Genomic DNA, 230686 nt, shown 5'->3' with positions numbered 1-230686 from the left:
TGCCGCCCCGCTCAATGGCGGTTTGTATAGAATAACCGGTACCGACCAGCTAACGCCCGTTTTAACCAAAATAGACAAGAATTCCTTTCCACCGGGAAGTACTATCAGCGGTATTGATGTGGGCGCAACCGACAACGAACTGGTGGTCACGCTCTCGAACTACGGAGTTCAGTCGGTTTGGTACACGGCCAATGCCGGGGAAACCTGGGTGAGCAAAGACCTGCCCGCCCACGGCCTGCCCGACATGCCGGTGCACGCCGTTTTGATGAACCCCACCAACCGAAAGCAGGTGATGCTGGCTACTGAACTGGGCGTTTGGTCGACCACCGACATTACGGCCACCAACCCCGGCTGGGCACTAACCAACAGCCCTGCTCCGCTGATTCGGGGGAAACAACTTGTTTACCGCGCGGCCGACGAACGGGTAGCTGTGGTCACCAACGGTCGGGGCGTGTGGGAAACCGACGCCTGGGCGCTGGATACACCCACTTTATTAGCAGGTCCGTTCTCAACCACCGCTTTTTGCGCGGGCAGCACATTTCCCGTCAGTTTCACGCTTACCAACGTACCTCCCAGCCGGGTTGTGGTGCGGCTATCTGATGCGTCGGGCGATTTCAGCAAAGGCACCGATTTGGCAGCCGGCACATCGAGTCCCCTTTCGGCCACGGTTCCAGCTAGCGCAGCATCGGGGACGGGCTATCGCATTCGCCTCGAAGCCCCGGCCTTCAGTTTGACAACCGCCCTCAGCAGTTCAGCCATCACCATTGGTAACTTCACCCTCGATCAGGCGCGCATTGTTGATGGGCGGAAACTGCCGGGTACGCAAACGACTACCCCCAACTTCACGAGTGGGTACGTATGTCCCGGCGATTCGGCACTGTTACGGGCCTATGTGCCTAACCTTCCCGAAAGCCTCACGGCTACCTATCGGTGGGCTATTGATGGACAGCCGCTTCCCGAAAAAACAACCGCCACATTGCTGACCGGCCAAACAGGTACGTACAGCTTTACGGCATCGGTGGGTACGTGCGTCACCAACAGTACTGATGGGTTTCTGCTGATTGCGGTAGATGCCCCCACCGCGAGTGTACTCAACGCGACCAACGTTGCCGATGGGCCTCTTTGTCCGGGTACGGCTGTTTCGCTGGGAAGTTCGTATCTGGGGCAGAACGCTACCTACCATTGGCAGCGCAACGGAATTGATCTGCCCGGCACTAACTCACCCGTATTGTCGGCAACGGCCACCGGAGGTTACTCGTACAGCATTAGCTTTACCGCAGCCGGAACGGGCACCTGCATGAGCACAGCACCCGCCACGTACCTGACGTTTAACAAAGCCATTCTTCCACCGGTAATTGCCGTGGCAGGCGATCTGACCCCAACCCTTTGCGGCACCGAAACGCTCAGCCTCTACGCCACCACCCAACCAGACGGCACGACGTATCAATGGCTAAAAAATGGCCAGACGGTAGCGGGTCAGGCAGGTTCCATCATCACCGTTGGGCAGGCGGGCGATTACCGGCTACAGGTTCAGCGGGGTACATGTGCGGCCATAAGTGATCCGATCGGTGTGACCGCCAACAGCCAGTTGAGCAACGGCTTTTATTTTTACGGAAGCACCTCGCTCTGCTCGGGCGAATCGCTGGTGTTGTACGCCAAAAACACCAGTCATACCCTGCAATGGACCAAAAACAACGTACCTATCGCCGGTGCTACCGGATTCAGCTATTTAGTCGATACGCCGGGTAACTACGGTCTTCGCTACACATCGGGCAGTTGCTCAGGCACCGCCGTATCGGTTTCAGTAACGTTCAGCCAATCGCTGACACCAGTGCTGACCCTCAACGAACGTTGCAACGATGTTGAGCTATCGACCCGTGATTTTCCCCGAACGGGCACCGTTTCCTTTAGCTGGCTTCGGAACGGGCAACCTATTAGTGAGGGATTGCAAACGTACCACACCGTTTCGGAATCGGGTCTGTACAGTGTTTCGGTCACGAATGGCGTTTGTGGAGGCGTTTCCAGGCCGGTCAGCGTTACCATTGGTCAACCAGCCAGACCAACCATTGCGGCCGTAGGAAATCGACTTCGCTGCCCTGATTCCGCCATTGAGCTGCGGCGGGTAACCGGCTCTTATAGTTACTGGAAACGAAACGGCGTTCGCCTGCCCGGTACCGAGACAGATCGGCTTATAGCCACTGAAACGGGCGTTTACAGCCTGGTGTACGAGCAGGGCAGTTGCCTGACCGAATCGGCGGCAATGTCGGTAGTAATTGGTCAACCGGCTACGGCTAGTATTGTGGGGCGGCCATTTATTCGGTCGGGGCAGCGGGCGGTGGTACCTGTGCAGTTGAGTGGCGTGGCTCCGTGGTCTTTCAGCGTAGCCGGTGCGGCATTGGTGGTCAATACATCGCAAAATCCGTATTCGCTTACGCTGACGCCCTCCCAAACCACGAGTTATTCGCTGACGAACCTCACAGACGGCTGCGGAATTGGCTCAGGAACCACCATCCAGGTGTTTGTCGACGGGGCCGACGTGTCGCTGGAAAGCTGGGTCGATAAGCGGTTTTGCCAGTTGGGCGATTCAGTCACGTATTCGGTTCGCGTTACCAATGCCGGACCTGATCTGGCCGAAAACCTAACCGTTCTGAATCGGTTACCCGCTGGCCTTAGTTATGTGGGCAGCCAATCGGCCGTAAGCGGCGACAGCCTACGCTATTCGGTTGGCAACGTACCTGCGGGCGAAACGCGCACATTCAGTTTCAGAACATGGGTGAACAAGCGTGGAACGTACCTGAACGCCGTAGAAGTTGTCCGCTGCGACACCCCCGATCCCGATAGTCAACCTGGTACAGGCACCCGCGACGGTGAAGATGACGTGGCTATGGCGGACTGGCGCACGGACGATACGACCCGCGTGGTGTCGGTATCACCCAATCCGAACGGGCGTGTGCTACCGGCGGTGGCGGGCAATCAGCCCCTACCCGTGTCCAATCAGGCTGATTTAAGCGTGCTACTGAGCCTAAGCAAACGAGTGGCGACACTGCGCGACACCATTCAACTGGCCATCCGGGTTCATAACCGGGGCGGGACCGCTGCCACCCTGGTACAGACCGGACTCACCATTCCAAACGGCACCTACAGTCTGGACAGAATCACCTGGAAACCAGCTGGAACACTAGTCACGGTGGATATTGGTTCGGTAGGCATCAATGCCACGGTGAACAAAACGGTATACTGGCTACCAGCAACTACTGATTCGTGCCGGGTTGAAATCACCCGTTCGTCGGTAACCGATCCGGATTCGACGCCCAACAACCGTGCCGTCAGGCCGGGGGAAGACGACGAAGCCAGCGTTGATATTCGGGTGGTGCGGTGAGTGCTTGTTGTTGTGAGTGTTAATTTTCGCGAGTTAGGCTTCGCGCGAAGCCTAACTCGCGAAAATTAACACTCGAATTAACCGACAGGATAAATGTGGATAACTCACAAAGTATGTGGATAACTTTTATCGACCACGTACCCAGACTATTGACTGTTAACATGAATTGTTCAACATATTTAGTGTCTGGGTTTTAAGAAGTTAGTATTCATGTTGATTCAGGGTGTAACTTACAGGCTTACTTCTGCTGGTACCCAACATGAAAAAAGCAACCGTTTACCTGTCGGTGCTGGTGAGTTGTCTGATAGCAGGCACTTCATCGGCACAGACGAAATTAGTGGAGAAGGTAACCCGACAAGGGAAAGAACTCCTGATCCCGTACGAAAAGTACGTACTCCCCAACGGCCTAACGCTGGTGGTACACGAAGACCATTCTGACCCCGTTGTGCACGTCGACGTGACCTACCACGTTGGATCAGCGCGGGAAGAAATTGGCAAGTCGGGCTTTGCGCACTTCTTCGAGCACATGATGTTTCAGGGATCTGACCACGTGGCCGACGATGAACACTTCAAGATCGTGACCGAATCGGGCGGAACGCTGAACGGCTCGACCAATACCGACCGGACCAACTACTACGAAACGCTTCCCAGCAATCAGCTGGAGCGCGCACTCTGGCTCGAAGCCGACCGGATGGGCTTTTTGCTCGATGCCGTATCGCAGAAGAAATTCGAAAATCAACGGGCAACGGTGAAAAACGAACGCGGTCAGAACTACGATAACCGCCCTTACGGTCTGGCTAGCGAATATGTGGCGAAGAACCTCTTCCCGTACGGTCACCCCTATTCGTGGCTCACAATTGGGTATATCGAAGACCTGAACCGGGTAAACGTTAACGACCTAAAAAACTTCTTCCTGCGCTGGTACGGCCCCAATAATGCCGTACTGACGATTGGTGGCGATGTAACGCCTAAGCAGGTGGTAGCCATGGTTGAAAAATACTTCGGTGGTATTCCGCGAGGGCCGGAGGTGACCAAGACGGTGGTGCCTGCGGTTGTGCTCGACAAAGACCGGCGCGTATCGTACGAAGACAACGTTCGGTTCCCAATGCTTCAGATTGTGTTCCCCACGGTGCCTAATTACCACCCCGACGAGGCTCCGCTCGATGCGCTGGCCGAAATTCTGGGCGGCGGCAAAAACTCGCTCTTTTACAAGAATCTGGTAAAGACGCAGTTAGCCGTTCAGGCCAATGCGGGCCACCCCACGTCGGAACTGGCCGGTCAGATGGCCATGCGCATTCTGCCGTTCCCGAATAAAAGTCTGGATAGCACCGAAATGGTTGTTCGCAAAACACTGGCCGAGTTTGAAAGTCGGGGCGTTACTGACGACGATCTGGCGCAGTTCAAGGCCTCGCGCGAGGCGCAACTCATTTCTGGACTGGCCAGCGTTGCCGGTAAAGTATCGCAACTGGCGGCGTATCAGACGTACCTGGGCAACCCCAACTACATTCCGCAGGAGATCAAGCGCTACAACGCCGTGACCAAAGCCGATGTGATGCGGGTGTACAACCAGTATATTAAAGGCAAAAACGCCGTTTTGCTGACCGTGTACCCAAAAGGCAAAGCCGAGATCGTGGCAAAACCAGACAATTACACCATTGTGACGGCTGGTTATCAGGCGCCCGATTATGGCTATAACGGTCTGAAATATGCCAAAGCGAAAGACAGCTTCGACCGCAAGGTGAAACCCGGTCCCGGCCCGAACCCCGCGCTGAAAGTACCGCCTTTCTGGACCGACAAAATGGCGAACGGCCTGAAAGTTATTGGCACCCGCAACGATGAGATTCCAACCGTGACCATGCTCTTCAGCATCAAAGGTGGTCACTTGCTGTCGGCTAAAGATCCTTCGAAGGCGGGCATAGCCCAACTGACGGCCTCGTTGATGAACGAAGACACGCAGGGCTTTTCAAGCGAAGAAATGAATACGAAACTGGAGAAACTGGGCGCTGACATCAGCATTCAGGCGTCTACGGAAGAAATCAGCGTCTCGGTTGAATCGCCGGTCAAAAACATCGACGCTACGCTGGCCTTGCTGGAAGAAAAGTTGTTCCGGCCCAAATTTGCCGCTGATGATTTCACGCGCCGCAAGAATCAGCAACTGGAGAATATCGCCAGCCAAAGCACACAGCCGGTTGTGATTGCCAACAAAGCGTATAGCAAACTGCTGTATGGCGAAGGCAATATCCGCGCTATTCCGCTGAGCGGCACGACCAAAACGGTGGAGTCGATTACGCTGGACGATGTGAAGGCATTTTATCAGAGCTCACTCTCGCCATCGGTGACGAATCTGGTCATCGTGGGCGACATTGAGCAATCGGCGGTGATGCCTAAACTGGCTTTCCTGACCAAGTGGGCCGCCAAACCCGTTGATCTGCCTAAACCAGCCGTTGCCCGCAAAATCGACAAAACGCGGATCTACCTGATCGATAAAGAAAAAGCGGCACAGTCAGAAATCAGAATCGGTTACCTGACCGACTTGCCCTACGACGCCACCGGCGAATACTACAAAACCACGCTGACCAACTATATGCTGGGCGGTGCCTTCAGCAGCCGGATCAACCTGAACCTGCGCGAAGACAAAGGCTGGACATATGGCGCCCGGTCGGGTTTCGGCAGTACCAAAACGCCTGGTCCGTTTACGGCCAGTGCCGGGGTGAAAGCCGCCGCTACCGACAGTTCGGTGGTTGAGTTTCTCAAGGAAATGAAGAACTACAGCCAGGCAGGCATTACCGATCAGGAGCTGACGTTTGTGAAGAGTTCGCTGGGCCAGACCGATGCACTTCGGTACGAAACATCGTTCCAGAAAGCGATCTTCCTGAGCCGGATCATCGACTACGATCTACCGAAAAACTACGTGGAGCAGCAAGCCCAGATTCTGCGCACGATTACCAAAGCACAGGTCGACGCTATTGCCAAAAAACGCCTGCCCGTCGACAAGATGGTGATTGCGGTGGTTGGTGATAAAACGCTGATTAAGCCGGGCCTCTCGAAGTTGGGTTACGAAGTGGTTGAACTCGACAAGGAAGGCGAGCCTATGACAGCCACTGCTACCCCAGCCGCGGCACCCGCCCGCATGGGTTCTTCGGCCGATAAGAAGAACTAAGAATCACGCGATTTCCGTTGTCGCTTGCCTGTGGCGAGTGACAACGGAGTATTGCTTCGCGAGCTAGGCCCTTCGACTAGGCCGGTCCGCCGGTGCGGTCCCCGACAGGCTCAGGGTGACAGGACACTCAGGTACGTTAGCCTAAATATGGTGATGACTGATGTCACCCTGAGCCTGTCGGGGACCGCACCGGCGGACCGGCCTAGTCGAAGGGCCTAGCTCGCGAAGCAATACAGCATTACAATATTGATTTTCCTTCCATTCGCAAAAAAGCCGCCCGTTCACGTAGAACAGGCGGCTTTTTCTATGAATAGCACAGAAGCTTTTATTCGCTCAGGATCACTTTCCAGGTACGTTGCTGATCGCCCTGAACGAGTTTCAGGATGTAGAAACCGCGCGTCAGTGAACCAACGGGGAGTTTCATCAGGTTTTCACCCACCGTTACTGCGTGGTCGGCCTGAAGCATGGGAATACCGGCGGCACTGATCATCTGCACACTGGCGGTACCGGCCTGTTCAGTGAAATACCGGATCGATAACTCGTCGCGAACGGGTACCGGGAAAATAACCGACTGTTGCAGGATCGTGCGCTCTTCCGACGAAGCTAACCGGGCATTGCCCGACGCGGGATATAACCACATTTGTGGAATAATCTGCTGCGCCTGACCTGGGTACGTCCAGCGTAAACGGGCTATAGCGCCAACGATGTTCTCATAGTATTCCAGCCGAATGGCGTATTTCTGGCCAGCCACCAGCGGAATATTGGTACTGTTTGTCGTGGTCAGCGGGTGATCGCGCCAATCGTTGATGACCTGCACATTGTTGATCCAAAGCCGGATACCGTCATCAGCGTTGGTCGTGAACACGTAGTTGCCCGTTGCGGGTGCTTCTATCTGACCTGTCCAGCGAACCGAGAAATTATCGACCGTTACTCCGGCACCCGGTGCGCCATTCCCCCAATCGAAATCAATCAGAGCATCGGTGCGGCTGAGTACAACAGGGGCGGTCAGGCTTTTGTTGTTGAAATACTGACCCAGCAAGCCCGTTCCCGTTCCCGACGGAACAGGCGTAGGAGGAGGCGTGCCGCTACCAACGCGGTAAAAGGCAGAAGCCGGAATAACCTGCTTACTGATGCCCGGCCCACTATAACTCACGCTCAATGCCTGACCACCAGCTCCTTCAAAATAGGGAATGGTGATAGCATGGCGACCGGCTTTCAAACCAATTGTGCCTGAGCGTTCCTGCTCGGCATGCCCCCCATCGTTGTTGACTACTTCGGTCGTACCGATGAACAGCTTGCTGCCATCATCTGAGTAGGTAAAGAAGGTGTACACCCCGTCGGTAGGTACGTTCACGAAGCCCCGGAAACGAAGTCCAAACTGATCGCTTCTACGAGTCAGGTTCAAGTCGGGTAAACTCGCGGTTGCGGTACGAACAGGCGTCAGCGCGTCGAAATTGGGCAGCACACTCCAGTTCCCTTCGTAGTAACCATAATCCAGACCAGCTACGGCGTTCTCCGGATTTTCAGGATCACGCAGGTTAGCCGTTGGTGGTGGCGGCGGTGGTGTGGCGGTACCGATACGGAAGTAGGCCGATGCCGGAATAACCCGCTTGCTGAGGCCCGGACCACTGTAGCTGACGCTCAACGTCTGTCCGCCGCCACCTTCAAAATAAGGAATGGTGATGGCGTGGCGACCAGCTTTCAAGCCAATCGTGCCTGACCGTTCCTGCTCAGGGTGGCCACCGTCGTTATTCACCACCTCGGTAGTCCCGATAAACAGTTTGCTACCATCGTCGGAATTGGTGAAGAATGTGTAGACTCCGTCAGTAGGTACGTTCACGAAACCCCGGAACTGCAACCCAAAGTCATCTTCCCGGCTGCGTGGGCTTACGTCGGGAACAGCTACGGTAGCAGAACGTACAGGCGTCAGTGCACCGAAATTAGGCACCATCCCCCAGCTTCCTTCGTAATAACTGTAATCGAGACCCGCTACGGCATTGGCTGGGTTTTCCGGGTCGCGCAAGGTGACCTGCGTAGGCGGAGGCGTATCCGAACCAACCCGGAAATAAGCCGATGTTGGAATAACCTGTTTGCCAATACCCGGTCCGCTATAACTCACACTCAGAGCCTGTCCGCCGCCGCCTTCGAAATAAGGAATAGTAATGGCGTGGCGACCGGCTTTCAGACCAATCGTGCCCGACCGTTCCTGTTCGGGGTGACCGCCGTCGTTATTCACTACTTCATTGGTACCAATAAACAGCTTGCTGCCATCATCAGAATTGGTATAGAACGTGTAGACTCCGTCGGTAGGTACGTTCACAAAGCCCCGGAATTGCAGCGCGAAGCTGTCGTCCCGGTTACGCTGAGTAAGATCGACCTGACTGGTCGTTCCCGATTTTATCGGCGTGAGGGCGTTGAAATCGGGGAGGGATGTCCAATCGCCTTCGTAGTAGCTAAAATCCAGACCAGCCACGGCATTGGCCGGGTTGTCAGGGTCACGCAGCGGCACCTCTACGGGTGGCGGCGGGGTTTCGCCAGTGGTTTTAAACAAGACAACCGACGTAAACGGCGCTAAGGTGATCTGGTTGGTATAAAGCGTGTTACGTCCGTCGCGATACGAGCCGCCCAGCGAAATTGTTTTATCCTGATTGGTATCGTTGTATTCGAGCCGGATAAAATCGTCGGGGTTCTGTGGGGTACGGGTCGCTTCCTGCACCTGCACATTATCAATCCAGAGCGTTTTACCGTCTTCGGTTACCTGAAACACCACAATGGCCGATCCTTCGTTGGCATTGGCGACATACGAGAGTTCAAACCGTTCCCGACCGGTGCCAGCCAAAATAAGCGAGCGCGTATCCAAATCGCGGTACGACCCGGTTTTCTGCCGAATAAACACTTCAATCCGTTTACCGGGGGCCGACGCTACGGCATCGAACGTAAGCAGATACACCCGGTTTTGCGTCACCGAGCCAATGTCTTTCGACGCCAAGACATACGAGTTCGATTGACCCGACGAGGTTGGGAATGAAATGTTCAGACTACCCCCGTCGAGGCGATTGCTGTTATCCCAGGTGGCCCGACCGTTGCCGTAGGGGCTGTAAGTATCCCAGCCTTCGTTATTGCTGCTGAATGAGTTGTTGAGTTTAAAAACACCATTTCCTGTGGTTGCAAACGGTTTATAGGTCACCGGACTATTCAGCGAACCGGCATCTTTGCCGTAGCGGCTTTGCCATTCGGCCAATGACAAATCGGCCCCGGTAACGCCCGATCCAGGATTCAGAACCGCCCTAATCTTGAATTCATCGTTGAAAGGCCGCGCATACACGTTATTATCGAACTGCCCGAAACTGGTCAGGTCGTTCAGGTGCGATTCATATTTAGTGACCAACTGCCCCGCCAATCGGCTGACGAACACGTTGTTTTGGATGGTATTGCTCCGCGGCGAACACCCACCGTTTCGACTGGTAAGGGCAAACTGTGCCTCCCCGTTATTGAACGACGTGTTGTTGATCAGTTGTGCCGATTGCGAACCGTGCAGGAAAAAACCCAGTCCGTGGTTGTTAAACACCGTGTTATCGCGCACTTCCACGTTAGTAGTGCAGTCGTCGAGGAAGATGCCGTTCGCACCCGAGTAAGCGCCGCCGGGTGTTCCTTCAGGCGCTCCGATTCCGTTGAAAACAATGTTGCTCAGAATGCGTACATTGTTCATTGTCTGCCGGTTACCGTTCCAGATATACAACCCTCCCCCATCGCTTTTGGTGAGGCAGTAGTTCGATACCCGGTTACGCTGCACCGTGGTACTGCTTGAGAAGTTGATGCCGTTATAACCGATCTGGTCTACCACGTTGTTTTCAATCGTGACCCGATCACACAAAACAGAATTGAAGCCAACGTAGGTCCCATCACCATCTTTACCACGGCCGGGCAGCAAACCAACACGGCGCAGGGTGTTGCCCCGAAATGTGAAGTTCTGATAGCCCGTCACCGATACGCCGTTGTTGTTGGCCTCTTCGATCAGGTTATTTTCGAGTAGCACCGTATTGCCGCTTCCCCGCGCCACGAGTCCATCTTCCCCCGAGTCGATAATGTCGTTCCCCAACAGGGTGATGCCAGTTCCGTTTTCGATCAGGATACCCGTATTGATTGTTTCAATAACGGCCAGGTTACGCACCACTACGTTGCTCACGAACGCAATATTTATACCCGTTGAGAAGGCAGTGGCCGTAATGGTTTGATTACCGGGGTTTTCTGACGAAAACACACGCAACGTTTTATTGCCGGGGTTGTAATACCATTCGCCGTTTTGGTCGAGCGTGGCGGGGTGATTTTGTATGAAATAGCCCCAGGTATCGCTGAAATCGTACGAGTTGGGGTGATTTACGGTCAGCGTATTCCCGTTTTGCTGGGTAATCGTGCTTCGGTTAATGATCCACTGAACGGGCCGGTCAACTACTTCTCCGCCTACGAAATTGGCAGGCAGTTGCTCTTTACCCGTCAGCTGCGATTTGCCACTATGCGACTGAATGGTGAGATAGCCCCGGTTGGCAGCGTCGAGGTTAGGGTAACGCCCCAATGGTAGCGGTGACCCGTTTCGATACACACCCGTTACCTGACTGCCGAGCGCCGATGCATCGGCCTGCCACACGTTTCCGCCAATGTTGCTCCAGTTACTGATGGGAACCGATCCGCTGATCACCGGCTTGTTCCCTGAACCGAACGCATCGATCACGATTGGTTGCGCCGACGTACCTGAGCGGCGAATCTGCAACGTACCCCGGAAGGTATCGCCCCGTCGGAATAACACCTGATCGCCAGCCTGTAGCGCCAATGAATTGACTTTACCGAGCGATTGAAAGGCCGACCCGGCTGATCGACCGTCGTTGCTGTCGCTGCCCGAACTGGCTACGTAATAGGTAGTTTGGGCAAAGGCCGTGGCCGATAGGCTAAGCAGCCCGGCACCATACAGCACTTTGTGGATAGAAGCGGATAAACCTGTTTTCACTCGCGGAGTAGTTGTTGAGTTGATTTAATCAAAGAGAAAGACCAATATGTTTACATCGGTCTTTCTATCATGTAAACTTACTGTAACACAACCACTTTACAAATCCTATCGATTTAATTCCTACTTAGTTGAGGCTACGGCTTTTCTGAAGTCCAACGTCTAATGTTCAAAGTCAAAAGTCGCGCTGCTATACCACAAAATGGTTGATGAGCAACGCGACCTTGGACTTTGAACTTTTAGACGTTGGACTTTACTTGATCTTCGCCGCCTTCCCCGTCCGGTTCGATTCGTAGATGGCCTGGAACAGTTCTACTACCCGGCGACCGTCGTGGGCCGTAATGGCGGGTTGGGTCTGGGTACGTATCGCCTGACAGAAATCGGCGAGTTGTTGCGCGAAATAGTAGGTGAGGGCATCGGTTTGACCGAAAAAGGCGTGGTCTTCGGCCTGGAATGTAGCTAGCTGATCGGATTCGCCTTCAATAGTCCATAGGTCATTGATGGGCGGGTCCTGAATGCCCGACCGACCGGCAATAAACATGCTGCCGCCATCGGTCTGAACGCCAACCGTAGCGCCATTTTGGCCGTGAATATGCACCTTCCCGTAGAGGCCCGGTTTCTGACTATTACTGGCGACGATGTTGCCAATACCCCCGTTTTTGAATTGAATGATGGCCGCCGCCGTATCTTCTACCTCGATATAGGGGTGATTCACGTTGCGCCAAACGCCGTATACTGAATCGACCTCGCCCATGTACCAAAGCAACAGATCGAGCTGATGCGGGGCCTGGTTCACGAGTACGCCACCGCCTTCATGCGCCCACGAGCCGCGCCACGGATCGCTACCGTAGTAGGCCTCGTCGCGCCAGCCAAGCATTTGCACCATGCCCAGGGCCGGAACCCCGATCTTACCGGCGTCGATCGCCTGCCGAATCCGCTGACAGGGCGCGTAGAACCGACGCTGACTGACCACACTCAGGAGTTTCTGGGTACGTTCGGCCGTAGCAATCATGGCGTCGCAATCGTCGAGCGACGCGGCCAATGGCTTTTCAACCAGCACGTTGGCACCTGCTTCCAGCGCGGCAATGGTTGGCTCGCGGTGATTGGGGTGCGGGGTCAGCACCACGCAAACGTCGATGCCTTCGCCAGTAACCATCTCATTTACATTAGTATAGGGCTTGATGCCATAGACACCAGCAAAATCGGCGGTTTTTTGTTCGTTCCGGCCACAAACGGCTACCAGTTGCACATCGGGCGTTTGCTGCGTAGCGCGGGCGTGAAGGTGCGCTACCTTTCCGGGGCCAATTAGCGCAATGCGAAGGGGTGTTGACATAAGGGGGTAAAAACGTTGGTCGATGTTCCTTCAGCAAAAATCAACATCTTGCATGAACAATGGTACACGGATCTCGCAGATTAAAAAGGATTGACACAGATTTTTGGATTTAAGCGGAATAGATGGGTACGCGGATTAAAGGGATTTAAAACGATTCACGCAGCGGCGGACCGCACAGATTGTAGATTTAAGCGGATTCGTAGCCTGAGCAGAGCCAATCTGTTTTAATCAAAAAATCCGCGCAAATCCCTTTTAATCTGTAAAATCCGTGTACCCATTATCATCCGCGCAAATCCCTTTTAATCCGTGAGATCCGCGTACCCATATTAATCCGCGTTGATCGTTTTAAATCCCATTATCATCCGCGTACCAATCACACACTATGCGCCTTCGCTCTCTCGATGCTTTTCGCGGCCTTACCGTGGCAGCCATGATTATGGTCAATAATCCAGGCGACTGGGGCAACCTGTACGCTCCGCTCCGTCACGCCGCATGGCATGGCTGGACACCCACCGATCTGATTTTCCCCTTTTTCCTGTTCATCGTCGGCGTCTCTATCACCTTCGCCCTAAAACCAGCCTATGGCCTTTATGGGCAGGTCGACGCTACGCCGGGTGTGGTGGCCAAAATCATCAAACGCGGACTGATGCTGTTTGCGCTTGGGCTTTTCCTGAACCTGTTTCCCCGGTTCGACTTCGGCAATGTACGTATCATGGGCGTTTTGCAGCGTATTGGGCTGGTCTACATTGCCTGTGCGTTAATTTACCGACGCACCACGCCGCCGCAGCAACTCATCATTGCCGTGTTAATCATGGTCAGCTACTACCTGATGATGACCGGCATACCCGTACCGGGCATCGGCTACGCGAATCTGGAACCCGAAACCAACCTCGCCGCCTGGGTTGATTTTACGGTACTGACCCCCGACCATGTGTACCGCCCGGCCAAAGTGTGGGACCCCGAGGGGTTGCTGAGTACGTTTCCGGCGATAGCTACGGCCCTGTTGGGCGTGCTGGCCGGTCACTGGCTACGGACTCATCACTACGGATCGGCGGTTCGCGAGAGTCAGAAAGCGCTTTTTCTGTTTCTGGCCGGGGTAGCACTCGCCGTGCTAGGTACGTTACTCGATCCGCTCTTCCCAATCAACAAAGCGTTATGGACAAGCACCTACGTGCTATTGGCGGGCGGACTGGCGATGTGCGGACTGGCCATTTTCTACTACCTGATCGACGTTCGAAAAGGGTTTCGCTGGAATGGCGTGCTGGTGGCGTTTGGCGTGAACCCTATCACCGTTTTCTTCTTGTCGGGCCTGATTCCGCGCATCATGACCCTGATACGACTGCCAAATCCTGAAGACAGTACGGCAACAGTTAGCCTGACCCAATACCTCTACAACGGGTTTATTGCCCCTCCTTTCAGCGACCCTAAAATGGCCTCGCTAGCCGGGGCGCTTACGCTGGTCGCCATCTGGGCTGGCATTTTATGGGTGATGTATAAACGTCGAATTATCATTAAAGTATAAACCAACTTACCTTTCGATAAACAGTAAGTATATTTTGTAAGCTTATTTGTGAAACGGAACAAAGTTGGAGGTATGTTTGAGCTTCACTATACACCGTCAAATTTTGAAAAATCGCACATTCTCTACGCGCCAACTATCCTGGGCACTTTTGTTGGCTATTCCATTCTGGCTGGGTGCTTGTAGCAAAAAAGACACCGATATTACCCCCAGCGCGAGTGCCATTCAGGGCTCCTGGAAAGTATCGGCCTACACCATCGATCCGGCCTTCGACCTGATTGGATCAGGCACAAAGACAAATGATTTGCTGGACTTTTATAAAGCGTTTTTGGGGCAGCCGTTTGTCGATTGTTTCAAAGCCGTAACGGTGACTTTTAACGCTAATGGCAAGATAACGTCGACAACAACCTCGGCCTGTAGCAGCGTCGATGCCAGCTTTGTGGCCAATGAGTCGACATGGGTGTTGGCAGGCAACAAACTAACCGTAACAGAAGGCACCGACGTAAACGTGTTCGACGTAACCATCAGTGGAAACACCTTGAAATTAGCGCAGTCTATCACTGAAGATTTTGATGGCGACAACAAGAACGATACGGCTACTGTAACGCTGAGTTTAACCAAAGTGTAGGTACGTCTCCATTACCCAAAAACGGGCAACGGCGGGCTGTGCAGGATTTTCCTGTGCAGCCCGCCGTTGCCCGTTTTACGTCCGGTAAGGCACAATGTCAATCTATCCGGTCGCGGTTTTGTTATATGTTGGCTGACTATTTCCGTGTCCCAACAACCACTACGTTATGAACCATACAAGCGACGATCTGCACGGCAATGCCCCCGATTCGTCTCCCGTAGCCTTATTGATCATCGACATGATCAATGACCTGGAATTTCCTGAAGGGCCCGCTTTCTTTGAGCCCACCCTGGCAGCAGCCCATCAGATTGCGGCCTTAAAACAGCGGGCCAAAGCGGCGGGGGTTCCCGTTGTGTACATCAACGATAATTTTGGCAAATGGCGCTCCAACTTCGACGACCTGCTAGCGCACTGCCTCACCAGCGATGTGCGAGGCAGACCCATTGCCGAACGTCTCCGTCCCGCCGACGATGATTATGTAGTTTTGAAACCCAAGCACTCCATTTTTTACGCCACCACGTTTGAAACGCTACTTGCCTATTTGCAATCAAAAACGCTGATTATGACGGGCATCGCCGCCGACGTATGCATCCTGTTCTCGGCCATCGACGCCTACATGCGCGACCTGAAGCTAATCATTCCCCCCGATTGTGTAGCATCGGGTTCAGCCGCCAACACGCAGGAACCCCTCGCCTACATGCAACGCGTCCTCAGCGCCGACATTACCCCTTCAGAAGAGATCGATTTGGAAGGATTGTTGGCGTAAAAACCGTGTGGCCGTGGCCATTCGGGTCCGTAGAGACCGGTCCGCCGGTGCGGCAAGATTTTGCCGCACCGGCGGACCGGTCTCTACACGCGCGTCAGCAATTCACCCGCGTCAGCAATCATTACGCGTCAGCAACGTACCTGACCACAGCCGCATCTACCGCTGGAAATTCGGTTTGAAATAAAACGTTTCTCGCGTAAGCTGAGCCAAGCAGACAGATTGAAATAAGATCGCGGTAACAATCACCGTAATAATTACTACATCAATAGAATAGGGTAGGCTGAAGTCGTATGCATTCGAAGCCAAGCAGTATCCGTTAAGTACGTTGATCGGCCAATGCCCATTTTCGGTAATAAACTCCCATGTAAGTCTGTGTCGACTATCTTTCTTCCGTAGATAGGGTATCCAGGCAGCCGCAATGACGATAACTGGCGAAATGGACATTGCCATACGGAGTATTTTTGACAGATTTGCCGGTAAGGCAAAAAGCTGAATATAAAGTAGCAACGTACCTACTATTAAGGTGGTCACCACTGTTGGCCAGTGAAAATGCCCTCTCACAATTTCCCTATAGCGTGCTTTCACCTGCTCACGCGTCGCCTCTTCATAATCGTCTTGAATCTGTTGAATGCCGCCACCGTTTCCCATCGCCAGAAATGCGGCTGTGCTGGCTTCGTAGAAAGACAGGCCGGTAGCCATGTTTTCTTCTGTCAGCGTGGCGTAATGATCAAGCAGTTCGTCGGTCAGATGATCGTATTTGATGTCGGCCAGCGAGGTGATGTCATGACGTAGCTCGGCAAGTTGTTTCGTGGATAGAGACATGGTCTTGAAGGACGAAAATGCTTTTTATAAGTGTGTTGGATAGACGTATAATATGCAGCTTGTTATCACCGCTGAAAATTCGGCTTGTAATACACCGTTTCGCGGGTAAGCTGGACGAGGCTGATTGTTAAGGCTAGTGTAATTAATGCAAAGCAGAACTGAATACCCTGGCCAGTCAGAGAATTCATAAACGACTTATCATCTGACATACTGTTAGTTAAATTCAAGCACTGGAGTGTGAGATTGGGTAATTGAATCCATTCAGTCAAATACTCCCAGGCAATCTTATCGCGACTGTTCTTTCTTTGACAATAGAAAACATAAGCCCCCAACACGAAAATAATGGGTGATGCCAGTACAAATACAGATAGTCCTCTGGCATAGTTAGTTGGTAGGTTGACGTACAAGCTTATAAATAGCGTACCTACCAACAAGGTAGTTACCACCGTTGGCCAGCGCAGAAAACTTTTCAGGATAGCCAAATGACGTTTTTTCACCTGCCTCTTTGTTTCTATCTCGTATTTAACCTGAATTCGTCGGATACCCTCACCGTTTCCCATCGCCAGAAATGCGGCTGTGCTGGCTTCGTAGAAAGACAGGCCGGTTGCCATGTTTTCCTCTGTCAGTGTGGCGTAATGGTCCAGCAGTTCGTCGGTCAGATGATCGTACTTGATGTCGGCCAGCGAGGTAATGTCGTGGCGCAGTTCAGCGAGTTGTTTCGTGGAAAGGGACATGGTCGGTGGATAATTAGCTGATCGTAGTTAGCAGTTTGTCTAGCTCGTCAGTAAGGTGTCTGTTCGTTTGAGATAGGGTGACCGCTTTTGTGTAAAATTGGCCCAGAGTACGAGTAGCAACAGGGTCTGAAACGCCGACCAACCAGCCATAGGCACCCAGCTACCAGTGGCCTGTAGGTACGTTATAATGCGCCCTTTATTCAATAGGTAAACTGTTTCTGTGCCGAGGCAAGCGGCGGTTAATAGCCAATTCCAGTTAGCCCGAACTATGGTTTGTTCGGTGTGATACGATAAGCAATGAATAGCCAACAGCAATACACCTAGTATGGCCACATCGGCTAGAAAAAATGACGATGAATAGGTGCTGTTTTTCCAGAGGATGTACAGGAATAAGCCCAGCGCTATCAATAGCTTTTTACCTCTCAGGAACGTACCCAGTGTTTGCTCTACCCCATCCCGATGACGGATGACCAGACTTTTCTGGAAGGGGGCCTCCAGCGCCAGAATACCATCTGCCCGGCCAAAAGCCTCGTGCGTATCGGTCAGGGCTTTGTCGAACGAACTGCCGTTGGTCATGGCGGTGACGATGGCCGCGTGGTAGTGGTCACCTACCTCGTCCAGAACAGGTTTGCTGACCCGTTTTTCGTAAGCCGCCAGAAATTGGCTCAGGTATGATTCCTGCGCGTCTGTCATCGTCAGAGAGCCGGTTTCAGGTTCAGAATGGTGTTCAGGTTCTCCATAAACGTGCGTAGTTCCGACACCCGACTAACGGTTTGCTGATGGCCGGTTTTGGTGAGCGAATAATATTTACGCGCCCGCCCGTCGACCACCTCGGTTTCGGCGGTGAGCAGGCCCTCGGCTTCCAGCTTGTGTAGCGACGGATAGAGGGCTCCTTCCGTAATGACCATTTCACCGGCTGTCAGGGCTTTTACCTGTTGCGTAATTTCGTAGCCGTACATCCGGTCGCGGTCTTCGAGCAGTTTGAGAATAATCACCGAGAGGCTTCCTTTCAATACGTGTTGAGTGGTATTTGTCATAGCGCCAAATGTACAATTCTATTACATACTATAGCATCTTAGGTATTGAAAAATTTAACCCTTCCGTAACTTCGTGGCATAACCCCACCCCCAGCCCCTCCCCTCCCCTTGTTTTAAGGGGAGGGGCCGGGGGTGGGGTCCCGATTTTCACTTTTTAATTCTTCACAAATACAATGGGTTCAGCGCAGTATCTGGGTATCGACGTGGGCGGCACGAACGTTAAAATGGGCGTGGTCGACGCTAAAACGGGTAAAATCACCAATTTCTACAGCCACGACACCGATAGCTGGCGGCAATCGGGACACTTCATGGATCAGTTTGCCGACGCCATTGCCGTGCAACTGTATGCCAATAAAGAGGTGACCAAAGTGGGTATCGGATTACCGGGCATGATTAACCGCGACCGAACAACACCGCTCGAAATCACGGCTATTCCCGAGTTGAATGGCGTTCCGATGGTCGACATTCTGAACAGACGCTTTCCTGATGTGGAGTTTTTTCTGGAAAATGATGCCAATGCGGCAGCCCTCGGCGAATTCTATTTTGTGGAAGACATGAACGATGAGAATTATATTTTCATCACGCTGGGCACGGGCGTAGGCGGAGCGGCCATTATTAACAAAAAAGTATTTGTTGGCGGTGATGGCAATGCCATGGAGCCGGGCCACATTCCGTCGCGGAACGGGAAGGTGCTGGAGCGCAACATCGGCAAAAAAGAATTGCTCGATCTGGCCAACGAACGCCGGGCTAGCTTCAAAGGACAAACCACGCTACCCGGCGACGGCAGTATCTCAACAACGGGTCTGGTAGCCGCGGCGGCCGAAGGCGACAAGCTGGCGCTGGCCGTTTGGGGCGAAGTGGGCGAAATGCTGGGTGAAGGCCTGGTATCGCTGATTCGTATTCTCGACATCAAACAGATTCTGATTGGTGGTGGTCTGTCGGCATCGTTCGACTACATCATGCCCGCCGTTCAAAAAGAACTCGACTACTGGCTTACCCCCTACTACAAAGACGGCCTGACGGTAACGAAAGCCACCCTCGGCAACGACGCCGGCCTGCTGGGGGCTGCATCGCTTTGTTTTTAAGTTCAAAGTCTAAGGGTCCAAAGTTCAAAGTCGCGCTGCTACATTTACACAAAGGTGATATAGCAGCGCGACTTTGAACTTTGGACCCTTAGACTTTGGACTTTCAGATCACATTCACCTCCGGATTGATCGTGATGCCAAATTTTTCCTGTACAGAGGCTTGCACCTGATGGGCGAGGGCCAGAATCTCGTGACCGGTGGCACGGCCGTAGTTGACTAGTACAAGCGCCTGTTTGGCATGAACGCCCGCGTCGCCCGTTCGGTAACCTTTCCAGCCCGCTTGCTCAATAAGCCAGCCAGCCGGTACTTTCACGGTGCCGGAAGCCATAGGGTAACCGGGCAGGGCTGGGTACGTTGTTTTTAACTGATCGAACTGGTCGGCTGAAATTTCCGGGTTTTTGAAGAAGCTGCCCGCGTTGCCAATCTCGGCCGGGTCGGGCAGTTTGCTACGCCGAATATGAATCACCGCGTCGCTGATGGCTTTGATGCTCATGGTTTCGTCGGTGATGCCCATTTCGGTCAGCGTTTCGCTGATGGCTCCATATCGCGTATGAAAAGTAGGCGTTTTGTTGAGCCGGAACGTGACCGAGGTAATGATGTACTGGCCTTTCAGATCGTGTTTGAACACACTTTCGCGATAACCGAACTGGCAATCGGCATGCTCGAACCGGCGTTTTTCGCCTGTTTCGATGTGAACGGCCTCCAGATGATCAAAAATCTGTTCGATTTCTACACCGTAGGCACCAATGTTTTGCATGGGCGCCGCCCCTACCGTACCCGGAATGAGCGAGAGGTTTTCCATGCCGGCGAAGTTATTGTCTACGCAATACATCACCAGTGTGTGCCAACCAACGCCCGCCCCTGCCTGTACATACAGGTGTAATTCGTCTTCCCGAACAACGCTGATTCCGCCCAGCGACAGGCGAATAACCAGGCCGGGAAAATCCTGCGTCAGCAACAGATTACTGCCCCCACCCAGAATCAATTTGGGCAACTCGTTGAATTCAGTGAGTTGAAAAAGAGTTTCGAGGTCAGTTTCAGAGATAATATCGGCGAAATAGTTAGCCTGGGCCTCGATGCCGAAGGTGGTATAGGGGCGCAGCGATACGCTACGTTGTACAGTCAGCATAGGTAATATAATGGTCGCCCCAAAAGTAGTAGTTTTGTAGCAAGACCCTCTTCAAGGTCGGCTAATCTCTTTTATCCGCCAACTATGATGCGTTTGGTAAAACAATGGTTTTTGATCGGTGCTACCGTTATGGGAGCCTGGTCTTGTGCGCGTACACCGGCTACCACGGCTACTACTACCGGAAGCCGAACCACAACGGGGAGTTATAACGATTATTCCGAAGACCTGTCTACGGCTCGTCCCGTTTTTGTACCGCCGGTTACTAAGCCCGCTTCCCCTGTTCCCGCTCCGGCACCATCGGTCCGGGTAGCCGAGAATCAAAAGCGTTCAGGTCAGGTAATGCCTATTGAAGCCTTGCATGCCAACAAACGCCTTGATGCCATTTTGGATACCATTGCCGTGCAAAATCGCCGGGTACGCTATGCGCCGGGTTACCGGGTGCAGGTATATGTGGGCAATGAACGGGCTGCGGCCGATGCCGCCAAGCTTCAGCTCTACCAGTTGTTTCCTGAACTGAGCGCCTACATGAGCTATCAACAGCCTACATACCGGCTAAAGGTGGGCGACTTTATGAAGAAAATGGATGCCGAACGATATTTTAGTAAATTGAAGTCTGTCTTCACTACAGCACAACTACAACCCGATAGAGTAGATGTAAAAAGAGGCCTGTTAATAAAATAAGTGCAAGAGAATGACCGTCTTAATGTAAATTTACAGGCTGATACACGAAATTTTACAAATTCTTAGAATAATTACAATCGCATGAAAAAAGCGTTGATTACCGGCATAACGGGGCAGGATGGAGCTTATCTGGCTGAATTGCTGCTCGAAAAAGGGTATGAAGTGCACGGCATTAAGCGCCGTAGTTCGCTCTTCAACACGCAGAGGATCGACCATATGTACGAAGATCCGCACGAGACGCATGTTCGGTTTAAACTCCATTACGGCGACCTATCGGACTCAACGAACATTATTCGGATCATTCAGGAAATTCAGCCCGACGAGATTTATAACCTCGGTGCCATGTCGCACGTTCGGGTAAGTTTCGATGAACCCGAGTACACGGCACAAGTCGACGGTATCGGTACACTTCGTATTCTCGAAGCTGTACGCCTGTTGGGATTGACCGAAAAAACGCGCATTTATCAGGCGTCTACGTCTGAATTGTATGGTGGTGTTCAGGGCCACGCCCAGTCAGAAACCACGCCGTTCTACCCACGGTCGCCCTATGCGGTTGCTAAACTGTACGGTTACTGGATTACAGTAAACTACCGTGAGGCCTACAACATGTATGCCTGTAACGGTATTCTGTTCAATCACGAATCGCCGCTGCGTGGCGAAACGTTTGTAACGCGCAAAATTACCCGGGCGGTAGCCCGTATCGGTCTTGGCTTGCAAGACAAGGTGTTCATGGGTAACATCGACTCTCTGCGCGACTGGGGCCACGCCAAAGACTACGTTGAGGCGATGTACCTGATTCTGCAACAGGATACCCCTGAAGATTTCGTTATCGCTACGGGTGTAACCACAACCGTACGTGATTTCATCAAGATGGCTTTCCAGGAAATCGGCGTTGAGCTGGAGTTCCGTGGTGAAGGTATCGAGGAGAAGGCATTCGTTCTGAGCGCCAATAACCCGGAATTCCCGGTTGAAGTAGGCAAGGAAGTGATGACGATCGATCCGCGTTATTTCCGCCCTACCGAAGTTGACCTGCTGTTGGGTGATCCAACCAAGGCGATGACCAAACTGAACTGGACGCCTAAATACGATCTGGCTGGTTTGGTGAAAGACATGATGCAGTCGGATATCGCTCTCTTCCAGCGTGACCAACTGCTGGCCAAGAGTGGCCATCAGGTGCTGAACTATTACGAGTAGTCGTTTTTAGTCTGGATAGTCTTTTTTTAGAGTCTTGAAAGTCGTATAAAGTAAGAGTCCCGAGTCTGGAAAGTCGTTTTAAGGTGTTGCTTACGCAGGCCAATAAACGACTTTCCAGATTCGGGACTTTTCCGTTGATACTTGCTCTAGCAAATGCTCGGATAGCGCTGGCGCGAGGATTTCCTCGTGCCTTTTATGTCGCAAGCATCCGCTTGCATAGCGCGAAAGCGCAACGGAGTAGAGAAACAATACAGTAGCGAACAAAGAAACAGCTACCGTATTGCGCATTCACACTGTGCAAGCAAACGCTTGCGACATAAAAGGCACGAGCACATGCTCGCGCCAGCGCTTGCGTACACAACAACGGCCAATTGTCAGTCTTGAAAGTCGTATAAAGTAAGAGTCCCGAGTCTGGAAAGTCGTTTTGGTGATCTGCGTAAGCAACACCTCAAAACGACTTTCCAAACTCGGGACTTCTTATTTATACGACTGTCCAAACTGACTGGCCGTAGGCCATTACATCGGCACCGCGTAGTAGATCATGCGTGAGCTGTTGGGGTACATACCGATCAGCAGTAAGCCTTCACCTTCTTTTACGCCACCAACAATCGTTTCGAGGTCTTTCACCGTCTTCACGTTTTTACCATTGGCTTTCACAATGATAAAGCCCTCTTCGATCTCGGTTTCGGCCAGTTTGCCATCCAGAATCTTGTTGACCCGAATGCCAAGACCGGCACTGATGCCTAACGCCTGACGTTCTTTGTCGCTGAGGTTGGCAAACTCACCGCCCAATGCTTTCATAGTCGATGAAGCCAGCTCCTCTTTCTTGATCACATCACGACCCCCATTGCGGTTACGCAGTTCAAGCTTCACCTCGCGTTCGGTCCCCCCCCGGTTGATGGTTACATTAAGCACATCGCCCGGACGACGACGACCTACGATCTCACGCATCTGCGCGTCTGAATCGAGAGGCTGACCTTCCATTTTCACGATGACATCGCCTTTCTGGATACCTGCCACTTTAGCAGCACCATTCTCGGTTACGCTTTCTACGTAGATACCACGGCCCACTTTGGCGCCCACTTCCTGCGCAATTTTGCTATCCAGTTCGCGAGGCAGAATACCAATGTATCCGCGTTGTACATTACCAAACTTCACCAGATCGGCCGTTACTTTCTTCACCAGCGATACAGGAACAGCAAAGCCATAACCGCTGTAGTAACCTGTTGCTGAGGCAATGGCTGAGTTGATACCCACCAGTTCGCCACGCAGGTTTACCAACGCACCGCCCGAGTTACCAGGGTTGATGGCGGCATCTGTCTGAATGAATGACTCAATAGGCGTATCAACAGGCTTGGCACCCGGCTCCTGTGGACGTTGATTACGGCTCAGAATACCGATACCACGACCTTTTGCGCTTACGATACCAGCCGTTACGGTCGACTCCAGATCAAGGGGATAACCAACGGCTAATACCCATTCGCCCAGTTTCAGGCCGTCTGAATCGCCCAACACAATGCTGGGTAGGTTATTGGCTTCTACTTTCACCACAGCTAGATCGGTCAGTGGGTCGGTACCAATTACTTTCGCCTTGAAGCTACGCTTGTCGGTCATTACTACCTCAACCTCGTCGGCGTCCTGCACTACGTGGTTGTTGGTAACGATGTAGCCATCTTTCGAGATAATTACGCCGGACCCCGAGGCCTGTCCTTGCTCACGCCGTGAGCGACCACCGCCCTGTCCCTGTCCACCGAACTCTTCACCAAAGAACTCACGGAAGATGTCAGGCATTTGTTGTTGACGAACCGTACGCGTCATGGTTGTGCGAATATGCACTACGGTAGGCGATGCCGTTTCTGCGGCTGTAGCGAAATCGCCGGGGGCAGTTGTTGGTGCGTTGCCTGCCAGCGAAGCCAGCCGGTTAAGGGGCGAACCCGCTGATGATTCGGCAAATACAACGTCCCGCTTGTTAAACCCAAGCAGGTTGTACGCGCCCAGTGTTACGGCGCTCGAGAGGAGGGCAATCAACACTAAAACTTTCCAGTTGCTTTTCATGGTATTGGGGTACTAAACAGTTGTTTTATGTAGGAATTGTCGGCGACGAAAAAGGCTTCGGTTTAGTCTGTTAAGAGAGGTCCTGACCTGTCGCTTCTGCTGATATAACGAGCAGCGGGCGGCGAAAAATTCGATTCCCGACACCCCCTTAACGATTTTTAACAGCGGATGTTTGGGGGAGGTTAATGTTCAAAGTCTAATGTCTAAAGTTGCTTTGCCTAATAGCCTACGATTGTTGAACCTTAAACATTAGACGTTGAACATTAGACCTACTTCCCCATATACAACCCCCAATACTGCTTCGCGGTGTTTTCCCAGCGGAAGCGGTTGGCTTGCCATTGCAGGCGTTGGGCTTTCAGGGGATCGTCGTAATAGTCACGCATACCTGCCCTGAGGGTTTCCACCACAGCTTCCGGCTCAAAAGAATCGAAGTAGAAAGCTTCCCGGCCACCAATCTCGGGCAGGCTGGTCAACCGCGACAGGAAGACCGGCTTTCCAAGGCTCATAGCTTCCACAACCGGCAGACCAAATCCCTCGCTGAGCGACGGGAACAGAAACGATTCGCAGTGCGTGTAGAGCCACGATTTGGTCGATTCGTCGACGGGGCCGGTTTGAAGTACGTTATCAACACCGAGCCGATTGGCCTGCTCACTCAGATGTCGAGCGTAGGAATGATCGTTGCGTCCTGCCAATACCAGCATATAGTCTGGAAAGGCCTGCGCAATGGCCAGCAATACGTGAATATTCTTTTTGGGGTGCAATACACCCAGAAACAGAAAGAAGGGCTTATCGAGGCTGGCTAATACGGCTGGTCGTTCGGTAGGTGCAGCCGGTAACTCCGATACGCCGATATAAACGGTTTGCAAAGGCGTGCGGTCAGGTACGTTCAGGTGCTTGCGCACAATGGTACCGGTGTAATCAGAAATAGTTGTCAACACCTGCGCCCGGTCTATGCGGCGTTGAATAGCCGCTAGTTTGCGCCGTTTTTTGGTCTCTGAATAATCGGTCCGTTCCAGGAAGTTCAGATCGTTGATCGTTAAAATCAGTTTTCCAGGCCGGTTTGCGGGCCAATAAGATCCATCCTGATGGAGGTTATGCCACACATCGAACTGGCCGGGACCATATAGTTTATGCCGCCAACTGGCTTCGCGGTAATGCAATGTTTCTGAGGGCTCGCCAAAGACACCGCTCTGTTTTGGAGGCACCAAAAAAGTCAGCGACGTACCGGCGGGCTGCTGCCGAACTAACTCCTGCCCTACATGCAGACAGGTTTGCCCCAACCCGCTGTTCAGGTCACGAATGCGCTCGGTATCGACGAAAATGGTTCTCATAAATACAGTTTAACGTTTAAAGTCCAAGGTCCAAGACGGTCCGCCGCTGCGGTTTAACGTTGAGCCGCTTACTGCGCAGCCTGACGTTAGACCGCAGCGGCGGACCGTCTTGGACCTTAAACTTTGAACGCATTACGTACGCTATTCTACGAAGCGCTTAAACAGTACCGTAGCATTGTGTCCACCGAAGCCAAACGTGTTACTCAGCACCACGTCGACCTGCTTCGCCTGTGCTACATTGGGTGTCAGGTTCAGTCCGGCAGGTACGTTCTCGTCGCGATTGTCGAGGTTGATCGTAGGCGGAATCAGGTTGTGTTGCATGGCCAGAATACCGGCCACGCCTTCAATGGCCCCGGCGGCACCCAGCAAGTGACCGGTCATCGACTTGGTGGCGCTGATGTTCAGATTCGTAGGATTTTCGCCAAATACCTTCACAATGGCTTTTGTTTCCGACACATCACCAATGGGTGTCGACGTAGCGTGAACGTTCAGGTAATCCACATCTTCGGGCTGTAGGCCAGCCTCACGCAGTGCTTCGCGCATGGCGTTGGCGGCACCCAGACCTTCCGGGTGTGTGCCGGTCATGTGGTAGGCATCGGCGGTAGCGCCCGACCCAACGAGTTCGCAGTAAATTTTGGCACCCCGTGCTTTGGCATGTTCGTATTCTTCCAAAATAATGCCGCCGCCGCCTTCTCCCAGCACAAAACCATCGCGGTTGGCGTCGAAAGGGCGTGAGGCACGCTGAGGATCATCGTTGCGCTCCGAAAGGGCTTTCATGTTACTGAATCCACCCAGGGCCGAATCGGTGATAACGTATTCGGAACCGCCCGTCACAATGGCGTCGGCTTTGCCCAACCGAATGTAGTTGAAGGCATCGATCATGGCGTGTGTACTCGACGCGCAGGCTGATACCGGGGCAAAATTGACGCCCATAAAGCCGTGCCGAATCGAGATCATACCGGCACCCATGTCGGCAATCATTTTCGGAATAAAGAACGGGCTGAAACGTGGGATTTTTCCACCTGCCCCATAAGCCAGTACTTCTTCCTGAAAACTATGCAGCCCGCCAATACCCGATGCCCAGATCACACCAACGCGTTCCTTATTAATTCCGTCGTTGAGTAAACCGGCATCTTCAATAGCCTGATCGGCCGTGACGATGGCATAGTGAACGTACCCATCCATTTTCCGGGCCTCTTTCCGATCAAAATAGTTGAGTGGATCGAATCCTTTCACTTCGCAGGCGAAGCGGGTTTTGAACAGGGACGCGTCGAATTTAGTGATGGGCGCGGCTCCGCTGGTGCCTGTACTCAGGCCCTGCCAGAAGGCTTCGACAGTATTTCCTATGGGGGTTAGGGCACCCAGGCCCGTCACAACAACTCGTTTCAACTCCATAAACAGGGGTATGCTTTAATATATCGCAAAGATGGGTGGATTCGGGGAATTAGAAAAATAGTTCGTGGTAAAGGAAAAGCAATAATCCCCAACAAGCAATTACTGTTACTGATTATTGACAGACTAGAAGCCTCGTTTCCAAGTAAAAAAATTTAGTTTATTATAATTCAAATGAGTAAACTTTAAATTAAAAATATAAGTATAAAAGTCATAGTACCAACTAGATTTGTCTACGTATTTTTGTACATATGAATATCAGAGCAATTGTTACCGGTGCAACAGGAATGGTTGGTGAAGGCGTTCTACACGAATGTCTTCAAGATAGTAGGGTTAAGCAAGTATTGAGCGTGAGCCGAAAACCATCCGGTTTGACGCATCCTAAATTACAGGAACTTATTGTGCCCGATTTCTACGACCTCTCAGCAGTAGCCAGCCAATTGAAGGGGTATAACGCTTGCTTTTTTTGCCTTGGTGTCTCATCTGTCAACCTTAAAGAACCTGATTATTACAGGCTTACCCATACACTAACCATGAACATGGCTACACTGTTGAGCCGGCAAAACCCCGACATGACGTTCTGCTATGTGTCGGGAATGGGTACCGACAGCACCGAACAGGGAATTACCATGTGGGCCAGAGTGAAAGGGAAAACCGAAAATAATTTGATGGCACTTCCTTTTAAGCAGGTATTCAATTTCCGTCCGGGTTATATCCATCCCACACCGGACATGAAGCATACGAAAAGTTACTACAAGTACATTAATTGGCTATACCCCATCCTAAGTAGAATTGTACCATCCTATGTGGTTACGCTACAGCAGTTAAGTCGGGCTATGATAAACACCGTTGGCCAGGGCAAACAACGCCGCATTTTGGAAGTAAACGATATTAAAGCCTTGGGGAGGGGTGAAGGGGTGAGGAGTGAAGGGCGAAGGGTGAGGAGTGAGGAGTGAGGGGCGAAGGGTGAGGAGTGAATTGGTGAAGAGGGCTCTGCTTAGGTACGTTACCAAGCGAAGCCCCCTTCACCCTTCACCCTTTGCCCTTCACTCCTCACCCTTCGCCCTTCACTCCTCACCTATTAACTCTTAATTCCTTCCGATATTTGCAGCATGAAGTTACAGAACGATTTAGTGCTCCGGGCTGCGCGGGGCGAGGCCGTTGAGCGCACACCTATATGGCTGATGCGTCAGGCGGGCCGGATTTTGGCCGAATACCGGGCAGTTCGCGAAAAAGCGGGCAGCTTTATCAAACTGGCTACCACGCCCGAATTAGCGGCTGAGGTAACAGTTCAACCCGTTGATTTGCTGGGTGTTGATGCGGCGATTATTTTCTCCGATATTCTGGTTGTTCCCGAAGCAATGGGTCTACCGTATGAAATGGTTGAACAACGCGGGCCCGTTTTTCCGCGTACCGTTCGCACCATGGCCGACCTCGATAGTCTGCATATTGCCGATGCCGAGCAAGACCTTGGGTACGTGCTGGAAGCGCTGCGCATCACTAAACAGATGCTGAATGGCCGGGTGCCATTGCTGGGTTTTGCCGGGGCGCCGTTCACTATTTTCTGCTATATGACAGAAGGTAAAGGGTCGAAGACGTTCTCTGTAGCCAAGAAGCTACTCTATACCGACCCCCTCTTTGCGCATACCCTGTTGCAGCAAATTACCGACAGCACCATTGCTTACCTGAAAGCGCAGGTACGTGCCGGGGCCGATCTTGTTCAACTCTTCGATTCGTGGGCCGGTATTCTGTCGCCCGAACAGTACAATACGTTTTCGTTGCCCTACATCAAGCAAATTTGCGACGCTATCAAGGCCGATGCTGAAGTGGGCCACACACCGATCACCGTCTTTGCCAAAGGGGCATTCTTCGCCCGGCAGGCTATCGGGCAGCTCAACTGCGATGTGGTGGGTCTTGACTGGAACATGGACATTGCTGAATCGCGGGCGCTGATTCCGGGAAAAACACTGCAAGGCAATCTGGATCCCTGCGTGCTCTACGCTAATCCCGATCAGATTCGGGCGGAGGTTCGGCAAATGCTTACGGCCTTTGGTCCACAGCGCCATATCGCCAATCTTGGCCACGGCGTTTATCCCGACACTAACCCCGATCATGTGCGGGTATTTATCAATGCAGTAAAGGAGTTTTCGGCATAATCGACGGGGCGTCTATACACCATGATAACCTACCGGTTTGCTGTCTTATCAGATGCAAAGGCAATTGCGGCGCTTCACACCCAAAGCTGGCGACAGACCTACCGGGGCATTCTGACAGATGACTACCTCGACCGTAACATCGAGCAGGATCGTTACTCGGTATGGTCTGATCGGTTAGCTAACCCGGCCGACAATCAGCGTATTCTGGTTGCGGAAAAGGAAGGTCTGCTCTGCGGGTTCATCTGCCTGTATCTCGACGAAGACCCGGAGTTGGGTACGCTGATCGACAACTTGCACGTAGCGGCGGGGCAGAAAGGGAAAGGTATTGGGCTGGGCCTGATGCGTGAGGCAGCCTGGCAGGTAATACCGCAGGCTACGCATCCCGGTTTTCATCTGGTAGTGTACGAAGCCAACCGGTCGGCTATCCAGTTTTATGATCGGGTGGGCGGGCAGAACATACGTACCGAGCAATACGAGACACCGGGCGGCGGTCAGGCAACCATTTTTCGGTATGTCTGGAAAACGGCCGATTCGCTCCTGTAGAGCCGCAACATCTTGCGGCTCACTCGCGTCAGCAATACGCTTAATACATTTCCAAAATTGCTGACGCGAGTGAGCCGCAAGATATTGCGACTCTACAGGAATAGATTCGAAAAACCCGCTAGCAAAACAGCGAGCAGGATTTTTTTGCGTTGCTCTGGCATAAACGCGTTCCGTCGTTCAGCAACTACCCAAGCGACATCCAGGCTACGAACAGCATTATTTGGCAATCGAAAAGTGGTTAACGAGTCATGAACAAAACCGAGCTTTGTCTGTAATCATGGCAAATTGGTTAGCGTTCTCTTCAGTAGTGGAAATACACGAAATGCGCGTGGCTAAACGCCTAGCCGAACAGCTTCCTCGAACAACCGGATTTTATCAATCGGTACTACGCCGACGCTTTCGCAGACGAGCCCACCGCCCAGATTTGAGAGGCCTGCAATACGCCGGGGAGACTGCCCAAGCGCCACGCAGCAGGCCGCAATACTGATCACGGTATCGCCCGCCCCCGATACGTCAGAAATTGTGCGAACGTGCGCCGGCAGTTTGGTTTGTTCGCCGTTGAGGTCTATGTATACACCCCGCTCGGAGAGAGTGATCAACGTACCCAGCAGGTTCATTCGGGTCTTTAGTGTTGTTACCACACTGGCTAGTTCATCGAGATTATCGACGTTGAAATCGACTTTCAATCCCTCTTTCAGTTCTTTCAGGTTTGGCTTGAAGAGCGTGGTGTGTTGATAGTCGAGGAAGTGTCGTTTCTTGGGATCGACTACCGTTGGTACGTGCTGCTCGTTGGCAAAAGCAGTGATCTCGGCAATGGCTTCGCGGCTCAGCACACCCTTGTCATAATCTTCAAAAATAACGACCTGACAACCCGGAATCAGTGATTTGGCGGTAGCAATAAGCTGTGTGCGTTCGGCATCGGTGATGTATTTGTCCGTCTCGGTATCGACTCGAACAACCTGCTGCGACCCGGCAATAATGCGCTCTTTGATGGTTGTAATCCGCGAATCCGAGCGAATCAGTCCGTTGCAGGTGAGTCCGCGTTCGGTGAGTTGGTGCTGAAGCTGATCGCCGGCCATATCGGTGCCGATGACCGAGCAAATAATCGCTTCGGCCCCAAGAGCCTGTACGTTCAGCAGCACATTACCCGCCCCGCCCAGCCTCACTTCGCGCCGGTTTACCGTAACGACCGGAACAGGAGCTTCGGGCGAAATACGATCAACCCGACCCCACACATAGGCATCGAGCATAACGTCGCCAATAACCAGCACGCGGAGATTGTTGAACTGAGCAAATAAATCAGGAAGTGGGGTGTTCATGGGGCAAAAATAGGTTCAAAGTTCAAAGTCTAACGTCCAAAGTCGCTTCGCTTACCTACAGACTGGTAGAAAGCAGAGCGACTTTAGACCTTAAACGTTAGACTTTAAACGTTGAACCTATTTTCAAATTCGCTGCACCAGTTCGTTTACCTTATGAATCTCGCGGCCCATCATGTGGTCGATGATGGCTTGCGCGTGTTCGCGGCCGTTTTCGATGAATACCTTCTCGGTGTAAATGCCCGCCAGAACGGTGCCACAGACGTACAGGCCAGGTACGTTGGTTTCGAAAGTGGTGCGGTTATATTGGGGAATCTGCGTTTCGGGGTCGAGTTCAACACCGCAACGTTGCAGCAATTCGGCATCGGGTGTGTAGCCGGTCAGCACCAGCACGAAATCGGCGGGAATTTTGGTTATTTCACCGCTTTGTAAGTTATGCACCCGTACCGAATCCGGCCCTATCCGGGTAACACAACTGCCAAAAACAGTTTTGATTTTGCCTTCCTTTACACGGTTTTTCACGTCGGGGATTAGCCAGTATTTCACCGTCGACCGAAAATCCTCACCCCGGTGAACCACCGTTACATCCACGTCGTGGCGATACAGTTCCAGAGCTGCTTCAACCGCTGAGTTGGAGGCCCCGATAATAACGACCTTCGTAAACGAGTATTTAAACGGTTCGTCATAATAGTGCGACACCTGAGGTCCGTCTTCGCCGGGTATACCCAGCCAACGGGGTCTGTCGAAATAGCCGGTGGCTAAAATCACTTTATAGGCGTAGAAAACGTCGCCCTTTGTGGTTAACACCCGGAACAGATCGCCCTGTTTCTGAACGCTTTTCACTTCGGTAAAGACCTTGGTTTTCAGGTGAAAATAGGCCGCTACTTTTCGGTAATACTGCAGCGCTTCGTTCCGGTTAGCTTTCACACTCGACACCGGGAAGGGAATTCCCCCGATCTCGATATTTTCGGCCGTTGAAAAGAATCGCATCATTTTCGGATACCGTCGAATGGATTCGGTAACGCTGCCTTTCTCCAAAATCAGATGGCTCAGCCCACTTTTACTGGCTTCAATAGCGGCCGCTAGTCCGCAGGGGCCAGCACCCACAATGATTACGTCGACAGGCTGCGAGTTTGTTGTCATATTGGCTGATGTGTAATCTTACGTTCAAGCAAGTAACGCAAAAAACGCCCCCAAAGGTTTGTCCATTGGGGGCGTTTGCCTGTTGAAATTGGATGTTGGATATTGTATGCTGGACATTGGATACTGGATGTTAGACTAAAACAAAGTCTTTCGTCCAATGTCTAATATTCAACATCCAGTATCCAACGTCCAATATTCTAGCGAATACGAGTTGCTTCGATGCGAATGCATTCTTTGGCCGAAACGGAAACGGTCAGCAATACAGCCGGGAGGCAAACAGGCTCTCCAACAACCGGAGCCGGGGCCGGACTAAGGATCGCGTAGATATATGCTGTTTCTGACGTACCTGAGCTTAGTTGCGGCGACAACACCGCCGACGTCAACACGGCCTCTCCTGCGGCGTTGGGGGTAACTGTGCTTAGCACGGTGCCGCCCGAATACATGGCTGTACCCGACTGTGGTGCGCTGAATTTCACAAATCGAACCTGCTGACCCACTGCAAACTGAGTACCGGTAACAGTGATATTCGGGGTCTGCTCACCAGAGCAAATAGTGAGCGAAGCCGGATTGATGCTTAGTACCGGGCACGGATCATTTGTTGCCTCTTCCACCACCACTTCCATAAAGTCGGAGCAGCCGGTTTGCAAATCAGTGACCGTCACTTTGTAAAGGCCTACATCCTGCACAACCGGGTTTTGCTCGGTACTGGTAAAGTTATTGGGGCCAGTCCAGAAGAACGAAACGCCGCTCGCATCGGCCATCAGCGTTACCGAGCAGGTCGGGCACGTTTTTGCGCCGCCTACCGCATCGATAAATGGAGGGGTAAGATCACCCTGCGTTACGCTACCTGTGTTGGGGCCTGAAACCACCGTACAGCCGTTGGGGAAGGTGACGTAAGCTGTGTAGGTCCCCGCCAACGACACGCTGACCGGATTGCTCTGGCTGGCGAAACCGGCGGGTCCGATCCAGCTAACAGGATAAGGTGAATTAGCGCCATTCACGCTGGCGGTAAGAGTAACAGCCGTAGTGCTACAAGTGAGCGTTGCATCGTTGACTGTTACGGTACCAATGCCTTTATCTTCCAGAATGGTGACCGATACAGGATCGCTTGCACAACCGCTCAACGAACCGGTCAGTATATAGACGCCGGGTGCATTGACCACCAGGCTGTTGGCCGTGGTGCTGTTGGGAGCAACCGGGCTCAGCCATACATATATGGCACCGGGTGTTGGGTTATTCACCGAAAGCGTTACCGACGGCTTGGCGCAGGTCAGCGTGGCTGACGAAATGCCGGAATTACCATCAATATTGATTGCGACAAATGGTGGAGTACTCGCCCCTTGTTTTACCTCTACCGTGGCCGACACTGCTGTGCAGCCATTGGGGAAAGTGACGGTAGCGGTGTAATTGCCGGCAATACTCGTTGAAAGCGGATTGGCTGTACTGGTGAAGTTGGCCGGTCCACTCCAAAGAACGGGGTACGGCGAAGCAACCTGATCGACCAGGGCGGTAAGCGATGCTACCGGAGTTGTGCAGGAAACCTCTGCGCCGAGGGCCGTAACATTGGCAACTACTTTGTTTTCGCCCACAGTGGCCGTAACGGCGTCACCGGCGCAACCATCCAGCATACTGGTCAGCGTGTAAACGCCCGGCGAACTAACCGATACCGTTGTGCTGGCGATACTGGTGCTGGCGGTTGGGCCATACCACACATACTGAGCGCGTGGCGTTGGGTCCTGAGCCGCTAAAACAGCAGTAGGTACGGCGCAGGTCAGCGTGGCCGATGCAGTCGCTGAACTGATCACCGGTTTGGGCAGCACCGTCAGCTTCGAAAGCGTAGCTACACGGCAACGAGGGTCTGATGGCGTGGGATAGACAATGCCATAAATGTAGTATTCGATGGGTGCGCCCGAGGCGTTGGCCGTAGGAATAGCCGGTGCCGTAAGCGACGTAACGGCTGACGCCGGATCAGCAGGCGTAAAGGTGCCTAGTACCAGTCCTCCCTCATACATGGCTGTGCCACTCTGAGGGCTACTGAAGTACACAAACCGAAGATCGTCAACAAGCGAGAAGTTGAGGCTACTGACCGGAATTTCAGGAATCGTACCTACATCGGCACAAACCGAAAAGGTTTCAATGTCGCCGATTACGGTTGGACATGAATACACAGAGAGGTCATAGTCATAATTATTTTCGCCGAAGCTGCCGGTTTTTAGGCTAATAACGGCATCGGAGCCAACCACGCTGGCGTCGCTATCACGGGTGCTGCTGCCTACGGCCGTTCCCTGCGTTTGAGGCGAGATAAAGTACTCACGAGTTGTGGCCGCCTTCCGGGCATTTCGTCTGGGGCCACCTTGCGGGTTTGCCGCCGATAGGTCGAGGCTCGGAAGCTGGGCCATATCCATCCGAATCTGGTAGTTCTGGTTGAACTTCATCCCGGTGGGTACGTTGCCATTATTGAAAACATATAAACCGCCACCAGCGGTAGTAGTGCTGGCTACTTCTGTACCTGTACCGCCGCCGCTCATGTCGAACAGGCGAAGCACAATGCCGTCGACGCCCGGCTCATAGGCATCCTGAATACCATCGCGGTTATCATCGAACCAAACCCGATTACCAATTTCGATCGGCGCCGGATCGCAAAGAATTTTTCCATCGCCGAGACCCGATACTTTACCAAACGTACCTGGACTGTTGAAGCCGAAGAGCGCATAATTCCGACGAATAGTACCATCCAGGTTACTCATCACCCGTAATCCGCCCGATTGATATACATCGGTGATGGGATCAAAGGCAGACGTCATCACTTCGTTACTACCGGGCCGGATCATCAGCGAACCGTTGGTCACTTCATTGTGGCCCGGTTTGTTGGCGGCATTGAAAAACCACTGGTCGTTGAAATAGAACTCACCCCCGCCGGGGCCCTCATTATTGCCAACCCCCGACACTACATACGTACCTGCCGTTTGGTTGTACGGGGCAGTCATGGTTTGGCCTGAACCCGGAATGGGGTTCGAGCCTGCCGTGCGGCCACCTACCGACCCATTCGATTCTAATTTGTATACCGACCGATCGGGCGTCATTACGCTGGCGCGCAACATATCACCACCCGTAAAACCATTGTAAACACCCTGACCAGCCGGATTTTGGTTCTGCACGCCGGCTAAGTGGCCAAACCGATCGAGCATCCCGATAACCATATCACCGTTATCATCGAAAGCTAGATCGGTAACCATAGGTTGTGGCCAGATAACAAACTGACCGGTACTGTTGCAACCCATCGGAAACTCATTCGTCCAGGGAAGCCAGTATTTAAAATCAGCACAATTCTCCGTTAAATCGGCCGAACCGCGCTCAAACGTCAGCGGGAAGCTCAACACCGTCTGGAATGCGGCCGATGCTCCCTGACGCGGGTCGATGCGCATAATAATTGCTTTCAGACCAGCCGTATCGGGCAGGGTTGCCGCCAATGCTGCTGAGGCCGACGTGAACTGCGAGATCTTCGACGTACGATTCTCGCCCGAACAAACACCACCTACATAGATGTAATTGCGGTAATTGTAAACCGCCCACGGACGAAAATCACCGTTGGGGCAACCCGAGCCGTCTATAACCCATGATTTTACATCGGCCGGACCAGGCTTACGCGCTGGCGAATCGATGAAGACACCGTACAGTTTGCGGTCAAACATATTTACAGCATACAGCGTCTTGCTATCGTCCGACAGATCAATGCCTCCAATCCCAAGCTTACCAAGCACAGTCATTGGGCCGGGGTCGCTACTGGGCTGCGTTTTATCGGCGTTCAGGCCTGAGTGCGGATCAGCACCGGTCGGAACACTTAAATCGGTTTGAAAGTCAAAGAAAGGGATGGTGGTTGCCGAGGCAATATCAGTCATATAAACGCCGCCTGTACCCAGCGAACCAAGACCTGCATGGCGTTTGATGGTGGCGCTGCTTAATACCTTTTTCTCGGCGCGTAAATAGGCCACGCCCCAAACGGCACCTATCTCGCTGGCAAACGCCAGGTGAGTTGGCGGGAAGTTAGTGGCATCGGCCAGGCCAGTTGCATTGATCGAGAACGACACCAGCACATCGCCTTTTGCCGCCTGTTTATCGGGGTCTACGGATCCATTGGCATTAACCGTAGTCATAGGATCACCATTCACGAAACAGGGAATGATGATCTGAACATCCCCGTTTTGACAGTATTCAGTAGGGAAATTAATACCACAATCAACGCTGGTGGCGGGGGCGGTAACAAAACGCAGATTACTCTGACTGTTTGCCCCAATTGGGCCAAAGAAGAAGCCCTCTTCGATGTTGGCGAATTCTATGCGTACCTTCGCTAAAGGAGGAATTTGGCTACTCGTGAATGCGTAACTGCCATTTGCGTTAGTTGTTACGCTAATGGGAGTTGTACTGAAGTTGACGTACGCATTTACCGTGACCAGTGGAACACCCGGCTCGGCTGGTGAGTTAAATGTCTGCGTACTGCTGGCATCGAAATCCCGATAAACCGTACCGCTTATCTGGGCATTAGCCGCCGAAAAACACAGTGTTAACACTATGCCCATCAGTAACCGGCCAAGTTGAATTGAGTAAAATTGTTTCATTGAATTGAGGCTGTTTCACTAGTAAACTAATGCATGCTATCTCATACGTATGGACATGCTTATAGCCGGGCAACTCACACCCACTCAATGGGCAGACTTACCGGACAATAGTGCACGCTTTATAGCTAGATAAGGGTAACGTTCAGGTATGTGTCAATTTCCTTGCCAGTTACTTAATTGTTTTATCCTTATATTCATTACTTCTTAGTATTAGTAACTAATTATTTTGTCAGACACCTTATTTTCACATACTGACGGGGAAGAAGTCACATTGTTTGTCGACTTGGTGTTACCTATTCCCGTTCCCCGATTGTTTACTTACAGGGTAAAAAGGGAAATGGCGAGCCTTATCAAAATTGGGGCCAGAGTGATTGTTCCCTTCGGAAAAAGTAGAGTAATAACTGCAGTCGTGGCCAGTCTGCACAACCATCCACCCCAGAATTATCAGGCCAGGTATGTGCTCGAACTGCTCGATGAGTACCCACTCGTGAGCGGCTATCAGCTACAGCTATTTGCCTGGATGGCGGAGTATTACATGTGCTGTATTGGCGAGGTGATGAACGTGGCTCTGCCCTCTGGCCTGAAAATCACCAGTCAGTCGAAAGTGCAGTACAACCCTGACTTCGACCACCCCGACTTGCTAACGGAGCAGGAAGTTGGCCTGCTCGAAGACCTCAAAAAACATCCTTCACTTTCTTACGAAGAACTGGGCCGGCTGGTGGGCGAGGTGAACGTACCCACGCTGATTAAGTCGCTGGTGGGTAAACGGGCAGTCATTGTTTTTGATGAGGTGAAAGAGAAATACGTACCCAAAATGGTACGTAAAGTGCGTTTACACCGTAATTACGAGCAGCCAGAGCAACTACTGGCCTTGTTACAGCGGCTGGATAAACTACCTAAGCAACAAGAAGTGGTGATGCGTTACCTGCGGCACGTACCCATGCAACGCAACCCTGCCCTGAACGAACAGGGCCTTGAAAAAGGGATTCTGAATCAGGATGATGAACTATCGCAGTCGTCGTTGGGTACATTGGTGAAGAACGGCGTTTTTGAAACCTTTGAACTCATCCAGCCCCGCTTTCCCGACGACGTCTCTAACCACTTTGCCCCCCAGAAAGAGATCATTCTGACAACTGCCCAGCGCACGGCGTCAGACCAGATCATGGCCGAATTTGCGCAGAAGAACATCGTGCTTTTTCATGGTATTACGGGCAGTGGTAAAACCGAAGTCTATATCGATCTGATTCAGAAAGTGCTGGCGGGCGGGTCGCAGGTGATGTATCTGCTACCCGAAATTGCGCTGACAACGCAGATCGTGGTACGCCTGCAAAAAGTGTTTGGCGATAAAATGGGCATTTATCATTCCAAATTTTCTGATAATGAGCGCGTTGAAGTTTGGAAAGGTGTGGTGTCCGGGCAATTCCAATTTGTGATTGGCGTGCGATCGGCGGTGTTTTTACCCTTCGATAACCTTGGCCTGATTATTGTCGACGAGGAGCACGAAACCTCGTACAAGCAACACGACCCCGCCCCGCGCTATCATGCCCGCGATGTAGCCATGATGATGGCTCACTGGCAACAGGCCAAAGTGCTGCTGGGCTCGGCTACACCCAGTATCGAGACCTATTACCAGGCCAAACAGGGACGCTATGGATTGGTCGAGTTGTTTCAGCGATATGGCGACGCCAACCTGCCGTTTATTTCGCTCATCAATACCAAGCTGGAGAAGAAGCAGAAAACGATGAAAAACGAATTTTCATCGGCCCTCTTCAACGCCTTGTCCGACAACTTGGAGCGCGGCGAACAGAGCATTCTGTTCCAGAACCGGCGCGGTTATTCGCCCTACCTGCAATGCGAAGACTGCGAATGGACAAGCCAATGCCTGAACTGCGCCGTTAGCTTGACCTACCATCAGAGGGCCGCCGAACTGCGTTGCCACTACTGCGGCCATAAAGAAGACGTACCCAAAGTTTGCCCCACCTGCGGATCAACAAAGGTCAGAACCGTAGGCTACGGTACCGAAAAACTCGAAGATCAACTTCAGATTCTGTTCCCCGCCGCCCGTATTCAACGGATGGATCTCGATACAACGCGCGCCAAAAATGCGTATCAGCAGATTATCAGCGAATTCGAGGCCGGAAACGTCGATATTCTGGTGGGTACGCAAATGATCACCAAAGGGCTCGACTTCGACAATGTCAGCCTGGTGGGTATCTTCGATGCCGACCGCATCATTCGCTGGCCGGAGTTCAGGGCTACCGAACGCGCTTTTCAGATGATGACTCAGGTAAGCGGACGTGCCGGGCGAAGGGCCGACCGACAAGGGCGCGTGCTTATTCAAACGAGTGACCCCTCGCAGGTGGTGTTGCAAAAGATCATCGACAACGACTATCTGGGTTTGTACGATGAAGAGATCATGGAACGCCGCGATTTCAATTACCCGCCTTTTTCGCGGCTGATAAAGCTTACTGTGCGCCACACCGATCAGCGCGTGAGCCGGAAAGCCGCTGAGGTGCTGCGCGCCAGTTTGGCCGCTCAACTGGGCGACGAGCGCGTACTTGGCCCGGAAGAGCCGTTAGTAGCCCGCATTCGGAACCAGTTTCTCTACGATATTCTGATCAAGCTGGAACGCGAGAAGATCAATTTCAAAGCCGTAAAAGCCTTCATCCAAAGCTGCATCACCGATATCCTCACCGACAAAGGCCTCCGCGCCGTCAGCGTTATCATTGATGTAGATTGCTTGTGAGAGTTGCAACCTGACACGTTTCACGTTACATTCGTGTTATGATTGTCAGTTATCGTCATAAAGGCTTGGAACGATATGCTACTCAAGGTGACCGTTCTAAATTGCAGCAAGCGCATCTGGTAAAAATCAGATTAATCCTAACCCGCCTGGAGGCAGCTACTGGACCCGAACAGATGAATCAACCAGGTTATAGTTTTCATCCGCTGAAAGGAAATTTGGAAGGATACTACGCAGTGAAAGTGTCTGGAAATTGGCGAATTATCTTTCGGTTTGAGGGTGAAAACGCTGCAGATGTCGATTACGTAGATTATCACTAAACAAAAACGAACATGGCACTTTTCGACCCTGCCCATCCGGGCGAATTAATTCGTGAGACAATTGACGGATTGCGCGAAGAAACTGGGCAGCTATTTACTATTGCAGAAGTAGCTGCTGGATTAGGAACGACGCGCAAAACATTGTCGGCGATCATAAACACAAAACAGCGTGTTACACCAGAAATGGCCATTCGGCTGGCAACTGCCTTCCCAAATACGACAGCAGAATTTTGGTTGACCGTACAGGAAAACTACGATTTGGCCCAAGCGAGACGTCAGGTTGACACTAGTCACATCCGTGTGTTTTGGCAGCCCAAGTCAAAGGTCTACAGCCAATCTGCTTAAAAGTTTTTATCGCAAAAGTGCCTTGATCTGCGCGTCGATGTCGGCGGCTTTTGCCTTGGCTTCGTCGAGGGGTAATCCGGCTTTCATGGGGCGTTTATGGCCGGTGGCAGTTAGCCAGGCATCTTTCATGATCATCTGCCGGTCTGAAACCAGTTTCAGAAGCTGCGTCGCATTGGGAACAGTTGTCATGGCGGCCTGAATGGTTGGCGCGGGAGCAACTGCTTTTTCGCCAATGCCCAGCAGAATACGTTTCGCCATCAGCCAATGACCAACCTCACCCGGGTGGACGCCGTCGTCGGCCAGCGCAAAACCGGCCACGGCAAACGTGGAGTCGACCTTGCGGTGGGCTTCCAGAAACTCCTTCATGGGGTAATGCACATCGATTACCGACCAGTTCTGCGCCTTTTTCTGATCAATGAGCCAATCTGAATACCGATCCAGCACGGCGGCGTATCCCGGTTTTCGGCCTTTCAGTTCATCGAAAACCGGCGGTGTCAAATGAATGATCTGCGCTCCCGACTTTACCACTTCGGCGTGTAGCCAGTTGATTCCGTCTTTAAATCGTTGAAATCGGCTCTCGTCGAACGGGAGGTAAATGCCGTCATTCATGCCGTAGCTGGCAAACACGAGGTCGGGCTTGGTGAGTGCCAGCACCCTTACCAACCGCTCGTGCAGGTCGGGCCGGGGAAACTGACCGCCCGCATGCCCTTCTTCCGAAAGCCCCGACACCGTTTCGCTTGGTAAGCCAACATTGATGAACTCGAATCCCTGTTGCGGGTAGCGCGCGCTCAGGTACGCATCAATGTAGCTGACATACGTACCTGCATAGGTGATGCTGTTGCCCAAAAATACGACCCGCCGCACATTGGCCGGGAACGGCGATTGCGCACAACTGACACAAGCCATCAAAAAAGAGAGAAGCGCCATGAACGAGCGCAAACAAGTGAGCATGGGCAGAACGGGCTTTTGTTGTAGAGGGCCTATTCTGTATTTTTTACCCGTTTCTAAGCTATTTCCGCGGCAGCAATTTCCTTTCCAGCATTTTTATATAATAACCACCCACCACCGAGCGGGCCTGAAAACCAACCTGTTTGGCATCGGTGGTTTCATGCCAGTCGGTCAGCGGAACGCGGGAAGACGTTTCGTTGGCAAATTTCCAGACGGGCTTAATAAACGCCTGAAAATCGGTGGTCGATTCAGCCAGGGTTGCCGTCCAGATAATCCAGTCTGATTTGGTATAGGTTTTTCGGCTGTCGAGAGGAAGGCCGTAAGGTTTCTGTTTTGTCAGGTAGAAGGCAATTTCGGTCTGCGCTACCGCTTTCGGGAATACGTTCAGGCCTAATAACTTATCCCAGACCAGGTTGTATTTCTGGCTCCAGGTGTTATCGTCGTTTTCAAACGTAAGGTCATAATGGCCTTTATCGGCCGCGAGTTGTTGCCACCTTGCAGCCATGTCACGCGCGATTTTCAGGTACGTTGCCGCCGTTCGCTGATCGCCCAGTTTAGCCGCCATTTGCCCGTAGGCGGCAAGGCCCAGAATGGCCTTCACCGACAGGTTTGCGTTACGTGCAATGTGCCCCGCAAAATCATCGGTGCAAAGTTGATTAGTGGGATCAAAGCCGTCTTTGCGCAGATATTCGGCCCAGGTGGTCAGCGTTTTCCAGTGTTTTTTGGCGTAATTGGCGTTTCCTTCAGCGCCGGTGATCGCCCCCGCCAGCAACAGCATATTCCCGCTCTCTTCAACCGGCATATCTTCGCCGTAGGTCTGTCCGTTGGCAAGTGGGTACGTACCTACATCGTGGGCCGCAAACGGCTTTTTCCATCGTCCACTTTCTGAATACTGAAAAATGGGCTCCATCATGCCTTTCAGCAAATCGGTATTATACAGCAGAAACAGCGGGGCCGACGGGTAAGTAATATCCACGGTGCCAATCGAGCCGTTAGAGAAGTTCTCTTTCGAGAAGAAGAACAGTTCGCCTTTAGGGCCAGCCACAATTTTATGCGCCGAAATGGCCTGTCGATAGGCCAGCGCACATAAATCGGCGTACTGTTTACCACCGGCTTTCTGAGCATCGTCGTACAGCCGAATGTCAAACAAGGTGCTTTTCTGTTTCAGGCGGGTGTAGTCTTTTTCGGCTGTCTGCAACAGCGCGGGCATCGTCATTTGTTCATTTCGCCGCCACCAGGCCCGCAGGTTCTTCCCGAAATACTGCACCGAATACAGGTCATCGTAGGCCAGCATAACATGTTTCTGCACCGGCGACGCCCCCACCGACCCCACCGGAATACTGACGGCCAGCCCATTATCGCGGGCCGCGCCGGCTACCTGTTTGGCCACCGGTAACGTACCCTGATTGATAAACGCCGTTTTCAGACTGGTTAATGAACCGGGAGTTAGCCGGGCTTTGATTTGCTGCGGCACAGCCAGATAAGCATAGCCCCAGTCGATACGGACGTTATCGCCTTTCCGGGCCAGCAGTGGCTGCTTTTGCGTACCCAGATTCAGCCAGTTTACCCCACCTTTGGTGCCCGAGCTGGTCATCACATCCTGATGGGCCGAGTGCGTGGCCAACGTACCCGCCGCGCCCACGTACAACTGCACGGTATGGGGTTTGCCATCCGTCGACCGGGTTACGAAGCTCAGGTACGTTACCGGACGGGCCGCCACCTCCAGTTCATCGAGCAGCAACGGCGACAGAAAATTGACGGTCAACGCCACCGGCCCCGCCGTGAAACTGTAGTCTGTTTGCGTAGCCGATACCTTGGCGCCGGTTTGAGTCGCCGTTGTTATGCCAGCCGGTACAACGGGATTTACAAGGCCAACATCAATAAACGAGCCTCCGTACGGGCTTACACAATGAAAGGCCAGCAAATTCTTACCGGGCCGCAACGCTTTTTTCCCCAGTGCTGACAAAGGCAAATAAACATACTCGTCGACGTGGCTCGATTTAGAGAGAATGCGGATACCGTTCAGGTAAATCGTCACCTCGTCGTCGTGGTAAAGCGAGAGCATCAGCTTGTTCACGTCTGACTTTCCGTCGTAATTAAATTCGCGCCGGACGTAAATACCATTTTTGTGCGTATCGCGGTTGGCCCAGCGGGTCTTAGCGTCGGGCGTATCGCCGAAGGGGCCGGGCCCCGTCAGCCAGTCGGTCGCGTTGTAGTCAGGCTCGTTCCAGTTCGAGCTGGGTCGATCGAACGTGTATTTGGTTGTGTATGGTTTTGATTCACCGGTGGGCAGAATAGGCTGATAATTGGTGGGAGCAGCGCCCATGAACTGATACGATTTCCCGTCGACCCGAACAATTCCTTCCAGCGACTGCGGTTTACCGGTCCAGTGGCGGGTAGGGGAATCGGTCAGTTTATCGGTTGTGCTCCAGACGCTGAAATAGGGGTCGTGGGTAATCAGTGGATAAGCAGGTGCCCGAAGGGCTTGCGTATAACCCGTTCCGGTGAGGACAAAGAAGGCGAATAGGAAAAACTTGATGCACATCAAAACGTTGATTTATTCAAAGGAAAAACAGTACTATAAACTGCATAAAGACTAAAATGTACCGTACCTATTTATTTAACGAACCATCGGAAGCCCTACAGCGCCAGTAGCGTTTTCGATGGTACGTCAGTACTTTTTCGGAAATGATCAGGTACGTCTCATTCAACAAAGAGGCAATTTCACTCAAATTACCCTTTCATCATATTTACGTCAAAAGACGTACCATAAAGAGTCAGAATTGCTCGTGAATCGTTTTCAGAAGGTCGCCTGTTCGGCGGCGCAGTTCGCTGACAGGCTGGGTGAAATTGTTGTGCATTATGCTGAAATACAGCAGTTTGCCGCGCCGGGTTACCACATAACCACTCAGATTATACACGCCCGTCATTGATCCCGACTTGGCAAAAATGTACGGCTCCCCCCCCGTTTTAATCGACTGCAACGTACCTGACTGACCGGCGGCGGGCAGCAACTTAAACAGGCGCTCCTGCGGCACAACAGCAATTATTTTCTTCAGTAACTCGATCAACACATTGGGCGTGAACACGTTGTATCGCGATAAGCCCGACCCATCGACCCACCGAACGCTGTTCATTGGATGGTGCAGACTATCGGCCACCCGCCGTAGTTCCACCGTTGGAGCCAGGGCAGTGGCGCTTCGTTCGGCCGATACCATAAACAGCACCTGCTCGGCAAACTGATTGTCGCTCACCTGTAGCATTCGTTTGTAGAGCGAATCGGTTGGGTACCCACGTACCAATTGGGCATCGGTAGGCACCGGCATCTGCAGCAGGCCAACCGGCCGATGAAGCGTGTCGGATAGCAACTGAGCGGCGAGGGGCGGCGACCAGCGAAAGGGCACATCCTGCCGCCCCGCCCGACCCGCCGCAGGCCGCGTAAACTGATTGCTGAACTCGTTACGGCGTATGCTGCTCCCCGCACCCGCTACCCGAACACTGTCGGCAAGCCGGCGGGGGCTACCCGTGGAGCCCGATGGGGTTGTGATGAACCGGACCACATTGCCAAAAAGGGGCAGCGGGGCCAGTTCGGGCGAGTAGTCATCGTTATAATCGTCCCAGGCCCAGCCTGCGCCAAAACGGGGGCCATTATAGTTTGCAGTGGAGAAGAAAAGTTGCTCGGAGTGCTGACGTAGAAAGGCCAGCAGCGTGGTATCGGGCAAATCGGGGTGCAGTGCCAGCGGATTACCCGTACCCCAGAAAATCAGCGAATCGGCCTGACCAACGCCCCGCCTGACAACGTACCTGAACGCAGGTAGTGAATCACGGAGGGTTAGCAGACCCGCATAGAAGCTAAACAGCTTTGTGTTCGATGCGGGCGTAAACGGCTTGTCGGCGTTGTGGGCTATCAGCGTTTTCTGACCCACCGGATCATAAAGCGCCACGCCCGTAAAATGGTCGGTATAAATCGCGTTTGTCTGTAAATCACGGCTAATACGCCGCGCGGGCGAACAGCCGGTGCCAAGTACAGCAAGCATTACCAACCACAGAAGTTTCTTCATAGCAACTCAAAGCTATGAACCGATTTCGGTAATCGAATACTTAACCAAAATGTTAGTTATTGTCTGGGTACGTTGCTTCCACGAGCATGTACATCGCTTCTCGCTCCAAGCCCTTCGAGCGGGCCGATCCGCCGGTGTAGTTTCTCGAAAAACAACACCTTATCATACCATGCTAGGACTCGCTGGCTAGTCTGCGAACGAACTCTTCACTCACGCTAACTGTCTGCGCTATTTGATTTACCGTTAAAACGCCTAAGCCCAGTAAGTTTTTGACCGTCTCTATCTCTTTCTGCTCTACAGCTTCTTTTATTTTCTGCTTCTCCGCCTTGACTGCTTCCGCGTTAGCAGCTGTCACACGGGCAAAGTAAGCGCGCTCTTCCGGGCTCATCTTCCGCGTGTCTAACTCGTCGATAGCCCGCTTAAGCCATTCCTCATTCCAGAAAGCTGGGTACTGGGTGGGTTCGTTTGTGTGGAGCGTCTTCATCGTATAAACCAGTTTCTCTAAATCGGTTTCTATCTCAGCTATCTGCTTGCTAAACTTAGCCAATTCTACAGTTATAAACGACAATTGGCTATCAATGATTTCACCCGTTTCGCTTCGCAGATTGGCAATCGTATGAAAGTGAGTTGTTGGCAAGATGTTCTTCGCTAAGATGGCGATTGTATAGATCTTAGGCAGGTTGGCGTAGTCAAACCGACCACGTTCCACTACGGTGTTGAACTTGTGCAAGGCGTAGAATTTCATTCGCTGCACGAAATGCGGGGACAGACCTAACTGCATTTCGACTATGAACTGACTGCCGTTCTCATCAGTGCAGGATAAATCAAAAATGCCGCTACGGCTGTCAAGGGTTAAAGCGTCAAACGTATTCTTATCAAAATGCACTTCCCTAGTGGGCGTATCTGATTTGATTAGTGCCTGCAAAGCAGTGCGAAGGAATAAACTATCTGCCTCATTGCCGAAGGTTGCTTTGAAACCATAATCTGAAATAATGGGAATATAAACGACTGTTCCCATGCCGTAAAACTACTCAAATACCGTAATAGTAGTTTTGTGCTGAACAGTAGCCAAAGTAGACGATTTCTTCTTAAATACTTCCTCAAAACCGAATCTCCCATTTGGTCGGCAACTATGTCAGGTACAGACGCGGTTGGAATGGAAAAATAGGCATCGGATAAGGCTAAGTCACACGTAACGGCTCAACTTACTACGATCTGGCACTGATCTCAGCCCTGACAGTCGTTAAGGCTTTGGCCATTCCGATAGCTAAACTACCCAATGCCAATAAGCCGAGACCACAATAAAGTAACGGGTTAAAAGGCTCTGTAGTAGTGAACGAAAAATCCTGCTTAACCCAGAAAATGATTGTACTAATCAATAGAATAATCAAAAGGCCGCTCGCCACCCGTACGCCCATTTTTTGAGTGCGTTCTTGCTTTTTAAGTTCGTCCAAACTGAATTCAGAGAAGTCCTGAACAATGATTCGTTTATTCATTGATGGTAACTGTTTAGGTAATGTGTTGTCAGGTCCCCGACCTGACAGTTATAGGGGTCCCCGGCCCTGCTACAGTAAACTCAACCACCGCAGGTGGATCATTATTTACTTGCTTTCCGAGCGTTGAGTAGCCTCTGATCGGGTCGGGGACCCAAAAAATCGTCAGGTCGGGGATCTGACGACACACCCTACCTAACCAGTTACCATTGATGAAAGAAGTTAGATAGCGAAAACAGAATTTCAATTCACTGTCTTTTTTCTGGAATCGAGTTCTTTTTGTATTTCTTTTACACTATTCCAGTTTATAAAGAGTATAGGCATCAGAGCAAAGGGAATTACGCCCAAAGACATATTTACAGCGTTAAACCCTTGTTGTATTGTCAAAAACACAACGGCCGCAAGCAGTAATGTGAGCATACCACCAAGGGCGCCTGTCACTGTTTGTGTAAGTTTTTTTTGCTCGAGTAATTTCTCATTACTCATCTCTCTGAATTTGGTGTTTTCCATTTGCCTGAATGTAAATTTTATAGAAATATGTTCTATCACTGCCTGACGAAACGCAGTACATTGATGCTACTCAACATCAGTGTTCCTGCGGCTTATTTCGGCCTCTATCTCTTTCTGTTTTTTTGTATAAGTGGAGCCGATCAGATAGGAGAGAAAGAGTAAAGCCACAGTACCGGCAAAGCTCCCTTTATGTGTAGCCGACCAAACAGCTACGCCAACGAAAAAGCCAGCTAATAAAGCAAATGGAATCTTCTGTGATTTTAACTTTTTCTCTTCCGACACTAGTTCATCGAGTGTCATTGTAGCGTAATCCTTAGTCGAAAACATAGTAGTGGCTGTTGAGAAAGTTTTATCCAGGTTCACCCAACGCGAAAGCTACTTGTTTGCTTCCCGGGCGCTTATTTCGGCTTTCACTTTTTTCAAGGCAGCTGAGCCTAGCAGTAAAGATGCCGCGAAGCCACCCATCGAGAAAAGGTTGCCTCCTGCCAACTCGCTTACCGAATCGACTTTGTGTGAAACCAGACGAAAAATGGCATACCCGATATTGGCCACGATGAAAAAAGCCGCCACGTAGGTAATAGCTTTTAGTTGTTGTCCCTGTGCTTTGAGATCGTTTGTGCTTACCTCTGGCAAAGACTTGCTAGAAAAGGGGTTACGCATGGTTGTGAAGGGATAGATTATTGAACGATGTAGCCGTATCACAAGTATAAGTAAGTTTACGTACTTATACCAGCGTAGCTAAATCAATTTAAATGAGTGTGGCTGACTAGCTTAGAGGCAACCTTATTCTCTTTCCCGTTCAATCGATCAAGTGCCCATGTAAACACACCCGACCATCGACTCGGTTAAGGGCGCATTGGTGGTGAATTAGGTGGCATATACTAACCAGAAACTGCTATTAGACGGGCAAAGTAGGTACGTTCCTCCGGGCTCGTCCTGCTTTTATTCAATTCATCAATGGCCCGCTTGAGCCATTTCTATTTTCAAAAAGCAAGGTACTGATTAGGTTTAGTTGTGTGGAGCGTCTTCATCGTATAAACCAGTTCCTCTAAATCCGTCTCTATGTCAGCTACTTGCTTTTTAAACTTAGCCACATTATACACCCAATAAACGGTCTCGGGCTTTTCATTCGGGAGGGTTTCCGAGCATAAAGTTTCAATTTACCACCAAATGTCGCTAAGTACGATTCTTTAAGTTTTCACATCAGACTGCTTAGAAACCCGTGTTAGCAGTCGTATTTTCATCAAAGCTTTCTGTCTCTATTTACGATTTCAGTGCGAAGATTTTCAGGAATATTTAACTCGTAAAATTCCTTTATTTTTTTTGGCTGACTAATGAGCATCTCGCAAATGATATGTATAAATCCAAAAATTTTATAAGCTGCTTCAACATCATCTTTAAAATCTATTTGTCCTGGATGAACTGCGTTATTACCTACAACCCTTACACTATCCAATGCTTGCTGCATAGTTTCAGGCAATCCCTTTTGAACAAGCCTTTTGATGTCTCCACTAATGTTTTTACCTTTCTCTCCTAAATGAATACAAAGCTTTTGTACGGCTAAACGTAGCAATGCAGCAGCTCCTCTCGGAGAAAGATTTACTATGTTCCTTGCCTCAAGATAATCTTCTTTGACATCCTGTGGTAAGTCATTGTCTGGATTAGGTACGGTTCCAACTAAAGGATATATCAACTTATCTTGTGTCCAAAATGAAGGCTCAGAACAATGAGTACATTTTGCCACTTTAAATTTTTTAAGTCCAAATGTCCTGTCAATTACTCTTCCATCAGGTTCTTGACTTTTGTACCCAACTTATATGTATATTGACCAAGATTGCGGAGAAGTAACTCCACAATTTGGACAAGTAAATGACTTATCATCAATAATTGGATTAATAAATTTCATATTGTCTGCTTTGTATATTTGCTAAAGGTTTACCGCTTTGTAAATGCGGAATTTTTTAGCACTAATAATTCACTAAATGCAAAAAGCTTAAATTTGACACTTCACTGTCATATAAGCACAAAGTCCGGCTTTTGCAATACGGCTTTAGGCACAATCATTTTTTCTTTAAGTATCTCTTAACTAGCGCATTAATATTAATACCCATACCAAAAAAATTAGGTTGCATTTGAATTATTTCATTTGCTTTTTCTGCAATAGTATCATTGCTATCCGCTTTAGATACTAGTTTATCTAACAATGTAAATATTTCTTCCTCGAAAGATTTTTCAGATTGTATAGAACCTAACATTTCCTTTACATTTATCTCGTAATCTAATCCTTCTGGAATATAGTTTACAATACCTTTTGATTCTAGTGTCAATAAATGCGCGTGCGAAACCATTACATATGGTGCTCCTTTTACAGGTATATTTATTTTATTTTGAAGCCCTTTAAAGCTTGAGTTTATTCTGCGAATTATAAATAATATTATTGACAAGTAATCTCTTTTTTTATCTCCGTAAACCTCAATGTTTATTGATTTTGATTCATAGTCAACGGTTATTTTTGAATATGCATTTAATCCTTCGTCATGGACTATTAGGCCTGTTCTCCATCTAAGTTGGTTATAAATGTCGTTATGAAGGTTCACAATAAGTCTAGGCATTATTGACCTTGGAAGGAAACCATAAGATATGACAACTTTCAATGGATTTTTATCATCTGATCTAAATGATGGCTCTTGAACTTCTAACAGATCGGGAACTAAAATTTCCAAATCCGACACTTTGTAACAAAGTTCAAATTTTATCATTAATTCTATAATATAGTTCAGTGAAGTTGAAGGATACTTAAATCTTTGATCTTCACCATTAAAATTAAGTATGGTTCTTATTTCTGACAATTTAAGCAATCCGTTATTGTCAGCAAGTTTCTTTGAGTTAATAATTTTATAAACTGCATGTGTTACCCATTCGGGGTCTAGAACGTGAGTATCGCTTAATGAAAAATCTTTGAAATGAAGAATAATACCAAGGTCATTTAAATATTCCACTAATGTGTTTTGGCTTGAAGAGTCATAAACTCCATTTTCATAACAAAGATTGGTAAATTCATCAAAGCTAATAAAACTTGTAGTCATATCTTCTAAAATCGTCTTAACTTTAAACCAAGATACTGCCCATTGACTATTCAAATCTTTGATTTCCAATACTGCTTTTTTTAAGGCTGACTTGACATTTTCAACCCCTATACCATGAGAACAGGAAATTTTTATAAAATCAATAATATTTTGATATTTTTCTTTCAAAAACAGTCTATTAATATCAAAAGATGGATTTTCATCAGTTTTGTTTATAACAATAATAACAGGAGAGTTCCCTCCGAAGCTCTTAATATGATTAAGCCAATATTCTGGATTTGGTTCTTCACGAGCATTTAACAATATTATATAAATACTTCTTCTGGAAAGAAAAAATTGATGTGTTGCATGCATTATTTCTTGACCACCAAAGTCCCATAATCTATATTTTACATTTTTCTTGTTCGGTCTCAATGTTAAATGCTTAATATTAATTCCATGAGTCTGAGATTCGTGTGGATTAAAATCTTCGTTTGTTAGAAGTTTTTGTAAAGAAGTTTTTCCTGCTCCACCGTCTCCTACAATGATTACTTTGATTTCATTTAAATTTTTCGTTCCAGCTTTTAATGAATTTAAATAATTCCGAATGGCTTCTAGGTTGTTTTTTCTATCAGATCCTTCAAACAATTCAGGAGGTATTGACTCAATAGGATTGTTATGAACTTCAAGTCGTTTTAAAGATTTATGAAATATTACTTCATCGGGAATCTCGATAATTTTATTAGAGAATAAGTATAAGGTGTGAAGCTCTTCTAATTCGGAAAACCTTAACGATATCTCTTTTAATTCGTTGTTTACGCAATCAAATCTCGTTAAATATCTTAATTCGAAAACTTCTTCAGGTATCTCCTGAAGATTTACACCATTAAGATAAATCTCAGTTACTTTACCCCTATTGTCTGTTGTTACTAATTGTTTATTTTCCAAACGGTCCTTATTATCAAACCTTTCAGATGGCAAAATCTTTTCTGACTTCGATTGAATTCTTTTATCTGATTCAGCTTTTCTGAATTTCTCCCATTCTCCAAAATCAGCAAATTTGATTTGAAGTTTTTCTTCGATTTTTTTTATTATTTCTAAATCTGTCATATTGTATTGTTTTTATAATTACCTCCAACTTGGTAATATACGAACTTCTGCGCACTATAATCAGTCGAAAAACTCCTGATTGTAGTGTTTCGGTCTACGTGTGTTGTTTATTCTTAATAACCTGAAAGTCAAACAATTACCCTCTAATTTCTTTTTTTCAATACAAGATGTAGCCACTAATTTTTAGCCGATAATACGAAATACGTAGTCCGCATTGTTGGGTTACAGTAAAAGCGAGTAGAGTGCTGACGAAGGATAGCTAAATAGTAACTATCAATTACGCAATCATAGATGAATTAGTCAACTATTGCAAGTGCATCGTTGAAATAGAAGAACTGTATTGACTAAGCGGTTCATGGTAAGCGTATGAATATGCCTTTGGCTAATTCATCAGGCGAAGCCCCCGCTTCGCTAACGTACCCAACAAAAAACCGGGCCGCTTTCAGCTTGAACTGAGAACGGCCCGGTCAGGTACGTGAGACGATGTTTGTTAGCCGACTACCTTTTTGAAGCTGTCGACGAACATGCCCATTTCTTCCATGGTGCCAATACTGACGCGGCAGTAGGGTTGGCCGTCGATGTCGCGGGTTTGTATGCCGATGCCCTGCGCCATCATCTGCTCGCTGAAGGCTTTGCCCTTCATCCGGATTGGGAACAGCATGAAGTTGGCAAACGACGGAATAACCTCGTAACCCATCTCGGTCAGGGCCTTCACCGTGAAATCGCGCGCTTTGGCGTTTTCGGTGCGGCAGTGGTTCTGCCAGGCAATGTCCTGATAACTAGCGGTACCGGCCATCAGGGTTGTCACGCTGATGTTGTGTTCGGCACCAATGTACTGGTGCATGGCTTCGAGCATGGCGGGCTGTGCAATGGCATAACCCAGCCGAAGCCCCGCAAATCCGTGAATTTTAGAGAAGGTACGCGCCAGAATAACGTTCAGACCTTCGGCAACCAGTTTACCCAGCATTGGCCGGTCAGTTGGCGACAGGAAATCGATATACGCTTCGTCGATGAAGACGGGCACTTTCGGGGCAACGGCCCGGCAAAACGCTTCGAGTTCGGCGGGGGGCAGAATGGTGCCGGTCGGGTTGTTCGGGTTCACAATGTACACCAGTTTCACGTCGGGCGTTAGCGCGGCCTGAATGGCGGGCAAATCGTACTTGAATTCTTTGGTGAGCGGAAGCGCCTTCACCGTGCCGCCAAAAAACGTCGATTTTTTGAGCAGGTCTTCGTAGGTAGGGCGGCAGGTCAGAATAGTGCCGCCGCCTTTGGTGAACAGTTCGGCCGCCGCCAACAGCATATCCGACGAACCGGGCGACATCATTACGTGCTCGGGTTTGATGCCTTCGTTATCGGCAATAAGTTTTTTCAACGGGCCAAACTCCGACCAAGCGTACCGGTTTCCCGAACTGGCCGAGTCGATAATGGCTTGTTTGGCGCTTGGTGCAATGCCCAGCGGATTTTCATTTGCCAGCAACCGGGCCCGTAGTTTGGGACCGCCCGGTGGCACAACCATGTGTTCCTTTGTGAACGCTTCGGCAGCCAGCGAAGCGGCCGGCTTGGTGGTAGCCTGCGACGAGTTCCAGCGGCTTAAGCCGAGGCTGGCGGTGAAAATACTGCTGGCTTTTAACCAGTTGCGACGTGATAAACCCATTGATCTAGTTTGTTTGCTTGGGAGAAGTTGAGCAGGACGAATTCAGTAGAATAGTGCCGTTACTGACCAAATTTTCAAACTATAATTCTTATTTCAAACAGATCATACAAATTATATTTTGCATAATTGATATAGTACAAAATAGTATTCGATTCAACCAATTCCATACCGTTTTTTGACAGCAAACAGCCCACACGAGGTGCTGTAACCAATTAGTTACCAGACAACTAGTGGCCAAGAAAAAGCGCTTTTGTTGTATAAATTAGCACTCGTGCTTGCCGGTAAAAGCAGGGTTCTACCAATCAAACTGGTCGGCAATTGCGTATGTATGTGGAAATGCCCTACTTGCGACCTACTTAATGTATAGTAACCACGCGCTTTATGAACCCCGTAACGATCATCCCTTTTTCACCGCATCACCAAGCCGCTTTCAAGCAAATAAACATCGAGTGGATCAGCGATTTGTTCACCGTTGAACCGCACGACCTGGAACAACTCGACCATCCCGAAACGCATATTCTGATTGACGGAGGCGAGATCTTATTAGCCCAACACGGGGAAGCCATCGTAGGCACCGTAGCCATCATCCGCACAGGTCCCGACGAATTTGAACTGGCCAAAATGGGCATTACCAAAGCCGCTCGTGGCCTCGGCATTGGCCGCCTGCTGTGCGAAGCCGCCGTTGACTACGCCCGCAACATGGGGGCAAAACGGGTCTGGCTCGAGTCGAATAAGAAGGCAGTGGTGGCTGTTAAGTTATACGAACGAATCGGATTTGTCCATATTCCGCTTCGGAATAGCCCCTACGCCCGGGCCGATGTACACATGGAACTGTTGTTGGAAACAGCAACTACTCGACCGCAAAGGCAAGCAACCAACGCGCCACAGTTGAGTTTGTGAGATCGAAAATCAGGTTGGGAAACAGGCCTAACCCCAGCGCCATCAGCGCCAGCGGTATGAGCATGAGTTGTTCGCGGGCAGTCAGATCGGCCAAGGGCTCCGGCGAAGACGGATTGGTGGTGGCGCTCTGAGAACGTACCCAGGTGGTTCCGAAAAACATGCGCTGCAGGGTCCAGAGAAAGTAAGCGGCGGCCAGAATAATGCCCAACGTCGACACGGCCGTGATCCAGCCGGGGAGGTACACCGACTGATAGCTACCCATCAGCGTAAACAGTTCGCCAATGAATCCCGGAAAACCGGGTAACCCCAGCGACGCAAAGAAGGCCACGGCCGTCAGCGTGGCGTACTGTGGCATGGGCGTCATCAGCCCCCGGTACGAGTCAATGCGACGGTCATGTGTGCGGTCGTACAGTACGCCGGTAAGCAGAAACAGCATGGCCGACAAAATGCCGTGGCTCACCATCTGATACACCGCCCCATTGACGCCCTCGGCCGTGATTGACGCTACGCCAAGCAGCACAAAACCCATGTGCGATACCGACGAATAGGCAATCATTTTCTTGAGATCATACTGCGCCAGGGCATTCAGGCCACCGTAAACAATGGTCAACGTACCTAGCGTGGCGAGCGTGGTGGCGTATTCGGCCCCCGCATCGGGAAACAAACCCCAGGCAACCCGGATAAAGCCGTAGCCACCAATTTTCAGCAACACCCCCGCCAGCACCACCGATACGGGTGTGGGTGCTTCTACGTGGGCATCGGGCAGCCAGGTGTGAAAGGGTACGATGGGCAACTTGATGGCAAATCCCAGAAAAACAGCCCAGAAAGCCAGCATCCGACTGGGCATTCCGCCAATGAGCACTTCGCCCGCACCACTCAGAAACGAGCCGGGCAGGTAGTTGCCTCCATCGGTCATGTGCCGCCAGTCGAACGTATGCACGATGAGCGCGGGGTCGAGCTGACCACTAGCCAGTTGTGCCTGAAGCAGTTGCCGCATATCAGTCGTGAAATCACCAGCGCTATCGATCAGGCCCGCGTTGATTGCCGTGCTGATGGGATCCATGACCGAGAGGTACAGGCCAATCATAACCAGCAGAATCAAGACCGAACCCGCCAGCGTATACAGGAAAAACTTGATCGATGCGTATTCGCGCCGGGGTCCGCCCCATAGCCCGATGAGGAAATACATGGGCAGCAGCATGAATTCGAAAAAGAGGAAGAACAGGAAGAAATCGAGGGCCAGAAAACAGCCCATGATGGTTCCGGTCAGGAGCAGGTACAGCGAGAAATACGCTTTTGGCCCCGCCCCGCCCTGCCGTGGTTGGGTGAGAGTCCAAGACGAGATAACGCCAACCAGCATCACTACCGCCGACAGCATCACAAGCGGTAAGCTAACCCCATCGATACCAACCAGATAGTCGATAGAGGCCACGCCGAGGCTACCCAGCGGTAACGTGATCCAGTCGACCTGTTCGAGCAGTTGATAATCGGGATTGCCGGGTACGTAGTACAGGTAAGCCAGCCCACTCAGCACCACTTCGGCCAGAGTAACGGCCAACGCAATCCACCGGAACGTGTCAGTGCGTTCGCCCGGTAACAGAGCCACCAGTAAAGCCCCGGCAAGGGGAAGAAAAATCAGGAGCGAAAGTAGGTTCAAAACGGCGTAGAGGTTATCATAAAATTAACCAAAGAACTAAAACGACCACAGCCAGTGCCGTAGCAATGTAGGTCTGTATGCGGCCACCCTGCACTGAGCGGGTCAGTTGCCCCAGTCCCATAGCCATACTCCCCGCCCCGTTAACCAGCCCGTCGACACCAAAACGATCGAAGAACCGGATGAGGTGAGCCAGCATCACCGTACCCAATCCCACGCCGTCGACCAACCCATCGACCACCCGCTGATCGGTGCGGTTCACGAGCGAAGCCAGCCAAAGCGCAGGGCCTGTTATCAGGCGTTGATACACCTGATCGAGGTAGCCGTAATGCAGCGAAGCCTGCGCCAGTTGACTGTTGGCGGCCGGTTCGCTAAGGCGGAAGCCCAGCCAGCCGCCTAACCCCACCAGCAACACCGACGCTGGAGCCAGCCAAATGGGACCACCTTCAACCAATGGCCCCACAAATTGGGCCACCCAGCTATGATGTGCTGATAGTGGATTCAACGAAAACCAGAACCCAATCGACAACACCGTAAGCACCAGCACCGGACCGCGCATGAGCCAGTCGGGTTCGTGCGGAGCAGCTACGTTACTGGTTGTGGCTTCGCCGAAAAAGATGAGCCGGATTTGGCGGGCCATGTACACAGCCGTTAAGGCCGACGATAGTAGCAGGGTAAACGGAAGCAACGAAGCGGCACCACCCCGCCCATCGGCCCAGATAAAGGCCCCGGCCAGTATGGTTTCTTTCGATAGAAAACCCGACAGCAACGGAACACCCGACAAGGCCGCCGCACAAATCAGGTACGTCAGGTACGTATGCGGCAGCGCTTTCCGAAGACCGCCCATCTGATGCATATCCTGCGTGTGAACGGCGTGAATGACACTCCCCGCCGCCAGGAAAAGACCCGCTTTAAAGAAAGCGTGCGTCAGCAGATGAAACAGGGCCCCGCTCATGTTGCCGGTACCCATAGCGGCCACCATCAGCCCCAGTTGCGACACCGTGGAAAAAGCCAGCACACGCTTGATGTCAGATTGAAAAAGAGCCGAGAAGCCACCCCAGAGTGTGGTTAACGTACCCACCAACGCCACTACCAACAGGGCGTCGGGCGAGAGCATAGGGTGAATGCGGGCGAGCAGATAAATGCCGGCGGCCACCATGGTTGCGGCGTGGAGCAGGGCAGAAACCGGCGTTGGCCCTTCCATGGCATCGGGCAACCAGGTCAGCAGCGGAAACTGTGCCGACTTGGCCACACAACCCATAAACAGACAAATACCCGCCAGCGTGGGCAGCGGTCCAGTACCAAAATCAAACGAGCCGTTGTGCAGGTACGTCATCAGAATACCCAGCAGAAAGGCAGCATCGCCAATCCGGTTCATCAGAAAGGCTTTTTTGGCGGCGGCGGCGGCGGCGGGTCGATCGTACCAGAAGCCGATCAACAGCAGCGATGCCAGACCAACCAACTCCCAGAAAGCGTACAGAATGACCAGATTACCCGCCAGCACAATGCCCAGCATGGCGCCGATAAAGAGTTGCAGATAAGCGAAATAACGTCCCTTTCGGGCGTCGTCGCGCATGTAGCTGATCGAGTATAGTTGCACCAGCAACGCTACGCCATGCACCACTACCAGCATCATCTTACCAACTGCATCGAGCCGAAATTCGAGCAAAACAGTAAGTTGCTGGAAGTGAATCCAGTCGGTAGCCCAAATCTGGGTGTGGGGCGGAGTGGGGAACGTGTGGAGGCTGACGCCTAATCCGAGCAAGGTGGCGAAAACGCCGATCCAGCCCGCTGCGTTGCGGTTTCCAGCCCCGAACAGCAGCCCGAACGCCAGGAACGGCAGGCCCAGAAGGACAATCAGCAACTCAATCGGGAGTGAATGGGGCACAGCAGGCAACAGATGATAAAGAATTGGGTGCAAATATCCGGCCCGTGGCAACGGGAAACAAACGGATCTCCGCCTATCGCTTTATTGACATTAGGTATGCCTAGCTGCAAACAGGTTATAAATCAGAGCCTTAGAGCCCATTAGTCGGTTTAGCTAGCTTTCGAGCACAAAGTGCATAAAAAAAGCTTCAGACCTATTTCTCTCTGCAGATAAACAGGTCTGAAGCCAGCATGCAATAGTGTTCATATCATCTCTGCACGGCACAGGCTGATATGGTCTTTTTATTGATGACTGACAGAACAGTACCCAAGAGAGGTCAATCGGCTACTAACTCTTTAGTGTTAACAATAAGCCGTTGAATATCTGCTTTCTCCTGATTATACAATTTTCGATAGTGATCAGAGAGGGTTAGTCGTTGCGAATCGGTTATTGATCGAGATACGCTTACTGTTTTTTTAGCACGTAGGTGGCTAATCAACTCTTTCGACGACTTGACCCGTTTGTTCAAGTTTACCTTATTCATACCTGCGTAAAAAGATTAGCTGGGTTGTTCTGGTCGCTGTCCAGACATTCCGGTTTTGCGTTATGAGTAGAAACGGCTCCAAAACTGGAGAACAGCTTCTTTTTATTTACTTGTAGAGTTTGATACGAGTGTATTGGCTCATTGCCAAAACTATCAAAAATCACGCCTAGAGGCACATACCTCTTAGTTCTTTTAAAACGTTCGATAGCCCGAATAGTTGCTAATCTACGGTCTAACTTCGTCAATGTCAAATGAACTGAGTAACCGTGCACATCTACCAACAGTTTAGCTAATTGGCTGATACTCTCCGCGTCACTACCAAATGATCAGCTACTTTGTTGGCAATGCCTGACTTTCCCGACGCGGGAGGGCCTATGATGATGAAAGCCTGTTTATCGCAGGATATATCACTTGCAGGCAAAGCACCGCCTGCACCCAATTTCAGAGATTCATCCCGATCAGGCCGCTTCAATGAAAATAACTCACTTGTAATCTGACGACGAAGATGCCATCGGGTCGAATCATCTTTGTATCGTCGATCACGGTAATGGTGGCTTTGCAGTGTGGGATATCCAAAATCAAAGTTGGCCATACTGAGTTCTGCCTGAACAATTTTCGATAAGATAGAGGGGTTTTTATAATCGTATTTGAGCACGCGTTTAAAAAAGTCTTCTACTAAATCTTCGTTGGTTAGCAGACGAGCATCTGTATAAGCCATGTAAGGATGGTGATGGATTGAAGTAGCCGGTAAGTTATTAACAAATAGTTTACACGGCGATATGCCTGTATTACTGGCATTTAAAAAAAGGTAAAGACAAAACCGTTGTGCCTTTTACCGACAAACCCTTAAACAATGCGTACCACCTTACTCCTGCTTTGGCTGCTGGTTTCTGTGTCGCCTGGTATGGCTCAGCAACGGCCGCAAAGCACCTATTGCAACCCGATGGATATTAGCTATCGGTATAATTTTGAACAGTTAAACGAGAAGATTTCGTACCGCTCGGGGGCCGACCCGGTCATTATCAATCATAAGAAAGAATACTACCTCTTCGTGACCATTCAGGGTGGCTGGTGGCACTCGAAAAACCTCATCGACTGGAACTACATTGTGCCCGATAAATGGCCGATGGAAGATATGTGTGCCCCGGCAGCGCTATCGGTGCGCGACACGATGTACCTCTTTCAGAGCACGTTTGAACAGCGCCCCATTTTTTATTCGACCGAACCGGAGAAGGGAAAGCTGAAATTTCTGAACCGCTGGATGCCGCGCCTGCCGAAAGATATTGGCCCGTGGGACCCCGCGCTTTTCCACGACGACGATACCGACAAATGGTACATGTACTGGGGCTCATCGAATGTGTACCCGATTTTTGGAGCCGAACTCGACAAAAGCCGCAACCTGACTTACGCAGGCAACAATCCGGCCGCGGCGTACAAGGCCATGTTCTGGCTCGATCCGTATAATCACGGCTGGGAACGCTTCGGCCCTAACCATTCTGATCCGTTCAAACCGTTTACCGAAGGAGCCTGGATGACCAAACACAACGGCACCTACTACCTGCAATACGGGGCGCCGGGCACCGAATACAACGTGTATGGGAACGGTACCTACGTGGGCAAAAGTCCGCTGGGGCCCTGGGAATATGCGCCTTATAACCCCATTGCCTACAAACCGGGCGGGTTTGCTACCGGCTGCGGGCACGGCAACACTTTTCAGGACAATTTTGGTAATTACTGGAACACAGGTACTACCTGGATTGGCTATAACTGGGGCATGGAACGTCGTATTGTGATGAACCCGGCCGGTTTTGATAAAGATGGACACATGAACGTCAATACCCGCTTTGGCGATTACCCGCATTACCTGCCCACCAAATCAATGCAAAACCGCGATGAGCTGTTTACAGGCTGGATGCTGCTGAATTACAAAAAGCCCATTACGGCCTCATCAACCCTCGCCACGGCCCCCACCGATACCGTTACCGCCGATCGGGTGGCCGACGAAAATCCGCGCACATTTTGGGTAGCGGGCCAAAACAAACCCGGCGAAACGCTGACGACCGATCTGGGCAGCCTACACACGATTCGGGCCGTGCAGGTCGATTACATCGATTACAAGCAGACCATCTTCGATTCTGATTCAACGGTATACACCCAGTTTAAAATTCTGACGTCGGAGGATGGCAAGAAGTTCGAAGTGGTTGCTGACCTGACAAGAGAGCCCAGAAAAGACCACGCCTGCGCTTACGTTGAGATTCCGGCCCGTGCCGATGGGAAACTCGTCCGGGCCAGGTACGTTCGGTATGAACACGTGTATGTGGCGGGGCCAACGCTGGCTATCAACGCATTCAGGGTATTTGGCAACGGAGCAGGGAACGTACCCACCACGCCCACCATGACGGCTATTCGCCAGAAAGACCAGCGCAACGCCGACCTGACCTGGGCCAACGTACCCGGACGGGCAGGAGATCGCGCAACGGGGTACAACATTCGCTGGGGCATTGCGCCCGACAAACTGTATCAGACCTACCAGTTCTGGAGCGACGAACCAAACCGGTTCGAGCTGAGAGCCCTTAACGTGGGGGTACCTTATTACTTTGCCATTGAAGCCTTTAACGAAAACGGCGTGTCGGGCTTAAGCAAAGTTGTGGGCGTGAAGTAAGTAGCACCGAAACGGTCCGCCGCTGCGGCTCCAGCTTCGGTAGTTGAACTAGCTAACTTACGACTACCGAAGCTGGAGCTTCGGCGCTACAGATTATTCAATCATCCGGTTATCAGCGGCCTGAGCAATGACTGAGCGGCTGTTTTCTGGCAAGATGATGCGCGATTGCGGCAGACTTTCGGGGTGTTCGTCGCGAAGAAACGCAATGATGGCTTCGCGGATGTGGCAGCGTAAATCAAAAGCCGAAGGTGCATCATTAGATGACACCAAAATGCGTACTTCAATGCTACTGGCCATGGCATTGGTCACCTGCACCGCAAACACCTGCTCATTCCAGAGCGGGTCGGCCTCGGCCAGCGCTTTTGCTTTCTCGCGGATAGCCTCGATAGGCGCGTTATAATCCAGATAAAGCAGAACAGCCCCGGTAATGCTGGCGTCTGAGCGGGTCCAGTTCTGAAAAGGCGTTTCCACGAAATAAGTGATGGGTAAAATCAGCCGCCGCCGGTCCCAGAGGCGAACCACTACGTTGGTCAGGTTAATTTCTTCGATACGTCCCCACTCGTTTTCCACCACCACGGCATCGTCGAGGCGAATTTGTTGCGAAAAGGCGATCTGAATGCCAGCCAGTAGGTTACCCAGCGATTTCTGCGCGGCAAACCCCACCAGTACCGACACAATACCGGCCGAGGTGAGCACACTGACGCCCACTTTCCGGCTTCCCTGAAAGTTGAGTAACAACAGCGAGAAGCTAACCAGCAAAATAAGCGTAGACAGAATACGACGGAAAAACTGGACCTGCGTTACGAACTTCCGACCCGACAGGTTGGCGTCACTCGTAATGTCGTAGCGTCGCACCAGCAACAGTTCAGCCACTTTCAGCAAGCGAAGCGCCAGCCACGTACTCGTCAGCAAAAACAGAATCTCGGCCGTTTTATCGGCCACCGGATGTCGTCTTAGGAACCGCTCGTTTTGGAGGTTGGTGCCTACCAGAAAGAACAGGGAGGGAAGCCAGAAATAAAACGCCGCCCGCAGGTAGCTCCGCATCATAGCCAGTGCCGGTTCATAGCGTCGCCGAAGAATTAACCGGGTAATCTGCACCAGCATAAACGTGATGACTACGCCCAATATGATGGAGATAGTTAGTAAAACCCAGCCGGAAATATCCCGATTTGGCACATAGCCAAACCACCGGATGAGGGCGCGAATCCAGGAATCGAGTTGTTGCTGCATAGGGCAAAAGTAGGTGCTATTGGTGCCTAATCGCAGACATCGCCCATTTTCTTAGCCTCTGACCCATTCATCGTATCTGAGTAAAAAGGCTTACCAATAGATGAGAAAAAGGGGGCTAAAGAATCAGTAAGTAATCTCTTTGGGGAATGTGTACCTTTTTTTGCTAAATTTCTGAAAATGCATCGGCTATGAGCGCAACTATACCAACTGAATTTACCGTTAACCTGCCCTGGACAGAGTCGCCTTTTTTTGAGGCCGACCTGCGCAAGGCCAACCTCGACGAAGCCACAACCGTACAGGTAAGGCAATTTTCTGAACAGGGTTTTTTAATCTTCGATCCTCAGATTCCCATGTCGATCATCGACGAAGCGCGCCAACAGGCCGAACCGCTGATTCCAACTACGCATGCCAATTCACGCGTACAGGATGCCTGGAAAACGGTGCCTGCCGTACAGCAAATTGCCGCCGCCCCCCGCGTTCTCGACATGTTGCGTGTGCTTTACCGCCGCGAGCCCATTCCGTTTCAGACCCTGAATTTTGCCGTTGGTACACAGCAACGTACCCACAGCGACTCTATCCATTTTAACTCTATTCCGCAGCGGTTTATGTGCGGTGTTTGGGTAGCGCTCGAAGATGTTCGTGACGATAACGGTCCACTCCATTACTTCCCGGGAAGCCACAAACTACCGTTCTACGACCTGGTTGATATGGGCATGAAAGGAACCGTGGCTAAAACCGCCGAGGAAGTATACGGCAAGCTGTACCCGCGCTACGAAGATTTTATTGCTGCCATGACCGAAGCGCATCAACTCAAAAAAGCGGTCTTGAACATGAAAAAAGGGCAGGCCATTATCTGGTCGGCCAACTTGTTACATGGCGGCGAACCCATTCAAACACCCGGTTCAACGCGGCACAGTCAGGTGACGCACTATTATTTCAACGATTGTATTTACTATACACCGCTCCGTTCCGATGCCGCCCCCGACCGGCTTTACATTCGGCAGATTACCAATATTGTCAATGGAGCGGTGATCAAGAATAAATACTTCGACGAAGAACTGACGCAGACCAACGAAGGCTACTCGGCACGCATGAATATTCCGCCTATTCTGTTGAAAATCGGTGGCCTCATTCCCTCATCGTTACGAGCTAAACTAAAGAAGTTTCGGGGGTAATTGAGCGCAGAAGCCTAAGATCGGTTTCCAGCAACGTACCTGCAAATTTTATTAGTACAGTTACTTATTCAACGGTTCAGCCTAATTGATGTCGATACACGTTATTCTATAAGTGAGCTCGTCAGACTGGCGGGCTTATTTTTTGCCCATCGTTACACTTTCTGTACATGTTCAAGAATCCACGAGTGGGCCTGATCTACGCCATAACCCTGATTGACAGTGTTGTGGCGGGAGGAATGGGGCCGTTGTTTAATAAGTATACGCAGGCCCTGCCAGCCAAGCAGGTATGGGTAATGGCAGGCTCGGCCCTGTTGCTTGGACTGCAATTAGTCGTCTCGCCCGTATTAGGTGCCTTGTCCGATAAAATTGGCCGCCGGCCGGTGCTGATAGGGACTGCTATTGGCTCTTTCTTCGCTTCGTTCCTCCTATTTCCCGTTAACGCCTGGGGGTATCTGAGCAACCGGGCGCTGGAGGGTACTACCAATGGTATGAGTTCAGTGCTGCGATCGGCGGTGGTCGACACGGCCGAAGACAACGACGTGACACAACAAACCAGCGTTCAGGGCAACCTGACGGCGCTGGGAGCGATTTTTGGGCCGGCCATTGGCGGTCTGCTCATCATTGCCCTGCCTCAGGCTCGTTTCGACCCCATTCCGCTGGTGATCATGGGCATTATCCTGGCGCTGATCAATGTAGGGTTGACGCTTATTTTCAAGGAAACCAACGAAAAAGAAAAACAGCCGGTCGATATTCAGGAGCTAAAGAAAAAGTCGCTAAGCGCGCTAAAAGTCAGCGCTTTATGGAAGCAACTAGATGTGGTCGACGAGAAGCTGAAAGGCTTTAAATCACTGTATATTTTGCAACTCCTGTCGTTGTTGGCACTGGGTTACTACAATTACTTTATCGCCTACCTGATTGTGGGGGATCTGGGCTTAACACCCCGACAGGCCGTTTATTTCTTTATGTATTACGGCGTTATTACGTTTGTTGTCAACCTCGTCTTCTTCCAACTGATCACCAAACGCATCAACCAGAAGAAGATGCTGATCTGGGTCGCCATCGCGGGCATTGGTGTGATGGCCCTGTATGCGTTTAGCGGTGGCAGTGTGCTGATGCTCTATATCGCGGCCACTGTTGATTCGGTAACGGTTGGTTTGCTGGCCGGCCTGATTGCGGGCATTACCTCGCAACTAGCTGCCAAAGGCGAAGGGCAAGGAAGTATTTTCGGCGATACACAGGCGCTGGGCGGCGTAGCTAGTTTTGCGGCGGCGGTAGCCACTACCCTACTCACCGCCGTAGACCCGCGTGCGCCGTTTGCGTTCTACGCCCTGGCCCTCGCCGTACTGGCCTACCGCGCGGCCACGCTCCCCGAAGAAGCCAGTAAAGAAACCGATGTAGCGAATCAGAAGTAACATGTTCAAAGACCGTCACCTGCTGCACATCTATGCCATTATCTTCATTGATGTAGTAGTTGGGTCTATTTTGGGGCCAGTGTTGCCTCAGTTTGTGCGGGGCCACGCGCAACCGCAATTGTGGTTGGCGTTGGGTACGGCGTTGTTTCTGGGTGTGCAACTCATTTCGGCTCCGCTCCTGGGTAAACTCTCTGACGGATACGGCCGCAAGCCCATTTTTCGGATATCATCCATAGGTACGTTCATCGCCAATTGCATGCTGTTACCTATTCGTATGGGCTGGCAATTGGCCAATCGGTTCAGCGACGGACTCACCAACGGACTGTATGCCACTGTACGTTCGGCCATTACCGATATTTCGCCCCGCGAATCGCTGTTCCGAAATCTGGGTATCGAAGGCGCTATCATTTCACTCGGCTTCGTGATTGGTCCGGCCATTGCCGGTTTGCTCATCACCATCCTCGATCTCACCGACCCGCTCGAACAGGCCAGGTACGTTGTTATCATGGCCGTTGGACTGTCGGCGTTGAATGTGTTGCTGAGTTTTTTGCTTCGCGAAACCCACGTCACGGCCAAAGGCGTGTCGCGGCAGGAACTGACAACCGAGCTGGTTCGCTCCCTAAACGTGAGCAGTATACTGGCCCGGCTTAAGCAAAAAGAGCGTGAGCATCCGGGTTTATTGACACTTGTACTGATGCAGGTAGCCCTTACAGGTGCCCTCGGCTATTATAACTACTTTGTGGCGTATGTCAGTTTAGGCGAGCTGAAGATGAACGCCAAAGACATTTCGTATTTTTTCATGTATTTCGGCGGACTCAGCGTGGCTATCAGCTACGGGTTCTACGGCTATCTGGCCGACCGCATCAATCAGCGGCGGGCCATTTTCTGGTTTGCCCTTTTGGGTATCCCCGTGCTGGCCTCCTACGGATTGGTCGGTACGTCGAAACTATGGCTCTACATCATTATCACAATCGACTGCCTCACCTACTCGCTCATTCAGGGACTGATTGAAGGGCTGATGGCGCAGAAAACCACCGATACCGACCGGGGCGAAGTCTTTGGCCTCAATCAGGCTATGCAGGGTCTGGCCAGTTTCGGCACAACGGTTGTTTTCGGCGCCTTATCCATCATCGATCTACGCCTGCCTTTCGCCTGGTTTGGCGCCTGTTTGGCCATGGTGGCATGGCTGTCTAGAAAAACATAACAATTCGTGATAATGAAGGCCAGAACCCGTTCTATCGTTCTTTCCTTACACATACGTTACCTGCTTAGCTAAGACAGTCAGCCATCAGATCATTTTTAGCGTTATATAGGAAGATGGAAGGCAAACAGACTTCTCAAATTAAACTACACAAAACACAATGATTGCAGCGAAAGGATACGCAGCTCAGGATGCCGAATCAGATCTGGCACCTTTTCAGTTTGAACGGCGGGATCTGAAACCGACCGATGTACAGTTCGATATTCACTATTGCGGCGTTTGCCACTCCGATCTGCATCAGGTTCGGGGCGAATGGGGCAATTCGGTGTTCCCCATGGTTCCGGGTCATGAAGTGGTGGGTCGGGTAACGGCTGTCGGCGATCAGGTAACCAAATTCAAAGCGGGCGACCTGGCCGCCGTTGGTTGCTTTGTTGATTCATGCCGACACTGCGAAAATTGCGAAGAAGGTCTGGAACAGTACTGCCTGAACGGAAATTCGCAGACGTACAACGGCTACGAACAGGATAAGAAAACTCCCACCTACGGCGGCTATTCAAACGTAATGGTAGCCCATCAGGACTTTGTGCTAAAGGTCAGCGAATCGCTCGATCTGCCCGCGGTGGCTCCGTTGCTTTGCGCGGGTATCACCACCTATTCTCCGTTGCGCTACTGGAAAGTGGGCGAGGGCCATAAGGTGGCCGTGTTAGGTTTGGGAGGTCTGGGCCACATGGCCGTTAAGTTTGCCGTAGCGTTTGGTGCCGAAGTCACCCTGCTGAGCACGTCGCCTTCGAAAGAAGAAGATGCGCATCGGTTAGGTGCCCACAAGTTTGTGCTGACCAGTGATGCTGAGCAGGTAAAAGCCGTACAGAATACATTCGACTTCATTGTCGATACCGTTTCGGCACCGCACGATTACAACATGTATCTGGGCCTGTTGAAAACCAACGGCGTTCAGATTTGCGTTGGCGCGCCGCCAAAACCAGCCGAAATTGGCGTTTTTGGCCTACTCGGTGGCCGGAAAAGCATTGTGGGTTCAAATACAGGTGGGATGCCCGAATCCCAGGAAATGCTGGACTTTTGCGCTGAACACAACATTGTATCCGACGTAGAAGTAATTCCGATGAATTATATTCAGACCGCCTACGAGCGCATGCTGAAAGGCGATGTTCGTTACCGCTTCGTGATCGATATGAGCACTCTGTAGAAACGAATTAACCATTTTTTCATTGATTCAGGTACACGTTGACAACGTACCTGAATCAATGAAAAAAGAAGTAGCCCAGTGCAATACCGGCGATCACGCCAATCAGATCGGCGAAGAGGCAGAGCGGAATGGTATACCGGCTGTTTTTGATACCTACTGAGCCAAAATACAAAGCCACGATATAAAACGTGGTATCGGCCGACCCCTGGAAAATACACACCAGCCGCCCTACAAATGAGTCGGCCCCGAACTCCTTCATGGCATCGATCATGAGAGCACGGGCACCAGAGCCACTGAGCGGCTTCATTAAAGCCACGGGAAGAGCATCTGTAAAATCAGTATTGACTCCCGTCAGGCCAATTATGTATTTGAGGCCATCGACCAGGAAGGTCATAGCCCCTGCGTTACGAAAAGCGCCAATAGCCACGAGCATGCCCACCAGATAGGGAATAATGCGCACCGACGTCTCGAAACCACCTTTGGCTCCTTCGACAAAGGTCTCGAAAAGAGGCACCTTCTTATACAGGCCACCCAGCAGGAACCCCAGAATAATGACCATCAGAATGAGGTTGCCCACCACTTTCGAGATCATCTCTACCTCCTCTTTTGGCCGTCCCGACAGGCTCCATAAGGCCAGCGCAATAAGCCCGGTAATGGCCCCCAGCCAGCCCAGTACGGTCGGATTCAGCAGGTTAATTCGCTGTCGAAGGGCTACAGCAATCAGGGCAACCACCGTAGTAACATACGTACCAATGACGCAGGGAATAAAAATATCGGCGGGATTTTGCGCGCCCAGGATAGCCCGTTGCGCCATGATACTCAGCGGAATAATAGTAAGTCCGGATGTATGCAACACGGCAAACATAATCTGCGCATTGGAAGCAACATCTTTATTTGAATTCAAATCCTGCAGACTCTGCATGGCTTTCAGACCAAAGGGCGTAGCAGCATTATCGAGACCGAGCAGGTTGGCCGAGAAGTTCATAATCATCTGCCCGTTGGCCGGGTGATTGCGGGGGACTTCGGGAAACAGCTTATGAAAAAACGGCCCGATCAGCCGCGCAATGACGTTGATGACGCCCGCTTTTTCGGCAATGTTGAGTAGCCCCAGAAAAAACGTCATTACGCCGGCCAAGGGCAGGGCAATATCCATCACCGCCACTTTCGACGAGTCAAAAAGGCCCTCGACCAGGAGTTTAAAGATTTCGGTGTCGCCCAGAAAAATAAGTTTGGCCAGCGCCACGAGAAAAGCAATCAGGAAAAAAGCTACCCAGATGTAGTTAAGGGCCATGTGGTGAAGAGTGAAAAGTGAAAGGGTGAAAGAGCGACTACGCCGTAGGTCGTTACCTTTCGCCGTAAGTTTACGACCCCAAATGCCAACAAACAATCCAAATTTATGTCCTTTCGCTTTGCCGTTCTTTTAGTTGCCTATTCGCTCATTCACGCATTTACGCATCATGCAAGTGCCCAAACCGACGCTTCCATGCAAAAGCAGGGCCTTGTAAACGTGCAAACGGTTGACCCCAGCCTGTTGGTTGAGCTGAAGTATTCGACTACCGATAATTTCGTGAAGCAGGATGTGTATGGCGATCTGACGCAAGCCTACCTGCAACCAATGACCACCCGGAAATTGAGCGCGGCCAGTAAATGGCTACAGGTACGTAGGCCCGATCTGCGGTTGCTGATCTACGATGCCGCCCGGCCACAATCTGCACAATGGAAACTCTGGAATGCACTACCTCAATATTCGGAAAGGCAGCGACGCACCTACGTGGCCGACCCGCGCGAAGGCTCTATTCACAGTTACGGATGCGCCGTTGACCTCACCCTCGCTACCGCCGACGGACGCGCCCTGGACATGGGTACCCCCTACGATTTTTTCGGCCCGAAAGCGTATCCGAAGCAGGAAGTGCAATTGCTCAAAACAGGTCAGTTAACGAAGCAGCAGGTAGAGAACCGGCGTTTGTTGCGTCAGGCCATGCAGGCGGGCGGGTTTATGCCAATCGAATACGAGTGGTGGCATTTCAACGCCCTTTCGCGCAAACAGGCGAAGCAGCAATTTAAACGGGTAGAGTAGCGATTGGCCCGCGCCGCAATTGCCGAACAGCCAGCCAGACGCACCACGCAAAACCGGCAATGATTACCCATTCCATTACGTATTCGGCCAGATACAGCGGGTTGCTAAGCGAGTCAAAAGTGTAGTAAGGTTGTTTCATCCGCCACCAAATTGAGGGGTGATTAGCCGCCAGCAGATTAAAAATCAGCAGAATGGCTACTTCAGTCTTGTTGCGCCAATCGGTCAGGCAAAAAACCAGCGGTAGCATGAACGCAAAGGCATATACGGTGATCGAGTTTTGCTGTAACACACTCATGGCCGCAAAAATGGTGATGTAAAGCATCGGGAGATAGCCAACTAATTCGTCGCGCTTACGTACCCAGAGCGTAGCCAGTCCTATAACAATGAGCAGCAACGTTAGGGTGATCCACTTGCCCAGGTTCCCATTCAGGGTCATACCCGTCAGAACGGGATTGAGTACCGATCGCCAGTTGGGGGCTTTCAGGTAATCGCCTTCGTGCAGGGGTTGTTCCAGAAACAGCATCCCCGTGGTCAGGTAGAGCCACACCAGCACGGGCAGGCCCACCACGGCCGCACCGGCCACGAACGACACCTTGCGGCGGGTCAGCAGAAAAAGCGGAATCATCAGCAGCACAAACGTGGCTTTGGTTAGCAGCAGGCCAATGCCCAGGGCCAAACCGCCCAGAAATGCGTTCTGCCGCGTTTGCCAGAGCCAGACACCGGCCAGCGCCGCGCCCCAGACCAGAATGTCTTCCTGCCCGCTGAAGACGGCAAATACAAACGAAACGGGCAGCAGGTAATAGATCAGGCACCGGAACAGGCGTTCACCCTGCGTGAGTTGCGGCAGGTAGGTACGTTGCGTAAACCAGACCGTTGCCGTTTCCAGCAACAGCAACGTAAGCACAATGACCCGGATGTTATCGTAAAGGGCCAGTGGCAGCGCCAGCAGATAGCCGAAAAAGGGACTGTAGGCGTTATACGCGCCTATGTAAGGTACTTCCAGACGCGTGGCCGACGACACAATCGGATAAAAACACTGCACGTCGGATTGCGGCTCGAAGCCCAGAATGACATAAACTCCCAGAAAAGGCAACAGCCTAAGGAAAACAAAAAATAGGGTAAGCCAAGGAGCTTTTGTTGTAGTCAACCATTGCTCAACACGCGGACGTTGCCAGAGCAACAAACCAATAGCCAGCGTTAACAGCAGCGACGTAACGCCTTTAACAAGAAGAATAAGCATGGTGTAAAGTTACGGAACCAGTGACGAAGAAGTCGGCGGTGTTGATGGTTCGGCAGGACGACGACTGGATGCCACTACTGCAAAACGGTCTTTCAGGGACAAAAATGGTTTCTCAAAATACGTGTACGACAACCAGGCCACCAGTGTTGTTAACGTAAAGCTGCTCAGATACAGCAACGTCATGAAAACAGGGTCAGCCGAATTATCGTGGGTGGGGCGACCGGGCCATAGCAACAGCAGGCTGTTCATACACAACGTAATCAGGAGTGGATGATACATATACAGGCCGTACGAAATATCGCCCATAAAGCGCGTTACCGGGTTGTCGAGTTTTACCAGCGAGGTTGAATTACCCGCCAGATTCAGCAGCATAAAGCAGAAAAAGACGGCGTAGAACTCGTAGTTGAAGCCCGGCACGCGAACACTAAACGCGATGCAAAGCAGCAACACGCCGTAAACAGCAAGCTGCACGTTTCGCTGGAATAGTTTTGGCAATATCCAATGGCGCGAGAAAAGAAGCCACGCTCCTACCCCGCCAATAGCCATACACCCAATGCGGAACTGAGCCATAAAAAAGGCCAGAATAACAAACGGAGACCGGTCATGATCGTCGCCCAGATAAGCCGGACGGGCCACAAAGCGTTCGTAGAGAAACCATACAGCCAACAGACCAACCACGGTCAAAACGATCTTCAGCGTTCGTTTGGGATTGTTGCTCATCACCAGCCACGGCCACATCAGGTAAAACTGTTCTTCTACACCAATCGACCAGGCGTGCGATACCATGGGTACGTTTCCGAAAAAGGCCAGCGCTACATTGGGAAGAACCAACCCATATACCAGGAGCTTCAACCCAAACTGATCGTAAACATCGCCCAGCAAGGCGGGCGTTTGCAGAATCGGAATGAGCGGCCAGACCAGCAGCCCAAGCCCGACTACCAGAAAATAGAGCGGCCAAATGCGCAGCACCCGCCGGATGTAGAACTTACGAATGGCTATCCGGCCCGTCTTCTGCTTCTCGGCGAGCAACAGGTACGTGATCAGAAACCCGCTCAATACAAAGAACAGGGAGACGCCCAACCGGCCCAACTGATACGCAAAGGGTCTGGCCCAGAGGTCTTCCCGACCAAACAAAAAGACTGACTTGTACTCTTCGATGTGATGAATTATCACCGCTGAGGCAGCGATAAACCGCACTCCATTAAAGCCCTTGAAATAAATAGGATTAGACGCTTGAGCCATAGGTACCGAATACAACGGGCAGTTTGGAAAGCCACAAAATTACGCTAACGTACCCAGACCGGTGTGCATTAGACTGACTTTTCGGCCCGTGGTTACTCAAACGGCCCTATGGCAGTGCAAACGCAACGTACTGATTCCCTTTTTTCGTGCCCAGCTTACCGCCGCCACAGGCAATGACAACATACTGTTTCCCACCCACCTGATACACACTGGGCGTAGCATGGCCAGCTGCGGGAAGCGTAGTTTGCCAAACGATTTTACCCGTCTTCGTATCAAACGCCCGAAACTGCTCGTCTTTCGTGGCCGCAATGAAAAGCAGCCCGCTTGCGGTAACCACGGGGCCGCCGTAGTTCTCGGTTCCGGTGGGCGTTCCCCCGTTTTTGTCCGAAATGGCTTTCACATCACCCAGCGGTACTTGCCAGCGATGCTTACCCGTGTTTAGATCAATGGCCGTGAGCGTACCCCAGGGTGGCGCAATGGCGGGTAGACCTCGACTATCGACAAAGCGGTTATACCCCGTAATTTTATACGGTTGCTCGGGTGCTTTGGTACCAGCCTTGGCCGAAGTCGGCTTCGCGCTCACTTCTTTCTTCTCTTCATCGAACAGAAAAGCCAGCAAGGCTTGTTTCTCTTCGCCCGACAGTTGCGGGAAGCCCGGCATCATGCCTTTTCCGCCGCTCACGATCTGCGATACATAGGCCCGGTCGCGGCGGGTGCCCAGATCGACCAGCGACGGGTAGCCACTTTTGGGATTCCCTTTTCGTTCGGGTCCGTGGCAGGTCTGACAACTTATCGTGTACACGCGCTGACCAGGGCTCAGGTGCGCCAGTTCGTCTTGTTTGGGTGTCGGCTTCAGCTTAAAGATCCAGGCCATTTCGTTGGCATTCACATAAAGCGTACCGTTAGGGTCAGCCGCCGAGCCGCCCCACTCAGCCCCGCCATCACAACCCGGAAACAACAACGCACCTGTAGTTTGGTTGAGGGGCGCATACGGACGCGTATCGATCGTATTGAACAAGGTTCGGATTGAATCTTTATCGACCGAATAGGGATTCAGCTCATTGACGGTCAGCGATTGTCGGGCAAAGGGCGCGGGCAGTTCAGGAACCGGCTGGGTGGGCCAGGGTGATTCACCGGGCATTGGCGACGGCAGCATCGGCACCTCCCGAATCGGAAACATAGACTTGCCCGTGGCGCGGTCGAACACGTACACGAACCCGGACTTGGTGGTTTGGGCCACCACATCGATCAGTTGCCCGTTTTTACGAATGGTCATCAACGTGGGTGGGGCGGGCAAATCGCGGTCCCAGATGTCGTGGTGTACGAACTGGAAGTGCCACAGCCGTTTACCCGTGCGGGCGTCGAGCGCCAGCAGGCAATTGGCGTAGAGGTTCGCCCCTTTTCGATTACCGCCGTAGAAGTCGAACGAGGCCGAGCCAGTTGGCACAAAAACGATCTGTCGTTTGGCGTCGTATGCCATACCCGCCCAGCAGTTGGCCCCGCCAATATTTGGGTTCTTATACGCGTCTTTCGGCCAGGTGTCATAGCCCGCTTCGCCCGGATGCGGAATCGTGCGGAATGTCCAGACTAGCTTGCCTGTCTCTACATTAAATGCCCGGACGTGCCCCGGTGCTGCCCCCGCTTCTTCCGAAACCCGGACAGGCATAATGATCAGGTTACCGGCTATGGTACCGGGCGTGTTGGAGATAATGAACTTCTCGCTGTGTTCTTGCCCCAGACCCGTATGCAAGTCTACGTGACCGCCTTCGCCAAATGTTAAAATTGGCTTACCCGTTTTAGCATCCAACGCATAGAGATTGCTACCAAGCGTATACAGAATCCGCTGACCGGTTTTGTCGGGTTTCTGCCAGAACGCCACACCCCGGCTCGTACTGTGCCAGGCTTTCAGGGCGTCGCCAAACCGCCAAAGTTCACGCCCCGTGGCGGCATCGAGCGCAAAGGCCTGTACCGACGCCGTAACACCGTATAACACTCCGTCGACTACTAATGCGTTACACTGCATCTGTCCACTGTCGGGCGCGTTATAAGTCCAGGCAACTTGCAACTGCTTCACATTTTCGGGCGTGATCTGCGTCAGCGGCGAATAATGCGACCGGTCGGGGCCACCTAGGTAATCAGCCCAATCACTATTGCCGCTATCAGGCGGGGCGAGGCTGGGCAAGGCAAGTAAGCCTACAATAGTTAGCGTAATGAGGATCAGGGCAGGGAATAGACGGTTCATACGGCGGTTTTGTACTAATTATCAACGACACACTACACTAAAGCGTAACTCCTCAGAAATATAGTCCCCACAGCTTCGGCTTTGGCAAAATCTGAAGCGTGGGCATCGGCACTTTGATGTAGTTCATCACGTGCAGTACCGAACGAACCCAAGGCTTTTTTGGCTTGAACAGCTTTAGCAGGTCAATATCCGGAGCCAGATAGATGTCCCACAGCCCCCCTTCTCCATTTCGCGTAGGACTCCAGGTATTGGCATCCAGCCCCATGCCGACCGAAAACTGGAGCCAATCGGGCCATTGTTGCTTCATTTTTCGACCAAAAAGATGTTTCGGTGAAAACGAAAACCAATACGTCTGATTGATATAATCGTCAATGGAGAACGGTTGCGTTTTTATACCCCGGTGATCAAAGTATTTGTTGGTCCGTTGCCAGTAGCTGAGTTTAAACTGACTATCGCGGAAAAACGCCGAGCGGTTCTGCAGCATGGGCCAGAAGCCTCCCAACGTACCCAACGCTACATCGGCCCAACTGAACCCGTAGCGAGGCGAGAAACCATCTTTAAACTCGATGCTCAACTGTACGAAGGTTGCCGCCCCGACCGCATACCACTCGGCCCGGCGCTGAGCCACACCCGCCCACCTGAAACCGCCATAATAAACGTCGGCCGTAAAGATGCCCCCCAGCAAATGTCCCAGCTTATCCACATTACTGGCATACCGGAAGTCACGGCCATCGTCGAGGTGGAAATTTGTGTAGCCTTCACTCCACCATTTGTTTTCCAGGTAGACATAGGTAGCCCCCAGCGACAAGACGGATGAGCCAAGTAACAAACCTGTTCGCATTCGACGGGTAGACCGGGCCAACGTATCGGGCAATGCAATCGACTCCGAACGGATTAGAGAATTTGTAGTGAATGTTGCCAGTGTATCGGCACGTACCTGAGGTTGATGAGCAACCGCTGTCGTATCAGCTAGCACTGTACCAGGCGTGTACGTCAGCAGGTAGCCGAAAAGACAAAGCAAACGGATACGGATAGGCATTTATGAGGTTGGTCTGACAGGCGGGTTACCTCAAAATTACCCGAATTTCTCTCTTGACCGCAATCGGGGAAACCGTATATTTGCCACTCATTAAAAATGGTATGCATGCATACTATCCAACTCATCGACTTCACTCAGCACATACCAACAAAAAAGCCTTCCCTAGTTAGGGAAGGCCTTCTTCGCGGTGGTGATGGACGGAATCGAACCGCCGACACAAGGATTTTCAGTCCTTTGCTCTACCAACTGAGCTACATCACCGCGACGTCTGTGTTAAACGTGGGTGCAAAAGTAGGCGCAGAAAGCATGCGTTGCAACCCTATGACAGAAAAAACTTTTCAAATTAAACAACCTAACCGCCTCTGAGTTGACCCTTAGCCGATTAACCTGCTAAAAAATATGGACCTGATTCAACAAATTCTATTCGCTGCGGCACTTATCGTAGCTGCCGTGGTCATTACCCGACGGGTTAAGTACATTGCCGGGGCCATAAACCTGGGTCGGCCCGAAGACAGAAGCGACAATCCGGGCGAGCGATTTAACCTGATGCTGCTCATCGCTTTCGGGCAGAAGAAGATGTTCACAAACTTAACGGTGGCCCTGATGCATCTGGTTATCTACGTCGGTTTTGTCATCATCAACCTCGAAATTCTGGAAATCATCATCGATGGGTTACTCGGCACCCACCGCGTGTTTGCGCCCTACATCGCGCCCGTTTATCCGTTCCTGATCGGTGTATTCGAAGTGCTGGCGTTTGGGGTACTGGCCGTTTGCGTGGTATTTCTGACCCGCCGTTACCTCACCAAAGTGAGTCGACTACAGCCCGAAAATCACGAAGAGATGCGTCCACAGTGGCCCCGCCTCGACGCCACGCTTATTCTGATCTTCGAAATCGTGCTGATGATCGCCTTCCTGACCTGGAATGCCTCAGACAGCGTATTGCGCGACCGTGGCGTGGGTCATTATGGCGAATTGCAGGGTGTTTTGCCCGATTTCCTGATCAGTCAGTACCTGAAGCCCCTGTTCACCGGCTTAAGCGATGGTGGTTTGGTGGCCTACGAACGGTTCTCGTGGTGGTTCCACATCATCGGCATTCTGTTCTTTGCCGCTTACGTCACCTACTCGAAGCACCTGCACATTGGCTTGGCGTTCCCGAACGTCTATTTCTCAGACCTTCAGCCTAAAGGCGAGATGAAGAACATGCCGAATATTACCAAAGAGGTACAGCTAGCGCTCGGCATCGAACCGACCATTGCCGAAGACCCTGCCGGTAACGCAACGCAAGACAACGAAAACGGTGAACAGCCATCTGATCTGGGCAAATTCGGGGCGAAGGACGTGCCTGACCTGTCGTGGGTCGACATCATGGGGGCATTCTCCTGCACGCAGTGTGGGCGCTGTACGGCCGCCTGCCCCGCCAACATCACGGGCAAAAAACTGTCGCCGCGCAAAATTATGATGGACACCCGCTGGCGGGCCGAAGAGATCATGACCGGCAAGCAAAAGAACGGCGCCGACTACACCGATGACAAATCACTGCTGGGCGACTATACAACGGTAGAAGAAATCAACGCCTGCACGACCTGCCAGGCCTGCGTCAATGCCTGTCCCATCAACATCAACCCGCTGAATATCATTCTGCAAATGCGTCGTTACAAAGTGATGGAAGATGCTCAGTCTCCCGCTTCCTGGAACGCCATGTTCAGCAACGTAGAAAACAATCAGGCCCCCTGGAAATTCTCACCAAGCGACCGCTTCAACTGGGCCGACGAAATCAATCAAAAATAAAGTTTGTGGTTTGTAGTTTGATGTTTGTGGTTGCGCTGCCCAGTAACCCATTCGTGCTTGGCAGCGCAACCACAAACATCAAACTACAAACCACAAACAGTAAAGACATGTCTGAAAAAACATACACCGTACCTACCATGGCCGATATGATGGCCGCTGGTGATGAACCCGAAATCTTGTTTTGGGTGGGTTGCGCCGGGTCGTTCGACGATCGGTATAAGCGCGTTACGCTGGCGTTCGTGCGCATCCTGAACCATGTTGGCATCAAGTTCGCCGTGTTGGGACCGGAAGAGTCGTGTACCGGCGATCCGGCACGTCGGGCGGGCAACGAGTTCCTGTTTCAAATGCAGGCAGTTAGCAACATTCAAGTGCTGAATGGCTATAACGTGAAAAAGATCGTAACGGCCTGTCCGCACTGCTTCAACACGCTCAAAAACGAGTACCCCGACCTCGGCGGCAACTACGAAGTCATTCACCACTCGCAGTTTCTACAGCAGCTCATCAACGAAGGCCGCGTAAAAGTAGCCGACGGTCAACCGTTCAAAGGCCGCAAAATAACCTTCCACGATTCGTGCTATCTGGGTCGGGCCAATAAGATTTATGAAGCGCCGCGCGAGGTGCTGGCTTCGCTCGACGCCGATCTGGTAGAGATGAAGCGCGTGAAGGCCAATGGCCTCTGCTGCGGAGCCGGTGGCGCTCAGTATTTTAAAGACGCCGAACCAGGCAAGAAGGAAGTCAACGTAGAACGTACCCAGGAAGCGCTCGCTACCGGTGCCGACACCATCGCCGTAGCCTGCCCGTTCTGCATGACCATGATGAGCGACGGCGTGAAAAACCAGAACCGCGAAGACTCTGTGAAGGTCTACGACATTTCGGAACTGATCGCGCAAGGGCAGGGGTTGTAGGATTTGGGAATGACGACTTACGATGTACGATTTACTTACTTTGCCGCTGAGCCAGCCGCGTTGATTGGCGAAGCAAATAAATCGTATATCGTAATTCGTAAATCGTAATTCAGATCGTGCTTATCTCTTTCGACCAAATAACGCCGGAGGCCCGTTTGTGGGTGTATCAGGCAAACCGGGCGCTTACGGCCGACGAAACAACGGCCGTTGAAATGACGCTGCAACCGGCACTAGCCAACTGGGCCGCGCATGGACATCCACTACTCGCCGCAGCGAAGGTTGTCGACGGGCGGTTTCTGCTTTTGGCAGTCGATGAAGGCGCGGGGCTTCCCAGCGGCTGCTCCATCGACTCGTCGGTGCATTCGGTACAGGCGGCCGGTCAATTACTGGAAATCGATTTCATGGATCGGTCAGTAGCGTACCTGGACGCCGAGAATACAGTGCAGAGCTTACCGTTGGGTGGTTTGAAAGCTGCGTTCGCAGAAGGCACGCTGACACCCGAAACGATCGTTTTCAATACGCTGGTCAAAACAAAAGCCGAATACCTTGCCGCCTGGCACGTACCTGCCGCTCAAACGTGGCTGAAACGGTACATTAAGCCGGTGACTGCGTAACCGATTATGAAAAACCCTTTTTTTTATGTGTTGCTGGCCGTGCTTGTTGTTCTCGACGGTTGGCTCATGTCGCACCCGAACCTGCTTGGCCGGGCCGGTATTTTCTTCTACGATTATAACTACCTGAAAACCTTTCCGCGCGCCCTGGGCACCGTATCAGCTGTGGTTGGCGTGGCGATCTTACTAACAGCGCTGATTAGCCGGGCGGGCAAAACTGTGGCGGTACTGCTACTTTCGGTACTGTTGGCTGCAAGTGGTTACTGGCTATTTACCAGCGCTATTCAGTTCAACGAAGGTGTGTATAAATTAACAGGTGCAGGTTTTCGGGCTGGCGCCATTCTGTTGCCGGGATTAATCATGCTGGTCGTTGGCAAAACGCTATATGACCGAATTTCCCAACGATCATGAACAAATTATTTTCGCTTCAGGGACAACGTGCGCTGGTTACGGGCGCAACAAAAGGCATCGGCGAGGCTATTGTGAAGCAGTTTTTGCAACTCGGTGCCGCCGTCTTTGTGGTGGCGCGCGACAATGAACTGCTCCAGCAACAGCTTACTGAATACCGGCAGCAGGGCCATGTAGTCGAAGGCCTGGCTATTGACCTAAGCCAGCCCGACGCCGCCCGAACGCTGGCCGATACAGTGAAAGAGGTATGGGGTAGCGTAGGTATTCTAGTCAATAACGTAGGCACCAATATTCGTAAACCCACCGCCGATTACGCTGCCGACGAGTATGATTACGTCCTGAACACGAACATCCGTTCTGCTTACGAGCTTACTCAGGCGGTTTATCCTCTATTGAAAGCCACCGGCCAGAGCAGCATTGTCTTTGTGTCGTCGGTGTCAGGCCTGACTCACACCAGCAGCGGATCGCTTTACGGCATGACCAAAGCGGCCATGAATCAGTTAACGCGCAACCTGTCGGTCGAATGGGCGCAGGATGGAATCCGGGTCAACGCCGTAGCGCCCTGGTACATCCGCACCCCGCTGGCAGCGCCCGTACTTGATAATCCTGAGAAGTTGCAGGCTATTTTGGCCCGAACGCCTATGAATCGCGTCGGCGAACCCGAAGAAGTAGCCTCAGCTGTATCCTTCCTGAGTATGCCCGCCTCCAGCTACATCACTGGTCAGGTACTCGCCATCGACGGCGGCATGCTGGCGAATGGGTATTAAAAAGAGTTTGTGGTTTGTCGTTTGAAGTTTATGGTTGCGCTGCTTAAGAGCCAGATTGTAGATCGGCAGCGCAACCATAAACTTCAAACGACAAACCACAAACTTGTTTATTTCGACGTTGCCATCACCATTTTGATGTTCAACTTGGCGCCGGTTTGTAGTACGTCGACCAGGTCTTGGACCGTCAGTGTTTTATCGAAGCGAACCACGATCGTAGGCTCATCGATACCAGTCATAATCGTTTTCAGTTCTTCCTCCAGCGCTTCGGTGGCTACCGGCTGCTTATCGATGAAGTATTGCTTATCCGCATCAACAGAGAGCGTTACCTGTTTCTTGCTCAGTTGCTGAGTAGCGGCAGCTTTCGGCAATAACAGCTTGATAACGTTTGGATTGGCGACTGTCGAGATAATCAAAAAGAACAGGAGCAGAAAGAACATAATGTCGTTCAACGACGACGTGGCCACCTCGGCAGCAAATTTTCGTTTTCGACGAAGCTTCATAGAAGAGAGTCTAAAAGTTCAAGGTCTAAGGTTCAAAGTCACGCTGCCAAAGCCAACATGACTGCCTTAGCAGCGCGACTTTGAACCTTAGACCTTGAACCGCGGCGGCGGACCGCTTTAGACTTTTTTATCTTACTCGCGCTGTTTCAGTAGGTTTCTGGAGGACTTCCATGAATTCGAAGGCGTTCATTTCCAGGCGGAGCGTGAAGCGTTCGATCATCATGTTCAGCAGGTGATAACCCGTGTAGGCAATGACACCCACGATAAGGCCCGAGCCCGACGTGATCATTTTTTCGTACAGACCACCGGCAATGATACCGACGCTAATATTGTCGGAGAGCGAGATGTCATAGAAAATTCGGATGATACCGGAGATCGTACCGATAAAACCGAGCATGGGAGCAATACCGGCAATAACGCCCAGGTAACCCAGATTACGATCCATGCGCGACAGTTCAATCTGCGCAACGGTTTCGATGGTACCCTCAATTTCTTTATTAGATGCAACGCCCACCCGGCCAACAGCTTTCTCGAATACGCGACCAATGGCCGTTCGTTGATTTTTACAGAATGACTCGGCCGATTTCACGTTACCCTGAAGCAGCATGTCTTTTACGTTATCGACAAAACCAGGGTCTACTTTTCCCTGTTTCCCGATCAGCAGCCAACGCTCAGCAATGAGGTAAAGCGTGGCGAAAAAAAGGAAAGCGATGGGTACCATAACCCACCCCCCTTTGGCTACAAGGTCGAACAGGCCGAGTTCTTGGGTGGTAGCGGCCGCCCCATTGATGGCGCTGGCAGTAGTATCGGCAACGGCCGATGCGGAAGGAACCTGAAGCAGAATGGTCATAGACAGGAAGTAGCGGAAAATTTTGATCGTCGCAACGTTCAGCAAACACAACGCGCAACATACGGCGAATCGTATGCCAAAGATAACAAAGCCCGCAACGCAATGCCGATTCCGGTAGATAATAGAACGGCGCACACCAATATAGTAACGTCTCCTACCTTTGTACCCATGACGTTTTCTGCGCTGTTCCGGGCCAACCGCTTTTTCTTTCTGACGTACTTGCTGCTCTTTTTTACCGTGGGTACGTTGATGCTGCTTTACACTAAAGAGCAACTCATTCGGTTCGTTAATGAACACAATAGCCTGATTGGCGACGCGCTATTCCCATACCTGACGTACCTGGGCGACGGTGGTTTTGTCATTGTTGTTGGTGTGTTGGTACTGGTACTGAACCGCCGGGCTGGTGGGCTCATTCTGGCCAGTTTTGCTATTTCGGGATTGATCAGCTTATTTCTAAAATGGGTCGTTTTTCCCGAACGCCTGCGGCCGCTACGGTACTTCGAACATTCAAACTGGCAGTATCACCTGATTAAAGACTTGCACATCAACGAATACAACAGTTTCCCTTCCGGCCATACCACCTCGGCGTTTGCCCTGTATAGTATGCTCGTTTTTCTGTGGCGGCGCAAAGCCTGGGGTTGGCTGGGTACGTTGCTGGGCGCTGTGGCGGGTTACTCACGCGTATACCTGTTTCAACACTTCGTAGAAGACGCTTTTGTAGGCTCCCTGCTGGGCGTGCTAACCTCGGTAGCTATCGTACTATATTACCCAAAACGTTTCGGAACGCTTCCATCACTGAGTTAACTCGCTTTACATTACTAAACTCTAGTAATCTAGCGGAATTGTACAATAAAAGGAGGCAATAGCTCTGATTGCCCTCATGCGCATTAATATGTTGTAAATATCTGTTTTACAGCATAACATTTCGTACCTTTGCGGGAAAATTGCCTGTGTTTCTTTTAGAAGTCTTGAAAGTCATTGTGAAGTAGTGCAGAGTCTGGAAAGTCGTTAAGCGATGAAGATGACTTTCCAGACTCTGCACTACTTCACAATGACTTTCAAGACTATAGGTAGTGACACTTTTCAAACATTGTATGCAATCCATCCGCAATATTGCGATTATCGCCCACGTTGACCACGGCAAAACTACGCTGGTCGACAAGATTATTCACGCGTCGAAACTTTTCCGCGAGAACCAGGAATTCCAGGACCTGATTCTAGATAGCAACGACCTGGAACGTGAGCGTGGCATTACCATTGTTTCGAAAAACGTATCGGTTCGTTACAAAGACGTTAAAATCAATATCATTGATACCCCAGGTCACAGTGACTTCGGCGGTGAAGTAGAGCGGGTACTGAAAATGGCCGACGGCGTTTGTTTGCTCGTCGATGCTTTTGAAGGTGCCATGCCCCAAACGCGTTTTGTACTGGGTAAAGCCCTTCAGTTGGGCCTAAAGCCGATCGTGATCGTTAACAAGGTCGACAAAGAAAACTGCCGCCCCGACGAAGTGCACGAACAGGTGTTCGATTTGATGTTTAACCTCGGTGCTACCGAAGATCAGCTTGATTTCCCGACCGTATACGGTTCGTCGAAACAAGGCTGGATGGGTCCGGACTGGAAAACACCAACCGACAATATCACGTACCTGCTCGATACCATCATTGCTACCATTCCTCCGGTACCCGTTAACGAAGGAACGCCACAGATGCAGATCACGTCACTCGACTATTCGGCCTTCGTTGGTCGGATCGCCATCGGACGTGTTCACCGTGGTATCATGCGGGAAGGTGCCAACATGGCGCTGGTGAAAGCAGACGGTACCGTGAAGCGCGTAAAGATCAAAGAACTGCAAACGTTCGAGGGTCTCGGCAAACAGAAAGTAACTGAAGTACAGTGCGGCGACATCTGCGCCATCACGGGTCTGGAAGATTTCGAAATTGGTGACACCATCACGGATCTTGAAAACCCCGAAGCACTGGAGCGCATCTCGGTGGATGAGCCAACGATGAACATGCTGTTCACGATCAACAACTCACCGTTCTTCGGTAAAGAGGGTAAGTTCGTAACGTCACGTCACCTGCGCGAGCGTCTGTACAAAGAGATCGAGAAAAACCTCGCCCTGCGCGTTGAAGCCACCGACAGCGAAGACCGCTTCCTGGTCTACGGTCGGGGTATTCTTCACCTTTCTGTCCTGATCGAAACCATGCGTCGTGAAGGATACGAACTGCAGGTTGGTCAGCCACAAGTGTTGTACAAAGAAGATGAGAACGGCCAGAAACTGGAACCGATCGAAACCCTCGTTGTCGACGTACCTGAAGAGACGGCCGGTAAAGTAATTGAACTGGCTACGCAACGGAAAGGCGAGCTGCTGATTATGGAACCGAAAGGCGACCTGCAGCACCTTGAGTTCGACATTCCATCACGTGGTCTGATCGGTCTGCGCTCAAACGTACTGACAGCTACATTCGGTGAAGCCGTTATGTCGCACCGGTTCAAAGAGTATCAGCCATTCAAAGGTGCCATTCAGGAGCGTATCAACGGTTCATTGATCTCAATGACCAGCGGTTCAGCCACAGCCTACTCGATTGACAAACTCCAGGATCGCGGCGTATTCTTCGTTGATCCGGGTGAGGAAATCTACGCAGGTCAGGTAATCGGCGAACACAACCGTCAGAACGACATCGTGGTGAACGTACAGACTGCCAAGCAGTTGACCAACATGCGGGCATCCGGTTCAGATAACAACGTGCGGATTGTTCCAAAGATCACTTTCTCGCTGGAAGAATCGATGGAATACATCCAGAAAGACGAATATCTGGAAGTAACGCCCAAGTCGATGCGTATCCGTAAGATCTACCTCGACGAGAACGAGCGGAAACGCAACGCCAGCAAGTTCGCCATGGCGTAAAATTAATTACGACATACGAATTACGATTTACGAATTGGGCTCCGCCGTTCAACCATATTGGTGAATAGCGGAGCCCAATTCGTAAATCGTAATTCGTATGTCGTAAATCGTTTAAAAGCTCATTCCCAACCTCACCGCCAGCCGATTATACACCCGGCTTTCGTCGCGGCGGATGTCATTCCATTGCAGGGGTTTGGAGGCTTCAACATTCTGGCGTTTATAGCTGACCGACATGATGAAAGCGGCTTTGGATGGCTTACCAAATCGCAGACCGATTCCAGGATTGAGCATCAGGCCCCCACGCGTCAGTTCATTTCCCGATGTTGCTTTGTTGAGCCACGTAATGCCGTAGCCAACATCGGCCGAGGCAAAAATCTGTACATTATCATCATTGGGCGTGGCCAGATAATAACGTATCCCCGCGCCTACCGGCATCAACAGCGCGCTAGCGTACCAGTCGACACCCACCACGCCACCAACCGCCAATCGGGGCCTCAGCAGTACACCGTTGAATGTCTGAAGCGTCAGGCTGAGCCTGTTTTCTACCACTTCGGCTCCCGACCCTACAATCGTCGGATAAGCCACGCGCCCGAAGAGCCCACCTACTTCGGTATAGTTTACAAAGGGATAAGTACGCTTCGTCAGCGGCGACTCAGCAACGGGTAGCTGCGCTTTGGCCAGACCACTCAGGAGCAGTAGCCAGCAGAGTATATAGTGTGGTTTCATATAGAGTGAGGTCGGGGGTTAAGCCGAAACCAACGTACCTAGCTAAAATCAGGGCGTGTAACTGGAATCTTACTCAACAAACGCAAGCTTCTCGGATTAGTGTAATCAAACTGGTAAAAACCATCTTTCCCGATCAACAGCAACGTTTTCTGACCAGACACGCCACCCATTGGAATCACGTCGTAGGCCTGGAAATCTTCCATATACTGCTGTAAATTCTTGTCGACCTGCATGGGATCGCTGACGTTGAACGACTTCAACCCGTAAGCCCCTTCGCAAATGAACAGGTTCGGAAAATCGACGCCTAGGCCGTGGGGGTTACGCATCGGGTAACTTTTTACCAGCTTAGGATTGGTCAGGTTCGTAATATCAACCACGTCAAGTTGATTGGTAAAGCCCTGACACGTGTTGCCCGAGCGCAGCGTTACGTAGGCGGTATTGTCGTTCACTACTACCGGGTCGCAAACGCGCGCGTGCTGGAATACCGATAGCTGCTTTGGCTTGGCGGGATCGGCATTATCGTAGATGAGCATGCCCGTTTGTGAGCCGATAAACAGTTTGTCTTTGTAGGGAAAAATAGTTTCGATACCCCAGCCCATATTGACCGTGCTGCTGAACGACGGTTTCGACGGTTGCTGCACGTTGAACAGCTTCATGTCTGACGTAGAAACGGCGTACAGATACTTGTCGTACAACGCAAAACGCGCCATTGACCCACCTGTACCGCTTGTGCCGTTACCAGGCGCGGCTGACTTGTTATCAGACGATGCACTGGCAAACTGCATGGTGCCCCACCAGCCGCCACCCCACCAGCCACCAGCCGCTACCGGAGACGCTTCACAATTGGTTTTGATGGTCTGTTTTACGTACTCAACTTTCTGATCCTGAATAATTTCGTTCCCATTCGAGGTTGAATAATACCAGCTTCCGCCATCGAACTGCCCTTGCGTGAACACCTTCTCTGAACGGGCTACTTCGTGAATATTGGTCAGGTCGCTGATGTCGAGCGTGACCAGATCCATATAGCTATCGGCATACAGGAAATTGTCGCGAACCGCCATATCGCCATTACCCGGAATGTTGATAAAGGCCACTGATTTGGGCGATGACGGGTTGCGGTTATCGATCACGTGAATACCCATCTTCAATTCGTTGATGAAGAGGTAGCCGTCTTTCGTGTAAATCTTACCGGGATTAACCAGTCCGCGGGCGCTTGCCACATTCAGACCCATACGTACCTGATTCGGGGTGAGCGCTACCGGCGTGTATTGCCGGAACAAACGCGTTTCATTGCATTGATCGGTGCAGGCCGAGTCGATCAGCATCAGTGGGGCCAGCAGCAGGAAGTAGAGTACTCGTTTCATGATATAACGTGTTAAGGAATGTTAACAGCATGACCCGCCTCATTTTCATACGGTTGTAACCAGATCAAAAAAAATCGCCCGGCAGCAAAACCACCGGGCGATCGAGTCCTACACAAAATATCTTAGAGACCCTGGATTTTGGACATTAGATATTGGACCAGCTAAAGCATCTAAAATCCAACGTCCAAAATCCAGCATCTTTACTGTCGTTTATACACCAACACGCCGGGCGATGAACCGCCATAGCTGAGGCGAAGCCGTTTATTTCCGGCTAGTTCAACTTTATTAACAGCCCTCAGCCGTTCAAAATAGGTATCCTCGAACTGCATAGCTGCCGGTGGCCCCGCCATTTTAGTGGCACCAAGGCCACTCACCGAGCCTGTTCCGGTTGGTCCCGATTCAATAGAAGGGCGTTGGCTAAAAGCCGCACTGGCGAAGTACTGATTGACCGACGATCGACCAGTCAATTCCAGCCCATAGTGCTCAATAAACAACGGGCCCGTGCTGGCGATCCGAAGCGTCACCGTATACTCAGAGGCGGGCTCAATCAACACCCAGTCACCGGCAATCAGGTCGGGGTCAGCCACCGGGATAATCTCCTCTTTCTGTTGTGAACACCCTGCCATAATCAGCAGACTGAGCCACAAAAAAGTAAGCCTGGTTAATGGCAACTGTTGCATAATACACACCATTAAAAATGACGATCAACGCTAAAGCTGAGGCCCACTTGCTGTGGTATAGACTGGAGGCTTACGTCAGACCGTGTCAGCGAATGCATATTTTGCTGGAACGTACCTACCGCCGATGCCGACCAGTAGCTATCGGGCCGGTAACGTAGCCGCATACCCGCCGTACCCGCCAACGTGACCGGACGATACACACCATCGCCCGCCTTAACCGTGATGGATTCGGCTACCGTGTTTTTAACGAACCAGTTCGATACCATCCCCGTCAGCAAGGCTAGTCCTAACTTGCGACGAGGCCGAAGTTCATAGCCGACCTGCACCGGCACCTGCACAAACTGATAGGCGTTGTTTACCACCTGCTGCTGCGTTGCGGCGTAGCTACTTGCCTGATTCGATAGTGAGTAATCGTACAGTTTACTGGTCGACGAATTAGCATAGGCTGACACAGGCTTATTAGCCAGTCGATTTACTAAATCAGTATACAGGTTATCAGTATTGGCTGAATTGGCCGATGAAACCAGCGACGAAATCCGCGTCGGACTTTGTACCTCGTTCTGCCCATTCAAATAACCAACGCCTGATTCGACTGACCAGTGTTCGCCCAGCGGAATACCAACACCCGCCTGAAAAGCGACCGCCCGGCCCAACTGACTCTGTAGCGTCGACATGGGCGCAGATGGGCTGTCCATAGCAAAACCCTGCGGTGAACTTAATACCGGACTCATTACCGACCGAATAGCCACCGCCGGATTGAAAGATGACGTGGCTACCCCAGCTGAAATCCAGGGTTTCTGCCGCTGTCTTTTCGAACTCGTTGACACAGGATCAGCAGTTGGCTTCTCTTCTTTATTGGCCGCAACCAATTCGTTCTCTGGCTGCCGAAGTACCAGCGATTTAGTAACCGGCGGGGTAGCAGCCTGATCTGCTAATTCGGGCAAATTGCTAATGGCCGATAAAGCCGCACGCTCAGCCGCCGGAGCAACGGGAAAATCAGGCTGGAGACCAGCAGGTGGTAACGCCCCCATCCTGGTCTGCGATCGAATGGTCGTCGACTGCATACTGAGCGATGGTGACGTAAACGAGCGGGTTGTCACCGAGCGCGAAAAAGTGGAAGGCTGTAAACCGGTACCGACCGACGAAAACGGTTCTGCTTCTTTCATCCGCATCGTTGTCGATAAGGTTGTTTCGGTGAAAATCAGGGTGCCGTTTGCTTCTTCGACCGTGTTCGGTACTATTGCGCCAGCCTGCTGAACCAGCGCCGCTACGTGTTGCTCAGGCTGTTCAAGCGGGCTATTGGTAACTGACTTAGCACGACCCGCCAGCAACGTACCCGGCGTTTCAATCGCTACGGCATCAGTCGTCGATTCATGGTTTTGACGGGGACGTACCTGCGTACCATTCCGGGCCGGAGCCAGCGAAGGTAACGGCAACGGGGCAACGCCAGTAGCTTCGGCATGGGCTACTGTTGGCCCGGTTGGCGGCAGCAACGTACCTGGCGTAGTCTGCGCAGGAGCAGTGATCACAGCTACATCGGGACGAATGGCATCTTCGCGGTGCCATGCCCACCAGCCCAGGGCTGTCAGCATCAACGACGCGGCAATACCAGCCGACCACCGGCCAAATAGCATCGACCTTCGCCCTTCGCGGTGTTGCCAAAGGGGTAAAATTCCGTCAGATTCATCGAGGTCGAGTTGTCGCTCTACCCCTTCCCATACGCGGGGTGGCGGCGTATCGAACGCGTCGTCGAACGCCCGCTGCCAGTACGGGTCAGGCGTGCCGCCGGGTTGTGGAAAAAGATCGTCAGAACGATTCATTGCGGATGGACTGGTCGTCCGTTAATTTTTGTTGTAGCAGGCCTCGGGCCCGAAAAAACTGTGATTTCGATGTTCCTTCCGAAATGCCGAGTAAAGCGGCAATCTCAGGGTGTGTATAGCCTTCAATCGCATACAGGTTGAATACCGTCCGGCAACCGGTTGGTAATTCCTGAACCAGATTGAGCAGGTACTTATAGTTAAGGCTGGGCAGGCTTTCGTCGGCTTGTGGCAACATATTGGCCAGTTCGTCAACGTCGGTCATGTGCTCGAAGGGTTTATTCTTGCGCAGGTGTTTCAGGGCCGTGTTAATGGCTACCCGTTTCAGCCAGGCTTCCAGCGGGCACTCGAACCGAAACTGGTCGATGTGCCGGAATACTTTCACAAACGAGTCCTGCAACACGTCGGCAGCTTCGTCAGGGTCTTTCACATAGCGTTTGCAGACAGCAAACAACTTCCCGGCAAACCGCTCATAAAGCAGTCGCTGCGAAAGTCGGTCCTGTTGCCGACAGCCATCAACAAGGGTTCGTTCGTCCGGCATAATACGTTGGTGATTGATAGACTCACCTCAGCGGCGAAGGGTTGTAAGGCAGACAAAAAAAAGACAGCGACGGTTTAAATAAACTGAATACGAGGCAGAATCACGTATATTTCCACAACAACATAACGAGCAAACGTTCAGCCATTGAACACATTACACAACAAAATTATGGCAACCACAACAAGACAACGGACGGCAATGCTATTACTCATGTGGCTCGGTTTAGCCGGAGTCAGTGAACTACATGCCCAAACAAGCACGTCGCAGGAGATACAGGTCCAGAACAACATGGGATTGGCCTCCAACTCGGCCTCGGCTATCCGTACGTTCAATTTCAGCACCATCGGTCTGAAAGGAAGTCCGTTGTTATTACCCGGCTGGGTACCGGGTGAAATTACACTGCAATCAGGGCGGCAGGTAAAGACCGGGCTGTTCAATTATGATGTATTTGTCCGGCAGGTAACCGTGAAGCGGTCGCCCACCGATTCGATCCGCTACAAAAGCGAAACGGTAAAACAGCTCATTCTCCGCCCCGAAGGAGCCGCAACACCCATACGCTACGAGCACGTACCTGACCTGATTACCGACGAGGCCGACCTGAAAACCGAATTGCTCCGTATCATTCATCAGGGAACCTACAGCCTGGTGCAACTCCCCATCCGAAAGTTCGTAAAAGCCCCCGTCAAACAATCGTATGATGGTTTGAACGAGCTCAACAACGAATACCGCGACGAGTCGGTCTATTACCTGATTCGGCCTGACCATACGGCCGAAAAGGTAAAACTGACGCGAAAATCACTGGTTCGTGCGTTGAAAGAGAAGGGCGCTGCGTTTGAGGATTATCTAAAGAAAAACGACGGCATCGACCTTGCCAACGAAGCACAGGTAGCCAACGCATTGGCGACCCTGAATTAACTGACTTTCCTTTTCATGAATCGACTTTTTCGCCTTGCGCTGCTGGGCATCCTGGTAGTAGGGCTGCTGGCACTTTGGGAGCAGGTACGTACAACGCCCTGGTTGACCCGCTTCACCCGGCAGCCCGACAAAACAACCCATAGCGTGGTGCTGGAGCGTGTAACGGCCCTCGGCAAACTGGAACTGGTGCGCTACACGTTCAAAGACATTGTTGAACACGAACAGGCCAATCTATTGCTACCCAACTCGAGCGCGGTACTTATTGTGGAAGGAGAAGCCGTAGGCTGCATTGACCTGACCAAACTTGAGTCCGCCGATATAACCACCCAAGGCGACTCACTTGTAGTGACCTTGTCCGCGCCCGAACTCTGCACCTGGAAAATCAACCATGAACGGTCGCGGGTCTATGATACCAATTATACGTTTCTGAACGAAGCGCAACTGGTGAGCGAAGCCTACCAACAGGCCGAACGACAGGTACGTGCATCGGCCATGCAAAGCGGCATATTAGATCAAACCCGCCGCAACGCCGTTACCCTGCTTCAACCCATGCTGACCCAATTGACAGGCAAACCCGTCAGCATTCGCGTGAAGAACTAATCTCCAGATAAATACACGACCAAACGAATCGACGCACAATTCGACTGAACTAGCCGTTCGACCATCCACTTTTTGTGATCTAACTTCTACGTCGTAAGCGCCATAGAATTGAGATTTTTCATAGGCTCATCATCTACGTCTATCCCGTTTCCCAACGAGTTCGTGAAACAGGTAACATTTTAACATACAGGTAGTTTGGTAATTTATCTGTCTCCTGTCAAACCCGAAACCACTTCGTTCACCAGCAGACTAAGCCCGTAGCTAAATATTTTTACTTCAGGCAACTGCGTACCATTCTTTGCCGTATTCTTGTGGTTATCAGAACACAACGCCCATGAAAACAAAGTCCATTACCCGGAACAGCCTGTTAATCGCCGAACCCTTTCTGGGCGACGCTAACTTTGAACGGACCGTAGTGGTTGTTTGTGAGCACAGCAGCGACGATGGCACCTTTGGCCTTATTCTGAATCAGGGCACCACGCTGCACGTCAGCGATGTAATCGATGACATTTACGCCGATGTTCCGCTGTTTGTAGGCGGCCCCGTACAGCCCGATACACTTCATTACATTCACCGCCGCCCCGACCTGATCGACGGCTCTATTCCATTGGGTGAAGGCATTTACTGGAGTGGCAATTTCGAGCAGGTAAAACAGGCGCTGAACATTGGCACTCTGACCGAGGCAGACGCGCGTTTTTTTATCGGCTATTCTGGTTGGGAATCAGGACAGCTCACAAAAGAACTGGACGAAAAAACCTGGATCATCTCTCAAACCGACGCTAACTTCATCTTCGATACGCCTGCCGACAAACTCTGGCGCGACATTCTGAAGCGCATGGGTGGACAATACAAAGTCTTGTCGAACTACCCGGTGGATCCCCGCCTCAACTGAGCAGGTTGGCAGGCAGTGGGTTGCCAACTAATTACGCGGTCATCTACTGAGGTTATTAACCTTTTTTACGCCAACTTTGTGGTACTGTATGCCAACGTTTGGCGTTATGGGAGGGTCTGCTTCCTGTAGATACCTTTCTTCTTTCTCGTTCTAATGCGTCTCCATCAGCTTTTTGCCTGCGCCGCGGTCGTTTTGTTGCCCCTCGGCACTCTGGCCCAGACCGCTTCTGATTCTTTATCAGCTACGCCTTCGTCAATATTGGCCGACACCCTTCCTGAACCGTCGGTATCAAGTACTGTTAAATTGAAATATGCGCCCGGTGGCTACGGCCCCAGCGCGTTGCTCAACAATGGTCATTTCGGGTTCAAAGTCGGTCCCTCGCTCACCAGCGCGCCCATTCAGGGCGTATCGCCAAGCATTCCGAAGCGAAAAATGGATTTCCATCTGGGCGTTATGTACCGGTATCGGTTTACCAAGTTCGTAGTTCAGCCCGAGTTGTTATATCAGGTAAAAGGGGGTACGTACCAGCAGTTTCAGATTGCCTCTACCAACCGCACCACCACAGAAAACAACTTCAACTACGTGAGCTTGCCCATCATGTTTGGATACATCCCCGTTGAAGGGTTAACCCTCCAGGCTGGGCCAGAATTTAGCTGGGCGTTAAGCACTCCAAACGGACCGCAATCGAGCCGTGATCTGGGCGTGGCTTTAGGTCTACACTACGATTTCCTGGATATGGCCGATAAATTCAGCCTGAACCTCAGGTACGTCTACGGCCTGACCAAAATTCCCGAAACAGTAAACAGTACCCTCCAAAACCGAGCCCTGCAACTGTCGGTCATTTATAATTTTTACAAGAAATAAGAAGTGAGAGATAAGAGGCAAGAAACAAGAGTGCTTCGCCATCGGCATAATACATTAACCAGCGAAGCATCTCGTTTCTTGCATCTCACCTCTTGCCTCTCATAAAAAACCATGCTCTCCGATTTTGGCATCATGTTGCTCTTCATTCTGGCCGCTTTTGCGTTCATTGGAGGCATTTTGCTGTTCGGGAAGCTGCTTCGCCCCGATCGGCCGGGCGAGGAGAAGCTGACGACCTACGAGTCGGGCGAAGAGCCGGTAGGAAACGCCAATATTCAGTTCAATCCCCGTTTCTACGTTCTGGCCCTCATTTTTGTCCTCTTCGATGTAGAACTGGTCTTTCTCTTTCCGTGGGCAACGGTGTTTGGGCAGGCTACGCTCATCAATGAAACCAACGGACTGTGGGGCTGGTTTACGCTGGCCGAAGCCTTCCTATTCGTCGGCATACTGGCCCTAGGCTTGGCATACGCCTGGGGAAAAGGGTATCTGGACTGGGAAAAACCCAAGCCGGTCATTCCAAAAATCGACTCGCCCGTACCGCCCGAACTCTATCAGCGGGTGAACGAACGATACAGCCGTTGAGGTTTAGTGAGTATGGATAAAGCTGCCGACCCCGGCGTGATGTTTCTCACGACCGAAGAACTGCTGAACTGGTCACGATCATCATCTTTATGGCCGCTTACGTTTGGCCTTGCTTGTTGCGCCATTGAAATGATGGGGGCAATGACCTCAAGCTTCGATCTGGAACGGTTTGGCATCTTTCCGCGCCCATCGCCCCGGCAGGCCGACATCATGATTATTTCCGGTACGGTTACCTATAAAATGGCCGACCGTATTCGCCGCCTTTACGAACAGATGGCCGAGCCCCGCTACGTGATTTCGATGGGTTCGTGCGCCAACTGTGGTGGCCCCTACTGGCAACACGGCTATCACGTGGTGAAAGGCGTTGACCGAATCATTCCTGTCGACGTATACGTACCCGGATGCCCACCCCGCCCCGAAGCCCTGATCGATGGTTTCCTGAAATTGCAGGAAAAGATCAAAACCGAACATCCGTTGCTGAACAAATGAGTTCGTAGTTTGTGGTGTGTAGTTTGTGGTTGCGCTGCTACGTCGAAACACGTTGATTGGTAGGGCAACCACAAACTACACACCACAAACTACAAACTCTTTTTCCCATGACTATCGTTTTTCTGGATGCCCGTACGGTGGGCACCGAGCCTGACTTGACTCAGTTTGGTGCAATAGCTAACTCTACAGGAGGTACGTTTACCGCCTTTCCCGATACGGCACCACACCAAGTTGTTGACCGGCTGCAAGGTGCCGATGTGGTGATTACCAATAAGGTGCGCATCACCCGTGAGGTATTGGCCGCCTGCCCTAATCTGAAACTGATTTGCGTAGCGGCCACCGGCACCAACAACATTGATATGGCGGCGGCGGCGGAACGGGCTATTCCGGTTAAAAACGTCAGCGGCTATTCGACCCAAAGCGTAGCGCAGGTAACGTTCACGCTGTTACTGTCGCTGATGAATTCGCCGCAGTATTACGATCAATACGTAAAATCGGGGGCCTACAGCCGCGAAACAATCTTTACGCACCTGGGTCGCCCGTTTCGGGAGTTGAGCGGTATGCAGTTCGGCATTATCGGACTCGGTGCTATTGGCCGACAGGTGGCGCAGATTGCCACGGCTTTCGGTGCCAACGTGGTCTATTATTCCGCTTCGGGCAATACGTATGACGTGCCTTATCACGCCGTTTCGCTCCCCGAATTGCTACGTACATCCGATGTGGTATCCGTACACGCGCCGCTAACCGACAAGACAAAAAACCTGCTGACCTACAGTGAATTGTCACTAATGAAACCTTCGGCTTTTTTACTCCTTCTCAGCCGGGGCGGCATGGTCAATGAAGTTGATCTGGCCCGGGCGCTCGACGAACGGAAACTAGCCGGAGCCGGGGTCGATGTATTTGAGCAGGAACCACCTGCCGCCAATCACCCCTACCTCACCATGAGCTACCCGGAGCGGATCATGCTGGCCCCGCACATTGCCTGGAGCAGCATCGAAGCCCGGCGGCTACTGATGAACCGCGTGGGGGAGACTATACGGGAAGGAGGTTTGTAGTTTGTGGTGCGTCGTTTGTCGTTGCTCACTTACGTGACTGTTGTCTAGCAGCGCAACGACAAACGACGCACCACAAACTACAAACCTCTTCATTTCATAAACGCCAACGCGAAGGCTAGGGTAAACTGATCTTCTGTGGCCAGACCGAGCAAGGATGGGCGCTCAACGGCGTAGTCGGTCATTTTCAGGTCGAACTTGCCATTCATCAGCAACTGATTGCCTGATTCACGGCGGGTCACCTGCACCGAAATTGGCTTCGTTACATTGTGAAATGTCAGCTTACCATTCACCGTCAACGTCCCGTCGGCGTTGGGCTTTATATCCTGGCTCGTGAACGTAACGTTGGGATACTTTATGCCGTCGAGCACTTCGATCATATGCGAATCGCGGTTCTGGTTCTGGCTGTCGAACGAGGCCACGCGGATGGCTACGGCTACGCTCTGAATCTGTTTGGTGGCCTCATCATACACCATCGCCGCGTTTACGTCACGGCTTACCCCATCCCATTTGTGCATAGGATGTACCATCGAATACGTCACCGTCGACTTACTCTTGTCGACCATCAATTTTTTGGGTGTGAGGGCAGATGGGATAAAACCCGACAAAGCGATCACAAGAACGATGAATAGACGGTTCATAGGAAGTAGCGCCGAAGCTCCAGCTTCGGTAGTAATAAAGTTGTTGTACTACTACCGAAGCTGGAGCTTCGGTACTACACAAGTCAGAATTTAAGCACAATAATAGCCGTAGCGAACGCGCCAAACGTAGTGTAGGCAGCCGTGCGGTGATACGGCTTAAGCTCAGGGTTTTCACGAATTTTGCTGGCCAGTACGTTCGTAGCAATCATGCCGGCCATATGCACAACGGCCAGGTATTTATGCAACTTGATCGTGCTTAACCCCCGACGTTGCCCCACGGCAGGAGGCGGGGCCATCAGCGACAGGAGCGCCGTTGTAGCATACGAAAGATTGATCGCCGTAGCCATGTTCTCGTGCAGGTTCCGCAGCCGGAAATAATCGTTTGCCCCCGCCTTGTAAAGTTGCGAGCCAAGGATACCCTGCCCAATGAAACCGGCCAGTGTAACAAAACCGGCAATCTGATGCAGCTTCAGCATGGTACGCCTCACTTTCAACTCCTTACTACGACCTTCAACGGTAAGCGGCGACACATTGGCAATGCGCAACAGTCCTTTCTTTCCCCAGAATAGCCGCTGCGAAAGCAGCATATGGTCGGGTAGCAGGGGCGCAGCAGCCAACGAGTCGGTAAGGCTACCGAGCAGATCGTCGGCCGATTGTGCGTCTGATTGAGTTGTATCAGGGCGAACAACCCGCGTGGTGTCTTGTGCCTGCGCAAACGAGATGGACAGACAGCTAAACAGGCAAAAAAGTAAAAAACGGATCATCATAGTAGGTACGTCGAAAATCAGAGAGTCGTTGCCGGTGGCACAGCCTTGTCAGCAGCACCACCGGTTTAGCAGACAACTTACCCCTTTACCTGCAATTTATCGCCAGTGAGCGTTGCATTGTACGATTTCACGGCTGTAATCGTGCCGCCACCAACAGGCTGACTCTTGGGCGACCCGTCGGTAGTGTAGGTAGCCTGATGGAGGCTACAAACCAGATCGTTTGAGCCTGACCGGAACGATAAACTTCCGCCCTGATGTGTACATATCCGGCCCAGTGCCCGGTATGTTCCCCCCGCATTGAACACGATCACATCGCCAACGGAGACGAAGTTGCCCGCCGTTTTCAGGCCACTATACGTGCTATTGGTCAAATCCATGGTGAAGTCAATGGCACCAGAGCTCACGATTGAGTTGCCGGTAAGACCCGAATTACCACCCGTTACAGGAGGCGTTACAACGGGCGCGGGGTCATCTCCTTTCGAGCACGACGACAGCGTACCCAGGCAATAAAAGGCCATGAGGGCGGCGCTGCTCATACCCAGGCTACGCATAAATTCGCCGCGAGAGACTAGTTGCACTGACTCATCCTGTGGGGTTGCATTGGAATGTGACATAGTGTTTTTGTGATATGTTTTTATTGATTTGTACGAAAAAACGGGCTTCTCAGATGTAGACAGGAGCATTTCACAGGCGATAACGCAGCCCGACAAAAGCGCCGGTACTGAGCAGTTTCACCTTGAAATAACCCACCTGTTTCAACGGCACTTTCACGAATGGTTCTACCTGCCACGAAAGCCGTTGAGTAATGGGCTGTTCGTACCCAGCCGACATGTTAAGGTTGCTAAAACCAAACGAACCACCGGGCCGACCAGCCTTCTGATTGTCCCAGCTCCAGACCTTGATTTTCGGATCCGCTGGGTTAGCGTATTCGTAGTTATACACCTCATGCTGAATAAAATAGCTGGTTAATCCTGCGCTGGCAAACCAGCGGGCCGGTGCCCGTCCGTCGCCGCGTGGGCGTACCGACCAGTCATAGCGAAGGTTCAGGGGAACATCAATCATTTTGCAAACCCCAGAAATATCGTCGGGCCAAACCTCAAGTTTCCAGTTGCGGGGCCAAACGTAGTTTTCGAAATAGGTCTGGTATCGCTTGGTGCTGAGCATGGCCCCGGTATTCACACTTAGGCGGTCGGTGATCTGATATTGAATGACAAGACCTGCATTGCTACCCGGCCGCTCAAAATTTTCTAACCCAATACTGCTTAAATCGGGTGAAGCAAACACCATCACACTCAAGCCCGACAGCCGGGGTGTGGCCCGCCGCCCGGGTGCCGGGCTGGTAATTTCCGGCATCATAGGCTCAGGCATTGGGTTCACTTGCTCAACAAGAGCACTGAGGCTGATGACGGACATCAGGTTGGGTAACCACGGCGTAACACCTTCCTTATACCCTTCCGCTCCAACGGGTTCGGTGACGCTGATAACCTGATCGGGCTGATTCCTGGATACAGCCTGTTCAGCCCTAGCTGGATTGTCAGCCTGTTGCTGGGCATTCTCAACTACCGAACGACTTGGGACCTTGACCGCTGTTTCGGTTACTGATCTACGTTCTGGATCAGGAGACGTGTTATCAGCTAGCCGATTTGCCGGTTGATCTTTTCCCTTCTTCACTGTTTTTGTTGTTTCCTGCCCGGCAGGGATACGCACACGTTGCGCTGACTGTTGCACCGATGGCCGCTCAGATAGCACAGTCAACTGATTTTCAGTTATTTTTCGATCACTGAGAACTTCATTATCAGTCAACGATTTTTCGTCTTTCGGGTTGGTAGTCTCGGCTTCTTGTAGACGTGAATTGATCTTACTTACTGATCTGGTTTCGGGCAACCGTGCGCTTGTTTTACGAGCCGGGCCAGACAAGGTAACAAACGCTTCCTGCCGCACTTCACTTGCCCTTTCATCGTATGTCACCCAGGCGAGACCCGCCAGCATTAGCAACAGCAAGGCCCCGATTCCGCCCCAGCGGCTGATCCGATCAAACAATGTTTGCCGGTCGTGTTCGTCTAGCCGACGACTCATGTCGGCCCAATCGTCGGTATTAAAAGGAACGTTAGCGTCTTCAGCCGATTTTCTGAAGAGTTCGTCCAGATGGTCATCGGGCCACTCTTCCATAATCATCGTTTGTTTTTTTTTGTAACATCTGGCGCAGGTTTTCCCGCGCTCTGGCCAGATTCGATTTCGACGTACCTACCGAAATACCCAGTTGCCCGGCAATTTCGTCGTGGCTAAAGCCGTCGATGGCATACAGGTTGAACACTACCCGGTAGGCGGGGCTTAGCTGTTTCACCAGCGTCAGCAAGTATTCGTACGACAGGTTGCTCAGCACATCGGCTTCCTGACTTTGCGCCTGCTCGGCCGCCAGCAAATCTTTCTGGTAATAGTGCGGTACCGCCTGCCGGTAATAATCGGTTGCCGTATTGATCAGGATTCGGCGTAACCACGGCCTGAACGGCTGCATGGGGTCGTACTGATGCAACTTAGTAAACACCTTCAGAAATCCGTCGTTCAGCACTTCTACGGCCTCCTCACGGGTTTGGGTGTAGCGTAAGCAAATACCCATGGCATATCCGTAAAACTGCCGATAAAGCTCTTCCTGACTACGTCGGTGCTGGCGCAGACAACCGGCCAACAGGTCGGAAAGAGGCAGTATCTGAGGCGGTTGGGCCATGGAAACGGGTTTAAGGTTTAGGGTTTGTGGTCTGTCGTCTGTGGTTTGTAGTTGCGCTGCTATGAAGTGATCACGTTAAGAAGCAGCGCAACTACAAACCACAGACGACAGACCACAAACCCTAAATCCACTCACAATACGCAGTTGTATATACGCCGGGTTGCGTGTCCGTTGCGAAAAAGTTGTTTTCAGGACAGCGCCAGGCGGTTTACCCCTGCCGCTACCAACACCTCCAGTTCCTGTTCTGTGGCTCCGTCGGCGGCGATAGTAACCGCTATAGAGCCAGGTACGTTGGCCCGGAAAGCCAGCGCTTTTTCGAGCGAAAACGGCTGTGCCAGCGTACCCGATAGCGCCCCTGTGGCATCTTTGAGTCCATCCGCTCCGGCATCCATGGCCGTCTTAATCATCTTTAGCTGCTGGTCTTCGCTCAACAACGTCGACTCCAGCACTACCGTGAGGGGTGTTTCGCGGGCATGGGCCATAGATACCAGCTTAACCAACTCAATTTTGAGCCAGACAGAGGCGGGCGAAAACAGGGCCGATGTGTTTAGCACCACCTCTACGGCATTGGCACCGTCGGCTAGCGCCAGCTCCAGTTCAAGCTGTTTCACTTCGGTACGCTGATACCCAAACGGATAGCCAACCACTGCTGTCAGTGTGGCGGGGTGCGAATCGCCCAGTTCGCGGCGGTATTTTTTCACCCAGAACGGAGCCATCACCAACCCCGCCAGGCCAAGCTGATTCACCTCATCGAGGGCGTTATCCTGTTCCGTGATGGTCACGTTGGGGTGCAGTAGGGTACGCTCGATGTACGGAAAGAGGTGATTCACAGCGAAACAGTTTTAGCTTAATTTTCAAACCCTCAAGTTAGCGTTCTTGTTAAGGTGTACCACTATGTCTGAAATTGTTGTTGTTTTGTGGGCAACATCTAACCACTACCGCATATGCGCTTTTTCACATACCTGCTTGTCTTTGTCCTGCTGGTTTTCGGCCTCTTGTATCTCCTAACCGGCTGGAGCTTCTCTGATGGAGAACGGGCCGGCACTATTTCAAAATTCAGCCGTCGGGGCTATATCTTCAAAACCTATGAAGGAGTGCTGAATGTAGGTGGCTTCTCGGGCGAAACTGGCTCACTGACCCCTCAATTCTTTGATTTCTCGGTGAAAGATGACGCCATTGCCCAGCAAATCACCAATGCTGTGAAATCAGGTCAGCGCGTTACGCTGCACTATGAAGAAAAGATCCTTCGTCTGCCCTGGAATGGCGACACCAAATACTACATCACTACCGTTGAAATGATCGGGCCGGCACCGGGCCAATATGGTGGTTATCCGGGTCAGCAATATCAGCAACAGCAAGGTCAGCCTGTTCAACCGCAGCAACAAATGCAAATGCAACCGCAACAACCAGCGCAGCCAGCTACTGCCCCAATGGCTGGCGATACGCTGTAATCAGTCTTTAATTCGCTATTAATCAGGCCCGTATCGTTACAATAACGGTGCGGGCCTGATGTCTTTTCAAACATGACTAATTCACTTATAAGCCCCGCCACGATCAACGATATACCGGCGCTGAACCAGTTAGTGAATAGCGCCTACCGGGGCGACAGTTCACGAAAGGGCTGGACCACCGAAGCCGACTTGCTGGACGGTATCCGCACTACCGAAGAATCGTTGCAGGAGATGTTCGATAATCCCCACGCAGTAATTCTCAGGTACGTTGCCGACGACTCGTTGCTAGGCTGTGTATATCTGGAACAGAAAGGCAGCACGCTGTATTTGGGAATGCTCACCGTTTCGCCTGAGTTACAGGCGGGGGGCATTGGTCGGCAACTGCTCGAAGCCGCCGAGGCATACGCCCGCAGCAAACAGTGCCGCGTCGTAACCATGACCGTTATTCCGCAACGTACCGAACTGATAGCCTGGTATGAACGCCGCGGTTATCAGCGTACTGGCAATGTACACCCTTTCCCCGATGACCCCGACCGTTTCGGCAAACCCAAGGCCTCGCTATCTTTTATTGAATTAGAGAAGAAAATCAACGATTGAGGGAGGAAGGGGAAGAGAGGGAGGAGAGGAATTTGTCCGCTCCCTTCCTGTCTCCCTTTCCTCCCTTTCATCCCCTTCAAAATATGGTCGATTACGATTCTAAAGAATGGCTCCGGTATATCCTGTCGTTTCGGAAGGGGGATACCGCCCGCAAACTGGCTCCGGCCCTACTAGCCATGACTGCCTACTGTAGTCTGGTAGCTTATTTTGTTATCGAGTATATACACCCCGGCCCCGATTCAGACCTGAAAAACATTGCCATCATGCACTCGTTGCTGGGTTTTGTGATTTCGACACTGCTCGTTTTTCGGACCAACACAGCCTATGATCGATGGTGGGAAGGACGAAAAGCGTGGGGAAGCCTGACCAACAATTCGCGGAATCTGGCTCTGAAACTTGTCCATATTCTGGGGACAAACGATGTGGATAGTCGCACTTATTTCAAGGCCATGATTCCTAATTACGCTTTTGCGCTGAAGAACCACCTGCGCGGCAATTTTGACACCAGTGAATTAATCGCCTGCCCCGGCTTCGACCCCGCCAGCCTGAACCCCGAGGCCCACGTGCCCAACCAGATTGCCGCGCGCCTATTCGGCAAGATGGATGAATTGTATCAGGCAGGTACGTTCAGGCCCGAGCATTTGCTGGTGCTCAACAATGAATTTAGCTCGTTTACTGATATCTGCGGTATCTGCGAACGCATTCACAGCACGCCAATTCCTTATTCGTACTCGTCGTTTCTGAAGAAATTCGTAGCTGTCTACTGCCTCACGCTGCCGCTTGGGTACGTTCTCTCCCTGCATTACTGGGTTATTCCGGTGGTCGTCATCGTGTTTTACGTACTAGCCAGCCTCGAAATGATCGCCGAAGAAATTGAAGACCCCTTCGGTACCGACGCTAACGACCTCCCCACCGAACGCATGGCCGCCGGGATTAGAAAGGCCGTGGGGGAGCTTTTGTAGTTAAAGGTTAGAGGTTCAATGTTCAATGTTCAAGGTCTAACGTTCAAAGTCGCTTCGCAGATTAGCAGAGCATTTTTAGACGTTAGACCTTGAACATTGAACTTCAAACCCCTTTTGGAAGCTTCCAGCACAACGTACCCAGCACAGCCAGGCTGGCGGCGAACCAGTAGAAGGGCAGGTTGAGATTGATGGTGGCTAAACCGCCGTAAACGAGCGTGGTGACCAGACTGGCAATGCCCGTTAGGGCCTGATTGAGGCCGAACAGTTCGCCCCGGTCTTCGTCGGTGGTGAGTTTGGCCAGAAAGCCGTTGAGCAGCCCGGTTACCAGCGAAACCAGGATTGCATCGACCGCCACAGCAGCGTAGAGCAACGGTTTCGACGTACCCAGATTGGCGAAGATAAGTTGCATAGCCACGCCAATAAATACGGTGATAATGAGTACCGTTCGTTTATCGACTCGATTCACGAAGTACTTGAAATACAACAGGTTGCTCAAAGCGCTAAGACCGCCGAAATACACAAAAAAGAACGATATCTGCTGGGCATCGAACTGCATTGGGCTCAAAGCCAGATACGTGATGAAGTATGTTTGATGCCCGAGTTGCAACGTCGCCAACAACATCAGAATCGTTAGAAACCTAAAACCGGGATGTTCCTTGTCTTTGTCGGAAAGTCGATGCCAAAGTCGGGCCACGTTCAGGTTGTTACCCACCTCCTGCCGCACCGCCCGCCAATCGACCTTACTCCGGTGTTTAGCCGTTTCGCTCATCAGCAACGAAACACCAATATTTAGCAGGCTGAGGCCAATGAGCACCCACACCACCAGCCGCGCCTGATCGGCTTTGTTGTTGACAAAAAATAACGCCACGCCCGCCACCATTGGCCCAAACACGTGGCCCAGCGAAACCAGGGTGCTGATATAGCCGCTGTTTTTAGCCAGTTCTTCTTCCGGCGACAGATCGGTCACCGACGACCGCATGAGGGCATACATGCCGTTGGTGAGCCCGTCGCTGACTCGATTGGCAAAGAAAAAGCCGGCTTTGACGGGTATCAGCAACAGGTTTGCCGCTAACGTACCTATCCCCGACACCAGCACCAGCGGCTTACGGCCCAGCGAATCAGACAGCTTTCCGAGCAGGGGAGCCGACACCAGCTGAACGCCCAGAAAGAGCGCCGTACCTACCGACAACCACCACTCGGGATTCGACAGATCCTTGACAAATTCAGGGCGCACCGGACCGGTGGCTGAGCCAACCACCACATCGAGCAGGACAATCAGAAAGAGAATGGCCAGCTGCCGGTTTTTGAACATATAGTTACAACGACCCAGCGCACAAGCTGTTTTATAGTATGCGGATTATATGATGAATACGCGGGTGATAATGGGTACGCGGATTAAAAGGGATTTAAAAGGATTGACGCGGATTCGAATTGAAGCGGATAATGAGGTTGCGATAAAGTTAAGCTATTGTCAAAATGGCGAGCCAACAAATGATATTGAGTATTTTTACCGGTCACTCACTCCCGCCTAATTTGAGATATCAATGCTTTACAAAGACCTGACTGATCAGATTATTAATTCGCATTTCACCGTCTACAACACGCTCGGTTACGGTTTTCTAGAGAAAGTGTATGAAAATGCGCTTCGGGTTGAGCTCTCAAAGAGAGGACTCAAATGCATTTGTCAGCAGCCCATCACAGTCTATTATCAGGATGTTGAAGTGGGTGTTTATTACGCAGATATCATTGTTAACGACCTTATCATTCTTGAATTAAAAGCAGCAGAGCAGCTTCGACCCGAGCACGAATGTCAGCTAGTGAATTATTTGAAAGCAACGGATATAGAAGTCGGTCTACTATTCAACTTCGGTCGTAAAGCTGACTTCAAACGCAGAATATCCACAAACCACAAATAAATCTCCGCACGGTCCGTCGTTACGATTCCATTTCAATCCGCGCAAATCCTCTCAAATCCCTTTAATCCGCTTACCCATAAAAGTATCCGCGCCAATCCCTTCAATCCCCTAAATCCGCGTACCCATAAAAGAATCCGTTTACTTCTTCGAAGCGAAGAACTGGAACGTACCTGTCAGGAAATCCTGAATGGCCGGGCCATGGTCTTTATCCCGAATCGTGATTAAGTCAACCGTAGCGCCACGAGCTTTCATGGCCGTTTCCGCGTCGGTCGAGTTGCGGTAAAAGACCTGATTGTCGGCCGTGCCGTGGTAGAGTTGCAGCGGCGCTTTCGGTTTCCAGTCATATACATTGTTATCGCGCACGGCCGCGAGGAAAGCTGCATCGGAACCACTCGAAACCGTTGTTTTGAATGCATCAGTAAACGCTTTGTTGATGCTTACATTAATAGACGACTGCCCACCGGTTGCCTGAACATTGGTGGCGTAAGGCTCTTTAAAATAGTAACTCATAGGCCGGTTAAGGTTGTATATACGGTTATAGGTTTGCAGCACCCGCACATACAACCCGTTATATTCCGGAATGCCGTGCGTGTCTTTGTTAACCAGATCCTGCATAAAGCCTTCTACGTTGTAAGGACCCGCGCCACAGGACGCCGCCGAAATGGAGAACTCAGTGGGGAACTGTTCTTCCATCATTTTCAGCATCGACATCGTAGCATGCCCCCCCTGCGAGTAGCCCGCCAGAAACACTTTGTTATTCCACTTCGCGTTATTTGTCTGCACAAATTCCCGTGCTGCCCGAAGCATATCCAGGCTAGCCAGAGCTTCGGTTTGTCGGTGGAGGTACGGGTGCTGAATTGCCTTCGACTCGCCATAGCCGAGGTAATCCGGACACGAGAGAATATAGCCATTCGACGCGAACAGGGAGGCAACCGTAGCTGCTTCGCTGGCATCACCGTAGTTCGAGGGGGCCTGTGCTTCGTTGGTGATGGTACCGTGTTGCTGACTGACAATCGGGAACGTTTCGCTGCCGATCGCTACCGGAACAATCAGCGCGCCCGACGCCATGATGTCGGTACCATCGGTGTTTTTAGTCTTGTAGGTGAGCCGGTATACCTGAATGTCGCGCTGAAGCAGAAGAGTCAGAAACTGACTGGTCTGGGCATCTACAATGCCCGAAGCGGCAATTCGCTGCACTAACTGAGTCTTGGTGAAACTAGCAATCTGCGTGCTACTTACCAGTGTTGGCGCCTGTTCGGTAATGTCCGTTTGTTTGCAGTTCGTCAGGTTCAGGGCAACAAACAGTAAGGTGAACCAAAGTGTGTAGAGGCGTATAGATTTCATAGAATGAAACAGGAGAATGGTCGTAGTCTGTCAACGAAAAGAACGTCCCGTTTGTGCGTACACATAGGACGTTCTGAATCAGAATTGTTTAGACGGTATTCCCTCACCCCCCAGCCCCTCTCCCACATTGGGAGAGGGGAGCCGCAATACAGCAGCTTCGCTGACTAGCAGCGCTACGCCGATGCATCTCCCCTCTCCCAATGTGGGAGAGGGGCTGGGGGTGAGGGAATACCCCCCACCCCTACTTCACCTGTACCCGGCTGCCTGTCGAGTGCGCTGTAAATTCGGGGGCGTAGAAGCACTGTACGGTGGCGAGGCCTGAACCGAAATCGCCGGTATGCACCACGCGCAAGGCATACTCAAATACGTGAGTGCCGGTGGGCAGGTACTCGATGAAAAAGTCGGTGCTGGCGTCGCGGGGGGCTTCGTAGAAGACAAGGCCGTTCTGGTATTTGGTTGCCGATAGTGCCGAAACCGGTTCGAAACCCGAAGCGCGACCATCTTTCAGGTGTACATATTCCATGTCGCGGTCGGCCTTCATCACCACCTTTACTTTCAACAGATCACCCGGTTTCAGCACCGTTTGGGGCGTAATGGCCTCCAGCACCGGGCCCGCATCGGTATTGCGCTGGCGGAACAGCGTTTTGGTCAGCGTCAGGTTGTTACCGTTGCCCGCAATGGCATCCAGCGGCTCGAAATGCTGCCAATACGTTGCCCCCCAACTTGGACCCGTTTTTGCCGATTTGCTCACGGTGACAACGCCCATTGCCGGGGTTACTTCGGCAGAGGCAAACGTCACTTTCTGGTAGCCGGTGAGGGCTTCCGTTTTGGTGGCGCGGGGGGCAATGTCTTTTCCGCCAACCAGCACTGTAGTGGTTGCTTTAGTATCCAGCCAGTCAGATCCGCGTAACAATAGCGCGTAGATGGCCTCGGTCGTTGCTTTGGTCGACGACCACGATTGGGTCCGTTTCTGCTGCACCAGCCACTGCCGCATTTTATCGATAAACGGCTCTGAACCCACCAGCTTACTGTATTGAGGCTTGGTGCGTAACCAGGCGAAGCAATCTAACTGACCCGCTACCGGTTTTGTCCGATCAGGTACGTTTTCGCGGCAGGCTTCGTCGTAGGCCTCGATAAGGTATGCCTGCGTTTCAATCGGGGCCTGATACCAGTAGGTTCCGCTCGCGTTTTCGGGCCAGTACATACCCAATTCATCCGACACCTTACTGCGCTCGGTCAACGATTGCAGAATGGCGTGGGCTTCAGTCACCTTCTTGAAACGGAACAGCGTAGTGGCCGTCAGCGCCTGCCCCTGCAACGAACCACGCTGCCAGCCGGTGATCAGCACAGGCAGCAGGTACGTTTGCACCGCCTGATCGACGGGCTTTGTGGTGAGGTAAAAACTGCGGGCGTAGAGGTACTGAGCCGCACTATAGGGCAGCACCGGCGTTGTTTTATTCTGGGCAGCCCACTGTTTCGCCTTGTCGATCTGCCGAACGATTTCCGCATCGGCGTACCGAATAAGGCCTGTTTCCAGCGTTTTCACCTCCCTCTGTACGCCGGGATCGAACACAACACCCAGCTTGTTGAGGTGGCCCAACCCCGCCAGCACGTGCAATGTCATGCTCAGGCTGGGTTGCATGCCAGAAAACCAGGTCAGCGCCCCGCTCTCATCCTGCAACTGACTTAGTTTGGCAATGGCCCGACGTTGCTGATTGACGAGATTATTTTGATCGAAAAACTGACCGAGTTTAGCCGTGCGCTCTTCTTCCGATTTAGCATCATTCAGCCAGGGCGTGTTTTCGAGCGTTACGGCTTTCAGTTCTTCATTACGCGCCAACGGACTTTTCGGCGGCGACTGTTTCCACAAGTCTACCACTTGCCGGAACTGCGGGCGGCTGTTCAGAATATGCGCACCGAGGCTGTTAGCGTACAGTTTGCTGAACAGTTGCTCAGCGCTTTCATAGCTGTATTCCATCAGGTAAGGCAGGCTTTGCAGCGAATACCAGGCGGGGTTGCTGGTCACCTCTACCGTGAGGCGTTCGGTGTTCAGGGGCTGTTCCGGCTTCCGGTCAGCAAGAGGCGTCAGGCGGAAAGTCCGGTCTTTGTCGCCGCCGTTAATCCAGAACGGCTGGGCATCGGTCACGAGCGTACGGTTGGGTAACACCGGCACCACACGTTCTTCACCATCGGTAAAGGCACCCGCCGTAGCCGTTACCCGGAAGGCTACCGGCGGCAGCCCCTGCGGAATAACCAGCGTCCAGGCAACAACGGTGCTTGTTTTTTCAATGGTGAATGATTGCCGTCCCGACAGCTCAGCCACTGAATTACCCGTTAACAAACTGCCCCGTTTAGCCAGCATTTTTTCGTTCAACGGTTCGCCGGTGAGGGCGTCAGTGAGTTGAAGCGTGGCTGTGCCTGTGAGGGCTTTACCACTTAGGTTATCGATACGGGCGGTGAGGCGAAGCGTGTCGTTTTCGCGCAGGAACCGGGGTACGTTGGTGGTAACCATCAACTCTTTCTGCGTCACGAGTTCGCGTTCGAGCGTGCCCGTCTGCATGGTTTTGGTGTGCGCGAAGGTCATCAGCCGCCAGCGGGTGAGGGCTTCGGGCATGGTGAAGGTCAGCACCACGCGACCTTGTTTGTCGGTAAGCAGTTGCGGGAAGAAAAACGCCGTTTCGTTGAAATTTTTCCGAATCAGCGGCGCTTCCACGGCAGGCTTCTCTTTTTCAGGTGCCTCCTCGTCCGGCTTCGCTTCTGGCAGCATCATTAGATCAGCCTCGGCTGCGACACCCGAAGCCGCCATTTTTGCCATTGGCGCTTCTGCACTAGACCGACCGCGTATGTTAACACCGGCAGCCTTTCCCTGTAACGAATAACCAACCGTCACCACTTCGTTCAGTGACCGGCTATCCTCAAGCATGGTAGCCGTTTGGGTACGCTTGTCATTCAGCACGATTTCGGTTGTGGTATAACCGATAAACGAGAAGATCAGAACCGGCTTAACCGTTTGTTTGGGAAGAGTCAGCTTAAACAAACCGTCTTTATCAGTGGTCGTTCCCAGCTTTGTCCCTTTAATGGTGATATTAACCCCCGGAACAGGCACCTCAAGGATATCCTGAAACACCCTCCCGGTGACTTTCAGCCCGTCCCGTTCAATATGAATTGTGGCCTCACTCGCTAGTTGGGAAATAAACCTGCCTGAATAGCTATAGTCGTACGGCCCCCAACCCAGTTTGGGAATAATCCGCTGTTGTTGGGCTGGGTAGCCAGGCGTGGGGGGCGTCCAGAATTGCTGGGTAACCTTGACGTCGAAAGCCGGGCTTTGCCAGTAACTTGAACTGATGTTATTGGTGGCATAAAACGAATCGGAACCGGGCCAGTCGAGGCGGGCGAAGGCATCGAGCGAGGCGTCGTAGAGTGTCGCTACCATTTCAGCCAACACTTTGTCCTGCTTCGGACCACTGATGCGTAATGTCCACTGCTCTCCCTGACCGGGTTTGAGCTTGTCGCGGAAAGTCTCGGTTTCGATGGTCAGTTCTTTATTGGTAAAGGGCACCTTCACCGTTTCTGTCTGACTCAGGAAACGGCCATTCTGCACCAGCGCGAAATGCACGGCGAAGTTGCCCCGGTGCCGTTCCAGCACAGGCAAGGCCACGCGCAGGGGTTGGCCCGTTACGGTCAGCCACTCTTCGCGGACGATCTTCCCTTTTTCTTCCACCGCCATCAAAATCCGGTCGGGTCGGGTAGCCGAGGCGGTCGACGTACCTACCCAGAATACGGCTTCTTCGCCGGGTTGGGCAGACGCCTTTTGCACCTGAACGAACGTACCCCGCGTGGATTCGCCTGACTTGATAGGTGCCGTTGGCTGCTGCGGATCGATCACTTCGAACAGCACCGTTTGCGTCACCGATTGCCCCGACGAATCGGTAGCCGTGATGTCGGCGGCGTACATACCCGATGCCAGTCCCGCCAGACTCACCGACTTGGGCGAGGTAGAACGTACCTGAGTTTTGGCCCAGGTAGTCGGGTTGGCTTCGTCGGCGTAGAGATCGAGCGGGAATTTAGCGATGTACTCGTCGCGGGTCATTAGGGTACGGTCGGTCCGTTCCCAGAGGCGGCTGCGCAAACCCGTGCGCGGAGGGATCAGCCGCGAAATAGCCACCGTGCCGGATTTGATGCCCACGGCGTTGCCACTGGCGTTGACCAGCCGAACGGCATACGGTTTTTTCTCCGTCGTCAGCACCGGACTGGGCAGCACCAACTCTGCCGTCAGGGCCGTGTAGCCGATGCGCAACGTCTGTGTAGCCGACCGCGTTTCGCCCGACCGGTCGGTCACGTCGATGGTAATCGTGTATGTGAACTGTGGCTTTTCAACTGCCGCAATGCTCAGATCGGGTTGCGCCACGAAAGAGAAGCTTACTACCCCGTCGGCATCGGTGGTAGCGGTGCCGTTGGCAATTTCCTGCTCGTTAGCCGGACGCACAGGCCGCCACCAATTCCAGCCCCAATAGGGTTGGTAGTAGGTCCGACTGACGCGGTAGCTCACCGTTGCCCCGTCGACTACAGCCCCGGCCAGAGTTTTGGCGGTTGCTTTCACCGGCACCGTCTGCCCCACCACTACCGCCTCTTTCAACGGCTCGGCCACTACCGCAAACGTAGGCCGTTTGTACTCTTCGACCCGAATAGGGGCCTGCCCGTCGTCGGTACCGATAATCATCTGGCCCGTCAGCCGACCAATGGGGGCCGTGAACGTACCTGAGGCCGTACCAAACTCGTTGGTTTTTACCTCCACTTTGGCCACTTCATCGCCGTTCACATCGTTCAGCCGAACCGTAATGGATTTATTCGGCACCACGGCAAAATCGTTATCTTTCCCCGTGTATTGCAGCACTTTCCAGTACACCGTCTGACCGGGGCGGTAAATGGCCCGATCGGTAAACACAACGGCCCGGCTTGTTTCGCGTGGCGCATCAGGGTTCTGACGGTAGCGGTAGTTATAGCCGATGTCAGTATCCAGTACGTCATTATCGTGCAACAGGCGCAGGAAATACGACCGGTCGTTGGAAAACAGATCGAGCGGGACGGTTACCTTACCCTGTGCGTTGGTGGTGTAGGTGTTCGTCAGCCGGGCGATCTGCCGCTGCTCAGTCAGGGCGAATAACTGCACCTGTACGTTGGCCAACGGTTGACCCGTCATACGGTCGGTCACGTAGAGCGTTTTGGGGCCACCTTCGTACTGAAAATTCCCACCCGCCACCACGTACCCCAGGCTCGACACGGCGAACGTACCAATACCGACAACCTCGGCCGTTGCATCGCTCGGCTTGTCCCATTTCCCTTCGTTCGACACCAGCAGCACGTAATGCCCCCGCGGCAAACCAGTGACAGGCACCTCTACGCTATGACTGTGCAGGTCACCATCATCGGGCAGGATAAGCTGTTCCTGAGCCACAACCAGGTGATTCTGAATAGCTGCAAACCACTTATCCCGTTTCGGATCGCTTTGGTAATCATTGAATTGACTCAGTGTGCGTGCTTCGTCGGCCGTAATTCGCAGAATTTTGTAGAACAGCGTTTTCGTATTTTGAAACGTCACCCGCGCCCGGAACGGCTTACCCGGTTCGTTGGCTTCTTCGACGGTTACGCCCAACATGGGCCGAAGCAGGTTGTCGAGCAGGGGGCGGGCCGTTTGGGCGGGAATGGTGTTGGGGAACCGGGCAATCAGGTCGCGGGCCATATCGGCGGCCTGCTTGCGGTCCCAGCGGTGGGCACTGTCGGCCGGAACGTTCACACCGTCGTCGCCACCGAGGTAGCGCCCGCGTGGCATAGGGCGTACCTGACCACCACCGGCCAGGTGCTGCACCAGCGCCAGCGCGTATTCAGCCTCGGCGTTCTTGTTTTTGTAGGTCGCTATCTGCCGCGTCAGCGTTTGCCGATACAGCTCATCTTCGTTTGGTAAGGTACCTACGCGCCTCACCAGTGCCAGCCGCTCAATGTCATTGACCACATACGCCAGCGGCTCAGTAGCGTTCTTCCGATGAAAAGCCAGCAACTGCTGATACAGCCGCAACGCCTGATACGTACCTGACAGCGGGTCGGTATTAGGCATCGACAACGCCACAAACGTTTCGGGGCTAGCCAGAAACGCGGGATCATTTACGTTAAACGCCTGAATGGGCTTGATGGCGTCGGCTTCGGAATCGGCAAAGAAATCGATAGCCCGATGAGCCAGCACATCGAACAGCGTAGGCCGCAGAACCTGTCCGGCTTCGTTGCCCTTGCTCACCACCTGATCAAACGCGCCGACGGGCGTTTGTTGCAACCGAGGAGCCTCCTGCACCGAGGCGGTATACAGCTCGCTCACTGTTTTGTAGAGGCGGCGACCGTCCCAGGTGCGGGGGTCAATATCGTTGGCCGTAGTCCCCGGCGAAACGGATTCGGCGGTGGCGGTTCGGTTATAAAATTTGTAGCGGTTTTGCTGGAAATACTGCCAGTACACCTCGGCCAGCACCGATTGCAGCACCGACCGCGTTGGCCCGGTAGTTGAATCGACATCGGCCCGCAGCGCCCGGATCATGGTCAGGTACGTTTCTTCATCTTTGGCCGCATTGGTGCGAAATACGACCCGCCGCATCGCCGCTTTCAGCAGTTGCGGGTCGTTGCCCGTCCGTTTGGCTTCGGCATACAGTTGGTCGGCAATAACAAGGGCCGACTGCGGTAACCCGCGCGCCATCAGCGAATCGGCCGATTTCCAGCGGGCGACGTAATCTGTCATAAGAGGAGGAACGCTTTTCTTAGCTGACTGCGCCCACATAAGCAGAGGCAACAGCAGTAACGAGAGAGTATAACGAGCAATGGTGGGAATACGCATAGTGAACTGGTTTATACACATCAGACAACAAACGTCCGCCATCGTTTAGCCAGGTACGTTGTGATGTTGATGACAAGAGTACGGAATTTACCAAAGGGTTGCACCTCCCCCCCCCAACCCCTCTCAGTAGGAGAAGGGTTGGGGGGGGGAGGTAAAGCAGATTACAACACAGTTAGAAAATAAGCCCGGTAAAATCATTTTCGGCCTACTAACGTTATAGAGATAAGCCTGCTACATGCGCTCACCAGTCCGGTAGTGTGGTTTATCACCATGAAGAACAACACATTGCGTCATTCGCTGATGGGCTTGTTGCTCATTGTTACGCTAGCCAGTTGCGGCCCTTCATACGTGGGTGTTCGTACCGGCCCTGCCTACGGTTATTACAGCCCACGCCCTTTTTATGGGTATCGACGGGCACCCGTTTATGTGGCCCCACCTCGGGTCTATTACAGTCGCCCGCGTTATTACCGCAGCCCAAACTACAGTTACCGCTACAGCAACCCCCGCGTATACAATCGCGGTCGGCGACGGTAATAGTTTACCTGGTTTTCAACTATCAAAAAAGCCCCGACCATTGGTTCGGGGCTTTTTTGGGTTTGACGCGTGTTGATTGCTGACGCAGGCATATTGCTGACGCGTGTAGAGACGCAAAATTTTGCGTCTCTACGGTAACCGGATGGTTTTTAGTTGGATTACCCTCTACAGGGCTGATAATGACAGTTGTTGCTATGACAAACATAGGACGAGCCTAAAATCTTGCAGCTCTACGCGTGCATCCCCCCAGCGCGGGTTGTAAATTTGGATAGTTTATCCGTCTGCTTACGGTCTTTTACACCCCACCACCTCCCAAACTTTCCTTTTCTGGTCATGATTCGTTCCAATGCCGGGCGCTTTGGCTGAAGAAAGGATTCGACTTCATTGACGCTGGCAACTCGTTTACTGGTAAAGACGCCATAATGACGCCGTGCTGGATGGCTATCCGGTTAGCAAAGGACACACGCTGATCATGCCTAGAAAGCACGTTGCCAACTTCTTCGAGTTGCCGCTAGCCGAGCAAAATGAACGTTGGCAGGTGGTCAATAAGGTGCAAGAGTGGTTGCAGGTACGTTATGCGCCAGACGGCTTCACGGTCGGCCTGAATATCGGTGCGGCGGCGGGTCAAAAATTCGCTCACGCCAGCATCCACATCATTCCGCGATACACCGGCGACGTACCCAACCCCAGCGGCGGGGTCAGGAATGTGGTAAAACGGTAGTTCTGGCGAATGCCCAGCACGGTGGCGCACAGGAAGCATTCGTAGTAATTAGCGAAGAGTTTACCCTGCGCAAATTTCTCTTCCTCCGTCCCCGACAAGGTGTCGAACGCTCGTTTGCGGGCGAGCCTGTCGATCATATCGTGGTAACGGTTGGGGTAATGCGGGGTCCTCTTTTCGAAGCGGTTGAGGCGGGTTTATATTAAGGAGGGGTAGGCGGTTAATAGGTAAGTTGCTTATCCTTGAGTGGGTGGCTGCTGTAGTCAAATGTGGTTAACAGCTACGCCGAATTTGGATAACGGCCCAACTGAGCTAAGAGCTGCCTTAAAATGAGACGATCAGGCTCGTTGAATCGAAACAGCTTCACGCTTGCCCGACCAATTCTGGTTTTAGCCACGATCTCACCATCCACAGATTGGAAGTGGTCGTGCCAAATGTCGAAGCGGGGATTAAACAGCGCCACCACATCCTGGTAATTATCCAGGAAGGTTGTCATGTCGGAGCCTTTGTTTTGATTGCAATGCGGGCAAGCCAACGCCAGACTAGCTAATTCGTTTCCGCCACCGTGTTTAAGCGGTACGGCATGATCAATCTCGAAAGCCAAAAACGAATCGTTCTGATGTAGGCGGCAATACTCACATTGATTATCGGCCCGTTGAATTACCTGCTTTCGGATCTTTGCCGGAATGGGTTGCCTCATGCCTGCAATACCAATCGGGCGCGAGCCTTAGCCAGGTTAATAAATAAGTCAAGGGCTAAGAAACGCTCTAATTCCGATGCGTCTTCCGCTGATAGTTGTCCGTCTTTTTTAAGTCCTACTAGCTCTTCAACCCGTGCCGACATCGCCGGCGATGCAGACATGGCAATGATGCGCTCTGGTGCTGCCTGTGCCAGATTAGTAGCAATATCTCCGAATGCTTCAGCTACGCTCATGTGCTTTCTGTTATACATATCGCGTTCAGTCCACGCTTTATTTTTAGTTAACGGGGAGTCATTGGCCTATTGTTTGTTCTCTGCGTATCTGCTTTGATCTGGGATAACGATCCTGTACCTTTCTGCGTTACTATACCGAAGCGTAGTCAACTGAATGAGTTATGAAAACAATGGCTTTTTTACTCGTCTTTTCGGCATCGTTGCTGATTGGCGAGGCCCCGGCAGCCTCCCTGTCTAGCCCCACTACGGTGAAGGCCGAATCTATTTTCAAGCGCAAAAAGAAAGGGTATCGCCCCAAAAAAGGCTTCATGTGGGGCCTCTTCAAGAAGAAAGGCTGCGGCTGCCCTAAGTTTTAATTGATAGTACGCGGATTAAAGGGATTTAAAAGGATTTGCGCAGATTTTTGGATTCAAACGGATTTTGAGCTGGAGCAGAGCTAATTCATTTTAATCCAAAAAGCCGTGTTGATCGTTTTAAATCCCTTTGATCCGCGTACCCATAAAAAATCCGCGTGTCTATAATCTTACCGGATGCGGTTCGACTCGCGGACTAGCTTCTCGTCGCGGCGAATAAAGCGGTTCGCCAGCGCGTTGAGAACAAGTCCAACGACGATAGCCCAGAAACCCGTGAGAAAAGAGCCCTGATCGACGGGATTACCATACGCTTTACCGTTGATTAATACGTTATAGAGTATAACGCCCATCGAAGCGGTTAATAAAATAGCATTGGCGGCACAAAGGCCCATTTGCAGCAACCGTTTCTTGTACTGAAAAATGGCAAACAGCGAAATAAGAGCCACAATGACCAATAGGCCTCCCAAATGCCAAAGTGGCGTCGTGAACGTGGTTACTCCCTGTTCGTACGTATATTGAAGGGGCGTTAGCTCGGCCTCTTCACCGGGGTTCATACCCGACTTTTCCCAGATGGGGTTCGCCAGGGCGACACCCATCGACGCTGAAATGAGGAATAGAAAAAGACTTTGAATGCGTTGAATCATTTTTTTTCGAGAAATTGTAGTCTATTTAACGTTTAATAAACAGGCCGTGGGAAACACTGCCGCTCTTTAACTACTTATACAGGTTAGTCATGTCGGTAGCTAATGGCGAAATTAGCCGAAAAGCCTGAATGTTTTGATGAATACGCAAGTGGTGCTAACAGCCGATGGGTCACATTCGGTATTCAACGCGGAGGTAGGGCAACACTACCACTCCATCTATGGCGCCGTTCAGGAGTCAGACCGCGTGTTTATTGAATTAGGATTGCTCTACACCTTCGATCGGGTGGAAGGGCCAATCCGTGTGTTTGAAATGGGGTTTGGTACAGGTCTAAACGCGTTGATGACCATTCGCGAAGCGAAACGGTACCATCGCGTAATCGACTATGTAGGCGTTGAAGCGTATCCCATTCCGGCGGAAGAAGCTCGGTTGTTGAACTACGACCAGGAATTGCACACGTTTTGGCTTCCCGATCTGCACGAAACACCCTGGGGTGAACCCGTGCCGATTGTGCCCGAATTAACCCTCACCAAATTCCATACCCGTTTACAAGACCTGCCCCCCGTAGGTACGTTCGATCTGGTGTATTACGACGCCTTTGCTCCCGAAGGTCAACCCGAACTGTGGACACTGGAAGCCTTCCAGAAAGTAGCCACGCTACTTCGGCCCGGTGGTGCGCTCACCACCTACTGCTCAAAGTCGGCCGTGCAGCGTAACCTCCGCGAAGCTGGTTTCGAAGTTGAAAAACACGTAGGCCCGGCACGGAAACGTGAAGTGTTGAGGGCGGTGAAAATTTAGTTTGTAGTTTGTTGTGAGTGGTTTGTGGTTGCGCTGCTGAGGGCAAGAAGATAACTCAGCAGCGCAACCACAAACCACTCACAACAAACTACAAACGTTCAGTTACCAACCTCCCCACGGCTTCCAGCCCCTGCACGTCGACGTCGCTGAAATCGTTGAGCTGATCGCTGTCGACGTCGAGCACCATGATGACTTCGCCCGCCTGATTGACGATTGGCACCACTACTTCTGATTTCGAGGCTGAGCTACAGGCGATATGACCCGGAAAAGCCTCTACGTCGGGCACCAGTATGGTTTCGCGCCGGGTGTAGGCTGCCCCACAAACGCCCTTATCAAACGCAATGCGCGTGCAGGCAATTGGTCCCTGAAACGGGCCAAGTACCAACTGATCTTCCTTTTTGAGGTAAAAACCCACCCAGAAAAAGCCAAAGGCTTCGCGCAGGGCGGCGGCTACGTTAGCCAGATTAGCTACCAGATCGGTTTCGCCCGAAATAAGTGCTTCTATCTGTGGAATCAGACTATCATATATAGCCTGCCGGTTCTCTGTTTGCGGAATATGAAGTGTCTCTGCCATACGGGCAAAAGTAAGGGGATTTTGGATTGAGGATGTCGGCTATCGGATTGTTGCTTACGCCTGGGTTTGCTCTAGCGTAAGCAATAATCCGATATCCGACGTCCCTAATCCAAAATTCCTTCCGCTAAAACCACCAACAACCAAATTACATACCGATTGTTTGAAAATAAGTTGCATATTCTATGTAAAGTTGATAGATTAACGGTTCGTAACTAAATAAAGCCTATAGGCTAACTTTTGTACTAACCTGAACATGTCTGTACTTTTCCGTATAGCCCGGCTGGCCGTTGTCTGTCTGGTAATGCTGACCAGTCCACTGGCAGCGCAATCCATCACGCTTACCCCCGATCAGGCCCACGACGATCTGCTTTATTTACGGCGGCAACTACGAACCTACCACCCTGGTCTGGGTCATTACACGCCCAATGCACAGATGGAGCAGTTGTTTGATTCGCTCTACAACCGCGTATCAAGTCCAATCGATTACCTGGCCTTCTTTCACCACCTCAGTCCATACCTCAACGGGCTGAAAGATGGGCACACGAACCTAAATCACCGGCATGGGTTTATTGATCGCAACACGCGCTATGTACCTTTTTACGTCAGGCAGGTCGATCATGATTACTTTATCAGCCACAATGCCTCAGCCGATACCTCGTTAGGGCGGGGAACACGCTTACTGGCAGTTGGAGGCCAGTCTATCGCCGATGTTCACCGCACGCTGATGGATGGTGACCGGTCAGGTTCTGACGGCGACAATTCGACGGGGCGACATAACTGGAGCCTGATGCAGTTTGCCGATTACTACGCCGCCTGGTATGGCTCCATCGATTCGGTCACCATTCAGTACCAACGCGCCCGCCCCGATGGCTCGCTCGATTCAACCATTCGGCAAACGCGCGTGGCAGGTATTGTGTCCGGTCTATTCAAACAAACGTTGCTGGAGCGCTACAAAGCCGATTTTGGCCGAAACTCCGAGTTTCGCCAACCCAACCTCAGTCTTCGCCTCGTCGATTCATTATCGAATACGGCAGTGCTTCGGGTGTCGTCGTTCAACAATCCAAAGACCTTCGACCCATTTCAGTGGGCGTTTAAAAAACGGCTGAAAAGGGCATTTCAACACATTAAGAAAACAGGCGTGGAGAACCTGGTGGTCGATTTACAGGATAATGGCGGCGGGGCAGTCATCAACTCGGCGCGGCTGTTGCAATTCTGGATGCGCAAACCGTTCACGATCATGGAGAGCGAGCACATCAAACCGGCGGCTCGTGATGTACTCGTCAACCGCTGGAATCCCTTATCGATGCTCGATTTCAACCTGCGCTACCGCCCCGACGGGCAAGGCGGGTTTGCCAGCCGGGCTGCATTGACCCGCCATTATAAGCCGTTCCGGCGCTTGGCATTTCGGGGGAATCTATACCTGCTCATGAACGGTTCGTCGTTTTCGGCGGCGACGTCGGTACTGGCCAAAACGCTTGATGCCGGGCAGGGGACGTTTGTAGGCGAAGCATGTGGTGGTGCGTATTGGGGCGACTTTGCCGGTCAGTTCAAGTATGTCACGTTGCCCCATTCGCGGATTCAGGTACGTATTCCACTGAAAAAACTGACTCACGCTGTGGCTGAAGCCCATGCCAACGGCTTTACGATCGAGCCCGATTTCACGGCGCAACGTACCCACGAAGACCTGATGACAAACCGTAACGTGGCCCTCCGCCAAACCTTGATCCTCATTCGTCAACAGGTAACGGCTATTCGTACGGCTGACCGTCAGGACCAATTGTAGCTCGATCAGGCAATCTTCAGTTTGGGGACTACTCCTGATTGCAAATAATATTCAATAAGTTGAATCGCTTAATAAATAGTTACTAATGCTTAGATAAGACCAAGCTGCATTTTACGTATTTTGAACGGTGAAAAACTTACAAATGCGTGTCTTCTACCTGCTTATCCTCTTTCCGTTGTCTCTTTTGGGTCAACCAAAAGGCTGGCAGGAACTGACTATATCCGAAGGGTTGTCGCAAGGCATGATTTTCGGGTTGAAGCAGGATCAGAAGGGGTTCATCTGGGTTGCTACGAAAGATGGCCTTAACCGGTACGATGGCCATACATTCACCGTGTTTTCTCACGACCCCTACAACCGGTTCAGCCTGTCGGATAATAGCTGTTCCAGCCTATTTATCGATAGTCGCCAACGGCTTTGGGTGGGCACGGTAGATGGTGGACTCAATCTTTTTGACGACAAAACGCAGCGTTTTTACCACATTGATGTTAGCGATCAGTTGGCACCGGGCGCCGGTAATTACGAAATCTGGTTAGTGACCGAAGACCCTCAGGGAAACATCTGGGTGGGCACCGATAAAAACAAGGTTTTCAGAGTTCAACTACCCATCTCATTACAAACCCAGTTTCCAACGAAGGCTAACGTCACCGATCAGGTAAGAATCACACCGGTGGCCTATCCGGAAATACGGTTGAAAGACAAAAACCTGCCCAGCCAAATCAGCTTTCACCCCAATGGTGTTGCTTACCTGGGTACGTCCAGCGGTATTTATTCCTTTAACTGGCAGAAACCCGCTACCGCTACCCGCTATTCGCTGTTCACGAACGAGCTAGTCGATATACATTCCGTTTATGAAGACCCGCACCTGGGCTATTGGTTTGCAACGAACAGCGGGCAAATTGTAGGCAGCTATCAGGGTCTGAAAAAGACAATTACCTTACCCAGGAAAGATTACTTCGGGGTGCAGCTAAAACCGATCGACGCGAAAACGGTAGCCGTGGCGACTTCTGACCTGCTCTGGATTATGTCGCCCGCCGAACTGTTTCGGCAAGACAGCCTGACGGTTCGTAACGCGGCGGTGCAATTGCCACCCAATGTGTATTCGATCACCAACCTGCTAAAAGATAAAACCGGCAATATCTGGGTGGGTACAAGCGGTTACGGTCTTCGCAAATTCAACCCCAGCATTAAGCAGTTTCGTCACGACTTACCCAACACGTCGCTTGCCAGCCTGTATGTTGATCGCCAAGGCCGTATCTATGCCCGTTACCAATATGCGTACGGGCTATTCGACAAAGCCACCAACCGGCTTGTTCCCTTCCTGAACGATAAGCTACCCGCCGCCGACAAACGACAGCGCCACCTGATTCAGTCGCGCCGGGGAAATTTCTGGGTATCGAACGTTAATTTTCAGACGCATGACCAGTATCTGATCAATTTCTCGCCCGAATGGCAACTGGTGAAAAAATACCCGTTGCCGGCCAATACGGCTTTTGGTTTCTACGGCAATCAAACCCACGAAGACAGCGACGGCACGCTCTGGATTGGTGCTACCAATGGCCAACTACTCCGGTTCGATCCTGACAAGGAGATATTCACTGTCTTTAGCTACCAGGTGCTGCTACCGAGCAGTGGGGCCGAGATTGAAACCTACGCGCTTTATCAGGATGGGCAGGGTACGCTCTGGATTGGCACACAGAAAGGGTTGGTCCGGGTAGATAATCGAAAAACAACGCCCACGTTTTCGATCTATAAAAACTCGGAAAGCGACCGACTGAGCCTCAGTAATGACTTTGTATTGAGTATCATCGACGACCCGCACCAACCTGACCGGTATCTCTGGCTGGCGACAAAAGGCGGCGGACTGGAACGGCTGGATAAAAAAACGGGCCTATTTACACACGTCACCGAAGCGCAGGGGCTACCCAATAAGGTAGTGTACGGCATACTGGTCGATGAGTTTAAGAAGCTATGGCTGAGCACAAACCGGGGACTGGCCCAGTTTGACCCTAAAACCTTTGCATTCAGAAACTTCACCAAAGCAGACGGGCTACAGGATGATGAGTTCAACACGAGTTCATTCAGCAAGTCGGCATCGGGCGAGTTGCTGTTTGGCGGGGTCAATGGCCTGACAACCTTTCGCGCTTCCAACGTATCGGGCCGGGCAGTCAGCGCACCGCTTGTGAGTATTGTTGGCCTCAAAGTCAACAACAAGGCGGTGACGGCTGGCGACGAAACTGGTATTCTGGCACAAACCATCGACTATACCGATCAGCTGGAACTGACCCACAGCCAAAACCTGCTGACCATTGAATTTGCGGTGATGGATTTTACCAATTCGGCCAAAAATCGCTTTCGGTTTCGGATGGAGGGAATTGACAACGACTGGGTAGAGGCGGGCACTAATCGATTTGCCAACTACGCGCAACTGCCCGACGGTCGCTACACGTTTCAGGTGATGGGTTCGGCCGATGGGCAGACCTGGAGCGAGCCTGTGAACCTCCGCATCCGCATTTACCCGCCCCTGTACCGAAGCTGGTGGGCTTACGTGCTTTATGGCTCGATCCTGAGTTTTTTGGGCTGGCAGTTCTATCGATTTAAAACGCAGCGGTTACTGCTTCAGCAACGGTTGCTGTTCGAGCAGCAGGAAGCTAACCGGCTGGCTGAATTAGATACGCTGAAAACGCGGTTCTTCACGACCATTTCGCATGAATTTCGCACGCCATTAACCCTGATTTTAGGCCCTCTGTCGGACTTAAGACATCGTTTTCGGCTCGAACCAACGGTGACGCTGACCGAACCGACGCTCGATTTGATGGAACGGAACAGTAACCGGCTGCTGAGCCTGATCAATCAATTGCTGGACCTCAGCAAGCTGGAAGCTGGTCAACTGAAAGCCGAACCCGAACGGGGCGATATGGCGGCTTTTTTCCGAACATTGGCCAGTTCGTTTGACTTGCTAGCTGAAAACAGCCGTATTCGGTTCACGTTTACCCAAACCACGCCGGAATACTGGACTGATTTTGACCGCGACAAGATCGAAAAAATCGTCACCAACCTGCTGGCCAACGCCTTCAAATTCACCCCGGCCGACAATGACGTACGGATGACGGTAACGTACCCACCGGCGGAAAAGCCAGGTACGTTGCAACTCACGGTAGAAGACAGTGGCATAGGCATCGACGCCGAAAACCTGACGTACATCTTCGAGCGTTTTTACCAGGTCGACGGGCAGTTGAACCGCCTGCACGAAGGCACAGGCATTGGTCTGGCGCTGGTCAATGAGTTGGTCAATGTGCTGGGGGGCACCATCAGCGTAGTCAGTACTAAAGGAGTGGGTTCGCGCTTTACCGTACAGCTACCCGTGATGCCATCGGTGACTGAACCAACAGCAGAACCAATAGCCGACTGGCAAACCAACACAACTGCGGCTGATCCGTTTTTGAGCGATTATTCAGCAGCGGCGACACAACTACCCACGTCAAATACGGCTACAGACGACCGTCTGCTCATTATTGACGACAACGCCGATATCCGGGCTTATGTACGACATATTTTCGCCGATGATTACCAGATTATGGAAGCCGAAGACGGGCAGGAAGGCCTCGACATGGCCACAGCAACCTTGCCAAGCCTGGTTATTTGCGACCTGATGATGCCCCGGCTCGATGGGTTCGCCTTTTGCCGACTCCTGAAAACGCAGGAAGCCACCAGTCATATTCCGGTGGTGATGCTGACGGCCAAAACAACAGTCGAAGATCGTATTCAGGGCCTGGAACTGGGCGCCGACGATTACCTGACCAAACCCTTCAATCAGGCCGAGATTCAGGCGCGGGTTCGAAACCTGATTCAGCAACGGCAGTCGCTCTACCAGTGGTTTACTACCCACCTGCCCGTCCCGCCCGACACCACCCTTGTTCCGCCCGCGCCACTCACGGCCGAGCAGCGGTTCATCGATCGGCTGACGGGCATTGTGGTGCAGCACCTCGACGACACCAGTTTCTCGGTTGAAGCGCTGGCTGAAGCGGCTAACCTGAGCCGGATGCAGCTTCACCGCAAAATCAAAGCCCTGACCAACGCTGGCGCAACAAGTTTTATCCGAACCATTCGCCTGACCAAAGCCGCTGAACTACTGCTTGAGGGTGATCATAGCGTAACGCAGGTAGCCTACGCCGTTGGGTTCGATAACCTGTCCTACTTCGCCAAGGTTTTTCAGGAACAATACGGCGTGTTACCGTCTCAATACGGCAAGGCTTTCTCATAAAAGTTTTTAGTGAAAAATTGCTTCGCGAGTCGTGCCCTTCGACTCGCGAAGCAATTTTTATTGCTAATACTTGTGAAAAATCCCTGCTCAATTTGGTGCTTACCGAACCCTTTTTCAGGCTGAAAAGTAACTATTTAGCCTGAGAAGGCCGATTTCTTTCCTTTTTTCAGGTCATGTTACAAAAGTGGTAACGAATGTGACGTGGGTGTTAGCGGATGCTTTCGGGCAGAGGCTACTTGCTGGTGTAATTCATAGCAAACACCACTTTTTCCTGACAAAACGATGAAACGCATTCTCCTCTATCTGCTGGCAGTTCCTCTGTTTCTAAGCTGCACCAAGACCGACACGTCCAGCCAGCCCGATCAGTTTTATGGCCCAACACTACAAATGGGGACTGGCACTGCCAGAACCTGGCTAAAGGTAGATACGCAGGGTAATCCTACATCGATCGGTTTTACCATGACCAAGGAAGCGCTGGCCAGTATGCCGTCGATTAAAACGGTTACGGCCTTTATGCTAGCCCTTCCCGATGAGGCGACCGCTAAAACGCCTTTCAAACACGTGATGATCGATTGGAATCCGCAGGGCCACGAACCAGCAGGGATCTACGACGTACCCCACTTCGACTTCCACTTCTACATGCAGCCTATGAACGAAGTGATGGCGATTCCACCCTACGAGCAGGCTCCGGCCAAATTCGACAACGTACCTGCCGCGGTGTACCTGCCGGTCGATTTTGCCAAGGGGCCAGGCGGCGTACCGGGCATGGGCGCGCACTGGTCAGACGTGACGAGTCCTGAGTTTAAAGGTCAAGCCTTTACCGAAACCTTTGTCTTTGGCTCGTACGACGGAAAGGTGACGTTCTGGGAGCAGATGGTAACGCTCAGCTACCTCAAAACGAACCCAAAGCTGGACAAAGCCATTCGGCAACCCGCTCAGTTTCAGACGCCCGGCTATTACCCCACTCGCTACAGCATCACGACCAACGCCGATGGTAGTCAGGACATTGCTATGGATGGCTTGACCAAGCGGTAACCTTTTCCACTTCATCAACTTCTTTTCCCACCCCTCCTGTGTCGCTATCAGGAGGGGGGCGGGAAAACCATGCCCATGACTGCTTATGAAAACGAGTAACTATGTCAAAGCGGCCTGGCTTGCCCTGGCCATTGTACTGGCCTTCGTTGCAGGCTGGGAACTGTACTGGAGAAGCCAGAACCTGCAACTGTCGTATAACGACGACGAAAGCCTTTGGGCCAGTAAACGAAAGCAGGTGTACGAGAGCAGCCCCAAAAGGCCGGTGCTGGTTGGCTCGTCGCGTATCAAATTCGATCTGGACCAACGTACCTGGACGCGCATCACCGGCGAAAAACCCATTCAACTATCCATCGACGGGACCTCGCCCCGCCCCGTTCTGACCGACCTGGGCAATGATCCGAAGTTCAAAGGCATTGTCATTGTTGACGTAACGGAGATGCTGTTTTTCACCCCAGACGGGTCGTTTCCGGAAAAAGAAGCCATCAAACGGGTAACGGCATATCCTACCTGGTCGCTCTCGCAACAGATTAGCTTCCAGATCAACCGGGTGCTTGAATCGAACCTGCTGTTTCTCGATGAGCTGAATCTGTCGCTGAACCCGTTGCTGAATCTGCTGCCTATTCCGGCCCGGCCCGGCGTTTGGGGTGGCCCGCAGTTCCCGCGCGAGTTCTACGTCATTGATCAGGACCGCCAATCCATCATGACGGCTGCTTTTGTGACCGACATCGGCATGCAGAATAAGGTAAAAGGCGTGTGGCTCGACGTAGGGGCGCACAGCCCGCCCGATGCCATCAAAGGCCCTCCGCTGCTGGCCGTTCTGGAAGCCACCAGACGATCGGTTGACCAGATTCGGGCGCGGGGCGGACAGGTGCTGTTCATCCGCACGCCCTCGGAAGGTACCATGCGGGAAGCCGAAAAGAAGCTCTACCCCCGCGCCGAGTATTGGGATCGTTTACTGGCCTATACCAACACGCCGGGTATTTATTTCGAAGACTACCCGGCCCTAAATCACTTCTACTGCCCGGAATGGTCACACCTGACTCCCGAAGGAGCTATCACATTCACCGAAGACCTGATTCCGATTATTGCCCAAAAGATGAACTGGCCACTTGCTGAGCCGTTAACTGCCACTGCCGAACAGCCAACCCTGTCTAACCGCTAATGCTACGCACTCATGGTCTTTAACTCCTATACGTTTGTCGTCTTTTTTGCGATCATACTGGGGCTGCACAATCTACCTATTTCCTGGAAGGCGAAAAAAGTAAATTTACTGCTGGCCAGTTACCTCTTCTACGCGCTCTGGAACCCACCCTTTATTTTGCTCCTGTGGCTGTCGACGGTTGTTGACTTCTACATGGCCCGCCTTATCGCCTCCGAACAGCAGGCCCTTCGCCGGAAACTCCTGCTCACGGTTAGTCTGGTGCTGAACCTCGGCATGCTGAGCTATTTCAAGTACGGCGGCTTTCTGCTCGAAAACTTCACGGCTCTTTTATCGGCTATCGGTATCGTGTTTCAGGCGGCAAAACCCGACATCATTCTGCCGGTAGGTATCTCGTTCTACACCTTTGTCACGCTCTCGTACACGCTGGATGTGTACCGGCGCAAGTTTGCCCCCGAGCCTTCGTTACTGAATTTTGCGCTGTTCGTCACGTTTTTTCCGCACCTCGTGGCCGGGCCTATCGTTCGTCCTGAAGACCTGATGCCGCAGTTCAAAACGCCGCAACGGGCTACATCACGGCAGTTGAGCTGGGGCCTGTTCCTGCTGTCGCTGGGGTTATTCATGAAAGTAACAGTAGCTGATGGCTTGCTGGCCAACACGGCCGACCTGATTTTTTCGCTGCCTTTTCCAGTACAAATGCTCGATGCATGGATGGGAGTACTGGCGTTTTCGGCCCAGATCTTTTGCGATTTTGCCGGGTACTCAACCTGTGCCATTGGCGTATCACTCTGCCTCGGTTTTGTTTTGCCCGACAATTTCCGGTACCCCTACGCGGCCATCGGCTTTCAGGATTTCTGGCGGCGCTGGCATATTACGCTGTCTACCTGGCTGCGCGACTACCTCTATATTCCGCTGGGAGGCAATCGCTTTGGCACGCTACGTACCTACGTTAACCTGATGATTACCATGCTGATAGGTGGACTATGGCATGGTGCCTCGTGGACATTCGTCATCTGGGGAGCCTTACACGGACTTTTCCTCTGCGCCGAGCGATTGATTCGTCAGGCGCTGGCCAATCGGCAAACGCTGGTAGCCGAACACGTGGGTAACGAGCCGATTATCAGTCAGGCGTCGCTAGTGCCTCCGGTGCGTTTGTCAAGCCCCATTGCTCAGTTTGGACTGGCTTTGCTGACGCTATTTCTGGTGAACATCACCTGGGTTTTCTTCCGGGCACCTACGTTTGGGGGGGCTATGTTGCTGCTGATGGGGATGTTTGGCAGATTTCCTGAGGGGGCTGCCATGCTGACGAACACGGCCATTGTTACGGTAAGTGTTGTCACCGTTGTGCTGATTTCCTGCCACTGGCTGATGCGGAACAGCTCGCTGGTCGATCAGGTGAAACGGTTGCCGTGGTGGGGCCTCAGCCTAGGCTGGGCGGCTATGCTCATTCTGGTTGTGCTGACGCAGAAAGGCAGTAGCTCATTCATCTATTTCCAGTTCTGACCTTGCCTGTTACCAGGAGTTTTTTGACAGGATTTATAGGATGAACAGGATTTCTTGCTTGCTCTAGTTAAAAAATAAAATCCTGTTCATCCTATAAATCCTGTCAAAAAACCTCCTCTAAATAAACCCCTCGTCTTGCTCCTGAATTTAGACAACAATCGATAGATTTACTGTGCTGTTGTATATTGCGCTTCGCTTTATTCAATGCAATGAAAAAACAGGTCTGTCTGTTTCTGCTCCTTAGCAGTCTGTCGCTCTGCGGCTGGGCGCAACCCGCGCCAAATGCCACCGCCGCCATTCAATTCATCAAGCTGGGAAATACCCTTCGCGAAGTGGACAAACCCCAACAAGCTATCGATCTGTTAATGAGAGCCTTGCCGGCTATTCAGAATAAAGATTTGTACTGGGAGGCGGTTGCCTACGAAAATTTAGGCCTGGCTTATGCCGATCAGGAAAAAACGACCGAGGCTATTCGGTATTATCAGAAAGCCCAGCTGATCTACAAAGTTCTGAAGTACTCGGCCAGCGAATTGGCGATGAATGAACTCATCGACGGTGTAACGGGCAAGAAGGAATACGCAGGTATCGATATTGGTTCGTCGGGCATCAAATTGGCTATTTTCAGCACTAAACTCGAAGACGGTTTCTACACCAAATCGATCCGGTCGAAACCTGATTCGCCCAATGTAACTTTGATTTCAGGTACGCCTCAATCGTTTGACGCTGGTCGGGCGGTGTTGCGCGCTTATGTCGATTCAATCCGTCGGCACAACATTCCGGGTGAGCGCATTTACGTGGCCTTCAGTAGCGGCATCAACGATGGCTTGGGCAAACAGCCGGGCCTTCGTCGCAAACTGTACGATCTGCTTACGGCCGAGCTACCCAAAGGCGTTCTGTGCGATACGATGCTAACGGCCGCCCGTGAAGCTGAGCTCTATACGGTTGGTGCCATTCCCCGCAAAATGTGGACGTCGACCTCCTGCATGGATATTGGTAGTGGTAACACGAAAGGCGGATTTTACGACGAAAACCGCCGATTCCACGCCGTCAGTTTCCCGGTCGGCACCAAATCGTTGCCAACGCTGATCGACAATGGCCGGTCGTTATCGATCGAGCAATACCGGCAGGAGGCGCAGCGGGTGATCAAGGCCATTGCCGATTCTACGCTAAACACAGCTGTCAACACCGAACTGACCGGACTACAGCAACGCCGGACGGTTGGCTTTGGCGGCGGTATTGCCTGGGCGCTGGTAACGTACCTACACCCCGAAAAAGCGGGCCTGACGGCTATTCCCCTCACAGCTTCCGACGTAGAAAAATTCAAGCGTCTGGCCCTGACCAACTACCAGGCCCTGCTTCACCCTGATCTGACCGACTTGACCGACAAGAAAATTCGTAGCAAAGCGGAAAAAGACCTGGTCAATGCCCAAAGTCAGTTCAACGAGAAACAGATCATTGCTGGGGCACTTTGGCTGGAAGCCATTGTTCGGGCCTACGATAATACCGACGTACCCAAACGCCTGGTGTTCATCCGCGACTCAGACATTGGCTGGGTAACGGGCAAATTCCTCGAAGATGTAAACCGCACCTACGAACGACCCATCGCGAGCGAGGCGAAGTAGGGTGTATTCGGAGTAGTACTACTCCGAATACACATCTCCTGCACATTTGGGATCAGCATCTATGCCGTTGCTGGTACTCCAGCTTGTTCTCTCAATTTTTCTGTTGGTCGGAATCGCTCGCCATATTGATCAGCCAATCGGTCGCAGGTGGCGACGAACGTACCTACGCCAACGAAATCGACGAAGGAAAGCGCACCGCCCGTGTAAGCCGGGAAGCCCCAGGCCAGAATAGAGCCAAGATCACCGTCGAGCTTGGTACGTACCACGTTTTCCTCGAAGCAACGTACGGCTTCGATCGCCTGCCGATAGAGCAGGCGCGTTTTTACTTCCTCCAGGCCCGGTTGCTGATCAGCCACGGGGAACAGCTCGGCCAGGCCAGTCCAAAGGTGTTTAGGCGCTTCCTGAGGGTATTCGTAGAAACCGGCTTTGGCTTTCTTCCCGATCCTACCTAACTCGTTCATTTTTTGCACCATCAGGTACGTTGGTTCGTCGGCGCGCATAACCCCTGCCTTCACCGATTCGGTCATGACTTTCAGGCTCAGATCCAGCGCCACTTCGTCGTGAACAGCCAATGGGCCAACGGGCATACCGGCGGCTTTTCCGGCGTTTTCGATCAGTATGGGGTTTACGCCATCACGTAGAAGTTCCATGCCTTCCGACGTGTAGGTGCTAAAGCAACGCGACGTGTAGAAACCCCGGCTGTCGTTGACTACGATCGGTGTTTTCCTAATCTTCCGGGTGTAATCCATCGCCACAGCCAGCGCATAATCGGAGGTTTGCTTGCCCACAATGATCTCAACCAGCATCATCTTGTCGACGGGCGAGAAGAAGTGGATGCCGATGAAATTCGCCGGATTTGCTGAGGCTTCGGCCAGATCTGTAATGGGTAAGGTCGATGTGTTCGAGCCGAAAACGCCGTTGGGTGTCAGCATCGGTTCGGCTTCTTTCGTAACAACAGCCTTCAACTCCTGCTTCTCAAAAACGGCTTCGATAATCAGATCACAACCCTGCAAATCGGCCACGTCGGCCGTGGTTTTTATCCGGTTCAGAGTCGTGTCGACCGTCGTTGGATCAACCTTACCGCGTTCAACGCCTTTTTTGAGCAGATTCCGCGTATAATCTTTGCCCTTCTCGGCTCCTTCCACAGATACGTCTTTCAGCACCACCTCGATACCCGCTACTGCCGATACGTAGGCAATACCCGCGCCCATCATTCCCGCACCAAGAATACCTACTTTCTTTACCTCGGTTTTTGGCTGGTCCTTGGGTCGACTGGCACCTTTGTTGGCTTCGTTCATACCCAGGAACATCGTCCCGATCAGGTTTTTGGCCACTTTTGAGGTCGCTACTTTCACGAAGTACCGCGCCTCGATCATCAGCGCCCGGTCGATGTTTACCTGTAAGCCTTCGTAGACGCACGACATAATGGCCAACGGGGCGGGGTAGTTGCCTTTGGTTTTTTCCATCAACATGGCCGTACCCGCCGCAAACGTCTGTGCCCCAACCGGACTCTGCACGTTACCACCCGGCACCTTGAAGGCATCGCGCGCCACGATTTTGCCCGTCTTTTTATCGATCTGATCCCAGGGTTTAATTGGGTTCGGATTGGCCAGAATCCAGGTACGTGCCTTATCCATTAGCGTCGTAGGCGTTTCGGCTATATCGTCAATCAGGCCATTCTTCAGGGCGTCAGGTACGTTCAGCTTTTTCCCTTCCACCAACAGGGGCAACGCGGCCTGCATCCCGATCATGCGCGGTAGGCGTTGTGTACCGCCACCACCCGGCAAGAGGCCAATCGTTACCTCGACCAGACCGATGACCGTTTTAGCGTTGCTGAGCGCAATGCGGTGATGGCAAGCCAGACAAATTTCATAGCCACCACCCAGCGCCGTGCCGTTGATCGCCGCTACGATTGGCTTACCGTTCGTTTCCATCCGCCTGAAAATCCGGTTCAGTTCTACCGATACCTTCAGCATTTCGGCGGGCGGCTGATCGTTATTCCGAAGAATCATTTTCAGATCGGCTCCGGCCACAAATTCAGGTTTATCCGACGTTATGATGATGCCTTTCACCGTCTCGTCGGCGTAGGCTTTATTGAGCGCTTCCTCGAACTGAGGGATCGATTCGTCGTTGAGCACGTTCATCGGGCTGCTCGTCATGTTCCAGCGGATGACAGCAACGTTTTGCTCTACGGTGTAGTTAATCATGGCTTTTTAGTTTTCATTTCATTTGCCTTCGGCGTCATTACGCTGCGCTGTCATTAGGTAGTCATTACACTGCGCTGTCATTAATTGTCATTTGCCTACGGCGTCATTAATAGCCATTGTGCCGGTAGGGCTATTTAATAACAATCAATGACAACGAAGCATAATGACGCCAAAGGCAAATGACATTTTAATTAATTCGTTCAAAAATGGTGGCGATGCCCATACCGCCGCCGATGCAAAGGGTCGACAGGCCGAACTGCTTGCCAGTACGCTCCAGTTCATCGAGCAGCGTTGCCGAGATAATGGCTCCGGTAGCCCCTAGCGGATGACCCAACGCAATAGCCCCGCCGCTGATGTTGATCTGACTGTGATCAACGCCAAATTCGTCCATAAACAGCATTGGAACGGCTGCGAAAGCCTCGTTTACCTCAAACAGGTCAATATCCTTGATGCTCATACCCGCTTTCTTCAACACCTTGTGCGTAGCCGGCACAGGCCCCGTGAGCATAATCGTGGGTTCAGAACCAACAATGGCGAAAGCCACAATGCGGGCGCGGGGCTTCAGGCCAGCCGCTTGCCCAAACGCTTCGCTACCCACCAGCACACCCGCCGCCCCATCGACAATCTGCGACGAGTTACCCGCGTGGTGCACGTGATTAATCTGCGTCAGGTCGGCATATTTCAGGAGCGCCAGTGCGTCGAGGCCCATTTGCCCCATCATCTCAAACGCCGGTTTTAGTTTGCTCAGGCTTTCGGCGGTTGTGCCCGGACGTACCCCTTCGTCGCGATCCAGCACCGTTACACCGATATCATCTTTGTAAGGCACCAGCGTTTTGTGAAACCGGTTCTCGCGTTGGGCCACTTCGGCGCGCCGGTACGATTCAGCCGCGAACGCGTCTACATCGCTCCGTGAATAGCCCTGGCGAGTGGCGATCAAATCGGCCGAAATGCCCTGCGGGACGATGTTATGCTGCGCTACAATCTGCGGATTCATGAAGATAGCGCCTCCGTCAGACCCCATCGGCACCCGCGACATCGATTCAACGCCGCCGGCAATCACCGCATCGACCTGCCCCGACATCACGTAAGCCGCCGCCTGATTGATCGCTTCAAGCCCCGACGAGCAGAAGCGGTTCAGCTGTACACCCGCCACCGACTCGGCATAACCCGCTTCCAGCACGGCGGTTCGTGCAATGTCAGCACCCTGTTCTCCCATCGGGGTCACGCAGCCCATGATCACATCATCGACCAGGCGGGTATCCAGGTTATTTCGGTCACGGATATTGCGCAATACGCTGGTCAGTAAAGAAATAGGTTGAATATCGTGCAGGGATCCGACGCTTTTGCCGCGCCCGCGTGGCGTTCTGACGGCGTCGTAGATGAAGGCGTTGGCCATAAATAGGTTTTGTGTTTCATGTTTAGAGTTTGATGTTGCTTCGCGTTTAGAGTTATCCTCAACCCGAAACATCAAACAAGAAATTAGTATGCATGCATACGGCTTTACAAATGTAGCTTAGGTAAGAATAAGTTAGCTAATACGTAGGAAAAAGGTATTCCACGACTTGCCAGAACTCTACCTATACCAACCAAAATGTGTGTATTCTTAGCGTCCATTGCTTATATTTGATTATGGCATTGTACATCGAACAGCGAATCGAACAATTGGAGGCTAATGCAGTAGAAGATGGTAAACTACTGGAAACTGTAGCCAAGGGTCTGGCAACCTTAACTATACAGGTTCAGAAAAATCATGAACAGGCGCAACGTAACCATGAACAAGCGCAACAGAACCACGAATACACAAATAAGCGCATCGATAAAATCGAAGCGGACGTGGCTATCCTGAAGGCAGACGTAGCTGAACTGAAGTCAGATGTAGCTGAACTGAAGTCCGATATGAAAGAGATGAAAGTAAGCATGTCGCTAGTACTTAAGATTCTGACGGAGAAGCTGTAATAAACTTTTTTCATGTGATTGACTTCCAGCAGTTAACAAATTAGCTTTCGTCCATCCACCGAACGCTGCACATAGTGACTCCCCGCATTTACCTGATTTTTCTGGTAAGTTCGTTCCTGAACACGCCCGCCTTTTCTCAGGAAACAAATTCCTCCAGCCTTAAGGCGGCATCGGCCAGACCTTCATCAGCTACCCGTTCCGATGAGGCATTTAATGGGCTATTGCAGTATCTTTTTCCGGTGCAAACAGAGGGTACCGACTATCAGATTTTGTTCGATAACCTGGCTCAACTCTACAATAATCCGGTTGATCTGAACCGCGCTAATCGCGATGAACTGTCGGCCACCTTGCTCCTGACCGACCGGCAGATATCCAGCTTGCTGACGTATCGGGAAATGAACGGCGACCTACTAGCCGTTGCCGAACTACAGGCCGTTCCCAATTTCGACGTACCCAGCATTCAACGGCTACGTCCTTTCGTTACCATTCGTCAGGATGTGCTGACCGCTGAATTACCCGCCCCCACCGATAATTACCTGATTGCCCGGTACGAACGGGTGTTGGAAGAGCAAAAAGGGTTTACAGAGGCCGTACCCAACAAGTCAGGTGCGATGCCACTGCGCTATCAGGGTAGCCCCGGTCAGTGGTATTTGCGGTACCGAAATAGTCGGCCGGGATTTTACAGTGTGGGCTTTACGCTGGAACAAGACCCCGGTGAAGCATTTCGCTGGAACCCGGCTACCCGGCAATACGGCATTGATTACATCTCGTTTCACGCTCAGATTCAAAACCGAGGGCGGTGGCGTAATGTAGTCATCGGTGATTTTCAGCAACAAATTGGGCAAGGACTCATTTTATCGGCTGGTTTTTCGCTGGGCAAAAATGCCGAAACCATCCTGACCGTTCGTCGGCCTACGCTGGGCGCTCGACCCTACACCTCCCTGACTGAGTACGGTTACCTGCGCGGCCTTTCGGCTACCTACAGCCTGAACCCACAGCTTGAACTGACCCTATTTGCCGCCCGGAACCGCCGCGATGCTAACGTTGCCGCTGTCAAAACAACACTCGACGAGCCTGTCGTGACCTCGTTCGGCACTTCGGGTTTGCATCAGACAAGCAGCGATTTACTTGATCTTCGGGCGGTGGCGGAAACAAATCTGGGCGGGCATCTACACTATCGTACGCAACAAATTCAACTGGGGCTGACAGTGCTGCAAACTCGTTTCGATACTCAACTGCAAAAGCGGGATCTGACGTATAACGACTATGAGTTTGTGGGTAAGCAAAACCTGCTTGTAGGGCTTCACGCCGGGTACGTTTGGCGCAACATGAATTTCTTTGGCGAAGTGGCCCGGAGTAGCGGCTCAGTCACTAACAGCGGTGGGATTGGTGCCGTTACTGGCGTGCTAACCAGCCTGAGCCGCCGACTCGATTTGGCTCTTTTGGCCCGTCATTATGACCGTAATTTCCACAGCTTTTACGCCAATGCATTCGCCGAAGGAAGCCGCACCATCAATGAAACGGGGATTTACGGTGGAGTCAAATACAGCGTTTACCGAAAATTGACGCTAAGCAGTTTTGTCGACTGGTTTCGCTCTCCCTGGTGGAAATACCTGATCGATGCGCCGTCGGGTGGGTTCGATCACCTGATCACGGCAACGTATACCCCAGATCGGCAGACGCGTTTCGCCCTGATTTTCCACGACGAACACAAAGAGAAGAACAAACCCGGTAGTAAGACAACACCAAAAGAAGTAGTTGGTACTACCCGCCGCAGCCTTGCCTTCACCGCCGACTACACTGTTGCACCCGGCCTCACAATGCGGTCGCGCGCTCAGGCAGGTACGTTCGGCTACGCTTCATCGACAACGAGTTCGGTCGGGTTTGCTGTTATGCAAGATGTGACCTATGAACGGGGTCGTTTTAGCCTAAGCGGGCGTGTAGCCCTGTTCGGTACCGACGATTACGACAGTCGGCAATACGCCTACGAACGCGACGTGCTCTACGCCTTTTCCTTCCCCGCTTATTTCGACCGGGGCGTCAGGCACTATCTGCTGGCCCGTTATCAGGCAAGTAAGCACCTCGACATCTGGTTCCGCTACGCCCGCACAGACGTCACGAATCAGCCCGATATTGGTTCTGATCTAGACCTGATTGCCGCACCGCACAAAACAGAACTGAAGCTCCAGGTTCGTTGGCGGTTTTAACCTCACCCCCAGCCCCTCTCCTGAAAACCAGGAGAGGGGGGAGCACTACAGCAGCTTCGCCAATTAGCAGCGCTACGCTAAAGCGACTCCCCTCTCCTGGTTTTCAGGAGAGGGGCTGGGGATGAGGTTAAAACCGCCACACCGTTTTGGCTAATAGCACCTCTTTGCCGGTTTCGGCGTGGGCTAGGCGATGTACGAACGTACCTGACTCGGTTGGCTGATTCTGTACGTCGATCTGTTCGCGCCAGTGGGTTTCGGTTTTGTAAACCACATCCAGTTCGGCTATTTCCTGCGTTTGCAGAATCGTATCGGGCAGCTGCTCCAGAAGCCAGCGGATGTAGACCACGTTGTTTACGTGCTGATTGGCGTCGATATCGAACCAGCCCACTGTCACCTGATCGGCAGGCGTATCGGCAAAATCAAGCGATTGATAGGCGGGTTTCGACGGGAGCTTGGGCGACACATCGGCCATGTCGGGGGGCGACAGGGAGCGGATGAAGCCCGGCACCGGAATAATGCCGCGCTTGGCCGTGTCGAATACCAGCCACGTGCTATTGGCTTCGGCCAGCAGAATACCATCTTCGTCGAGCACGCGGAAGTCGCGGTACACAAAGAATTTCTCAACGAAAGTTGGGTACGTTACCACCTTGATTACCTGACCCGTGCGTGGGTACGTATGCATAGTCAGCCCGAAACGCATGAGCATCCAGCCAAGTCCCTGCGCCTGTAATGAAGCACTACCGATGCCATAATCGTCGGCATTGCGGTTGGCCGATTCCTGCATCAGGTTCATCAGGGCTGGAATGCTGATTCGGCCGGTGGCGTCGCATTCGTAACTATGTAACGTATAGGTGTCGGTTTGGATAAAAGCCATAACTGTAAAGGTACGGTTTTGACGTGGCCTACACCTATTTCCTACAGCGCAAACAGTCGGATAAGGAACCCACCCAATGCCGCGCCAAGTAACGGCCCAACCACCGGAACCCATGCGTAACCCCAGTCTGATGACCCTTTACCGGGAATTGGCAGAAGTGCATGGGCAACACGGGGTGCCAGATCGCGCGCTGGACTCATGGCGTAACCCGTGGTGCCACCCAGCGACAAGCCGATACTCCAGACAAGTACACCAACCAGATAGGGGCCAACGCCGATAGCCAGTACGCCCAGTGCTTTAGACGAAATTCCTGCCAGCCCCAGAATAAGGACCAGCGTGCACAGCAATTCACTCACCAAATTGGAGAAGGGTTCCCGGATAGCCGGACCTGTGCTAAAAACGGCTAGTTTATCGTACGGATCGGGGGTAACTCGCCAGTGGGGAAGATAAAACAACCAGACAAGTGTTGCCCCAAGAAAGGCACCCAGCATTTGAGCCGAGATGTACGGTATCATGTGGCTGTAATCATTGGTAGCAACGGCGAAGGCAACCGTAACGGCAGGGTTCAGGTGGGCGTCGAGACTCCCGAATGATTTGGCAACGAATACGCCCATGGTTACGGCAAACGCCCAGCCCGTGGTGATCACAATCCAGCCCCCGTTGGCGCCTTTTGTTTGTTTAAGTACCACGTTGGCTACCACACCATTGCCTAATAGAATAAGCACCATAGTGCCAATGAGCTCACCTAAAAAAGGAGAAGTTTGCATGAGAAAGGATAGTTCAAGGTCAGGAATAGTCTCTATTTAAGATAAATTAGAGCGATTTTGAGCCAATATACGGGCCATTTTGATTTTATACTGCCAATCGTCAAAACATGAAAACCATTCAGTTTGAACAAACCGGCAAACCCGCCGATATACTTAACGTCGTTGAAAAGGACGTACCGGAACCGGCACCAGGCGAGGTACGTATCCGCGTGGGGGCTAGTCCTATCAATCCATCCGACATTATGTTTGTGCAGAATCTGTACGGCATTCGGCCTCAGTTGCCATCAGGGGCCGGTTTTGAGGGTATGGGCGTGATCGACGCCGTGGGGGAAGGAGTACAACTACCCGTTGGTCAGCGGGTGAGTTTTACGGGAATCGGCGCGTGGTCAGAATACGCCATTGCACATCACAAAGCCCTGATACCCGTTCCCGACGAGATGACCGACGAGGTGGCTGCTCAACTCTTCGTGAATCCGTTTACGGCGTTTGCCATGGTAGAGGAGTCGGGCGTGCCGGAAGGTGGTTGGCTGATGCTTACGGCCTGCGCGTCGGCATTCGGTAAAATGGCCATTCAGTTGTGTCAGCAACGGGGTATAAAAACGATCGGAACCGTTCGGCGCAACGACCTGAACGACGAGTTGAAAGCCCTTGGCCTGACCGAAATCATTAATACGGAAACCGACAATATGGCCGCCCGCGTGAAGCAAATTACCGACGGTCAAGGTGTTGCCTGTGTGCTCGACGCGGTAGGTGGACATACAGCGTCGGAGGCCCTGAAATGCCTCGCCAAAGGCGGCACCATGCTCATTTACGGCCTGTTAAGCCTAGAAGATCCAACCTTCAATGCGGGCCTGATGATCTTCCGCGAGCTGACCGTGAAAGGCTTCTGGCTAACCGACTGGATGCGCCGCGTCGATGCCAAAACACGTCAGCGAGTAGCGGGCGAGGTAATCGGCATGCTGGCATCGGGCCAGATAAAGATGCCCGTTGAAGCCACCTACAGCCTCGACGAAATCGCCAAAGCCGTTGACCACGCCGACGCACCCGGACGGTGGGGGAAAGTGCTGGTGAAACCTTGAAATGAGTTCAAAGTCTAATGTTCAAAGTCCAAAGTCGCGTTGCTAACCAACCATTCTGTGTTATGGCAGCGCGACTTTGGACTTTGAACATTAGACTTTGAACTCATTTCGCCATTGCCTTACTAACTACCGAAATTAACCCCACCATAGATACCACAAGCAGGGCGATGACGATGATTTGGGTGTGGCTGCCTTCGTTAGGGTTATCGAGCAGGGTGCGGATGTGGTGCGCCTGAGCACCCGACCAGATGGCGAGCAGCGTGCGCGGAACCATGCCGAGAAAGCCGCCTAACAGAATATTGCGAAGGCTGGCTCCCGACAGCGAAAACACCATATTGGTCAATGAAAACGGCAACGCGGGCGACAGTTTGGCAAAAAAGATAAACTGTAACTCGCGCTCGCGGATACGATGCAACACGCGGGCCGCTTTAGGATTCTGCTCAATCAGACGTCGAACCCGGTCCTGATCGAGTCGCTGCACGACTATGTTGACCAGCACAATGGCCGACATGTTGATGATGAAGAGAGGCGCTACGGCATTCCAACTCAGGAAATAGCCAAAAATAAGAGCTAACGGCGTGGGTAACATCAGGGCAAAGGCACACGCAAGGCTACACACCACAGTGGCAATAACCCAGTCGGTGGCCGAGAACAGGGTAATCTGCGCTTCGTGTGTCACGGCGTAATACGTGATGTACGAGCTCATCAGCAGCGGTAGGGCCGATAGCACCAGACCCAACAGCGCCGGGCCAGTCAAAAGTTTGCGGAAGTTGGTAGTCATGAACATACGGGCAACCGTCTCATTTGCAGAACTGTTCATTCAACCCATAAAATCAGAGCCTGTAGCACTGCCGAATACAGGAGATTTCGGGACAGCGTGTAGCTTGCGGTATGATTCGACGCTTTTCATTCCTACTCTATCTGCTGGGTGGTCTCGCTTTATCAGCCACAGGCCAGTCTTTCGGCCAGTTCTCTCCTGCTGATACCACACTTTACCTGAAAAAGACCTTCGTTTTCCGGCGCGATTATCCGTTGCCGTATCGCTTGCTGGAACCGCTCGAAAAAGAGTCGAAAGCAAAATACCCGTTGGTAGTGGTGCTGCACGGAGCGGGCGAAAAAGGCGATAACAACGAACGGCAGTTGCTTAGCGGCGGCGACATATTCGCCAGCCTCGACAATCGCCTTCGTTTTCAGTCGTACGTCGTTTTTCCGCAATGCCCTAAACCCGATAACTGGACAACCTTTGGTTTCCTGAAAAACCCCGGAGAAGAAATTCAGCTAGGTACGTACGCCAAACGAGCCAGCGAGCCCCTCCAGGCTACCCTCGCTCTGATCGATCGCCTGATTGCAGATGAGCGAATCGACAAGAATCGTGTGTATATCATTGGCATGGCAATGGGGAGTTTTGGTACCCTGGAAGCGCTGTCCCTGCGGCCCGGTCTATTTGCAGCGGCAGTACCCATTGGTGGTGGCGGCGACACAGCGGCTTGCGACAAGTACGCTAAAAAAGTGCCGCTCTGGCTTTTCCACGGTGAAAACGACCCTATTATACCCGTCGGTCTGTCGCGGGCCATTGCCAACCGCCTACAGACGCTGGGCGTTGAGCCTCAATACACCGAATACGAAAATGGCGGTCAACAGTCGTGGTACAGAGCCTTGACTGACGAACGCCTGCTTCCCTGGCTATTCGATCAAAAACGAAAGTGAAGGGTGAGGGGGTGAAGGGTGAAGGGTGAAAGGCGAGGGGTGAAGGATGTTGCTCAAGCAAACGCATTGCTGACGCGTAAGCAACACCCCTTCACCCCTCGCCCTTCACCCTTCACCCTTTTACCCTTCACCCCTTCACCCCTTCACCCTTTAAACCTTTCGGAGCGGGCGGGGTTTTATTGAGATAAACTCAACAAAACCCCTAACGTTATGGCTGCTTCTTCTGCCTCTTCCGATGGCTCACAACAAGCCAACCTGGTCTCTAATGAAAACGCCGAAACCATGTTCGGTGCCGATCAGGCCGAAACCAATATGGTCAAACTCGTTGACGGTAAACTGACGCCTATGGGCGATACCGACGACGATGTAATGGACGAGCAACTCCGTAATCGCTACAGTAGCGATGAAGAGCGGAGCCTTCAGGGCTTTACCGAAAAAACGTACGAAAACTCGGATGCCTCATTGCGGGGCGCTGAAGACGTTAAACCCGATGCCAGCAACGACGCCGAGGAAACAACAGGTACGTATGTGGTCGAAGACAACGGCCCGGCGACTCAAGACGATGAAAACACGTTTACGCTGGAAGCCGATCAGGGTGGTGCAGATGAAGAACCTGCTACAACAGCCGCTGCCAACGACGGTACGCCAACCAGCCGGATCCAGCCGAACGGTGCCGATCAGACAAATACCTATTCGATGACCATCACCGGCGATATGGTGCCCATGACGCCCGGCACGCCCGACCCCAATAATCCAATGCCGGGTGGGCCATCCATACCACCAACACCGCCTTCGCCGGGTCCTGAAATTCCTGATCTGCCAGGTTCGCCCTCGCCCGACAAGCCTGAAATTACTGACCCTAGCGAGCCCGAGCGTTCGCATGAGATCAATGCCAGTAACCGTGCAGGCACGTCAACACAAGTGCATAATATGGCGCTTGGCTTTGGCTACGGTGGTTCCGCGTCGCGTACATCAACCGTCTCTGTTGACCAAAATCATGTAGAGCCAACTCCCGATCAGATCGAGCCGGGCGATGCCGTACCGGGAACACAGTACGTGAACATGTCGAAGGGAATTGACGATGCCGAGGGAATGGATAACACCCCAGATACCGGTTCGTCTGATAAACCTTATCAGGAAGATGCCGATGCGCCAACAGCTCACAAGCCCGGCGAACGGCCTGAAGAGGCACAGGAAATGATGACGAATCCACGTCAGGCGGCCGATGAATCAATGGCCAAGGCACAGGAAATGCTCGGTCCGGATGGTGACCGGAGCGACACTAAATCGACCGACGGGTTAGATTTGCCCTACAACGATCCGCAGTCGGTTCGCGACAGAACAGCGTACTAAATCTCAGGTACGTTCCTCACGACAAAAGGCTTCTCTGCATAAGAGAAGCCTTTTTTTATGGGGTAAGCTAAGAGGGTCAGGCGCTGAAATTCTGGTAGATCGAATCCATAATGCGGGTAAAATGCTGGTAATCCTCTTCGCTTAATTGCCCCCAGCCCTGCCGACGGATATCGACCACGAGGGGCAGCAATTCATCGTATAGGTCTTCACCAGAGGGTGTCAGGAAAATCAGAAATTTTCGACGATCATCATCGGCGGGGCGGCGTTCGGCGAAGCTCTTTTTCGTCAGTAAATCGATGATACGTGTTACCGTGGGGGCATCTTTCGTGGTGAGTTCACCCAGTCGATTCTGACTTATTCCGGGGTTGCGGTGCAGGTGATCGATCAACACCCATTGATCGACGGTGAGATCATAGCCTGCCTCGGAGAATCGCTTTTGAAGTGCGTACCGAATGCGTTTGATAGTAGTATCAATCTTGAAAAAATAAGCTCGTTGATCGGAAGGGTGTGTCATATGGTTGTATTTGCAGAATAGTATTCTGCACATCCACAAAAAAACAAACCAATATTTTGCCCTGCAAACAATTACCAAACAATGCGCATCAGATAGCAGTCGTCTCCGTCAGTAAGCGTTCCAGTTGTCGCTCTATTTCGGGGACCGATTCATACAGTTGTTCGTAGGAATCAATGACGAAATACTGCTCCTGAAAGCGGTCAATGACGTAGGGTATCTGCAGTAGCGTGGCCACGTCATAATCAGTGCGGCGGGGTACGTCGCTTTCCAGCGCATAGATGGTTTCACCCGGCGACGACAGAATACCACCACCATATATACGTAGCTCGCCGTTTTCGCGAATGAGCCCAAACTCCACCGTGTACCAGTATAGTCGGGCAATCATATCGATGGCTTCTTCGTGGTCAACATGCTTCAAGGCAATTCGACTCAGCGCTGCCAGGAAATTGCAAAACGGCTGATTGGTCAGTACAGGTACGTGCCCGAAGGTGTCGTGAAACATATCGGGTTCGGGCAGGTAGTCGAGCTGATCGCGGGTACGTAGCCAGGTTGTGGCGGGAAACTGCCGGTCGGCCATGAGCTCGAAAAATTCACGGTTACCGATCAGTCCCGGAACAGCTACTACCCGCCAGCCCGTCAGCGGCAACAGGCGCGGGTTCAGGTCTCGCTCGAAGTCAGGAATGGCCTCATTCGGAAAACCCGTCGCCACAATACCATCCATGTAGGCCTGTGAAGCACGACCCGGTAGGCGGTGCATCTGCCGCCGGAACAGCATCCCCCAAACAACCTGGTCGTCGGGCGTATAGGCAGAATAAGTTTGAAGCATGACTTAGAGGGAGTAAGGGGGTGAAAGGGAGGACGGAGGAAAGGGGGCAGATTGCTTATAGTGCAATGCATTTCCCGCTTCCCTTTCCTCCGTTCTCCCTTTCACCCCTTTCCTCCTTTATAATGTTCCCCTAACTTCCTGTTCGCGTTCGATGGCTTCGAAGAGGGCTTTGAAATTGCCTTTTCCGAACGAGCGGGCTCCTTTTCGCTGAATGATCTCGAAAAACAGCGTAGGCCGGGGGCAGATCGGCTTCGTGAAAATCTGAAGCAGATACCCTTCCTCGTCCCGGTCGACCAGAATACCCAATGAACGGAGGGTATCAATCTCTTCGTCGATCTGACCAACGCGCTCTTTCAGGTCGTCGTAGTACACGTCGGGTACGCGCAGGAACTCGACGCCCCGGTCGCGGAGAGCGGTCACCGTTTCCACGATGTTATCTGTTGCCACGGCCATGTGCTGAATACCCGCGCCACCGTAAAAATCGATGTACTCTTCAATCTGCGACTTCTTTTTACCCTCGGCCGGCTCATTGATCGGGAACTTCACCCGTCCGTTACCATTGCTCATCACCTTACTCATCAGGGCTGTGTAATCGGTTGAGATGTCGTTATCATCGAAGGAGACTAGTTGACTGAACCCAAGCACGTTACCGTAGAAGTCGACCCACTCATTCATCTCGTTCCAGCCCACGTTGCCAACCATATGGTCAACATATTGCAGACCTACCGGCGCAGGCTGATAAGCGGGTTGCCAGGCCTCATAGCCCGGCAGAAACGTACCCGAATACTGGGTACGTTCAACAAACAGGTGAACGGTGTCGCCATATGTGTGAATGCCCGATCGCACCACGTATCCATGCGCGTCTTCATCCTGAACGGGTTCCATAAATGGTTTTGCACCCCGTTTGGTAGTTTCCAGAAACGCCTGACGCGCATCATCGACCCAGAACGCCACCACCCGAACGCCATCGCCATGAAGATCGATATGTCGGCCAATGTCGGTATCGCCGTGTAGGGGCGAGGTCAGTACCAGCCTGATTTTGCCCTGCTGTAACACATACGATTCCCGGTCGCGAAGCCCCGTTGACAGGCCCGCGTGGGCGATTGGCTGAAAACCAAAGGCTGTCTGGAAAAAGTGGGCCGCCTGACGGGAATTTCCAACATACAGTTCAACGTAGTCGGTGCCGTTGAGGGGCAGAAAATCAGAGACAGGTTGCGTATTGGCAACCGCTTCGGTAGCGGGCTCGAGCACAAGCAGATTTTCCATGGTATCGGGTGGGTCTGATAGTACCGCCGGGCTTTACCCAAACCGCGACGATACCCAAACCCTGTTCATTGATGAATGTAATTAGCTTAACAACTATTGTCTAGCATACAATTATAACGCGAATTTGTATCAAATCCAGATATACTAGTTTAAAACGACGAAAAACCTAGGCTATAGTCCAAATCGCGCGGTGTTTTGGGCTTTGTCGACGCGCCCCATTTCAGCCTTATCAGTACCTTTACCGGTAGAGGGGGCGTTCCATCAACGATGGTTGCTCGTTCAGTCTATCACTCGTTTACTTTTATGAAACCGACCCTTTTGATCCTTGCCGCAGGCATGGGAAGCCGCTACGGAGGCATCAAACAACTCGATCAGTTTGGCCCCAACGGCGAAACCATTATTGATTATTCGTTATACGACGCTATCAGGGCGGGTTTTGGCAAAGTGGTATTTATTATTCGTCAGGAGCTTCGTGCCGATTTTGAAGCCATTTTTCTACCGAAACTCGCTGGAAAAATTGACGTCGATTTTGCCATTCAGGCCTTGTTTTCATACGTACCTGAAGACTTGGGTCCTGTTCAGCGCACTAAGCCCTGGGGCACGGGCCACGCCATGTTGTGCGCTGCCGCTCATACAAAAACCCCTTTTGCGGTCATTAATGCCGACGATTTCTACGGGCAGGAAGCCTTTCAGGTGATGGGTGATTTTCTGACCAACGATACCGATGATACCCTTCATGCCATGGTTGGCTACGAGGTAAAGAACACGCTCTCTGATTTTGGCTCGGTATCGCGCGGCGTTTGTGCCACCGACAACGCTGACAACCTAACGTCGGTGATTGAGCGCACCAAAATTTACCAAAAAGACGGCGTAATCGTGTATGAAGAAGCCGATGGATTAACGCCACTGGATCCACAAACGCCGGTATCGATGAATTTCTGGGGGTTCAAGCCCGGCGTATTTGCTCACGTGCAACGTCAGTTTGAGACCTATGCCCGCGCCAACTTCGATATACCCAAGGCCGAATTTTACATTCCTACGGTCATGACCGAACTTATCCAGACCAACGAGGGAGCCTGCCGTGTATTCCGCAGCCAGTCTGAATGGTTTGGTGTCACCTACCCGGAAGACAAACCAACGGTGAAGAAGTCATTCAAACGCCTGCACGACAGCGGTGCTTACCCGGATAACTTGTGGGCATAGTGATGATGGTACGCGGATTATAATAGTACGCGGATTAAAAAGATTTAAAACGATTTGCGCAGATTGAATGGATACGCGGATTAAAGGGATTTGCTCTGCTTCAGGCTACGTATCGGCTTAAATCAACATCTGTGTTGATCGTTTTAAATCCTTTTTAATCCGCGTACCATTATAATCTGTGTGAATCGTTTTAAATCCCTTTAATCCGCGTACCCAAAAAATTCGCGCGAATCCCTTCTAAATCCGCGCGATCCGCGTACTATTACCACTTGATCTTTTCGGCTGTTTTTAGTATATTTGATAGAATCAGCAAAGCCTATAACAACAGGCTAATGAACTATGCGTAAGGATATTATAAGCGGATCGAGCGAAGCAATGTCGGCTACCGAAAAGGAAATCGAACGCGCGCTACGTCCGTTATCATTCGAGGATTTTACAGGTCAGGCCAAAATCCTGGAAAACCTCGAAGTATTTGTGAAAGCCGCCATGATGCGGGGCGATGCCCTCGACCATGTGTTACTGCACGGGCCTCCGGGTCTGGGCAAAACGACCCTCTCCCACATCATCGCCAACGAGTTGGGAGCAAACATCAAGATGACGTCCGGCCCGGTTCTCGACAAACCCAGCGACCTGGCTGGTTTGCTGACTAACCTGCAGCAAAATGATGTTCTGTTCATCGACGAGATACACCGGCTCAACCCCATTGTGGAAGAGTACCTGTATTCGGCCATGGAAGATTACAAGATTGATATCATGCTCGATTCGGGTCCGAATGCCCGATCGGTACAAATCAAACTGAATCCGTTCACGCTGATCGGAGCTACTACCCGCGCCGGTATGCTGACGGCACCACTTCGCGCTCGTTTTGGCATTAGTAGCCGCCTTGAGTACTACGATGCTAAGCTACTGACCAACATTGTACAGCGGTCGTCGGCTATTCTGAGCACGCCCATTGATGAGAAAGGAGCCTACGAGATTGCCCGTCGTAGCCGGGGTACGCCGCGTATTGCCAATAACCTGCTTCGTCGAACCCGCGATTTTGCACAGGTACGTGGCAATGGCGTCATCAACGTAGACATTGCCGAAATTGCGCTGAATGCTCTTGAAGTGGATCAGCACGGCCTCGATGAAATGGACAACCGGATTCTGTCGACAATCATCGAGAAGTTTAAAGGGGGTCCCGTTGGCCTGTCAACCATTGCAACGGCCTGCGGTGAAGAGTCTGAAACGATTGAAGAGGTCTATGAGCCTTTTCTAATTCAGGAAGGCTTTTTGAAGCGAACGTCGAGGGGCAGAGAAGCTACAGAAAAGGCTTATTTCCATCTTGGCGTAGTACCACAAACCCGCAATGGTGAACTCTTTGGATAAAGCCTAACTAAAAAAGCCCGCTAGGTAGCGGGCTTTTTTAGTTAGGCTAACATTTTACTCTGATAAATACATTCGATGACGGTGGCTACTGAATTATCAACCAGGAAGTAGTAGATATTTTTACCACTCCGCCTGATCTCCAGAATCCCCTTATCGCGCATGTTGATCAAGTGATGCGAAATCAACGATTGTTCAGCGTTCAGATTTTTATAAATAGCTGATACATTCAGTTCTTTATTTTCGTGAAGCATCAGTATAATCTTGATTCTCAGCGGATGGGCTACTGCCTTAAGTACATAAGCGGCTTTCTCGATTTTTTTTTCTTCTTCCATGATTCCTTCGGTGGTTTACGGGCGGGGATTATAAATGATAGGATGAAAGTACAAACTCGGCTACTACTCACCTAAAGGTATACACGAAAAATATGTGTACATCTTATTTAAGGGGACAAATGACACTATGATACTAATAAACATACCAAATGAACTGAATATAATTGAAGTATCATTTTATACTTAGCTATTTTTCCCCTTCCAGCCAATCAGAAAAACACCGGCCAAGACAAACACGGTACCGACCAGCTGCCAACCCGAAATTTGTTCGCCAAGAACACTAGATGCCAATACAATCGTAAATACAGGACCAACGCTACCAATAATCGATGTATTGCCAGACCCAACCCGCTTTATTCCTTCTGCCATCAAAAATGTAGGAATTACGGTGTTTATCAGGGCCATTGCCAGACCTATGAGGTAAACAGGAACAGGAAAATTACTCAACTGGAAACCATCCTGAACTAGTTTATGAAATACAGTAGGTATTGTTGCAGCCAGCATGGCATAACACGTATAGCGCTGAGCGCCCAGTCGAGCAATCATAGAATCGCTACCAACCAGATAAACAGCGTATACCAGACCGCTCAGTATAATAAAGAACGTACCCAGCCATAAATTCACTTGTGGTTTTGCCTCATTCAAATGAGGGAAAAAGGCAATCAGTATACCAGCGTAGGTCAACAGCAGAGCCAGCCACTGTAACATCATCACGCGACGTTTCAGTAGAAACACATTGATTAGCAACACAAAGGTGGGATACGTGAAAAGCAGAATCCGTTCCAGACTTGCATCTACATAAAGCAGTCCTAGAAAATTAAGATAACTAGCTATATAATACCCCGTTACACCTAACAAAGCGACGATTCCCCAATATGTTGGGGCCATTTTTACGGGCGGCACCCGGCGCAAAATCCACAACAATGTGCCCGCGTAAAAGGGCAGGGCAAAGAGCATCCGTAGCGTCAACAGCGATAAAGCGTCGACCTCGTAGCGATACGCCAGCTTGATGAGCACGCCTTTGAGGGCAAAGCAAAATGCCGCCAAAAAAACACATAATGCGCCAACCCAGTAGCGCATTCGTGGCGAAGCCGTGGTAGCCGGTTCTTCAATTGTCATAAAAAAAATGAACGATGAAGCGTTGCGTCCACTATTTAGTAAGTGTCAGCTACGCCTCATCGTTCAAAATGCACTGTTTTAAACTAATTGTACTCTGTCGCCTATCTGGTGTTACTTCTGCCGGAAGAACAGCGTCAGCGGAACGCCTTCAAAATCGAAGTGTTCGCGCAGTTTATTCTCCAGAAACCGCTCATACGATTCTTTAATGTATTGCGGCAGGTTACAGAAGAAAATAAACGTGGGCGACGGCGTTGGTACCTGCAACATGTATTTGATACGAACGTACTTGCCTTTTAGCGCTGGCGGTGGAAAAGCCTCCACTTCAGGCTGCATCAACTCGTTTATTTTCGAGGTAGCAATTCGTTTACTCTTGTTCTCATATACCTGCATGGCTTTTTCCATCACCTGGAAAATACGCTGCTTCTCATGCACCGACGTGAAAATAATGGGCAGGTAATCGATGGGAGCCATGCGCTCGTTGATCTCCTTTTTCCAGACATCGGCCGTTTTATGATCTTTTTCAATGGCATCCCATTTATTGACCATAATGACTACGCCCTTTTTCGCTTTGATGGCCTGACCAATAATCGTCATATCCTGACTTTCAAGGCCCCGTGTGGCATCGAGCATCACAATACAAACGTCCGACGCTTCCATTGCTTTAATGGTGCGCAGCGTTGAATAGAATTCGATGTTGTCGCTCACGCGCGCTTTCCGCCGTAAACCAGCCGTATCGGTCAGAATAAAATCTTTTCCGAAGGCTTTGTACCGCGTGTTGGTGGCATCTCGGGTGGTACCGGCAATGTCGGTAACAATGTTACGCTCTTTACCCAGCAGCGTGTTCACAAACGACGATTTACCTACGTTTGGCCGTCCAATGATAGCAATGCGCGGAATACCGGCATCAGGATCATCTTCTTCACCTTGCGGAAAATGCTTTACCACTTCGTCGAGCAACTCACCCGTTCCCGTACCGGTCTGCGCCGAAACCGGGTATGGATCGCCCATCCCTAGCGAATAAAACTCGGAAGCAGCCTGTCGGCGTTCGGTCGTTTCAGCTTTGTTGGCAACCAGATACACCGGCTTTTTCGAGCGGCGTAACACATCAGCGAAATCATCGTCCAGGGGGCTTAATCCGCTCATCGTATCTACGACAAACAGCACAACCGTGGCCTCGTCGAGGGCAATCTGAACCTGCTCGCGGATTGCCTCCTCGAACACATCTTCCGACCCTACCACGTACCCACCCGTATCGATCACGGTAAAGAAATGGTCGGTCCACTCGGCCCGTCCATAGTGCCGGTCGCGCGTTACGCCCGACTGGTTATCCATAATGGCCACGCGTTGCTCAATCAGTCGATTAAACAGCGTTGATTTACCCACATTCGGGCGGCCTACAATTGCTACAATATTTGCCATTTGCTCTGTAGCAATTAAGAATTAAGAATTAAGAGTTTTGCGCTGCACAGGTACGTTTCGCCCCAAAGCAGAGCAACCGCAGCGGCGGACCGCTCTTAATTCTTAACTCTTAATTGCCTTTTATTCATCATAACCCAACCGGCGGAGCATACGCTCTTTCTGGCGCCAATCGGGTTCTACTTTGACGTGTGTTTCTAAAAAGACTTTTTTACCGAAGAAGCGTTCCAGTTCTTCGCGGGCCATTATGCCCGTTTTCTTGATCATGTTGCCTTTCTCGCCCAGCAGAATAGCCCGTTGTGTGGGACGTTCTACCAGAATTTCGGCCGAAATCACGATCATGTCTTCACGGTCTTTAAACCCCGTGACAATCACCTCCGAACTGTAGGGAACCTCTTTCTTATAATTCAGAAAGATTTTCTCCCGAATAATCTCTGAAGCAAAGAACCGCTCCGACTTATCGGTCAGTTCATCGTCGGGGAAATAAGCGGGGTGGGTAGGCAGGTAGCGAACAATATCATCGAACAGCCGATCCAGGTTAAAGCCGTTCAGGGCCGAAATCGGGATGATTTCGGTGGCTTTGCGGGAAGCGCCGGAAACGTGCCCTGTTTCGGCGGGGTCGGCGTTCTCAGGTACGTCGTCGCCCGGTTCTTCGTCAAGTTCGTGTTCTTCGGCCAGTTCGGCAATGTCGGGGTCAGCAACGGCAGCGGCTTCATCGACAACGGCATAACCACCAATCTCAAAATGTTCTTCCCAATACTTGATCTTAGCTTCTACCTCTTCGGGCGTGGCCTGATCGATCTTGTTGATGAGCAGAATGATGGGTACGTTGGCGTATTTCAGCCGTTTGATCACATCGTCTTCGTCGTGCCGCTCAAAAATGTCGGTCACGAACAAAATAACGTCGGCATCTTCGAGTGACCCGCGCACGAAACTCATCATGGATTCATGCAGCTTGTATTTGGGCTGAATGATTCCCGGTGTGTCGGAGTAAACGAGTTGGAAGGGCTGCCCGTTATGATTGCCGTTCAGGATGCCCATGATCCGGTGGCGGGTGGTCTGGGCTTTAGAGGTGATGATTGAGAGGCGTTCGCCAATCAATTGGTTCATGAGGGTCGATTTGCCGACGTTCGGCTTACCAACAATGCTCACGAACCCCGATTTGAAGCCTTCTACGGCTTTATCGTCCGCAGCGGGTGCGGGTAGCACCGGGAGTTGATCTCCGGGTGGTTGTATGTCAGGTGATCCCATATTGGTTCTGTAACCAATGGCTTTGAGGTGAAGGCCGTTCCTTTTGTTTCCCAACAGAAGGCGACCAGAAAAATATTTTTACAAAGATAGTTGAATTTCTTGAAATGTGTCTTACATTTGCACTCCCAACACCGCGGGATGGAGCAGTTGGTAGCTCGTTGGGCTCATAACCCAAAGGTCGCTGGTTCGAGTCCAGCTCCCGCTACAAAGTGAAAGCCTCTGAGAAATCAGAGGCTTTTTTTGTTTCTTGTAGTTCCTAATCTACTGAACTACAAGTGATCACAAAACAGAAAGGTGATATAGCTGAGCAAGCCGTGATTTTGAAGGCACTTCAGCAGGGATGGGGAGTGAGTCGGCCGTCAATTGGCTGACTCACCTATAGATCTGACTAGAACGCCATTGCTTCCTCTGTCAATTGCCCAACTAACTCACCACGTACCTGCGCCGCAATCTCGAATGAACGGAGGCGGGCAGTGTGGTCGAAGATTTGGGCGGTGACCATTAACTCGTCGGCCTGGGTTTGTTCGATGAAACGAGACAGGCCACTCTGTACCGTGTTGGGCGATCCTACCATGGCGTAGCGCAACGCGTGGCTGGCTCCTGCCTGATCAGCCGCGTAGGTTAGCAAGTCGGGGCGGTCGACGGGGGGTGGTAACTGGCCCGGCGTGCCCCGGCGGAGGTTGATAAATTGCTGTTGAACGGACGTGAACAGTCGACGGGCTTCCTCGTCGGTATCGGCAGCAACCACGTTTACGCCCAGCATCACATACGGTTTATCAAGCGTTTCCGACGGGGTGAACTGGGTGCGGTACACGTCGAGTGCCTGCATAAGGGCGTCGGGTGCAAAGTGCGAGGCGAACGCGAAGGGCAAGCCCAGCAGCGCGGCCAGTTGAGCACCAAACAGACTGGAGCCCAATATCCAGACAGGTACGTTCAGGTTGGCACCCGGCACCGCCTGAATAGCCTGACCGGGATCGACCGACTGAAAATAGTGACGCAATTCAACCACATCCTGCGGAAACGTATCGGGGCCATTCAGATTGCGACGCAGGGCACGGGCCGTTACCTGATCGGAACCCGGCGCTCTACCCACACCGAGATCGATGCGATTCGGGTAAAGCGAGGCCAGTGTACCAAACTGCTCGGCAATAACCAGCGGCGAGTGGTTTGGCAGCATGATTCCGCCCGAGCCAACTCGGATTGTTTTTGTACCCCCGGCAACGTACCCAATAACGACCGATGTGGCCGCACTGGCAACGCCGGTCATGTTATGATGTTCAGACAGCCAATATCGGTTGTAGCCCCACTGTTCAGCGTGTTGTGCCAGATCGAGCGCATTGTGTAGCGCCTGCGTGACCGTGCTTCCCGCACTAACAGGAACGAGGTCGAGTATGGAAAAAGGAATGTTGTTCATTTCGTTGTCAAAAACTGGTTGTCAGTCCGGTTACTGACCAGACTACTTTCAGACACAACAAACCCGACTACGAAATAATTACCCCGACTGGCTACCAACTTGCTTCATTGATAGGCTAAATACCTTGCTAACAGCCAGTTCATCTGCTTTCGGCCAGGGCGGTGACAGCGGCAGGCACTTCTGGCTCGCCCTTAAAAAATGCCCCTTTTTTCCCCTGCGTCAACGCCCAGCGGTGTATCCAGGAAATCCCGCCGTTCCTGATATACTCGTCGCTTGACCGGTAGGCAACATCCTGCACGGCCTGATCGAGCGAGATAAACTGATACCCGTCGGCGGTCAGCGCAGCCAGTAAATCGCCCATGTACACCGAGTTGATGGTATTGGCGTGCGTCAATAGGATGTGGGCGATCGGACGCTTGAACAACGAGTCGGCCTGCGCTTCGTAATAATGCACACAGCCCATCATATAGGCTACGTATTGGTTACCCACAGACGTTGCCAGCGCAGAATCTTGGCGGAGCAGAGCCTGATCGTAAGCAGCCGAGAACAGATAGTCGGCGTTATCGATAGAGACGGGCGCTTCCTGATACTGATTATCAGCCAGATACTGCACCAGCGAATCACGTTTGCTGACGGTATTTCCCCGATGCAGATACGGGTGCCGGAAGTAGCGGGGCTGTTGCTTGTATGGCATCAGGAAAGTTCGCAGGAGCGTATCTACGCCTTTGATATCCTGCTGATAAGCCGCGGCCGACATGGTGTTGTACTCGCCATGGGCGAAGGTGTGGTTACCCAGTTCCAGACCCGCATCAAGCCATAGGGTTAGCAGATTGACCTGATTTTTATCGAGTTTCGACCCACTCATCAGCTTTTCGCCCACCACGAACCCAATCGCAGGTACGTTGTACTGTGTCAGGTGACCAAGCAACCGCGTGGTTAAGGCTTTCTGTGCGGCCGGTGTTCGGGAAACCCGGGAAATAGTGGGCAAGTCGTCGATAGTGATACAGATCTGTTTCTGGGCTAGCGCAGGTCTGGAAAAGGCCAGTCCAATCAGGCAGATCAATTGTAGTTGACGCGTGTATTTCATGCAGGCAAATCGGGTTTGAAACCAATATACTACAGGTTCGACAAGAAAAGATTATCTTCCTCTTATCACCTGAACTAGTGTGATGAATGACTTGAGAGAGAAAGCCTCAATCTGTTCATAAGGCCACTGGTTAGCTTTTACAATTTCATAATATCGCTGTTGACTATCGTTTTCATATAACAGGTTACATTAACGCTGTCAAACCAACTCAACATAAACAGATGACTATCAACGGCATAAAATCATTCTTTATAACCAGTGCTGTGCTGGCTTTGCTACTGACGAGTTGCCGTCAGGAACCGGCCATTGATGGCTTATCAGAAACTGAAAACCCGGACTGGTATATTCTGAAAGCACCAGAGGCCAGAGCGATCGAGGGTGTGTATGGCGATATAGACGGCACACTGGTAATCACTACCGGAACTCGCGTTTATCAAACAAAAGACAAGGGTAAAACGTGGTTGACGGGAAACTACCAAACGCCAATTGGGTTATTTGGGTTTGTGGCCCACAAAGACACGCTGCTGGCCCTGAATACACGTTCACAAACGGGTGATGTTCCTGACCAGCTATATCAGGCAACGCTACCGTCTCACTATAGTATTGACCTGGGTGCTACGTGGTTGCCCTATACGGCCAACACTTCCGCCAGCCAGTCAATGATTCCATTAAACCGGATCAAGGCGTCTTCGGGTACCGAATATACTATTGATGAAGTCATTACGACGAATATCGGTAGCGGAGACTATGTGGAAACAGTTGGCATCAAAACATCATCAGGAAAACGATTGACCTTACCACAGGATCATCAACTGAAGAGTCTTTATTTCGACCGGCAGTCGCGTTTGTATATATCGGCCTCGGCACCGCTTTGCGGTAAAGGAAATGCTTTCGCTTTCTGTGGCGATCAAAACGGCATTCTGTATGTATCGAAACTGCCTCAACAATAGTCATTCAGACCGACAAATCATGTAAATGCCAGAATTGACGCTTTTGAAGACTCATTACCCAATGGGTACGCGTAAGAAACTGACAGCCATAGTAAAAAGACCATTGCGGATAATAAATCCATTTCCTATCTTTGCGGTCCCGTTGAGAAAAATCAAATAGCCATGGCTAAGAAAGGTAATAGAGTTCAGGTAATTTTAGAGTGCACAGAACAGAAGGAAACGAACGTTCCCGGCACATCGCGGTATATTACGACTAAGAACCGTAAGAACACGCCAGCTCGTATCGAGCGTAAGAAATACAATCCGAATTTGAAGCGCGTAACGCTTCATAAAGAGATTAAGTAACTAATCATCCCGGCGGAACCCGATGCGTAACAGCTATTGAGGCACACGTCAAAACAAGCTCAGAACAATGGCAAAGAAGGTAGTTGCAACCCTGAAAACGAAGGATAACGGCAAAGCATACGCGAAAGTGATCCGCGCCGTGAAGTCACCCAAAACGGGGGCTTACACCTTCAAAGAAGAAATGGTACTGATCGACGACGTGCAGAACGCACTGAAAGCTTAATTGCTGTCATCACCAACCGCGTACAAGGAAGTCCCGATGAGGGACTTTTTTTGTTTTAGATTTGTAGAGGGAAATAGTCAATAGTCGTAAGTCGATAGTCGCGCTGCCAGTAGGGGAAACCGTTCTCAGGCAGCGCGACTATCGACTTACGACTACCCACTACCGACTTTCAAGACTACATATACCTATGGCTTTCTTCGGTTTATTCGGAAAAGAGAAAAAAGAATCGCTCGACAAAGGCTTGGAGAAAAGCAAAGACAGCTTCTTCTCTAAACTAGGTCGGGCCGTTGTCGGTAAAGCAACCGTCGACGAAGAGGTGCTCGACGAACTGGAGAGCGTGCTGATCTCCTCTGACGTAGGCGTTGAAACAACTGTCAAAATCATTAACCGGATCGAAGCCCGGGTAGCCCGCGACAAGTATATGGGTACCAGTGAACTGGACTCTATTTTGCGCGAAGAGATTGCTGCCCTCCTCTCTGATAACAAAAGCGTCAGCGCCTCGGGCAGCGATGACTTCGACCTGCCGGCCGGCAAAAAACCGTACGTCATTATGGTCGTGGGCGTAAATGGCGTAGGGAAAACCACTACCATTGGCAAGCTGGCCTCGCAGTTTCACAAACGCGGTAAAGTGGTGGTGCTCGGCGCGGGCGATACCTTCCGGGCCGCCGCCGTTGACCAGCTCAAACTCTGGGGCGACCGCGTAGGCGTACCCGTTATTTCGCACGGTATGAACACTGACCCATCGGCTGTGGCCTACGACGCTGTGAAAAAAGGGCAGGAAATGGGCGCCGATGTGGTCATCATCGACACCGCCGGGCGACTGCATACGAAGGTGAACCTAATGAACGAACTCTCGAAGATTAAGCGCGTGATGCAGAAGTTTATTCCCGATGCACCCCACGAAGTCTTGCTTGTTCTTGATGGATCGACGGGGCAAAACGCGTTTATTCAGGCTACTGAATTCACCCGGGTAACAGAAGTAACTGCCTTGGCTATCACGAAGTTAGATGGCACAGCAAAAGGCGGTGTAGTCATCGGTATTTCCGATCAGTTCCAGATTCCGGTGAAGTATATCGGCGTTGGCGAGAAAATCGATGATCTACAGACCTTCGATAAAATGGAGTTTGTCGATTCGTTCTTCAAGAAGGTTGGTTAAACGATTGGGGGTGGTTTGCTGGTCTATACATCAAGTTCATCCAACTACAAACCACCTCAATACCATGCGTACTCTGCTCATTATACTCACCTTCTTTTGCCTGACAACCAGTGCTTTCTGCCAGAAAAAGGCAAAGAAAACCGTGTCTAGAAAACAGGGTATTTGCGGTATGGTGGTTGAGCAAACCGGCAATCAGATGCCCGGCCCCGGAAAAGTGCAATCAAAAGGCACGCCCGTTAGCCGCGAAGTACTGATCTACCCCGCCCTGACGATGGACGGTGTCGAAGGCATGGAAGACGGGTTTATCACCTCGACAAAAGGCGTTGAACCGATTAAAACGGTCATGTCGGGGAAAGATGGAACATTTTGCCTCTACGGTATTCCCGCCGGTACGTACTCGGTACTCGTCCGCGAGCCAAAAGGGCTATATGCCAGTATGTTCGATATGGAAGGTCGCCTGAACGCCGTGACGGTCAGGCAATATTCGATCACGCAGCACACGATTCAAATCACCTATCAGGCCGCTTTCTGACGATGGGTACGTTCCTGCTATTCGCTGTTCCCTTTTCCCTGGTTGGCTGGCTGATCTACATCATGCTGCGCTATACCCGCGAATCCATCGGAGAAGATTCACCACTGAAACGAGTAGTTGTTTACCAATACGGCGAATGGGATTTCCTGAAATGGGCCAATACGCCCATACTTGTCCTGCTTAGTTTTATGGTCATATGGATATGCTGGTTGTTATTTACGAATTCAGACACCGCTGCCAAACCTTGGCATTACATACTCATCGGTTCAGCGTTCCTATTCTGTGCTGGCTTGTTCTACATTGTGTACAAAGTGAGTCAGCTAGAGAAGCGGTTCTGGGCAATCATTGACGACACGGCCCTGGAACTTGATCCCGCGACAAAATCGATTACTGTTTTCCGCGCAGGTACGTCGACCTCACTGACTGCCGACACCGTTGCGTTGATTGAATCGCACGTAGTTGAACGGAGCAGTAAATCTCCCTACTACTTTTATCGATTTATTGATTATGATGACAACGTCACGTACTTCTTCGATTACGGAAAAGGATTACGATTTGCCATCGAGGAATATTTCAAAGGTGTTCCGATGACGTGGGTTGAACACAAGTTTCCTTTCAACACCGTGCTTGCTTCGTGAATGAGTTACATTCCTAACAAGCCTGAATTTCATTTCACCCCCTCCCGCCGCCTTTCCATCTCATCGGCCACGTGATGTGATTCAATATCGTCGCGCTGACGGAGTTGATCGATAATGGCGGCGTGATTTACGTCGTCCCGATTCTGGCTCAGTTTGGCGGCTCCCTGCATCGTTTCGATGGTCATTTCGAAGGCCACCAGCCCCTTCATTTGCTGACGAACATACGCCTCGGTCATGCTCTCGATTGAAACTGGACAGGCCGAGGCGGCTTCGTATTTATCCACCTGCTTCCGAAGCAGATCGAACGTTTCGTCATCGGTCAGCACACGGGTACGTCCATACACATGCACCGACAGATAGTTCCAGGTAGGTACATTCACATGGTCGTACCACGATGAGGAGATGTAGGCGTGCGGCCCCGAGAAAACGGCAAGCGCCTGACTGTCTGCACCAAACAGTTTCGCCTGCGGATTGGCCTTCGAGACATGACCGATCAACCGCGCCGTGTCATTAGTGTTGATGTTGAGTTCGATGGGTAGATGTGTCGCAATGGGCACACCGGCTTCATTGGTCAGCACAAGTAATGCGAACGAGTGCGCACGGATGAACTGGAGCAGTTGCTCACGGTCGTTCTCCTGGAAGTGTTTGGGTACGTACATAGTGTGATAAGGTAGCGCCGAAGCTCCAGCTTCGGTAGTGCCATTCACTCAAATTTCCCTACCGAAGCTGGAGCTTCGGCGCTACATAGGTAACCCGGCAACTCCACCGTATTGTGTTCGGCAGGAATGGGTGTTGCGCGAATAGTCTGTAGCGGAATCACACCGGCCCAGGTTAGTAGATCAACATCTTCGGGATCGTCGCCGGGACCACCGGTGCGGAGTTTGGCAGAGGCTTCGGCTAGTGAAAACACCAATACGGTTGTCTTCTGTAGTTCACTGGCTGTTGTTGGGCGCAGATCGGCCCAGCGGTTGGGGATCAGGTGATCAGTGATGAGTGCCAATGCGTGCATTTTTTCGACGTCATCGACTACTTTTTCTGCCGTAGCGAAAATGACAACCGACCGGTAATTGACCGAATGATGAAACGCCGACTTTGCCAACACCAGTCCATCGGCCAGCATGACCGTGATGCAGACAGGTACAGCCTGCCCCGCTTGAGCGGGGTTGTTTTCGATGCTTCTGATGAAATGGCTCCCTACCGATCCATGAATGTAGATCCGATCTCCATTACGGGCAAACGCCGTCGGAATGGCCATTGGTTGCCCATCCATCACATAGCTGACAGTGCAGAACAGAGCTTCGTCTAAGATCGGGTGAATGGTCTGGGCATCGTAATGTGCGCGTTTCGCAAGGCGGCTGGGCGTGGTTCGTGGCGTTTTCATAGCACAAACGTCGTACCTTACCGGACTATCTCTTTAGACCACTTTCTGAAATTTAACCAGTCCGATTTTTTTGATATGCTGCCTTACGCGACGTTACTTCAGCTTGATAAACTGGCGGCTACACCGCTGTATGTACAACTCAGCGAACAACTTGGTCAGCTCATCCGCGTAGGTACGTTGGCGGCAGAGCAGCGATTACCCGGCACCAGACAGTTAGCCAGTCAGTTGGCGCTCAATCGGCAAACAGTCGTAGCCGCTTACGATGATCTGCTGGCGCAGGGTTGGCTCGAAAGCCGAAGCGGGTCAGGTACGTTCGTGGCCGCCCATATGCCCACCGTTACGCCCCAACCGGTTAGCCTTTCGCCACGTACCCAGCCACCCACCGGGCAACCGGGCTACACCTTCGAGCAACGTACCTACCTGACCCGCCCGGCGCTGGGGAGTCCGGCTGGCCTCCGGTTCGACGATGGCCTGCCAGATAGTCGACTGGCTCCGCTTGATGAACTGAGTCGGGCTTACCGATCCTACGCACGCTGGGGAAACCCGCAGGCGCACTTCGGTTATGGCGACACAAAAGGGCATCCCTTGTTACGGGAAGCGTTATCGGTGCACTTGAACGAGACACGCGGTTTGCAGACAACGGCGACCAATATTCTCATTACGCGGGGCAGCATCATGGGCATTCACCTGGCCTGTCAGGTGCTGCTACGCCCCGGTGATGGCGTTGTTACCGGCGCAACAACCTGGACGGGCGCGACCATGAATGCCCTGCAAGCGGGGGCGCAGTTGTTCACCGTACCCGTCGATGCACACGGCATGAACATGGATACCCTGGCCGATTTATGCGCCCGCCAACCCATTCGGATGGTGTACGTTACGCCGCATCACCACTACCCTACTACCGTGACCATGCGAGCCGACCGACGCATCCGGCTTCGGCAACTGGCCGAACAGTATCGATTCGTCATTTTGGAAGATGATTACGACTATGATTTTCATTACCTCGGCCGGCCCATTTTGCCCCTAGCCAGCGCCGACCCGCAAGGCATGGTTATCTACATCGGTTCGCTTACCAAATCGGTTGCCCCAGCATTTCGGATTGGGTACGTGGTTGGGCCAACGGCAGTTATCGATGAAATGGCCCGGCTCCGGCGCATCATTGACCGGCAGGGTGATCCAGCCCTCGAGTTCGCCATTGGCCAGTTGTTTCAGTCGGGCGAGATGAAACGGCATTTCCGGAAGGCGATACGTACCTACGAAGCACGCCGCGATTACCTGTGCCAGTTGCTCACCACAGAATTGCCCGACCACATTCAGTTCACCAAACCCGACGGCGGTCTGGCACTTTGGGCCACATTTAACAAGGACATCGATTTACCAGCTGTAGCCGAGCGAGCCGGAAAAGCGGGGCTGTATCTGTCGGCAGGTCTGGTACATAATCTACCGGGCCAGTTACTGAACAGTACACGCATGGGCTTTGCGTCGTCTACCGAAGCAGAGCTGGAACAGGCGGTAGCTGTATTGAAGCAGGTGATTGCTTCACCCTGAGCCTGTCGGGGACGCCTAGTCGAAGGGCCACGCGACAGCAACCTCACCACGAAAGCCAATCAAACCGAAAAAAAGCGGTGTATTGCCTGTTTTACAGATTAATAGACGGACGAATGAAATTTGCATTATTCTCACGTAAATTTGATTTTCTACAACAACGACTTTCTTAAACTGTATGGCATACCGGGCACCAAAGCCAATTCGTTATGGCGTATTCACACTGGCACTTGGCCTGTTTGGCGGCGTAATCTGGTCATCGTGCAGTCAGTTCAGCAGCGTGACCAAACCGGCCGATGTGGTGGCGGCGGAGTTGAACGTACCTGAAAAGGTCGACTATAACCTGCACATCAAGCCCATTCTGTCTGACCGATGCTTTGCCTGTCATGGACCCGACCAGAATAAGCAACAAGCCGGCCTGCGGCTCGATACGCCCGAAGGCGCGTATGCAGCATTAGAAAAAAGCGGCAAAAAGGCCATCGTCCCCGGCGACCTAGCCAGTAGCGAATTATTCCATCGGATTACTAGTACGGACCCCGATGAGATGATGCCCACGCCTAAGTCGAACCTGACGTTGAGCGCGGAAGAGAAGGCGATGCTGATCCGGTGGGTTGAACAAGGTGCCGAATACAAGGAACACTGGTCGCTGGTGGCCCCGACCATGCCCGACGTACCTGAGATCAAGAACGATTCGTGGGCACGCAACGACATTGACCGGTTTGTGCTGGCTAAGCTCACTGATAAAACATTAAGACATGCTCCGGAAGCCGACAAAACAACGCTGCTTCGACGGGTCACGCTTGACCTCACGGGCCTGCCCCCGACCCTTGCCGAGATCGACGCCTTTCTGGCCGACAAATCAGCCAATGCCTACGAAAAAGTGGTTGATCGGCTATTGGCCAGTCCGCATTATGGCGAACGGCAGGCTGTGGAATGGCTAGATGTGGCGCGTTATGCCGATACACACGGCTACCAGGACGATGGCCTGCGCACGATGTGGCCCTACCGCGACTGGATTATCCGGTCGTTCAACAAGAATCAGCCCTTCAACCAGTTTGTCACCTGGCAACTGGCGGGCGACCTGCTACCCAAATCCACTAACACGAATGACCGGCGCGATCAGTTGCTGGCCACAGCCTTCAACCGAAATCACCAGCAGTCGCAGGAAGGCGGCATTGTGGATGAGGAATACCGCGTCGAGTATGTGGCCGACCGGGTGGCTACGTTTGGCAAAGCCTTTCTGGGACTGACCACCGAATGTGCCCGTTGCCATGACCACAAATACGATCCCATTTCGCAGAAAGATTACTTTTCGCTGTACGCCTTTTTCAACTCCAACAACGAGCGCGGCCAGATTCCGTATAACGGCGAAGCAGCCCCGACCATCACGCTAACCACGGCTGAAGAGCAGGCTCAACTGGCATTCATTCACAAGAAGTTGACACCGATCCAACAGCAATTGAATCCGAACCGGACGGTTTACCAGAAAGGGTTCGGAAAATGGCTGACGCATGTAGAGACGCAAGATTTTGCCGCACCGGCGGACCGGTCTCTACGCCGATTAACCGTAAACGAAACGGGTCTGGTGGCTCGCTATACCTTCGATGAGGCCAACCGGGGTGATGTGAAAGTGTATGAAGAGAAGAAGTCGGGAGAACGGAAACGTAAAGACGAACAGCGAAAGTTAGCCGAAGCCAAAGCACTGGCGAAGGGCAAGCCAGCACCTGAGGAAAAGAAGGAGCCGCGCAAGCCTAAAACTCGCCTGTCGGTAGAAGAAAATCCGCGTAACATCTTCCTGAACACCGCCAACGACACGTTGCATGCCTATCTGGGCGGCGACGTCGACAACCTGCCTAAGCAGGTAGCGGGTCGGTTCGGCAACGCCCGTTTTCTACCCGGCGATAGTTTCATTGTGCTGCCGTCTGAACTGGCCGCCTTTGACCAGAACCAGCCATTTACGGTCAGCAGTTGGTTCAAACTAAACAAACTCGGCACCGCCATGACGCTGGTCGGCCGTACTACCGGACCAATGGACGGCCAGCGTGGCTACCAACTCGACTTATTAGCCGACGGCCGGTTAAAAGTGATGCTGAGCCACGTTTGGCCCGCCAACGCCATCGATATCGAGTCGGTCGGGAAAGTGCCTGCCAATCAGTGGTTTCAAGTTGCTTTTACCTACGACGGAATGGGTAAGGCGAAGGGTATCTCACTGTATCTGAACGGTCAGCCGATGGCTACGCGAGTAGTTAACGATCACCTGATTCACAGCATCGTTTGGGGCATGAAGAAGTCGCACTGGGCGCAACACCCGTTCTACGTAGGGCGCATGCACGACAATTTCTACAAGGATTTTGCCGTGGATGAACTGCGGATTTACAATCGCTGCCTTACGCCTCTGGAATTGCCCCGACTGGCCGGAAAACCCGACGGAATCACAACCGCCCTGCGTACTCCCGCCGATACCCGTACACCCGAGCAGCGCACCGGGCTGTACACCTACTACATACGTACCCAGGATGCTGGTTACCGCGCCGCCTTCGATAGCGCGATGGTGTATCGGGGCAAACAATTCATGACCCTTACTGATGCCAAGCAAGTGATGGTGATGCATGAGATGAAGCAACCGCGACCAACATACCTGCTGAAACGCGGCGCCTACGATGCCCCCAGCGAAGTTGTAACGCCCGAAACGCCACACTTCCTGCCCGCCCTCGACAGCGACCAGCCCCGTAACCGACTCGGCCTCGCCAACTGGCTGACCAGCGACAAAAACCCGCTCTTTAGCCGGGTAATGGTCAACCGGATCTGGCAGCAATATTTTGGGCAGGGACTCGCCAAAAACCCCGACGATTTCGGCAATCAGGGTGCACTCCCCTCCCACCCCGAACTGCTCGATTATCTGGCCGTTCGATTCCGGGACGGTGCCGATGGCGTTTCTCCGTGGGATGTAAAAGCCATGCACCGGTTCGTTGTTACGTCGGCAACCTACCGGCAATCGTCGTCGGCCAGCCCGGCGGCACGGGAAGCTGATTTCGACAACACGTACCTGAGTCGCGGGCCGAGTTATCGCCTCTCGGCCGAGCAGGTACGTGACAACGCGCTCGCCGCTAGTGGCTTGTTAACGAAAAAACTGGGAGGCCCAAGCGTGTTGCCTTACCAGCCAGCGGGTATCTGGGAAGCGCTGGCCACCCGAAATGCCGTTGTCTACAATCAGCATCACGGCGATACCCTATACCGCCGCAGTATGTATACAATCTGGAAACGGTCGTCGCCACCGCCGATGATGCTCAACTTCGATGCCGCCGAACGTCATGTGTGTACCGTAAAACGCCAGAAAACAGCCACACCCCTTCAAGCGCTCGTGACGCTCAACGACCCGCAGTTTATTGAGGCCGCCCGCGTTATGGCACAGCGAATCATCAGCACGCCAAACGGGCCAAACCAAAACAAAGCAATCGTAGATGCCTTTTTCCGCCGCGTCATCAGTCGCCCGGCACGTAGCCAGGAGGTGGCGTTGATGCAGCAACTGTATAATGAAGAGCTGGCCGATTTTAAGCAAAATCCAAAGCGGGCACAGGAGTTACTGACAGTCGGCGAATACCCGATCAATAAACAGCAAAACCCCGCCGAACTCGCCGCCTGGACCGTAGTGGCCAGCACGATCATGAATTTCGACGAAGCAATTGTGAAGAGGTAAAGAAAACACTATGCTGTCATTATGCCTGCGGCGTCATTAGGTAGTCATTATGCTGCGCTGTCATTTATCGTCAGCAACGAATGACAGCGCAGCATAATGACTACCTAATGACGCCGCAGGCATAATGACATTTTAACTATGGATATTCAGGACGAAATACACGACACCCTTAGCCGCCGGAATTTTCTGGGGCAAACCGGTGCGGGGCTGGGTACGTTGGCATTGGCTTCTCTGCTAAATCCCGGCCAGCTTTTTGGTGGGAACGCAATCAGGCCGGGAGATACTCCGGCGTTGGGAAAACCGCATTTTCCACCTAAAGTGAAGCGGGTGATCTACCTGTTCCAAAGCGGAGCGCCATCGCAGCTGGAGTTGTTCGACTACAAACCGAAGCTGGAGACCATGTGGGGGCAGGACCTGCCCGCTTCAGTGCGGAACGGGCAACGACTCACGGGCATGAGCGCGGGACAAAGCAAATTCCCGCTGGCGGCCTCCAAGTTTAAATTTGCGCAACACGGCCCCGGTCGAATGTGGGTCAGCGAGCTGTTACCCAACATCGCGAAGATCGCCGGTGACGCTACTTTCATCCGAACGCTGAACACCGACGCCATCAACCACGACCCGGCCATTACGTTTATTCAGACCGGCAGTCAGCAGGGCGGGCGGCCTAGTTTTGGGTCATGGGTAAGCTACGGCCTGGGCTCCGACAATCAGAATATGCCTTCGTTTGTGGTCTTACTCTCGAAAGGCCGGGGTGGCGACCAACCTCTGTATGCCAAGCTGTGGAGTAACGGGTTTCTGCCGTCAGTGCATCAGGGCGTGGTGTTCCGGTCTGGTCCCGACCCGGTATTTTACCTCAACAACCCGCCGGGCATTGACCGAACCAGCCGCCGCCGCATGCTCGATTACCTGACCAAACTCCACGCCGAGCAAAGCAAACACGTGCTCGACCCGGAGATAAACAACCGGATGCAACAGTACGAAATGGCCTACCGTATGCAGGCGTCGGTACCCGAAACGCTAAACCTCGACAAAGAGCCCGATTACATTTTCGATATGTACGGCCCCGAAAGCCGTAAGCCAGGTACGTTCGCCGCCAACTGTTTGCTGGCTCGCAAGCTGATTGAGAAAGACGTAAAGTTTGTGCAGCTCTATCATCAGGGTTGGGATCAGCACGGTAACCTACCCAACGATATTCAGATCCAGACCAAGAGCGTGGATCAGGCCTCGGCGGCGCTGGTCAACGACCTTCGTCAACGTGGCTTGCTTGATGATACACTCGTGATCTGGGGCGGCGAATTTGGCCGGGGGCCGTATTCGCAGGGCAAACTTACCCGCGACAACTACGGCCGCGACCATCACCCGCGTGCCTACACCATCTGGATGGCGGGTGCCGGCGTAAAGAAAGGGCTGGTTTACGGCGAGACAGATGATTTCGGCTATAACGTAGTGAAAGACCCCGTCCACGTTCACGATTTCCAAGCCACGATCATGCACCTGATGGGCGTCGACCACGAAAAGCTGACCTTCAAACACCAGGGCCGACGTTACCGCCTAACCGACGTGCATGGCAAAGTGATCAAGCCGTTGCTGGCATAAGAAGAAGGAAAAGGAGTACCGGGGGAAAGGAGGAAAGGTTGCGACACACATGATACGTACCTGTGCGCAGCAACCTTTCCTCCTTTCCCCCGGTACTCCCTTTTAGTATATTGTGTGACCAAACTGACATGCCGATGCAAGCCACTGCCCAGAAAATACCGGATTCACTGGAAGACGATGAGTTGCTGCGCCTGCCAGCCACCTGGGAAGAGTATCTCGACGTAATTGATAATGATGTACCCTACGCCGTTCAATTCTTAAACGACGAGATCATTATGAGTCAGGCATAGGCCGATCATGAAAAGCTAATTATTCGCATCGGTGCCTTACTGATGATGTATTTCGATCAGCTGGAAACGTCTCATAGTGTACTGAGTAGTAATGTAAAGATCATCATTCCAAATCATCAGGGCGATTTTAACGCAGATATTTCTGTTGTGAAAGAGCCTATTCGCTATGGCACTACTCCCGGCGGCAAACCATCGACAATGCGCATCGAGAATCCGCTGATCGTAGTGGAAGTACTCTCGAAGAGCACGAGGAAGTTCGATCAGGGCGAGAAAATGAACTATTACAAGCTGATTCCTTCGCTGCAACACATCGTATTCATCGACCAGTTACAGCCCTTCGCCTCCGTTTATTCTCGCACCAACGTACCTGACGAGTGGCTCAATCACGATTACCGGACGCTGGAATCGGTTGTAAAGCTCGGTGCACTTGAACTGCCCATGTCGGCTATTTACAAAAAAGTGACGTTTGCTTAAATGGCGCTATTCGTCTCCAGGCGGTTACTATTTACTCAATTTATCGATCTGCTGACGAATCGGCTTATTTGCTGAGCAACAGGTGGCTTAACCCTTGCTATTCAGCTAAATACACCGTACATTTGCACTCCCGTTTTAGGGCGGGAATCTTTTTGTTCTGTGCAATCGTCTGTTAATCAATAAATACCGCTCACAATCCAGTGGATACGTTAAGCTACAAAACTGTTTCGGCCAATAGAGGGACCGCAAACAAGGAGTGGATCGTCGTTGACGCCAAGGATGCCATTGTTGGTCGTTTCGCCTCTCAGGTGGCGTCGCGCATTCGTGGCAAACACAAGCCCAACTTCACTCCCCACGTTGATACCGGTGACAATGTCATCATCATCAACGCCGAAAAAATTCGTTTCACAGGTCGTAAAATGGCCGACAAAGTATACGTTCGTCACACGGGTTATCCCGGTGGTCAGCGTTTTGCTTCGCCGCGTCTATGGCTAGAGAAACACCCTGAGCGTGTGCTCGAGCATGCCATTCGTGGTATGTTGCCCAAAAACCGTCTGGGCCGCCGTTTATTCACCAATCTGTACGTGTACACGGGTGACAGCCACCCCCACGCGGCGCAGCAACCGAAAGAAATTAAATTCTAACCAATGGAGCGTATTAACACCATAGGTCGCCGGAAAACCGCTGTTGCCCGCATTTACATGCAAGCTGGCAACGGAACCATCACGGTTAACGGAAAAGAACTGAACGCATACTTCCCGACCGAAGTACTGCAAATTATCACCCGCCAGCCTTTCGCTACTGTAAAAGCCGACACGACGTATGACGTGAAAGTGAACGTACGGGGTGGTGGCGTAACGGGTCAGGCCGAAGCTACACGTATGGCCATCAGCCGTGCCTTAGTTGAAGCCAACGCTGAAAACCGTCCAGCCCTTAAGAAAGAAGGCTTCCTGACACGGGATTCACGCATGGTAGAACGGAAAAAGCCAGGTCGTAAGAAAGCCCGTCGGAAATTCCAGTTCTCGAAACGTTAAAAACAGTTATCAGTTACCAGTAAGCAGTTACCAATTTTCGCTATTGAACGCTGTTCACTGATAACTGCAAACTGATAACTGAATCAGTCCAGACTGCGCTTAGAAGATGCCGACGCGCGGTGCTGCGTATTTTCACATTTCATAAGTATTTGTTCCTTAAAGAAAATGGCACAAGTCGAATATAAAGACCTCCTTGACGCCGGTGTGCACTTTGGCCACCTTACGCGTAAGTGGGATCCCCGGATGGCTCCGTATATCTTCATGGAGAAGAACGGCATCCACATTATTGACCTGAATAAAACACTTGCTTCGCTCGACGAAGCGTGCAATGCTATCAAAGGTATTGTTCGCTCGGGCCGCAAGGTGATGTTCGTGGCAACCAAGAAGCAGGCTCAGGAAATCGTTTCGGAAGAAGCACGCCGGTTGAAAATGCCGTACGTGACTGACCGCTGGCTCGGTGGTATGATGACCAACTTCGCTACGATCCGCAAGTCGCTGAAAAAGCTGCAAACGCTGGAGAAGATGCTCAAAGACGAGGTCCTCGTTAAGAACGTCGCCAAGCGGGAACGGCTGACACTGACGCGCGAAAAAGAAAAACTGGAGCGTGTATTGGGTGGTATCGTTGACCTGACTCGTTTGCCTGCGGCTTTGTTCGTAGTAGACGTAAAGCGGGAAAACATTGCTGTTCTGGAAGCTATCCGTTTAGGCATTCCCGTGTTTGCCATGTGCGACACGAACTCAAACCCTAACCTCGTTGATTTCGCCATTCCGGCAAACGACGATGCCTACAAATCGATCTCGCTGATTACGCTGGCGATTGGTAAGGCAATTGAAGAGGGTCTGATGGAGCGCAAGCAGGATAAAGACAGTCAGGCTGCACAGGAAGAGGAAGACGCTAAACGTCAGGAAGCGAATCGCGCTGCCGCCGCTGAAGGAGCTGATGCTCCGGTAGCAGCTGCCGCAGAGGTAGCCCCTGTAGCAGTAGAAGTAGAAGAAGCTCCCGTAGCTGAAGCTGCCCCTCTCGATGTAACGCCAGAAGGCAACACCGATTAGTATTAATTAACAGACACAGACGATTGACCGGATAGCCCGTAGCCCCAACACGGCTATGGGCTATTTTCTTAACAATTAGTTCAACGTCCAAAAGTCTAAAAGTCAAAGTTTATCGCGTTTATGTAGCGCAACTTTAGACATTAGACTTTAGACATTTAAACAATCAGAAAATGGCAGCTATCACAGCAGCAGACGTGAATAAACTCCGGCAGGAAACAGGTGCCGGTATGATGGATTGTAAAAAAGCGCTCGTTGAAGCCGATGGTAACTTCGAAGATGCCAAAGCTATTTTGCGGAAGCAGGGGCAGAAAATTGCTGACAAGCGGGCCGACAACGCCACCGCAGAAGGCGTAGTGCTTGCCCACGTTAGCGAAGATGGCAAATCGGGCAAAGTGGTAGCCGTAGCTTGCGAAACAGAGCCTGTTTCGAAAGTTCCTGATTTCCAGAACCTGGCGATGAGCATTCTGAGCAACGCTGTTGCCGACCACGTGACTACTAAAGAAGCGCTACTGGCTGAAGTACAAGCTGACGGCCGCTCTCTGCAGGATCACATCACCGACCTGATGGGTAAAATCGGTGAAAAAATCGACGTTGTTTCGTTTGAATCTGTTACCGCTGATAAAGTGGTGTCGTACATCCACTCAAACGGCAAACTGGGCGTTTTAGTAGGCCTGAGCAACACCAGCGGAACCGACGTGACTGAAGTAGGAAGAGACGTAGCGATGCAAATTGCTGCTATGAAACCCCTTGCTCTTGACAAAGATGGAATCGATGCCAGCGTAGTTGAGCGTGAAATTGAGATCGGTAAAGATCAGGCTCGTCAGGAAGGTAAACCAGAAGCAATGCTGGAAAAAATTGCCCTGGGTAAATTGAATAAATTTTACAAAGACAATACCCTGCTGAATCAGGAATTTGTAAAAGACAGCTCATTAACAATTGCCCAACTACTCGATAAAACAAGCAAAGGCCTAACCGTCTCTTCGTTCAAACGGGTATCAATTGGTTAATTTGAAGCTAGAAACTTCTTTTTTTGAAAAAAGCCTGACCAATTGGTCAGGCTTTTTTCGTGTTTTGCGTTACTTTCCGGCACGCTAGTTGTCTCACTTATACTTAGCATGAAACACTTATCCGACGAAGAGTTGGTACAACTGTACATCTCAACGCAACGAAATAGTTATTTTGAAGCCTTATACACACGCTATTGCGACAAGGTGTTTCGCAAATGCCTGTCGTTCACGAAGAATAGAGAACGTGCCGAAGATTTCACGCACGATATTTTCATTCGCGTAGCGACTAAACTAGGCAGTTTCCGTGAACAGGCTAAGTTTTCTACCTGGCTTTATTCCGTGACCTACAACTATTGCATGGATCAACTTCGCAGCCCAAAGCAGAAAGAAGTTTTTTCAGACGACCCCTATGAAACATTAGCCAATTACGCCGACGATGAAGACAGCGACATGGCAGAAATGGAAGCTCAGCGACTTAATCAGGCGCTCGACTACCTAACACCCGATGAACGGGGTTTGCTGATGATGAAATACCAGGATGATATCAGCATCCGTGAAATTGCCGAAGGGCAAAAACTAACTGAAAGTGCCGTGAAAATGCGCCTGATGCGGGCCAAAGAAAAACTCCGCCGCAGGTACGTAGAAGCACTTATATTCTGGGTTCTGGTTGGTATTAAAGCATTGACGTTCTGGAAGTAACAGCCTATTTATATTGTAATCAAGATGGAAAATCCGTTTAAACTTATCGAACCAGAGGGTGTTTGCCCACCCCATTTGAAAGAGCAAATTGTGTCGGAAATTGACCTGATCCGCAACGCGTTAAAAGTCGTTGAGCTTTACTCCGGCGATTTATTCGGCTCGCTCTCGGTCTTACTTAGCCGCGCCCCCGACAGTGATTTGCCTGCTGCCTAACCAAGCTTCTCCCATCATACATACCTTTTTCGATTTCCACCGCTAATGGCTCCCGAACTTCCTAATATCACCGAAATACTAATCAACACGTTCAAAACGCTGATCGCGCAGTTCATCGACTTCGTACCCAAATTCATTGGGGCGGCTGTTGTACTGGGTATTGGTCTCCTGGTTGCCAAAATATTGGCGGCCGTTGTGCAACGGGTATTAAAAAGCGCTGGTTTCGACCGATTTGGCGACAAGCTGAATGAGATTGACGTCATCAGACAGCTTCAGACCGAGATCAAGCTGAGCGAAATTGTGGCGAAGGTGCTCTATTACTTCGTGCTACTGGTTTTCATCACCGCAGCCACCGAAACGCTGGGCGTTGCAGCCATCACCGGCATGGTTACTTCGCTGGTCAATTTCATTCCGAAGCTCATTGCTGCTGCCATTATGCTACAGGTTGGCGTGTTGGTGGCCGATGTGCTGAAGCAGGGCGTTGTAAGCCTATGCGCATCGTTCGGTATCTCGTCGGGCCGTTTGCTGGGTATGGTTGTCTTTTTCTTTTTTCTGGTCATCACCATTATTTCAGCCCTGGGTCAGGCAGGTATCAATACAGAACTGCTTGAGTCTAGTTTCAATCTGCTTATCGGCGGCGTTTTCCTCGCGTTCGCCGTGGGTTATGGCCTCGCCTCCCGCGATGTGATGGCCAATCTCCTGTCTTCGTTCTACTCGAAGAACAAGTTTAAAGAAGGCCAGACAATTCGCATAGAAGGAATCACAGGTCAGATCATTTCGGTCGATAGCACATCGCTAACCCTAAAAACCGGCGAATCGACTACTACCATCCCCATGCAGCTATTGCAGACCAAAACAATTGAGTTTTTGTCGGTTTAAACCGCCTACATTTTTTACCACCGTAATCTCACCACCTAGAAGCCACCTGTTGTATGAACTACAGCATATTCTACACCACTATTGCTACCTGTTTTACCCTTTCGGTATACGCACAAGACCCTACCAATCAGCAGGTAACTACGAACTTTAAAGACACCGTTTCTGTAAAGCCAGACACTACCTACTGGCAAAAATCAATAACCGGTGGGGTTAACTTCAATCAGGCCAGTTTCAACAACTGGGTTGGCGGAGGCGTAAACTCTGTTGCTATTGGTGGGGTTGTAGCCGCCCGAGCGCTCTATGAAAAAGGCAAAACGTCGTGGGACAATACGGCTGATTTTCAGCTAGGCTACATTACCCAACGGGGCATTACCCGTAAAGCCTCTGATCAGTTGATCATCATCTCGGTGTTGGGACACAAGATTAAGCCAAAATGGGATTTGTTTGCCTCAGGTACGTTCAACACCTATTTCGCCCCCGGTTTCAGGTATGACAACCTGCCAGCAGGCAGGACCGATTTTAAAACATCGAGCTTTTTTGCACCAGCTCAATTTGCCCTCGCCTGGGGATTGGCTTATAAACCCAACGGCGAGTTTTCGATGCGAATCAGCCCGTTCGCACCTCGGTTTACATTCTTATTCGATGATGATGTCCGTTTTCGGGTAGGGGCCGACAAAGTGATTATTCCAGACCGCAATGCTTCGGCTTATGGTGTAGAGGCAGGGAAGAGCGTTAGATCTGAATGGCTGGCTCTGCAACTTCAAACCGTTTGGAACAAGAAACTAAGTGAGAACGTAAGCCTCAATGCCCGTTATCAGCTGTATGCTAACTACCAGACGCTTAACGCTATCGATCACCGCATCGACCTACTCATTGCGGCCAAGCTGAATCGGTACCTCAGCACCACCTTTGGCTTTATTGGTCTGTACGACAAAGACTTCTATGATGGTCTTCAGATTCAGCAGACGCTGGGCATTGGGCTGATCTACAACGCCAGCACATTCAGAAAAAAGTAATGCGCGTAGAAAAGTAAAATTCACCATCACTAAAATTCAATTAACATGTTAAAGGAATTCCGAACATTCATTGTACAAGGCAACGTACTCGACCTCGCCGTTGGCGTAATTATCGGGGCTGCTTTTGGTAAAATCACGGCTTCGCTCGTCGAAGACATTCTGAATCCGATTCTGGGTTTGGTTATGGGTGGTGTTGATCTCACGCAGCTAAAGTACGTGCTGAAAGAAGCAGTCGGCACGGCACCCGAAGTGGCGATTCGTTACGGAAATTTTTTAAACACAATTCTTCAATTTCTGATGATTGCCTGGGTTATCTTCCTGATTGTGAAGGCAACAAACCGGATGCGCAAGCCAGATCCAGCTTAAACCAGAACGTACCTGATACAGAAAAGCCCCGGCCAACCAACCGGGGCTTTTCTGTATTCGCTACTTTTGAAAGAAAAAAGAGTTTCACGTTTCAGGTTTCAAGTGGCGCTGCTAACTCAACCATTCTGAAGATAGGCAGCGCCACCTGAAACGTGAAACTCAAAACTGTCTATGCGATTAGTAATTCTGGGTGGTGGTGAATCGGGAGTTGGGGCTGCTTTGCTGGGGCAGGCCAAAGGCTACGACGTATTCTTGTCGGATCGGAGCCCGCTACAGGCAACGTATCTGCAAACGCTCACCGAAGCGGGAATCCCTTTTGAACAGGGCCAACATACCGAAAGCCTGATTCTGAACGCGACCGAAGTTGTAAAGAGCCCCGGTATTCCCGATACGGTACCGCTGGTACTGAAACTCAAATCGTTGAAGATTCCGGTTATCTCAGAAATCGAGTTTGCGGCGCGCTACACCAAGGCTAAACTCGTCGGTATCACCGGCAGCAACGGCAAAACCACCACTACCTTACTCACCTACCATCTGCTAAAAACGGCTGGCTTCAACGTCGGATTAGCAGGTAACATTGGCGACAGCTTTGCCAAGCAGGTCATCAACGATACGTTCGATTATTTTGTGCTTGAGCTGAGCAGCTTCCAGCTCGACAGCATGTATGAAACCCGGCTCGATACGGCCGTTTTACTCAACATTACACCCGATCACCTGGATCGATACGGGTACGATTTTCGGAATTATGTAGCGAGTAAGTTTCGCATTTTACAAAATCTGAAGCCCGATGATACGTTTATCTTTTTCCAGGAAAACGCGCCAACCGTAGAGGAATTAAACGACCGTAAACCTGACGTATATGCACTTCCGATTTCTCTGGAGACAATCAGCTTACCGGGTGGCTATGCGCAAAATGGCCAGTTGACAACCCGTTTCCGCGACCGAAACTTCACCATCGATACGGCCGATTTACCGCTAAAGGGCCCCCACAACGCTCTGAATATGCTGGCGGCTATTCTGGCAGCCCAGTCGATGAACGTACCTGACAAGGCGATCGCCGATGGGTTACACAGCTTTGAAAATGCGTCGCACCGAATGGAGCCCGTTGGCACAATTAACGGCATTCAGTTTATCAATGATTCGAAAGCCACAAACGTCGATTCGGTCTTTTATGCCCTCTCGAGCATGAATACCCCAACGATCTGGATTGCCGGTGGGCAGGATAAAGGCAACGACTACAGCCAATTAGATGAAGTCGTAGGCCAACATGTAAAAGCGTTGATTTGCCTGGGCAAAGACAACCAGAAGCTGGTCGGTTATTTTGGTGATAAGCTACCTGAAATTCGGGAAACACAACAGGTTGGGGAAGCGATTCAACTAGCACTAGCTTTGGGCCAACCCGGTGATACTGTGCTACTTTCACCAGCGTGCGCCAGCTTCGATCTATTCAAAAACTACGAAGACCGGGGCAACCAGTTCAAGAATGCAGTTATCAGTAAACAGCAACCAGTTAGCAATACCCAAACACGCATTGAATAGACCAGTCAGAACGCCCTTACCTTTGTGAGCATCTGTAATTGATAACTGACAATTGTTCACTGATAACTGTTACACCCATGACCTATTCTATCCGCGACTGGACTCGTGACAACCTGAAGGGTGACCGGCAAATCTGGTGGATCGTGCTGTTCCTATCCATCTTGAGCGTACTGGTCGTATACAGTGCTACTGGTACCATTGCCTACCAGAAAATGGGGGGTAACACCGAAGCGTATCTGTTCAAACATGGCGCGCTGGTCGTACTGGGGCTTGTATGTATGTTTGTGGCGCACCGGATCAACTACATTCATTACGCCCGCCTGTCGAAGTTTGGCCTTTGGCTGTCGGTTCCTTTGCTGATGTGGGCCTACTTCAAAGGCACCAATCTCAACGACGCTTCCCGCTGGATCACCATCCCCATTATAAACCAGACCTTTCAACCCTCTGATCTGGCCAAATTGGCGCTCATCTCAAACCTGGCGGCCATGCTGGCCAAGCGGCAGCGCGTCTCCTACGAACCGCAGGTGCTCGTGAATATGATTGGCTGGATTGGCGTCATCTGCGCCCTGATTGTCATTTCCAACACATCTACGGCCTTGTTGCTAGGGCTTACTTGTTTTCTGCTCATGTACATTGGCCGTGTACCGCGCAGTTACCTCGCAGGCATGGTCGTTTTCTGTATCGTCGTGGGTGGCTTCGCGTTGGTGCTTGGGCAACGGTACGAAACGGTACTTGGGCGGTTGAACCGGTTTCAGGATACGGAGAAGATCGATTTTCAGGTCGAACAATCCTACATCGCCCTTGCCCATGGCGGCATCACTGGAAAAGGACCGGGCAACAGCCATCAGCGCAATTTTTTGCCTCACCCCTATTCTGATTTCATTTTTGCCATCATTGTTGAAGAATACGGCCTGCTCGGTGGCGTAGCGGTCTTGGCAGCCTACCTATGGCTACTTATGCGGGGCATGAGAGCGATTCGAAGTAGTAACCGACCGTTTGGCGGGCTACTCTCGGCCGGTCTTACCTTCAGCATTGTCATTCAGGCCATGATCAACATGGCCGTAGCAGTGGGGTTGGTACCAGTAACCGGATTACCTCTACCACTACTCAGCATGGGCGGAACATCCCTCCTTTTCACAGGGGCCGCCATTGGCATTGTCATTGGCGTAAGCCGGGATGAAGCCGACGAAAGCAAACTTTAAAAACAGTCTTGAAAGTCGTTTTTGTAATGTAGTCCTCAGTCTGGAAAGTCGTGAGGGGAGCGCTTACAACTGAAAAACTATCTTTCCAGACTGAGGACTACACTACAAAAACGACTTTCAAGACCCAAAAATGAAAGTAATCATATCAGGTGGCGGCACGGGCGGACACATCTACCCGGCCATTGCCATTGCCAACGAATTGAAGCGCCTCGACCCCACTACAGACATTTTGTTTGTGGGGGCCGAAGGCAAGATGGAGATGGAGAAAGTGCCGCGCGCCGGCTACCGAATCGAAGGGTTACCGGTGGTGGGCATCAAGCGAGAATTTACATTGGCCAACCTCGCATTTCCACTAAAACTAGGCCGCAGTCTGCTCCGGGCCAGGCAACTAGTCCGTGATTTTAAGCCCGATGTAGCCGTTGGGGTGGGTGGTTATGCCAGCGGCCCCACCTTACTGGCCGCTGCATTGGCTAACGTACCTATCCTGATTCAGGAACAAAACTCATTTGCAGGCCTGACCAACAAAATACTGGCTCGCTGGGCATCGCGCATTTGCGTGGCCTATCCGGGAATGGATACTTTTTTCCCAGCCTCTAAAATCAGGCTGACGGGCAATCCTGTGCGTAGCGATATTCAGTTGGCCGATCAACAGATCGAGGCAGGCCGAGTGCAGTTTGGTCTTTCGCCGAACGTACCTACGCTATTGGTCATTGGGGGCAGTCAGGGAGCCCGAACCCTGAACGAAAGCATCGAAGCCGGTTTACCGCAGTTGAAAGAGGCCGGTATACAGGTGATCTGGCAAACCGGCACTGCCTTCATTGATCGCGCACGAAAAGCAGTAACACAAGCGGGCGCAACACAGGTACAACCCCATGAATTTATTTACGACATGGATAAGGTCTATGCCGTAGCCGACGCCGTAGTGTCGCGGGCGGGTGCACTGTCGGTGTCGGAATTATGTCTTGTGGGGCGCCCGGCCATTCTTGTTCCGCTACCAACCGCAGCCGAAGACCACCAGACCCATAACGCCATGGCGCTGGTTAATCGCGAAGCTGCCCTGCTGGTGAATGACCGCGACGCCCGAAATACGCTGGTAGCCGAGGCATTACGCTTGTTATCTGATCAAAGCCAAAGAAAAACATTAAGTGAACAAATTCGCTTATTCGCTTTCCCAACCGCGGCTATCGACATTGCCCGGGAAATAATAAATCTTACCTCAAGCAAAAAAGGAGTATAAACCCCTTGCGGATTTGTAAATCACCAACTTACTTTTGTAGAACTACACCTGACCTGGCATTGACACCTTCATCCTTATCCACTATTCGTAACGTTTACTTCCTGGGCATAGGCGGCATTGGCATGAGCGCTTTGGCCCGATGGTTCCTGGTTAACGGCTATAATGTAGCCGGTTACGATCGCACAGTTACCCCTTTAACCAATGCATTGATGGCCGAAGGAATGGCCATTCACTTTGAGGAAGATGTAGCACAGATACCAGCCGATTTCCGGGCCAATCCGGCGGAGACGCTCGTTGTGTATACCCCTGCCGTTCCTGTTTCACACGCCGAATACATTTACCTGACCGCAAATGGCTTCACCCTGCAAAAACGATCGCAGGTGCTTGGCTTACTGGCCGGACGTATGACAACGATCGGAGTGGCCGGTACGCACGGGAAAACCACAACCTCGTCGATGGTTGCTCATTTATTGCGGCAGGCGGGCGTGAATTGTGCTGCTTTTCTGGGTGGCATCACGCAGAATTACGGCACTAATTTTTTGCTTAATGAACCGGCAGACGATCTGTCGAGCGTTATCTGCGTGGTAGAAGCCGATGAGTTTGACCGCTCGTTTCTAACGCTTTTCCCGCAGTATGCCATTGTTACCTCAACCGATGCCGATCACCTCGATATCTACGGCGATCATAACTCGGTGCTTGACTCGTTTGCCGCTTATGTGAGTCAGATCAAGCCCAACGGAGTTTTATTTCAGCGGCAGGGGCTGGCTTTGGCCGATAAGACTACCGCCGAGGTACGTACCTATTCGCTCAATGAAGGCGCGGATCAGGCTCCCGCTTATCATGCCACCAACCTCCGCATCGAGAAAGCACGCTTCGTATTTGATTTGACGTATCCGGGAGGCTCTATCACCGATATTCGGATGGTAATTCCGGGCTTTCATAACGTAGAAAATGCTGTGGCAGCCGGGGCCGTAGCGCTCGAAGTGGGCGTTTCACCAGAGGCCGTGCGTGAAGGCTTGACCACTTACCGGGGCGTAAAACGTCGGTTCGAGTACATACTCGATACCGATGAGATGGTGTTTATCGATGATTATGCTCACCACCCGGCAGAGGTACAGGCCTTTCTGTCGTCGGTTAAAGCGCTTTATCCCGATCGCGAACTGACCGTTATTTTTCAGCCGCATTTATTCAGTCGCACCCGTGATTTTGCCGAAGGGTTTGCCGAAAGCCTTTCATTAGCCGATCATTTAATTTTGCTGGATATTTATCCGGCCCGTGAATTACCAATTGAGGGGGTTACCTCTGACCTGATTTTGCAGGGCGTTACCTCACAATCGAAACAAATTAGTACCAAAGAAGCCCTACCCGGCGTTCTGCGGGAGATAAAGCCCAACTTACTGGTTACCGTTGGTGCGGGAGATATTGATCAGCAACTTTTGGCCCTTAAGGTTTTATTTGACACCAATAGATAAAATAATTAATCGGCGGAATTAGCTTATCTACAGATGTTTTCTACTTTTAGTAACCGAAAAAAATGGCTATGGCAAACAATAGGGGTAATAACTCTTTTTTGTTTACTGGCGTTTACCGAACAACGCCTACACCAACGCCAGTGCGAAGCCATTCTTGTCAGTATTGATGAGATAGCCGGGCAACGGTTTCTGACCCGAAGAGATGTCACTGGTTTTTTAACCAATAACGGGTCTGATCCCATCGTCGGACAGTCTTTCGATGAGATCAACCTCAGTAAACTTGAGCAACGGCTCAGGCAGTATAGTTTGATAAAACAGGCACATGTTTCGCGTGACTTAGCCGGGAACCTGATCGTCCAGATTGAACAGCCTAAACCTGTAGCACGCTTAGTGCCGGGGGGAGAAGGCATACGGGCTATCAGTGGACAGTATATCAGCAGCGAAGGTCGTTTCTTTCCATTGTCGATGAATTATTCGGCAAGGGTGCCCCTGATTTCAGGGGCATGGTTTCAAACCCATCGGAACTTAAGCGATCAGGCTGGTCAACCGCTATTAGCGCTCCTTCAGTATATCCAGGCATCGGATTTATGGCGGGCGCAGATTGCCGAGGTTAGCGTTGATCAGTCGGGTAGCGTAACAATGTGGCCGCAAGTTGGAAATTACCAGATTGACTTTGGTATGCCCGACGCGATTGAAACGAAGTTTAAAAAAGTGAAACTGTTTTATACCCAGATAGCCCCCCAAAAAGGGTGGGACCGCTATCACCGGGTAAGTGTACAGTACCGTAACCAGTTAGTTTGCGAATGATGACCCATCATCAAATGGATGACAAGATTGTGGTAGGACTCGACATTGGCAGCACGAAAGTGTGTGCTGTGGCGGGTCGGTTGTCTCGAAGCAGCAACAACCAGCCAATGCTGGAAGTACTGGGCGTGAGCCGGGCCAATTCGGAAGGCGTGACGAAAGGTAAGGTGATGAACATTACCCGGACGGTCGACGCCATCAACCGGGCTATAGAAGAAGTGTCGAATCAGTCCAACGTTGATATTGGCCTGGTTAACGTCAGCTTCAGTAACCATAATATCAACTCACAGAAACAACCCGGTAGTATCACGCGCCTTTCGCCCGGCGACGAAGTGACGCCCGCCGATATTGATCATCTGCTGCGCGATATGTACCGAACTCCCCTGCTGGCAGGTAAAGAGATTGTACACGTATTGCCGATGGATTTCACGGTCGATAGCGAGTCGGGCGTTGAAGACCCGGTTGGCCGTAACGGCGTGAAACTCGGGGCCGATTTTCAGATCATTACTACCCAATCCGACGCAGCCGTGAACGTGCGGCGTTGCATTGAGCGTACGGCTAGTCATCTCCAGCGCGATCAGGTATTGCTGTCTCCATTGGCTTCGGCTATGGCTGTATTGACGCCTGAAGAACGGGAAGCCGGTGTAGCCCTTGTTGATATTGGTGGCGGCACAACGGACCTGGCTGTTTACCATCGTAATGTGCTAAGGCACGTAGCGGTGTTTCCCTGGGCGGGCAATTGCCTGACCAACGATATTCAGGACGGTTGCAAGGTTTTGCCCCAACAGGCTGAAGTGCTGAAGACCAAGTTCGGCAACGCCAATCCATCTACCTACCGCCTCAACGAAGTGGTGTCGGTGCCAGGCTTGCCGGGTCGCCAGCCAAAAGATGTATTACTTCGTAACGTTTCTATTATTATTGCCGAGCGCCTGAAAGAAATTGCCGCGCTGGTTCAGGCCGAAATTATCCGGTCGGGCTATAAAGACAAGTTGCTCGGCGGCATTGTTCTTACCGGCGGTTCGGCCCTGATTGATGGCATCGACGAAATTTTTCGGACGGTAGCCGACATGGACGTGCGCGTAGGTTATCCCGAACAGTTGGAATACAATTTGCGGGCTGATTTGGTCAGCGATCCGGCTTATGCCACGGCAGTGGGTTTGGTATGGGCAGGGTTCAGAAATGTAGATGACCGAATTTCGTTTATCAGTGATCCGGGGCAGCCTGTTCCACAAGTAAATGGGCAGGTACGTTCGGCAGATACTAACCGCACGCCTCAGAAGAGTAACGCTGGCAATCCAACGCCGCGCGTAGCACCCGAACCAGAGGTTGAGAAACCAGAAACGGGTATATTTGATTGGTTAAAAAAATTATTTAATCCTAAACTGGGTGATGTAAACGATTCGTACCGGGACTAATTCCGGCTTACCATTTACTGTTAAGCAACTGACATATCATTAACGGTCAGTTCCATAACATATCCAGACTATAAAATTAAAGTGCCAAATTGCTTTACCCACTGTTATCATGACAACTCGAACCCCACTCCGAAATCAGGCTATGCTGGACCACGGATTTACCTACGAATTGCCCGACGGTAATGCCCCCATTATTAAAGTAATTGGTGTGGGCGGTGGCGGCAGCAATGCCGTTCAGCACATGGTGGCGATGGGTGTGAAAGATGTTGAGTTTGCCATATGCAACACAGACCGCCAGGCCCTGATTAGCAGCAATGTGCAAACAAAGCTGAAATTAGGTACTGGACTAGAAGGAGCTGGCATGGACGTTGAGGTGGGGCGTAAAGCCGCACTGGAAAGCATCGACGAGCTTCGTAACCTGCTGGGCGGATCCATTAAAATGGTTTTTATTACCGCTGGTATGGGCGGTGGTACCGGAACTGGTGCGGCACCGGTAGTGGCCGAAGTTGCCCGCGAGATGGGGCTATTGACGGTTGCCGTTGTTACAGCGCCTTACAAATATGAAGGTATAGATAAACGGCAACAGGCTGCTGAAGGTATTGAGTTACTTAAGAAAAGTTGCGATACCGTGCTGGTCGTGATGAACGATAAGCTGGCTGATCTGTACGGAAAGCTCAGCATTCGTAAAGCATTTGCCCACGCCGATAATGTACTAGCCACTGCCGTTAAAAGCATTGCCGAGGTAATCACCACACGGGGTGATGTAAACACCGACTTCATGGACGTGAAGAAGGTGTTGCAGGAAGCAGGCCCTTCGGTAATGGGTTCTGCCGATGCTGAAGGAGACGACCGCGCTCTGAAAGCCATTCAGGAAGCCCTGAACTCACCGCTGTTGAACGACAGCGACATTGTAGGTGCCAAACGAATTTTGCTCACTATCTCGTCAAGTTCGGAATACGAAGCTACGCTCGAAGAACAGACGGTCATCTCGAACTACATTGTTGAGAAGATCGGCGAAGAGGCTCGATTATTCAAAATTGGTGCCATTTTCGACGATACGCTGGGAGCGCGCATGCGAGTCACTATTATAGCCGCTGGCTTTGAAACGGCTAATTTTGTAGAGCCTACGCCACCACCCGTTGCCGTTGCTACACCAGCCGCTGTACCCATTGACGATGCAGGTACGTCGGCCGAATTAGTTGCTGACAACTTTGAGCAGAAACCTGCCGAGAATACAGTAACGCCCAGGCTTGTTGCCGAAGAGGTTGACGTGCGTACCCCTACATTTACCCACGGTGGACCAACTACACTTCCCCCAGCCGGAGGCTATGCCAATGGTCTTTCTGGCGTGGGTTACGGCAGCCAAAACGGCATTAGCCTGAACCCAACCCGGCAGGAAGATCCCGAAGAGATTAAACAGTTGATCAACGATTTTCTGAATAATCGGTTTAGCGAGCGCGAACTGGAAGCACCCGCTTTCAGTCGTCACCGGGTAGTATTGCACGAAATGCCCCTGTTGCCCGATCACGAAATCATCAGAACGCGCTTGTTCGATTAAGTGACAATCTCATTATGAAATACAGCGACGTTCGGGCGGCAATTATGGCCCTCGAACAACCTGAACGGGCTTCCTTTGTTTCTCGCTACTTTAAAAACCACCCTGGCCAATACGGCGAGGGTGATGTTTTTTTAGGCCTCTCCATGCCACAGCAACATGAGCTTGCCCGTCAGTTTGTGAGCTTACCACTCGACGAAACAGAGCAGTTAGTCAGAGACGAACATCATGAATGCCGCATGGTAGGGCTAATCATCTGGACGTTGCAATCGAAAAAAGGGGGTAACCTGGTCAGGCAGGAAATTGCCGACAGGTACGTTGCTAATCGTGCGTACGTTAACAACTGGGATCTGGTCGACTCGTCTTGCCCAACGCTGCTTGGCTTGCCACTCTTGACCAGTGATCGGTCTTTGCTGTATGAACTAGCCCATGAAAATCACCTGTGGAGCCAGCGTATTGCCATAGTTTCTACCTGGCAGTTTATCCGTCATAATCAGTTTACAGACACCTTTTTACTGGCCGAAAAATTGATCGGGTATAAACACGACCTGATTCATAAAGCCATGGGCTGGATGCTCCGCGAAGTAGGAAAACGCAATCAGGCTGCGCTCGACGAGTTTTTGCATGATCACATTCGGCAGTTGCCCCGCACGGCCTTGCGCTATGCCATTGAACGGCACGAGCCCGCACAACGGCAGTATTTTATGAGCCTGTGAACGGCTGAAGACCTACCTACTCGAAGGTGATGACGAGTGTACACCCTATTTCCTTCGTATCTTTACCCTTCCATTTATCATCAACAGGTAAATCGGCTCTTAAAGTCAACCCATTAGTTGAAGATGGATATAGCAAAGACAAACAATATGTCCTGGTTTATACGTAAAGATAAAGGGATACAGACCCCAACCGAAATGAAGCGGGAGGCTCCCGACGGGTTGTGGTATCAGTGCCCAAGTTGCAAGCAGGTAATGCACACCCGCGAACACAAGATGAACGCCTATACCTGTGCGCACTGCAACTTTCATGAGAAAATTGGCTCCGATGCCTATTTCTCTATTCTGTTCGATGAGAACGTATTCACCGAACTGGATGCCAATCTGACATCAGCCGATCCGCTTTCGTTTACTGACACCAAAAAATATCCGGAACGCATCAAGGCCACCATGAACAAAACGGGTCTGAAAGATGCTGTCAGAACGGCACACGGGCCAATGGATGGCGTTGACATCACCATTGCCTGTATGGATTTCAACTTCATTGGTGGGTCGATGGGGTCGGTGGTAGGCGAAAAAATTGCCCGTGCTATCGATTATGCACTAGCCAATCGCACCCCATTTTTGATGATCTCCCGGTCGGGTGGAGCGCGGATGATGGAGGCCGGCTTTTCGCTGATGCAGATGGCCAAAACGTCCGCCAAGCTAGCCCGCCTGTCGGAAGCCAAACTCCCTTACATTTCGCTGTTGACTGACCCAACCACGGGTGGCGTTACAGCCTCCTACGCTATGCTGGGCGATTTCAACATTGCCGAACCCAATGCACTCATTGGTTTCGCCGGGCCGCGTGTTATTCGTGAAACTATTGGTAAAGACCTGCCCAAAGGCTTCCAAAGCGCCGAATTTGTGCTCGAACACGGCTTCCTCGACTTTATCGTCGACCGCAAAGACCTCAAAGACAAACTGGCAAGTTTGTTGAAAATGATACAATAGAGGAGGAAAGGGAAGAAAGGGACTAGAGGGAGGAAAGGGATAGCGTTGCTCAAATACGTTGCGGCATCTTCTCCCCTCTCCCTCTAGTCCCTTTCTTCCCTTTCCTCCCTATCCATCCATGCGCCTCGTTCGACATCCGGTTCTCTGCAATTACTACGTCACCTATCGCTGTAATGCGAGCTGTAGTTTCTGCGACATCTGGGAGCGGCCTTCGCCCTACGTCACCCTCGAGCACGCACGCGACAACTTCCGTGATCTGAAACGCCTTGGCGTGCGGGTCATCGACTTCACGGGCGGTGAACCTCTCCTGCACCGTCAACTACCCGAATTGCTCGCCGAAGCCAAAAGACAGGGTTTTATTACGACAGTAACGACCAACGGCCTCCTGTACCCCAAACAAGCCGACAGCCTCCGTGGGCTGGTCGATATGCTTCACTTTTCGCTCGATTCACCCAACGCCGATGAGCATGACACCGGGCGCGGGGTACGTTGCTTCGATAAAGTGATGGAATCGATCACCATTGCCCGATCATTTGGCGAACGGCCCGATATTCTGTTCACGGTCTTCGAGCATAACATCGACCAGATCGAGGCCATGTACACCAACATATGCCAACCCAACGACCTGGTGTTGATCCTCAATCCAGTCTTTTCGTACAATACCGTCGACACAGGGGGTGCCTTGTCAGAAAAGGCGTTGCAACGCCTGACCGACTGGGGAAAACGGCCCGGTGTATACCTCAACGATGGGTTTGTGCAACTCCGGCGCGACGGCGGCAACCATACCGACAAACCGGTTTGTCGGGCGGCCAGTACAACCCTTGTCATTTCGCCACAAAACGAACTGGTGCTTCCCTGTTATCACCTTGGGCTTAAGAACGTACCTATAAACGGACGGCTTTATGAAGTTTATCGTTCAGAAGATGTACAAAAACTGGTAGCCCTCGAAGGGCGGCTCCCCGCCTGCGAAGGTTGCGCCATCAACTGCTACATGCAGCCCTCTTTTGCCGTCGAAGTGTCGAAATACTGGTGGAAAGCTCTGCCCAGCACCCTGAAATACAACTATATGAAAGGCACCTGGAAACAACTGTTCTAACTCACCGCTTCAACACTTTCCGGGTCATCTGCCTTCTGCCACTTTCGACCCGAATCAAGTACAAGCCGGCAGGTTTACCCGTTAAGTCGAACGTGTGCTTGTACCGACCTTCAGGCAGATTCAACCGAATTGTTTCGTAAACACGGCCCTGACTGTCAATCAATTCCAGAACGGTTAATCCAGAACGACCGGCTAAGAACTCGACCTGGGCCGATTCGCCTGTTACCGGATTGGGTGCAACAAGCAACACCATTTCGGACGCACCCGTTTCTGGAATGGCCGTAACTAGCGACGACGATTGTGCTGGTTCATAAGCAGGAGGTGTCACGATAGCACCACCTCGGTCTGCAACCGTAATTATTACTTCGTGCTGTGTTTGACTAATCAGCCCCCCGGCCCTCCATTCCGACACCAGAATAGCTGCGGCATATTGTCCCTCTTCGGTAGGTACGTCCCAATTCAGTAACCCGGTTCGGCCGTTCAGGCGGTAGGTTCCTTTCTGGCTAACATCGTTAGGAAACTGGTAACCGGCTATGTCATTGGTAAATGACGCACAACGAATCGCCGTGGCTCCGTCACTAACAGAGCTAGTCAGCGGTATGGCCAATGAGAAAGTAAGACTGTCTCCATCGGCATCGGTAGCCCCTAGTTGAAGCGCGGCACGCTGATTTAGCCCAACAATTAATCCGGTAGCCGGAAGTGAGACGACCGGCGTCTGATTTTGCCGATCGGCACTAATCCAAATTGTGGTATTAAGAGAAAAAGCCTGTTCTATAGAGGCACCTCCTTTGATATTTCTGGTATTGCTATTGCGGTTGATGGCCGTTGCCTGAATAGCATACACACCCGCCCCAGGATACGTACGCGTAGTGGTATACTCATTCACAGTAAAACGCCCCTGCTCGGCTGGGAATGGGCGAACACTGGTTCGGTTAATCATTTCCGCGTTGCTATTATCCCCGAAACAAACATACAAACTAGTGGCCGCCTGGGCGGCTCCGCTTCCCGCAGTAGCGTCGTAATACATGGTCACGGTGATCTGATAGGTCAATGCCCGACCCGCTACGGGCGTAGCCCGGATATAACCGCCCGAAACATGGGTAGCGAACGAAACCAGCGAACTGGCCATAAGCAGCAGAAAGCAGTAAAGAGAGCGCATAAAGGAACAGGGTTTATTCCGTTGTAACTGCTTAACTCATCAGGAGTTAGTTTACGTATACACTTGTCTGAAAATTTATTCGATAACCGGCTTCTTACCACGCGCTACTTTCCTCTCGCTTCTATTTGTTAGGTTTGACCTATGATTAAACGGATTCGCTTCCTGCTCTTCGTTGAACTGCTGCTTGCCATTGGCCCGCCCATGCAGGCTCAGCCGATGCCCATGGCTACTCCTGGAGAGCCAGGTATTAACCAGGGGCGGTTTATTGGTGTGGTAGCTGGAACAACCGTATTTTATACCGTCACGCTGTTGCTTTTGCGCAAACAATGGTACAAGAAGAAGATGCCGTTCCATACCTTCAACGATAATCGAGAGTGGTTGCAGATGGACAAAGTGGGCCACACAGCCACGGCCTACTGCATGAGTCGGGGCGGTTACGAACTCATGCGCTGGAGCGGGGTCAATGAACGGGCAAGCATTCTGACGGGCGGGCTACTCGCTCTGCTGTTCCAGAGTACGCTGGAAGTTTACGATGGCCACGCCGAAGGTTGGGGTTTCTCGAAAGGCGACATGGTGGCCAACGTGGCTGGCACAGCCTTGTTTATGGGGCAACAGTTTGGGGCTGGTCAGCAGGTGGTAAGTATGAAGTACGGTTTCCGGAAAACGATTTATCCACCTTTCCGGCCCAATTTACTGGGTAAAACCACCGGACAGCAGATGCTTAAAGACTACAACGGACAGCAATATTGGCTCTCGGTCAATCTGGCGTCGGTATTACCGGTGGGACCTGATTTCCCGCGTTGGTTGAATCTGAATGTAGGTTACAGCGCCAGCGGCATGACGGGTGGACATGAGAACCCGCCCATGACCGACGTAACAGGTAAACCCATTGTATTTAAGCGGTTTCGACAGTTTTTCCTCTCGCCCGACGCCGACCTGTCGCGTATTAATCAGCGCGATCCGTTACAGCCCCTACCCTGGCAGCGATTGGTGGGCACGGTACAGTTCATGAAGATTGCGGCACCATCGCTGGAATACAATGCGGTGAACGGCCTTCGGTTTCACCCGTTGCTGTTACCAAAAGAGTAAGTCTTAGTAGGCAGTAGCCGGCCCAATGAAACAGTAAGGTTGACGATTGAGCTTATTTACGAAACTATTTGAGACTATAAGCCTGTAGAATCCCCCTTTGTGGGGACGCGCAGCGATGGGCAGTTACTCAACTTTGTCATGTTGTTTATCTATCCACGTTTCTCCTCAGGTTTCTTATGTTTACTCATTACACAAGTGTTCGCTCTCTGGTGGCTAGCCTGTTGCTCATTGTTTGCCTGTTTGCCTGCAAAAAAGCAGATGTAGATCCTCAGGAAACGCTCATCGACCCCTCTGACGCCAACAGCCTGAGCCCGGTACTGCTGTTACCTGCCGGTGCCACACGCGTACAGGGCGATGCCCCCGCGCCTACCGGTGGGTCGGCAGCACCTCAAGCGGCTAACCCTGTTCAGTCGGTTATTTCGTCTAATGGCAGTACCGTGCTGATTCCGTTCAACTATGCGAACGTATCCGGCAATTTGGCCGGCTGTTATGCACAGGTAGTAGGGGCCAGCCAGTACATCAACATTCCGTATAACAGCACGTCGGGAGCCGCCGGGTCTTTACAGCTTTCGCTGGGCATTCCAACCCGGGTTGATCAGGGCTCTTTTCGCGTTGCTTTCTGCGTGTATGACCGCAATGGGCGGGTAAGTCAGGTGGTTTATGTTACTGTGAACGTGTTACGACTAGGCACAGGAGCCTTGCAGATCAGCCTGTCGTGGAGTACACCCACCGATCAGGATTTGCACGTGGTAGATCCATCTGGCGATGAAATCTATTATGGTAACCCCTCATCGAGTACGGGGGGCGAACTCGACCGTGATGATCTTGACGGATATGGCCCTGAGAACATTTTCTGGCTCGATGCGGCGCCGGATGGCTCGTATAAAGTGACGGTGGAAGATTACGACTATACCTCGACCCCCAACCCATTCGTGGTAACGGTAAGCTCGCCGGGTAAATCAAAATCGTTCAGCGGGCAAACCCTCCGTGGCAATACCGTCAACGTAGTAACGATTCAGAAATCGGGAACAACCTACACTTACTAATTCCGAATCAGCGCAGTTTTATCGGCAGAAGGCAGGATACTGTCCGGAACGTACCTACCGGATAATCAATCGCCCTGAATAATCGACTGCTCACCCCGTATTCATGGGTGCTCACCCGGTTAGGCTTGCCTTCGGCTCAAACAACGCCGCATATTAACTGTCACAAACGCACTACCATACGGTAAGATAGCTCATCCCCTCTTTATGGGATTTTCTGACCATCAAGTAGTTAGTAGGTTTGTTCGATCGTAAAACGCACGGATTCAACAGTATTCCAGGCGGGTTATGATCGAACAAACGGCTGAACGAGACCCGCATCTGGTTCGGCGCATTATCACATCCACACCCTCTTTTTGATATGGTTTCTATTGCCTACACCGACGCCTTGCGTCAGGCTGTTCAGATAGCCCAAGCCATTGCTCGTGAGCATCAGCACCCCGACTTAGCCCCCGGCCATTTACTGGCAGGAGTGCTACACAACGATGTTGGGCTTGCCTCGCAACTGGTATTATGGGATGTGGACGTAACGTACCTGCGCGACTGGGCCGACATTCGGATCGAAGCCTGTCCGAAATCGGCCCGGATCACCGACGACCCACGCGCCACCGATACCACTCGAGCCTTGCTCGAAGTAGCCGATGTGGTGCGCATGAAGCTGGGCGAAACCGAACTGAGTCCGTTGGCGGTGCTGACGGCGATGACCAAGCCTAATCTGGCGTTTTCGACTGATCAGCTAAAGTCGTTTCCCATCACCGAGCAACAACTGCTTGAATACGCCCTTCGCGATACGGTGCTACGGCAAACCATCGGAGGTTCTATGTCGGGGGGCGATACCCCAAATGGGCAGGCGACGAAAACTGCTACGGCGGCCACTAAAACCGTGAAGGTACTTTTCAAGTATTGTACCGACTGTACGGCCGCCGCCCGCGAAGGTCGCTACGATGCCATTATTGGCCGTGAACGCGAAACCGGGCAACTGCTTGAAATTCTGGGGCGTAGGCTCAAACCTAACGTGCTGATCGTGGGCGAACCCGGCGTAGGCAAAACGGCGCTGGTAGAAGGGCTGGCGCAGCAGATTGTGGCCGGTCAGGTAACGCCTAAACTTCAGGGGGCCACGCTTTTGCAACTGGATGTGGGCTCGTTGGTGGCGGGGGCGTCGTATAAAGGCGAGGTAGAAGAACGGCTCAAAAGCATTCTGGCTGAACTGAAACTGTTCGATAAGGCTGTACTCTTCATCGACGAAATTCACATGCTGCTCGATCCGAACGGAGGGGCTATGGGCACGGTAAACCTGCTGAAGCCCGAACTGGCGCGTGGCGAACTGACCCTAATCGGTGCTACTACCAACGACGAATACCGGAAATACATCGAGAAAGACGAAGCCTTTTCGCGCCGGTTTGAACTACTACCAGTCGACGAGCCCGACGAGCAAACGGCTACGCGGATGGTGAGCACGGTGGTGCCTGCTTTTGAGGCGTATCATGGCGTAACACTGGCATCCGGCACCGTGGCTGAGTCGGTTAGGCTGGCGCGTCGCTACCTCAAAGACCGCCGCCTACCCGATGCCGCCATTGACCTGATCGACCGCACGATGTCGGCCCTGAAACTAGCCAACAGCACCACTACGCCCGAACTGGAACGCCTGCGCGCCGAACTGCAAGGTCTGACCGAGCAGCACACGCAGAGCCTACCCGAACTAGCCCTGCCAGACCTACGCTGGTTTGAACGCCAACTTAACAATCGGCTCAGTCCGGTGCTGCTGGGGCAGATTGAAGACGAAACCGACAGCACCGCCTTCGAATTGCCCGACGCCCTGACTGAGCACCTGAATGGCCTGCTCGACCGTCTCGATACCCTCAGCCAAACCCTGGGTGAACACGTTGGCTCGGCCGAAATTGCCGCTGTGGTGGCCCGCCGAACGGGTATTCCGCTGGGAAAAATTCAGTCGAAAGAGCGCGAGAAATTGCTGGTCCTGGCCGAGCATCTGCAACAGCGGGTCGTGGGCCAGGACCACGCTACCCAAATCATTGCCGACGCTATTCTCGAAAACCGGTCGGGCCTGAGTCGGGCGGGGCAACCCATTGGGTCATTCTTTTTCAGCGGACCAACCGGCACCGGAAAAACCGAACTGGCCAAGTCAATCGCCGATTTTCTGTTCAACGACGAGCGCGCCCTGATTCGGTTCGATATGTCGGAGTTCAAGGAAGAGCACTCGGCAGCGTTGCTTTATGGGGCACCTCCCGGGTACGTTGGCTACGAAAACGGTGGATTGCTGGTGACCAAAATCCGACAACAACCGTTTGCGGTGGTTCTCTTCGACGAAATCGAGAAAGCCCACCCGTCGGTGTTCGACATTTTTCTGCAAATTCTGGACGAAGGCCTGTTGCACGACCGCCTCGGTCGCGAAGGTGATTTCTCAAACGCCATTATTCTGTTCACCTCCAACATCGGTTCTGACTGGGTTGTCGAGAAAGCGGCGAAGAACGAACTGGCTACGTCGGGCGAATTGATGGACATTATGGGGCGTTTTTTCCGGCCCGAATTTCTGGGTCGCCTCACCGAGATCATTCCTTTTCTGCCCATTTCAGAGGCGGCAGTGATCAGCATTTTCAACATACAACTGAAACCCTTGCTTACGGCCCTGGCCAAGCAGGGCATCACGCTCACCATCGACGAAGCGGCCCGGCGGCAACTGGCGCTGGAAGGCTACACGCCCAAATACGGAGCCCGCCCCCTACGCGGTGTCATCCGCAACCGTCTCCGCCGCCCCCTCTCGCGCATGATCGTTTCCGGCGAAATCAGCAAAGGCAGTGTGCTGAACCTGAGCGTTGGCGAAGGCGGCGAACTGGTTTGGGGGAAGTAACCAGAAAAAAGCGAACTATCTAAACACCTATTCATATGGCTTTTGAAGGAAACGAAATGATTAGTTGCCCGGCCGAAATGTATGACTTTGGCCATACCTCGGTTATTGTCGTTTCGGGCGCTGGCATCAACGCTTGCGGACACATGCTTCTGGCAGTGGGCAGTGGAGCAAGTACCATTTACATGCACGTAGCGGGCGGTAGTGGCAGTTCGGGCGACGGTTGGGCAGAGCAGAGCGGACTTCGAGCAACCCCCAAATGGATGAACCAGCAAGGATATCGGCAGTATATGGCCGAAGCCGGAAAACGTGAACTGCGCCGAATTGCTATTCGAATACCAAGACCGGAAGGGGCTATGCTTAAGCTGGAGCAACTACTGGCAGCACGCTGGACATGGGGGGTACTACCACATAATTGTACCTCATTCGTGGAAGAAATCATTCAGGCCGGCGGGAACAGGGGCGGGCTATATCTGAACTGCCCCGCCATGGCTAGTCAAAGTGATTTTGATTGAACGGCAAAACGAATACCATTAAACCACACCCCTTACAATCATGATGGACTACGGAATCGGCGGGCAGGAACGCAAAGGAGACGACGCCAACGAAGCAATCTCCGACATTCAGAAAAACCGCACACTACTGGTGCAAAAACTCACCGCCAACGCGCCTTTCAAACCGGTGATCGAAGAAAAACTCGAAACGGTCGACGCGGTATTTGCCCGCTACAAACCCAACATCGACGTCAGCTTCGATGATGCTGAAGGGCAGGGTGTCGACGAGACGCTCCGGTTTCAGAACCTCGGCGACTTTGGGCGGAAAGGCATCACAGCACAGAGCCCTTTTCTGCAGGGACTGAACGGACAACAGGAAGATTATCAGAAGTTTATCAAGCAACTGAAGTCGAACAAAGTCCTTCAGAAAATTCTGGCTGATCCTGCTTCAAAAGCCATCTACCTCACCGCCCTACAAGCCATGATTCAGGAGTTGGAAGGCTAGGTACGTACCTACACCCTGCTTACAGTCATCAGAAAATTCTATTCATCATGGAACAGATCAGTAGCGGCAAGACAGCCGAAAAAGAACGGGTACGGATAGCCAACCCCGCCCAGCAGGTAGCCGACAGCGCCCACCAACTAGAACGGTTCGGCGGTTTCGAGTTTGTGGAAACGACCGTAGAAGGTGCCCAAAACCTGAACCCAGCCAAGAAGGCCCGTAAAGGCATCTTCCTGACCGAAAAAGGCAGCGAGAAAGAGCGCAAACTGCTCAAGAAACGCCTCGAAGCCTGGACCGACCTGCTGGCCAATCACGAGAACGTGGCCGACATGGTGGGCGAAGCCGAGCAGAAAACCGAACTCGCCGCCAGTACCCTGCGCCGCAACCTGAAGAAAGCCATCGACGAAACCAAAGACCTCGAAACGGCCTACCGGTCGGTGGCGCTTTTCTACAAAAACGCCGACACCGAGAAGATCAAAAACATCTCGATTGTCAACGCTGACGCCGAGCAAGTTCAGGATCTGGACAATACCCTGTTTTTCGACGCCATTGCCGAAGAGTTGCGCCAGAACTACGACAAACTCGACCTGCGTCAGAATTATTCGCTGATGGTGTTGCCGGGTTATCTCGGGTCTAAAAAAGTGGTGGATAAGTGGGCTCGTCTGGCCCATGAAACCAAGGCAATGCTGCTCACCGACTACCGCCATGTAGACACGCCCGACGATGTAATGGAACTGTTTGGCGAGGAAGATATGCCCTCGGCCGACGCCTACAAGGCCAACGTGATGATGACCTGCAACTACCTGGTGGGTCGCGAAGCCTTTACCGATCTGGGCGAAGAAGAGCCACTTTACGTGCCGCCCTCAACGGCGCTGGCCGGTAAAATTTACAAGACACAGCTTCAGCAACCCGTGGCAGGCAGCAAGCACGGCACCCTCAACGAGGTAGACGGCGTGCGGTTCAACCTGAAAAAGAGTGAAATCGCCTCGCTCGAAAAAATGGGATTGGTGCCGATGGTCAACGAGTTCAACAAGGTGATGGCCTATTCGGCTAAAACGCTGTTCAACGGGGATAATCAGGGCCTTCAGACCTACTCGGTGGTGCGCGTATTCGACTGGATCATGAAAGTACTGATAGACTTCCTCAACCGCCGGGCCTTTGAAAACTGGACCTACGACGCCGAAAAAGACCTGCGGGCGCAAATCGTGAAGTTTCTGAACAGCGTGACCGGGGCCGACAAGATCATCGAAGATTTCAAGATTCTGCGGTTCGAGCGCGACAAGGACGTGAAAGACCGCGTGTTTCTTGACATCCACATCAAGCCCTACTTTCCGGCTAAGAGCTTCCTGGTTCGCCTCGATGGCACCAAGGGCGACGACGCCAACGACTGGAAAGGCGGTGTTGAGCAGCAGTAATCTTCTCCCTCAACTAGTTCATTCTTAATCAATTCACACTTAACAAATCAATTATCGCCATGGCTTTCAAGGCATTTTTAAAACTCGACGGGCAGGAGTTCCGTCTGTTACACTGCAGCTACTCGCTCGGGCAAAACACCGATTATACCACCGGCAAACCAACCTCCGACGTGATGGGTGGGCAGGTAAACGCTGAATTTGAGTCAACGAAAGAGTCGAAGGCATTCGAGCTGATGATCGACCCGCACAAGAAGTTCAGCGGCGGCATCACCTTCTTCAAACAGGATGAAGAGTCGCCGATGAAAGAAGTAAAATTTGAAGACGCCTTTCTGACCGGCTACTCCGAGAGCATGGACGCTCGTACTAACACGCCGATGAGCACGACCGTGGTCATATCGGCCCGCAAACTGAGCGTTGGCGGTGCATCGCACGAGAACAAGTGGGCTCAATAATCAACTAATTCACAGACCTATAAGGTCTCCTTTAGACCTTATAGGTTTTCTGACAGATTTATTGAACATGGCAGACTATAGTCCAAACACGACCTGGATTGGCGTAGGTAACAAATCGGGAGGAATTGTTATGGTAGCTGGAATAGAAAGCGTTACCGGCAAGCTTTGGCGGCTAGACGGTAGCCAATCCGTTAGTTTCAGCTACACCAATGCCCGCCTAGGTTTAGGCTTAGGCGGAACGGTAGGATCAGCGGTACTCGTTGCCGCCTTCGGTTGCCCCGACCCCGCTACAATCAGCCGCATCAACACTAACGACTGGAGCGTTGCCTTTTCTACGGGCAGCAACTTGGCTGGTATTCTACGTGGGCTACCTCGATACGGGCAAATGCTCCGACTAGCCAGAATCCTCAATTCTGGCCTAAACCGAGCAGTACGTGTCGACGTAGAAAACCTGCGCAGTTTAGGATCGGTGCTTTATACCCACGTCGATATGGCAACGGCCAATAACGAACCTAAGCTAATCACCGTCGACCTGCCTTATCTCAGCGCGTCGGTCGAGATTTCGGCCAGCTACAGCCTTGGCACCGGCCAAATCAGCGTGTATCCCTAAATCAAGCCAACCTTCTCTTTTCCCGTTTTCCACACCATGAGTAACTTATCCACTGTACGAATTGAGATTGGCGGCAGGCATGTGCCGATCTTTTCGCGGGTCAGCGTCCGGCAGTGGATCGACCGGCACCACACTTTCGAGCTGACAGTTCCTATCGAGCAGGTCGAAGGCGAGGGTGGTATGACCATCAACCAGTCGAAAAACTTCATTGGGCAAACGGCCCGCATCACCATCAGGTACCGGCAGGGCGCGGGCGATTCGTTCGTCTTCAGGGGATTCGTTACCCAACTGTATCTGTCGAAACAGGCGTCGTCGGGCAGCTCAGTGGTAATCCGGGGTTCCAGCGCGTCGATTTTGCTGGAACAGGGGTCTCGGTTCAAGGCTTTTTATCAGTATGATCACAGCCAGATTGTTAACATTATTCTGAAGGAATACGACCTGGATCTGTTGCAACCCAGCGTATCGCCGCGCGCCACCCGGAAGGAGGACTATGTGGTGAAGTTCAACGAAACGAGCTACAATTTTCTGCATCGCTTCGCCGCCGCTACCGGCAACTGGTTCTATTTCGACGGCGAGAAAACCGTATTTGGCGACGTACCCAACGAATCGCCCATCCGGCTGACCTACGGCGAAGACATGAACGCCTTCGACATGCAGATGAGTCTGCCCGGCGGCGAGTTTTTCATCAATGATTACAACCCGATGAAAGACGAAAACGCCAAAAGCCACTCGAAAGACGTGCGCGTGTCGGGCCTGGGCGAGTACGGTCAGTTTTTGATCGACAAGGCCGAAAATCTGTACCCCGAACGTACCTACAGTCGCCCGCCCCTACCCGCCCTGACCGATGCCGACGCCAAACTGTTTGCCGGTTACGAAAAGAAAGCATCGGTTGCCAACGCGGTCATTTTCAGCGGCTCCAGTAATAAAGTTGGACTGAAGCTGGGGTCGGTTGTTACGGTGGGTGAAGAGAGCGGCATGGCGGGTCAACGAACGGCCAGTTTCGGGCAGTACCGCATCATTAGCATCAGCCACGACGCCGATCTGGGCGGCGGCTACAGCAACCGGTTCGAGGCCATTCCGGCGGGGGTCGAGTTCCGGACTAACCCCTCCTTCTACGTACCCAGAGCCACCATGCAAACGGGTACCGTATTGCACAACGACGACCCCGAACACCTGGGCCGGGTGCGCGTGCTGTTCGACTGGCAGGAAGCTCAGGGCGATGCCGAAAGTTCAACCTGGATACGGGTGCTGGCACCCCAGAACTTCACGGCCGACCAGGGCGTGTATTTCGTGCCGGAGGTGAGCAACAAAGTAATGGTACTCTTTGAAAACGAAGACCCGGCCCGGCCCGTAGTGGCGGGAGTCACCTACGACAAAAGCACCAAACAGAACGCTTTTTACAGCCAGGACAATCTCTATAAAACCATCATTACCAAAGGCGGCAACCACATTGTGATTGGCGATGAGAAGGGCAAAGAGTTTATCAGCCTGTATAACAGAGACAAGAAGAACCACATCAAACTGTCGCTCGACAGTACGCACATCACCGTCAAGAGCGAAGGAACGATCAACCTCGAAGCGGATACGATCAACCTGAAAGCCAGCAAATTCAACGTCGATGCCAGCGACGAATGGAACGTAAAAGCGGGCAAAGCTGACATGCAGGTCAATGGCGACCTGAGCATAGATGCCATAGGTACTGCCTCATTGTCGGGCAACGAAACCGATATCGGCGGGCTCACCACTACTATAAACGGAAAAACAAGTATGAAAGTCAGTAGTAGCGCCATGCTCGAACTCGACGGCGGGCCAATGACCACCCTGAAAGGGGCTATGGTTATGATTAACTGACAACGCCACGACCATGAACGCCTACACGCTTTTTGCGCCATTTACCCGCCTGATGGAGCCTCAGCCCCTGCCGCGCGTGTCTCTGGTCGACGCCATTCGGCAGCACATCGATCTGCTGCTGGCAACCCGGCTGGGCGAGTGCCGCTACGACCCCAACATGGGCAGTGCGGTCTGGCTGGGCGATTACGCGTCGATTACCAACCCGACCCTGTGGAAAGGCGAAACCGAGCAAACCCTGAACGAACTCATCAAGCAATACGAAAAACGAATTCAGAACACGCAGGTCGCCATAGACGTGGATGAGTTGGAAGAAACCGACCGCGACGGGGTACGTCGCCGCGCCCGCAAACGCCTGACCATTCGGGTAAACGGTACGCTGATCGACCTCGGCGAACGGCTTCCTGAACTCACATTTACCCTGTATATCAACCCCGTAGCCAGTCAGTAATCATGAACAGCCTAGACACCCGCGACCAGATAAAAGCCCGGCTGCTGCGCGATGCCAGCCGACTTTGGGGGCTGACAGACCGGCAGCTCGATACCGGCGATATTGCCACGGCTTTCGACCCGCTGGTAGATTTGCTGTTTGGGGCACTGGCAACTGAATCGGAGCGAATTTACGGCGAAATCCTGGCGTCGCGCGGGCGTATTCTGGAACGGCTGGTGCAGGTGCTGTTGCCCGAAGCCGTAACCGGTCCGAAGCCCGCCCACGGCCTGGCCATGGCCCAGCCCACTGAAGCAACGGCGACAATCGGGGCTGATATTTCGTTCACGACGCGCCACCCACAAACCGGTGATGAGTTGGGCCTGTTGCCTGCCGGGCGCTTTTCGCTCATCAACGGGCGGGTGGTCTGTGGCGCGGCAGGGGCTCAGCTCTGGCGCATCGACGAGCAGTATAATCGCGCTACTATTGCCACCGCCCCGCCCCACCGTCGCCTGCCCGACTACACCCTCTGGCTTGGCCTTGAACTACCCGGAAATCTCCCTTCCGACGCACAGGCACGGTTCTATTTTAACTGGAAAAACCAGCCCGACGCCCTGCACCGCTGCGAACAACTGGGCCAAACCCGCTGGGTGCTGGAAACCAACGCCACCGAACAGCCGCTGACAGCTATACACACGCTTCAGGCCGAACCCGCCGACCAAACCGGCATTGACAACACGTCCCTGCTAACGCTGGAACAGCACGCCCAACGCTACTACCGGCCTCATTTTGTAACCGTATCGCTCGGCAACTCAGGTGCAGCCCGCCCCGCCTCGGCGGGGTTTCCGGCCAGCAGTGCCCCTGCTACACTGAGCGAGTCATTCGACGCGGCGCTGTTGCAGTCCCTGCCACCACTGGTTTGGTTGCGGGTGTCGTTTCCGCCCACGTTCAGTGCCGAGATCCTGCAACAGACCGACTGTTTGCTCAACGCCTTTCCGGTGCTGAACGTCGAGCTGGTTAAGCCTGCGCATCGGTTCAACGAGGTCATGAACGTGTTTCCGCTCCAGACCGACCGGCCCTTACTCGCTATTATCGACGTGACCGATAGCGACGGAAACCGCTACGTACCCCACGCCGTTGGCGACGATCCTATGCAGCGCAGCTATGCCCTGCGCCACCGGGGCGTTGGCCGGTTCGATAGCCGACAGGCGGCCGAACTGGTGCAGCACACCCTCGATCAACTCCGAGACGACAGCGTTGCTTTTTCGCCGCTGGGTATCGACGATCTTCAGAAAAGTATGCTGCGTATTCGTCAACAGTTGACGGGATCCGCCGCGACACTCCCCGGTGAGCCAACGCCCTTCATGGTGATTAATAACGCACCGGTTTCAGGTACGTTGTTTGTTCGCTGCTGGACCACCGCCGCAGAACGGGCCAACCGGCTACCCGCTTCGGCCAAATTGGATACCTCGTCGGCCACACTCCGGCGCGACAAACTGGCTCTACTGCAACCCTTGCAGGGCGGTATGGCCCGCTTAAATGATGCCGCCAGTTTGCCCGCTTTCCGGCGTACGTTGCTGACAAGGGGCCGGGCCCTGACAGCCGAAGACCTCCGAGCCATTGCCCTGGCTACCGCCCCCGACCTCATTGCCGACGTCAGCGTTCAGAAAAGCGTGGTGGTAGGCAACGAAGCCCGGCAGGGACTTAGCCGGGTACTCGATGTCAGGCTGACTTTCCGGCCGGGTCGGCAACTGCCCGACGAGGAGAAACAGCACTGGTGCCGTGAGGTTGCCGCGCAGCTAGACGGGCTCTGGTCGGGCCTGTTGCCTATTCGCGTTTTAGCCAAAACCGCCTCATGAACAAGCCACTAGCTACCGACATTCGGGCCGAGGTCTGGTTGGCCCGGCAGCTTGCTGAACCTACCCAGGCTAATGTGGTGGTACGGCACCTGGGTACGTTCGCCCGGCCTTACAGCCCCGATCTGGTTGCCATAGACGATGTGACCGAGCAACCGGGGCAACCCGATACGCGCTACGTGGATCTGAGCCGCGAAGGGTTTTACGATATGTTGCCCGAAGCCTTGTTTCACCCGCCACGCCCCGCCAATGCCCGTCCCGAAGCCCCCACAGCCTTATCGAAACGGTTGCGGGAGGAAGAAAAGAAGGGACGGCAATTCTGGCTTCCCGCCGAGCAGGAAATGATGCGGTTACGCGTGCGGATCGAGCAGCAGGAACAGCAAACGCTGGAACAGGCAACGGGTCCTGTTTGGCAGGAAGTGTTCGACTGGCTTTTGTCTATTCGCGGCTACTCATTTAGTGCGCAACAGCAGATCTGTTTGCTGGCCATCTGGATGAATGCGCACCGGGTAGTGGGCAACTGGCCCGAAACAGCCGCTTATTTCAGTCGCTTTTTGCAAGTACCCGTACAGATCACGCACGGGCCACGTCAGGCAAACGAACCGGCAACGCAATCGATAACTGCCATTAGCCCCGGACAATCGCCGCGCCTGGGGGTAAGCCGTGTTGGGATCGACTGGATTTTGCCGCCTTCACAGGGCATCACCGACGACGGGGGCGTGATCCGACTGACCATTGGCCCGCTGACGCCGAAGCAACTCGCCGATTACCTGCCCAATCAGATTGGCTGGCGGTATGTATCGTTACTGGCAGGCTACCTCTTACCGGCCGATGCTGATTATCAGGTGGTGCCTGTACCGAAGGGCAACGAAGCCTGCTTCACCCTAGCCGACTCGGCCACCGCCGGTCGACTTGGTCTGACTACCGAACTTCCCCATTCCAACGCAACTCGCTTATGACTACCGACCTCATCTTAACGCTTGTTTCGCTGTTCAGCATCGGGCTGGCCGCGCTGGTGCTGCTGATCGTACGCCGGAAAGCTGATATCCTGACCAAAAAAGTAGCACTGTACCTCCTGGCATCCGGGATACTAGCCGGGGGGCTGGGTGCCGCCCTGGCACAGGTTGAATCGGTCACGGCCGGTTTTTACTGGCTCGAAGGCATTGTCTTGCTACTTGGCGCGGCGCACCTCGTGCTGGCTCGGCAGCAGTTTGGCTGGCTACATACAGCCCCGATCGGTGATGAACTAAGCCTGCTAACCCTGACGGCCGCTTTGCTGGCTATGATCCAGTTGCTAGTCTACGGCCTGATGGTATCGGCAGGTACGTTTCTGCCCGCGATGGCACTGGGTTGGCTTCCCTTCCTGCTGCCCACACTGTTTATGCTGGCTTACGAAGCTTTCGTCCGAATTCCGGCGCGGGTGTACCGCAAGTGGTTTTACCCCGTCGACCGTGAAGTGCCGCTACTCGAACTGGTGGATACCATCCGGCTGCATGTGCAGGTAAGTAAAGTACCCGACCAGCCTCAACTGACAACCTACACGGTAAAAGCCCCCATTGACCGGACTTTGCACGATCTGTTTCACTACATGATCTATTCGCACAACAACGAAGAAGAGCCCGACGACCCCATTCAGTACCACGAGGTAGACACGGAAGGCAGCCTGTTGGGTTGGGTCTTTTACCAGCCCAAACTCGGCGGATTCCTGAAACAGTACCTCGACCCGAGCCTGTCGCTGAGCCGGAGCAACCTGAAACCCGATACGGTCATCGTAGCCCGCAGCTACGTCAGCAGCAAACTGACTAACTAAAAAAGATATGCTTCCCCAACTGAACCACTGGCCTGTGAACTGGGCCGACGGCATGAAAATCACCCGGAGCCACCTGTTGGCTACCGACGATGCTACCCGTGACCTGGCCCGCGATGCGGCCGGGTCGTTGCTGTCGGGCCTCGACTATGGCCTGCTGACACCCGCTGCCGGGCATGAATCACCCCTGACCATCACCTGCGACGGCGATTCGGTGGTGCTGTCGGTTTGTCGGGCCATTACGCCGGGAGGCGCTCGTATTGAGTTGAGTACCAATCCCACCGATTCGCTGCACCTGCCCCTGTCGACCGTTCGTGAAAGCTGGGTACGTACCGGTCTGTCGGCTGGGTACGTGGTGGTCGAAGTCAATCCGTTTGATCCGCAGCCGCATGGTGAGCCCAACCCCGACGAAGAACCGCTGCGTTTCCCATCTGTCCGGCCTAACCTGCGGATCAGCGCTGTTTCGGTAGATAAACTGCATACTACACTGGCATCGGCCTATCATATTCCGGTGGCTAAACTACTGCTGGCCAATGGCGTATTCAGTCTGGCTATCGATTACTTACCCCCAACCCGCGCCGTAGGGTCGCACCAGGACTACCGCGACCTGTACCATAAGTTGCGTAAACGGCTGGGCGAGTTGCTTCAGTATGCCACAGCCATTGTGGTGCGAGTGCGTACCAATGCCCGCTCGGGTCAGCCCAATGCCTTAGCCACCAGCATCGGCTACGTGGCCGAAGCCTGCCTGCACAGCCTCGGCAATCAGCTCGACGACTTTCAACTGCGGGGATTACACGATGCACCCGTGGGGCTGGTGAGCACGGGAAAACGACTGGCGCGGCATCTGCAAATTGCCATTCAGAGTACCCCCGACCGGGAACGGGAAGCCATGTTCAACTACATCAAAAACTGGACATCAGTAACGCCCGTAGAATGGGAAACAGCCCTGCAGCAACTGCTCGACACGCCCTACGAACACGCTGACTGCCAGCCGGTGATGCTGGCCTTTGTTCGCCTCAACGAGTGCCTGATCAAGCTGTTCTCGAAGTTGAGCGAACTGAATTACCACGAACGCTCGAAAGACGAATTCTTTGTTGAAAAACAGGACGTACCTGCGCCTAAACCCGCTGGCATACGCAGCGGATTCTGGAGCAAGTAACGACCAGTAAAACCACACAGCACATGGGACAACCTGCTGCCCGAATGGGCGATAATCACGTCTGCCCGATGGTAACGCCGGGTACACCACCCATTCCGCACGTGGGTGGCCCTATTCTGCCCCCCGGCACACCTACCGTGCTGATTGGCGGACAACCAGCCGCCTGCATGGGCGATATGTGTGTGTGCGTTGGTCCGCCCGATTCCATTCTAATGGGGTCAGTCACCGTACTGATCGGAGGGAAACCCGCCGCCCGGATGGGTGACCAAACCGCACACGGCGGCGCCATCGTTACCGGTCTACCTACCGTATTGATCGGCTGAATACTATGCTTCGCGTCATTACGCTGCGCTGTTATTGTGCTGCGCTGTCATTAGGTGGTCATTTGCCTTTGGCGTCATTAAGTGGTCATTTTTTGCAGGGTCTATAAATGACCACCTAATGGCAGCGCAGCGTAATAACTACCTAATGACAGCGAAGCGTAATGACAGCGAAGCATAATGACAATTAACTCACACCAGACATGAACACATCGTTTATCAAATTTTCGCTGATTACGCTGCTTATCGGCCTTAGCGTGGTGGGGGGCATCTACTGGCTGGCGGGAAAAGGCGGGGCGGGCCGGCAGTCGATCACCACTGAGCAGGAGCAACGCTACGTGGCCGATGCCGCCCTAGCCGACAGCCTGGTACGGCAACTGAAAAAGACCGACCCCATCGAGAAAGCCAGCGACTTTTCGACCATCCGATTCCAGCTTCAGGAAACCATCGGGAGACTTGAAAGTGGCTACGGAGCCGACAGCCTCTTTACCCAACTCACGGGCACTACCGGGCAGAATTACCAGAAACTGCTGGACCTGATTGCCCTGCAAACCACCAATCGACAAAACCGCCAGGTGGCTAAGGCGCAGATCAAGCTACAACTCGATGGCCTCAACACCGCCGTTCAGATGCTGCAGACCCAGGTACTGATGAAACAAGCGAACCTGGATAATATACGTGCCATGAAAGCCAGCCAACGCCCATGAAAGCCGAAAACTACACCGACCGTAAGCGCCGCCAATTCCGTTTTGGCCTAACGTACCTGGCTCTGCTGAGCCTGTTGGGCCTATGTAGCTGGGCGTCGTTCCGCACCATTCCGGCCCTGGCCGATGAGCAGCATAGTGAATCGGCGGGGCGGCTGGCCACCTACCGTACCCAACTGACCCGCACCGATATTCACCTGTCAGTACTCAGCAGCGGTGCCCCCATCGACGAACCCTGGCTCAGCACCTTCTTCGGGCAGGCCGACGCCCTCGATCAGCAATTCAGCGAGGGGCCTTTTGTGAGCACAACCCGTAGTTACCGCCGACTGGTAGCTGAATATGAAGATGGCCGGCAGAATGGCGACCCCGAGTTACAGCAACTTTCGGCTCAGCGCACCGACCTGGAAACCAAGCAGATGGGCTTACAAGCCGCGCTGGGTAGCCTGAACCGCGCCATTGCGGCGGCAGCTGGTGGCGGCGGCGGGGCCGCACCGCCACCAGCGCCAGCCCGAAATAATGCTAACATGCACCCGGCCATTTTTACGGGGCATTTTGGTCCGTTCAAACCGTTGCTGGTACGGGGATCGGGCGAGTTTGGCAGCAATGATCCGCAGGTAAACGCCTCGGCACAGGTGATCGTGGTCGATGAGCGGCAGGTCATTCTGAGCGTTTATTTCGAAGTAAGTGACAACAGCACATTTGCCAAAACCACCGAACGCTTCGAACTCTACACCGCCCCGCCCGGCCTGCGTATCGCCACCATTTCGGCCCCGAAAAACACACCCTGGCGCATCAACTACACCGATCGCACGCAACAGGAAGACCGTTTTCCAGCCGGCGACGGGCTGTTCATGTTTCAGGTTCAGGCCAATACGCCCGGCCTCGATGTGGGTGGCCCCGGCGGCAGTTCGCTCACCATCCGGCTCAATCGCCCCATCCGCATGGAACTGGTCAAATAACGAAGTCCTGACAGGCCTACCCTTTACTAAGTAGACCGGGACATACCCTTTTTATGGGATTCGCGGCGTTTCACCCCACCCGACCTTTGGGGTGAACGCTGCTCAACCTTCTCCTTTTCAACCAATTACTATTTACACCATAAACACTTTCCCCATGAAAAAGCTACGTACTCTGCTGTCGTTAAGTTTGTTGCTGACAAGCCTGTTTTCTCAGCTTATCAGCCTGGGTCAGGCAAGCCGACGCCCCGATCAGATCGTTCTGTACAACAACACCGTGATCGAAGGCCTGATCAGCGAAATCAACGAAACCCTGGTTGTCTATCGCAAAGTGTCGGCTCCGCAGGGCGCTCGATTCCAGGTAAAAAAATCGGAAGTAGACCATGTCCGCTACGCCAATAACGACATTGAGCGGTTCGACGGAAAAGGCAACAAAGCAACGCCAGCAAAACGGACTGCGGCACCAGTGGCCTCTGCTAAAAAGCCCGTTTCGGCCCGCGACGTACCCGTTCGTCAGGCCCAGCCACAGGCAGCAGATGCTGACAATAGAACCCGTTTCGGCCTCACGTTAGGGGCTGGTGGAGGCCTCTGGATGGCAGAAGGCGAAAGCTCCGACATGGGGTTGGCGTTCCGGGGTGGTATTACGGCCGAAATCCCATTGGGCAGCAGTGTAGCGCTGGCCCCTTCGGTCGAATTCATGCAACTGTCGCAGGGAGAGAGCCCCAGCACCGTTGCGCTCAACTACGGCGTGGCTACCCTGGCCATTGCTTCACTCTACAAGCCCGGCCGCTCGGTAAACCTGTTTTATTCGGCCGGTGTCTACGGCGCTTATGGCATCAACATAACAGCTAATGGCGAGAGCGCCACCTTCGATGAAGCGAATTTCAGCCCCTTGCACGTCGGAGCCGAATTGAAGCTGGGCGCCCGCTTCAGTCCCGCCTTCACTGTTTATGGACAAGGCAATTATGGCATCACCAGCATGATCTCCGTGTCGGGTGCCCCCGCTGTATCGCAAGTCACCTTCGGCGTTGGTCTTCGCTATTTATTCGGACAGTAAGCCCCTCCACACCATGCAATACCGTCTGATTTTACCCTTTATTCTGCTGTGTCTGTTTAGCACGGCCAACGCACAAAGCAACATCGGCCCGGCTGGTGATGCGATTTATCTGGCCAACGGAACCCGCTTCAAAAACGCCCAGATTATCGAGATCACCGAAGAGCGGGTGAAGTTTACCGTAAAACGCGGCGAAACGCTGACGCCCTACAACTACGGACGCGACCTGGTCTTAATGGCCTTTACCCAGGAAGGTAATTTTCTGGTAATCGACGAAGTAAGTAAAGACAACGCCGAAGCCGATCAGCAACTGAAAGATTTCCTGATGGCACCGGCCCGTACGTCATCTACCGACGTGCTGGTTCGGCGGACCCCGCTGGAGGTGTTGCGCGGTCAGATTTCGTACGAAAGCGAAGAGGTCGTTAACTACCAGCCCGTTAGCGGTGGAGCGGGATCGATCAGCAAGAATGAGCTGATGATAATTTTTTACCGCGACGGCAAACACCAGGTACTGACCGACTTTGTGGAGATGGCCCCCATTCTGACCGAGCTACGCCCACAACTCATCACGCCCGTTTCGCGCCCGGTGATTGCACCCAGCCCGCCTAACGTTCCGGTTACCGAGCCTATAGCTGAAACGCCCGTTGCCGAAGCGCCCGTTGTCCGCCCTACACCCAGCCGACCTGAACGCGTGATCAATACGCCGCCCGCCCCGGTACGTCCCCCTGCTCCGGCACCCGCCGCGGCGATTTCGGGGAAACCATCGCTGAACGAAACGGAGTATATCACCTACCGAACCAAGGCCGTACAGCGAGTTGATGAGTTTGTGGCGTACATCAACATCATTACCGACAAAAGCGCATCGGGCGACGATAAAGACCGGGCCATTAGAGAAGCACAGTCCTTGTTTATGCCCGACGCCAAGATCGAAGTCACCTCGGCCAACAAGACCATTCCGCCCCGCAGCATGAGCATCAGTACGTACCTGAACCGGCTCAAACTGTTGCCCTACACCTACACCGAAGTCACCTGGTCGAACGTGCAGTATGTGAAAGAACTGACCCAGGGGCCAGATGGCAATTACTACGGCATGATTGCCGGTCAGCAGAAATTCACCGGCTACGGCAAAGGCAATCAGGTTGATTATGAGGACGTAACCGAGAAAAATGTTCGGGTAAAGCTGAAATCCAATCAGAAACTCATTGACGGACAAACCGAAACTAGCTGGCAGGTTCTGCTGGGTAGTGTGGGCGTTGGCTCCAAGTAGTAGATCGTGGTCAGCACGGTTGAGTACTACCCTAATAGTGTTTACCCGTGCCGGCCACACAGATCCTGTCAGCCTCTTTAAACTCGTAAAACCAATGCGCTTTCTCTTGTTGTTCTTTGGTTTTTGGCCGGTCAATCTGGTCTCGGCTACCACTGGGCCCGTTGCCTATGGTCAGGCGTGCGTTCGGCTGGTTGGCGTGGTGCAGGATTTCAGCACGCACCGACCATTGGCGGCTACTTTTTCGGTACGGTCGGCAAGCGGGCGGGCGGTACTTGGCAACAGCGCCGATGGTACCGGCCAGTTTGCCATTGATATCGCCTGTACCGCCACAGCCCTACTGATTGAGCGCACCGGCTACCGCGCCCAGCGCCTACCCCTGAATTTGGCCACAGTAGCGCCCATCGGCGAAGTATACGTCGTTATTCCGCTGGTAGCCACCGATCAGCAAGCCACTGACCGACCTTATTTACAAACCGAGCAGAAACATTATGTTCAACCAACTGGCAACCGGGTAGCTGGTCAGGTACAGCATAACACCTTTGCCGTAAGCGATGCCATGGCCGGTCTGCCCCTGCGGGCAAAGGTCTGTTTTTACTTCACGAAATCGGGTCAGAAAACCTGCCTCGATACCGACGCTCAGGGAAACTGCACCACCGATTTTACCGAGAAAGACATTGTGGCCATGGAAGTTCAGGCACCGGGCTACCAGCCGTATCAGGGCAATATCCGGGTAGAACAGTTGGGCGGACCAACGCTTCATCATACCGTGCGCCTGCTGCGCGAACTGGTCCTGCTTTCTGTGCAAAGCACCCCCGTGTCTACCTCACCGCTCCGGGGTGTACTGCGGCGCGAAGGCAGCAAAACACCCCTATTGATGGCGTCGGTAGCCAATAAACCGGGCGTTTTCACCTCCTCGGAATTGTTGCCCAACCGCTATGAGCTATTGCTAATGAATCAGCAACAGACCGTACTTCACCGGCAACTGATCACCGTTGAACCGGGTTTGAATGTCCAGACCATTACCCTGCCCGACCCTAAGGCCGCCTTGCCAATGGCTAGGGCCAACGTACCTGACCGCATTGCTCCACCTGCCTCGGTCACACTGACCCCCGACCGAACATCCCCGCTTCCAGACGACAACCTGCCCGCGCTATTGTTCGCCGAGGGAAGTTACACCTTGACAGAGGCCGCTTGTGCTACGCTGCAGCAAGTGGGCACGTACCTACAACAACACCCCGAGATACACCTACGGCTGGTGGGGCACACCGACCGCCTGGGCGACGAACGGCTGAACAAATCACTCGGCGAAAATCGGGCGAAAGTAGCGGCCAGTCACCTGCACTGGCGGTGGGGAATTGCCGACGAGCGACTTCACATTCAGGGCTTTGGCAGCCGGTTTCTGATCGGTAGCGGAAGCGATGCCGAAAGCCATAGCCGCAACCGCCGCGTGTCGCTGAAGTTTATTCCTGCCCGCCCCGAAACCGCTAGCACAAACTGATAAACAGACCGTTATGAATAAACTGCTACTTTTTGTACTGGGTTGCCTGGTCTTACTGCTGGGATGCCACGAAGAGCCCGACTTGTCGGCGGCGCAGATTCCGCCAGCCTGCCGGATCGGCATGGTCGAGATCATTCGGGAAGGCGGCAACGTGAGTCGGCAGGTATATCTCTACAACACGTTTGGCGATCTGACCCAAGCCTATCAGGAAAACCAAAGCGGGCAGCGTAGCCTGACGCAGACGTACGTGTATGATACGGCTCATTATGTGAAAACGCGCGAAGACAAAACGCCCGCTGGAACGACCCTCTACGCCTACACGTATAACGGCCCCAACAACCGCATCAGCCGCATTGCGCCCGTGCAGGGCAACGGCAACACGCTCGAATACGCCTGGGAAGGGAACACACTGAAAAGCCTGACTACCAAAGAGGCCAACGGCAGCGTTTACGAACAACTTACCTTTCGGGCCAACGGCAAGCTGGAAACACGTACCCGGCCCGGCACCAGCGAACGCTTCGCCGTTGACCCCGTCAGTGGCTACGTCACCTCCTACACGCATGCCAACGGTGTGTTCGAAACCTTCACGGTCAACGACAGGGGCAATCATCTGGTGAAAACATATAACGAACCGGCCATCAGTAAGCTGACCAGTTCAACCTATACCTACGCCACCTCCGGCTATTATGGTGATACGCAACTGCGCTTTCGGGGCATTCCCGATGTGCAGGATGGCAGCGGCGAGCCCGGCCTGCTCTCTGAATACGTATTGAACCAGTTCAGAAACGGCCAACTCATGCTGATCGAGCGCGTCCGGTTTCGGTACACGTATAACAGCGAAGGCTATGCGTTGGGCTACGCCGCCGATACCGGCGAGCGCGGCAAGTTTTATTACGCCAACTGCTCATCCCGGTAGCCATGAAAACGCAACGCCTGTTTCGGCCAATTTACTGGCTACTACCCGGTCTGCTGCTGTTGACCCTTGGAGCGGCATGGGCGCAGGAGCGACCCTACGCCGAAAACGATCGGATAGAGATACGGCGGTTGGCCAGAGAACGAATCGAAAAAAACCTCCCGGCACTGATCAATAACATCGTTGTCGAAGACCTTCCTGCCTCCGAGGCCAACTACATGATTTCAAACTCATTTCTGCCGGGCGACAATGATGTCAGGCTCTTCATTAACGACGAAGTGCTGGTAGAAGATGATATTGATCCTGACCACGTTAGCTCCGCCAACGTGGCCGATAAGAGCATTAAAAAATACCTGAACGACATACTGCTGTATTACGGGAAGAACGCTAACGCCGACGTACCCAGCTTTATCATCAAAAGCGTAACGGTTGGCGAACCAATCGTTGAAACCGCGTCTTCGGCGCTCATCGAGGTGAACTACACCTCCCTGTTTAAAGGCAAGCATAAATCAGGGCGAACGTATCAGAACCTGATGCGGGTGGCACAGTTGCGGGCTACCCGCATCGGCAACACCAAAAAGTGGGAGGTATTCATTAACCTGATCCGTTTTTACCGGCCGGGTGCCGGGCAAACGCAAACCGTGGCCACAACCGCGCCCGCAACAACAACGGTAGCCGAAACGCCGCCCCCGCCCCCCATCGACATTCGGGAGCCAACGGCCATTTTCAGGCAGGAAGATTACGATTTCAATGTAACGGTCCGATACAACAAAAAAGCCCTCGATGTGCTCAAATCGGAGTCGCCCCGACTGCCGATGGGCCAATACCGCCGCCTCAGTGATGGCGATTACGAACTGGCCGGCAACCGAATTCGATTCGAGGAAGCCGATAAAAACAGGTTCAGATACACCAACCGCGACCGCAACATGATGGGTCTGGTACGGGTTGAGCCCCCAAAGCCAACCCCCGCCCCGCCGATAGCCAAACAGCTCCCCGACGTAGTTGCACCCGGTTACTTGCCCCTCGACGAAGACCAACGAAAGCGGAAAGAAAAGTCGCCCGTCAGCACGTCGGCCGCCGAATCGGTAGCCGTTACCACACCCAAAGCCACTCCGGCTGAGCCAAAACCAGTTGTTGACGCTCCCAAACCGGTAGCAGTTGATAAACCGGTTTCTGAACCGCCCAAACCTGCGCCCGCTAAGCCAGTTGCCGAAAAGCCCAAACCGGTAGACGTACCTGCAAAGCCTCTAGTTGACAACGCACCGGCTACGCTCGCTACGCCTACGCCGCCGGTTCTGGCCAACACACCAAAACCAACAGACAAGCCTAAACCCGACAAGCCAATTGTTCAGAAACCCGTAGCCCTGTCGGTTGCCCCTGCGCTGAAAAAGTCGCTCAACAGCGAACAGCAGCGGTTGGTGGCTGGTATGCGGTTGCGCGGCTGGCTACAGGTGGTTGGAGGACTGGCAGCACTGGGTGGTAGCTACATGGCCTACTCAGGCATAAAAAAAGACTACGATGCGTATGCACAACAGATGAGCATACGCAATGCCGACTACAATCTGTACCGCGAACTGTCGAGGCGTGACGTGCCCCCACCCCCCAACACGCTATCAATGATGCAATATGGCAGTCCTGGAATTTACGGCGTATACGGAGGCGGGGCGGCTGGTTTTGGCCTCACAGTCAACGGAATAAGAACGTTGCTACGCGCCGGAAAGATGGGCAAAAAGAAATAATGATGTACCTGTTTAGCGCTCCACACCATGAAAACGATCGTCTACTTACTTGCACTGACCACTGCTTTTCTGCTGCCCCTACAACTGCTGGCGCAATTTCCAACAACGAGTAACGTGGTTGTCAGCCCATCGGCCAGCCCTGTTTGCTGGAATGGGAACCTGACCGTTACCTGGTCGGTAGACGATGACCGCAGTTGGGCCAATCGCTATCAGATCAAAATCAGACCATCAACGGCTACGTTGGCAGACCCTGAACTAGCCATCGTATTCGACGTAGGCACCTACACTGCTTTTGGTGCTACTAACTCTATGCGGGCAGCTATTCAACTTCCCACGTCACTACCCGGTGGTAGCTACAAGGTTACCGTGGTGGCTCAGAATAACAGTAGCACCTTTGTTAATTTCAGCAATGTGTTCACCGTCAGGCCCCGAACAACCGTCACGATTTCGGGCAACCAAACCATCATTGCCGGCACACCTGCTTCCATCAACTTCACCTTTACGGGTACACCTCCTTTCACCATCGATTATAACGATTACGCCAGTGAGGCAGCCCCTTCCTTTCTACGGACGCAGACCTTCAATACATTTACCGCCACGGTTACACCACGGATGAACATTTTTAGTCCGCAGATTACGTACAACGACTTTTTCGTACGAAACCTTCGGGATAACAGCGGATGCCCCGGCCCCAACCTGGTAACGGGTGCAGCGATAGTGTCGGCTACTCCACTGGAATTATCGACCTCTCTCAACCGAACGTCCGTATGTGCAGGCGGCACACTGATAGTCACCTACGCTACCGCCAACAGCACCATTCGTCTTCAGCCAGATTTCATCCCACTGATTCAACTCTCTGACGCAGCGGGTAACTTTTCGGCCCCAACCGATCTGGGCACTGGCTCGCGGGGTAATGTCAACACAACAGTTGTGATTCCCGGTACGGTAGCGGCCGGTAGTAACTACCGCGTACGGGTGATCTCGCCCCGGGCCGATTTCAACGCACTCATTACGCCACGATCAACGCCGCTCACCATTACCAAAACCGTAGCCCCTTCTGTCACGGCCCCACCGTCGCCTTGCCAGTTTGGCACACCCGTAACCCTACAGGCATCGGGCAGTGGTACGCTGAACTGGTACGATTCAAACGGAAACCGGCAGTCAGGTACGCCAACGCAATTGACTGGCAATGCAGGTACGTTCGGCTATAAAGTGTCGCAAACCATCGGTGGCTGCGAAAGTGACCGGGTGGATGTCAATGTGACGATAAAGCCCAAAAGTAGACAACCAACTGTTGACCAGACCATTACCCGGTGCCAGAACCAGCAAATTGACCAGCTTTCTACCTCTGATGGGCCAAATCTGATCTGGTACGACTCGAACCGGAACAGCCTGGGCTCGGAGGCCCCCCGACCCAGCACCAGCACACCCGGCCAACAAACGTTTTTTGTATCGCGCGATGAAAACGGCTGCCGGTCAGATCTGACCCAGATTACCGTTAATATCAACGCCCTACCCGACAAGCCCGGTGTTTCAAATCCAGGTGCGGTTTGCCAATACAAGGAGGCCCAGACACTATCGGCCACTGGCAACGAACTGCGGTGGTATCGGCAGGAAACAGGCGGTAATGCCGAAGGGTCTATCAAACCCAATACCGATCGCGACGGCACCACTTCGTTCTGGGTCAGTCAGGTAGTGAACGGGTGCGAGGGAGGAAGAGCCAAAGTCGATCAGCTCATCAATCCGGCCTCGCCTCCACCCACGGTGTCGTCGCCCAAGCAATTCTGTCAGCGGGAGAATGCCACATCCCTAACCGCTACGGGTCAGCAACTGCGCTGGTACAATGATGACAACAGCTTCATCGGTACCGACGGTCCCCGCCCGCCGACCGACCAGGTACGTGATATGACGTACAAAGTGACCCAAAATAGTAATGGCTGCGAAAGCCAGTTTACGAACTTCGTTGTTCAGGTACGTGAAACGCCCGGTGCGCCAGTTTTACCTGATTTGCCCATATGCCATAATGCCCCTGCGCCAACCCTGTCTATTCAGGCTAGTGACCCGCTTTGGTACAGTGCTGAAACAGGTGGTACAGGAACAGGAAATGCACCCGTAATTTCTACCGCCCAGGTGGGCGATCAAGCGTATTGGGTATCCCAGCGGTTTGGCGCCTGCGAAGGGCCACGGGCCAAAATCACCATAAAGATCATCGCCCTACCACAGGAACCGGTCGTTAATACCCCGCCACCCATTTGTCAGTATGTCGACGTCCCGGTGTTGACGGCGCAGGGGCAGAACCTGCGTTGGTATCGGCAAGTGACAGGGGGGACGGCCGAGAACCAGATTAAGCCAGGTAGCGGATCAGAGGGCAAAACAAGCTTCTGGGTCAGTCAGGTAGTCAACAATTGTGAAGGCCCCCGCGCCCGGATAGAGCAGACGATCAACCCCGCCTCGCCCAACCCTACTACCACTACCCTGCCTCTGTGCCGCGACCAGGCAACCCAGGACCTGACAGCAGGTGGTCAGAATCTGCGCTGGTACGATGGCGGCGGCAGCTTTATTGGCACTACCGCCCCGCAACCGCCCACCGGTCAGGTACGTGATATTCTCTACAAGGTGAGCCAGAACAGCAATGGCTGCGAAAGCCAACTCGTTGATCTTCTGGTTCAGGTACGTGATCGGCCGGGCGCGCCAGGCGTAACTGCCCGATCGCTTTGCCAAAACCAGCCTGCCCAACCTTTAACAGCCAACGGAACAGGCAGTTCACTGCTCTGGTATGATCAGGCAACGGGCGGCACCTCAACCACGAGTTTAACCCCGCAGACCACCACGCTGGGTGAACGTACCTACTGGGTATCCGAACGATTTGGCGTTTGCGAAGGGCCACGGGCTGCCCTGCTCACCACCGTTTATGCCGTACCAGCAGCCCCAACCGCTACAGGACGTACCTACTGCATTGGTGACACACCCACAGCCCTAACCGCCACGGGTCAGAATCTGCGCTGGTATGATGGTAGCGGTACCTCACAAGCCAGTGTTGTTCCCTCCACCACCACGGGTCAGTCGCTTAGCTACGTGGTTACGCAAACGCAGAACGGCTGCGAGAGTGCGGGGCAATCGGTAATCGTTCGAATTCTGAGCCGCGCTACCGTTCGCCTCACCGGCGATTCGGCCAGTGTGCTGTACGATAGCACTGCCATTCGGCTACGGTTTGGCGGCGATGCCCCCTGGCGCGTTCGGCTGTGGGACGGCAGCACCATCACAACCAGTACCAGCCCGTACGTAAAATGGGTGAGGCCAACACAGGCCGGCACCGCCTCGTATGCGATTCAGGCTATAGACAACGACTGTGGCGCTGGCCAAATTTTGAACACCTACCAACTTATTGTGCTGACACCGCTCGCCATTGAACCGCCACAAACGGCCCATGCCGATCTTCGGGTTTATCCCGTGCCGGCCAGTGAAGAAGCCACCATTGAATGGCTGGCCCCCAGCGGAACGGCAGTGACACTGCAACTCATCAACGCTATGGGTCAGGTAAGCTGGCAGGACGGGCGACTCGGCACCGGTAGCCGACAAACCGAGCGAATCGACCTGCGGCAGCAACCCGGCGGTCCGCTGATTCTGAGATTACTGACCGACAGTCAGTTGTCGCGATCGATTCGATTGCTCAAACTGTAAACCAGCCACATTCAGCTCCACTCCTTATGCTCCAGCGTAGCCCGAACAATAATTGATACTCACCAAAAGAACAGACTCAGCAAAACCAGCTGCAAAAACACAGCCACGTTTATCAGATTCTCCATCGAAAAAAAGCTACTGGTGATCTAACCGATCAGCCGCAGACCAAAACCAAATTTTATACAACCGATACAACCGTTCTTACATACATAATTTCGTATGAACATATTTATACCATTAAATTATCTAGTAAAAATTTAATGGTATTATAATTGTTAGTTCATTTCTCGTGTTACTGTTCCATTTTTTCCATCAACTAAAAAGAACACGAGTTTATGAATCGCTTAACCATCTATCTATCATCGCTCCTATTTGGTGCCTTTGTTTTCTCTTGCCAGCAGACAGCCAAGGACACCCCGGTAGCGAACAGTGACAACGAAATTCCGGCGGCCGTTACGGCTCAGGTAAAGAAGTTGGGTTTTAGTACGGAAAACATGAAACGGATTCCCGAAGGCTATCTTGTGGAAGGCGATATCATCCTCGACGAGGAAGCGCTGGAACATAGCCACGGCAAGCAGGAACATTTTCTGCGGGTGGGCAGTGAAGAGCAATACCGTACCTCGGCTTTGGTGGGCGGCCTTCCCCGTACCATTACCATCAGTTTGTCGAGCAGCTTGCCCTCTGTATACACCTCGGCCGTCGATGAGTTAATTCGTCGGTACAACAACGAGGGCCTACAAGTGCGTTTCTCGCGGGTTTCGTCGGGCGGGGCCATTCAGTTCGGGGCGGCTCCTTCAGGTTCTGAGTATCTGGCGTCGGCCGGTTTCCCCAGCAATGGCAACCCCTATAACCGGGTATTGGTGAATGTTTCGTACCTCGGTAGCAGTTCGGGCACAACCCGTGTCAATTACCTGGCTACCATTTTTGCGCATGAGGTTGGCCACTGTATCGGTTTCCGCCACACTGATTATTACAACCGGGCAATCAGTTGCGGTGGCGCTGCCAGCAACGAAGGTAGCAGCGGCATTGGTGCCATCCTGATTCCGGGCACACCATCATCGGCCGATCTAAGTTCGTGGATGCTGGCCTGCGTAGGCAACAATCAGAACCGCCCATTCACCACCAACGACCGGACAGCCCTGAGATACCTTTACTAGTCAATCAAGTTCTTTCGAGTACGAGTTCTACACAACATAACAGTAACACACTGCCCCGGCTCAACGGCCGGGGTTTCTTATTGGGTACGTACCTGAAAACTACACCTGAGCCACCGACATTACCGGATCAGTACCCGTGCCATACGCACTTGACCAGTAGGCGTTTTGAGTTGAAGTATGTGCAGGCCCGGCGGCAGGTTCATCGTTGGCATGTGTTTGATACCGCCCGACAGCAACGCGGAACTGCCACGGCGACCATCGGCCGTAATCCAGGTGCCAACCACTTCCTCGTCGGCCACGAGTACCGACACGGGATTACCAGCCACAACAGGGTTCGGGAAAACAACCTGCTCGTCCGGGCCAACGATATACACGGTTTCTTCACTGGTCAGAATGCTTTCGCCCGTAGCAGTTTGCAACCGAAGGCGATACCGGACAGGGCCAATAGCGGTTGGTCGGTCGGTAAACGAATGAACCAGTTGCCCGCTCGTTGGCCGGATGGTTTGCAGATGCTCAAACCCAGCCTCCGTAGCCCGTTCAAGGCTGATCGCGGTCAGATTCCAACGGGTACTGAGCGTGAGATCGAGCCGGGCGGTGTCGGCCACGGGCAGGCGACTCAGCCAGTTGGCTACGTAACAACCGACACCCTGCTTGCTATAATCGATAAGGAAACTGGGAATCGTTGGTCGGCCATTTTGCAGTGGAGCAACCGCCACGTAGGAACTATCGGCGGGTGATAGAAACGCCACCGTATCGGCCGTTTGCCGTACAGGTTCGAGGTAAGCAGCGCCGAGGCGATAGAGCTGATAAGCCACTACGCCAGGTTGCTTATTCCAGGTCACCGCTACCTGATTCAGTCCATCGTCTGCTTCGGTACAGTTAAGCAAAACGCTCAGGTGCGTTGGCCGGGTCAGCGTAAAGAAATCGGACAGGTACGTGCCAGTGCCAGTAACGAGCCGAACACGGGCCGTTCGATTCTGATCGGGCGCGTTCCACCAGACCAGGTTGTCGGCCAGGCGAACCTCTTCGGCAATTGACTGCCAGCCTGTTTCGCCCTCGAATTGCACCGATAGTGACCCCGTCGCCGTGGCATCGCCCAGCCATTGCCAGCGAATGGGCTGCACCTCTCCGGCCCGAAGCATTGCCCCCGCCGTTGGACTAAACCAGGTCATTGCCGAGTCGAGGCTGTAGGCAAGCGCATACGGCTGTAACGAGTTCAGGTACGTTCCCTGCACCCAAACCCGATACGTACCCGCCGCGGGTTGACTCACCGACACCTGTTCGACGGTATTAACTCTGTCGATGCCCCGACGCGCGGGTAACCGTACCGAATCGGGATGCAGCGCCGACGACAGCACCCACGGCCGAATGAGGGTACCGGTTTCTAGATGTTCGACCCAAAGATCGAGGTCATTCTGAAGCTGTTTTGGGGCATCGGCAGAAGCGGGCGGGTCTATCCAGGAAAGGGCTATGTTGAGCCGGGCGGTGTGGGGTGCTACCGTGAGCGTAATCGATTGTGGTGCGCTGCCGGTCAACGTACCTGTGTGGTACTGCGCCCGGTCAGCTACCGTTACTGCCCCCAACGCATTCAGGCTTCCAAACCCTGTTTCATGGTCGGGACCGGGCAAACCAACATCCTGCGTTGTAGCTACCAGACAGGCTTTTACCCAAGCAGAGCTGGGCAATACCCCATGGCGATTTCGGTACCGCTGCTGCAGCAACAACGCCGTGCCCGATACCAGCGCCGCCGACTCCGACGTGCCGTTGTTTCCGTAGGCGACCAGTTCCGGCTTGATTCGCCCATCGGCCGTTGGGCCGCGTGAACTCTGGCTTTCCAGTACGTTTTGCCTCGTAACTCCACCCACAACCAGCGTATTCTTCGCCTGTTTGAACTCGCCCGTCAACGTGGCGAAAGGCCCCGGCAACGGGCCATCTGTTGCGCCGTCCAGCCCGCTATTTCCCGACGAAAACACGTGTATCAGGCTGGGTTCCAGCATAGCCTGTTCATCATAGGCACGCGCTTCCGGTCCGTAAAACGACTCAATGTCAACACCATACGAATGATTTTGCACCGATACTTTCAGGCTTCGTAACTCGGGCAGCGTATCGGGGAAAAGCCGGCTAAATGATGATGATACCAGACGTGAACCCCAGGCTACCCCCCGGCTGGTAGCGGCCGTATTGCCGGCGCCACCAAGTAGCGTAGTCATCACGTTGGCGTGGTCAGTAAACGGGTTGTTGGCATCGGGCGTGGGCACCACCCGGCCCCGGAAATCAATATCGGTTGTATCGAAGGGCTGTTCTTTGATCGATACCGTCAAGCCATTCCCGGTCAGGTTGGGATACCGAAGATGAACAGCTTGCAGGCCATGCTGCGTAAAATCGTAATCGCCAATGGCTTTACGGGCATGAATTGGCGGGGACTGTGCACAAGCTACCGACATCAGCAACAAGCTCAAGAACAGGCCATTCCGAAAAGCAGACAATACAGCATAGCCCATAAAGTGGTTGAAACAGACGCAGCGAAGCAGATCGATCGCCAAGTTTACAAATTGACAGAAACGAAAATAAGCAGCTCCTTCACCAATACCACTACCCGTGGGCAAAACTTTTGGTTGGGCCGGCGTTTGCAGGTACGTTGTTGTTTAGCCCGACCGGTGTTCAGTTAGTCCCGGCTGTCTCCCTGCCTCACCACATCGACCACGGTACCGTTTTGCTCGTAGATACTGAACTGCGCACCCAGTTCTTCAGCCCTGCGCTTCATGTTATGTATACCGTAGTGTTGCTCGTCGGTTGGGTTTACCTGTTCGTTTAAGCCATGACCATTATCGTGAATGGTCAGGTGAAATGCACCATCGGAATGAACCATCAGTCGAACATTGGCCTGGGTAGCCTCGGCATGTTTAACCACATTACTGAGCGCCTCCTGCACGATTCGGAAGAAATTGAGCACCTGCACCGACGACAGCGGTTCACCAGAATCGCCCTCCACCTGCACGTCTACCTCTAGCCCATTCGTTTGTTGCACGTACCGGTTCACATACTGATTTAGCCGCTCCTCGAACTCATCGATGGTGAACCGTTCCTGATTGATGGCCCAGATGGTTTCGCGGAGGGTTCGAATGGCTTCGCGGGCGTAGCTGACCACGCCCCGAAGTTCATCGGCAAAGCGGGGCATCCGGCTATCGTTTTCTATTCGGGCCGTTTTACCGCTGAGCACCGGCATTTGATCGGCTTGTCGGCTAATGTGTAAGAGACTGGTAATCATAAGCGCTAGCTGCGCGCCAACATTATCGTGCAGATCGCGGGCAATGCGTTCTTTCTCCTGCAACATGCTGTTTTTCAGTGCCAATGATTGCACTTCACTAGCGTAGGAGGTACGTTCTTTTTCACGCTGATTGCTCAACAGTTTATCATTATGATCGCGCATCAATTTGTAGCGATAGGCCAGTCCGAAGGTCAGAGCCGACACTTCAAAAAGCGCCGTTACGGCATACCATCGAAAATCGACCAGCGGGCTGTAGGTGGGTATCAGACCGAAATTGGCCAGAACTTGTCCGATATTAAGCAAGTAGAATGGCGATACGGCAATGAGGTATAACCACCCCGCTGCCACGTAGTACCGTCGCCAGATACTGATCGCCACAAAGGCACCGATCAATGGCATGGGTAACCAGTAAAGCAACACGAACAGGCGTGAAAAAACCATTTCCAGACCCGGCGAATACGTTGTCCACAGCTCGCCGGCCAACATCAACAGGCAGGCAAGTCCGGCCAACAATACGCCGGAACTAAGGCGATGCAGCCAACGGGCAGGCGTTCGTTGAAGCGGCAAAAAAGTGCGGATAAATACAAGCTGTGAGTAGAAGAGCAGAAGTGGGAACAGGAAATAGATATTTTGCCGGGGTAACCAGAACTGCGCGTCAAACGCAAACTGATTCATGAAACCGTCGTTGATAAAGAAGAAGCCGATCAAACACAGCACGCAGAACATATAGCTCCAGTAAATATGGTCGCGGGTGGTGATGAAAAAGAAGAGGCTCATCAGCGCCACAAACAGAAGCGACAACAACACGCCACCCCAAAACAGGTACCCGAGCGGCATATGTGCTTTATAACCGGCTTCGCGCCAGAGCACCAGCGGAATCACCTGCGTACCCCGCATTTTGAACACACGCAGGTACGCCACCCGATCGGCCCCGGCCGGTACGATGATCGGGAAGGTAAAATTGCGGTCGGCCACCGGGCGGGCCGCAACGGGGGTTCGCCAGCCCAGCACAGGCGAGGTAGTCAGCACCGAGTCGCGAACCGGATCAACTACCGACAGTTGCAGTGAATCGAAACACCAGAAGTTAATGCGGGCGTAAAGTTGCACAGGCCTGTGGGTGGCGTTTTGAATCCTGAGGCGTAGCCAAATTGGACTTGGATGGGCCGTTGCTCCTGTGAATCCCACGTTAGGCACCGCCTGACCTACTGGCAAAAACGGCTGTTTGTGAATGGGCAATACGGATTGTTTCCAGGCCGAATCGACGTATATCTCCAGGGCATCGTAGAGCAAGAGCCTAGCCTCAGGATCGTCATCATCGGTCAACACGATGCTGGCAGTTTGGGCACAGACCGTTTTTGGGCCACATAGTCCAACACAAAGCAACAGCCCGAAAAGCCACCCTATTCGCATACATACCAGCAGGTTATAACAAAAATAACCGGCAACGGCTTTTGGCCAAAAAAGTACTGATGCAAAGGAAAATACGCTGCGTAACGGCACCGAAGACCGACAATTCCGGCCCGCTTTTTGCCGTTATTTAGCCACAAACAATTCGTCTCCGATAACGTACTCCGCTCATGCGCCTGTCTGCCCTTTTTCTAGTTCTGCTTCTCGTTGGCTTTTTCCCCGCATTCCGGCCCGCCACCCATCGTTTCGACACCAAATCACCCGTTGGCGAAGGCAAGAAAATAAACTGGATCAGCTTTAAAGAGGCTCACGACCTGAACCAGAAAGCGCCACGCAAAATCATCATCGATGTATACACAGGCTGGTGCGGCTGGTGCAAAGTGATGGACCAGAAAACGTTCAGTCAGCCCGCCATCATCGATTACGTGAACGACCATTTCTACGCCGTCAAGCTCGACGCTGAGCAGGCGGCCGATATTACCGTGGGTGGACAAACGTTCCGCAAGCAGGGTAATGTCCACGAATTGGCTGCGAGTCTGTTGCAGGGGAAAATGAGTTACCCGTCAACCGTTTTTCTGGACGAAAAAATGGCAATGATCCAGCCGATTGCCGGGTATCTGGAGGCGCGCATGTTTCACCAGATCATCACTTATTTCGGCGGCAATTACCAGACCAAAGAAGCGTTCGACGCCTTCAAGGCAGGTACGTATGTAAAAGAATTCCAGCCCGCTATGCCCACACCAGCAACTGGTAAGTAACTTTCAAAATAAATCGATATAACTCCTATCATATATACATTAATCAAATAATATATACCATTAAATAAGTAAGTACCCCCAAACTTGCTTTCATAGTGGGGAATGTTTTGATCCAGATCAAAACATTCCCCACTATGAAAAAATTGTACTTTTTTAGCTTCTGGGCATTATTAGTAGCCTCCACGGTCACATTTGGGCAGTCACCAATCGTCTCTGATTGGAACAGTCAGCCGCAGTTTCCTCGATTGAAAAGGGGGAATGCTTTTCCAGTTATTGACTTTTCGGTAAGTGTACCTCTGTTTAAACGATACACCCAAAGCAGGCAACAAAGGAAATCAGTCAATCTACCCAACCTGCCCCCCTTAGCGTCAATGAGTGGCGAAGAGGGCATTGCATGGACTTACTACGACACAGGCGAGGTTGTTGTAGTTGGTAGACGCAACCGGAGCGAACCTTATGTCAGCCCACACGCGGGCAACTATAGTGGCTCAAGCTACCATCCTAGCATGTTTGACCAAGCAGCAGACGATGGAGGAAGTGGTGGTGGTAATGGCGGAGATTATAGCTCACCATACGATAACGACAAGAAGCCTAAGACCGTCGAAGGAATATGTACAGGTCTCATGACTATGTTGGCTCTACAAAAGCAGGCAGGTAAGGAAGCGGCAGCCTTTGTTACAACAGACGGTAAAGTCATTATTTTGCCGATGAGTGAAAATACAGAAACAGAATCGGCAACCCACAATCAGTATGAAGACAGCGAAGGTCACATCATAGTAAATGTTTATCAGGAAGATGGTAAATGGATGGTTCAACTAAGTGATTTTTCAACTTCTCCCGGAACATCAACCGTTCACCAGCTTGCTTACCATGTACACACCCATCCTCAAAATGGAAACCAAAATATTCCTAGTCCCAGAGACAAAATATTTGCTGGGACAGGCTACCCCGGCTTATCTAAATACATTATCAACAATAAGAAGTTAGTTCGCTACGACGAGAATGGAACCAACGTCACCGCGAATTTGAAAGAACTTTGCCCGTCAAATTAATTCACCACCAGCATGAAATTAAGAAAATATTGGCTCATTGTCTGTCTTTTTGTATCCCTTCCCGCCTTCTCTCAGAAGGGGTATCCACCACCTTGCGGAACTGTGGAAGAAATAAAGCTGGACACAAATGCAGTGCGGCGAAAAGTTCTCAGCAATTTCATCAGCGCATCGCTTTCCAACCAATCATTTAGTGTTAAGTATGATAAGGGCATTATCATACTTAAAGAATATACAAACGCCCACAACGAGTTATGTTGGCTATTATCACCAGATATCGACGATAGCTACAAGGATAACCCACCTACCCGATTCAGTGATTTCAACGGTGATATTGTTCTGGTTTATACAGCAGACTCTACTGGCAACGCGCTAAAAACGCCACAGCCGCATGAGCCGCTCAATCAATGCCTGGAGCAGATTATTGGCGACCGGGTTTTTACCCGCCCCGCAAAACGCAGTCGATGGACAAGTTCGGTGTTTCCCATCACGAACCGCAAAGCCACTGAAGGAGCCCGCCGAAACTTGACTGGCAATGGTGGCGATGTCATCATTATATTCCAAAAAGACGGCACCTATCGGAAAGAATATCCAGCCTAATCTGTATTTTTTGGAGAATTTGCAGTTCATCCTCAGCCTTCTAAGCGAAATCATAACCCATGAACTGGATTAAACGTACCCTCTATAGCTTCACTTTTCTCCTCACGCTTGTAGCATCAAGTATAGCTCAGCCTATTCCCAGAATCTCGCTGTGGGGTCAGAAAATTGTTCCCTTGCTGACTGCCTTCGATACCGAATGTACCAGATTAGATTATAATGGGTTTACCGATATGGGAATTTACCGCGTAGACCGTTACCCGGCTTCTGCCGATAACCCGGAACGATGGCTCGTTACGCTTGTCATCGATGACCGGTACAAAAATGAACCGCCCAAAGAGTTCGCTCAACTTGGCCAAAACATTTATTTCTTCTACGATGCCGTTCCAGGACGGCTCCCCGTAGCGAACCCATCGACGCCGGAAATTTTAGCCTATCAGGATGAATTGATCGGTGACCGACTTTACATTCGTCCGGCTCCTAAACAGCGCTACACCGAACACAAAATCAAGGGCGAAATTGTCAGAGAAGAAATTGGGAGATCCATGAAAGGTGGCTACCCACAATACAGCATCTGGTTTGCCTTCCGTGAAGACGGCACCATCACTCAAAGCAGACCGTTCAGAGACTAATCAAATCGCCTGAAAACAACCACAGCCGGAATTATCCGGCTGTGGTTGTTTTCAGGCGATTTGATTTAGCAAAGCAACAAGCTGTTACCTCAACCATTTTCAGATAATGCTATTCGCGCTTTAGCAAGCTATTACTCTTCGTACGCCCAATCGATGTGGTGTTTCATGTCGCGGATGACGAGGCCCTGCGATTTAAAGTAGGTACGCACCTGAGCTTATAGCGCGTGAGGATCAACGCATTTAAGCTTTTTGATATTTTGAAAATCACGTGTATTATGACTCACAATTGTAGCTTTTTCCACTAAAGCTGTGGCCGCAATAATTGCATCGGGAAGCTTTATTTTATGCTTTCGCCGGAGGGTGATAGTTTGCTCCACCACCTCATCTGTCAGACCTATCACCAGCGACTCATTGACGAAATCAATAATTGGTTGTCCAATCCCAGCAAATCCGAGTAACTCAATCTTCGTCACAACAGAAATACAAGGTTCACTATCAAGAATTTCGCTTAAGAATACCTTACCTGCCTCAGGTAATTTATTCTCCGAAAAATCGATAATTGCGTTTGTATCAATCAGAAATCTCTGTCCCATTCGTCTCGGCTTTGTTGCAGTTCCTCACGCATCCGATTGGCCTGCTCACTAGTAATGCTTCCAGCCAAGCGATCCGAAAGTTTCTGTTTCTTTTTAGGCCCCAACTCTCTGACAACTTCAATAAGTCGTAATGCCTCCAACTCCTCGATTAACTTAAAAGCATGCGGGTTATTTACCCGGATTGTTAGCGTCTGCATAAGCTGATTCTTTTAGCAAGCTATTACTCTTCGTACGCCCAATCGATGCGGTGTTTCATGTCGCGGATGACGAGGCCCTGCGATTTGAAGTAGGTACGTACCTGATCCACTTTGTCGTAGAGGCGCTGGGTTTTGTATTCGCGGTAAAGATCAAGCATACCGCCAACCATAGCCGACTGATCGCGTGTGATCTCTTCCTGCAAGCCAAGTACTTCTTCAAAAAACTGAATGAACGTTGTTTTCAACTGATTGAACGCTTCTTCGCCCAATTGCCCCATCGATACCTGACGCGTGTCGAGCTGATTGACTTTTTTCAGCAGACTAAACAAATGGCCAATCGTTACGGCGGTGTTTAGATCGTCGTTCATGGCGGCGAAAAGAGCCTGATTGTAGTTGGCAATCTCTTCACCCTGTTTCGGGTCTACTTCCGCCCCTTCGTCGGCCAAGTACGTCATCGATTTAATGAGCCGGTAGCCGTTCACGAGTCGTTTATAGCCTTTCTGGGCCGCTTTCAGCGCATCGTTCGAGAAGTCGAGCGTGCTGCGGTAGTGCGATTGCAGCATGAAGAACCGCACTGTCATGGGCGAATACGCCTGATCGAGCAGCGGGTGGTCCCCGGCGAAGAGTTGCGAGGGAAGGAACGAGTTACCCAGCGATTTACTCATCTTCTGGCCGTTGACAGTCAGCATGTTCGAGTGCATCCAGTAGCGAACCGGAGCGCGATCGTTGAGGCCATTTCCCTGGGCAATTTCGCATTCGTGGTGCGGAAACTTCAGATCCATGCCGCCGCCGTGAATATCGAACTGAGTGCCTAAATATTTGGTACTCATGCAGGTACATTCGAGATGCCAGCCAGGAAAACCAATGCCCCAGGGCGACGGCCAACGCATCAGGTGTTCGGGCGATGCGTTTTTCCAAAGTGCAAAATCCAGCGGATTCCGCTTCTCGCTTTGTCCGTCCAGCTCGCGGGTTTCGTTGAGCAGATCGTCGAGAATACGACCCGACAGTTTGCCGTAATCGCCCCCCTTCTTATTATACTGCTCAATATCGAAATACACCGACCCGTTCGACTCGTAGGCCAGCCCCTTATCGATCAGCAGTTTCACGGCTTCGATCTGCTCGATCATATGCCCCGTTGCCGTTGGCTCAATGCTCGGCGGGCGCATGTTGAACTGAAGCAACACATCGTGGAAATCGTTGGTGTAGCGCTGCACAATCTCCATCGGCTCAATCTTTTCCAGCTTCGCCATCCGGCCAATCTTGTCTTCGCCTTCGTCGCCGTCGCCCACCAGGTGCCCCACATCGGTAATGTTCCGAACGTACCTGACCTTGTAGCCAATGAACGTCAGGTACCGAAACAGGCTATCGAAAGTCAGGAAGGTGCGCAGGTTACCGAGGTGAACGTAGTTATAGACCGTTGGACCACACACATAAAGGCCCACATTGGGCGCGCTGATGGGTGTAAACGGTTCTTTCTGGCGGGAAAGTGTATTGTAGAGCGAGAGCGGTTGCATTGCTGTATTCTGAAAATAGGTCACGAAGTTACGAAAGGTCGGGTTAGCTGGCAGAAATCCTTCTCTGTCACTCGCCATGGGCAAGAAGCCGTAGGGACAATGAACGCAAAAATAGAGAGATCCAGACTGACAGATTAACTACAAGATTGCCAAACCTATTTTCTTTACTAAAAACCGTAACCTATCTCGCTATGTCTGAACTGTTGAAAGCCAACGTGCCAGATGCGCCTTATTCCGTCACGCTGACCACAGTCGGTTGGATTGATGTATTTACACGCCAGGCGTATTGCCAAGAGTTGATCAAGAATCTACAATAGCGCGATTATATTCATTACAATCCGGTCAAAGCGGGCGTTGCTCTGAAACCACAATATTACCTGTTTAGTAGTGCCTGCCCAGAATCACCACTCAAGGTGCTGGATTGCTATTGACGAACCCGTCTATTACAGTCCGTTGTCGCTTGCCTGTGGCAAGCGACAACGAAACGGCGATTAATTCGCCGTTTGAACCTACTAGTCAGGTACGTTACTTGCCCCGGCCGCCGCGGCGGTTTTGGCCTTTGGGGGCGGCTCCTTTGGTGCGTTTAGTCTCGCCACCAACCGACTTTGAACGACCACCAGCCGTGGCTGATGTCGCGGTGTTGGCCGCTTTACGACCACGGGCGGCGTTACGTTGGCTTTGATCGATCGGACTGTCAGAACGGCGACTGCGGCCTCCACCCGAACGGCTCGATGAGTCGCGGTTGCTTCCTTCCCAACCGTCTTCGGCCGTTTTGGCGTTATCAGTAATCAGGGCGAAGTCGATGCTGCGGCGGGCCATGTTGGCTTCTTTCACGCGTACCGTTACGGCATCGCCGAAGGTGTACATCTTCTTCGACTTGCGGCCGATGATCCGATAATTGTCTTTATCATACTCGTAGAAATCGTCGGTCAGGTCCTGCATACGCACGAGGCCTTCACAACTGTTTTCGGGAATTTCTACGAAGAAGCCGAACTCGGTCACACCGGCAATCACGCCTGCGAACTCCATGTCTTTCGGCATCCGGCTCATAAACTCTACCTGCTTGTACTTAATGCTGGCGCGTTCGGCTTCGGTAGCCACTTTTTCGCGATCCGATGCGTGTTTGCACCGCGCTTCCAGGGCTTCCCGGTCAACCGACCGCCCTTTGTCGAGGTAGTGTTGCAACAAGCGGTGCGCCATCATGTCGGGGTAGCGACGGATGGGCGACGTGAAGTGCGAATACCGGGCAAACGCCAGACCAAAGTGGCCAAGATCTTCGGTGCTGTAGCGCGCCTTCGACATGGTCCGTACGGCCAGTTGCGAGAGCATTCCCTGCTCAGGCTTGCCTTCGATCTGCTCCATAAACTTGTTCATCGACCGCGACAGCTGCGCATCGTCGACGTTGAGTTTATAGCCTAACCGGCGGGCAAATTCTGAGAAAACACGCAGCCGGTCTTCGTCGGGGCCTTCGTGAACCCGATACACCATCGTATTGGCTTCGTCGCCTTTCGACAGGCGCATTACAAACTCGGCTACCCGCTTGTTGGCCAGCAACATAAATTCCTCGATCAGCTTGTTGGTATCCTGCCGAATTTTGGGCACTACCGCCAGCGGTACCCCGTTTTCGTCGAGTTTGAAGCGAACTTCGGGCGTTTCAAAGTTGATGGCCCCATGCTGAAACCGTTCGTCGCGCATTTTGTGAGCCAGGTCATTCAGGAGGGTTAGCTCTTTCACAAAATCGCCCTGCCCTTCGTTCAAAATCCCTTGCGCTTCTTCGTACGAGAAACGGCGGTCGGAGTGAATCGCGGTGCGGCCAAACCATTCCTTGCTGATTTTTCCTTCGTCGTTCATCTCGAACACGGCCGAGAACGTCAGTTTATCTTCGTTGGGTCGAAGTGAACAAACGCCGTTCGACAGTTTTTCGGGCAGCATCGGCACTACTCGGTCGACCAGATAAACCGACGTGGCGCGTTTGTAGGCTTCTTCTTCCAGTTCGGTACCGGGCGTGACGTAGTGCGTGACGTCGGCAATGTGTATACCGATTTCGTACGTGCCATTATCGAGGTATTTCACCGACAGGGCATCGTCAAAATCCTTCGCATCGACCGGGTCAATGGTGAACGTGGTCGTGGTGCGGAAGTCGCGGCGGCGGGCAAACTCAGCCTCGTCGATCTCTACCGGAATTTCTTCTGACTCTTTCTCCACTTCAGCCGGAAACTCGATCGGCAGCCCAAATTCCGCCAGAATAGCGTGCATTTCGGTGTTGTGATCACCAGCCATACCCAACACGCTCATCACTTCGCCTTCGAAATGGCCGTCGCGGTTGTCGCTTTCGGGATATTTCGTGAGACGGACAATTACCTTTTCGTTCTCATTCGCGCCACCAAGTTTATCGGCCGGAATCAGAATATCGTGGTAGATGCGGCGGCTATCCGGGGTTACAAAAACCTGATTACCGTGCCGTTCCAACGTACCTACAATTTCGGGTTTACCCCGCTCGGCAATGCTCACTACGCGCCCAACAATGCGGCGGGCCATCTGCCGCGTACCACGCTGCCGCGAATCGCTGAAAGCAATGACCCGAACCATGTCGCCGTCAATGGCCCCGCCGAGGTCTTCGGCCGGAATCCAGATGTCGTTATCACGATCGCGGTTGCCGTTTTGGGGGACAATGAATGCAAACTTGGTGTTCACGTGCTCGACCTTCCCGAGAATGGTATTCTGATTCTGGTTGAACTGATACCGGCCATCGGGCAGGCGCGTCAGGCGGCCTTCGTCGTGCAGTTCACCGATCAGGCCCTGAACCATCAGCTTCAGCTTCCGATCATCGGCATCGAAATTCTCGACCACATCCATCGTACTCCATTGGCCGGTGTTGTTGATCTCGAAAAAAGCAGCGACGTCGTTCTTCAACTCGTCGATGTATGAATTAGCTTGTTTGAAACCAGACGCGGTTGCCGCTTTGATTTCTTTTCCATAATTACCCCGGCGGGTGCTGCTTTTCTGCTGCCCCTGCGCCGATGGTGATTTGGCGTATTTGTTCTGTTTGGGTTTCATTAGGAAAGGGAGTCGATAGTCGTAAGTCGATAGTCTGGAAGGTCGTTTTAGTGTTGCTGACGCAAACGTATTGCTGACGCGTAAGCAACACTAAACCGACTTTCCAGACTACCGACTATCGACTTACGACTTTAAACATGTAATATGCCTTCCAGCCCGAGCGCGGGTACGTTGACCAGGTGTTGCTCGGTGATGCTGTCGGGCACGAAGATGAATTTTTTGTCGTAAATCTGGTTGCCAATAAAATAACTGACCCAGTATTCATTATTCAGGTGAAACACATCGGGAATAATGGTTTCAACCAGTTCGTAGGCATTGGGTTCAATAGAGACAAAGAAGTGGCGGAGGGTCGCCGTTTTCTGTTCTTCGCCGTCTTTTTCGCCATAACCACGCGAGGTAACGAATACGGTATGAATGGGTTGCTCATTCTGGTTGATGAGGAACACCTGCCAGTCATATTCGTTGATCTCATTCAATTTGCGGGCCACAACTACCTGTATGCCCTCAACGGGTAAAAAAGGAATGTCTTTTTTCATTGGAAATTTACCTCACCCCCAACCCCTCTCCTGAAAACCAGGAGAGGGGAGTCGCTCTACAATAGCTTTGCTAGGTCACTAAATAGTAAGTTAGCAAAGCTATTGTAGTGCAACTCCCCTCCCCTGTTTTCAGGGGAGGGGCCGGGGGTGGGGTCACATTTTCATCTCAAACAAATTAACAAGGTGCCGTTGCACGTGTTGGGCTACTTCGGCTACTGGAACCGGGTGGCCTAGCTCCTGCTGCATGGAGGTCACGGCTTTATCGGCAATGCCACAGGGGACAATATGGCCAAAATAACTCAGGTCGGTGTTCACGTTTAAGGCAAAACCGTGCATCGTTACCCAACGGCTCGCTTTCACGCCCATTGCGCAGATCTTTCGCTGGCCTTTGTCATCGTCGAGCCACACGCCGGTCAGCCCATCGATCCGGCCCGCGTTGATGCCGTACTCGTTCACGGCCAGGATAATGGCCTCTTCCAATAACCGCATATAGCGGTGAATGTCGGTGAAAAAATTATCCAAATCCAGGATGGGGTAACCCACCAGTTGGCCGGGGCCGTGGTAGGTGATATCGCCACCCCGATTGATGCGGTGATAGGTGGCGCCAATGTGCTTCAGAAACTCATCGTTGGCCAGCAAGTGACTTTCATGCCCGCTTTTCCCGAGGGTATACACGTGGGGATGTTCGCAGAAAAGCAGGTAGTTAGGCGTCGGCTGCTGCTCGTCGGACGGGAGCTGACGGTTGGCAATCTTGATGGCGACGGTATCGGCAAAAACGCGTTCCTGCTCGTCCCAGGCGGTTTGGTAATCGATCAGGCCGAGGTCGCGGACGGTTACTGATTTGTTCTGAAGCGTAGTGGTACTCATTATATAAACACAACACGCTGAGGCGGTAAGGGGTTCGTTCGGGTATGGCCGAGGTAAGTTGGTTCGATTTGTAGCTGTTTATGCCGGAATAGTGGCCGACATGACAGCAACACCAGCTGCACAGCGAGCGTATTCATTAATGAACTACAACGCTCTTTATGCACTCTTCATTTGTCAAAGCCACGCTCTTGCTCTTGCTTTCCCTTGTGGTTGGCTACGCCTGCAAATCAACAGACAACACAACGGTCACACCCACGACCTCGGCTACGGTATCGGCCTTAACCTGCGGTTCCACCACGTTTTCCGCTACGGCCGTAAGTGGTGTTGCTTACACCGGCACGGCTACCGTACCGTATACGGGCGGCAACAGCGCGGCCTACACAGCAGGCACGGCTATCGCCTCTACCGGCGTTACCGGCCTGAACGCCACCCTGCAGGCTGGTACGCTGGCCAATGGTGCTGGCAATCTCGTCTACGCCATTAGCGGTACGCCCGGCGGAGCAGGCACAGCCCAGTTTGCGCTCAGTTTTGGTGGACAGACCTGCAACCTGGCATTCACGGTATCATCACCGGGCTCTACTACCACACCCGTCACCACCAACTGCACATCGGTTACCGGAGTAGCGCGTGTCGTTTGTCTGGCCGAAGCCTTCAAAGCCACGCTCACAGCTGCTCAGTTGGCCACCGTACAGTTAGCCTACTCGAAAACAGATGCGACCAAATGGTCGAACCTACCCGACGGATTGTATAACGGGCGAGTGGGCATCAAATTAAGTGCGCTCACCGCCACACAGCTGACGGCATTTTACAACCTGATGGGGGCTGTACTGACGCAAAACGTAGCCAACGAAGGCCTCGACGAACTGGAAGGCGGTTTGGTAGCCGATGATTACCTGGGAGCCAACGGCGGCGGAACGACCTACAGCCGGGGAAATTTCCACCTGGCTTTTCTGGGTACACCCAGTACCACCGGCCTGTGGGAATTGCAGTTTGGCGGGCACCACTACACCTTCGCCAATACCTACAATGCAGGAAAACTCACCGGCACTACGCCTTCGTTCAGAGCTATTGAACCCATGGCTGCCGTAACAGCCAATGGCAAAACGTACCAGCCCATGGAGCAGGAACGGGTAGCTTTTGCCAATCTATTATCGGGACTTAGCGCTGCCGAACAGACCACCGCCAAACTCACCTCTACTTTTACCGATATATTGCTCGGCCCCGGTAAAGACGGTCAGTTCCCAAGCACCAGAGTTGGCTTGAAAGTGGGCGACCTGTCAGCCGCGAAGAAAACGTTGGTGCTCAATGCCATACAATTGTATGTCAATGATTTAGATTCGGAATCGGCGGCCACTGTGATGGCCAAATACACGGCCGAACTAGACAATACGTACATCGGTTATGCGGGCACAACCACAGTAACGGCACAGAATGACTATATCCGTATCGATGGCCCAAGCGTCTGGATCGAGTTTTCGTACCAGGGCGGCATCGTGATTCGGGGTGTACCACATCCCCACTCGGTTTGGCGCGACCGCACCGGCGATTATGGTGGAAACTAAGCCGTTTATTGGCGTATTAAATTCGGGCAACGGGTTCATGAGCTGGTTGATGCGGAGTTTTGCTGGATCACTGGGCCTGTTACTGGCTATATCGTTCGTACTGCCGGTAGCCGCTCACCCAATGCCCAACTCGGTGGTGTTACTGCGGGTACATACCAATCGCATCGAGGCCGACGTACAGATTCCGCTGAGCGAGCTACAGGCGGCAGTGGGGCAGGGCGTCGACGATGATGCGGCGGGGCTGGTAGAGCGGCGGGGAGCCTTTCTGCGCTCGTATCTGACACAGCATCTGCGCGTACAAACGGCCGACCAACGTACCTGGCACGTTCGGGTAGGTACGTTGGCGGTGCAGGAAACCACCAATTCTATCAATGGCCTATACCGCGAACTGGTGGCGCAGGTAGAGCTGCTCCCCCCCGCCGGCATCAGTGCCCGCCAGTTTGTTCTCTACTACGACGCGGTGTTGCATCAGGTGGTGACGCATAAGGTTCTGGTATCGGTGCAACAAGACTGGGAACGGGGACTGGTTGAAACGGAATCACCCGTTCAGGTGGGGGTCATCGAATTAGACATTGTTAATAACCGGATCAATCCGTTGAGGGTTAACCTGGCAACGGGCAGTACATGGCAAGGCTTTCGGGCAATGCTCCGGCTGGGGGTCGACCATATCGCCGAAGGAACTGACCACCTGCTGTTTTTACTCGTGCTGCTATTGCCCGCGCCGCTACTGGTACAGAGCCGTCGGTGGGGGGCGTTTGGCGGTACGCGCTACAGCGTTTGGCGCATCCTGAAAATCGTTACTGCCTTCACGCTTGGTCACTCGCTTACCCTTCTGGCTGGGGTTGTGGCTGCTCAAAACCCTGATTGGGTACGTATACCCAGTCAGCCCGTTGAAGTGCTCATTGCCGTCTCGATTTTAGTATCGGCTGTGCACGCGTTGCGGCCCCTGTTTCCCGGTCGTGAAGGCTGGGTGGCAGCGGGCTTCGGCCTGGTGCATGGTTTGGCCTTCGCCGATACGCTCACCAACCTTCGCCTCGATGCAGGACCAATGGCCCTCAGCCTACTGGGTTTCAACCTCGGCATCGAAGCCATGCAACTCGTCATTATTGCCCTCACGCTACCCTGGTTACTGCTTCTCAGTCGCACGCCGATCTATTCGTTTGTGCGCGTCGGCGGTGCCTTGCTGGCCACACTGGCGGCGGTAGCCTGGGTCTTTGAGCGTATTTCGGGACAGGCAAACGCCATCACAAACGGAATAACACGGGTAGCTCCGTTGGCTCCCTACGGACTGGCAGCGCTGGCCCTGCTGGCCGTTACAGCATGGTACATCAACGCGTACGGCGTCTTCAAAAGCGCGGCATATCAAGCCTGTCGGCCTTCGCGAAATTCGGTGGGCGACAGGCCGGTGTGTTTACGAAAAAATCGAGCGAAGTAGTTTGGGTACTCAAAATGCAGTAGATAGGCAATTTCAGAGACCGAATAACTGGTGTAGGTCAAATACTTACGTGCTTCGTCGAGGATATGGGCCTGTATTAACTGACTGGCCGATTTCCCCGAAATGGCTTGGCAAATGCGGTTCAGATGCACGGGCGTAATGGCCAGTTCATCGGCTATCTGAACAATGCTGTGCGTGGTGCCCACCTGCCGAACGAGTTGCTGAAACGACCTGAAGTGCCGAATACCCGGCGTACCGGGGCTTGTACTTACTACCTCGCCGTGTCGCCAGAGCCGAAACAACACCAAAAACAACCGCTGCAAACAGGCATGCAGCATCGCCTTTTTCTCGGGTTGGCTGTCGAAGAGTTCCGTGTCAATTTCACGAATCAACTGGCTTATGGTGGCGGGCGAAATCAAGGCATCGAAGTCAGTGAGGCATTGCACCGAGGCGAGCATGGGAGCCATTGATTCGCCCACATGGGTTGTGCTGGTTGCCTTGGGGAACAGGCTATCAACGAGCGCATCGGAAAGGGTCAGGATGCGGCCTGTAGCATCGGCAGAATACACAAAACCGTGCAGCGCCGTGGGCGGAATCAACAAAACGAAGGGGCCGGTAAGCTGGCGTTGGCGCGTGGCTTCCTGAAACTGAACCTCTCCCGTTTGCACAAAAAACACCTGATACAGCCGGGCATGAATGTGAGGCTGAATCACCCAGTCAAAAGTACGAC

Annotated in this window: 199 protein-coding genes, 2 tRNA genes and 1 pseudogene (2 of these 202 only partly in view); 120 read left to right on the top strand and 82 right to left on the bottom strand. The window is 52.3% G+C overall.

All coding sequences use genetic code 11. The features are described from left to right. Both ACAW87_RS14705 and ACAW87_RS14700 read left to right on the top strand, forming a co-directional pair. Nucleotides 1–3379: the 3' portion of a hypothetical protein gene (locus ACAW87_RS14705; RefSeq protein WP_370724174.1), read on the top strand. It extends 1856 nt beyond the left edge of the window; the window shows 3379 of its 5235 coding nt (coding positions 1857–5235); the start codon falls outside the window, past its left edge; the stop codon is at nucleotides 3377–3379. 259 nt (nucleotides 3380–3638) lie between these two features. Then, nucleotides 3639–6539 carry a M16 family metallopeptidase gene (locus ACAW87_RS14700; protein WP_370724172.1) on the top strand — a complete coding sequence of 967 codons (2901 nt, stop codon included), beginning with the start codon at nucleotides 3639–3641 and terminating at the stop codon, nucleotides 6537–6539. A gap of 325 nt (nucleotides 6540–6864) precedes the next feature. On the opposite strand, the gene ACAW87_RS14695 is transcribed toward ACAW87_RS14700, so the two are convergent. Both ACAW87_RS14695 and ACAW87_RS14690 read right to left on the bottom strand, forming a co-directional pair. Then, a complete protein-coding gene (locus ACAW87_RS14695; RefSeq protein ID WP_370724170.1) occupies nucleotides 6865–11541 on the bottom strand; it encodes a PA14 domain-containing protein in 4677 nt (1558 codons plus the stop codon). Between the two features lie 250 nt (nucleotides 11542–11791). Beyond that, the gene (locus tag ACAW87_RS14690; RefSeq protein WP_370724169.1) at nucleotides 11792–12871 is read right to left on the bottom strand and encodes a Gfo/Idh/MocA family protein; all 1080 of its coding nucleotides are present in this window, start codon (nucleotides 12869–12871) and stop codon (nucleotides 11792–11794) included. 382 nt (nucleotides 12872–13253) lie between these two features. Here ACAW87_RS14690 and ACAW87_RS14685 point away from each other — a divergent pair, with 382 nt between their 5' ends. The 3 genes from ACAW87_RS14685 to ACAW87_RS14675 all read left to right on the top strand — a co-directional run bounded on the left by ACAW87_RS14685 (nucleotide 13254) and on the right by ACAW87_RS14675 (nucleotide 15784). Further along, complete coding sequence (locus tag ACAW87_RS14685; RefSeq protein WP_370724167.1) at nucleotides 13254–14393, top strand: acyltransferase family protein; 1140 nt, start codon at nucleotides 13254–13256, stop codon at nucleotides 14391–14393. Between the two features lie 103 nt (nucleotides 14394–14496). Further along, nucleotides 14497–15018 carry a lipocalin-like domain-containing protein gene (locus ACAW87_RS14680; RefSeq protein ID WP_370724165.1) on the top strand — a complete coding sequence of 174 codons (522 nt, stop codon included), beginning with the start codon at nucleotides 14497–14499 and terminating at the stop codon, nucleotides 15016–15018. Between the two features lie 166 nt (nucleotides 15019–15184). Then, a complete protein-coding gene (locus ACAW87_RS14675; RefSeq protein ID WP_370724163.1) occupies nucleotides 15185–15784 on the top strand; it encodes a cysteine hydrolase family protein in 600 nt (199 codons plus the stop codon). Nucleotides 15785–15940: 156 nt separating this feature from the next. Here the strand turns inward: ACAW87_RS14675 and ACAW87_RS14670 are convergent, their stop codons facing one another. From ACAW87_RS14670 to ACAW87_RS14655, 4 genes are all read right to left on the bottom strand, one after another. Beyond that, the gene (locus tag ACAW87_RS14670) at nucleotides 15941–16606 is read right to left on the bottom strand and encodes a hypothetical protein (protein WP_370724161.1); all 666 of its coding nucleotides are present in this window, start codon (nucleotides 16604–16606) and stop codon (nucleotides 15941–15943) included. 65 nt (nucleotides 16607–16671) lie between these two features. Continuing rightward, nucleotides 16672–17340 (bottom strand): hypothetical protein, encoded by a 669-nt coding sequence (locus tag ACAW87_RS14665; RefSeq protein ID WP_370724160.1) that lies wholly within the window; start codon nucleotides 17338–17340, stop codon nucleotides 16672–16674. Between the two features lie 39 nt (nucleotides 17341–17379). Next, nucleotides 17380–18033 (bottom strand): hypothetical protein, encoded by a 654-nt coding sequence (locus ACAW87_RS14660; protein WP_370724159.1) that lies wholly within the window; start codon nucleotides 18031–18033, stop codon nucleotides 17380–17382. A 2-nt stretch (nucleotides 18034–18035) separates the two neighbouring features. After that, nucleotides 18036–18377, bottom strand: a complete 342-nt coding sequence (locus ACAW87_RS14655) for a PadR family transcriptional regulator (protein WP_370724158.1) — start codon at nucleotides 18375–18377, stop codon at nucleotides 18036–18038. Between the two features lie 173 nt (nucleotides 18378–18550). Between ACAW87_RS14655 and ACAW87_RS14650 the strand changes: the two genes are divergently transcribed. Continuing rightward, entirely contained in the window at nucleotides 18551–19462 is a 912-nt protein-coding gene (locus tag ACAW87_RS14650) for an ROK family protein (RefSeq protein ID WP_370724157.1), read from the top strand. A 103-nt stretch (nucleotides 19463–19565) separates the two neighbouring features. On the opposite strand, the gene murB is transcribed toward ACAW87_RS14650, so the two are convergent. Continuing rightward, complete coding sequence (gene murB / locus ACAW87_RS14645) at nucleotides 19566–20591, bottom strand: UDP-N-acetylmuramate dehydrogenase (protein WP_370724156.1); 1026 nt, start codon at nucleotides 20589–20591, stop codon at nucleotides 19566–19568. 84 nt (nucleotides 20592–20675) lie between these two features. On the opposite strand from murB, the gene ACAW87_RS14640 reads away from it, so the two are divergent. Both ACAW87_RS14640 and gmd read left to right on the top strand, forming a co-directional pair. Next, a complete protein-coding gene (locus ACAW87_RS14640) occupies nucleotides 20676–21272 on the top strand; it encodes an SPOR domain-containing protein (RefSeq protein ID WP_370724155.1) in 597 nt (198 codons plus the stop codon). An 81-nt stretch (nucleotides 21273–21353) separates the two neighbouring features. Next, complete coding sequence (gmd, locus tag ACAW87_RS14635; protein WP_370724154.1) at nucleotides 21354–22466, top strand: GDP-mannose 4,6-dehydratase; 1113 nt, start codon at nucleotides 21354–21356, stop codon at nucleotides 22464–22466. A gap of 516 nt (nucleotides 22467–22982) precedes the next feature. Here the strand turns inward: gmd and ACAW87_RS14630 are convergent. The 3 genes from ACAW87_RS14630 to fabF form a co-directional block, all read right to left on the bottom strand. Continuing rightward, nucleotides 22983–24521 (bottom strand): Do family serine endopeptidase, encoded by a 1539-nt coding sequence (locus ACAW87_RS14630; RefSeq protein ID WP_370724153.1) that lies wholly within the window; start codon nucleotides 24519–24521, stop codon nucleotides 22983–22985. A gap of 269 nt (nucleotides 24522–24790) precedes the next feature. Next, nucleotides 24791–25852 (bottom strand): glycosyltransferase family 4 protein, encoded by a 1062-nt coding sequence (locus ACAW87_RS14625; protein ID WP_370724152.1) that lies wholly within the window; start codon nucleotides 25850–25852, stop codon nucleotides 24791–24793. A 141-nt stretch (nucleotides 25853–25993) separates the two neighbouring features. Continuing rightward, nucleotides 25994–27247, bottom strand: coding sequence for a beta-ketoacyl-ACP synthase II (gene fabF, locus ACAW87_RS14620; RefSeq protein ID WP_370724151.1), 1254 nt, complete (start codon nucleotides 27245–27247; stop codon nucleotides 25994–25996). A gap of 248 nt (nucleotides 27248–27495) precedes the next feature. Here fabF and ACAW87_RS14615 point away from each other — a divergent pair, with 248 nt between their 5' ends. From ACAW87_RS14615 to ACAW87_RS14605, 3 genes are all read left to right on the top strand, one after another. Beyond that, the gene (locus ACAW87_RS14615) at nucleotides 27496–28200 is read left to right on the top strand and encodes an NAD-dependent epimerase/dehydratase family protein (RefSeq protein ID WP_370724150.1); all 705 of its coding nucleotides are present in this window, start codon (nucleotides 27496–27498) and stop codon (nucleotides 28198–28200) included. A 156-nt stretch (nucleotides 28201–28356) separates the two neighbouring features. After that, nucleotides 28357–29400, top strand: a complete 1044-nt coding sequence (gene hemE, locus ACAW87_RS14610; RefSeq protein ID WP_370724149.1) for a uroporphyrinogen decarboxylase — start codon at nucleotides 28357–28359, stop codon at nucleotides 29398–29400. 21 nt (nucleotides 29401–29421) lie between these two features. Next, on the top strand, nucleotides 29422–29943 hold the full coding sequence (locus tag ACAW87_RS14605; RefSeq protein WP_370724148.1) for a GNAT family N-acetyltransferase: 522 nt from the start codon (nucleotides 29422–29424) through the stop codon (nucleotides 29941–29943). A gap of 332 nt (nucleotides 29944–30275) precedes the next feature. Here the strand turns inward: ACAW87_RS14605 and ACAW87_RS14600 are convergent, their stop codons facing one another. From ACAW87_RS14600 to ACAW87_RS14590, 3 genes are all read right to left on the bottom strand, one after another. Continuing rightward, nucleotides 30276–31262, bottom strand: a complete 987-nt coding sequence (locus tag ACAW87_RS14600) for a bifunctional heptose 7-phosphate kinase/heptose 1-phosphate adenyltransferase (RefSeq protein WP_370724147.1) — start codon at nucleotides 31260–31262, stop codon at nucleotides 30276–30278. A gap of 123 nt (nucleotides 31263–31385) precedes the next feature. After that, entirely contained in the window at nucleotides 31386–32402 is a 1017-nt protein-coding gene (locus ACAW87_RS14595; protein ID WP_370724146.1) for a YpdA family putative bacillithiol disulfide reductase, read from the bottom strand. A gap of 197 nt (nucleotides 32403–32599) precedes the next feature. Then, nucleotides 32600–37018, bottom strand: coding sequence for an SdrD B-like domain-containing protein (locus ACAW87_RS14590; protein WP_370724145.1), 4419 nt, complete (start codon nucleotides 37016–37018; stop codon nucleotides 32600–32602). A 226-nt stretch (nucleotides 37019–37244) separates the two neighbouring features. On the opposite strand from ACAW87_RS14590, the gene priA reads away from it, so the two are divergent. The 3 genes from priA to ACAW87_RS14575 are packed head-to-tail and all read left to right on the top strand — an operon-like array spanning nucleotide 37245 to nucleotide 40426. After that, complete coding sequence (gene priA / locus ACAW87_RS14585; RefSeq protein ID WP_502918423.1) at nucleotides 37245–39764, top strand: replication restart helicase PriA; 2520 nt, start codon at nucleotides 37245–37247, stop codon at nucleotides 39762–39764. Between the two features lie 38 nt (nucleotides 39765–39802). Further along, nucleotides 39803–40081, top strand: coding sequence for a type II toxin-antitoxin system RelE/ParE family toxin (locus ACAW87_RS14580; RefSeq protein WP_370724144.1), 279 nt, complete (start codon nucleotides 39803–39805; stop codon nucleotides 40079–40081). A 12-nt stretch (nucleotides 40082–40093) separates the two neighbouring features. Continuing rightward, nucleotides 40094–40426: a HigA family addiction module antitoxin gene (locus ACAW87_RS14575; protein WP_370724143.1), complete on the top strand. Its 333-nt coding sequence runs from the start codon at nucleotides 40094–40096 to the stop codon at nucleotides 40424–40426. A 6-nt stretch (nucleotides 40427–40432) separates the two neighbouring features. Here the strand turns inward: ACAW87_RS14575 and ACAW87_RS14570 are convergent, their stop codons facing one another. From ACAW87_RS14570 to ACAW87_RS14520, 11 genes are all read right to left on the bottom strand, one after another. After that, nucleotides 40433–41377 carry an SGNH/GDSL hydrolase family protein gene (locus ACAW87_RS14570; RefSeq protein ID WP_370724142.1) on the bottom strand — a complete coding sequence of 315 codons (945 nt, stop codon included), beginning with the start codon at nucleotides 41375–41377 and terminating at the stop codon, nucleotides 40433–40435. A gap of 58 nt (nucleotides 41378–41435) precedes the next feature. Further along, a complete protein-coding gene (locus ACAW87_RS14565; protein WP_370724141.1) occupies nucleotides 41436–43919 on the bottom strand; it encodes a glutaminase family protein in 2484 nt (827 codons plus the stop codon). 232 nt (nucleotides 43920–44151) lie between these two features. Further along, nucleotides 44152–45435, bottom strand: coding sequence for a D-alanyl-D-alanine carboxypeptidase/D-alanyl-D-alanine-endopeptidase (locus tag ACAW87_RS14560; RefSeq protein WP_370724140.1), 1284 nt, complete (start codon nucleotides 45433–45435; stop codon nucleotides 44152–44154). Nucleotides 45436–45607: 172 nt separating this feature from the next. After that, nucleotides 45608–46453: an Rpn family recombination-promoting nuclease/putative transposase gene (locus ACAW87_RS14555; protein WP_370724139.1), complete on the bottom strand. Its 846-nt coding sequence runs from the start codon at nucleotides 46451–46453 to the stop codon at nucleotides 45608–45610. A 190-nt stretch (nucleotides 46454–46643) separates the two neighbouring features. After that, the gene (locus ACAW87_RS14550; RefSeq protein ID WP_370724138.1) at nucleotides 46644–46931 is read right to left on the bottom strand and encodes a hypothetical protein; all 288 of its coding nucleotides are present in this window, start codon (nucleotides 46929–46931) and stop codon (nucleotides 46644–46646) included. A gap of 240 nt (nucleotides 46932–47171) precedes the next feature. Then, complete coding sequence (locus ACAW87_RS14545) at nucleotides 47172–47438, bottom strand: redox-active disulfide protein 2 (RefSeq protein ID WP_370724137.1); 267 nt, start codon at nucleotides 47436–47438, stop codon at nucleotides 47172–47174. Between the two features lie 66 nt (nucleotides 47439–47504). Continuing rightward, nucleotides 47505–47765, bottom strand: coding sequence for a hypothetical protein (locus ACAW87_RS14540; protein WP_370724136.1), 261 nt, complete (start codon nucleotides 47763–47765; stop codon nucleotides 47505–47507). Nucleotides 47766–47813: 48 nt separating this feature from the next. Continuing rightward, nucleotides 47814–48098, bottom strand: a complete 285-nt coding sequence (locus tag ACAW87_RS14535; protein WP_370724135.1) for a hypothetical protein — start codon at nucleotides 48096–48098, stop codon at nucleotides 47814–47816. Nucleotides 48099–48681: 583 nt separating this feature from the next. Further along, nucleotides 48682–49131, bottom strand: a complete 450-nt coding sequence (locus ACAW87_RS14530; RefSeq protein WP_370724134.1) for a DUF4145 domain-containing protein — start codon at nucleotides 49129–49131, stop codon at nucleotides 48682–48684. 367 nt (nucleotides 49132–49498) lie between these two features. Next, the gene (locus tag ACAW87_RS14525; protein WP_370724133.1) at nucleotides 49499–51613 is read right to left on the bottom strand and encodes a COR domain-containing protein; all 2115 of its coding nucleotides are present in this window, start codon (nucleotides 51611–51613) and stop codon (nucleotides 49499–49501) included. 490 nt (nucleotides 51614–52103) lie between these two features. Then, nucleotides 52104–53267 (bottom strand): pyridoxal phosphate-dependent aminotransferase, encoded by a 1164-nt coding sequence (locus tag ACAW87_RS14520; RefSeq protein ID WP_370724132.1) that lies wholly within the window; start codon nucleotides 53265–53267, stop codon nucleotides 52104–52106. A 381-nt stretch (nucleotides 53268–53648) separates the two neighbouring features. On the opposite strand from ACAW87_RS14520, the gene ACAW87_RS14515 reads away from it, so the two are divergent. Further along, entirely contained in the window at nucleotides 53649–54167 is a 519-nt protein-coding gene (locus tag ACAW87_RS14515) for a GNAT family N-acetyltransferase (protein WP_370724131.1), read from the top strand. Here ACAW87_RS14515 and ACAW87_RS14510 read toward each other — a convergent pair. The 4 genes from ACAW87_RS14510 to ACAW87_RS14495 form a co-directional block, all read right to left on the bottom strand. Next, nucleotides 54118–55824, bottom strand: coding sequence for a complex I subunit 4 family protein (locus tag ACAW87_RS14510; RefSeq protein WP_370724130.1), 1707 nt, complete (start codon nucleotides 55822–55824; stop codon nucleotides 54118–54120). The two genes, ACAW87_RS14515 and ACAW87_RS14510, sit on opposite strands and share 50 nt — an antisense overlap. Before the next feature lie 16 nt (nucleotides 55825–55840). Next, nucleotides 55841–57709, bottom strand: a complete 1869-nt coding sequence (locus tag ACAW87_RS14505) for an NADH-quinone oxidoreductase subunit 5 family protein (protein WP_370724129.1) — start codon at nucleotides 57707–57709, stop codon at nucleotides 55841–55843. Between the two features lie 316 nt (nucleotides 57710–58025). Further along, nucleotides 58026–58232 carry a hypothetical protein gene (locus tag ACAW87_RS14500; protein ID WP_370724128.1) on the bottom strand — a complete coding sequence of 69 codons (207 nt, stop codon included), beginning with the start codon at nucleotides 58230–58232 and terminating at the stop codon, nucleotides 58026–58028. A gap of 289 nt (nucleotides 58233–58521) precedes the next feature. Next, on the bottom strand, nucleotides 58522–58950 hold the full coding sequence (locus ACAW87_RS14495) for a DEAD/DEAH box helicase family protein (protein WP_370724127.1): 429 nt from the start codon (nucleotides 58948–58950) through the stop codon (nucleotides 58522–58524). A gap of 135 nt (nucleotides 58951–59085) precedes the next feature. Between ACAW87_RS14495 and ACAW87_RS14490 the strand changes: the two genes are divergently transcribed. Then, nucleotides 59086–60894, top strand: coding sequence for a family 43 glycosylhydrolase (locus ACAW87_RS14490; RefSeq protein ID WP_370724126.1), 1809 nt, complete (start codon nucleotides 59086–59088; stop codon nucleotides 60892–60894). A 93-nt stretch (nucleotides 60895–60987) separates the two neighbouring features. Here ACAW87_RS14490 and ACAW87_RS14485 read toward each other — a convergent pair whose 3' ends face one another. Continuing rightward, entirely contained in the window at nucleotides 60988–62124 is a 1137-nt protein-coding gene (locus ACAW87_RS14485) for a mechanosensitive ion channel family protein (protein WP_370724125.1), read from the bottom strand. A 188-nt stretch (nucleotides 62125–62312) separates the two neighbouring features. Here ACAW87_RS14485 and ACAW87_RS14480 point away from each other — a divergent pair, with 188 nt between their 5' ends. From ACAW87_RS14480 to ACAW87_RS14465, 4 genes are all read left to right on the top strand, one after another. Next, the gene (locus ACAW87_RS14480) at nucleotides 62313–63299 is read left to right on the top strand and encodes a phytanoyl-CoA dioxygenase family protein (RefSeq protein ID WP_370724124.1); all 987 of its coding nucleotides are present in this window, start codon (nucleotides 62313–62315) and stop codon (nucleotides 63297–63299) included. Nucleotides 63300–63466: 167 nt separating this feature from the next. After that, nucleotides 63467–64711: an MFS transporter gene (locus ACAW87_RS14475; protein WP_370724123.1), complete on the top strand. Its 1245-nt coding sequence runs from the start codon at nucleotides 63467–63469 to the stop codon at nucleotides 64709–64711. 1 nt (nucleotide 64712) lies between these two features. Continuing rightward, nucleotides 64713–65915, top strand: coding sequence for an MFS transporter (locus ACAW87_RS14470; RefSeq protein WP_370724122.1), 1203 nt, complete (start codon nucleotides 64713–64715; stop codon nucleotides 65913–65915). 157 nt (nucleotides 65916–66072) lie between these two features. Continuing rightward, the gene (locus tag ACAW87_RS14465) at nucleotides 66073–67116 is read left to right on the top strand and encodes an NAD(P)-dependent alcohol dehydrogenase (protein WP_370724121.1); all 1044 of its coding nucleotides are present in this window, start codon (nucleotides 66073–66075) and stop codon (nucleotides 67114–67116) included. Between the two features lie 55 nt (nucleotides 67117–67171). On the opposite strand, the gene ACAW87_RS14460 is transcribed toward ACAW87_RS14465, so the two are convergent. Continuing rightward, a complete protein-coding gene (locus tag ACAW87_RS14460; protein WP_370724120.1) occupies nucleotides 67172–68407 on the bottom strand; it encodes a spore maturation protein in 1236 nt (411 codons plus the stop codon). Nucleotides 68408–68512: 105 nt separating this feature from the next. On the opposite strand from ACAW87_RS14460, the gene ACAW87_RS14455 reads away from it, so the two are divergent. Further along, nucleotides 68513–69193 (top strand): M15 family metallopeptidase, encoded by a 681-nt coding sequence (locus tag ACAW87_RS14455; protein WP_370724119.1) that lies wholly within the window; start codon nucleotides 68513–68515, stop codon nucleotides 69191–69193. On the opposite strand, the gene ACAW87_RS14450 is transcribed toward ACAW87_RS14455, so the two are convergent. From ACAW87_RS14450 to ACAW87_RS14430, 5 genes are all read right to left on the bottom strand, one after another. After that, a complete protein-coding gene (locus tag ACAW87_RS14450) occupies nucleotides 69177–70433 on the bottom strand; it encodes a hypothetical protein (RefSeq protein ID WP_370724118.1) in 1257 nt (418 codons plus the stop codon). The genes ACAW87_RS14455 and ACAW87_RS14450 overlap by 17 nt on opposite strands. A gap of 9 nt (nucleotides 70434–70442) precedes the next feature. Further along, nucleotides 70443–71675, bottom strand: a complete 1233-nt coding sequence (locus ACAW87_RS14445) for an acyltransferase family protein (protein ID WP_370724117.1) — start codon at nucleotides 71673–71675, stop codon at nucleotides 70443–70445. Nucleotides 71676–71781: 106 nt separating this feature from the next. Beyond that, nucleotides 71782–73917, bottom strand: coding sequence for an outer membrane protein assembly factor BamB family protein (locus ACAW87_RS14440; RefSeq protein ID WP_370724116.1), 2136 nt, complete (start codon nucleotides 73915–73917; stop codon nucleotides 71782–71784). A gap of 52 nt (nucleotides 73918–73969) precedes the next feature. Continuing rightward, entirely contained in the window at nucleotides 73970–74956 is a 987-nt protein-coding gene (locus tag ACAW87_RS14435; RefSeq protein WP_370724115.1) for a YfiM family lipoprotein, read from the bottom strand. A gap of 188 nt (nucleotides 74957–75144) precedes the next feature. Next, nucleotides 75145–75217, bottom strand: a tRNA-Phe gene (locus ACAW87_RS14430). 138 nt (nucleotides 75218–75355) lie between these two features. Here ACAW87_RS14430 and ACAW87_RS14425 point away from each other — a divergent pair. From ACAW87_RS14425 to ACAW87_RS14405, 5 genes are all read left to right on the top strand, one after another. Beyond that, nucleotides 75356–76744, top strand: coding sequence for a 4Fe-4S dicluster domain-containing protein (locus ACAW87_RS14425; protein ID WP_370724114.1), 1389 nt, complete (start codon nucleotides 75356–75358; stop codon nucleotides 76742–76744). A 107-nt stretch (nucleotides 76745–76851) separates the two neighbouring features. Continuing rightward, a complete protein-coding gene (locus tag ACAW87_RS14420; protein WP_370724113.1) occupies nucleotides 76852–77649 on the top strand; it encodes a (Fe-S)-binding protein in 798 nt (265 codons plus the stop codon). A gap of 116 nt (nucleotides 77650–77765) precedes the next feature. Beyond that, nucleotides 77766–78263, top strand: coding sequence for a hypothetical protein (locus ACAW87_RS14415; RefSeq protein ID WP_370724112.1), 498 nt, complete (start codon nucleotides 77766–77768; stop codon nucleotides 78261–78263). Nucleotides 78264–78269: 6 nt separating this feature from the next. Continuing rightward, nucleotides 78270–78671, top strand: coding sequence for a hypothetical protein (locus ACAW87_RS14410; protein ID WP_370724111.1), 402 nt, complete (start codon nucleotides 78270–78272; stop codon nucleotides 78669–78671). Continuing rightward, nucleotides 78668–79435, top strand: a complete 768-nt coding sequence (locus ACAW87_RS14405) for an SDR family oxidoreductase (protein WP_370724110.1) — start codon at nucleotides 78668–78670, stop codon at nucleotides 79433–79435. Before ACAW87_RS14410 ends, ACAW87_RS14405 begins: the two co-directional genes overlap by 4 nt. 107 nt (nucleotides 79436–79542) lie before the next feature. Here the strand turns inward: ACAW87_RS14405 and ACAW87_RS14400 are convergent, their stop codons facing one another. Together ACAW87_RS14400 and ACAW87_RS14395 are read right to left on the bottom strand one after the other, a co-directional pair. Beyond that, complete coding sequence (locus tag ACAW87_RS14400) at nucleotides 79543–79935, bottom strand: ExbD/TolR family protein (protein ID WP_370724109.1); 393 nt, start codon at nucleotides 79933–79935, stop codon at nucleotides 79543–79545. Nucleotides 79936–80062: 127 nt separating this feature from the next. Next, nucleotides 80063–80785 (bottom strand): MotA/TolQ/ExbB proton channel family protein, encoded by a 723-nt coding sequence (locus ACAW87_RS14395; RefSeq protein WP_370724108.1) that lies wholly within the window; start codon nucleotides 80783–80785, stop codon nucleotides 80063–80065. A gap of 168 nt (nucleotides 80786–80953) precedes the next feature. Between ACAW87_RS14395 and ACAW87_RS14390 the strand changes: the two genes are divergently transcribed. Next, nucleotides 80954–81589 (top strand): phosphatase PAP2 family protein, encoded by a 636-nt coding sequence (locus ACAW87_RS14390; protein WP_370724107.1) that lies wholly within the window; start codon nucleotides 80954–80956, stop codon nucleotides 81587–81589. A 290-nt stretch (nucleotides 81590–81879) separates the two neighbouring features. Next, a complete protein-coding gene (typA, locus tag ACAW87_RS14385) occupies nucleotides 81880–83694 on the top strand; it encodes a translational GTPase TypA (RefSeq protein ID WP_370724106.1) in 1815 nt (604 codons plus the stop codon). A gap of 111 nt (nucleotides 83695–83805) precedes the next feature. Here typA and ACAW87_RS14380 read toward each other — a convergent pair whose 3' ends face one another. The 5 genes from ACAW87_RS14380 to ACAW87_RS14360 all read right to left on the bottom strand — a co-directional run bounded on the left by ACAW87_RS14380 (nucleotide 83806) and on the right by ACAW87_RS14360 (nucleotide 88822). Next, nucleotides 83806–84420, bottom strand: coding sequence for a hypothetical protein (locus ACAW87_RS14380; RefSeq protein WP_370724105.1), 615 nt, complete (start codon nucleotides 84418–84420; stop codon nucleotides 83806–83808). 38 nt (nucleotides 84421–84458) lie between these two features. Continuing rightward, nucleotides 84459–85784, bottom strand: a complete 1326-nt coding sequence (locus tag ACAW87_RS14375) for an LVIVD repeat-containing protein (protein ID WP_370724104.1) — start codon at nucleotides 85782–85784, stop codon at nucleotides 84459–84461. A 200-nt stretch (nucleotides 85785–85984) separates the two neighbouring features. Next, nucleotides 85985–86464, bottom strand: coding sequence for an META domain-containing protein (locus ACAW87_RS14370; protein WP_370724103.1), 480 nt, complete (start codon nucleotides 86462–86464; stop codon nucleotides 85985–85987). An 11-nt stretch (nucleotides 86465–86475) separates the two neighbouring features. Then, complete coding sequence (locus ACAW87_RS14365) at nucleotides 86476–88284, bottom strand: hypothetical protein (protein WP_370724102.1); 1809 nt, start codon at nucleotides 88282–88284, stop codon at nucleotides 86476–86478. After that, nucleotides 88271–88822, bottom strand: coding sequence for an RNA polymerase sigma factor (locus ACAW87_RS14360; RefSeq protein WP_370724101.1), 552 nt, complete (start codon nucleotides 88820–88822; stop codon nucleotides 88271–88273). The genes ACAW87_RS14365 and ACAW87_RS14360 overlap by 14 nt, the downstream gene beginning before the upstream one ends. A 168-nt stretch (nucleotides 88823–88990) precedes the next feature. On the opposite strand from ACAW87_RS14360, the gene ACAW87_RS14355 reads away from it, so the two are divergent. From ACAW87_RS14355 to ACAW87_RS14325, 7 genes are all read left to right on the top strand, one after another. Further along, nucleotides 88991–89737 (top strand): hypothetical protein, encoded by a 747-nt coding sequence (locus ACAW87_RS14355; RefSeq protein ID WP_370724100.1) that lies wholly within the window; start codon nucleotides 88991–88993, stop codon nucleotides 89735–89737. Nucleotides 89738–89752: 15 nt separating this feature from the next. Then, nucleotides 89753–90337, top strand: a complete 585-nt coding sequence (locus ACAW87_RS14350; protein ID WP_370724099.1) for a DUF4230 domain-containing protein — start codon at nucleotides 89753–89755, stop codon at nucleotides 90335–90337. 334 nt (nucleotides 90338–90671) lie between these two features. Continuing rightward, nucleotides 90672–91229: a YqgE/AlgH family protein gene (locus ACAW87_RS14345; RefSeq protein ID WP_370724098.1), complete on the top strand. Its 558-nt coding sequence runs from the start codon at nucleotides 90672–90674 to the stop codon at nucleotides 91227–91229. 153 nt (nucleotides 91230–91382) lie between these two features. Then, nucleotides 91383–92093, top strand: coding sequence for a porin family protein (locus ACAW87_RS14340; RefSeq protein WP_370724097.1), 711 nt, complete (start codon nucleotides 91383–91385; stop codon nucleotides 92091–92093). Between the two features lie 111 nt (nucleotides 92094–92204). After that, nucleotides 92205–92672: an NADH-quinone oxidoreductase subunit A gene (locus ACAW87_RS14335; protein ID WP_370724096.1), complete on the top strand. Its 468-nt coding sequence runs from the start codon at nucleotides 92205–92207 to the stop codon at nucleotides 92670–92672. A 12-nt stretch (nucleotides 92673–92684) separates the two neighbouring features. Continuing rightward, nucleotides 92685–93161 (top strand): NADH-quinone oxidoreductase subunit B, encoded by a 477-nt coding sequence (locus tag ACAW87_RS14330; protein WP_370724095.1) that lies wholly within the window; start codon nucleotides 92685–92687, stop codon nucleotides 93159–93161. Between the two features lie 107 nt (nucleotides 93162–93268). Then, nucleotides 93269–94216, top strand: a complete 948-nt coding sequence (locus ACAW87_RS14325) for a D-2-hydroxyacid dehydrogenase (protein ID WP_370724094.1) — start codon at nucleotides 93269–93271, stop codon at nucleotides 94214–94216. Between the two features lie 89 nt (nucleotides 94217–94305). Here ACAW87_RS14325 and ACAW87_RS14320 read toward each other — a convergent pair whose 3' ends face one another. The 6 genes from ACAW87_RS14320 to ACAW87_RS14295 form a co-directional block, all read right to left on the bottom strand. After that, nucleotides 94306–94854, bottom strand: a complete 549-nt coding sequence (locus ACAW87_RS14320) for a YceI family protein (protein ID WP_370724093.1) — start codon at nucleotides 94852–94854, stop codon at nucleotides 94306–94308. Nucleotides 94855–94937: 83 nt separating this feature from the next. Beyond that, nucleotides 94938–95621 carry a hypothetical protein gene (locus ACAW87_RS14315; protein ID WP_370724092.1) on the bottom strand — a complete coding sequence of 228 codons (684 nt, stop codon included), beginning with the start codon at nucleotides 95619–95621 and terminating at the stop codon, nucleotides 94938–94940. A gap of 77 nt (nucleotides 95622–95698) precedes the next feature. Then, the gene (locus ACAW87_RS14310; RefSeq protein ID WP_370724091.1) at nucleotides 95699–96235 is read right to left on the bottom strand and encodes a Rieske (2Fe-2S) protein; all 537 of its coding nucleotides are present in this window, start codon (nucleotides 96233–96235) and stop codon (nucleotides 95699–95701) included. A 70-nt stretch (nucleotides 96236–96305) separates the two neighbouring features. Continuing rightward, nucleotides 96306–97790, bottom strand: coding sequence for a hypothetical protein (locus ACAW87_RS14305; protein ID WP_370724090.1), 1485 nt, complete (start codon nucleotides 97788–97790; stop codon nucleotides 96306–96308). Further along, nucleotides 97771–98346: an RNA polymerase sigma factor gene (locus ACAW87_RS14300; RefSeq protein ID WP_370724089.1), complete on the bottom strand. Its 576-nt coding sequence runs from the start codon at nucleotides 98344–98346 to the stop codon at nucleotides 97771–97773. Before ACAW87_RS14300 ends, ACAW87_RS14305 begins: the two co-directional genes overlap by 20 nt. A gap of 188 nt (nucleotides 98347–98534) precedes the next feature. Next, entirely contained in the window at nucleotides 98535–99176 is a 642-nt protein-coding gene (locus ACAW87_RS14295) for a deoxyribose-phosphate aldolase (RefSeq protein ID WP_370724088.1), read from the bottom strand. A 114-nt stretch (nucleotides 99177–99290) separates the two neighbouring features. Here ACAW87_RS14295 and ACAW87_RS14290 point away from each other — a divergent pair, with 114 nt between their 5' ends. The 3 genes from ACAW87_RS14290 (at nucleotide 99291) to ACAW87_RS14280 (ending at nucleotide 101356) form a co-directional block, all read left to right on the top strand. Continuing rightward, nucleotides 99291–99797, top strand: coding sequence for a DUF8785 domain-containing protein (locus ACAW87_RS14290; protein ID WP_370724087.1), 507 nt, complete (start codon nucleotides 99291–99293; stop codon nucleotides 99795–99797). 72 nt (nucleotides 99798–99869) lie between these two features. Next, nucleotides 99870–100394, top strand: coding sequence for a GNAT family N-acetyltransferase (locus ACAW87_RS14285; protein ID WP_370724086.1), 525 nt, complete (start codon nucleotides 99870–99872; stop codon nucleotides 100392–100394). An 83-nt stretch (nucleotides 100395–100477) separates the two neighbouring features. Continuing rightward, the gene (locus ACAW87_RS14280; RefSeq protein ID WP_370724085.1) at nucleotides 100478–101356 is read left to right on the top strand and encodes a bestrophin family protein; all 879 of its coding nucleotides are present in this window, start codon (nucleotides 100478–100480) and stop codon (nucleotides 101354–101356) included. Nucleotides 101357–101459: 103 nt separating this feature from the next. Here ACAW87_RS14280 and ACAW87_RS14275 read toward each other — a convergent pair whose 3' ends face one another. Beyond that, a complete protein-coding gene (locus ACAW87_RS14275) occupies nucleotides 101460–102668 on the bottom strand; it encodes an MFS transporter (RefSeq protein ID WP_370724084.1) in 1209 nt (402 codons plus the stop codon). A gap of 232 nt (nucleotides 102669–102900) precedes the next feature. Between ACAW87_RS14275 and ACAW87_RS14270 the strand changes: the two genes are divergently transcribed. Then, nucleotides 102901–103272: a GxxExxY protein gene (locus ACAW87_RS14270; protein WP_370724083.1), complete on the top strand. Its 372-nt coding sequence runs from the start codon at nucleotides 102901–102903 to the stop codon at nucleotides 103270–103272. A gap of 138 nt (nucleotides 103273–103410) precedes the next feature. Here ACAW87_RS14270 and ACAW87_RS14265 read toward each other — a convergent pair whose 3' ends face one another. Together ACAW87_RS14265 and ACAW87_RS14260 are read right to left on the bottom strand one after the other, a co-directional pair. Next, nucleotides 103411–104616, bottom strand: a complete 1206-nt coding sequence (locus tag ACAW87_RS14265; protein ID WP_370724082.1) for an alpha/beta hydrolase family protein — start codon at nucleotides 104614–104616, stop codon at nucleotides 103411–103413. A gap of 241 nt (nucleotides 104617–104857) precedes the next feature. Beyond that, entirely contained in the window at nucleotides 104858–111394 is a 6537-nt protein-coding gene (locus ACAW87_RS14260) for an alpha-2-macroglobulin family protein (protein WP_370724081.1), read from the bottom strand. Nucleotides 111395–111760: 366 nt separating this feature from the next. On the opposite strand from ACAW87_RS14260, the gene ACAW87_RS14255 reads away from it, so the two are divergent. The 3 genes from ACAW87_RS14255 (at nucleotide 111761) to ACAW87_RS14245 (ending at nucleotide 112745) form a co-directional block, all read left to right on the top strand. Then, nucleotides 111761–112024, top strand: a complete 264-nt coding sequence (locus tag ACAW87_RS14255; RefSeq protein ID WP_370724080.1) for a hypothetical protein — start codon at nucleotides 111761–111763, stop codon at nucleotides 112022–112024. Between the two features lie 275 nt (nucleotides 112025–112299). Beyond that, a complete protein-coding gene (locus ACAW87_RS14250) occupies nucleotides 112300–112494 on the top strand; it encodes a DUF4007 family protein (RefSeq protein WP_370724292.1) in 195 nt (64 codons plus the stop codon). A gap of 2 nt (nucleotides 112495–112496) precedes the next feature. Beyond that, complete coding sequence (locus tag ACAW87_RS14245; protein WP_370724079.1) at nucleotides 112497–112745, top strand: HIT family protein; 249 nt, start codon at nucleotides 112497–112499, stop codon at nucleotides 112743–112745. On the opposite strand, the gene ACAW87_RS14240 is transcribed toward ACAW87_RS14245, so the two are convergent. The 3 genes from ACAW87_RS14240 to ACAW87_RS14230 all read right to left on the bottom strand — a co-directional run bounded on the left by ACAW87_RS14240 (nucleotide 112661) and on the right by ACAW87_RS14230 (nucleotide 113675). Then, nucleotides 112661–112882 (bottom strand): hypothetical protein, encoded by a 222-nt coding sequence (locus tag ACAW87_RS14240; RefSeq protein WP_370724078.1) that lies wholly within the window; start codon nucleotides 112880–112882, stop codon nucleotides 112661–112663. The two genes, ACAW87_RS14245 and ACAW87_RS14240, sit on opposite strands and share 85 nt — an antisense overlap. 140 nt (nucleotides 112883–113022) lie before the next feature. Further along, nucleotides 113023–113442: an HNH endonuclease gene (locus ACAW87_RS14235; RefSeq protein ID WP_370724077.1), complete on the bottom strand. Its 420-nt coding sequence runs from the start codon at nucleotides 113440–113442 to the stop codon at nucleotides 113023–113025. Next, nucleotides 113439–113675, bottom strand: coding sequence for a hypothetical protein (locus ACAW87_RS14230; protein ID WP_370724076.1), 237 nt, complete (start codon nucleotides 113673–113675; stop codon nucleotides 113439–113441). Before ACAW87_RS14230 ends, ACAW87_RS14235 begins: the two co-directional genes overlap by 4 nt. Before the next feature lie 170 nt (nucleotides 113676–113845). Between ACAW87_RS14230 and ACAW87_RS14225 the strand changes: the two genes are divergently transcribed. After that, a complete protein-coding gene (locus ACAW87_RS14225; protein WP_370724075.1) occupies nucleotides 113846–114031 on the top strand; it encodes a hypothetical protein in 186 nt (61 codons plus the stop codon). A 167-nt stretch (nucleotides 114032–114198) separates the two neighbouring features. On the opposite strand, the gene ACAW87_RS14220 is transcribed toward ACAW87_RS14225, so the two are convergent. Further along, nucleotides 114199–114672, bottom strand: coding sequence for a DUF4293 domain-containing protein (locus ACAW87_RS14220; RefSeq protein WP_370724074.1), 474 nt, complete (start codon nucleotides 114670–114672; stop codon nucleotides 114199–114201). A 136-nt stretch (nucleotides 114673–114808) separates the two neighbouring features. Here ACAW87_RS14220 and mnmC2 point away from each other — a divergent pair, with 136 nt between their 5' ends. Beyond that, entirely contained in the window at nucleotides 114809–115468 is a 660-nt protein-coding gene (gene mnmC2 / locus ACAW87_RS14215; RefSeq protein ID WP_370724073.1) for a tRNA (5-methylaminomethyl-2-thiouridine)(34)-methyltransferase MnmC2, read from the top strand. Between the two features lie 88 nt (nucleotides 115469–115556). On the opposite strand, the gene msrC is transcribed toward mnmC2, so the two are convergent. Continuing rightward, nucleotides 115557–116042, bottom strand: coding sequence for a free L-methionine (R)-S-oxide reductase MsrC (gene msrC / locus ACAW87_RS14210; protein ID WP_370724072.1), 486 nt, complete (start codon nucleotides 116040–116042; stop codon nucleotides 115557–115559). Nucleotides 116043–116295: 253 nt separating this feature from the next. Here msrC and ACAW87_RS14205 point away from each other — a divergent pair, with 253 nt between their 5' ends. From ACAW87_RS14205 to ACAW87_RS14180, 6 genes are all read left to right on the top strand, one after another. Continuing rightward, on the top strand, nucleotides 116296–117825 hold the full coding sequence (locus ACAW87_RS14205; RefSeq protein WP_370724071.1) for a S41 family peptidase: 1530 nt from the start codon (nucleotides 116296–116298) through the stop codon (nucleotides 117823–117825). Between the two features lie 127 nt (nucleotides 117826–117952). Beyond that, on the top strand, nucleotides 117953–122086 hold the full coding sequence (locus ACAW87_RS14200; protein ID WP_370724070.1) for a hybrid sensor histidine kinase/response regulator transcription factor: 4134 nt from the start codon (nucleotides 117953–117955) through the stop codon (nucleotides 122084–122086). 282 nt (nucleotides 122087–122368) lie between these two features. Further along, the gene (locus tag ACAW87_RS14195; protein ID WP_370724069.1) at nucleotides 122369–123121 is read left to right on the top strand and encodes a DUF5602 domain-containing protein; all 753 of its coding nucleotides are present in this window, start codon (nucleotides 122369–122371) and stop codon (nucleotides 123119–123121) included. 85 nt (nucleotides 123122–123206) lie between these two features. After that, nucleotides 123207–124283, top strand: coding sequence for a hypothetical protein (locus ACAW87_RS14190; RefSeq protein WP_370724068.1), 1077 nt, complete (start codon nucleotides 123207–123209; stop codon nucleotides 124281–124283). Nucleotides 124284–124295: 12 nt separating this feature from the next. Then, on the top strand, nucleotides 124296–125783 hold the full coding sequence (locus ACAW87_RS14185) for an MBOAT family O-acyltransferase (RefSeq protein WP_370724067.1): 1488 nt from the start codon (nucleotides 124296–124298) through the stop codon (nucleotides 125781–125783). A gap of 209 nt (nucleotides 125784–125992) precedes the next feature. Continuing rightward, the gene (locus ACAW87_RS14180; protein ID WP_370724066.1) at nucleotides 125993–127405 is read left to right on the top strand and encodes a tetratricopeptide repeat protein; all 1413 of its coding nucleotides are present in this window, start codon (nucleotides 125993–125995) and stop codon (nucleotides 127403–127405) included. A 59-nt stretch (nucleotides 127406–127464) separates the two neighbouring features. Here ACAW87_RS14180 and ACAW87_RS14175 read toward each other — a convergent pair whose 3' ends face one another. Together ACAW87_RS14175 and ACAW87_RS14170 are read right to left on the bottom strand one after the other, a co-directional pair. Beyond that, nucleotides 127465–129612: a 3-hydroxyacyl-CoA dehydrogenase NAD-binding domain-containing protein gene (locus ACAW87_RS14175; RefSeq protein ID WP_370724065.1), complete on the bottom strand. Its 2148-nt coding sequence runs from the start codon at nucleotides 129610–129612 to the stop codon at nucleotides 127465–127467. A gap of 187 nt (nucleotides 129613–129799) precedes the next feature. After that, nucleotides 129800–131008, bottom strand: coding sequence for an acetyl-CoA C-acetyltransferase (locus tag ACAW87_RS14170; protein WP_370724064.1), 1209 nt, complete (start codon nucleotides 131006–131008; stop codon nucleotides 129800–129802). A gap of 233 nt (nucleotides 131009–131241) precedes the next feature. Between ACAW87_RS14170 and ACAW87_RS14165 the strand changes: the two genes are divergently transcribed. Together ACAW87_RS14165 and ACAW87_RS14160 are read left to right on the top strand one after the other, a co-directional pair. Continuing rightward, the gene (locus ACAW87_RS14165; protein WP_370724063.1) at nucleotides 131242–131568 is read left to right on the top strand and encodes a hypothetical protein; all 327 of its coding nucleotides are present in this window, start codon (nucleotides 131242–131244) and stop codon (nucleotides 131566–131568) included. Between the two features lie 74 nt (nucleotides 131569–131642). Beyond that, nucleotides 131643–133775: a ComEA family DNA-binding protein gene (locus ACAW87_RS14160; RefSeq protein ID WP_370724062.1), complete on the top strand. Its 2133-nt coding sequence runs from the start codon at nucleotides 131643–131645 to the stop codon at nucleotides 133773–133775. A 127-nt stretch (nucleotides 133776–133902) separates the two neighbouring features. On the opposite strand, the gene ACAW87_RS14155 is transcribed toward ACAW87_RS14160, so the two are convergent. Further along, entirely contained in the window at nucleotides 133903–134649 is a 747-nt protein-coding gene (locus tag ACAW87_RS14155; protein WP_370724061.1) for an acyl-[acyl-carrier-protein] thioesterase, read from the bottom strand. 41 nt (nucleotides 134650–134690) lie between these two features. Next, nucleotides 134691–135416 carry an MIP/aquaporin family protein gene (locus ACAW87_RS14150; protein ID WP_370724060.1) on the bottom strand — a complete coding sequence of 242 codons (726 nt, stop codon included), beginning with the start codon at nucleotides 135414–135416 and terminating at the stop codon, nucleotides 134691–134693. Nucleotides 135417–135523: 107 nt separating this feature from the next. Between ACAW87_RS14150 and ACAW87_RS14145 the strand changes: the two genes are divergently transcribed. Further along, the gene (locus ACAW87_RS14145) at nucleotides 135524–136495 is read left to right on the top strand and encodes a zinc-dependent alcohol dehydrogenase family protein (protein WP_370724059.1); all 972 of its coding nucleotides are present in this window, start codon (nucleotides 135524–135526) and stop codon (nucleotides 136493–136495) included. A 103-nt stretch (nucleotides 136496–136598) separates the two neighbouring features. On the opposite strand, the gene ACAW87_RS14140 is transcribed toward ACAW87_RS14145, so the two are convergent. Continuing rightward, complete coding sequence (locus tag ACAW87_RS14140) at nucleotides 136599–137315, bottom strand: TVP38/TMEM64 family protein (protein WP_370724058.1); 717 nt, start codon at nucleotides 137313–137315, stop codon at nucleotides 136599–136601. A gap of 71 nt (nucleotides 137316–137386) precedes the next feature. Here ACAW87_RS14140 and ACAW87_RS14135 point away from each other — a divergent pair, with 71 nt between their 5' ends. Together ACAW87_RS14135 and ACAW87_RS14130 are read left to right on the top strand one after the other, a co-directional pair. Next, nucleotides 137387–138202 (top strand): carboxylesterase family protein, encoded by an 816-nt coding sequence (locus ACAW87_RS14135; protein ID WP_370724057.1) that lies wholly within the window; start codon nucleotides 137387–137389, stop codon nucleotides 138200–138202. 210 nt (nucleotides 138203–138412) lie between these two features. Continuing rightward, complete coding sequence (locus ACAW87_RS14130) at nucleotides 138413–139555, top strand: hypothetical protein (protein ID WP_370724056.1); 1143 nt, start codon at nucleotides 138413–138415, stop codon at nucleotides 139553–139555. Nucleotides 139556–139631: 76 nt separating this feature from the next. On the opposite strand, the gene ACAW87_RS14125 is transcribed toward ACAW87_RS14130, so the two are convergent. The 3 genes from ACAW87_RS14125 to hppD form a co-directional block, all read right to left on the bottom strand. Further along, nucleotides 139632–140069, bottom strand: a complete 438-nt coding sequence (locus ACAW87_RS14125) for a MarR family winged helix-turn-helix transcriptional regulator (RefSeq protein ID WP_370724055.1) — start codon at nucleotides 140067–140069, stop codon at nucleotides 139632–139634. A gap of 88 nt (nucleotides 140070–140157) precedes the next feature. After that, a complete protein-coding gene (gene phhA / locus ACAW87_RS14120) occupies nucleotides 140158–140895 on the bottom strand; it encodes a phenylalanine 4-monooxygenase (RefSeq protein WP_370724054.1) in 738 nt (245 codons plus the stop codon). Nucleotides 140896–141012: 117 nt separating this feature from the next. Further along, on the bottom strand, nucleotides 141013–142161 hold the full coding sequence (gene hppD, locus ACAW87_RS14115) for a 4-hydroxyphenylpyruvate dioxygenase (RefSeq protein WP_370724053.1): 1149 nt from the start codon (nucleotides 142159–142161) through the stop codon (nucleotides 141013–141015). Nucleotides 142162–142464: 303 nt separating this feature from the next. Between hppD and ACAW87_RS14110 the strand changes: the two genes are divergently transcribed. Further along, nucleotides 142465–143364 carry a nucleotidyltransferase family protein gene (locus ACAW87_RS14110; protein WP_370724052.1) on the top strand — a complete coding sequence of 300 codons (900 nt, stop codon included), beginning with the start codon at nucleotides 142465–142467 and terminating at the stop codon, nucleotides 143362–143364. Between the two features lie 339 nt (nucleotides 143365–143703). Then, nucleotides 143704–144732, top strand: a complete 1029-nt coding sequence (ruvB, locus tag ACAW87_RS14105; protein ID WP_370724051.1) for a Holliday junction branch migration DNA helicase RuvB — start codon at nucleotides 143704–143706, stop codon at nucleotides 144730–144732. 41 nt (nucleotides 144733–144773) lie between these two features. On the opposite strand, the gene ACAW87_RS14100 is transcribed toward ruvB, so the two are convergent. From ACAW87_RS14100 to ACAW87_RS14085, 4 genes are all read right to left on the bottom strand, one after another. Continuing rightward, nucleotides 144774–145064: an ArsR/SmtB family transcription factor gene (locus ACAW87_RS14100; RefSeq protein ID WP_370724050.1), complete on the bottom strand. Its 291-nt coding sequence runs from the start codon at nucleotides 145062–145064 to the stop codon at nucleotides 144774–144776. 183 nt (nucleotides 145065–145247) lie between these two features. Then, on the bottom strand, nucleotides 145248–146183 hold the full coding sequence (locus ACAW87_RS14095) for a DMT family transporter (RefSeq protein WP_370724049.1): 936 nt from the start codon (nucleotides 146181–146183) through the stop codon (nucleotides 145248–145250). Between the two features lie 111 nt (nucleotides 146184–146294). Next, nucleotides 146295–147602 (bottom strand): ribosome biogenesis GTPase Der, encoded by a 1308-nt coding sequence (gene der, locus ACAW87_RS14090; protein ID WP_370724048.1) that lies wholly within the window; start codon nucleotides 147600–147602, stop codon nucleotides 146295–146297. A 120-nt stretch (nucleotides 147603–147722) separates the two neighbouring features. Then, entirely contained in the window at nucleotides 147723–148850 is a 1128-nt protein-coding gene (locus tag ACAW87_RS14085; RefSeq protein WP_370724047.1) for a GTPase Era, read from the bottom strand. Between the two features lie 132 nt (nucleotides 148851–148982). On the opposite strand from ACAW87_RS14085, the gene ACAW87_RS14080 reads away from it, so the two are divergent. Next, nucleotides 148983–149055: transfer RNA gene (locus ACAW87_RS14080), tRNA-Met, on the top strand. Nucleotides 149056–149125: 70 nt separating this feature from the next. Beyond that, complete coding sequence (locus ACAW87_RS14075) at nucleotides 149126–149221, top strand: group I intron-associated PD-(D/E)XK endonuclease (RefSeq protein ID WP_370724046.1); 96 nt, start codon at nucleotides 149126–149128, stop codon at nucleotides 149219–149221. A 17-nt stretch (nucleotides 149222–149238) separates the two neighbouring features. Here the strand turns inward: ACAW87_RS14075 and ACAW87_RS14070 are convergent, their stop codons facing one another. Further along, nucleotides 149239–150264: an LLM class flavin-dependent oxidoreductase gene (locus ACAW87_RS14070; protein WP_370724045.1), complete on the bottom strand. Its 1026-nt coding sequence runs from the start codon at nucleotides 150262–150264 to the stop codon at nucleotides 149239–149241. Nucleotides 150265–150403: 139 nt separating this feature from the next. Next, nucleotides 150404–151351, bottom strand: a complete 948-nt coding sequence (locus ACAW87_RS14065) for a polysaccharide deacetylase family protein (RefSeq protein WP_370724044.1) — start codon at nucleotides 151349–151351, stop codon at nucleotides 150404–150406. A gap of 221 nt (nucleotides 151352–151572) precedes the next feature. Between ACAW87_RS14065 and ACAW87_RS14060 the strand changes: the two genes are divergently transcribed. From ACAW87_RS14060 to ACAW87_RS14035, 6 genes are all read left to right on the top strand, one after another. Further along, nucleotides 151573–152301, top strand: coding sequence for a hypothetical protein (locus tag ACAW87_RS14060; protein WP_370724043.1), 729 nt, complete (start codon nucleotides 151573–151575; stop codon nucleotides 152299–152301). Nucleotides 152302–152463: 162 nt separating this feature from the next. After that, on the top strand, nucleotides 152464–152646 hold the full coding sequence (gene rpmG, locus ACAW87_RS14055) for a 50S ribosomal protein L33 (protein WP_085411320.1): 183 nt from the start codon (nucleotides 152464–152466) through the stop codon (nucleotides 152644–152646). Nucleotides 152647–152713: 67 nt separating this feature from the next. Next, the gene (locus ACAW87_RS14050) at nucleotides 152714–152869 is read left to right on the top strand and encodes a DUF4295 domain-containing protein (RefSeq protein ID WP_207330446.1); all 156 of its coding nucleotides are present in this window, start codon (nucleotides 152714–152716) and stop codon (nucleotides 152867–152869) included. A 187-nt stretch (nucleotides 152870–153056) separates the two neighbouring features. Beyond that, complete coding sequence (ftsY, locus tag ACAW87_RS14045; protein ID WP_370724042.1) at nucleotides 153057–154025, top strand: signal recognition particle-docking protein FtsY; 969 nt, start codon at nucleotides 153057–153059, stop codon at nucleotides 154023–154025. 64 nt (nucleotides 154026–154089) lie between these two features. Continuing rightward, nucleotides 154090–154557 (top strand): carboxypeptidase regulatory-like domain-containing protein, encoded by a 468-nt coding sequence (locus tag ACAW87_RS14040; protein ID WP_370724041.1) that lies wholly within the window; start codon nucleotides 154090–154092, stop codon nucleotides 154555–154557. 2 nt (nucleotides 154558–154559) lie between these two features. Then, nucleotides 154560–155195, top strand: a complete 636-nt coding sequence (locus ACAW87_RS14035) for a hypothetical protein (protein ID WP_370724040.1) — start codon at nucleotides 154560–154562, stop codon at nucleotides 155193–155195. 29 nt (nucleotides 155196–155224) lie between these two features. Here the strand turns inward: ACAW87_RS14035 and ACAW87_RS14030 are convergent, their stop codons facing one another. Both ACAW87_RS14030 and ACAW87_RS14025 read right to left on the bottom strand, forming a co-directional pair. After that, on the bottom strand, nucleotides 155225–155854 hold the full coding sequence (locus ACAW87_RS14030) for an FMN-binding negative transcriptional regulator (protein WP_370724039.1): 630 nt from the start codon (nucleotides 155852–155854) through the stop codon (nucleotides 155225–155227). A 44-nt stretch (nucleotides 155855–155898) separates the two neighbouring features. Then, on the bottom strand, nucleotides 155899–156576 hold the full coding sequence (locus ACAW87_RS14025) for a pyridoxamine 5'-phosphate oxidase family protein (protein ID WP_370724038.1): 678 nt from the start codon (nucleotides 156574–156576) through the stop codon (nucleotides 155899–155901). A 75-nt stretch (nucleotides 156577–156651) separates the two neighbouring features. Between ACAW87_RS14025 and pdxR the strand changes: the two genes are divergently transcribed. The 24 genes and pseudogenes from pdxR to ACAW87_RS13905 all read left to right on the top strand — a co-directional run bounded on the left by pdxR (nucleotide 156652) and on the right by ACAW87_RS13905 (nucleotide 182471). Next, nucleotides 156652–158124: a MocR-like pyridoxine biosynthesis transcription factor PdxR gene (gene pdxR, locus ACAW87_RS14020; protein WP_370724037.1), complete on the top strand. Its 1473-nt coding sequence runs from the start codon at nucleotides 156652–156654 to the stop codon at nucleotides 158122–158124. 175 nt (nucleotides 158125–158299) lie between these two features. Continuing rightward, nucleotides 158300–161818 (top strand): DUF1553 domain-containing protein, encoded by a 3519-nt coding sequence (locus tag ACAW87_RS14015; protein ID WP_370724036.1) that lies wholly within the window; start codon nucleotides 158300–158302, stop codon nucleotides 161816–161818. A gap of 138 nt (nucleotides 161819–161956) precedes the next feature. Then, the gene (locus tag ACAW87_RS14010) at nucleotides 161957–163414 is read left to right on the top strand and encodes a DUF1501 domain-containing protein (protein ID WP_370724035.1); all 1458 of its coding nucleotides are present in this window, start codon (nucleotides 161957–161959) and stop codon (nucleotides 163412–163414) included. 134 nt (nucleotides 163415–163548) lie between these two features. Then, nucleotides 163549–163704 carry a hypothetical protein gene (locus ACAW87_RS14005; RefSeq protein WP_370724034.1) on the top strand — a complete coding sequence of 52 codons (156 nt, stop codon included), beginning with the start codon at nucleotides 163549–163551 and terminating at the stop codon, nucleotides 163702–163704. 15 nt (nucleotides 163705–163719) lie between these two features. Then, nucleotides 163720–164178: pseudogene (locus ACAW87_RS14000) on the top strand (Uma2 family endonuclease); the annotation flags it as partial. Between the two features lie 200 nt (nucleotides 164179–164378). Further along, nucleotides 164379–164822, top strand: coding sequence for a 50S ribosomal protein L13 (gene rplM / locus ACAW87_RS13995; RefSeq protein WP_370724033.1), 444 nt, complete (start codon nucleotides 164379–164381; stop codon nucleotides 164820–164822). Between the two features lie 3 nt (nucleotides 164823–164825). Further along, nucleotides 164826–165212 (top strand): 30S ribosomal protein S9, encoded by a 387-nt coding sequence (gene rpsI / locus ACAW87_RS13990; protein ID WP_370724032.1) that lies wholly within the window; start codon nucleotides 164826–164828, stop codon nucleotides 165210–165212. A gap of 165 nt (nucleotides 165213–165377) precedes the next feature. Beyond that, complete coding sequence (gene rpsB / locus ACAW87_RS13985; protein ID WP_370724031.1) at nucleotides 165378–166265, top strand: 30S ribosomal protein S2; 888 nt, start codon at nucleotides 165378–165380, stop codon at nucleotides 166263–166265. 170 nt (nucleotides 166266–166435) lie between these two features. Continuing rightward, nucleotides 166436–167272 (top strand): translation elongation factor Ts, encoded by an 837-nt coding sequence (gene tsf, locus ACAW87_RS13980; RefSeq protein ID WP_370724030.1) that lies wholly within the window; start codon nucleotides 166436–166438, stop codon nucleotides 167270–167272. 108 nt (nucleotides 167273–167380) lie between these two features. Further along, on the top strand, nucleotides 167381–167971 hold the full coding sequence (locus tag ACAW87_RS13975) for an RNA polymerase sigma factor (protein ID WP_370724029.1): 591 nt from the start codon (nucleotides 167381–167383) through the stop codon (nucleotides 167969–167971). 24 nt (nucleotides 167972–167995) lie between these two features. After that, the gene (locus ACAW87_RS13970; RefSeq protein WP_370724028.1) at nucleotides 167996–168184 is read left to right on the top strand and encodes a hypothetical protein; all 189 of its coding nucleotides are present in this window, start codon (nucleotides 167996–167998) and stop codon (nucleotides 168182–168184) included. Nucleotides 168185–168229: 45 nt separating this feature from the next. Further along, complete coding sequence (locus ACAW87_RS13965) at nucleotides 168230–169063, top strand: mechanosensitive ion channel family protein (RefSeq protein WP_370724027.1); 834 nt, start codon at nucleotides 168230–168232, stop codon at nucleotides 169061–169063. Nucleotides 169064–169116: 53 nt separating this feature from the next. Then, nucleotides 169117–170079, top strand: a complete 963-nt coding sequence (locus ACAW87_RS13960; RefSeq protein WP_370724026.1) for a DUF3078 domain-containing protein — start codon at nucleotides 169117–169119, stop codon at nucleotides 170077–170079. 45 nt (nucleotides 170080–170124) lie between these two features. Next, nucleotides 170125–170445, top strand: a complete 321-nt coding sequence (gene mscL / locus ACAW87_RS13955; protein WP_370724025.1) for a large-conductance mechanosensitive channel protein MscL — start codon at nucleotides 170125–170127, stop codon at nucleotides 170443–170445. Between the two features lie 171 nt (nucleotides 170446–170616). Then, nucleotides 170617–171984, top strand: a complete 1368-nt coding sequence (murD, locus tag ACAW87_RS13950; RefSeq protein ID WP_370724024.1) for a UDP-N-acetylmuramoyl-L-alanine--D-glutamate ligase — start codon at nucleotides 170617–170619, stop codon at nucleotides 171982–171984. Nucleotides 171985–172061: 77 nt separating this feature from the next. Next, nucleotides 172062–173186, top strand: coding sequence for an FtsW/RodA/SpoVE family cell cycle protein (locus ACAW87_RS13945; RefSeq protein ID WP_370724023.1), 1125 nt, complete (start codon nucleotides 172062–172064; stop codon nucleotides 173184–173186). A gap of 130 nt (nucleotides 173187–173316) precedes the next feature. Further along, complete coding sequence (murG, locus tag ACAW87_RS13940) at nucleotides 173317–174423, top strand: undecaprenyldiphospho-muramoylpentapeptide beta-N-acetylglucosaminyltransferase (RefSeq protein ID WP_370724022.1); 1107 nt, start codon at nucleotides 173317–173319, stop codon at nucleotides 174421–174423. A 122-nt stretch (nucleotides 174424–174545) separates the two neighbouring features. After that, nucleotides 174546–175895: a UDP-N-acetylmuramate--L-alanine ligase gene (locus tag ACAW87_RS13935; protein WP_370724290.1), complete on the top strand. Its 1350-nt coding sequence runs from the start codon at nucleotides 174546–174548 to the stop codon at nucleotides 175893–175895. A gap of 33 nt (nucleotides 175896–175928) precedes the next feature. After that, the gene (locus ACAW87_RS13930; RefSeq protein WP_370724021.1) at nucleotides 175929–176702 is read left to right on the top strand and encodes a cell division protein FtsQ/DivIB; all 774 of its coding nucleotides are present in this window, start codon (nucleotides 175929–175931) and stop codon (nucleotides 176700–176702) included. Further along, nucleotides 176699–178114 carry a cell division protein FtsA gene (gene ftsA, locus ACAW87_RS13925; RefSeq protein WP_370724020.1) on the top strand — a complete coding sequence of 472 codons (1416 nt, stop codon included), beginning with the start codon at nucleotides 176699–176701 and terminating at the stop codon, nucleotides 178112–178114. Before ACAW87_RS13930 ends, ftsA begins: the two co-directional genes overlap by 4 nt. Before the next feature lie 142 nt (nucleotides 178115–178256). Next, on the top strand, nucleotides 178257–179672 hold the full coding sequence (ftsZ, locus tag ACAW87_RS13920; protein WP_441656227.1) for a cell division protein FtsZ: 1416 nt from the start codon (nucleotides 178257–178259) through the stop codon (nucleotides 179670–179672). 14 nt (nucleotides 179673–179686) lie between these two features. Further along, nucleotides 179687–180385 carry a DNA alkylation repair protein gene (locus ACAW87_RS13915; RefSeq protein ID WP_370724018.1) on the top strand — a complete coding sequence of 233 codons (699 nt, stop codon included), beginning with the start codon at nucleotides 179687–179689 and terminating at the stop codon, nucleotides 180383–180385. Between the two features lie 147 nt (nucleotides 180386–180532). Further along, nucleotides 180533–181375: an acetyl-CoA carboxylase, carboxyltransferase subunit beta gene (gene accD / locus ACAW87_RS13910; protein WP_370724017.1), complete on the top strand. Its 843-nt coding sequence runs from the start codon at nucleotides 180533–180535 to the stop codon at nucleotides 181373–181375. Between the two features lie 118 nt (nucleotides 181376–181493). Next, on the top strand, nucleotides 181494–182471 hold the full coding sequence (locus ACAW87_RS13905; RefSeq protein WP_370724016.1) for a radical SAM protein: 978 nt from the start codon (nucleotides 181494–181496) through the stop codon (nucleotides 182469–182471). A gap of 1 nt (nucleotide 182472) precedes the next feature. On the opposite strand, the gene ACAW87_RS13900 is transcribed toward ACAW87_RS13905, so the two are convergent. Then, nucleotides 182473–183630 (bottom strand): T9SS type A sorting domain-containing protein, encoded by a 1158-nt coding sequence (locus ACAW87_RS13900; protein WP_370724015.1) that lies wholly within the window; start codon nucleotides 183628–183630, stop codon nucleotides 182473–182475. Nucleotides 183631–183771: 141 nt separating this feature from the next. On the opposite strand from ACAW87_RS13900, the gene ACAW87_RS13895 reads away from it, so the two are divergent. From ACAW87_RS13895 to ACAW87_RS13780, 24 genes are all read left to right on the top strand, one after another. Continuing rightward, nucleotides 183772–184719, top strand: a complete 948-nt coding sequence (locus ACAW87_RS13895) for a DUF2279 domain-containing protein (RefSeq protein WP_370724014.1) — start codon at nucleotides 183772–183774, stop codon at nucleotides 184717–184719. Between the two features lie 176 nt (nucleotides 184720–184895). Continuing rightward, the gene (locus tag ACAW87_RS13890; RefSeq protein WP_370724013.1) at nucleotides 184896–185765 is read left to right on the top strand and encodes a YfaP family protein; all 870 of its coding nucleotides are present in this window, start codon (nucleotides 184896–184898) and stop codon (nucleotides 185763–185765) included. Between the two features lie 358 nt (nucleotides 185766–186123). Next, nucleotides 186124–188628 carry an ATP-dependent Clp protease ATP-binding subunit gene (locus tag ACAW87_RS13885; RefSeq protein WP_370724012.1) on the top strand — a complete coding sequence of 835 codons (2505 nt, stop codon included), beginning with the start codon at nucleotides 186124–186126 and terminating at the stop codon, nucleotides 188626–188628. A gap of 35 nt (nucleotides 188629–188663) precedes the next feature. Next, a complete protein-coding gene (locus tag ACAW87_RS13880; protein WP_370724011.1) occupies nucleotides 188664–189140 on the top strand; it encodes a hypothetical protein in 477 nt (158 codons plus the stop codon). Nucleotides 189141–189180: 40 nt separating this feature from the next. Continuing rightward, nucleotides 189181–189624 (top strand): hypothetical protein, encoded by a 444-nt coding sequence (locus ACAW87_RS13875; protein WP_370724010.1) that lies wholly within the window; start codon nucleotides 189181–189183, stop codon nucleotides 189622–189624. A gap of 47 nt (nucleotides 189625–189671) precedes the next feature. Then, nucleotides 189672–191036 (top strand): type VI secretion system contractile sheath protein TssC, encoded by a 1365-nt coding sequence (locus tag ACAW87_RS13870; RefSeq protein WP_370724009.1) that lies wholly within the window; start codon nucleotides 189672–189674, stop codon nucleotides 191034–191036. A gap of 59 nt (nucleotides 191037–191095) precedes the next feature. Beyond that, nucleotides 191096–191488 (top strand): type VI secretion system tube protein TssD, encoded by a 393-nt coding sequence (gene tssD / locus ACAW87_RS13865; RefSeq protein ID WP_370724008.1) that lies wholly within the window; start codon nucleotides 191096–191098, stop codon nucleotides 191486–191488. Between the two features lie 67 nt (nucleotides 191489–191555). Next, nucleotides 191556–192098 carry a hypothetical protein gene (locus tag ACAW87_RS13860; RefSeq protein ID WP_370724007.1) on the top strand — a complete coding sequence of 181 codons (543 nt, stop codon included), beginning with the start codon at nucleotides 191556–191558 and terminating at the stop codon, nucleotides 192096–192098. A gap of 36 nt (nucleotides 192099–192134) precedes the next feature. After that, complete coding sequence (locus tag ACAW87_RS13855; RefSeq protein WP_370724006.1) at nucleotides 192135–193949, top strand: type VI secretion system Vgr family protein; 1815 nt, start codon at nucleotides 192135–192137, stop codon at nucleotides 193947–193949. A gap of 13 nt (nucleotides 193950–193962) precedes the next feature. Further along, a complete protein-coding gene (locus ACAW87_RS13850) occupies nucleotides 193963–194397 on the top strand; it encodes a GPW/gp25 family protein (protein ID WP_370724005.1) in 435 nt (144 codons plus the stop codon). 2 nt (nucleotides 194398–194399) lie between these two features. After that, the gene (locus ACAW87_RS13845) at nucleotides 194400–196232 is read left to right on the top strand and encodes a hypothetical protein (protein WP_370724004.1); all 1833 of its coding nucleotides are present in this window, start codon (nucleotides 194400–194402) and stop codon (nucleotides 196230–196232) included. After that, nucleotides 196229–197188 carry a type VI secretion system baseplate subunit TssG gene (locus ACAW87_RS13840; RefSeq protein ID WP_370724003.1) on the top strand — a complete coding sequence of 320 codons (960 nt, stop codon included), beginning with the start codon at nucleotides 196229–196231 and terminating at the stop codon, nucleotides 197186–197188. Before ACAW87_RS13845 ends, ACAW87_RS13840 begins: the two co-directional genes overlap by 4 nt. Beyond that, entirely contained in the window at nucleotides 197185–198039 is an 855-nt protein-coding gene (locus tag ACAW87_RS13835) for a TssN family type VI secretion system protein (protein ID WP_370724002.1), read from the top strand. The genes ACAW87_RS13840 and ACAW87_RS13835 overlap by 4 nt, the downstream gene beginning before the upstream one ends. A gap of 7 nt (nucleotides 198040–198046) precedes the next feature. After that, nucleotides 198047–199195 (top strand): transmembrane 268 family protein, encoded by a 1149-nt coding sequence (locus tag ACAW87_RS13830; RefSeq protein WP_370724001.1) that lies wholly within the window; start codon nucleotides 198047–198049, stop codon nucleotides 199193–199195. Between the two features lie 23 nt (nucleotides 199196–199218). Then, a complete protein-coding gene (locus ACAW87_RS13825) occupies nucleotides 199219–199518 on the top strand; it encodes a PAAR domain-containing protein (RefSeq protein WP_370724000.1) in 300 nt (99 codons plus the stop codon). A gap of 200 nt (nucleotides 199519–199718) precedes the next feature. Beyond that, a complete protein-coding gene (locus tag ACAW87_RS13820) occupies nucleotides 199719–200222 on the top strand; it encodes a hypothetical protein (RefSeq protein WP_370723999.1) in 504 nt (167 codons plus the stop codon). Beyond that, a complete protein-coding gene (locus tag ACAW87_RS13815) occupies nucleotides 200219–201178 on the top strand; it encodes a hypothetical protein (protein ID WP_370723998.1) in 960 nt (319 codons plus the stop codon). The genes ACAW87_RS13820 and ACAW87_RS13815 overlap by 4 nt, the downstream gene beginning before the upstream one ends. A gap of 154 nt (nucleotides 201179–201332) precedes the next feature. Next, entirely contained in the window at nucleotides 201333–202232 is a 900-nt protein-coding gene (locus ACAW87_RS13810; protein ID WP_370723997.1) for a porin family protein, read from the top strand. Between the two features lie 13 nt (nucleotides 202233–202245). Next, nucleotides 202246–203496: a hypothetical protein gene (locus ACAW87_RS13805; protein WP_370723996.1), complete on the top strand. Its 1251-nt coding sequence runs from the start codon at nucleotides 202246–202248 to the stop codon at nucleotides 203494–203496. Between the two features lie 94 nt (nucleotides 203497–203590). Next, entirely contained in the window at nucleotides 203591–204994 is a 1404-nt protein-coding gene (locus ACAW87_RS13800; RefSeq protein ID WP_370723995.1) for an OmpA family protein, read from the top strand. A 13-nt stretch (nucleotides 204995–205007) separates the two neighbouring features. Next, nucleotides 205008–205910, top strand: a complete 903-nt coding sequence (locus tag ACAW87_RS13795) for a hypothetical protein (RefSeq protein WP_370723994.1) — start codon at nucleotides 205008–205010, stop codon at nucleotides 205908–205910. Nucleotides 205911–205912: 2 nt separating this feature from the next. Continuing rightward, the gene (locus ACAW87_RS13790; RefSeq protein ID WP_370723993.1) at nucleotides 205913–207646 is read left to right on the top strand and encodes a hypothetical protein; all 1734 of its coding nucleotides are present in this window, start codon (nucleotides 205913–205915) and stop codon (nucleotides 207644–207646) included. Nucleotides 207647–207673: 27 nt separating this feature from the next. Beyond that, nucleotides 207674–211327, top strand: a complete 3654-nt coding sequence (locus ACAW87_RS13785; RefSeq protein WP_370723992.1) for an Ig-like domain-containing protein — start codon at nucleotides 207674–207676, stop codon at nucleotides 211325–211327. 335 nt (nucleotides 211328–211662) lie between these two features. Next, entirely contained in the window at nucleotides 211663–212484 is an 822-nt protein-coding gene (locus ACAW87_RS13780) for a M57 family metalloprotease (RefSeq protein ID WP_370723991.1), read from the top strand. A 119-nt stretch (nucleotides 212485–212603) separates the two neighbouring features. Here ACAW87_RS13780 and ACAW87_RS13775 read toward each other — a convergent pair whose 3' ends face one another. Together ACAW87_RS13775 and ACAW87_RS13770 are read right to left on the bottom strand one after the other, a co-directional pair. Beyond that, entirely contained in the window at nucleotides 212604–214985 is a 2382-nt protein-coding gene (locus ACAW87_RS13775; protein WP_370723990.1) for a S8 family serine peptidase, read from the bottom strand. Nucleotides 214986–215149: 164 nt separating this feature from the next. Continuing rightward, entirely contained in the window at nucleotides 215150–217162 is a 2013-nt protein-coding gene (locus tag ACAW87_RS13770) for a sensor histidine kinase (RefSeq protein WP_370723989.1), read from the bottom strand. 167 nt (nucleotides 217163–217329) lie between these two features. Here ACAW87_RS13770 and ACAW87_RS13765 point away from each other — a divergent pair, with 167 nt between their 5' ends. From ACAW87_RS13765 to ACAW87_RS13750, 4 genes are all read left to right on the top strand, one after another. Then, on the top strand, nucleotides 217330–217917 hold the full coding sequence (locus ACAW87_RS13765; RefSeq protein WP_370723988.1) for a thioredoxin family protein: 588 nt from the start codon (nucleotides 217330–217332) through the stop codon (nucleotides 217915–217917). Between the two features lie 134 nt (nucleotides 217918–218051). After that, entirely contained in the window at nucleotides 218052–218969 is a 918-nt protein-coding gene (locus ACAW87_RS13760) for a hypothetical protein (protein ID WP_370723987.1), read from the top strand. Between the two features lie 12 nt (nucleotides 218970–218981). Then, nucleotides 218982–219566 carry a hypothetical protein gene (locus ACAW87_RS13755; RefSeq protein WP_370723986.1) on the top strand — a complete coding sequence of 195 codons (585 nt, stop codon included), beginning with the start codon at nucleotides 218982–218984 and terminating at the stop codon, nucleotides 219564–219566. Between the two features lie 59 nt (nucleotides 219567–219625). Next, nucleotides 219626–220195 (top strand): hypothetical protein, encoded by a 570-nt coding sequence (locus tag ACAW87_RS13750; protein ID WP_370723985.1) that lies wholly within the window; start codon nucleotides 219626–219628, stop codon nucleotides 220193–220195. A gap of 215 nt (nucleotides 220196–220410) precedes the next feature. Here the strand turns inward: ACAW87_RS13750 and ACAW87_RS13745 are convergent, their stop codons facing one another. The 3 genes from ACAW87_RS13745 to cysS are packed head-to-tail and all read right to left on the bottom strand — an operon-like array spanning nucleotide 220411 to nucleotide 222499. Beyond that, nucleotides 220411–220788: a type II toxin-antitoxin system VapC family toxin gene (locus ACAW87_RS13745; RefSeq protein WP_370723984.1), complete on the bottom strand. Its 378-nt coding sequence runs from the start codon at nucleotides 220786–220788 to the stop codon at nucleotides 220411–220413. Continuing rightward, nucleotides 220770–220985: a hypothetical protein gene (locus ACAW87_RS13740; protein WP_370723983.1), complete on the bottom strand. Its 216-nt coding sequence runs from the start codon at nucleotides 220983–220985 to the stop codon at nucleotides 220770–220772. The genes ACAW87_RS13745 and ACAW87_RS13740 overlap by 19 nt, the downstream gene beginning before the upstream one ends. A gap of 23 nt (nucleotides 220986–221008) precedes the next feature. Then, nucleotides 221009–222499: a cysteine--tRNA ligase gene (cysS, locus tag ACAW87_RS13735; protein WP_370724288.1), complete on the bottom strand. Its 1491-nt coding sequence runs from the start codon at nucleotides 222497–222499 to the stop codon at nucleotides 221009–221011. Nucleotides 222500–222690: 191 nt separating this feature from the next. Between cysS and ACAW87_RS13730 the strand changes: the two genes are divergently transcribed. Continuing rightward, nucleotides 222691–222816 (top strand): hypothetical protein, encoded by a 126-nt coding sequence (locus tag ACAW87_RS13730; RefSeq protein WP_370723982.1) that lies wholly within the window; start codon nucleotides 222691–222693, stop codon nucleotides 222814–222816. 208 nt (nucleotides 222817–223024) lie between these two features. On the opposite strand, the gene rnr is transcribed toward ACAW87_RS13730, so the two are convergent. From rnr to lipB, 3 genes are all read right to left on the bottom strand, one after another. Next, on the bottom strand, nucleotides 223025–225556 hold the full coding sequence (gene rnr, locus ACAW87_RS13725) for a ribonuclease R (RefSeq protein ID WP_370723981.1): 2532 nt from the start codon (nucleotides 225554–225556) through the stop codon (nucleotides 223025–223027). A 131-nt stretch (nucleotides 225557–225687) separates the two neighbouring features. Continuing rightward, nucleotides 225688–226092 carry a hypothetical protein gene (locus ACAW87_RS13720; protein ID WP_370723980.1) on the bottom strand — a complete coding sequence of 135 codons (405 nt, stop codon included), beginning with the start codon at nucleotides 226090–226092 and terminating at the stop codon, nucleotides 225688–225690. Nucleotides 226093–226245: 153 nt separating this feature from the next. Beyond that, complete coding sequence (lipB, locus tag ACAW87_RS13715; RefSeq protein ID WP_370723979.1) at nucleotides 226246–226959, bottom strand: lipoyl(octanoyl) transferase LipB; 714 nt, start codon at nucleotides 226957–226959, stop codon at nucleotides 226246–226248. A gap of 158 nt (nucleotides 226960–227117) precedes the next feature. Between lipB and ACAW87_RS13710 the strand changes: the two genes are divergently transcribed. Further along, nucleotides 227118–228521, top strand: a complete 1404-nt coding sequence (locus ACAW87_RS13710) for a DUF3500 domain-containing protein (RefSeq protein ID WP_370723978.1) — start codon at nucleotides 227118–227120, stop codon at nucleotides 228519–228521. Beyond that, nucleotides 228508–229956 carry a HupE/UreJ family protein gene (locus tag ACAW87_RS13705; RefSeq protein ID WP_370723977.1) on the top strand — a complete coding sequence of 483 codons (1449 nt, stop codon included), beginning with the start codon at nucleotides 228508–228510 and terminating at the stop codon, nucleotides 229954–229956. The genes ACAW87_RS13710 and ACAW87_RS13705 overlap by 14 nt, the downstream gene beginning before the upstream one ends. Here the strand turns inward: ACAW87_RS13705 and ACAW87_RS13700 are convergent. Beyond that, a protein-coding gene (locus ACAW87_RS13700) for a helix-turn-helix domain-containing protein (protein ID WP_370723976.1) crosses the window boundary here: on the bottom strand, nucleotides 229884–230686 show its 3' portion. 94 nt of this gene lie beyond the right edge of the window; 803 of the gene's 897 nt are visible here — the last part of the coding sequence; its start codon lies off the right edge, out of view; the stop codon is at nucleotides 229884–229886. The genes ACAW87_RS13705 and ACAW87_RS13700 overlap by 73 nt on opposite strands.

The sequence above is a fragment of the Fibrella aquatica genome (assembly GCF_041321135.1).
GTDB classification, from domain to species: domain Bacteria; phylum Bacteroidota; class Bacteroidia; order Cytophagales; family Spirosomataceae; genus Fibrella; species Fibrella aquatica.
The sequence above is the reverse complement of the archived record's forward strand: the minus strand, read 5'-3'. Positions and strand labels throughout refer to the sequence as shown.

Coding starts and splice junctions, on each gene's coding strand:
- ACAW87_RS14185 (WP_370724067.1), top strand. CDS start 124,296: ATGGTCTTTAACTCCTATACGTTTGTCGTCTTTTTTGCGATCATACTG.
- ACAW87_RS14220 (WP_370724074.1), bottom strand. CDS start 114,672: ATGATTCAACGCATTCAAAGTCTTTTTCTATTCCTCATTTCAGCGTCG.
- ACAW87_RS13765 (WP_370723988.1), top strand. CDS start 217,330: ATGCGCCTGTCTGCCCTTTTTCTAGTTCTGCTTCTCGTTGGCTTTTTC.
- ACAW87_RS14060 (WP_370724043.1), top strand. CDS start 151,573: ATGACTATCAACGGCATAAAATCATTCTTTATAACCAGTGCTGTGCTG.
- ACAW87_RS14010 (WP_370724035.1), top strand. CDS start 161,957: ATGGATATTCAGGACGAAATACACGACACCCTTAGCCGCCGGAATTTT.
- ACAW87_RS14270 (WP_370724083.1), top strand. CDS start 102,901: ATGCTTTACAAAGACCTGACTGATCAGATTATTAATTCGCATTTCACC.
- ACAW87_RS13975 (WP_370724029.1), top strand. CDS start 167,381: ATGAAACACTTATCCGACGAAGAGTTGGTACAACTGTACATCTCAACG.
- ACAW87_RS14605 (WP_370724148.1), top strand. CDS start 29,422: ATGATAACCTACCGGTTTGCTGTCTTATCAGATGCAAAGGCAATTGCG.
- ACAW87_RS14135 (WP_370724057.1), top strand. CDS start 137,387: ATGATTCGACGCTTTTCATTCCTACTCTATCTGCTGGGTGGTCTCGCT.
- ACAW87_RS14205 (WP_370724071.1), top strand. CDS start 116,296: ATGTCTGTACTTTTCCGTATAGCCCGGCTGGCCGTTGTCTGTCTGGTA.
- ACAW87_RS14030 (WP_370724039.1), bottom strand. CDS start 155,854: ATGTACGTACCCAAACACTTCCAGGAGAACGACCGTGAGCAACTGCTC.
- ACAW87_RS14155 (WP_370724061.1), bottom strand. CDS start 134,649: ATGGCTTTTATCCAAACCGACACCTATACGTTACATAGTTACGAATGC.
- ACAW87_RS13970 (WP_370724028.1), top strand. CDS start 167,996: ATGGAAAATCCGTTTAAACTTATCGAACCAGAGGGTGTTTGCCCACCC.
- ACAW87_RS13875 (WP_370724010.1), top strand. CDS start 189,181: ATGATGGACTACGGAATCGGCGGGCAGGAACGCAAAGGAGACGACGCC.
- ACAW87_RS14405 (WP_370724110.1), top strand. CDS start 78,668: ATGAACAAATTATTTTCGCTTCAGGGACAACGTGCGCTGGTTACGGGC.
- ACAW87_RS13710 (WP_370723978.1), top strand. CDS start 227,118: ATGCACTCTTCATTTGTCAAAGCCACGCTCTTGCTCTTGCTTTCCCTT.
- ACAW87_RS13705 (WP_370723977.1), top strand. CDS start 228,508: ATGGTGGAAACTAAGCCGTTTATTGGCGTATTAAATTCGGGCAACGGG.
- ACAW87_RS14580 (WP_370724144.1), top strand. CDS start 39,803: ATGATTGTCAGTTATCGTCATAAAGGCTTGGAACGATATGCTACTCAA.
- ACAW87_RS14555 (WP_370724139.1), bottom strand. CDS start 46,453: ATGGGAACAGTCGTTTATATTCCCATTATTTCAGATTATGGTTTCAAA.
- ACAW87_RS14660 (WP_370724159.1), bottom strand. CDS start 18,033: ATGACAGACGCGCAGGAATCATACCTGAGCCAATTTCTGGCGGCTTAC.
- ACAW87_RS13945 (WP_370724023.1), top strand. CDS start 172,062: ATGACCTATTCTATCCGCGACTGGACTCGTGACAACCTGAAGGGTGAC.
- ACAW87_RS14280 (WP_370724085.1), top strand. CDS start 100,478: ATGGTCGATTACGATTCTAAAGAATGGCTCCGGTATATCCTGTCGTTT.
- ACAW87_RS14525 (WP_370724133.1), bottom strand. CDS start 51,613: ATGACAGATTTAGAAATAATAAAAAAAATCGAAGAAAAACTTCAAATC.
- ACAW87_RS13730 (WP_370723982.1), top strand. CDS start 222,691: ATGTCTGAACTGTTGAAAGCCAACGTGCCAGATGCGCCTTATTCCGTC.
- ACAW87_RS13835 (WP_370724002.1), top strand. CDS start 197,185: ATGACTACCGACCTCATCTTAACGCTTGTTTCGCTGTTCAGCATCGGG.
- ACAW87_RS14630 (WP_370724153.1), bottom strand. CDS start 24,521: ATGAAAAGCAACTGGAAAGTTTTAGTGTTGATTGCCCTCCTCTCGAGC.
- ACAW87_RS13965 (WP_370724027.1), top strand. CDS start 168,230: ATGGCTCCCGAACTTCCTAATATCACCGAAATACTAATCAACACGTTC.
- ACAW87_RS14625 (WP_370724152.1), bottom strand. CDS start 25,852: ATGAGAACCATTTTCGTCGATACCGAGCGCATTCGTGACCTGAACAGC.
- rpsI (WP_370724032.1), top strand. CDS start 164,826: ATGGAGCGTATTAACACCATAGGTCGCCGGAAAACCGCTGTTGCCCGC.
- ACAW87_RS13850 (WP_370724005.1), top strand. CDS start 193,963: ATGAACGCCTACACGCTTTTTGCGCCATTTACCCGCCTGATGGAGCCT.
- ACAW87_RS14275 (WP_370724084.1), bottom strand. CDS start 102,668: ATGTTCAAAAACCGGCAGCTGGCCATTCTCTTTCTGATTGTCCTGCTC.
- ACAW87_RS13795 (WP_370723994.1), top strand. CDS start 205,008: ATGAATAAACTGCTACTTTTTGTACTGGGTTGCCTGGTCTTACTGCTG.
- ACAW87_RS13805 (WP_370723996.1), top strand. CDS start 202,246: ATGCAATACCGTCTGATTTTACCCTTTATTCTGCTGTGTCTGTTTAGC.
- ACAW87_RS14165 (WP_370724063.1), top strand. CDS start 131,242: ATGGCATTGTACATCGAACAGCGAATCGAACAATTGGAGGCTAATGCA.
- ACAW87_RS13960 (WP_370724026.1), top strand. CDS start 169,117: ATGAACTACAGCATATTCTACACCACTATTGCTACCTGTTTTACCCTT.
- ACAW87_RS14640 (WP_370724155.1), top strand. CDS start 20,676: ATGATGCGTTTGGTAAAACAATGGTTTTTGATCGGTGCTACCGTTATG.
- ACAW87_RS14380 (WP_370724105.1), bottom strand. CDS start 84,420: ATGAAACCACACTATATACTCTGCTGGCTACTGCTCCTGAGTGGTCTG.
- ACAW87_RS14535 (WP_370724135.1), bottom strand. CDS start 48,098: ATGCGTAACCCCTTTTCTAGCAAGTCTTTGCCAGAGGTAAGCACAAAC.
- ACAW87_RS14265 (WP_370724082.1), bottom strand. CDS start 104,616: ATGAAATCTATACGCCTCTACACACTTTGGTTCACCTTACTGTTTGTT.
- murG (WP_370724022.1), top strand. CDS start 173,317: ATGAAAGTAATCATATCAGGTGGCGGCACGGGCGGACACATCTACCCG.
- ACAW87_RS14390 (WP_370724107.1), top strand. CDS start 80,954: ATGACGTTTTCTGCGCTGTTCCGGGCCAACCGCTTTTTCTTTCTGACG.
- ACAW87_RS14435 (WP_370724115.1), bottom strand. CDS start 74,956: ATGCCTATCCGTATCCGTTTGCTTTGTCTTTTCGGCTACCTGCTGACG.
- ACAW87_RS14325 (WP_370724094.1), top strand. CDS start 93,269: ATGACTATCGTTTTTCTGGATGCCCGTACGGTGGGCACCGAGCCTGAC.
- ACAW87_RS13815 (WP_370723998.1), top strand. CDS start 200,219: ATGAAAGCCGAAAACTACACCGACCGTAAGCGCCGCCAATTCCGTTTT.
- ACAW87_RS14520 (WP_370724132.1), bottom strand. CDS start 53,267: ATGGGTTTATCACGTCGCAACTGGTTAAAAGCCAGCAGTATTTTCACC.
- ACAW87_RS14180 (WP_370724066.1), top strand. CDS start 125,993: ATGAAAAAACAGGTCTGTCTGTTTCTGCTCCTTAGCAGTCTGTCGCTC.
- pdxR (WP_370724037.1), top strand. CDS start 156,652: ATGCTGCCTTACGCGACGTTACTTCAGCTTGATAAACTGGCGGCTACA.
- ACAW87_RS14685 (WP_370724167.1), top strand. CDS start 13,254: ATGCGCCTTCGCTCTCTCGATGCTTTTCGCGGCCTTACCGTGGCAGCC.
- ACAW87_RS14655 (WP_370724158.1), bottom strand. CDS start 18,377: ATGACAAATACCACTCAACACGTATTGAAAGGAAGCCTCTCGGTGATT.
- ACAW87_RS14320 (WP_370724093.1), bottom strand. CDS start 94,854: ATGAACCGTCTATTCATCGTTCTTGTGATCGCTTTGTCGGGTTTTATC.
- ACAW87_RS13780 (WP_370723991.1), top strand. CDS start 211,663: ATGAATCGCTTAACCATCTATCTATCATCGCTCCTATTTGGTGCCTTT.
- ACAW87_RS14310 (WP_370724091.1), bottom strand. CDS start 96,235: ATGTCACATTCCAATGCAACCCCACAGGATGAGTCAGTGCAACTAGTC.
- mscL (WP_370724025.1), top strand. CDS start 170,125: ATGTTAAAGGAATTCCGAACATTCATTGTACAAGGCAACGTACTCGAC.
- ACAW87_RS13890 (WP_370724013.1), top strand. CDS start 184,896: ATGTTTACTCATTACACAAGTGTTCGCTCTCTGGTGGCTAGCCTGTTG.
- ACAW87_RS14545 (WP_370724137.1), bottom strand. CDS start 47,438: ATGGAAAACACCAAATTCAGAGAGATGAGTAATGAGAAATTACTCGAG.
- ACAW87_RS13900 (WP_370724015.1), bottom strand. CDS start 183,630: ATGCGCTCTCTTTACTGCTTTCTGCTGCTTATGGCCAGTTCGCTGGTT.
- ACAW87_RS14690 (WP_370724169.1), bottom strand. CDS start 12,871: ATGTCAACACCCCTTCGCATTGCGCTAATTGGCCCCGGAAAGGTAGCG.
- ACAW87_RS14575 (WP_370724143.1), top strand. CDS start 40,094: ATGGCACTTTTCGACCCTGCCCATCCGGGCGAATTAATTCGTGAGACA.
- ACAW87_RS14100 (WP_370724050.1), bottom strand. CDS start 145,064: ATGGAAGAAGAAAAAAAAATCGAGAAAGCCGCTTATGTACTTAAGGCA.
- ACAW87_RS13825 (WP_370724000.1), top strand. CDS start 199,219: ATGGGACAACCTGCTGCCCGAATGGGCGATAATCACGTCTGCCCGATG.
- ACAW87_RS14495 (WP_370724127.1), bottom strand. CDS start 58,950: ATGGCTTATACAGATGCTCGTCTGCTAACCAACGAAGATTTAGTAGAA.
- ACAW87_RS14340 (WP_370724097.1), top strand. CDS start 91,383: ATGCGTCTCCATCAGCTTTTTGCCTGCGCCGCGGTCGTTTTGTTGCCC.
- ACAW87_RS14540 (WP_370724136.1), bottom strand. CDS start 47,765: ATGTTTTCGACTAAGGATTACGCTACAATGACACTCGATGAACTAGTG.
- gmd (WP_370724154.1), top strand. CDS start 21,354: ATGAAAAAAGCGTTGATTACCGGCATAACGGGGCAGGATGGAGCTTAT.
- ACAW87_RS14600 (WP_370724147.1), bottom strand. CDS start 31,262: ATGAACACCCCACTTCCTGATTTATTTGCTCAGTTCAACAATCTCCGC.
- ACAW87_RS14570 (WP_370724142.1), bottom strand. CDS start 41,377: ATGCTCACTTGTTTGCGCTCGTTCATGGCGCTTCTCTCTTTTTTGATG.
- ACAW87_RS14050 (WP_207330446.1), top strand. CDS start 152,714: ATGGCAAAGAAGGTAGTTGCAACCCTGAAAACGAAGGATAACGGCAAA.
- ACAW87_RS14700 (WP_370724172.1), top strand. CDS start 3,639: ATGAAAAAAGCAACCGTTTACCTGTCGGTGCTGGTGAGTTGTCTGATA.
- murD (WP_370724024.1), top strand. CDS start 170,617: ATGCGATTAGTAATTCTGGGTGGTGGTGAATCGGGAGTTGGGGCTGCT.
- tsf (WP_370724030.1), top strand. CDS start 166,436: ATGGCAGCTATCACAGCAGCAGACGTGAATAAACTCCGGCAGGAAACA.
- ACAW87_RS14410 (WP_370724111.1), top strand. CDS start 78,270: ATGAAAAACCCTTTTTTTTATGTGTTGCTGGCCGTGCTTGTTGTTCTC.
- ACAW87_RS14175 (WP_370724065.1), bottom strand. CDS start 129,612: ATGATTAACTACACCGTAGAGCAAAACGTTGCTGTCATCCGCTGGAAC.
- accD (WP_370724017.1), top strand. CDS start 180,533: ATGTCCTGGTTTATACGTAAAGATAAAGGGATACAGACCCCAACCGAA.
- ACAW87_RS14245 (WP_370724079.1), top strand. CDS start 112,497: ATGCCTAGAAAGCACGTTGCCAACTTCTTCGAGTTGCCGCTAGCCGAG.
- ACAW87_RS14490 (WP_370724126.1), top strand. CDS start 59,086: ATGCGTACCACCTTACTCCTGCTTTGGCTGCTGGTTTCTGTGTCGCCT.
- ACAW87_RS14470 (WP_370724122.1), top strand. CDS start 64,713: ATGTTCAAAGACCGTCACCTGCTGCACATCTATGCCATTATCTTCATT.
- ACAW87_RS14035 (WP_370724040.1), top strand. CDS start 154,560: ATGGGTACGTTCCTGCTATTCGCTGTTCCCTTTTCCCTGGTTGGCTGG.
- der (WP_370724048.1), bottom strand. CDS start 147,602: ATGGCAAATATTGTAGCAATTGTAGGCCGCCCGAATGTGGGTAAATCA.
- ACAW87_RS14230 (WP_370724076.1), bottom strand. CDS start 113,675: ATGAGCGTAGCTGAAGCATTCGGAGATATTGCTACTAATCTGGCACAG.
- ACAW87_RS13820 (WP_370723999.1), top strand. CDS start 199,719: ATGAACACATCGTTTATCAAATTTTCGCTGATTACGCTGCTTATCGGC.
- ACAW87_RS14665 (WP_370724160.1), bottom strand. CDS start 17,340: ATGTCCCTTTCCACGAAACAACTCGCTGAACTGCGCCACGACATTACC.
- ACAW87_RS14255 (WP_370724080.1), top strand. CDS start 111,761: ATGAAGAACAACACATTGCGTCATTCGCTGATGGGCTTGTTGCTCATT.
- ACAW87_RS13895 (WP_370724014.1), top strand. CDS start 183,772: ATGATTAAACGGATTCGCTTCCTGCTCTTCGTTGAACTGCTGCTTGCC.
- ACAW87_RS14145 (WP_370724059.1), top strand. CDS start 135,524: ATGAAAACCATTCAGTTTGAACAAACCGGCAAACCCGCCGATATACTT.
- msrC (WP_370724072.1), bottom strand. CDS start 116,042: ATGGCAGAGACACTTCATATTCCGCAAACAGAGAACCGGCAGGCTATA.
- ACAW87_RS13785 (WP_370723992.1), top strand. CDS start 207,674: ATGAAAACGATCGTCTACTTACTTGCACTGACCACTGCTTTTCTGCTG.
- ACAW87_RS13750 (WP_370723985.1), top strand. CDS start 219,626: ATGAACTGGATTAAACGTACCCTCTATAGCTTCACTTTTCTCCTCACG.
- ACAW87_RS13905 (WP_370724016.1), top strand. CDS start 181,494: ATGCGCCTCGTTCGACATCCGGTTCTCTGCAATTACTACGTCACCTAT.
- ACAW87_RS14305 (WP_370724090.1), bottom strand. CDS start 97,790: ATGGAAGAGTGGCCCGATGACCATCTGGACGAACTCTTCAGAAAATCG.
- ACAW87_RS13870 (WP_370724009.1), top strand. CDS start 189,672: ATGGAACAGATCAGTAGCGGCAAGACAGCCGAAAAAGAACGGGTACGG.
- hppD (WP_370724053.1), bottom strand. CDS start 142,161: ATGGAAAATCTGCTTGTGCTCGAGCCCGCTACCGAAGCGGTTGCCAAT.
- ACAW87_RS14475 (WP_370724123.1), top strand. CDS start 63,467: ATGTTCAAGAATCCACGAGTGGGCCTGATCTACGCCATAACCCTGATT.
- ACAW87_RS14440 (WP_370724116.1), bottom strand. CDS start 73,917: ATGAACCGTCTATTCCCTGCCCTGATCCTCATTACGCTAACTATTGTA.
- ACAW87_RS14615 (WP_370724150.1), top strand. CDS start 27,496: ATGAATATCAGAGCAATTGTTACCGGTGCAACAGGAATGGTTGGTGAA.
- tssD (WP_370724008.1), top strand. CDS start 191,096: ATGGCTTTCAAGGCATTTTTAAAACTCGACGGGCAGGAGTTCCGTCTG.
- ACAW87_RS14335 (WP_370724096.1), top strand. CDS start 92,205: ATGCTCTCCGATTTTGGCATCATGTTGCTCTTCATTCTGGCCGCTTTT.
- ACAW87_RS14235 (WP_370724077.1), bottom strand. CDS start 113,442: ATGAGGCAACCCATTCCGGCAAAGATCCGAAAGCAGGTAATTCAACGG.
- ACAW87_RS14015 (WP_370724036.1), top strand. CDS start 158,300: ATGGCATACCGGGCACCAAAGCCAATTCGTTATGGCGTATTCACACTG.
- ACAW87_RS13930 (WP_370724021.1), top strand. CDS start 175,929: ATGTTTTCTACTTTTAGTAACCGAAAAAAATGGCTATGGCAAACAATA.
- ACAW87_RS13845 (WP_370724004.1), top strand. CDS start 194,400: ATGAACAGCCTAGACACCCGCGACCAGATAAAAGCCCGGCTGCTGCGC.
- ACAW87_RS14130 (WP_370724056.1), top strand. CDS start 138,413: ATGGCTGCTTCTTCTGCCTCTTCCGATGGCTCACAACAAGCCAACCTG.
- ACAW87_RS14150 (WP_370724060.1), bottom strand. CDS start 135,416: ATGCAAACTTCTCCTTTTTTAGGTGAGCTCATTGGCACTATGGTGCTT.
- ACAW87_RS13790 (WP_370723993.1), top strand. CDS start 205,913: ATGAAAACGCAACGCCTGTTTCGGCCAATTTACTGGCTACTACCCGGT.
- ACAW87_RS14025 (WP_370724038.1), bottom strand. CDS start 156,576: ATGAAAACGCCACGAACCACGCCCAGCCGCCTTGCGAAACGCGCACAT.
- ACAW87_RS13745 (WP_370723984.1), bottom strand. CDS start 220,788: ATGGGACAGAGATTTCTGATTGATACAAACGCAATTATCGATTTTTCG.
- ACAW87_RS14345 (WP_370724098.1), top strand. CDS start 90,672: ATGAAAACAAAGTCCATTACCCGGAACAGCCTGTTAATCGCCGAACCC.
- ftsY (WP_370724042.1), top strand. CDS start 153,057: ATGGCTTTCTTCGGTTTATTCGGAAAAGAGAAAAAAGAATCGCTCGAC.
- lipB (WP_370723979.1), bottom strand. CDS start 226,959: ATGAGTACCACTACGCTTCAGAACAAATCAGTAACCGTCCGCGACCTC.
- ACAW87_RS14110 (WP_370724052.1), top strand. CDS start 142,465: ATGAAACCGACCCTTTTGATCCTTGCCGCAGGCATGGGAAGCCGCTAC.
- ACAW87_RS14460 (WP_370724120.1), bottom strand. CDS start 68,407: ATGGCCCTTAACTACATCTGGGTAGCTTTTTTCCTGATTGCTTTTCTC.
- ACAW87_RS14240 (WP_370724078.1), bottom strand. CDS start 112,882: ATGATCGACAGGCTCGCCCGCAAACGAGCGTTCGACACCTTGTCGGGG.
- ACAW87_RS14170 (WP_370724064.1), bottom strand. CDS start 131,008: ATGGCCAACGCCTTCATCTACGACGCCGTCAGAACGCCACGCGGGCGC.
- ACAW87_RS14590 (WP_370724145.1), bottom strand. CDS start 37,018: ATGAAACAATTTTACTCAATTCAACTTGGCCGGTTACTGATGGGCATA.
- ACAW87_RS14550 (WP_370724138.1), bottom strand. CDS start 46,931: ATGAATAAACGAATCATTGTTCAGGACTTCTCTGAATTCAGTTTGGAC.
- ACAW87_RS14595 (WP_370724146.1), bottom strand. CDS start 32,402: ATGACAACAAACTCGCAGCCTGTCGACGTAATCATTGTGGGTGCTGGC.
- typA (WP_370724106.1), top strand. CDS start 81,880: ATGCAATCCATCCGCAATATTGCGATTATCGCCCACGTTGACCACGGC.
- hemE (WP_370724149.1), top strand. CDS start 28,357: ATGAAGTTACAGAACGATTTAGTGCTCCGGGCTGCGCGGGGCGAGGCC.
- ACAW87_RS14040 (WP_370724041.1), top strand. CDS start 154,090: ATGCGTACTCTGCTCATTATACTCACCTTCTTTTGCCTGACAACCAGT.
- ACAW87_RS14005 (WP_370724034.1), top strand. CDS start 163,549: ATGCAAGCCACTGCCCAGAAAATACCGGATTCACTGGAAGACGATGAG.
- ACAW87_RS14455 (WP_370724119.1), top strand. CDS start 68,513: ATGTCCTTTCGCTTTGCCGTTCTTTTAGTTGCCTATTCGCTCATTCAC.
- ACAW87_RS14485 (WP_370724125.1), bottom strand. CDS start 62,124: ATGCAGCAACAACTCGATTCCTGGATTCGCGCCCTCATCCGGTGGTTT.
- ACAW87_RS14425 (WP_370724114.1), top strand. CDS start 75,356: ATGGACCTGATTCAACAAATTCTATTCGCTGCGGCACTTATCGTAGCT.
- ACAW87_RS13775 (WP_370723990.1), bottom strand. CDS start 214,985: ATGGGCTATGCTGTATTGTCTGCTTTTCGGAATGGCCTGTTCTTGAGC.
- ACAW87_RS13760 (WP_370723987.1), top strand. CDS start 218,052: ATGAAAAAATTGTACTTTTTTAGCTTCTGGGCATTATTAGTAGCCTCC.
- ACAW87_RS14140 (WP_370724058.1), bottom strand. CDS start 137,315: ATGAACAGTTCTGCAAATGAGACGGTTGCCCGTATGTTCATGACTACC.
- ACAW87_RS14290 (WP_370724087.1), top strand. CDS start 99,291: ATGCGCTTTTTCACATACCTGCTTGTCTTTGTCCTGCTGGTTTTCGGC.
- ACAW87_RS14300 (WP_370724089.1), bottom strand. CDS start 98,346: ATGGCCCAACCGCCTCAGATACTGCCTCTTTCCGACCTGTTGGCCGGT.
- ACAW87_RS13740 (WP_370723983.1), bottom strand. CDS start 220,985: ATGCAGACGCTAACAATCCGGGTAAATAACCCGCATGCTTTTAAGTTA.
- ACAW87_RS13755 (WP_370723986.1), top strand. CDS start 218,982: ATGAAATTAAGAAAATATTGGCTCATTGTCTGTCTTTTTGTATCCCTT.
- ACAW87_RS14565 (WP_370724141.1), bottom strand. CDS start 43,919: ATGTGCATCAAGTTTTTCCTATTCGCCTTCTTTGTCCTCACCGGAACG.
- ACAW87_RS14500 (WP_370724128.1), bottom strand. CDS start 58,232: ATGAATAAGGTAAACTTGAACAAACGGGTCAAGTCGTCGAAAGAGTTG.
- fabF (WP_370724151.1), bottom strand. CDS start 27,247: ATGGAGTTGAAACGAGTTGTTGTGACGGGCCTGGGTGCCCTAACCCCC.
- ACAW87_RS14420 (WP_370724113.1), top strand. CDS start 76,852: ATGTCTGAAAAAACATACACCGTACCTACCATGGCCGATATGATGGCC.
- ACAW87_RS14350 (WP_370724099.1), top strand. CDS start 89,753: ATGAATCGACTTTTTCGCCTTGCGCTGCTGGGCATCCTGGTAGTAGGG.
- rpsB (WP_370724031.1), top strand. CDS start 165,378: ATGGCACAAGTCGAATATAAAGACCTCCTTGACGCCGGTGTGCACTTT.
- ACAW87_RS13885 (WP_370724012.1), top strand. CDS start 186,124: ATGGTTTCTATTGCCTACACCGACGCCTTGCGTCAGGCTGTTCAGATA.
- ACAW87_RS14095 (WP_370724049.1), bottom strand. CDS start 146,183: ATGACAATTGAAGAACCGGCTACCACGGCTTCGCCACGAATGCGCTAC.
- ACAW87_RS13830 (WP_370724001.1), top strand. CDS start 198,047: ATGCTTCCCCAACTGAACCACTGGCCTGTGAACTGGGCCGACGGCATG.
- ACAW87_RS13770 (WP_370723989.1), bottom strand. CDS start 217,162: ATGCGAATAGGGTGGCTTTTCGGGCTGTTGCTTTGTGTTGGACTATGT.
- phhA (WP_370724054.1), bottom strand. CDS start 140,895: ATGCTTCAAACTTATTCTGCCTATACGCCCGACGACCAGGTTGTTTGG.
- ACAW87_RS13810 (WP_370723997.1), top strand. CDS start 201,333: ATGAAAAAGCTACGTACTCTGCTGTCGTTAAGTTTGTTGCTGACAAGC.
- mnmC2 (WP_370724073.1), top strand. CDS start 114,809: ATGAATACGCAAGTGGTGCTAACAGCCGATGGGTCACATTCGGTATTC.
- ftsZ (WP_441656227.1), top strand. CDS start 178,257: ATGCTGGACCACGGATTTACCTACGAATTGCCCGACGGTAATGCCCCC.
- ACAW87_RS13860 (WP_370724007.1), top strand. CDS start 191,556: ATGGCAGACTATAGTCCAAACACGACCTGGATTGGCGTAGGTAACAAA.
- ACAW87_RS13915 (WP_370724018.1), top strand. CDS start 179,687: ATGAAATACAGCGACGTTCGGGCGGCAATTATGGCCCTCGAACAACCT.
- ACAW87_RS14445 (WP_370724117.1), bottom strand. CDS start 71,675: ATGGCTCAAGCGTCTAATCCTATTTATTTCAAGGGCTTTAATGGAGTG.
- ACAW87_RS14370 (WP_370724103.1), bottom strand. CDS start 86,464: ATGCAACAGTTGCCATTAACCAGGCTTACTTTTTTGTGGCTCAGTCTG.
- ACAW87_RS13935 (WP_370724290.1), top strand. CDS start 174,546: ATGAGCGCTTTGGCCCGATGGTTCCTGGTTAACGGCTATAATGTAGCC.
- ACAW87_RS14670 (WP_370724161.1), bottom strand. CDS start 16,606: ATGTCTCTATCCACGAAACAACTTGCCGAGCTACGTCATGACATCACC.
- ACAW87_RS14480 (WP_370724124.1), top strand. CDS start 62,313: ATGAGCGCAACTATACCAACTGAATTTACCGTTAACCTGCCCTGGACA.
- rnr (WP_370723981.1), bottom strand. CDS start 225,556: ATGAAACCCAAACAGAACAAATACGCCAAATCACCATCGGCGCAGGGG.
- ACAW87_RS14285 (WP_370724086.1), top strand. CDS start 99,870: ATGACTAATTCACTTATAAGCCCCGCCACGATCAACGATATACCGGCG.
- ACAW87_RS14195 (WP_370724069.1), top strand. CDS start 122,369: ATGAAACGCATTCTCCTCTATCTGCTGGCAGTTCCTCTGTTTCTAAGC.
- cysS (WP_370724288.1), bottom strand. CDS start 222,499: ATGCAACCGCTCTCGCTCTACAATACACTTTCCCGCCAGAAAGAACCG.
- ACAW87_RS14065 (WP_370724044.1), bottom strand. CDS start 151,351: ATGAAATACACGCGTCAACTACAATTGATCTGCCTGATTGGACTGGCC.
- ACAW87_RS14070 (WP_370724045.1), bottom strand. CDS start 150,264: ATGAACAACATTCCTTTTTCCATACTCGACCTCGTTCCTGTTAGTGCG.
- ACAW87_RS14675 (WP_370724163.1), top strand. CDS start 15,185: ATGAACCATACAAGCGACGATCTGCACGGCAATGCCCCCGATTCGTCT.
- ACAW87_RS14395 (WP_370724108.1), bottom strand. CDS start 80,785: ATGACCATTCTGCTTCAGGTTCCTTCCGCATCGGCCGTTGCCGATACT.
- ACAW87_RS14515 (WP_370724131.1), top strand. CDS start 53,649: ATGAACCCCGTAACGATCATCCCTTTTTCACCGCATCACCAAGCCGCT.
- rpmG (WP_085411320.1), top strand. CDS start 152,464: ATGGCTAAGAAAGGTAATAGAGTTCAGGTAATTTTAGAGTGCACAGAA.
- ACAW87_RS14190 (WP_370724068.1), top strand. CDS start 123,207: ATGAAAACGAGTAACTATGTCAAAGCGGCCTGGCTTGCCCTGGCCATT.
- ACAW87_RS14330 (WP_370724095.1), top strand. CDS start 92,685: ATGGATAAAGCTGCCGACCCCGGCGTGATGTTTCTCACGACCGAAGAA.
- ACAW87_RS14465 (WP_370724121.1), top strand. CDS start 66,073: ATGATTGCAGCGAAAGGATACGCAGCTCAGGATGCCGAATCAGATCTG.
- ACAW87_RS14260 (WP_370724081.1), bottom strand. CDS start 111,394: ATGACAGATTACGTCGCCCGCTGGAAATCGGCCGATTCGCTGATGGCG.
- ACAW87_RS14225 (WP_370724075.1), top strand. CDS start 113,846: ATGGCTTTTTTACTCGTCTTTTCGGCATCGTTGCTGATTGGCGAGGCC.
- ftsA (WP_370724020.1), top strand. CDS start 176,699: ATGATGACCCATCATCAAATGGATGACAAGATTGTGGTAGGACTCGAC.
- ACAW87_RS14355 (WP_370724100.1), top strand. CDS start 88,991: ATGGCAACCACAACAAGACAACGGACGGCAATGCTATTACTCATGTGG.
- ACAW87_RS13720 (WP_370723980.1), bottom strand. CDS start 226,092: ATGAAAAAAGACATTCCTTTTTTACCCGTTGAGGGCATACAGGTAGTT.
- ACAW87_RS13880 (WP_370724011.1), top strand. CDS start 188,664: ATGGCTTTTGAAGGAAACGAAATGATTAGTTGCCCGGCCGAAATGTAT.
- ACAW87_RS14360 (WP_370724101.1), bottom strand. CDS start 88,822: ATGCCGGACGAACGAACCCTTGTTGATGGCTGTCGGCAACAGGACCGA.
- ruvB (WP_370724051.1), top strand. CDS start 143,704: ATGCGTAAGGATATTATAAGCGGATCGAGCGAAGCAATGTCGGCTACC.
- ACAW87_RS14375 (WP_370724104.1), bottom strand. CDS start 85,784: ATGAAACGAGTACTCTACTTCCTGCTGCTGGCCCCACTGATGCTGATC.
- ACAW87_RS14560 (WP_370724140.1), bottom strand. CDS start 45,435: ATGAAGAAACTTCTGTGGTTGGTAATGCTTGCTGTACTTGGCACCGGC.
- ACAW87_RS14450 (WP_370724118.1), bottom strand. CDS start 70,433: ATGCTTATTCTTCTTGTTAAAGGCGTTACGTCGCTGCTGTTAACGCTG.
- ACAW87_RS13840 (WP_370724003.1), top strand. CDS start 196,229: ATGAACAAGCCACTAGCTACCGACATTCGGGCCGAGGTCTGGTTGGCC.
- ACAW87_RS14085 (WP_370724047.1), bottom strand. CDS start 148,850: ATGGGATCACCTGACATACAACCACCCGGAGATCAACTCCCGGTGCTA.
- murB (WP_370724156.1), bottom strand. CDS start 20,591: ATGCTGACTGTACAACGTAGCGTATCGCTGCGCCCCTATACCACCTTC.
- ACAW87_RS14650 (WP_370724157.1), top strand. CDS start 18,551: ATGGGTTCAGCGCAGTATCTGGGTATCGACGTGGGCGGCACGAACGTT.
- ACAW87_RS14125 (WP_370724055.1), bottom strand. CDS start 140,069: ATGACACACCCTTCCGATCAACGAGCTTATTTTTTCAAGATTGATACT.
- ACAW87_RS14400 (WP_370724109.1), bottom strand. CDS start 79,935: ATGAAGCTTCGTCGAAAACGAAAATTTGCTGCCGAGGTGGCCACGTCG.
- ACAW87_RS13855 (WP_370724006.1), top strand. CDS start 192,135: ATGAGTAACTTATCCACTGTACGAATTGAGATTGGCGGCAGGCATGTG.
- ACAW87_RS14365 (WP_370724102.1), bottom strand. CDS start 88,284: ATGAATCGTTCTGACGATCTTTTTCCACAACCCGGCGGCACGCCTGAC.
- ACAW87_RS14315 (WP_370724092.1), bottom strand. CDS start 95,621: ATGATGATCCGTTTTTTACTTTTTTGCCTGTTTAGCTGTCTGTCCATC.
- ACAW87_RS13800 (WP_370723995.1), top strand. CDS start 203,591: ATGCGCTTTCTCTTGTTGTTCTTTGGTTTTTGGCCGGTCAATCTGGTC.